Origin of the sequence: Microbacterium sp. NPDC087591 (assembly GCF_044743625.1) — a bacterium.
Classification (GTDB): domain Bacteria; phylum Actinomycetota; class Actinomycetes; order Actinomycetales; family Microbacteriaceae; genus Microbacterium.
In genome coordinates this window covers 506,944-733,617 of sequence record NZ_JBIUWU010000002.1, presented here as the reverse complement: position 1 = coordinate 733,617, position 226,674 = coordinate 506,944, and the positions used below count along the sequence as shown (strand labels likewise).

Annotated in this window: 215 protein-coding genes, 4 tRNA genes and 1 pseudogene (2 of these 220 cut by a window edge); 157 read left to right on the top strand and 63 right to left on the bottom strand. The window is 68.0% G+C overall.

What is annotated here, in order from left to right:
• Window positions 1–1,064, bottom strand: partial view of a pyruvate dehydrogenase (acetyl-transferring) E1 component subunit alpha gene (gene pdhA, locus ACIOVG_RS14140; RefSeq protein ID WP_400874548.1) — the 5' portion only. Its footprint begins 34 nt before the window's first position; 1,064 of the gene's 1,098 nt are visible here — the first part of the coding sequence; the start codon lies at window positions 1,062–1,064; its stop codon lies beyond the left edge, outside the window.
• Window positions 1,065–1,205: 141 nt separating this feature from the next.
• On the opposite strand from pdhA, the gene ACIOVG_RS14135 reads away from it, so the two are divergent.
• Window positions 1,206–1,802: a TetR/AcrR family transcriptional regulator gene (locus ACIOVG_RS14135; RefSeq protein ID WP_247630526.1), complete on the top strand. Its 597-nt coding sequence runs from the start codon at window positions 1,206–1,208 to the stop codon at window positions 1,800–1,802.
• Window positions 1,803–1,808: 6 nt separating this feature from the next.
• On the opposite strand, the gene helR is transcribed toward ACIOVG_RS14135, so the two are convergent.
• Window positions 1,809–3,953, bottom strand: coding sequence for an RNA polymerase recycling motor ATPase HelR (gene helR, locus ACIOVG_RS14130; protein ID WP_400874545.1), 2,145 nt, complete (start codon window positions 3,951–3,953; stop codon window positions 1,809–1,811).
• A 476-nt stretch (window positions 3,954–4,429) separates the two neighbouring features.
• Here helR and ACIOVG_RS14125 point away from each other — a divergent pair, with 476 nt between their 5' ends.
• A complete protein-coding gene (locus tag ACIOVG_RS14125) occupies window positions 4,430–4,813 on the top strand; it encodes a hypothetical protein (protein ID WP_400874542.1) in 384 nt (127 codons plus the stop codon).
• Window positions 4,814–4,820: 7 nt separating this feature from the next.
• Here ACIOVG_RS14125 and ACIOVG_RS14120 read toward each other — a convergent pair whose 3' ends face one another.
• Genes ACIOVG_RS14120 through ACIOVG_RS14110 form a run of 3 tightly spaced genes read right to left on the bottom strand, consistent with a single transcriptional unit; the run spans window position 4,821 to window position 10,632 of the window.
• Complete coding sequence (locus ACIOVG_RS14120; RefSeq protein ID WP_400874539.1) at window positions 4,821–8,285, bottom strand: error-prone DNA polymerase; 3,465 nt, start codon at window positions 8,283–8,285, stop codon at window positions 4,821–4,823.
• Entirely contained in the window at window positions 8,285–9,823 is a 1,539-nt protein-coding gene (locus tag ACIOVG_RS14115; protein WP_400874536.1) for a DNA polymerase Y family protein, read from the bottom strand. Before ACIOVG_RS14115 ends, ACIOVG_RS14120 begins: the two co-directional genes overlap by 1 nt.
• Window positions 9,820–10,632 (bottom strand): hypothetical protein, encoded by an 813-nt coding sequence (locus ACIOVG_RS14110; protein WP_400874534.1) that lies wholly within the window; start codon window positions 10,630–10,632, stop codon window positions 9,820–9,822. Before ACIOVG_RS14110 ends, ACIOVG_RS14115 begins: the two co-directional genes overlap by 4 nt.
• 167 nt (window positions 10,633–10,799) lie before the next feature.
• On the opposite strand from ACIOVG_RS14110, the gene ACIOVG_RS14105 reads away from it, so the two are divergent.
• The 5 genes from ACIOVG_RS14105 (at window position 10,800) to ACIOVG_RS14085 (ending at window position 14,090) form a co-directional block, all read left to right on the top strand.
• Entirely contained in the window at window positions 10,800–11,270 is a 471-nt protein-coding gene (locus tag ACIOVG_RS14105) for a prepilin peptidase (RefSeq protein ID WP_400874531.1), read from the top strand.
• A 55-nt stretch (window positions 11,271–11,325) separates the two neighbouring features.
• Window positions 11,326–11,538: a response regulator gene (locus tag ACIOVG_RS14100; protein ID WP_400874528.1), complete on the top strand. Its 213-nt coding sequence runs from the start codon at window positions 11,326–11,328 to the stop codon at window positions 11,536–11,538.
• Window positions 11,531–12,145, top strand: a complete 615-nt coding sequence (locus tag ACIOVG_RS14095) for a CYTH domain-containing protein (protein ID WP_400874526.1) — start codon at window positions 11,531–11,533, stop codon at window positions 12,143–12,145. The genes ACIOVG_RS14100 and ACIOVG_RS14095 overlap by 8 nt, the downstream gene beginning before the upstream one ends.
• Window positions 12,146–12,217: 72 nt before the next feature.
• On the top strand, window positions 12,218–13,384 hold the full coding sequence (locus ACIOVG_RS14090; RefSeq protein WP_400874523.1) for a type III polyketide synthase: 1,167 nt from the start codon (window positions 12,218–12,220) through the stop codon (window positions 13,382–13,384).
• Window positions 13,374–14,090, top strand: a complete 717-nt coding sequence (locus ACIOVG_RS14085; protein ID WP_400874520.1) for a methyltransferase domain-containing protein — start codon at window positions 13,374–13,376, stop codon at window positions 14,088–14,090. The genes ACIOVG_RS14090 and ACIOVG_RS14085 overlap by 11 nt, the downstream gene beginning before the upstream one ends.
• Window positions 14,091–14,142: 52 nt before the next feature.
• Here ACIOVG_RS14085 and lpdA read toward each other — a convergent pair whose 3' ends face one another.
• The gene (gene lpdA, locus ACIOVG_RS14080; protein ID WP_400874517.1) at window positions 14,143–15,540 is read right to left on the bottom strand and encodes a dihydrolipoyl dehydrogenase; all 1,398 of its coding nucleotides are present in this window, start codon (window positions 15,538–15,540) and stop codon (window positions 14,143–14,145) included.
• Between the two features lie 9 nt (window positions 15,541–15,549).
• Window positions 15,550–16,206, bottom strand: a complete 657-nt coding sequence (locus ACIOVG_RS14075; protein WP_400874514.1) for a copper resistance protein CopC — start codon at window positions 16,204–16,206, stop codon at window positions 15,550–15,552.
• A gap of 100 nt (window positions 16,207–16,306) precedes the next feature.
• On the opposite strand from ACIOVG_RS14075, the gene ACIOVG_RS14070 reads away from it, so the two are divergent.
• The 3 genes from ACIOVG_RS14070 (at window position 16,307) to ACIOVG_RS14060 (ending at window position 18,123) form a co-directional block, all read left to right on the top strand.
• Complete coding sequence (locus ACIOVG_RS14070) at window positions 16,307–16,792, top strand: FHA domain-containing protein (RefSeq protein ID WP_400874512.1); 486 nt, start codon at window positions 16,307–16,309, stop codon at window positions 16,790–16,792.
• Window positions 16,792–17,478, top strand: coding sequence for a MerR family transcriptional regulator (locus ACIOVG_RS14065; RefSeq protein WP_400874509.1), 687 nt, complete (start codon window positions 16,792–16,794; stop codon window positions 17,476–17,478). Before ACIOVG_RS14070 ends, ACIOVG_RS14065 begins: the two co-directional genes overlap by 1 nt.
• 99 nt (window positions 17,479–17,577) lie before the next feature.
• On the top strand, window positions 17,578–18,123 hold the full coding sequence (locus ACIOVG_RS14060; protein ID WP_400874506.1) for a MerR family transcriptional regulator: 546 nt from the start codon (window positions 17,578–17,580) through the stop codon (window positions 18,121–18,123).
• A gap of 71 nt (window positions 18,124–18,194) precedes the next feature.
• Here ACIOVG_RS14060 and ACIOVG_RS14055 read toward each other — a convergent pair whose 3' ends face one another.
• The gene (locus ACIOVG_RS14055) at window positions 18,195–19,007 is read right to left on the bottom strand and encodes a ParA family protein (protein WP_400874504.1); all 813 of its coding nucleotides are present in this window, start codon (window positions 19,005–19,007) and stop codon (window positions 18,195–18,197) included.
• 93 nt (window positions 19,008–19,100) lie between these two features.
• Between ACIOVG_RS14055 and ACIOVG_RS14050 the strand changes: the two genes are divergently transcribed.
• The 3 genes from ACIOVG_RS14050 (at window position 19,101) to def (ACIOVG_RS14040) (ending at window position 25,007) form a co-directional block, all read left to right on the top strand.
• Window positions 19,101–22,508: a pyruvate carboxylase gene (locus ACIOVG_RS14050; RefSeq protein ID WP_400874501.1), complete on the top strand. Its 3,408-nt coding sequence runs from the start codon at window positions 19,101–19,103 to the stop codon at window positions 22,506–22,508.
• 67 nt (window positions 22,509–22,575) lie between these two features.
• Window positions 22,576–24,516, top strand: coding sequence for an AAA family ATPase (locus ACIOVG_RS14045; protein ID WP_400874498.1), 1,941 nt, complete (start codon window positions 22,576–22,578; stop codon window positions 24,514–24,516).
• Entirely contained in the window at window positions 24,516–25,007 is a 492-nt protein-coding gene (def, locus tag ACIOVG_RS14040; protein ID WP_400874495.1) for a peptide deformylase, read from the top strand. Before ACIOVG_RS14045 ends, def (ACIOVG_RS14040) begins: the two co-directional genes overlap by 1 nt.
• An 83-nt stretch (window positions 25,008–25,090) precedes the next feature.
• Here the strand turns inward: def (ACIOVG_RS14040) and ACIOVG_RS14035 are convergent, their stop codons facing one another.
• Window positions 25,091–26,959, bottom strand: a complete 1,869-nt coding sequence (locus tag ACIOVG_RS14035; RefSeq protein WP_400874492.1) for an AMP-dependent synthetase/ligase — start codon at window positions 26,957–26,959, stop codon at window positions 25,091–25,093.
• A 114-nt stretch (window positions 26,960–27,073) separates the two neighbouring features.
• On the opposite strand from ACIOVG_RS14035, the gene ACIOVG_RS14030 reads away from it, so the two are divergent.
• Entirely contained in the window at window positions 27,074–27,772 is a 699-nt protein-coding gene (locus tag ACIOVG_RS14030) for a 1-acyl-sn-glycerol-3-phosphate acyltransferase (protein ID WP_141871629.1), read from the top strand.
• 37 nt (window positions 27,773–27,809) lie between these two features.
• On the top strand, window positions 27,810–29,150 hold the full coding sequence (locus tag ACIOVG_RS14025) for a class II 3-deoxy-7-phosphoheptulonate synthase (RefSeq protein WP_400874489.1): 1,341 nt from the start codon (window positions 27,810–27,812) through the stop codon (window positions 29,148–29,150).
• 105 nt (window positions 29,151–29,255) lie between these two features.
• On the opposite strand, the gene pknB is transcribed toward ACIOVG_RS14025, so the two are convergent.
• A complete protein-coding gene (pknB, locus tag ACIOVG_RS14020; RefSeq protein ID WP_400874486.1) occupies window positions 29,256–31,205 on the bottom strand; it encodes a Stk1 family PASTA domain-containing Ser/Thr kinase in 1,950 nt (649 codons plus the stop codon).
• 78 nt (window positions 31,206–31,283) lie between these two features.
• Window positions 31,284–32,387 carry a LysM peptidoglycan-binding domain-containing protein gene (locus ACIOVG_RS14015; RefSeq protein WP_400874484.1) on the bottom strand — a complete coding sequence of 368 codons (1,104 nt, stop codon included), beginning with the start codon at window positions 32,385–32,387 and terminating at the stop codon, window positions 31,284–31,286.
• A 182-nt stretch (window positions 32,388–32,569) separates the two neighbouring features.
• Between ACIOVG_RS14015 and ACIOVG_RS14010 the strand changes: the two genes are divergently transcribed.
• The gene (locus tag ACIOVG_RS14010) at window positions 32,570–32,929 is read left to right on the top strand and encodes an Rv2175c family DNA-binding protein (protein WP_400874481.1); all 360 of its coding nucleotides are present in this window, start codon (window positions 32,570–32,572) and stop codon (window positions 32,927–32,929) included.
• Between the two features lie 17 nt (window positions 32,930–32,946).
• On the opposite strand, the gene ACIOVG_RS14005 is transcribed toward ACIOVG_RS14010, so the two are convergent.
• Window positions 32,947–33,972: a polyprenyl synthetase family protein gene (locus tag ACIOVG_RS14005; RefSeq protein ID WP_400874804.1), complete on the bottom strand. Its 1,026-nt coding sequence runs from the start codon at window positions 33,970–33,972 to the stop codon at window positions 32,947–32,949.
• Between the two features lie 159 nt (window positions 33,973–34,131).
• Here ACIOVG_RS14005 and ACIOVG_RS14000 point away from each other — a divergent pair, with 159 nt between their 5' ends.
• The 27 genes from ACIOVG_RS14000 (at window position 34,132) to ACIOVG_RS13870 (ending at window position 62,553) form a co-directional block, all read left to right on the top strand.
• A complete protein-coding gene (locus tag ACIOVG_RS14000) occupies window positions 34,132–34,506 on the top strand; it encodes a DUF3040 domain-containing protein (protein ID WP_400874479.1) in 375 nt (124 codons plus the stop codon).
• A gap of 290 nt (window positions 34,507–34,796) precedes the next feature.
• Window positions 34,797–35,228 (top strand): division/cell wall cluster transcriptional repressor MraZ, encoded by a 432-nt coding sequence (gene mraZ / locus ACIOVG_RS13995; RefSeq protein ID WP_207480762.1) that lies wholly within the window; start codon window positions 34,797–34,799, stop codon window positions 35,226–35,228.
• A gap of 102 nt (window positions 35,229–35,330) precedes the next feature.
• The gene (gene rsmH, locus ACIOVG_RS13990) at window positions 35,331–36,269 is read left to right on the top strand and encodes a 16S rRNA (cytosine(1402)-N(4))-methyltransferase RsmH (RefSeq protein ID WP_400874476.1); all 939 of its coding nucleotides are present in this window, start codon (window positions 35,331–35,333) and stop codon (window positions 36,267–36,269) included.
• Entirely contained in the window at window positions 36,266–36,826 is a 561-nt protein-coding gene (locus ACIOVG_RS13985) for a hypothetical protein (protein ID WP_400874473.1), read from the top strand. The genes rsmH and ACIOVG_RS13985 overlap by 4 nt, the downstream gene beginning before the upstream one ends.
• Before the next feature lie 43 nt (window positions 36,827–36,869).
• Window positions 36,870–38,636, top strand: coding sequence for a peptidoglycan D,D-transpeptidase FtsI family protein (locus ACIOVG_RS13980; RefSeq protein ID WP_400874470.1), 1,767 nt, complete (start codon window positions 36,870–36,872; stop codon window positions 38,634–38,636).
• A gap of 27 nt (window positions 38,637–38,663) precedes the next feature.
• Window positions 38,664–40,076 carry a UDP-N-acetylmuramoyl-tripeptide--D-alanyl-D-alanine ligase gene (murF, locus tag ACIOVG_RS13975; RefSeq protein WP_400874467.1) on the top strand — a complete coding sequence of 471 codons (1,413 nt, stop codon included), beginning with the start codon at window positions 38,664–38,666 and terminating at the stop codon, window positions 40,074–40,076.
• Complete coding sequence (gene mraY, locus ACIOVG_RS13970; RefSeq protein ID WP_400874464.1) at window positions 40,073–41,179, top strand: phospho-N-acetylmuramoyl-pentapeptide-transferase; 1,107 nt, start codon at window positions 40,073–40,075, stop codon at window positions 41,177–41,179. Before murF ends, mraY begins: the two co-directional genes overlap by 4 nt.
• A complete protein-coding gene (murD, locus tag ACIOVG_RS13965; protein ID WP_400874461.1) occupies window positions 41,169–42,704 on the top strand; it encodes a UDP-N-acetylmuramoyl-L-alanine--D-glutamate ligase in 1,536 nt (511 codons plus the stop codon). Before mraY ends, murD begins: the two co-directional genes overlap by 11 nt.
• On the top strand, window positions 42,673–43,914 hold the full coding sequence (gene ftsW, locus ACIOVG_RS13960) for a putative lipid II flippase FtsW (RefSeq protein WP_400874458.1): 1,242 nt from the start codon (window positions 42,673–42,675) through the stop codon (window positions 43,912–43,914). Before murD ends, ftsW begins: the two co-directional genes overlap by 32 nt.
• Window positions 43,911–44,990 (top strand): UDP-N-acetylglucosamine--N-acetylmuramyl-(pentapeptide) pyrophosphoryl-undecaprenol N-acetylglucosamine transferase, encoded by a 1,080-nt coding sequence (locus ACIOVG_RS13955; protein WP_400874455.1) that lies wholly within the window; start codon window positions 43,911–43,913, stop codon window positions 44,988–44,990. Before ftsW ends, ACIOVG_RS13955 begins: the two co-directional genes overlap by 4 nt.
• Window positions 44,991–45,002: 12 nt before the next feature.
• On the top strand, window positions 45,003–46,403 hold the full coding sequence (gene murC / locus ACIOVG_RS13950; RefSeq protein WP_400874452.1) for a UDP-N-acetylmuramate--L-alanine ligase: 1,401 nt from the start codon (window positions 45,003–45,005) through the stop codon (window positions 46,401–46,403).
• Between the two features lie 3 nt (window positions 46,404–46,406).
• Window positions 46,407–47,342 (top strand): FtsQ-type POTRA domain-containing protein, encoded by a 936-nt coding sequence (locus tag ACIOVG_RS13945; protein ID WP_400874449.1) that lies wholly within the window; start codon window positions 46,407–46,409, stop codon window positions 47,340–47,342.
• Window positions 47,343–47,581: 239 nt separating this feature from the next.
• Window positions 47,582–48,724, top strand: coding sequence for a cell division protein FtsZ (gene ftsZ, locus ACIOVG_RS13940; RefSeq protein ID WP_400874446.1), 1,143 nt, complete (start codon window positions 47,582–47,584; stop codon window positions 48,722–48,724).
• Window positions 48,721–49,425: a YggS family pyridoxal phosphate-dependent enzyme gene (locus ACIOVG_RS13935; RefSeq protein WP_400874443.1), complete on the top strand. Its 705-nt coding sequence runs from the start codon at window positions 48,721–48,723 to the stop codon at window positions 49,423–49,425. Before ftsZ ends, ACIOVG_RS13935 begins: the two co-directional genes overlap by 4 nt.
• A gap of 42 nt (window positions 49,426–49,467) precedes the next feature.
• Window positions 49,468–49,947 (top strand): cell division protein SepF, encoded by a 480-nt coding sequence (locus tag ACIOVG_RS13930; RefSeq protein WP_400874440.1) that lies wholly within the window; start codon window positions 49,468–49,470, stop codon window positions 49,945–49,947.
• Window positions 49,948–49,950: 3 nt separating this feature from the next.
• Window positions 49,951–50,247 carry a YggT family protein gene (locus ACIOVG_RS13925; protein WP_400874437.1) on the top strand — a complete coding sequence of 99 codons (297 nt, stop codon included), beginning with the start codon at window positions 49,951–49,953 and terminating at the stop codon, window positions 50,245–50,247.
• Window positions 50,248–50,397: 150 nt separating this feature from the next.
• A complete protein-coding gene (locus ACIOVG_RS13920; RefSeq protein ID WP_363554321.1) occupies window positions 50,398–51,006 on the top strand; it encodes a DivIVA domain-containing protein in 609 nt (202 codons plus the stop codon).
• A gap of 52 nt (window positions 51,007–51,058) precedes the next feature.
• Window positions 51,059–51,673 carry a signal peptidase II gene (lspA, locus tag ACIOVG_RS13915; RefSeq protein ID WP_400874801.1) on the top strand — a complete coding sequence of 205 codons (615 nt, stop codon included), beginning with the start codon at window positions 51,059–51,061 and terminating at the stop codon, window positions 51,671–51,673.
• Between the two features lie 2 nt (window positions 51,674–51,675).
• Window positions 51,676–52,596, top strand: a complete 921-nt coding sequence (locus tag ACIOVG_RS13910; protein ID WP_400874434.1) for an RluA family pseudouridine synthase — start codon at window positions 51,676–51,678, stop codon at window positions 52,594–52,596.
• 45 nt (window positions 52,597–52,641) lie between these two features.
• A complete protein-coding gene (locus ACIOVG_RS13905; RefSeq protein WP_400874431.1) occupies window positions 52,642–53,220 on the top strand; it encodes a GNAT family N-acetyltransferase in 579 nt (192 codons plus the stop codon).
• 50 nt (window positions 53,221–53,270) lie between these two features.
• On the top strand, window positions 53,271–53,876 hold the full coding sequence (locus ACIOVG_RS13900) for an RNA polymerase sigma factor (protein ID WP_400874428.1): 606 nt from the start codon (window positions 53,271–53,273) through the stop codon (window positions 53,874–53,876).
• The gene (locus ACIOVG_RS13895) at window positions 53,851–54,864 is read left to right on the top strand and encodes a hypothetical protein (protein WP_400874425.1); all 1,014 of its coding nucleotides are present in this window, start codon (window positions 53,851–53,853) and stop codon (window positions 54,862–54,864) included. The genes ACIOVG_RS13900 and ACIOVG_RS13895 overlap by 26 nt, the downstream gene beginning before the upstream one ends.
• Before the next feature lie 75 nt (window positions 54,865–54,939).
• Window positions 54,940–58,458, top strand: coding sequence for a DNA polymerase III subunit alpha (gene dnaE / locus ACIOVG_RS13890; RefSeq protein ID WP_400874422.1), 3,519 nt, complete (start codon window positions 54,940–54,942; stop codon window positions 58,456–58,458).
• Window positions 58,459–58,530: 72 nt separating this feature from the next.
• Complete coding sequence (locus ACIOVG_RS13885) at window positions 58,531–59,733, top strand: hypothetical protein (protein ID WP_400874419.1); 1,203 nt, start codon at window positions 58,531–58,533, stop codon at window positions 59,731–59,733.
• Between the two features lie 2 nt (window positions 59,734–59,735).
• Window positions 59,736–61,040 (top strand): histidinol dehydrogenase, encoded by a 1,305-nt coding sequence (gene hisD / locus ACIOVG_RS13880; RefSeq protein ID WP_400874417.1) that lies wholly within the window; start codon window positions 59,736–59,738, stop codon window positions 61,038–61,040.
• A gap of 9 nt (window positions 61,041–61,049) precedes the next feature.
• Complete coding sequence (gene nrdR, locus ACIOVG_RS13875) at window positions 61,050–61,520, top strand: transcriptional regulator NrdR (protein ID WP_400874414.1); 471 nt, start codon at window positions 61,050–61,052, stop codon at window positions 61,518–61,520.
• A 10-nt stretch (window positions 61,521–61,530) separates the two neighbouring features.
• A complete protein-coding gene (locus ACIOVG_RS13870; protein ID WP_400874411.1) occupies window positions 61,531–62,553 on the top strand; it encodes a quinone-dependent dihydroorotate dehydrogenase in 1,023 nt (340 codons plus the stop codon).
• A gap of 66 nt (window positions 62,554–62,619) precedes the next feature.
• On the opposite strand, the gene ACIOVG_RS13865 is transcribed toward ACIOVG_RS13870, so the two are convergent.
• Window positions 62,620–63,192 carry a DUF3043 domain-containing protein gene (locus ACIOVG_RS13865; protein ID WP_400874408.1) on the bottom strand — a complete coding sequence of 191 codons (573 nt, stop codon included), beginning with the start codon at window positions 63,190–63,192 and terminating at the stop codon, window positions 62,620–62,622.
• Between the two features lie 46 nt (window positions 63,193–63,238).
• Here ACIOVG_RS13865 and ACIOVG_RS13860 point away from each other — a divergent pair, with 46 nt between their 5' ends.
• The 5 genes from ACIOVG_RS13860 (at window position 63,239) to ACIOVG_RS13840 (ending at window position 68,331) form a co-directional block, all read left to right on the top strand.
• Entirely contained in the window at window positions 63,239–64,648 is a 1,410-nt protein-coding gene (locus ACIOVG_RS13860) for a dipeptidase (RefSeq protein WP_400874405.1), read from the top strand.
• Between the two features lie 100 nt (window positions 64,649–64,748).
• On the top strand, window positions 64,749–65,117 hold the full coding sequence (gene erpA, locus ACIOVG_RS13855) for an iron-sulfur cluster insertion protein ErpA (protein WP_400874399.1): 369 nt from the start codon (window positions 64,749–64,751) through the stop codon (window positions 65,115–65,117).
• A 142-nt stretch (window positions 65,118–65,259) separates the two neighbouring features.
• Window positions 65,260–66,156, top strand: coding sequence for a cytochrome c oxidase subunit II (gene coxB / locus ACIOVG_RS13850; protein ID WP_400874396.1), 897 nt, complete (start codon window positions 65,260–65,262; stop codon window positions 66,154–66,156).
• A gap of 3 nt (window positions 66,157–66,159) precedes the next feature.
• Window positions 66,160–67,893: a cytochrome c oxidase subunit I gene (gene ctaD / locus ACIOVG_RS13845; protein ID WP_188895205.1), complete on the top strand. Its 1,734-nt coding sequence runs from the start codon at window positions 66,160–66,162 to the stop codon at window positions 67,891–67,893.
• A 3-nt stretch (window positions 67,894–67,896) separates the two neighbouring features.
• Complete coding sequence (locus ACIOVG_RS13840) at window positions 67,897–68,331, top strand: cytochrome c oxidase subunit 4 (RefSeq protein ID WP_400874392.1); 435 nt, start codon at window positions 67,897–67,899, stop codon at window positions 68,329–68,331.
• Window positions 68,332–68,394: 63 nt separating this feature from the next.
• Here the strand turns inward: ACIOVG_RS13840 and ACIOVG_RS13835 are convergent, their stop codons facing one another.
• The 7 genes from ACIOVG_RS13835 to ACIOVG_RS13805 all read right to left on the bottom strand — a co-directional run bounded on the left by ACIOVG_RS13835 (window position 68,395) and on the right by ACIOVG_RS13805 (window position 74,194).
• The gene (locus ACIOVG_RS13835) at window positions 68,395–68,814 is read right to left on the bottom strand and encodes a rhodanese-like domain-containing protein (RefSeq protein ID WP_400874389.1); all 420 of its coding nucleotides are present in this window, start codon (window positions 68,812–68,814) and stop codon (window positions 68,395–68,397) included.
• 81 nt (window positions 68,815–68,895) lie between these two features.
• Window positions 68,896–69,399, bottom strand: a complete 504-nt coding sequence (locus tag ACIOVG_RS13830; protein ID WP_400874386.1) for a GNAT family N-acetyltransferase — start codon at window positions 69,397–69,399, stop codon at window positions 68,896–68,898.
• Window positions 69,396–69,809, bottom strand: a complete 414-nt coding sequence (locus ACIOVG_RS13825; protein ID WP_400874383.1) for a RidA family protein — start codon at window positions 69,807–69,809, stop codon at window positions 69,396–69,398. The genes ACIOVG_RS13830 and ACIOVG_RS13825 overlap by 4 nt, the downstream gene beginning before the upstream one ends.
• Before the next feature lie 79 nt (window positions 69,810–69,888).
• Complete coding sequence (locus ACIOVG_RS13820) at window positions 69,889–71,703, bottom strand: cytochrome bc complex cytochrome b subunit (protein ID WP_400874380.1); 1,815 nt, start codon at window positions 71,701–71,703, stop codon at window positions 69,889–69,891.
• Window positions 71,700–72,776 carry a Rieske 2Fe-2S domain-containing protein gene (locus ACIOVG_RS13815; protein ID WP_400874377.1) on the bottom strand — a complete coding sequence of 359 codons (1,077 nt, stop codon included), beginning with the start codon at window positions 72,774–72,776 and terminating at the stop codon, window positions 71,700–71,702. The genes ACIOVG_RS13820 and ACIOVG_RS13815 overlap by 4 nt, the downstream gene beginning before the upstream one ends.
• Window positions 72,777–72,812: 36 nt before the next feature.
• A complete protein-coding gene (locus tag ACIOVG_RS13810; RefSeq protein ID WP_400874374.1) occupies window positions 72,813–73,616 on the bottom strand; it encodes a c-type cytochrome in 804 nt (267 codons plus the stop codon).
• A 20-nt stretch (window positions 73,617–73,636) separates the two neighbouring features.
• A complete protein-coding gene (locus tag ACIOVG_RS13805) occupies window positions 73,637–74,194 on the bottom strand; it encodes a heme-copper oxidase subunit III (RefSeq protein ID WP_400874798.1) in 558 nt (185 codons plus the stop codon).
• Window positions 74,195–74,481: 287 nt separating this feature from the next.
• Between ACIOVG_RS13805 and trpD the strand changes: the two genes are divergently transcribed.
• Window positions 74,482–75,546, top strand: a complete 1,065-nt coding sequence (gene trpD / locus ACIOVG_RS13800) for an anthranilate phosphoribosyltransferase (RefSeq protein WP_400874371.1) — start codon at window positions 74,482–74,484, stop codon at window positions 75,544–75,546.
• A gap of 10 nt (window positions 75,547–75,556) precedes the next feature.
• On the top strand, window positions 75,557–76,543 hold the full coding sequence (locus ACIOVG_RS13795) for a PHP domain-containing protein (RefSeq protein WP_400874369.1): 987 nt from the start codon (window positions 75,557–75,559) through the stop codon (window positions 76,541–76,543).
• A 26-nt stretch (window positions 76,544–76,569) separates the two neighbouring features.
• Here ACIOVG_RS13795 and ACIOVG_RS13790 read toward each other — a convergent pair whose 3' ends face one another.
• A complete protein-coding gene (locus tag ACIOVG_RS13790) occupies window positions 76,570–77,502 on the bottom strand; it encodes a 5'-3' exonuclease H3TH domain-containing protein (RefSeq protein ID WP_400874366.1) in 933 nt (310 codons plus the stop codon).
• Between the two features lie 86 nt (window positions 77,503–77,588).
• Here ACIOVG_RS13790 and ACIOVG_RS13785 point away from each other — a divergent pair, with 86 nt between their 5' ends.
• A complete protein-coding gene (locus tag ACIOVG_RS13785) occupies window positions 77,589–78,314 on the top strand; it encodes a hypothetical protein (RefSeq protein ID WP_400874363.1) in 726 nt (241 codons plus the stop codon).
• A 16-nt stretch (window positions 78,315–78,330) separates the two neighbouring features.
• Here ACIOVG_RS13785 and ACIOVG_RS13780 read toward each other — a convergent pair whose 3' ends face one another.
• Complete coding sequence (locus ACIOVG_RS13780; RefSeq protein WP_400874360.1) at window positions 78,331–78,807, bottom strand: hypothetical protein; 477 nt, start codon at window positions 78,805–78,807, stop codon at window positions 78,331–78,333.
• A gap of 320 nt (window positions 78,808–79,127) precedes the next feature.
• Window positions 79,128–79,673, bottom strand: coding sequence for a hypothetical protein (locus ACIOVG_RS13775; RefSeq protein ID WP_400874357.1), 546 nt, complete (start codon window positions 79,671–79,673; stop codon window positions 79,128–79,130).
• Between the two features lie 237 nt (window positions 79,674–79,910).
• Between ACIOVG_RS13775 and rpsA the strand changes: the two genes are divergently transcribed.
• From rpsA to ACIOVG_RS13755, 4 genes are all read left to right on the top strand, one after another.
• The gene (gene rpsA, locus ACIOVG_RS13770) at window positions 79,911–81,368 is read left to right on the top strand and encodes a 30S ribosomal protein S1 (protein WP_141871675.1); all 1,458 of its coding nucleotides are present in this window, start codon (window positions 79,911–79,913) and stop codon (window positions 81,366–81,368) included.
• Window positions 81,369–81,489: 121 nt separating this feature from the next.
• Window positions 81,490–82,089, top strand: coding sequence for a dephospho-CoA kinase (gene coaE / locus ACIOVG_RS13765; protein WP_400874353.1), 600 nt, complete (start codon window positions 81,490–81,492; stop codon window positions 82,087–82,089).
• Window positions 82,086–83,303, top strand: coding sequence for an MFS transporter (locus ACIOVG_RS13760; protein WP_400874350.1), 1,218 nt, complete (start codon window positions 82,086–82,088; stop codon window positions 83,301–83,303). The genes coaE and ACIOVG_RS13760 overlap by 4 nt, the downstream gene beginning before the upstream one ends.
• Window positions 83,304–83,345: 42 nt before the next feature.
• Window positions 83,346–84,137, top strand: coding sequence for a GNAT family N-acetyltransferase (locus tag ACIOVG_RS13755; protein ID WP_400874347.1), 792 nt, complete (start codon window positions 83,346–83,348; stop codon window positions 84,135–84,137).
• On the opposite strand, the gene ACIOVG_RS13750 is transcribed toward ACIOVG_RS13755, so the two are convergent.
• Window positions 84,110–84,724 (bottom strand): DUF4126 domain-containing protein, encoded by a 615-nt coding sequence (locus ACIOVG_RS13750; protein WP_400874344.1) that lies wholly within the window; start codon window positions 84,722–84,724, stop codon window positions 84,110–84,112. The genes ACIOVG_RS13755 and ACIOVG_RS13750 overlap by 28 nt on opposite strands.
• Before the next feature lie 156 nt (window positions 84,725–84,880).
• Here ACIOVG_RS13750 and uvrB point away from each other — a divergent pair, with 156 nt between their 5' ends.
• Window positions 84,881–86,953 carry an excinuclease ABC subunit UvrB gene (gene uvrB, locus ACIOVG_RS13745; protein WP_400874341.1) on the top strand — a complete coding sequence of 691 codons (2,073 nt, stop codon included), beginning with the start codon at window positions 84,881–84,883 and terminating at the stop codon, window positions 86,951–86,953.
• Between the two features lie 20 nt (window positions 86,954–86,973).
• On the top strand, window positions 86,974–87,306 hold the full coding sequence (locus tag ACIOVG_RS13740) for a TfoX/Sxy family protein (protein ID WP_400874338.1): 333 nt from the start codon (window positions 86,974–86,976) through the stop codon (window positions 87,304–87,306).
• A 42-nt stretch (window positions 87,307–87,348) separates the two neighbouring features.
• On the opposite strand, the gene ACIOVG_RS13735 is transcribed toward ACIOVG_RS13740, so the two are convergent.
• Entirely contained in the window at window positions 87,349–87,591 is a 243-nt protein-coding gene (locus ACIOVG_RS13735; RefSeq protein ID WP_400874336.1) for a hypothetical protein, read from the bottom strand.
• Between the two features lie 45 nt (window positions 87,592–87,636).
• Here ACIOVG_RS13735 and ACIOVG_RS13730 point away from each other — a divergent pair, with 45 nt between their 5' ends.
• The 12 genes from ACIOVG_RS13730 (at window position 87,637) to ACIOVG_RS13675 (ending at window position 100,271) form a co-directional block, all read left to right on the top strand.
• A complete protein-coding gene (locus tag ACIOVG_RS13730) occupies window positions 87,637–88,080 on the top strand; it encodes a MarR family winged helix-turn-helix transcriptional regulator (RefSeq protein ID WP_400874333.1) in 444 nt (147 codons plus the stop codon).
• Window positions 88,081–88,132: 52 nt separating this feature from the next.
• Entirely contained in the window at window positions 88,133–91,021 is a 2,889-nt protein-coding gene (gene uvrA / locus ACIOVG_RS13725; RefSeq protein WP_400874330.1) for an excinuclease ABC subunit UvrA, read from the top strand.
• Window positions 91,021–92,922, top strand: a complete 1,902-nt coding sequence (gene uvrC, locus ACIOVG_RS13720; protein WP_400874327.1) for an excinuclease ABC subunit UvrC — start codon at window positions 91,021–91,023, stop codon at window positions 92,920–92,922. The genes uvrA and uvrC overlap by 1 nt, the downstream gene beginning before the upstream one ends.
• A gap of 34 nt (window positions 92,923–92,956) precedes the next feature.
• A complete protein-coding gene (rapZ, locus tag ACIOVG_RS13715) occupies window positions 92,957–93,829 on the top strand; it encodes an RNase adapter RapZ (protein ID WP_141871685.1) in 873 nt (290 codons plus the stop codon).
• A gap of 68 nt (window positions 93,830–93,897) precedes the next feature.
• Window positions 93,898–94,875: a DNA-binding protein WhiA gene (gene whiA / locus ACIOVG_RS13710; RefSeq protein ID WP_400874324.1), complete on the top strand. Its 978-nt coding sequence runs from the start codon at window positions 93,898–93,900 to the stop codon at window positions 94,873–94,875.
• A gap of 12 nt (window positions 94,876–94,887) precedes the next feature.
• On the top strand, window positions 94,888–95,664 hold the full coding sequence (locus tag ACIOVG_RS13705) for a hypothetical protein (RefSeq protein ID WP_400874321.1): 777 nt from the start codon (window positions 94,888–94,890) through the stop codon (window positions 95,662–95,664).
• A gap of 164 nt (window positions 95,665–95,828) precedes the next feature.
• On the top strand, window positions 95,829–96,455 hold the full coding sequence (locus ACIOVG_RS13700) for a superoxide dismutase (protein ID WP_141871688.1): 627 nt from the start codon (window positions 95,829–95,831) through the stop codon (window positions 96,453–96,455).
• Window positions 96,456–96,570: 115 nt separating this feature from the next.
• Window positions 96,571–97,581, top strand: a complete 1,011-nt coding sequence (gene gap / locus ACIOVG_RS13695) for a type I glyceraldehyde-3-phosphate dehydrogenase (protein ID WP_400874318.1) — start codon at window positions 96,571–96,573, stop codon at window positions 97,579–97,581.
• 10 nt (window positions 97,582–97,591) lie between these two features.
• Entirely contained in the window at window positions 97,592–98,806 is a 1,215-nt protein-coding gene (locus tag ACIOVG_RS13690) for a phosphoglycerate kinase (protein ID WP_400874315.1), read from the top strand.
• Window positions 98,797–99,588, top strand: a complete 792-nt coding sequence (gene tpiA / locus ACIOVG_RS13685) for a triose-phosphate isomerase (RefSeq protein ID WP_400874312.1) — start codon at window positions 98,797–98,799, stop codon at window positions 99,586–99,588. The genes ACIOVG_RS13690 and tpiA overlap by 10 nt, the downstream gene beginning before the upstream one ends.
• 81 nt (window positions 99,589–99,669) lie before the next feature.
• Entirely contained in the window at window positions 99,670–99,918 is a 249-nt protein-coding gene (secG, locus tag ACIOVG_RS13680) for a preprotein translocase subunit SecG (RefSeq protein WP_141871692.1), read from the top strand.
• Entirely contained in the window at window positions 99,918–100,271 is a 354-nt protein-coding gene (locus ACIOVG_RS13675; RefSeq protein WP_017830291.1) for an RNA polymerase-binding protein RbpA, read from the top strand. The genes secG and ACIOVG_RS13675 overlap by 1 nt, the downstream gene beginning before the upstream one ends.
• Window positions 100,272–100,331: 60 nt before the next feature.
• Here the strand turns inward: ACIOVG_RS13675 and ACIOVG_RS13670 are convergent, their stop codons facing one another.
• Both ACIOVG_RS13670 and ACIOVG_RS13665 read right to left on the bottom strand, forming a co-directional pair.
• Window positions 100,332–101,543 (bottom strand): hypothetical protein, encoded by a 1,212-nt coding sequence (locus ACIOVG_RS13670; RefSeq protein WP_400874309.1) that lies wholly within the window; start codon window positions 101,541–101,543, stop codon window positions 100,332–100,334.
• A gap of 230 nt (window positions 101,544–101,773) precedes the next feature.
• A tRNA-Gly gene (locus ACIOVG_RS13665) sits at window positions 101,774–101,847 on the bottom strand.
• Between the two features lie 109 nt (window positions 101,848–101,956).
• Between ACIOVG_RS13665 and ACIOVG_RS13660 the strand changes: the two genes are divergently transcribed.
• The 10 genes from ACIOVG_RS13660 (at window position 101,957) to clpX (ending at window position 111,295) form a co-directional block, all read left to right on the top strand.
• Window positions 101,957–102,030 (top strand) — tRNA-Pro (locus ACIOVG_RS13660).
• Between the two features lie 62 nt (window positions 102,031–102,092).
• Window positions 102,093–103,583 carry a trigger factor gene (gene tig / locus ACIOVG_RS13655; RefSeq protein ID WP_400874306.1) on the top strand — a complete coding sequence of 497 codons (1,491 nt, stop codon included), beginning with the start codon at window positions 102,093–102,095 and terminating at the stop codon, window positions 103,581–103,583.
• Window positions 103,584–103,656: 73 nt separating this feature from the next.
• Window positions 103,657–104,139 carry a tetratricopeptide repeat protein gene (locus ACIOVG_RS13650; RefSeq protein WP_400874303.1) on the top strand — a complete coding sequence of 161 codons (483 nt, stop codon included), beginning with the start codon at window positions 103,657–103,659 and terminating at the stop codon, window positions 104,137–104,139.
• A gap of 81 nt (window positions 104,140–104,220) precedes the next feature.
• Complete coding sequence (locus ACIOVG_RS13645) at window positions 104,221–104,817, top strand: ATP-dependent Clp protease proteolytic subunit (protein ID WP_247630440.1); 597 nt, start codon at window positions 104,221–104,223, stop codon at window positions 104,815–104,817.
• A 20-nt stretch (window positions 104,818–104,837) separates the two neighbouring features.
• Window positions 104,838–105,479 carry an ATP-dependent Clp protease proteolytic subunit gene (locus ACIOVG_RS13640; protein WP_400874300.1) on the top strand — a complete coding sequence of 214 codons (642 nt, stop codon included), beginning with the start codon at window positions 104,838–104,840 and terminating at the stop codon, window positions 105,477–105,479.
• Window positions 105,480–105,633: 154 nt separating this feature from the next.
• Complete coding sequence (locus ACIOVG_RS13635) at window positions 105,634–106,569, top strand: sugar-binding transcriptional regulator (protein WP_400874297.1); 936 nt, start codon at window positions 105,634–105,636, stop codon at window positions 106,567–106,569.
• Window positions 106,566–107,567 carry a deoxyribose-phosphate aldolase gene (gene deoC, locus ACIOVG_RS13630; protein ID WP_400874295.1) on the top strand — a complete coding sequence of 334 codons (1,002 nt, stop codon included), beginning with the start codon at window positions 106,566–106,568 and terminating at the stop codon, window positions 107,565–107,567. The genes ACIOVG_RS13635 and deoC overlap by 4 nt, the downstream gene beginning before the upstream one ends.
• Before the next feature lie 9 nt (window positions 107,568–107,576).
• On the top strand, window positions 107,577–109,019 hold the full coding sequence (locus ACIOVG_RS13625; protein ID WP_400874293.1) for an aldehyde dehydrogenase family protein: 1,443 nt from the start codon (window positions 107,577–107,579) through the stop codon (window positions 109,017–109,019).
• Window positions 109,016–109,867 carry an aldehyde dehydrogenase family protein gene (locus ACIOVG_RS13620; RefSeq protein WP_400874290.1) on the top strand — a complete coding sequence of 284 codons (852 nt, stop codon included), beginning with the start codon at window positions 109,016–109,018 and terminating at the stop codon, window positions 109,865–109,867. The genes ACIOVG_RS13625 and ACIOVG_RS13620 overlap by 4 nt, the downstream gene beginning before the upstream one ends.
• A gap of 159 nt (window positions 109,868–110,026) precedes the next feature.
• The gene (gene clpX, locus ACIOVG_RS13615; protein ID WP_141871703.1) at window positions 110,027–111,295 is read left to right on the top strand and encodes an ATP-dependent Clp protease ATP-binding subunit ClpX; all 1,269 of its coding nucleotides are present in this window, start codon (window positions 110,027–110,029) and stop codon (window positions 111,293–111,295) included.
• 107 nt (window positions 111,296–111,402) lie between these two features.
• Here clpX and ACIOVG_RS13610 read toward each other — a convergent pair whose 3' ends face one another.
• The 3 genes from ACIOVG_RS13610 to valS are packed head-to-tail and all read right to left on the bottom strand — an operon-like array spanning window position 111,403 to window position 116,300.
• Complete coding sequence (locus ACIOVG_RS13610) at window positions 111,403–113,454, bottom strand: M3 family metallopeptidase (protein WP_400874287.1); 2,052 nt, start codon at window positions 113,452–113,454, stop codon at window positions 111,403–111,405.
• Window positions 113,455–113,490: 36 nt separating this feature from the next.
• Window positions 113,491–113,706: a hypothetical protein gene (locus ACIOVG_RS13605; RefSeq protein ID WP_247630432.1), complete on the bottom strand. Its 216-nt coding sequence runs from the start codon at window positions 113,704–113,706 to the stop codon at window positions 113,491–113,493.
• Window positions 113,706–116,300, bottom strand: coding sequence for a valine--tRNA ligase (valS, locus tag ACIOVG_RS13600; RefSeq protein ID WP_400874284.1), 2,595 nt, complete (start codon window positions 116,298–116,300; stop codon window positions 113,706–113,708). Before valS ends, ACIOVG_RS13605 begins: the two co-directional genes overlap by 1 nt.
• Window positions 116,301–116,471: 171 nt before the next feature.
• Here valS and ACIOVG_RS13595 point away from each other — a divergent pair, with 171 nt between their 5' ends.
• From ACIOVG_RS13595 to ACIOVG_RS13580, 4 genes are read left to right on the top strand one after another with little or no spacing between them, the layout of a single operon-like run.
• Window positions 116,472–118,091, top strand: a complete 1,620-nt coding sequence (locus ACIOVG_RS13595) for an ABC transporter substrate-binding protein (RefSeq protein ID WP_400874281.1) — start codon at window positions 116,472–116,474, stop codon at window positions 118,089–118,091.
• A gap of 34 nt (window positions 118,092–118,125) precedes the next feature.
• Entirely contained in the window at window positions 118,126–119,076 is a 951-nt protein-coding gene (locus ACIOVG_RS13590; RefSeq protein WP_400874278.1) for an ABC transporter permease, read from the top strand.
• A complete protein-coding gene (locus tag ACIOVG_RS13585) occupies window positions 119,073–119,885 on the top strand; it encodes an ABC transporter permease (protein WP_400874276.1) in 813 nt (270 codons plus the stop codon). Before ACIOVG_RS13590 ends, ACIOVG_RS13585 begins: the two co-directional genes overlap by 4 nt.
• A complete protein-coding gene (locus ACIOVG_RS13580; protein WP_400874274.1) occupies window positions 119,882–121,396 on the top strand; it encodes an ATP-binding cassette domain-containing protein in 1,515 nt (504 codons plus the stop codon). Before ACIOVG_RS13585 ends, ACIOVG_RS13580 begins: the two co-directional genes overlap by 4 nt.
• A 33-nt stretch (window positions 121,397–121,429) precedes the next feature.
• On the opposite strand, the gene ACIOVG_RS13575 is transcribed toward ACIOVG_RS13580, so the two are convergent.
• On the bottom strand, window positions 121,430–122,080 hold the full coding sequence (locus ACIOVG_RS13575; RefSeq protein WP_400874271.1) for a pentapeptide repeat-containing protein: 651 nt from the start codon (window positions 122,078–122,080) through the stop codon (window positions 121,430–121,432).
• Window positions 122,081–122,290: 210 nt separating this feature from the next.
• Here ACIOVG_RS13575 and ACIOVG_RS13570 point away from each other — a divergent pair, with 210 nt between their 5' ends.
• The 5 genes from ACIOVG_RS13570 to ndk all read left to right on the top strand — a co-directional run bounded on the left by ACIOVG_RS13570 (window position 122,291) and on the right by ndk (window position 128,979).
• The gene (locus tag ACIOVG_RS13570) at window positions 122,291–123,139 is read left to right on the top strand and encodes an endonuclease domain-containing protein (RefSeq protein WP_400874268.1); all 849 of its coding nucleotides are present in this window, start codon (window positions 122,291–122,293) and stop codon (window positions 123,137–123,139) included.
• A 291-nt stretch (window positions 123,140–123,430) separates the two neighbouring features.
• The gene (ileS, locus tag ACIOVG_RS13565; RefSeq protein WP_400874265.1) at window positions 123,431–126,802 is read left to right on the top strand and encodes an isoleucine--tRNA ligase; all 3,372 of its coding nucleotides are present in this window, start codon (window positions 123,431–123,433) and stop codon (window positions 126,800–126,802) included.
• The gene (locus tag ACIOVG_RS13560; protein WP_400874263.1) at window positions 126,799–128,151 is read left to right on the top strand and encodes a bifunctional folylpolyglutamate synthase/dihydrofolate synthase; all 1,353 of its coding nucleotides are present in this window, start codon (window positions 126,799–126,801) and stop codon (window positions 128,149–128,151) included. Before ileS ends, ACIOVG_RS13560 begins: the two co-directional genes overlap by 4 nt.
• Window positions 128,148–128,561, top strand: coding sequence for a DUF4233 domain-containing protein (locus ACIOVG_RS13555; protein ID WP_400874261.1), 414 nt, complete (start codon window positions 128,148–128,150; stop codon window positions 128,559–128,561). Before ACIOVG_RS13560 ends, ACIOVG_RS13555 begins: the two co-directional genes overlap by 4 nt.
• A 1-nt stretch (window position 128,562) precedes the next feature.
• On the top strand, window positions 128,563–128,979 hold the full coding sequence (gene ndk / locus ACIOVG_RS13550; protein ID WP_017830321.1) for a nucleoside-diphosphate kinase: 417 nt from the start codon (window positions 128,563–128,565) through the stop codon (window positions 128,977–128,979).
• A gap of 66 nt (window positions 128,980–129,045) precedes the next feature.
• On the opposite strand, the gene ACIOVG_RS13545 is transcribed toward ndk, so the two are convergent.
• Window positions 129,046–129,657 (bottom strand): vitamin K epoxide reductase family protein, encoded by a 612-nt coding sequence (locus ACIOVG_RS13545; protein ID WP_247630421.1) that lies wholly within the window; start codon window positions 129,655–129,657, stop codon window positions 129,046–129,048.
• A 280-nt stretch (window positions 129,658–129,937) separates the two neighbouring features.
• Here ACIOVG_RS13545 and ACIOVG_RS13540 point away from each other — a divergent pair, with 280 nt between their 5' ends.
• Window positions 129,938–132,472 carry an Rne/Rng family ribonuclease gene (locus ACIOVG_RS13540; protein ID WP_400874257.1) on the top strand — a complete coding sequence of 845 codons (2,535 nt, stop codon included), beginning with the start codon at window positions 129,938–129,940 and terminating at the stop codon, window positions 132,470–132,472.
• Here the strand turns inward: ACIOVG_RS13540 and ACIOVG_RS13535 are convergent.
• Window positions 132,437–132,703: a DUF4031 domain-containing protein gene (locus tag ACIOVG_RS13535; RefSeq protein ID WP_400874254.1), complete on the bottom strand. Its 267-nt coding sequence runs from the start codon at window positions 132,701–132,703 to the stop codon at window positions 132,437–132,439. The two genes, ACIOVG_RS13540 and ACIOVG_RS13535, sit on opposite strands and share 36 nt — an antisense overlap.
• A 211-nt stretch (window positions 132,704–132,914) precedes the next feature.
• On the opposite strand from ACIOVG_RS13535, the gene rplU reads away from it, so the two are divergent.
• The 10 genes from rplU to ACIOVG_RS13485 all read left to right on the top strand — a co-directional run bounded on the left by rplU (window position 132,915) and on the right by ACIOVG_RS13485 (window position 140,103).
• Window positions 132,915–133,223 (top strand): 50S ribosomal protein L21, encoded by a 309-nt coding sequence (rplU, locus tag ACIOVG_RS13530; protein ID WP_170198084.1) that lies wholly within the window; start codon window positions 132,915–132,917, stop codon window positions 133,221–133,223.
• A 19-nt stretch (window positions 133,224–133,242) separates the two neighbouring features.
• Entirely contained in the window at window positions 133,243–133,497 is a 255-nt protein-coding gene (gene rpmA, locus ACIOVG_RS13525; RefSeq protein ID WP_400874250.1) for a 50S ribosomal protein L27, read from the top strand.
• Window positions 133,498–133,574: 77 nt separating this feature from the next.
• Window positions 133,575–135,071 carry a GTPase ObgE gene (obgE, locus tag ACIOVG_RS13520; RefSeq protein ID WP_400874247.1) on the top strand — a complete coding sequence of 499 codons (1,497 nt, stop codon included), beginning with the start codon at window positions 133,575–133,577 and terminating at the stop codon, window positions 135,069–135,071.
• Window positions 135,068–135,850, top strand: coding sequence for a glutamate 5-kinase (proB, locus tag ACIOVG_RS13515; RefSeq protein ID WP_400874244.1), 783 nt, complete (start codon window positions 135,068–135,070; stop codon window positions 135,848–135,850). Before obgE ends, proB begins: the two co-directional genes overlap by 4 nt.
• Before the next feature lie 61 nt (window positions 135,851–135,911).
• Entirely contained in the window at window positions 135,912–137,165 is a 1,254-nt protein-coding gene (locus tag ACIOVG_RS13510) for a glutamate-5-semialdehyde dehydrogenase (RefSeq protein ID WP_400874242.1), read from the top strand.
• Window positions 137,166–137,216: 51 nt separating this feature from the next.
• Entirely contained in the window at window positions 137,217–137,441 is a 225-nt protein-coding gene (locus ACIOVG_RS13505; protein ID WP_400874239.1) for a hypothetical protein, read from the top strand.
• A 6-nt stretch (window positions 137,442–137,447) separates the two neighbouring features.
• Window positions 137,448–138,050 carry a nicotinate-nucleotide adenylyltransferase gene (gene nadD, locus ACIOVG_RS13500; protein ID WP_400874237.1) on the top strand — a complete coding sequence of 201 codons (603 nt, stop codon included), beginning with the start codon at window positions 137,448–137,450 and terminating at the stop codon, window positions 138,048–138,050.
• Window positions 138,047–139,234 (top strand): hypothetical protein, encoded by a 1,188-nt coding sequence (locus ACIOVG_RS13495; protein WP_400874234.1) that lies wholly within the window; start codon window positions 138,047–138,049, stop codon window positions 139,232–139,234. The genes nadD and ACIOVG_RS13495 overlap by 4 nt, the downstream gene beginning before the upstream one ends.
• Window positions 139,234–139,611: a ribosome silencing factor gene (gene rsfS, locus ACIOVG_RS13490; protein ID WP_400874231.1), complete on the top strand. Its 378-nt coding sequence runs from the start codon at window positions 139,234–139,236 to the stop codon at window positions 139,609–139,611. Before ACIOVG_RS13495 ends, rsfS begins: the two co-directional genes overlap by 1 nt.
• 267 nt (window positions 139,612–139,878) lie before the next feature.
• Complete coding sequence (locus tag ACIOVG_RS13485; protein WP_247630395.1) at window positions 139,879–140,103, top strand: hypothetical protein; 225 nt, start codon at window positions 139,879–139,881, stop codon at window positions 140,101–140,103.
• Between the two features lie 99 nt (window positions 140,104–140,202).
• Here the strand turns inward: ACIOVG_RS13485 and ACIOVG_RS13480 are convergent, their stop codons facing one another.
• Both ACIOVG_RS13480 and ACIOVG_RS13475 read right to left on the bottom strand, forming a co-directional pair.
• Window positions 140,203–140,895 (bottom strand): hypothetical protein, encoded by a 693-nt coding sequence (locus ACIOVG_RS13480; RefSeq protein ID WP_400874228.1) that lies wholly within the window; start codon window positions 140,893–140,895, stop codon window positions 140,203–140,205.
• Window positions 140,896–141,211: 316 nt separating this feature from the next.
• A complete protein-coding gene (locus tag ACIOVG_RS13475) occupies window positions 141,212–141,688 on the bottom strand; it encodes a hypothetical protein (protein ID WP_400874226.1) in 477 nt (158 codons plus the stop codon).
• Window positions 141,689–141,959: 271 nt separating this feature from the next.
• On the opposite strand from ACIOVG_RS13475, the gene ACIOVG_RS13470 reads away from it, so the two are divergent.
• Entirely contained in the window at window positions 141,960–142,112 is a 153-nt protein-coding gene (locus ACIOVG_RS13470; protein WP_400874224.1) for a hypothetical protein, read from the top strand.
• Window positions 142,109–143,149 (top strand): hypothetical protein, encoded by a 1,041-nt coding sequence (locus tag ACIOVG_RS13465; RefSeq protein ID WP_400874221.1) that lies wholly within the window; start codon window positions 142,109–142,111, stop codon window positions 143,147–143,149. Before ACIOVG_RS13470 ends, ACIOVG_RS13465 begins: the two co-directional genes overlap by 4 nt.
• Window positions 143,150–143,287: 138 nt before the next feature.
• On the opposite strand, the gene ACIOVG_RS13460 is transcribed toward ACIOVG_RS13465, so the two are convergent.
• A complete protein-coding gene (locus ACIOVG_RS13460) occupies window positions 143,288–143,731 on the bottom strand; it encodes a DUF2087 domain-containing protein (RefSeq protein ID WP_400874218.1) in 444 nt (147 codons plus the stop codon).
• 228 nt (window positions 143,732–143,959) lie between these two features.
• On the opposite strand from ACIOVG_RS13460, the gene ACIOVG_RS13455 reads away from it, so the two are divergent.
• The 3 genes and pseudogenes from ACIOVG_RS13455 to ACIOVG_RS13445 all read left to right on the top strand — a co-directional run.
• Window positions 143,960–144,166: a hypothetical protein gene (locus ACIOVG_RS13455; RefSeq protein WP_400874216.1), complete on the top strand. Its 207-nt coding sequence runs from the start codon at window positions 143,960–143,962 to the stop codon at window positions 144,164–144,166.
• Window positions 144,167–144,302: 136 nt separating this feature from the next.
• On the top strand, window positions 144,303–144,512 hold the full coding sequence (locus tag ACIOVG_RS13450) for a hypothetical protein (RefSeq protein ID WP_400874213.1): 210 nt from the start codon (window positions 144,303–144,305) through the stop codon (window positions 144,510–144,512).
• Between the two features lie 134 nt (window positions 144,513–144,646).
• Window positions 144,647–144,814, top strand: a pseudogene (locus ACIOVG_RS13445) (methionine adenosyltransferase domain-containing protein); the annotation flags it as partial.
• 54 nt (window positions 144,815–144,868) lie between these two features.
• Here ACIOVG_RS13445 and ACIOVG_RS13440 read toward each other — a convergent pair.
• Window positions 144,869–144,941: transfer RNA gene (locus ACIOVG_RS13440), tRNA-Ala, on the bottom strand.
• Between the two features lie 110 nt (window positions 144,942–145,051).
• On the opposite strand from ACIOVG_RS13440, the gene ACIOVG_RS13435 reads away from it, so the two are divergent.
• From ACIOVG_RS13435 to ACIOVG_RS13410, 6 genes are all read left to right on the top strand, one after another.
• On the top strand, window positions 145,052–145,492 hold the full coding sequence (locus ACIOVG_RS13435; protein ID WP_400874210.1) for a GNAT family N-acetyltransferase: 441 nt from the start codon (window positions 145,052–145,054) through the stop codon (window positions 145,490–145,492).
• A 61-nt stretch (window positions 145,493–145,553) separates the two neighbouring features.
• Complete coding sequence (locus ACIOVG_RS13430; RefSeq protein ID WP_400874207.1) at window positions 145,554–146,624, top strand: NAD(P)-binding domain-containing protein; 1,071 nt, start codon at window positions 145,554–145,556, stop codon at window positions 146,622–146,624.
• 66 nt (window positions 146,625–146,690) lie between these two features.
• On the top strand, window positions 146,691–147,482 hold the full coding sequence (locus ACIOVG_RS13425; RefSeq protein ID WP_400874204.1) for a hypothetical protein: 792 nt from the start codon (window positions 146,691–146,693) through the stop codon (window positions 147,480–147,482).
• On the top strand, window positions 147,479–148,006 hold the full coding sequence (locus tag ACIOVG_RS13420) for a hypothetical protein (protein ID WP_400874201.1): 528 nt from the start codon (window positions 147,479–147,481) through the stop codon (window positions 148,004–148,006). Before ACIOVG_RS13425 ends, ACIOVG_RS13420 begins: the two co-directional genes overlap by 4 nt.
• A 29-nt stretch (window positions 148,007–148,035) precedes the next feature.
• Complete coding sequence (locus ACIOVG_RS13415) at window positions 148,036–148,692, top strand: SDR family oxidoreductase (RefSeq protein WP_400874199.1); 657 nt, start codon at window positions 148,036–148,038, stop codon at window positions 148,690–148,692.
• Between the two features lie 32 nt (window positions 148,693–148,724).
• Window positions 148,725–149,930 (top strand): glycoside hydrolase family 3 N-terminal domain-containing protein, encoded by a 1,206-nt coding sequence (locus tag ACIOVG_RS13410; protein WP_400874196.1) that lies wholly within the window; start codon window positions 148,725–148,727, stop codon window positions 149,928–149,930.
• Between the two features lie 4 nt (window positions 149,931–149,934).
• Here ACIOVG_RS13410 and ACIOVG_RS13405 read toward each other — a convergent pair whose 3' ends face one another.
• From ACIOVG_RS13405 to ACIOVG_RS13395, 3 genes are read right to left on the bottom strand one after another with little or no spacing between them, the layout of a single operon-like run.
• Window positions 149,935–150,795 carry a 3-methyladenine DNA glycosylase gene (locus tag ACIOVG_RS13405; protein WP_400874193.1) on the bottom strand — a complete coding sequence of 287 codons (861 nt, stop codon included), beginning with the start codon at window positions 150,793–150,795 and terminating at the stop codon, window positions 149,935–149,937.
• A 1-nt stretch (window position 150,796) separates the two neighbouring features.
• A complete protein-coding gene (locus ACIOVG_RS13400; protein WP_400874190.1) occupies window positions 150,797–151,822 on the bottom strand; it encodes an App1 family protein in 1,026 nt (341 codons plus the stop codon).
• 4 nt (window positions 151,823–151,826) lie between these two features.
• Complete coding sequence (locus tag ACIOVG_RS13395; protein WP_400874188.1) at window positions 151,827–152,498, bottom strand: DedA family protein; 672 nt, start codon at window positions 152,496–152,498, stop codon at window positions 151,827–151,829.
• Between the two features lie 41 nt (window positions 152,499–152,539).
• On the opposite strand from ACIOVG_RS13395, the gene ACIOVG_RS13390 reads away from it, so the two are divergent.
• Together ACIOVG_RS13390 and leuS are read left to right on the top strand one after the other, a co-directional pair.
• Complete coding sequence (locus tag ACIOVG_RS13390) at window positions 152,540–153,853, top strand: anthranilate synthase component I family protein (protein WP_400874185.1); 1,314 nt, start codon at window positions 152,540–152,542, stop codon at window positions 153,851–153,853.
• Between the two features lie 34 nt (window positions 153,854–153,887).
• A complete protein-coding gene (leuS, locus tag ACIOVG_RS13385; protein ID WP_400874182.1) occupies window positions 153,888–156,464 on the top strand; it encodes a leucine--tRNA ligase in 2,577 nt (858 codons plus the stop codon).
• Between the two features lie 56 nt (window positions 156,465–156,520).
• Here the strand turns inward: leuS and ACIOVG_RS13380 are convergent, their stop codons facing one another.
• The gene (locus tag ACIOVG_RS13380) at window positions 156,521–157,501 is read right to left on the bottom strand and encodes a hypothetical protein (protein WP_400874179.1); all 981 of its coding nucleotides are present in this window, start codon (window positions 157,499–157,501) and stop codon (window positions 156,521–156,523) included.
• A 201-nt stretch (window positions 157,502–157,702) separates the two neighbouring features.
• On the opposite strand from ACIOVG_RS13380, the gene ACIOVG_RS13375 reads away from it, so the two are divergent.
• The 5 genes from ACIOVG_RS13375 to holA all read left to right on the top strand — a co-directional run bounded on the left by ACIOVG_RS13375 (window position 157,703) and on the right by holA (window position 163,868).
• Window positions 157,703–158,317 (top strand): helix-hairpin-helix domain-containing protein, encoded by a 615-nt coding sequence (locus tag ACIOVG_RS13375; RefSeq protein ID WP_400874176.1) that lies wholly within the window; start codon window positions 157,703–157,705, stop codon window positions 158,315–158,317.
• Window positions 158,318–158,373: 56 nt separating this feature from the next.
• The gene (locus ACIOVG_RS13370) at window positions 158,374–159,009 is read left to right on the top strand and encodes a DUF1684 domain-containing protein (protein ID WP_400874173.1); all 636 of its coding nucleotides are present in this window, start codon (window positions 158,374–158,376) and stop codon (window positions 159,007–159,009) included.
• A gap of 35 nt (window positions 159,010–159,044) precedes the next feature.
• Entirely contained in the window at window positions 159,045–160,316 is a 1,272-nt protein-coding gene (locus ACIOVG_RS13365; RefSeq protein WP_400874171.1) for a hypothetical protein, read from the top strand.
• A gap of 180 nt (window positions 160,317–160,496) precedes the next feature.
• Entirely contained in the window at window positions 160,497–162,818 is a 2,322-nt protein-coding gene (locus ACIOVG_RS13360) for a ComEC/Rec2 family competence protein (RefSeq protein WP_400874169.1), read from the top strand.
• Between the two features lie 9 nt (window positions 162,819–162,827).
• Window positions 162,828–163,868, top strand: a complete 1,041-nt coding sequence (gene holA, locus ACIOVG_RS13355) for a DNA polymerase III subunit delta (protein WP_400874166.1) — start codon at window positions 162,828–162,830, stop codon at window positions 163,866–163,868.
• Between the two features lie 103 nt (window positions 163,869–163,971).
• On the opposite strand, the gene rpsT is transcribed toward holA, so the two are convergent.
• The gene (gene rpsT / locus ACIOVG_RS13350; RefSeq protein WP_400874164.1) at window positions 163,972–164,232 is read right to left on the bottom strand and encodes a 30S ribosomal protein S20; all 261 of its coding nucleotides are present in this window, start codon (window positions 164,230–164,232) and stop codon (window positions 163,972–163,974) included.
• Window positions 164,233–164,488: 256 nt separating this feature from the next.
• Here rpsT and ACIOVG_RS13345 point away from each other — a divergent pair, with 256 nt between their 5' ends.
• Complete coding sequence (locus tag ACIOVG_RS13345) at window positions 164,489–165,877, top strand: GH1 family beta-glucosidase (RefSeq protein ID WP_400874162.1); 1,389 nt, start codon at window positions 164,489–164,491, stop codon at window positions 165,875–165,877.
• Complete coding sequence (locus ACIOVG_RS13340) at window positions 165,874–167,094, top strand: MFS transporter (RefSeq protein ID WP_400874161.1); 1,221 nt, start codon at window positions 165,874–165,876, stop codon at window positions 167,092–167,094. The genes ACIOVG_RS13345 and ACIOVG_RS13340 overlap by 4 nt, the downstream gene beginning before the upstream one ends.
• On the opposite strand, the gene ACIOVG_RS13335 is transcribed toward ACIOVG_RS13340, so the two are convergent.
• The 5 genes from ACIOVG_RS13335 to ACIOVG_RS13315 form a co-directional block, all read right to left on the bottom strand.
• Window positions 167,089–167,817, bottom strand: a complete 729-nt coding sequence (locus ACIOVG_RS13335; protein ID WP_400874158.1) for an alpha/beta fold hydrolase — start codon at window positions 167,815–167,817, stop codon at window positions 167,089–167,091. The two genes, ACIOVG_RS13340 and ACIOVG_RS13335, sit on opposite strands and share 6 nt — an antisense overlap.
• A gap of 62 nt (window positions 167,818–167,879) precedes the next feature.
• Window positions 167,880–168,458, bottom strand: a complete 579-nt coding sequence (locus ACIOVG_RS13330; RefSeq protein ID WP_400874155.1) for a PH domain-containing protein — start codon at window positions 168,456–168,458, stop codon at window positions 167,880–167,882.
• The gene (locus tag ACIOVG_RS13325) at window positions 168,455–170,557 is read right to left on the bottom strand and encodes a dipeptide ABC transporter ATP-binding protein (RefSeq protein WP_400874152.1); all 2,103 of its coding nucleotides are present in this window, start codon (window positions 170,555–170,557) and stop codon (window positions 168,455–168,457) included. The genes ACIOVG_RS13330 and ACIOVG_RS13325 overlap by 4 nt, the downstream gene beginning before the upstream one ends.
• Window positions 170,508–171,425 carry an ABC transporter permease gene (locus ACIOVG_RS13320; RefSeq protein WP_400874149.1) on the bottom strand — a complete coding sequence of 306 codons (918 nt, stop codon included), beginning with the start codon at window positions 171,423–171,425 and terminating at the stop codon, window positions 170,508–170,510. The genes ACIOVG_RS13325 and ACIOVG_RS13320 overlap by 50 nt, the downstream gene beginning before the upstream one ends.
• A gap of 1 nt (window position 171,426) precedes the next feature.
• Complete coding sequence (locus ACIOVG_RS13315; protein ID WP_400874146.1) at window positions 171,427–172,407, bottom strand: ABC transporter permease; 981 nt, start codon at window positions 172,405–172,407, stop codon at window positions 171,427–171,429.
• A gap of 339 nt (window positions 172,408–172,746) precedes the next feature.
• Between ACIOVG_RS13315 and ACIOVG_RS13310 the strand changes: the two genes are divergently transcribed.
• From ACIOVG_RS13310 to hemW, 5 genes are all read left to right on the top strand, one after another.
• Window positions 172,747–174,471: an ABC transporter family substrate-binding protein gene (locus tag ACIOVG_RS13310; protein ID WP_400874143.1), complete on the top strand. Its 1,725-nt coding sequence runs from the start codon at window positions 172,747–172,749 to the stop codon at window positions 174,469–174,471.
• Window positions 174,472–174,584: 113 nt separating this feature from the next.
• Complete coding sequence (gene lepA, locus ACIOVG_RS13305) at window positions 174,585–176,453, top strand: translation elongation factor 4 (protein ID WP_400874140.1); 1,869 nt, start codon at window positions 174,585–174,587, stop codon at window positions 176,451–176,453.
• 2 nt (window positions 176,454–176,455) lie between these two features.
• Window positions 176,456–176,938, top strand: a complete 483-nt coding sequence (locus ACIOVG_RS13300) for a DUF1990 family protein (protein WP_400874138.1) — start codon at window positions 176,456–176,458, stop codon at window positions 176,936–176,938.
• Between the two features lie 98 nt (window positions 176,939–177,036).
• Window positions 177,037–177,690 (top strand): DUF1990 family protein, encoded by a 654-nt coding sequence (locus tag ACIOVG_RS13295; RefSeq protein WP_400874136.1) that lies wholly within the window; start codon window positions 177,037–177,039, stop codon window positions 177,688–177,690.
• Window positions 177,690–178,907, top strand: coding sequence for a radical SAM family heme chaperone HemW (hemW, locus tag ACIOVG_RS13290; RefSeq protein WP_400874134.1), 1,218 nt, complete (start codon window positions 177,690–177,692; stop codon window positions 178,905–178,907). Before ACIOVG_RS13295 ends, hemW begins: the two co-directional genes overlap by 1 nt.
• Before the next feature lie 3 nt (window positions 178,908–178,910).
• On the opposite strand, the gene ACIOVG_RS13285 is transcribed toward hemW, so the two are convergent.
• The gene (locus tag ACIOVG_RS13285; protein ID WP_400874131.1) at window positions 178,911–180,329 is read right to left on the bottom strand and encodes a carboxylesterase/lipase family protein; all 1,419 of its coding nucleotides are present in this window, start codon (window positions 180,327–180,329) and stop codon (window positions 178,911–178,913) included.
• 186 nt (window positions 180,330–180,515) lie between these two features.
• Here ACIOVG_RS13285 and hrcA point away from each other — a divergent pair, with 186 nt between their 5' ends.
• From hrcA to ACIOVG_RS13215, 14 genes are all read left to right on the top strand, one after another.
• Complete coding sequence (gene hrcA, locus ACIOVG_RS13280) at window positions 180,516–181,547, top strand: heat-inducible transcriptional repressor HrcA (RefSeq protein WP_400874128.1); 1,032 nt, start codon at window positions 180,516–180,518, stop codon at window positions 181,545–181,547.
• A 41-nt stretch (window positions 181,548–181,588) separates the two neighbouring features.
• A complete protein-coding gene (gene dnaJ / locus ACIOVG_RS13275) occupies window positions 181,589–182,707 on the top strand; it encodes a molecular chaperone DnaJ (RefSeq protein WP_400874125.1) in 1,119 nt (372 codons plus the stop codon).
• A 3-nt stretch (window positions 182,708–182,710) separates the two neighbouring features.
• The gene (locus ACIOVG_RS13270) at window positions 182,711–183,439 is read left to right on the top strand and encodes a 16S rRNA (uracil(1498)-N(3))-methyltransferase (RefSeq protein ID WP_400874122.1); all 729 of its coding nucleotides are present in this window, start codon (window positions 182,711–182,713) and stop codon (window positions 183,437–183,439) included.
• Between the two features lie 45 nt (window positions 183,440–183,484).
• A complete protein-coding gene (locus ACIOVG_RS13265; protein ID WP_400874119.1) occupies window positions 183,485–183,835 on the top strand; it encodes an HIT domain-containing protein in 351 nt (116 codons plus the stop codon).
• A gap of 79 nt (window positions 183,836–183,914) precedes the next feature.
• The gene (locus ACIOVG_RS13260) at window positions 183,915–184,940 is read left to right on the top strand and encodes a PhoH family protein (RefSeq protein WP_400874795.1); all 1,026 of its coding nucleotides are present in this window, start codon (window positions 183,915–183,917) and stop codon (window positions 184,938–184,940) included.
• Entirely contained in the window at window positions 184,937–185,395 is a 459-nt protein-coding gene (gene ybeY / locus ACIOVG_RS13255; RefSeq protein WP_400874116.1) for an rRNA maturation RNase YbeY, read from the top strand. Before ACIOVG_RS13260 ends, ybeY begins: the two co-directional genes overlap by 4 nt.
• The gene (locus ACIOVG_RS13250) at window positions 185,392–186,687 is read left to right on the top strand and encodes a hemolysin family protein (RefSeq protein WP_400874113.1); all 1,296 of its coding nucleotides are present in this window, start codon (window positions 185,392–185,394) and stop codon (window positions 186,685–186,687) included. The genes ybeY and ACIOVG_RS13250 overlap by 4 nt, the downstream gene beginning before the upstream one ends.
• Window positions 186,680–187,576 (top strand): GTPase Era, encoded by an 897-nt coding sequence (gene era, locus ACIOVG_RS13245; protein WP_400874110.1) that lies wholly within the window; start codon window positions 186,680–186,682, stop codon window positions 187,574–187,576. The genes ACIOVG_RS13250 and era overlap by 8 nt, the downstream gene beginning before the upstream one ends.
• Before the next feature lie 54 nt (window positions 187,577–187,630).
• A complete protein-coding gene (locus ACIOVG_RS13240) occupies window positions 187,631–188,182 on the top strand; it encodes an RNA polymerase sigma factor (protein ID WP_400874107.1) in 552 nt (183 codons plus the stop codon).
• On the top strand, window positions 188,166–189,155 hold the full coding sequence (locus ACIOVG_RS13235) for a hypothetical protein (protein ID WP_400874105.1): 990 nt from the start codon (window positions 188,166–188,168) through the stop codon (window positions 189,153–189,155). The genes ACIOVG_RS13240 and ACIOVG_RS13235 overlap by 17 nt, the downstream gene beginning before the upstream one ends.
• Window positions 189,152–189,628 carry a hypothetical protein gene (locus tag ACIOVG_RS13230; RefSeq protein WP_400874102.1) on the top strand — a complete coding sequence of 159 codons (477 nt, stop codon included), beginning with the start codon at window positions 189,152–189,154 and terminating at the stop codon, window positions 189,626–189,628. Before ACIOVG_RS13235 ends, ACIOVG_RS13230 begins: the two co-directional genes overlap by 4 nt.
• 97 nt (window positions 189,629–189,725) lie before the next feature.
• On the top strand, window positions 189,726–190,700 hold the full coding sequence (locus ACIOVG_RS13225) for a hypothetical protein (RefSeq protein ID WP_400874099.1): 975 nt from the start codon (window positions 189,726–189,728) through the stop codon (window positions 190,698–190,700).
• On the top strand, window positions 190,697–191,272 hold the full coding sequence (locus tag ACIOVG_RS13220) for an RNA polymerase sigma factor (protein ID WP_400874097.1): 576 nt from the start codon (window positions 190,697–190,699) through the stop codon (window positions 191,270–191,272). Before ACIOVG_RS13225 ends, ACIOVG_RS13220 begins: the two co-directional genes overlap by 4 nt.
• A gap of 349 nt (window positions 191,273–191,621) precedes the next feature.
• Window positions 191,622–192,557, top strand: coding sequence for a zinc-binding alcohol dehydrogenase family protein (locus ACIOVG_RS13215; protein WP_400874094.1), 936 nt, complete (start codon window positions 191,622–191,624; stop codon window positions 192,555–192,557).
• Window position 192,558: 1 nt separating this feature from the next.
• Here ACIOVG_RS13215 and ACIOVG_RS13210 read toward each other — a convergent pair whose 3' ends face one another.
• Window positions 192,559–193,206, bottom strand: a complete 648-nt coding sequence (locus ACIOVG_RS13210) for a hypothetical protein (protein ID WP_400874091.1) — start codon at window positions 193,204–193,206, stop codon at window positions 192,559–192,561.
• Between the two features lie 193 nt (window positions 193,207–193,399).
• Between ACIOVG_RS13210 and leuA the strand changes: the two genes are divergently transcribed.
• Window positions 193,400–195,154 (top strand): 2-isopropylmalate synthase, encoded by a 1,755-nt coding sequence (leuA, locus tag ACIOVG_RS13205; protein WP_400874088.1) that lies wholly within the window; start codon window positions 193,400–193,402, stop codon window positions 195,152–195,154.
• Window positions 195,155–195,282: 128 nt separating this feature from the next.
• Here the strand turns inward: leuA and ACIOVG_RS13200 are convergent, their stop codons facing one another.
• The gene (locus tag ACIOVG_RS13200) at window positions 195,283–195,981 is read right to left on the bottom strand and encodes a trimeric intracellular cation channel family protein (RefSeq protein WP_400874085.1); all 699 of its coding nucleotides are present in this window, start codon (window positions 195,979–195,981) and stop codon (window positions 195,283–195,285) included.
• Window positions 195,982–196,015: 34 nt separating this feature from the next.
• Here ACIOVG_RS13200 and recO point away from each other — a divergent pair, with 34 nt between their 5' ends.
• Window positions 196,016–196,759 carry a DNA repair protein RecO gene (gene recO, locus ACIOVG_RS13195; protein WP_400874082.1) on the top strand — a complete coding sequence of 248 codons (744 nt, stop codon included), beginning with the start codon at window positions 196,016–196,018 and terminating at the stop codon, window positions 196,757–196,759.
• The gene (locus ACIOVG_RS13190) at window positions 196,756–197,556 is read left to right on the top strand and encodes an isoprenyl transferase (protein WP_400874080.1); all 801 of its coding nucleotides are present in this window, start codon (window positions 196,756–196,758) and stop codon (window positions 197,554–197,556) included. The genes recO and ACIOVG_RS13190 overlap by 4 nt, the downstream gene beginning before the upstream one ends.
• On the opposite strand, the gene ACIOVG_RS13185 is transcribed toward ACIOVG_RS13190, so the two are convergent.
• Complete coding sequence (locus ACIOVG_RS13185; RefSeq protein ID WP_400874077.1) at window positions 197,499–198,176, bottom strand: AAA family ATPase; 678 nt, start codon at window positions 198,174–198,176, stop codon at window positions 197,499–197,501. The two genes, ACIOVG_RS13190 and ACIOVG_RS13185, sit on opposite strands and share 58 nt — an antisense overlap.
• 150 nt (window positions 198,177–198,326) lie before the next feature.
• On the opposite strand from ACIOVG_RS13185, the gene ACIOVG_RS13180 reads away from it, so the two are divergent.
• Complete coding sequence (locus tag ACIOVG_RS13180; RefSeq protein WP_400874074.1) at window positions 198,327–199,013, top strand: DsbA family protein; 687 nt, start codon at window positions 198,327–198,329, stop codon at window positions 199,011–199,013.
• Between the two features lie 66 nt (window positions 199,014–199,079).
• Here ACIOVG_RS13180 and ACIOVG_RS13175 read toward each other — a convergent pair whose 3' ends face one another.
• Window positions 199,080–199,574 carry a glutathione peroxidase gene (locus tag ACIOVG_RS13175; protein ID WP_400874071.1) on the bottom strand — a complete coding sequence of 165 codons (495 nt, stop codon included), beginning with the start codon at window positions 199,572–199,574 and terminating at the stop codon, window positions 199,080–199,082.
• A 60-nt stretch (window positions 199,575–199,634) separates the two neighbouring features.
• Between ACIOVG_RS13175 and dusB the strand changes: the two genes are divergently transcribed.
• From dusB to ACIOVG_RS13150, 5 genes are all read left to right on the top strand, one after another.
• Window positions 199,635–200,789: a tRNA dihydrouridine synthase DusB gene (dusB, locus tag ACIOVG_RS13170; RefSeq protein ID WP_400874068.1), complete on the top strand. Its 1,155-nt coding sequence runs from the start codon at window positions 199,635–199,637 to the stop codon at window positions 200,787–200,789.
• Window positions 200,779–202,182 (top strand): deoxyguanosinetriphosphate triphosphohydrolase, encoded by a 1,404-nt coding sequence (locus ACIOVG_RS13165; RefSeq protein ID WP_400874065.1) that lies wholly within the window; start codon window positions 200,779–200,781, stop codon window positions 202,180–202,182. The genes dusB and ACIOVG_RS13165 overlap by 11 nt, the downstream gene beginning before the upstream one ends.
• The gene (dnaG, locus tag ACIOVG_RS13160; protein ID WP_400874062.1) at window positions 202,182–204,044 is read left to right on the top strand and encodes a DNA primase; all 1,863 of its coding nucleotides are present in this window, start codon (window positions 202,182–202,184) and stop codon (window positions 204,042–204,044) included. The genes ACIOVG_RS13165 and dnaG overlap by 1 nt, the downstream gene beginning before the upstream one ends.
• Window positions 204,045–204,080: 36 nt before the next feature.
• Window positions 204,081–204,854, top strand: coding sequence for an ATP-binding cassette domain-containing protein (locus ACIOVG_RS13155; protein ID WP_400874059.1), 774 nt, complete (start codon window positions 204,081–204,083; stop codon window positions 204,852–204,854).
• A 97-nt stretch (window positions 204,855–204,951) separates the two neighbouring features.
• Window positions 204,952–205,027 (top strand) — tRNA-Asn (locus ACIOVG_RS13150).
• Between the two features lie 484 nt (window positions 205,028–205,511).
• On the opposite strand, the gene ACIOVG_RS13145 is transcribed toward ACIOVG_RS13150, so the two are convergent.
• Together ACIOVG_RS13145 and def (ACIOVG_RS13140) are read right to left on the bottom strand one after the other, a co-directional pair.
• Window positions 205,512–206,021, bottom strand: a complete 510-nt coding sequence (locus ACIOVG_RS13145; RefSeq protein ID WP_400874056.1) for a hypothetical protein — start codon at window positions 206,019–206,021, stop codon at window positions 205,512–205,514.
• Window positions 206,022–206,035: 14 nt separating this feature from the next.
• On the bottom strand, window positions 206,036–206,602 hold the full coding sequence (def, locus tag ACIOVG_RS13140; RefSeq protein WP_400874053.1) for a peptide deformylase: 567 nt from the start codon (window positions 206,600–206,602) through the stop codon (window positions 206,036–206,038).
• 61 nt (window positions 206,603–206,663) lie between these two features.
• Here def (ACIOVG_RS13140) and ACIOVG_RS13135 point away from each other — a divergent pair, with 61 nt between their 5' ends.
• Window positions 206,664–207,707, top strand: coding sequence for a DMT family transporter (locus ACIOVG_RS13135; RefSeq protein ID WP_400874050.1), 1,044 nt, complete (start codon window positions 206,664–206,666; stop codon window positions 207,705–207,707).
• Between the two features lie 36 nt (window positions 207,708–207,743).
• Here ACIOVG_RS13135 and pgl read toward each other — a convergent pair whose 3' ends face one another.
• The 6 genes from pgl to tkt are packed head-to-tail and all read right to left on the bottom strand — an operon-like array spanning window position 207,744 to window position 215,864.
• On the bottom strand, window positions 207,744–208,529 hold the full coding sequence (gene pgl / locus ACIOVG_RS13130) for a 6-phosphogluconolactonase (protein ID WP_400874792.1): 786 nt from the start codon (window positions 208,527–208,529) through the stop codon (window positions 207,744–207,746).
• Complete coding sequence (locus ACIOVG_RS13125; RefSeq protein WP_400874047.1) at window positions 208,529–209,464, bottom strand: glucose-6-phosphate dehydrogenase assembly protein OpcA; 936 nt, start codon at window positions 209,462–209,464, stop codon at window positions 208,529–208,531. Before ACIOVG_RS13125 ends, pgl begins: the two co-directional genes overlap by 1 nt.
• Window positions 209,461–211,011, bottom strand: a complete 1,551-nt coding sequence (zwf, locus tag ACIOVG_RS13120; RefSeq protein ID WP_141871797.1) for a glucose-6-phosphate dehydrogenase — start codon at window positions 211,009–211,011, stop codon at window positions 209,461–209,463. The genes ACIOVG_RS13125 and zwf overlap by 4 nt, the downstream gene beginning before the upstream one ends.
• A 22-nt stretch (window positions 211,012–211,033) precedes the next feature.
• Window positions 211,034–212,641 carry a glucose-6-phosphate isomerase gene (locus ACIOVG_RS13115; protein WP_400874044.1) on the bottom strand — a complete coding sequence of 536 codons (1,608 nt, stop codon included), beginning with the start codon at window positions 212,639–212,641 and terminating at the stop codon, window positions 211,034–211,036.
• Window positions 212,638–213,750 carry a transaldolase gene (gene tal / locus ACIOVG_RS13110; protein WP_400874042.1) on the bottom strand — a complete coding sequence of 371 codons (1,113 nt, stop codon included), beginning with the start codon at window positions 213,748–213,750 and terminating at the stop codon, window positions 212,638–212,640. The genes ACIOVG_RS13115 and tal overlap by 4 nt, the downstream gene beginning before the upstream one ends.
• Entirely contained in the window at window positions 213,747–215,864 is a 2,118-nt protein-coding gene (tkt, locus tag ACIOVG_RS13105) for a transketolase (protein WP_400874039.1), read from the bottom strand. Before tkt ends, tal begins: the two co-directional genes overlap by 4 nt.
• A 250-nt stretch (window positions 215,865–216,114) precedes the next feature.
• On the opposite strand from tkt, the gene ACIOVG_RS13100 reads away from it, so the two are divergent.
• Window positions 216,115–217,020, top strand: a complete 906-nt coding sequence (locus tag ACIOVG_RS13100) for a heme o synthase (protein WP_400874789.1) — start codon at window positions 216,115–216,117, stop codon at window positions 217,018–217,020.
• A gap of 68 nt (window positions 217,021–217,088) precedes the next feature.
• Here the strand turns inward: ACIOVG_RS13100 and ACIOVG_RS13095 are convergent, their stop codons facing one another.
• Window positions 217,089–217,508 carry a hypothetical protein gene (locus ACIOVG_RS13095; RefSeq protein ID WP_400874036.1) on the bottom strand — a complete coding sequence of 140 codons (420 nt, stop codon included), beginning with the start codon at window positions 217,506–217,508 and terminating at the stop codon, window positions 217,089–217,091.
• Between the two features lie 83 nt (window positions 217,509–217,591).
• Window positions 217,592–218,707, bottom strand: a complete 1,116-nt coding sequence (locus ACIOVG_RS13090) for a heme A synthase (RefSeq protein ID WP_400874034.1) — start codon at window positions 218,705–218,707, stop codon at window positions 217,592–217,594.
• Between the two features lie 232 nt (window positions 218,708–218,939).
• Here ACIOVG_RS13090 and sufB point away from each other — a divergent pair, with 232 nt between their 5' ends.
• From sufB to ACIOVG_RS13055, 7 genes are read left to right on the top strand one after another with little or no spacing between them, the layout of a single operon-like run.
• Window positions 218,940–220,358, top strand: a complete 1,419-nt coding sequence (sufB, locus tag ACIOVG_RS13085; protein WP_363554009.1) for a Fe-S cluster assembly protein SufB — start codon at window positions 218,940–218,942, stop codon at window positions 220,356–220,358.
• A 35-nt stretch (window positions 220,359–220,393) separates the two neighbouring features.
• The gene (sufD, locus tag ACIOVG_RS13080) at window positions 220,394–221,599 is read left to right on the top strand and encodes a Fe-S cluster assembly protein SufD (protein WP_400874031.1); all 1,206 of its coding nucleotides are present in this window, start codon (window positions 220,394–220,396) and stop codon (window positions 221,597–221,599) included.
• Window positions 221,596–221,922 (top strand): Rieske 2Fe-2S domain-containing protein, encoded by a 327-nt coding sequence (locus ACIOVG_RS13075; protein ID WP_247630308.1) that lies wholly within the window; start codon window positions 221,596–221,598, stop codon window positions 221,920–221,922. The genes sufD and ACIOVG_RS13075 overlap by 4 nt, the downstream gene beginning before the upstream one ends.
• Complete coding sequence (gene sufC / locus ACIOVG_RS13070) at window positions 221,923–222,693, top strand: Fe-S cluster assembly ATPase SufC (protein ID WP_247630307.1); 771 nt, start codon at window positions 221,923–221,925, stop codon at window positions 222,691–222,693.
• Between the two features lie 9 nt (window positions 222,694–222,702).
• Window positions 222,703–223,032, top strand: coding sequence for a metal-sulfur cluster assembly factor (locus ACIOVG_RS13065; RefSeq protein WP_141871806.1), 330 nt, complete (start codon window positions 222,703–222,705; stop codon window positions 223,030–223,032).
• Window positions 223,033–223,034: 2 nt separating this feature from the next.
• Window positions 223,035–224,189: a MalY/PatB family protein gene (locus tag ACIOVG_RS13060; RefSeq protein ID WP_400874025.1), complete on the top strand. Its 1,155-nt coding sequence runs from the start codon at window positions 223,035–223,037 to the stop codon at window positions 224,187–224,189.
• A complete protein-coding gene (locus ACIOVG_RS13055; RefSeq protein ID WP_400874022.1) occupies window positions 224,186–225,556 on the top strand; it encodes an MFS transporter in 1,371 nt (456 codons plus the stop codon). Before ACIOVG_RS13060 ends, ACIOVG_RS13055 begins: the two co-directional genes overlap by 4 nt.
• Here the strand turns inward: ACIOVG_RS13055 and ACIOVG_RS13050 are convergent.
• Window positions 225,519–226,115, bottom strand: coding sequence for a TetR family transcriptional regulator (locus ACIOVG_RS13050; protein ID WP_400874019.1), 597 nt, complete (start codon window positions 226,113–226,115; stop codon window positions 225,519–225,521). The two genes, ACIOVG_RS13055 and ACIOVG_RS13050, sit on opposite strands and share 38 nt — an antisense overlap.
• 63 nt (window positions 226,116–226,178) lie before the next feature.
• Between ACIOVG_RS13050 and ACIOVG_RS13045 the strand changes: the two genes are divergently transcribed.
• Window positions 226,179–226,674, top strand: partial view of a biotin transporter BioY gene (locus tag ACIOVG_RS13045; RefSeq protein WP_400874016.1) — the 5' portion only. Its footprint extends 92 nt past the window's final position; only the first 496 of its 588 coding nucleotides appear in the window; the start codon lies at window positions 226,179–226,181; its stop codon lies beyond the right edge, outside the window.

Below are 226,674 nucleotides of genomic sequence, written 5' to 3'. Positions count from 1 at the left end.
CGGGGTGCGGCAGGGAACAAGGCTTCTCCGGGAAGGCGGCGGGAGTCGTTCGCCACGGTCGTGGCGTACGTGAAGTCGAACAGCGTCGACACATCGGGATGCGGACTCGCCTCGGCGAACGCCGCGGCCGCGGTGGCGCGAGCGGTCTCCTCCGCGTCGATCTCGGCGATCCTGCCCTCCGTCAGCACGCCGCGCTCGAGGAGGCGTGCGGCGAAGGCGGCGACCGGGTCGCCGGCGCGCACACGCGCGGTGTCGTCTGGGCTGCGGTAGCGGGCGGGGTCCACGACCGAGTGGCCCTTCAGGCGACCGGTCATCGTCTCCAGGAGATACGGGGTGCCGGCACGAGCGCGGGAGAGCGCGGTTCGCATCGCCGCGTGCACCGCTGCCGGGTCGTTGCCGTCGACGCGCGCCGATGGCATCCGGTACGACGCCGCCCGCCGGTACAGCTCCGGTTCGGCGGAGGACTGCTCGACGGTGGTGCCCATGCCCAGTCCGTTGTTGTTCACCACGTAGACGATCGGCAGACCCCAGAGCGCCGCGATGTTGAGGGATTCGTGAAAGGCGCCGATGTTCGTCGTGCCGTCGCCCATCACGCAGACGACGGCCTCGGTACCGCCGCGGTAGTCGATCGCCAGCGCGGTGCCGGTCGCCAGCGGTACCTGACCGCCGACGATGCCGTAGCCGCCCATGAACCGGCTGGCGACGTCGAACATGTGCATCGACCCACCCCAGCCCTTGGAGACCCCATCGGCGCGGCCGTACAGCTCGGCCATGATGCGCTCGGGCGCGATGCCGCGAGCGAGTGCATAGCCATGCTCCCGATAGTTCGTGTAGACGTAGTCGTTCTCGTCCAGTGCCCCGATGACTCCGACCACCGTCGCCTCCTCGCCGAGATTCAGGTGGCAGTAGCCGCCCACCTTCGCCTCGGCGTATGCGCGGGCGGCACGTTCCTCGAATCTGCGGATCATCACCATCCGCTGGTAGAACTCCCGCGACAGTCCGTCAGAGAGCGACTCTGACGGGGCGCGCGTGGAGGTGCGGGGAGCTCGGGCTTTCGCGGACATGCGGGTTCCTCTCGTCCGGTGGATCTGCGCGCCGCAGGGTGGGCGGGCGCTGCCGCACCGGTGTCGCGGCGCAGCATTAATGATACGACTCACGTCTCATTATAGGATGGGGGAAACGGAAGAGATCCACGAGGGGGCAACATGGCGGCGGAGCGCGCGCAGACACCGCGGAAGCGGGGGAGGCCGACCGAGGCGGAGCGGACGCAGCGGAGAGACGACATCCTCGATGTCGCGGTGCAGCTGTTCGCTGCGCGCGGGTTCCATCAGGTCACGCTCGACGACATCGCCGGCGAGGCGCATGTGACCAAGCGCACGATTTACGCGTACTTCGGTGATCGCACCGAGATCTTCCTGGCGAGTGTCGAGCGGCTGCGCGACCGCACGGTGCACCGCGGCGGCGCCGATGGCAGCCTGGAGGAGCTGGCCGTCATGATGGTGCGAGCCCTGCACTCCGATGAGGCGATCGCCCTGCACCGACTGATGATCATCGAGGCCGAGGCTTTCCCCGAGCTCGCCCGACGCTTCTACGACGAAGGCCCGCGCGCGTACATCTCCGCCCTCCGAGAGCGGATACCGGAGGGCCACGATGCCATGGCCTCGGCGCTGTTCGCACTGCTTCTCGGAGAGCCGCATCGTCAGCGACTGCTCGGGCTCGCCCCGGCGCCCTCCGACGCCACAGCGAGGCGCCACGCGCGTGCCGCTCTCGCCCAGCTGGGGCTCGCCGCGCGCACGGCCTGAGCCGTCTCAGCGGAGGATGACGAGCTCCTGCGTGGCGCGGGTCATCGCCACGTAGCGGTCGACGGCACCGGTGACGCCGTCGCCGAACTGGTCAGGCTCCACGAGGACCACGAGATCGAACTCGAGTCCCTTCGCCCCCTCGGGCGTCAGTGCGCGTACACGCGCCGTGGGGGTGAACGAGGGAGCGCCGATCACACAGGCGATGCCCTGCGCGTGCGTGGCGAGCCAGTCGTCGAGGATTCCCTCGAGCGCTGCCGTCGTCGCCTCTCGCACCGGGATTCCGCTGTCCCGCACCGATCTGGGCACGTTCGCATCGGGGATCGCCGCCTGGATGACGGGCGCCGCCGCCGTCATCACCTCGGCCGGCGTACGGTAGTTGACTCCCAGATGCGCGACCCGCACCTCGCGGATGCCGACCCGCTCCAGGCGCTCCGCCCAGCTCTCCATGAAGCCGTGCCGTGCCTGCGCGCGATCGCCCACGATGGTCAGGCTCCGCGAGGGGCAGCGCGCCAGCAGCATCCGCCATTCCGCGTCGCTCAGCTCCTGGGCCTCGTCGATCACGATGTGTGCGAACGGGCCCGCGAGCTCGTCGGGAGGGGAGACCGGAGGGGCATCCACGCCGATGAGCACATTCCGAGCGTCCTGTCCCTTCAGGATCGACATGACCTTCATCTCGCTGTCGTCGTCCTCGATGAGGTGGTCGACGACGTGCGACATCTGATCCTGGGCCGAGGCGATCACCGCCTGGCGACGATGTTCTGCCCGTGTCGCTTCCGGGTCGCCGATCCGTCGGCGTGCGGCGTCGAGGAAGGGGAGGTCGGCCACGGTCCAGGCCTCGTGCGTCTCGCGCTGCAGGATGGCGATCTCCTCGGCGGTGAGAGACGGGGCGCAGCGTGCGAGGAAGTCGGGGTCGCTCCAGAAGCGGCGGACGATCGATGCCGGCGAGAGCAATGGCCAGGCGCGCACGAACGTCCCCGTGAGCTCCTCATCCTGCCGCAGCCACCGCCTGACCGCGTGCGGAGGGGCGTCGTCGTCGTCGATCTGATCGGAGAGCGTCTCCAGCAGCTCCTCCCACACCTCATCGCGCGCATCATTGTGAGCGGAGGAGGTGTCGGCGGCGGAGAAGGCCTCGGCCCATTCCTCGCGGCCGAGCCACAGATCCGCCCAGGGGGACTCCAGCCGCAGGGCGCGCTGGGGAGGTCGTTCGTGCACGGCGGCCGCGGCATCGATCATCGCGACGGGATCGAGCGTCGCCTTGAGGTGTGCGACACGGGGGACCTTCTCGGCGACGGCGTCTCGCCCCTCCGGCACGAGGTCGCGCAGGGTGCTCAGTCGGACGCTGTCCTCGCCGAGGCTCGGCAGCACGTCCTCGACGTAGGAGAGGTAGTGCGCGTTCGGGCCGACGAGCAGCATGCCGCCACCGCCGTGCGTCAGGCGCGGCTCGGCGTAGAGCAGGTGCGCCGCGCGATGCAGGGCGACGACCGTCTTGCCGGTGCCCGGACCGCCGTCGACGACCAGAACTCCCGGCGAGGGTGTGCGGATGATCGCATCCTGGTCGGCCTGGATCGTCGACAGCACGTCGCGCATCCGCGCCGAGCGGTCCGAGCCCAGACTGGCGATGAAGGCGGACTGGTCGTCGAGGGCATCCGGATCGCTGAACCCCTCTGCGGTGAGCGCCTCATCCCAGTAGTCGGTGATGCGTCCGTCGCTCCAGCGGTACCGGCGACGCGAGGAGATCCCGCGGGGGTTCTCCATCGTCGCGGCGAAGTACGGCTCGGCTGCGGGTGTCCGCCAGTCGGTGAGAAGCCGGGTTCCGTCGTCGGCGGCGAGGCCGGAACGACCGATGTAGAGCGGCGCGCTGCCGTCGCTCGGCGTCATCCGTCCCAGGCAGAGGTCCAGGCCGAACCGGTCGAGCAGTCGCAGGCGACCGCTCAGCCTGCGGATCTCCAGGTCGCGGTCGACGGCTGTCCCACCGGGGCCGGCGTGTGTCTGTCTGGCGGCGCTGAGGCGGGACTCGGTCTCTTCGCGCTGACTCTGCAGAGCATGGGCGATGCGCAGGAAGTGCGCGCGGTCGGCATCGATGAGGGCGGACGCGCTCTTGTGGCGCGACGAGGGCGGGAGGTGGAACGGGTCGAGGGGAGTCGTGGGCATGGGAGTCTCCTTCGCGCTCACGCGGTGGCGGCATGAGCGAGGATCGATCCTGCCCCATGCAGGGGGCCTTGTGGCAAGCCCCCCTGTCGGAGATATCCTGAAAGTGGAGGAACTTCGTGTTCCTCTTTTTTCGTCTTCGCCCTCTTCCGCTCCGCGGGAGGGGGAGGCGCTGCGCGACGACGGGCCGCGCGGATCAGCGATCGACGAGCGTGAGACGGCGGGGATTTGCCCTCTCGAGACTCCGCCCCAGACGAGAGCTCGAGAGGGCGCACCGCCCAACCCGGACGGTAGGGGAGGCGGCGAAGATCTCGCTGCTCTCGTCGGCTGATTCCCCAGGTCTCAGCCTGTAGCCCCCGCTACGCATAGCAGAGTATCGCGATTTCGTCTTGTCCGCCATTTGGGGGACAAACTTTTTCGAGATTTTCTCCACCGCGCAAGGTGTTTGCCTCGACGGCCTGCGTTCCTAAGGTGGAGACATGGACAGAACGCTCGTGTGGACAGCTCAGGTCGCGATCCCCTCCGGCCACCGGGTCGAGGTGACCGAGCAGGCCGATCCGCTCACCCAGGAGCCGGTGCTCCTGGCTCTGCTCGACCTCGACACGGGCATCCGCTACCGGCGCGCGGAGGAGCCGCGGGGTGAGCTCGCCCGCTGGCTCGGCCGCGTGCTGGAGTGCACTGTGATCGTCGGAGACCGCGGAGCGCGCACGATCCTCACCGTCGATCCCATCGGCCCCGGCGCCGTGGGCGCGAAGGTGGCGCTGCGGGGAGCGGATGCGGCAGCCGACGCGGCCAAGGCCGAGGCCGACCGGTGGGGTGGGATCGACCGGCCGCCGGCAGAGGAGCCGGAGCGGTTCTGGTGACCTCCGCTCATCGGAAGTCCCGGGAGCGATGAGTCAGACCCGTGCGCAGGTCCTCGAAGGCATCGGCCAGCACGTTCACCACGCCCTCGGGTGAGCGCTCCAGGATGCCCCGGATGATCAGCGCGGGGGAATCGCGCGCGACCCGGCGATAGCGATTCCACACGCCCGTCGAGCAGACGACGTTGACCAGACCGCTCTCATCCTCGAGGTTCACGAAGGTGACGCCGGCCGCCGTCGCCGGACGTTGACGATGGGTGACGAGTCCGGCGACCTCGATGCGGCGACCCACCTCATGCTTCTGCAGGTCCAGTGCCGTGAGCACCCCCCGCTCCGTCAGCGCCGAGCGGAAGTGCGCCATCGGATGATCGTCTGTGGAGACGCCGGTGGCCCAGAGGTCGGCTGAGAGCTGCTCGTAGCTGGTCTGATCGGAGAACAGCGGCGGCTGCACCGACACCGTCGTACCGGGCAGGAAACGAGCGCGATCCTCCGCCGCAGCACCCGCGAGCCAGATCGCCTCCCGTCGCTCCAGTCCCAGGCACGCGAACGCGCCGGCGGTGGCGAGGGCTTCCAGTTGCGCGGCGGTGGCATCCGTGCGCCGCACCAGGTCATGCAGATCCCGATAGGGACCATGCGCCTCGCGTTCGGCGACGATCCGCTCGGCCAGAGGGGCACCGATTCCGCGGACCCCGCCGAGCCCCAGCCGCACGGCGTACCCGCCGTCCCTGCGGTGAGCCACGGCCTCGTCGGGGGCGACCCTGTTGAAGCGCAGCGTGGGCGGCTGGGGATCTGCGAGGCAGGAGTCGAGACCGGTGGGAGTGCGTGGTGTGGCCGCGGTGAGCGGTTCCATGGTCTCTGTCGCCCCCGAGGTCTGCAGATCGGGGCGCCGCACCTCCACGCCGTGGCGCCGTGCATCGGCGGTGAGCGTCGCCGCCGAGTAGAAGCCCATCGGCTGGGAGCGCAGGAGCCCGGCCAGGAACACCCCGGGGTAGTGCAGCTTCACCCAGGAGCTGGCGTAGACCAGCAGCGCGAACGACAGCGAGTGCGACTCGGCGAAGCCGAAGTTCGCGAACGCCTGGATCTGTGCGTAGATGCGGTCGGCATCGTCGCCGATCAGACCGCGCCTGGTCATGCCGGCGTAGAGCTTCGCTTTGACCTTCTCGATCTTCTCGAGGCCGCGCTTGGAGCCCATCGCCCGTCGCAGCAGGTCGGCTTCGTCAGCCGTGCAGTCGCCCACGGCTGTCGCCATCTGGATCAGCTGCTCCTGGAAGATCGGGATGCCCAGGGTCCTCTTCAGGATGTCCTCCAGATCGGGGTGCGGGTAGGGAATCGTGAAGTCCACCGGTCTCTCGCCGCGTGCTGCCCGTTCCCGGTTCTCCTCGTCGATGCGGTCCTTCGCCATCTTGCGACGCACGAAGGGATGCACGGCTCCGCCCTGGATGGGGCCGGGCCGGATCAGGGCGATCTGGATCGTGAGGTCGTAGAAGCTCCGCGGCTGCAGACGGGGGAGCAGGCCGATCTGGGCGCGGGACTCCACCTGGAACACCCCGATCGAGTCCGCACGGCAGAGCATGTCGTAGACGGCCGGCTCCTCCTTCGGGATGGTCTCCAGGGTCCACCGCTCACCCGTGGCCTCGTGGATCAGGTCGAAGCAGTGCTGCAGAGCGGCGAGCATCCCCAGCCCCAGCAGGTCGAACTTCACCAGTCCCATCCACGCCGCGTCGTCCTTGTCCCACTGGATGACCGTGCGATCCTCCATCCGGGCATGCTCCACCGGCACGACCTCGCCGACGGGGCGGGCGGTGAGCACCATCCCCCCGGAGTGGATGCCGAGATGGCGGGGCGCTTTCAGCAGCTCGCCCGCGTACTCGATCACGTTCGCGGGGATGTCATGCTCGTCCGCGACCTCCAGCCCCGTGCTCCAGCCGTCGACCTGCCGCGACCACGCGTCCTGCTGCCCGGGGGAGAAGCCGAGAGCCCTGGCCATGTCGCGCACGGCGTTCTTCGGGCGGTACTGGATGACGTTCGCGACCTGTGCTGCGCGCTCGCGCCCGTATCGGCCGTACACCCACTGGATGATCTCCTCGCGCCGGCGGGAATCGAAGTCCACGTCGATGTCCGGCTCCTCCTGCCGGGTGGTCGCGAGGAAGCGCTCGAAGGGGAGCTTGTAGAGGATCGGATCCACGGCGGTGATGCCCAGCAGATAGCAGACGGCGCTCGCCGCGGCCGACCCGCGCCCCTGGCAGAGGATGCCGCGGCGCCGCGCCTCCGCCACGATGTCGTGCACGATGAGGAAGTAGCCGGGGAAGTCCTTCTCCTCGATGACGTCGAGCTCGCGGCCGATGCGGCGCCGCCCGTCGTCATCCAGCCGCGGGTACTTCGTGGGCACGGCCTCCCAGACCAGGGAGCGCAGCCAGCTCATCGGCGTGTGCCCCTCCGGTACCTCCTGCTGGGGGAGAGCCGGTCGGGCCCTGCGCAAGGGGAAGGCCGATGCGGCAGCCAGCTCGAGGCCGTAGGAGATCGCTCCGGGGTACCGCCGGAAGCGGGCCGTCATCTCCGCGCCGCTGCGCAGATGGGCGCCGCCGTGCGCGGGGAGCCAGCCGTCGAGATCGTCCATGCTGCGCACCGCCCGCACCGCGGCGACGGCCTCGGCCAGCGGGGCGCGGGCCGGCGTCGCATAGTGCACGTTGTTGGTGGCCACCACGGGCAGGTGCATCCGGCCGGCGAGTTCGGCGAGGGCGTCGTTGCGGCGGCTGTCCTGCGGGTCGCCGTGGTCGAAGAGCTCGACGGCGACGTGGTCCGCGCCGAACAGGTCGACCAGCAGGCGGAGGGGAGTCTCGGCATCGCCGTTCTCCAGCCCCCTCCGCACGCTGCCCTTGCGGCATCCGGTGAGGATCGTCCACTCCCCGCCCGCGCTCGCCGCGAGTTCGTCGAGGTCGTAGACGGGGCGTCCCTTCTCGCCGCCGCGCAACTGGGCGGTCGTGATGGCTCCGGACAGCCGGTGATACCCCTCCATCCCGCGGGCGAGGACCAGCAGATGCTCTCCCAGCGGATCAGGGGTGCCTCGCTGCGGAGCGGGCAGCTCGAGAGACAGCTCGGCGCCGTACACGGTCTGCAATGGCGCCTCCATCAGGTCGGCGACCTCGGCGAAGCGGGCAGCCCCGTAGAAGCCGTCGTGATCCGTGAGCGCCAGAGCCGTGAGGCCGAGCCGTTCAGCCTCGGCCAGAAGCTCCTCCGGCGACGAGGCACCGTCGAGGAAGGAGTAGGAGGAGTGCGCGTGCAGCTCGGCGTAGGGCACGGCATCCGCCGGGCGGGGGATGGGCGTGGGTGGGGTCCGCTGTCGTCTTCGACTCACCGGTCCGGGGTCGGCACGCCCTCCTCGGGGCTCGGCGACGGTCGGGTGCGCAGGGGGCTCCTCTCCGCTGAGCGTGCGCTCCAGCTCGTTCCAGGACAGCGGTGGATTGTGCCAGCCCATCAGCGGTACCTCCCCTCAGCCCACCAGCGCTCGCCGGTGCAGAACACCAGCCAGGCGCGGTCGTGGTCATCGACGATCTGCAGCCGATGCCCTTTCTTGCCTCCACCGGCCGTCCACCGGTGCTCATGGATCGGCCAGGGGCCCGCCCACCCCTGCACGGCGCTTCCGTTGATGCGCGCCGGGGCGGCGGAGAGCGCCCCGCGTTCATCGACGCTGATCGTGCCCCCGTCCGCGGCGTCCACTCCGATGGGGCGGGGCGGACGGAACACCTCGGCGGGGAGTGGATCGGGCAGGCTCCCCGGCCAGGGTCGAGCGGGATCGCGGGGGGCGACCGGGCGCTCTCCCCACGGGGTGAGCACCTGCCGGTCGGCGAGCCAGCGTCCACCCGAGAGCGCGGCGGTGACCACGCCCTCGTGGCCGAGCATCGTCTGCACCCGCGAGACGGCATGGTGCAGGCGCTCATCGGTGCCGGAACCGAACAGGCCAGGCTGATGATGGGACGCATCGTCCACCGCGACGGGCACGATGCGCACGGCGGAGATGCCGCCGAACGCCCGCGCCTCGTCGACCGGATCCTTCGCGTTCTGCGCGGCCAGGGCCTCGAGCTGCCAGCGGATGCGGTCGACCAGGTCGGAGGCGTCGAAGCAGGTGGGATGCAGCCAGGTGCGGGAGAACACCAGTCCGTTGTCGTCGGTCAGATCGATCCGGACCTCGGTGCACACGAGCGACGCCTCGCCCAGGGCCACCAGCACGCCGTCTGCGGTCTGCCGTACGGCGAAGGCCACTTGATCGGCTCCGGCCAGAGGGGGCTCGAACTCCACGCTGCGCACCAGTTCGGGGTCGGGTGGGCGCGGGATCAGGGGCTGGGAATCCGCGCCGGCCGCGAGGGCGTGCAGACGGGCTCCGCGCTCGCCGAAGCGGTCGCGCACCTCGAGAGCGGGGAGCGCCGTGAACTCGCCGAGCGTGCGCACGCCCAGTCTGATCAGGAGGTCGGGGATCTGCTCGTCTCGCAGCACCTGCACGGGGTAGGGGGCCAGGAAGTCCTTCGACAGCCCCGCGGGGACGACCGTGCGAGGGCGGGGCCCTCTGGCGGCGATCTCGGCGGTGAAGGGGCCGTCCGCGACGCCGATGCGCACTTCCGGCAGGCCGGCCTCTGTGAGGACCGCGGCGAGGGCATCCGCCGCTTCGGCCTCGCCGCCGTGATAACGGGAGATCCCCCTGGCGCGCAGCACGGCCAGTCCTGGCCGGAGCTGGGCGACCCCTGGCGCGTGCTTCTCGATGAGCTGCAGCACGGGGAGGAAGGCGCGCTCGTCCCGCGCGGCATCGTGGGGGAGCACCTGCAGGGAGGACAGATGTCCCTGGGCGACGCGTCGACGCTGCCCCGACCGCACGCCGTGCTCCCGCGCCGAGGCCGTGCAGGCCACGACGGTGTTCGCCTGCACCAGCGCGGTGGGCGGGTGCGGTGGCGGCCCGCCGAGAGCGGCGCGCAGCGGCCAGTCGGGGAACCACAGCACGAGGACGCGGAGCGGGGCGTTCATCCGGCCTCCGCCCAGAAGGAGAGCTCGAGGTCGGGAACGGTGCTCCGGGGGGAGTCTTCGGAGGGCAGAGAGGGCAGCGCGGTGAGCTCGGGGCCTCGCCGCTCGGAACTCGACACATCGACGCTCAACGGCTCCACCAGACCGCGGTTGCCGGGGAGGCGCACCTGCACGCGAGAGGGCATCGGGGCGCGCCTGGTGCGGGCGGTCACCGTGACGGTGCAGTCGGAGAGCAGCCCCCAGCCGGCACCGAGGCCATGCCAGTGCGGGTCGTCGATACGGATCGAGCCCTCGCTCTGCGGCCATTCGCCGGCGGAGGACGCGGCGACCAGCAGCGTGCATCCGCGGTCGCGCAGACGTGCGCTCAGACGCGAGACGTCGGCGTCGCGCGCGCGGCTCGCCGGATGGACGACGATCAGGGGGACGACCTCGGCGAGGGCCGAGGTCACGGCGAGCCAGCGGTCGGCGGGGTCGGGGACGAGGATCAGTCGGGAGAGGTCGATGCCGAAGGCGGCTGCGGCCTCCACGCCCAGGGTCGGCATGCCGACGACCGCGCTCCAGTGCCCCTTGCGGGAGGCCGCGCTGAGCAGGGCGAGTACCAGACTCGGCGAGGGCGAGACGGTGTATGCGGTGCCGGTCAGCAGCCCCTCCTCCGGCAGCAGCGAGGCGAATGCGGGGTCGAGGGGGAGCAGTGCATCGTCACTGCGGCGGCGCTGCATGCGGCTGATCTCGCGGCGCAGCCGCAGCACCTCTCCGGCGCGGGAGTCGCCCGTCGGAGAGAGCGCGGTCACCGCATCGAGCCCGATCCCCATGATTCCATCCTCGAAGATATATTCGAATAAAGCAAGTCGCTGTGATCACGATAATTCGTACATCGGACATCGCGGGAAGGGCGTGTGGAGCGCCTGCGTTGAGGGGCATGACGCGGTTATCCACACCCGTCGCGGCGCCTCCGACGATGATCTCCTAGCCTGCCGACATGGATCTGCGCACCGTGCTCGTCGCCCTCGCCCACCTGGCGCTGGCGGGCATCGGCGCCTGGCTGGTCGTGATCGACGCCCGCACGCATCGGCTGCCGAATCGCATCGTGCTGCCGACCCTGGCGGGGCTGCTCCTGCTCGTGCTGCTCGATGCGATCGGCACCGGAGGGACGCGCGCCCTGCTCCGTGCTCTCCTGGGAGCGCTGATCCTCGGCGGCTTCTACGCGGCGCTGCGTCTGCTCAGCCCTGCCGGGATGGGAGGCGGCGACGTCAAGCTCGCCACGGTCATCGGCCTGCTCCTCGGCTGGCATGGCTGGCAGGCGCTCGCCGTGGGCGCCGCCGCGGCCTTCGTGCTGGGTGCGCTCTACGCACTGGTGCTGATCGCGGTGCGCCGTGCGGACGGCGCGACCCGCATCGCCTTCGGACCCTGGATGATCGCCGGCGCCGTGGTGGGCATCGTGTGCGCCTGAACGGAACGCCGTCCGTGCTCCCCCTGCCTGGGGAGGGCGGGACTAGGGTGATGTCATGGCACTCGCACGACTTCACGGCGGCCCGCTGGACGGGCAGATCATTCCTCTGGGCGACGCGGACGACAAGCTGATCGTCCCCTACAGCGAGACGCAGGTGGTGTACAACCGCCGCGGCGAGCCGTCCAACACCGGCTCTGCAGACGGGCCCACCGAGATCGACTACTGGTACGACGAGGCGCTCGAGGACATAAGTCCTTCGGATGACTGAGCCCTCCCGCACGGTCGAGGTCGAGCGCAAGTACGACGTCGACGTCACCACGCCCCTGCCGCTCTGGGAGGGGATCCCGGGGGTCGACGCCGTGACGGCCGGTGAGGCGCGCGCACTCGACGCGCGCTACTTCGACACCGATGACGGGGCGCTCTCCCGCGCCGGCGTCGCGCTGCGCCGCCGCACCGGCGGTCCCGACGAGGGCTGGCATGTGAAAGGTCCCCGTGAGGGCGACGGACGCCTCGAACTCGGGTGGCCGCTCGGCGATGGCGAGGAGCTTCCGGAGGCGGTCGCGACCACGATCGCCCGCTGGACCACTGCGCCGTTGAGTCCGCTCGCGCGCATCGAGAACGACCGCACCGCCTATCTCCTCACCGGCAAGGACGGCGTCGTGGCGGAGTTCGTCGACGACCGCGTCTGCGCCACGGATCTGCGCCGGGGAGCGCAGCGAGAATGGCGCGAATGGGAGATGGAGCTGGGACCGGCCGCGCCCGCGGATGCGGCGGGACGGGAAGCCTTCTTCGCCGCCGTCGAGCGCGCGGTCCGTGCCGCCGGCGGACGCGACTCCGCGTCCGGATCCAAGCTCGCGCGCGCCCTGGGGTTCTGAGCCGCATCGCAAACACGCCGACCCGGCGCAAGCCCCTTCCCACGACGGTCTCCGGGGTGCTTGAGTGACATCATGAGTCGCCCTGCCGTGCTGAGATCACTCCAGACGATCGTTCCGGATACCGTGCTCCGGCAGGATCAGATCCGCGACATCTTCGGCTCGCAGCCCGATCTCGGACGGCTGGCGCAGCGGATCGTGTCCACATCGTTCACCGTCTCGGGCATCGACACCCGCCACACCGTGATCGACGAGTTCGCGCCCACCGCGGCGCCGGAGCATCCGGTCTTCTTCGATCGCACCGCAGGCGCGCTGCTGTCTCCGAGCACGGGCACACGCAACGAGGTCTACGTCCGTGAGGCGTTCCCGCTCTTCGTCGCTGCGGCCCGCCGCGCGATCGAGGCGGATCCCGACATCGAGGCGAACGACATCACGCACGTCGTCACGGTCTCCTGCACCGGTTTCTTCGCGCCGGGCCCCGACTACGCGATCATCCGCTCCCTCGGGCTGAGAGACAGCGTGCAGCGCTACCACCTCGGCTTCATGGGATGCTACGCCGCGATGCCGGCCCTGCGGGCGGCAAGCCAGTTCTGCGCGGCGGATCAGAACGCGGTCGTCCTGATCGTCAGCGTCGAGCTGTGCACCCTGCACCTGCGCTCCTCCGAGGACCCCGACACGATCGTCGCCTCCTCTCTGTTCGCGGACGGCGCGGCCGCCGGCATCGTCACCGCTCGCCCCCTCTCCACCGCGGTCCCTGGCCTGCGGCTCGACGGATTCCACACCGCGATCGCTCCGCAGGGCGAGAGCGACATGGCCTGGATGATCGGAGACTCCGGGTTCGAGATGGTCCTGTCGACCGCGGTGCCGCAGATCATCGGCGAGACGATCCTCGATGCCCTCCGCCCGCTATATGCGAGAGAGGGCGACCTGGGCACGGCTTTCGACGGCGGGACGATCGGCGAGAAGGTCGCGCACTGGGCGATCCACCCCGGTGGGCGCAGCATCCTGGATCGCGTGCAGGAACGCCTCCACCTGAGCGATGCGCACCTGCATCCGGCCCGAGAGGTACTCCGCGAGAACGGCAACATGTCGAGCGCGACCGTGCTGTTCGTGCTGAAACGTATCCTGGAGCACGAAGGGGCGCAGCCGGGCGAGCGGGTCGCCGCCATGGCGTTCGGGCCGGGGTTGACCGCGGAGAGCGCGCTGTTCACGGTCGACGAACCGGGGCCCCGTGCGGCCTGACCTGTCGGCCAGGGCCGTCGATGCCCGCGAGCTGATGGATGCGCCGGATGCGGATGAGCGGATGCTCGGTCGCACCTACGACCGATTCCGCATCGTCAACGCTCTGGTCTCGCGTCCCGGCGGTGTCTACCGGCGCGACGTCCGCCCGCGCGCGCGTCACGGCCGCGTGCGCATCCTCGATGTGGGAGCCGGTGGGGGAGACCTGTGCCGCGACCTCGCCCGACGGCTTCACCGCGATGGGCTGTCGGCCGACATCACCGCGTTGGACGCCGATGAGCGTGCGATCAGGTGGGCGTCGGACCACGACGGCGGCGCCGGCATCCGCTACCGCTGCGCGTTCTCGCACGAACTGGTCGCCGAGGGAGCGCAGTTCGACGTCGTGCTCTCCAACCACGTGCTGCATCATCTGTCCGATGCCGAGCTGCCGCGGATGCTGCGGGACACGCGGGCACTGGTCGGCGACTCCGGGGTGGTCGTGCATCACGACATCGCCCGCGCCGGCGCCGCCTACGCGCTCTATCGGGCCGGCACCGCACCGTTCGCCGGTACCGTGCTGGCCGGGACCTTCATCCGCGAGGACGGGTTGATCAGCATCCGCCGCTCGTACACGGCGCAGGAGCTGGCCGCGGTGGTGCCGCAGGGGTGGACCGTGCGCACGAGGATGCCCTTCCGGCTGGAACTGCGCTGGAATCCGACGACCCCGTGACGACGAAGGCCCGATCCGCAGAAGCGGACCGGGCCTTCGCGATGCGAGAGGATCAGAAGTTGATCATGTGGCCGGCGAGGCCGTGGAAGCCCTCCTGCAGCGCCTCCGACAGCGTCGGGTGCGTGTGCACGTTGCGCGCCAGCTCGAGAGCCGTGAGGTCCCACTTCTGCGCCAGGGTCAGCTCCGGCAGGAGCTCCGAGACGTCGGGGCCGATCATGTGCGCACCGATGAGCTCGAGGTGCTCGGCGTCCGCGATCAGCTTGACGAAGCCGACCGGCTCGCCGAGGCCGTGGGCCTTGCCGTTGGCCATGAACGGGAAGGTCGCGACCTTGATCTCGCGCCCCTCGTCCTTCGCCTGCTGCTCGGTGAGGCCGAACGAGGCGACCTGGGGCGAGCAGAACGTCGCGCGCGGCATCATGCGGTAGTCGCCGAGCGTCTGCGTCTCCGCACCGCCGATGGTCTCGGCCGCGACGACGCCCTGAGCCTCTGCCACGTGGGCCAGCTGCAGCTTTGCGGTCACGTCGCCGATGGCGTAGATGCCCTCGACGTTGGTGCGCATGTGGTCGTCGATGTCGATCGCGCCGCGCTCGGTGAGCTTCACACCGGTGTTCTCCAGTCCGAAGCCCTCGATGTTCGGGGCGAAGCCGACCGACATGAGCACCTTGCCGGCGTCGATCGAGCTCTGCTGCCCGTCCTTGCCGGTGTAGGTGACCGTGACGGAGGAGCCGTTGTCGACGATCGTCTCGACCTTGGTGGAGGTCAGGATGTCGACGCCGTAGTTCTTGTACTGCTTCGTGATCTCCTTCGACACGTCGGCGTCCTCGTTGGGGAGGGCACGGTCGAGGAACTCGATGATCGTGACCTTCACACCGTAGTTCGTCAGCACGTAGGCGAACTCCATGCCGATGGCGCCGGCACCGACGATGACGATCGACTCGGGAAGCTCGCGCGTCATGATCTGCTCTTCATAGGTCACGACGTTCTCGCTCAGCGTGACGCCGGGGAGCAGGCGCACCTTGGAGCCGGTGGCGATGATCACGTTGTCGAACGTGACCTCTTCCGTCGACCCGTCGGCCTTGGCGACCAAGATCGCCTTGGGACCGGTGAAGGTGCCGCGACCGTTGTATTCGGTCACCTTGTTCTTCTTCATCAGGAAGTGGATGCCCTTGACGCGACCCTCGGCGACCTCGCGGCTGCGATCGAACGCCTTGCCGAAGTCGATCGTGAACTCACCGGAGATGCCGAAGAAGTCGGCCTTGTGGTTCAGGGTGTGCGCGAGCTCCGCGTTCTTCAGGAGGGCCTTGGAGGGGATGCAGCCCACGTTGAGGCAGACACCGCCCCAGTACTTCTCCTCGATGATGGCGGTGGACAGGCCGAGCTGCGCGCTGCGAACCGCAGCGACGTATCCACCAGGACCTGCACCGAGGATGACGACGTCGTAATGAGGCATGCGTCAAGCCTATCGCCCCGTGGAGGGGTCGGAATCGGTCCCGGAGGCGTTCCTCCTGGCGCGCACGCTGTACCAGACCATCAGGGCCGCGATGACGACGATGCCGCCGATCGACAGGGCCCAGATCCAGGCGGAGGCGCCGGACGATGCGCCGGCATCCGGCGCCGGCGTCGCGGTCGCATCCGGTGTCGCGGTGGAGTCCGGTGAGGGGGCAGCCGTCGCCGGTGCCGTCGTGGGGGTGGCGGCGGGGGTGGGGGTCGAGACGGAGCCGGTGCTGACGGTGAAGAAGAACTCCTCCGACGTGGGGTGGCCGTCGCTCGAGACGACCTTCCAGATGACGTGGTACTCGCCGGCGGCGGCCTCGGCCTTCAGCGGCTGCGTCACGATCGCCCCGTCCACGGTCGGCTCGCCATCGGTGACCGAGTTGCCGTCCGCGTCCGTCACGACGACCTCGGTCGCGCCGTCTCCGGTGATCAGCTTGGCGCTGAAGGTGAGCGTCAGCTCGCTCGGGAGGGTCTCGACGGTGCTGTCGGCCTCCGGCGATGACGACACCAGGGCGTCGTGGGCGGAGGCGGCGAGCGGTGAGAAGAGCACCAGGAATGCGGCGAGGAGGGTCGCGGCCAGCGCGATGGGGACGGCGGGGAAGGGACGGGCTGTGGTCTGCACACCCACAGCCTATGAATCTCCGGTATGGGATGCCTGAGTGTGAAGGCGGCCTCCCAGGACCGTCTCGGAATCCGTTAGTCTGGATGCTGAGGAGGGCACAGTGACAGACAGCGACAGCCGACCGGCAGGTGACTCGGCCATTCACCGTTCCGGCGAACAACGACACGACGTGACGCAGACGTTCGGACACGATTCGGACCTGTCCTTCGTGCCGTTCGGCGTGGAACTCACCGATGTGGAACAGAGCGCGATCGCGGCGCTGCCCACGGGATCCGCGCTTCTCCTGGTGCGCTCCGGTGCCTTGGCCGGTGCGCGTTATCTCCTGGACACCGACGTGACCACGGTCGGACGCCACCCCGAGGCCGACATCTTCTTCGACGACGTGACCGTGTCCCGTCGTCACGCCGAGGTCACCCGTACCGGGACGACCTTCGAGATCATCGATCAGCGCTCCCTCAACGGCACCTATGTGAACGGCGAGCGTGTCGACCGCAGCCCGCTGGTGGACGGATCCGAGGTCCGGGTCGGCAAGTTCCGCCTCAACTTCTTCGCCTCACCCGTCGATCGCCCCACGGCGAACATCTGATGGCGGCCTCTCCCGCCCGCGAACGCTCTGCGTCCGCGGGCCTGTTGAGTATCGGCCAGGTACTGGCCAGGCTCACACCGGAGTTCCCCGAGCTGACCTCCAGCAAGCTGCGCTTCCTCGAGGTCCAGGGGATCGTCACTCCGTCCCGCACCGAGTCCGGATATCGCAAGTTCTCCACGGCGGACATCGAGCGGCTCCGCCTTGGTCTCACGCTCCAGCGTGATCATTACCTCCCGCTCAGCGTCATCCGCGAACAGCTCGATGAGGCCGAGGCGCGGGGCGAGGGCGCATCGCTCACGCCGCCTCCGTCCATCACGCCGACGCCGCGTCGTTACCGTCGTGACGAACTGCTCGCCGCTGCAGGGGCAGGGCCCCAGCTGCTCAACGACGCGATCAGCACGGGCGTCATCACGGCGCAGGAGAGCTACTCCGAGTCGGTCGTCACGCTGCTGCGCGGCCTCGTGGCTCTCGACCGCCACGGCATCGAACCCCGGCACCTCCGTTCGCTGCGCCAGGGCGCCGAGCGCGAGGTCGCACTCATCGAGTCGGCGATGTCGGCTCTGCTCCGCCGGACGGACGCCGCGTCGCGCGCCAAGGCGAGCGAACTGGCCCCGGAACTGGCCGCGAAGATCGACGAGGTGCGCTCGCTCTTCGTCAAGGATGCGCTCTCGCGCGTCCTTTCGTAACGAACTGATTGCGACACACCTTCGGTGTCGCACGGATGTCATTGCCGCTGCCTGGGCACTGCTCTACCGTGGAGATAACCGTTCCAGGGAGGAATTCAGATGAATGCGGATGAGCTCGCAGGAGACCCGCGCTTCGTGCCCGAACTCCTCTTCACGGACGGTCTTCCGGCCATGGATGACGAGGTCGGCTACCGCGGCGCCGTCGCCGCACGCGCAGCCGGCATCACCTACCGTCAGCTCGACTACTGGGCCCGCACCGAGCTCGTGGAGCCCACCGTCCGCGGCGCCAGCGGCTCCGGTTCGCAGCGCCTCTACGGCTTCCGCGACATCCTGGTGCTCAAGCTCGTCAAGAGCCTGCTCGACACCGGCATCTCGCTCCAGCAGATCCGCACCGCGGTGGAGGAACTCCGCCGCGCCGGCATCCGCGACCTCGCCGGGACGACTCTGATGAGCGACGGCGCCTCCGTCTACCTCTGCACCTCGAACGACGAGGTCATCGACCTGGTCAGCCGTGGTCAGGGAGTGTTCGGCATCGCGGTGGGCAAGGTCCTGCGCGAGGTCGAGTCCACGCTCGTGCAGTTCGATGCGACCGCGCCCGACCCGGTCGACGAACTCAGCGCTCGTCGCTCCCAGCGCTCCGCCTGACGAACTCCTGCATCACGCAGAACGGCCATCCTCGATGAGGATGGCCGTTTCGCTGTGTGCGCGTGTATTCGTCAGTTCTGGGTGCCGTTGTCCGCGACGGCGATGCGTCCGGTGCGGATGATGCGGTCGAGGAGCTGATCGAAGTCCGCGGCGAGCTCCTGGGCGGAATCGCCGGGCCAGATGTGGAGCGGCTTCGCTGCGCCCTGCGCCTGCTGCAGCGAGGTGCGCTCCGGCAGCTGGGGCGAGAGGACGAGCGGGCCGAACATGTCGCGGAGCTCCTTGATGCGGAACTGGTGCTCGATGGACTGCGGGCGCACGCGGTTCACCACGATGCCGAGCGGCTGAAGGCGGGGCGAGAGACCGCGACGGATCTCCTCGATCGCGCGCAGAGCGCGGTCTGCGGCCGCCACGGAGAAGAGGCCCGGCTCCGTGACCACCATGACGCGATCGCTGGCCGCCCATGCCGTGCGTGTCAGGGCGTTCAGCGACGGCGCGCAGTCGATCAGCACGAGGTCGTAGTCGGCCTCGACGGCGGCGAGTGCCTCCTCGAGCTTCCATACGTCGCGCACGCTGGGGTGCGGTCCGTCGAAGTTGATCGCCGAGGGGCTGCCGATGAGCACGTCGATGGTGCCGGGATGCACCTTCGCCCACCCGCTGGAGGTGATCGCCTGTCGGACGACCTTCTCCTTCGGGTTCGCCAGGACATCGGCGACGTTGAGCCGACCTGCCACCTGGATATCCATCCCGGTGGATACATCGGACTGGGGGTCGAGGTCGACGACGAGAGTACGGACGCCCCGGGCGAAGGCCGCTGAGGCCAGGCCGAGGGTCACGGTCGTCTTGCCGACGCCTCCCTTGAGAGAGCTGACGCTGAGTACGTGCACGGACTCCACGTTACCTTCCCCTAGGCTGGGGGAACACTCAGCCCCGCCCCATGTGCGTCGAAAACGCCGCACATCGAGCTTTCAGAGGTGTGCATGTTCAAGAAGATCCTTGTGGCAAACCGCGGCGAGATCGCGATTCGTGCCTTCCGTGCGGCAGTCGAGGTCGGGGCGAGAACCGTCGCCGTCTTCCCGCATGAGGACCGTGGCTCCGTCCATCGGTTGAAGGCTGATGAAGCCTACGAGATCGGCGAGCGGGGTCACCCTGTTCGCGCCTACCTGAGCGTCGACGAGATCATCCGCGTCGCGCGCGAGTCCGGTGCCGACGCGATCTACCCCGGATACGGGTTCCTGTCCGAGAACCCGGAGCTGGCGGAGAAGGCGGCGGCGAACGGCATCGTCTTCATCGGCCCCCCTGCTGCCGTGCTCGAGATGGCAGGGAACAAGGTCGAGGCCAAGCGGCACGCGATCGAGGCCGGCGTACCGGTGCTGCGCTCCACCGAGGCGTCGGACGACGTCGAGCTGCTCGTGTCGCAGGCGGCGGAGATCGGATTCCCGCTCTTCGCGAAGGCCGTCGCCGGTGGTGGCGGTCGCGGCATGCGGCGGGTGGCGACGGCCGACGAGCTCGCTCCGGCGCTCGCGGAGGCGATGCGCGAGGCCGCCAGCGCGTTCGGCGACGCGCGTATGTTCCTCGAGCAGGCGGTCGTGCGGCCTCGTCACATCGAGGTGCAGATCCTCGCCGACAAGACCGGCGAGACCGTCCACCTCTTCGAGCGCGACTGCTCGGTGCAGCGCCGTCATCAGAAGGTCGTCGAGATCGCTCCGGCCCCGAACCTGGATGACAGCATCCGCACCGCCCTGCACGGCTACGCGGTCGCGTTCGCGCGGTCGATCGGCTACGAGAACGCCGGCACTGTCGAGTTCCTGCTGGAGACGGCGGGGGAGCGCGCCGGCGAGGTGGTGTTCATCGAGATGAACCCGCGCATCCAGGTCGAGCACACGGTGACCGAGGAAGTGACCGACGTCGACCTCGTCCAGAGCCAGATGCGGATCGCCGCCGGGCAGTCGCTCGCGCAGCTGGGGCTGCAGCAGGAGAACGTGCACCTGCGCGGCGCGGCGCTCCAGTGCCGCATCACCACGGAGGACCCCACCCAGGGCTTCCGTCCGGACACGGGGAAGATCACGACCTACCGTTCGCCCGGTGGCGCCGGCATCCGCCTCGATGGCGGAACCGTCCACCAGGGGGCGCAGATCAGCCCGCACTTCGATTCGATGCTGGCCAAGCTCACCTGTCGCGGGCGCGACTTCCCGGCAGCGGTCGCCCGTGCGCGTCGTGCGCTGGCCGAGTTCCGTATCCGCGGCGTCTCCACCAACATCCCGTTCCTCCAGGCGCTGCTCGAGGACGAGGCCTTCATCGCGGGCGACGTCAGCACCTCGTTCATCGACGAGCGCCCTGAGCTCCTGCGCGGCCGGGTCTCGAAGGACCGCGGCACCAAGATGCTGAACTGGCTCGTGGACGTCACCGTCAACAAGCCGCACGGCGCGCACCCCGGTGTCGTGGACCCGCGGACCAAGCTCCCGACCGTCGACCTGACCGCGCAGCCCGTCGCCGGCTCTCGTCAGCGACTCCTCGAGCTCGGCCCCGAGGGCTTCGCGCGGAGCCTGCGAGAGCAGACCGCGCTTGCGATCACCGACACGACCTTCCGCGACGCCCACCAATCCCTGCTGGCCACGCGCGTGCGCACGAAGGACCTCGTCGCCGCGGCGCCCTACATCGCGCAGCTGACCCCTGGTCTGCTCTCGGTCGAGGCCTGGGGCGGTGCGACGTACGACGTCGCGCTGCGGTTCCTCGGCGAAGACCCCTGGGAGCGCCTCGACAAGCTGCGGGCGGCCCTGCCGAACGTCGCGATCCAGATGCTGCTGCGCGGCCGGAACACCGTCGGCTACACCCCATACCCGACCGCGGTGACCGACGCCTTCGTGGCCGAGGCCGCAGCGAGCGGTGTCGACATCTTCCGCATCTTCGACGCGCTCAACGACGTCGAGCAGATGCGACCGGCGATCGAGGCGGTGCGCCGTACCGGCACCGCCGTCGCCGAGGTGGCCCTGTGCTACACGGGTGACCTGCTCAACCCGGCCGAGGACCTCTACACGCTCGACTACTACCTCGAGCTCGCCCAGCAGATCGTCGATGCCGGAGCGCACATCATCGCGATCAAGGACATGGCGGGTCTGCTGCGTCCTGCTGCCGCGGCCACGCTCGTCGCCGCACTGCGCGAGCGTTTCGATCTGCCGGTGCACCTGCACACGCACGATACGCCGGGCGGTCAGCTCGCCACACTGCTCGCAGCCAGCGCGGTGGGAGTGGACGCCGTGGATGCGGCATCCGCCCCGCTGTCGGGAACGACCAGCCAGCCGTCGCTCTCGGCACTCGTCGCGGCGCTCGCGCACACGGACCGCGACAGCGGTATCGACCTCGGCGGAGTATCCGACCTCGAACCGTACTGGGAGGCTGTGCGTCGTCAGTACGCGCCGTTCGAGTCGGGGCTGCCGGGACCCACGGGTCGTGTCTACCATCACGAGATCCCGGGTGGTCAGCTGTCGAACCTGCGCCAGCAGGCGAAGGCGCTCGGCCTCGCCGACGACTTCGAGCTCATCGAGGACATGTACGCCGCGGCGGACCGGATCCTCGGACGGGTGCCGAAGGTGACGCCGTCGTCGAAGGTGGTCGGCGATCTCGCCCTGCACCTCGCCGCCGTCAAGGCGGACCCCGCCGACTTCGAGGCGAATCCCGAGAAGTACGACGTGCCCGACTCGGTCGTGGGGTTCATGGCCGGAGAGCTGGGCGACCTGCCCGGCGGATGGCCGGAGCCCTTCCGCACGAAGGTGCTCGCCGGTCGCTCGGTGAGGCAAGGTGTGACGGCGCTCACGACGGATGACGAAGCGGCTCTCGCCGGTGACAGCATCACGCGGCGTGCGCGGTTGAACACGCTGCTGTTCCCGGCACCGACCCAGGAGTTCACGCAGATGCGCGAGCTGTTCGGCGACCTCTCGGTGCTCGACACGAGCGACTACCTCTACGGTCTGGTGCAGGGACAGGAGCACCTGATCGAGATCGATCGGGGCGTGCAGCTCTACGTCGGGCTCGAGGCCATCGGCGACGCGGACGATCGGGGTATGCGCACCGTGATGACGACGCTGAACGGTCAGCTGCGCCCGGTGTTCGTCCGCGACCGCTCCATCGCGGTGGATGCGCACGAGGTCGAGAAGGCGGACACCTCCGTGCCCGGTCAGGTGGCCGCCCCGTTCTCGGGGGTCGTGTCGCTCAAGGCCGAGATCGGCGCCGTCGTCAGAGCCGGTGAGCCGGTCGCCTCGATCGAGGCGATGAAGATGGAAGCGGCCATCACATCGCCCGTCGACGGAGTCGTCGAGCGGCATGCGATCAGTGAGACGCAGCAGGTGGATGCGGGAGATCTTTTGGTCGTGATCCGTCCCGCGCACTAATCTTGTGCGGGCGAGGGCCGCGCACCAGGTGCGCACCCGAGGCCCCGCACAGGCTTGGAGTGACACCGTGACCCCGAAGAACACCTCAGACCCTCTCGATGAGAACTCGCTGGGGGTGCTCGATGACGCCGCGTCCGTGGACACGGCCGTCATCGGCATCCTCGGCGGGACCGCCCAGGTGAACGTCGTCCTCCCGCAGGATGACGACGACGATCTCGATGACGACGGGGTGCTGGACGGCGAGGTCGTCGCGGATCTGATCGTCGACGAGGTGACGGTCGAGGGCATGAGGATGCCGGATGCGGTCGCGCAGACCACTCCGATCTCGCCTATCGAGGCCGAGGTCGTCGCTCCGCTCTCCGCATCGGCCGCGTCCGCGGCGAAGCCGGAACCGCACCCGCTCGTGTCGGAGACACCCGCCGTCGGCCTCCTCAAGTCGGCGGCCAAGGCGACGTCGAAGAAGGGGAAGAAGAAGACGGCCGTGACGCAGAAGCCGCAAGCCGCGGTCTCCGTTCCCGGCGTCACGGCGCCGGAGAAGGCCGTGCGCGAGGTGGCGACATCCGAGCCGGTGGTTCCGGACGCTCAGGCGCATGAGGTCGAGGTGCCGGAGGTGAAGGTGCCCGAGGTGAAGGTGCCTGAGGTGAAGGCGCCCGAGGTGAAGGCGCCCGAGGCGGAGGCATCGGCAGCCCCCGCCGCCACCACGGAAGCACCGGTGCCTGCGACGGAGGATCTCGTCGTCGACGCCGTGCTCGAGGAGCCGCCCGTGTCTGCGCCGAAGCTCGCCGCCTCCGCCGAGACCATCACGGATGCGGTCGTCGTCGATGAGGAGACAGCGGCGGTCGAGGAGGCCGCGATCGCCGCGCGATTCCTGGCCAGAGCAGATGCCGATGCGTCGGCCGCGAAGGCGATGTCCGCATCGGCCGCTTCCGTGCCGATCGATAAGGAGACCACCGCCGTGTCCACCCCTGAAGAGAAGGCTGTCGCCACCCAGCCCACGCGTGCCGCAGCGCGTGCGGAAGTGACGCTGACGTCGAAGCGTCTGGGCGAGCTGAGCGAGTCGGGGAGGGAGACCGCAGACCTGCTCACGGCCGACCGGCTGCTCGATCCGCATCGCGTCGCCAAGCCGGAGCCGGAGGGGGCATGGAGCCATTTCCTCTACACGGCGTCCGGTCGCCGTATCAACATCGGTGACGGCAGGCGCGCCAGAGAGCGCAAGGCCCTGACCGCGCGGATCGCCGCGCCGCTGGTGGGCGGTGCGAGGTTCGTGCCCGTGCTCTCGCGCAAGGGCGGCGTCGGCAAGACGACGATCACCGCGTTGCTCGGCATGGCGCTCGCGGATGCCAGGGAGGACCGCGTGATCGCGGTCGACGCCAACCCCGACCGAGGCACGCTGGCCGACCGCGTCGTGCGCCCGCACCACTCCAAGTCCGTGCGGGATCTCGTCCGCATCCACGACGAGGTGAAGGGCTACCACGACATCTCGGCGATCGTGGCGCGCGATGCGACCCGGCTCGACGTGCTGGCCTCGGACGCGGACCCCCGCATCGCCGAGGCGTTCAGCGATGACGACTATCGCGACGTCGCCGGCGTGGCGGCGCACTACTACTCCCTGGTGCTCACCGACACCGGTACCGGGATCGTGCACTCGGTGATGGCGGCCACCCTCGACCTGGCCGATCAGATCGTGATCGTGTCCGGGCTCAGTGTCGACGAGGCCAGACTCGCCTCCGAGACCCTCACCTGGCTCGAGACGAACGGGTACGCGGAGCAGGCGCGCGATGCCATCGTCGTGCTCAACCAGTCGACACCCGGCGCGCCGCTGGTGCGCCTGAACGAGCTGGAGTCGCACTTCGCCACCCGCGCCAAGCGCGTGGTCCGGATGCCGTACGACACCCAGATCGCGGGAGGCGGGACGATCGTCTTCGCGAATCTGCAGCCGGAGACGAGGGCGGCGGCACGCGAGCTGGCGGCGCTGCTGGTCGAGGGACTTCGGGGCAAGGCAGCCTGATGACAGTACGTGAGATCCGTATCTTCGGCGACCCCGTGCTGCGCACCGTCTGCGCGCCGATCGAGCAGATCGACGACGGCGTGCGTGCGCTGGTCGCCGACCTCATCGACACCGTCGAGCTCCCGGGACGAGCCGGCGTGGCTGCGCCCCAGATCGGTGTGGCGCTGCGTGCCTTCAGCTACAACATCGACGGCGATATCGGCTATGTGCTCAACCCGGTGCTGACCGAGGTCCGAGGCGATCCGGTGCCGACCGGTGAGGGCTGCCTCTCGGTGCCAGGACTCTGGCATGACGCCCAGCGCTACCCGTGGGCGCGGGTCGAGGGCATCGATCTCGACGGACAGCCTGTCGTGCTCGAGGGGGAGGGGCTGCTGGCTCAGGCGCTTCAGCACGAGACCGATCACCTCGACGGCAAGCTCTACCTCTCACGGCTCGACGCCGACACCCGACGCACCGCGATGCGCGAGGTGCGTGAGAGCGCCTGGTTCTGACCGGCGACCCGCTCCCGGACGCGAAACGGCCCCCTGCACATGTGGCAGGGGGCCGTTCGTCGGTCACGGAGTCGCCGGAAGCGTCAGCCGCCGATCGCGACGTTGGTCGTGGCGACCGGCTCGTCGTAGAGCGCGGAGATCTCGTCGGCGAAGTCGTTCATGATCACGTTGCGCTTGATCGACAGCTTCGGCGTGAGATGTCCTGACGCCTCGGTCCACTCGGAGTCGAGGATCGTGAACTTGCGGATCGACTCGGCGCGGGAGACGCGTGCGTTGGCGGCATCCACCGCGCTCTGCACCTCGGCACGGACGGCCGCGTTCTTCGAGGCGTCCACGAGCGACAGGTCGGACGGGAGGCCGTTGTTCGCGAGCCAGGTCGGAAGCATCTCCGGGTCGAGGGTGACCAGCGCCGAGATGAACGGCTTCTGATCTCCGACCACGACCACCTGCCCGATGATCGGGTTCGCGCGGATGGGGTCCTCGAGCGCGGCCGGGGCGACGTTCTTGCCGCCGGCGGTCACGATGATCTCCTTCTTGCGACCGGTGATCGTGAGGAACCCCTCGGAGTCGAAGCTGCCGATGTCGCCGGTGCGGAACCAGCCGCCCTCGCTGAAGGCCTCGGACGTCGCCGCCTCGTTGTTCCAATACTCCTTGAAGACGTTGATGCCGCGGACTTCGATCTCGCCGTCATCCGCCAGGCGCACTCCGACGCCGGGGAGAGCGGGGCCGACCGTGCCGATCTTCGACTTGTCCGCGAGGTTCACCGTCGCGGGAGCGGTCGTCTCGGTCAGGCCATAACCCTCGAGGATGACCACGCCGAGGCTGTGGAAGAAGTGCCCGAGGCGCGAGCCGAGCGGGGCGGATCCGGAGACCGCGTACACGACGTTGCCGCCCATGGCCTCGCGCAGCTTGCTGTAGACGAGCTTGTTGAACAGTGCGAACTTGAGCTTCATCCCGAAGGGGATCTTCGTGCCGGCTTCGACGAGCTTGGAGTGCTCGATCGCGACGTCGGCCGCGGCACGGAAGATCTTGCCCTTTCCGCCCGCCTCCGCCTTCTGCTCGGCCGAGTTGTAGACCTTCTCGAACACGCGCGGGACCGCGAGGAGGAAGGTCGGCTTGAACGATCCGAGCGCGGGGAGCAACTGGCGGGTGTCGGGCTGGTGCCCCGTGCGGACGCCGGCATGGATGTCGAGGATCGAGATGAATCGCGCGAATACATGCGCGGTCGTGATGAACAGCAGCGTGGATGCGCCGGGCGTCTGCACGACCTCGTTCAACGCCTTCGCCGAATTGCGGGAGAGTTCGACGAAGTTGCTGTGCGTCAGCACGCAGCCCTTCGGGCGGCCGGTCGAACCCGACGTGTAGATGAGCGTCGCGATGTCGGAGCCGACGGCCAGGCTGCGGCGTCGCTCGATCTCCGCATCGTCGACCGACGCTCCCTGCGCGGTGAGCGTGTCGATGGCGCCCAGGTGCAGCTGCCAGATCTCGCGGATCAGCGGCAGCTCGCTGCGTACCTCGTCGACACGGGCGAAGTGCTCGGGCGACTCGACGATGAGGGAGATCGCCCCGGAGTCCTCCATGATCCACTGGATCTGCGAGGGCGAGCTGGTCTCGTAGATGGGCACCATGACCGCGCCGGCGTAGAACAGGGCGAAGTCGATCAGCGTCCACTCGTAGGTGGTTCGCGCCAGGAATCCGACCTTCTCACCGGGCTGGATGCCGGCGGCGACGAATCCCTTCGCCAGGGCGATGACGGCCGTCTGGAAGTCGGCGGCGGAGATGTCACGCCAGCCGTCTCCATCGGGCACGGAGAACAGAGCCCGGTCCGGGGTGGCCTTCACGCGCTCGACCAGGAGATCGGCGATGTTCGCTTGGGGGTCGGCGGGGACGATCGCGGGGACTTCGAACTGGACCACGGCAGCTCCTTCGGTACCTGTCGGGACGGGTTGCATTCGAGTGTAGAGCATGAGACGCGGTCGCAGAGAGGCTGAAACTGAGTCGCGATATGGAGCTTCCGGCGTGAGACGCTCCGGAGGAACCCGACCGCGGCGCTAGACTTCACCTCGATGTTCTACTGGCTGATGAAGTACGTGGTGATCGGCCCCTTGGTCAAAGGGATCTTCCGTCCCTGGATCGTGGGCCGCAACAACGTGCCCGCGAACGGGGCGGCCATCCTGGCCAGCAATCACCTCTCGTTCGCCGACTCGATCTTCCTCCCGCTGGTGATCGACCGCCGGATGTCGTTCCTCGCCAAGAGCGACTACTTCACCGGTCGAGGCCCCAAGGGGTGGGCGACGAAGTTCTTCATGAAGGCGACGGGCCAGCTGCCGATCGACAGGTCAGGTGGCAAGGCCTCGGAGGCATCGCTGAACACCGGACTGCAGGTACTCGGGGGCGGCGATCTGCTCGGCATCTATCCCGAGGGCACGCGCAGCCCCGACGGCAAGCTCTACCGCGGGCGCACCGGCATCGCCCGCATGGCGCTGGAGGCCAAGGTCCCCGTCATCCCTGTCGTCATGGTCGACACCGACACCGCGATGCCGATCGGTCAGCGGCTGCCCCGCGTCGTGCGGGTGGGGATCGTGATCGGGGAGCCCCTCGACTTCTCCCGCTACGCCGGCATGGAGAACGACCGCTACATCCTCCGCTCCGTCACGGATGAGATCATGGTCGCGCTCCAGCGGCTCGGCGAGCAGCACTACGAAGACGTCTACGCGTCGACCGTGAAGGACCGTCTTCCGTCGCGCGTCACACAGCGCTCCTGAGGCGTCCGCCCACCGGCGCGCCCACTAGGCTGGGAGGATGCTCCCGCACGACATCGACGCCCTGGACGCGTGGCGCTCGCTCCCCATCAAACAGCAGCCCCAGTGGCACGACGCCGCCCGCGTGGCTGAGGTCTCCAAGCAGATCGCCGGGCTGCCGCCTCTGGTGTTCGCCGGTGAGGTCGACAACCTTCGCGATCGGCTCGCCCGCGCGGCATCCGGCCGTGCGTTCCTGCTGCAGGGCGGCGACTGCGCCGAGACCTTCGCCGGTGCGACAGCGGAACAGATCCGCAACCGCATCAAGACCGTTCTGCAGATGGCCGTCGTGCTCACCTATGGCGCATCGATGCCGATCGTGAAGATGGGCCGCATGGCCGGGCAGTTCGCCAAGCCGCGCTCCAGCGACACCGAGACGCGTGGTGACGTGACGCTGCCCGCCTACCGTGGTGACATCGTCAACGGCTACGACTTCACCGAGGCGTCGCGGCAGGCCGACCCCGGCCGGCTGCTGCAGGGCTACCACACCGCGGCGTCCACCCTGAACCTCATCCGTGCGTTCACGCAGGGTGGCTTCGCCGATCTCCGCGAGGTGCACTCGTGGAACAAGGGCTTCGCGCAGAACCCGGCGAACCAGCGCTACGAGCGCATGGCCGCCGAGATCGACCGCGCGATCAAGTTCATGGAGGCCGCGGGCGCGGACTTCGACGAGTTGAAGCGCGTGGAGTTCTTCACCGGCCACGAGGGCCTGCTTATGGACTACGAGCGGCCCATGACGCGCATCGACTCCCGCACGGACACGCCGTACAACACGTCGGCGCACTTCCTCTGGATCGGTGAGCGCACGCGCGAGCTCGACGGCGCGCACGTCGACTACTTCTCGAAGATCCGCAACCCCATCGGCGTCAAGCTCGGGCCGACGACCTCTCCCGACACGGCGCTCGCGCTGATCGACAAGCTCGACCCGAACCGTGAGCCGGGTCGCCTGACCTTCATCACGCGCATGGGGGCCGGCAAGATCCGTGATGCCCTCCCGCCGCTGCTCGAGGCCGTCCGCGATTCGGGCGCGCAGCCGCTCTGGGTCACCGACCCGATGCACGGCAACGGCATCACCACGCCGACCGGATACAAGACCCGTCGTTTCGACGACGTCGTCGATGAGGTCCGCGGGTTCTTCGAGGCGCACCGCGCGGTGGGCACGTTCCCCGGTGGAATCCACGTCGAGCTGACCGGCGACGACGTCACGGAGTGCCTGGGCGGTTCGGAGCAGATCGACGAGGCGGCACTCGGCACCCGCTACGAGAGCCTGTGCGACCCGCGCCTGAACCACATGCAGTCGCTCGAGCTCGCCTTCCTCGTGGCGGAGGAGCTCGAGAAGCGCTGACCATCGCACACAGAACGACGAAAGCCGTCCTTCCCGTATCGGGGAGGGCGGCTTCTTCGTGTGTTCAGCTGGAGACGCGAGAGCGGCCCGTCGCGGCGCGAACTGTCAGCCGGTGAGCTGGATGGACAGCTTGACGGTCGCGCCGTAGGGGAGCGACTTGTCGGAGCCGGGGTCCTGGCCGGTGACCTGAGCCATCTCCGCGAAGCCGGGCAGGTCTCCCCAGGCGGCGTAGGACGCGGAGAAGCCCCTGTCCTCGAGGAGCTGTCGTGCCTCCACCAGGGAGCGGCCGGTGACATCGGGTACCGGGAAGAGCTCCGGCCCCTTCGACACGATGAGCTGTACGGTGTCGCCGGGTCGCCAGTTGCCCTCTTCTGCGCGATCCGAGACGCCGATCACACGGTCCTTCTCGACGCTGCTGCTGAACTCGTAGCGGGATTCGCCGGCGACCTGGAGCTCTTTTCCGGTCAGGGTGGACGTCGCCTCGTCCACGCTCATACCGGACACGTCGGGGAACGCCCCGGCGGAGACGTAGAGCTCCACCGTGTCGTCCTCCAGGATGTCGCAGCCGTCGCCGCAGCCGAAGACCTCGCCGCCGGCGCGCGGGGTCACGTAGGCGTTGATGACGACACCCGCACCGGCATCGGAGAACAGGATGACGGTCTCATCCTTCACATTGACGTGGAGGCCGCGGAGGTACTCCCTGGCGTCGCTCTCGGTCTTCCCGTTCAGCGCGTCGGCGGTGTGCGACGCCGGTCCGAGCGAGATGTAGACGGTCACCTCCGTGCCCTTGTCGAGGCGCTCGCCTGCGTCGGGGTCGGAGCGGATCGACAGCCCGGCGTCCACGTCGATCGAGTTCTCCTCGGCTTTCACCGGCGTGAACCCGTCTTCCACGAGTTGGGCCGACGCGGCCTCGTAGCTGAGTCCCTTGACGTCAGGCACGGCGATCAGTGAGCCGGGACCGGAACCGAACCACCATCCGACCCCGCCGGCCAGCACGGCGAGCAGCAGCACGAGCGTGAGCAGGAAGGCTCCGCGGGCACGCCGCTTCGAGGCGCGCCGGCGCAGGATCGTCGCGTTGTCGATCGCCTGAGGCGCTGGTGCCGTCGGATCGGCGATGGCCATGGTTCCCGGCATGACCTTGGTGAGGTCGCCGGAGTCCGCCGGGGAGCGCATCGGCTGCGTGCTGGGGGCGGCGGCGACGGGCGCGACGCCGAGAGAGCGCTCGATCTCGCGGAGACGCTCCAGCATCTGCTGCGCGTCGTCCGGGCGCTCGTCGGGCGACTTCTCCGTCGCCCAGAGCACGAGCTCGTCGAGCTGCTCCGGCACGGCGGGGTTGCGCACGCTGGGGCGCGGAACCGACTCGGTCGCATGCTGGAACGCGATCTGCATGGGCTGCTCGCCCTTGTACGGCTGCTCACCGACCAGCATCTCGTAGAGCATGATGCCGAGCGCGTAGATGTCGCTGCGGGCATCGGCTGTTCCTCGCGTCACCAGTTCCGGTGCGAGATAGGCGATCGTGCCGAGGAGCTGCTGCCCGGTCGCGGTGTTGGCCGTGGTCGCCCGCGCCAGTCCGAAGTCGCCGATCTTGATACGGCCGTCTTCCGCGAGCAGCACGTTCTCCGGCTTGACGTCGCGGTGGACGATGCCGGCACGGTGGGCGGCGGACAGCCCTGCCAACACGGCGTCCATGATCGTGATGGTCTGGGGGATCGTGAGGCGCTTCTGTTCGCGGAGGAGTTCGCGCAGGGTGATGCCCGGCAGGTACTCCATCACCAGGTAGGCGAGCTCACCGTCCTGCCCCTGGTCGAAGACGTTGACCACGTGCGGATCCGCCAGTCGGGCGGCGGAGCGCGCCTCCTGGATGAAGCGGCTCTGGAACGCGGAGTCGTCGCTGAGGTGCGCGTGCATCACCTTGAGGGCGATGCGTCGTTCGAGCCGGAGGTCGGTCGCGACGTACACCGTCGCCATGCCGCCGCGGGCGATTCTGGCGCGCACCCGGTAGCGGCCGTCGACAAGCCGCCCGATGAGGGGGTCGGCCTGCTGATTGGACGTCACGTCAGAATTCTATGGAGAACTGCCTGAAAGCCCGGGGAACGGCTCACCCCTGAGGCCTTCGGGTTTTCAGAACAGTGCTCATCCATGTGCGGCGAGCCACTGGTACGCCTGCGTCTCCCATTGGCCGTATCTGCTCGGATATGCCGAGATCTGCACGGCCTGAGCGGCATCGGTGAAGGACATCTTCTCCCAGCCGGGGATGTCGAGCAGGCCGCGCGTCACGGTGCCGTTGGGGTCATGCTGTCCGCCGTAGAAGACCCGCGTACTGCGGTCGGCGTCCTGCACCTGGGCGGGAGTGCCCCAGCCCGTGCTCGGACGCTGCTGGAAGATGCCGAGCGAATCCCGGTCGCCCCAGTCGAGATTGCGCAGGCCCGACTCCACCATCCCGGTGGCCAGCGCGATCGCGATCCCGCGGTCGGAGACGCCGAGCTCCCGACCGATGCGGATGATGAGGGCGGCTGTGGCGACCTGCTCGGCGTCCAGCGAGGAGGTCAGTTGCGCCGCGGGTGCCGTCGCCGGAGCGGCTGCAGCGGCGGCCTGCTGCACGATGAGCTTCTGACCCGGGTAGATGATCGATGACGGCTGGAGTCCGTTCAGGGCGAACAGGGCGCCGGTGGTCGTCCCGTACTTCTGCGCGATCGCGAAGACGGTGTCGCCGGCCACGACCGTGTGAGTCCGGGAGGATGCCGGCGCTGCCGCAGGAGCAGGTGCAGGTGCTGCGGCAGGTGCGGCGCCGGACACTGCCAGCTTCTGACCCGGGTAGATGACCGATGCGCGGGTGAGCCCGTTCGCCGCGAGCACGGCGTCGACCGTGGTGCCGTACTTCTGCGCGATGGCGAAGACGGTGTCGCCGGCGACCACGGTGTGCGCGGTGCCGGAGGGAGCGGTCGCAGGGGCCGGGGCGGGAGCGGCGGCTGCCGTGGGCGCGGTGAGCCTGAGCGTCTGTCCCGGATAGATCACGGAGCGCCAGGAGAGGCCGTTCCAGTTCAGCACGTCGACCGTGCGCAGGCCATGGTGTGCGGCGATCGACGAGATCGTGTCGCCGGCACGCACGACGTAGCTCGCCGGCGCTGACTGCGCCGGCACGAGACGGGACGAGCCGTGCAGCCGTTCGAGCGGCGCTGACTCCGGGGTCGCGGCCGCGGGGGAGACGGCGAGGGTTCCCGCCAGTGCCCCCAGCACGGCTGCGGGTACTCCCAATTGAATGTGACGCGTGCGACGCGTGGCGGTATGCAGTCTCAAGGTTGCCCCCTTTTCGAGCTCCTGACACGCTGACACGGAAGTAAAGAGAAGTCAACAGAAGTGGCTGAAGTGAAGAATGTGACTGGAGTGCCGATATGCGGTGCGCGTTCTGAGGTGAGATAGTGGGCAACGTGTCTGAGAACGTTGCTGTGACCCCTGCCACCGAGTGGCTGACGATGCCCGACCTCGTCGAAGCGCTCGATGTACCGCTCGGACGTGTGCGCCGACTCATCGACGAGCACTACCTGGTCGGATCCCGCCGCACCGGCGTCTTCGCCGTTCCTGCGGTGTTCATCGTCGACGGACACCCCCTCAGCTCGCTGCGCGGCACGATCATCGTGCTGCAGGATGCCGGTTTCAGCGATGACGAACTCATCGACTGGCTGCTCGAGGAGGACGAGAGTCTCGGACGTTCCCCGATCGCCGCGCTGCTGGCCGGTCACAAGAGCGAAGTCCGTCGCGTCGCCCGCACCCTCGTCTGAGATCCAGGCCGATCGGCTCAGGCCGAGCGGACGGTCGCAGCGCGTGCCAGGTCCCGAAGGTCGCCGACGGCGGCGTTGTCGAGTCGTGCACCGATGAGGGCCTGATCGGCTTCGCGCGCGTAGTCGGCGATCATCGTCTCGATGCGTCCGAGGGCGCCGGATCCCTCGATCGTCGCCTGCAGGAACGACACCTGCTGCGCGGTCAGCTCGGGATCCCCGAGCAGTTCGTCGAAGACAGTCCTGGCCGGTGAGTCCAGCGCTTCGCGGGTCAGTGCCACCAGAACGGTCCGCTTGCCCTCCCGAAGGTCGTCTCCTGCGGGCTTACCGGTGACGGCGGCGTCACCGAAGACGCCGAGGACGTCATCGCGGAGCTGGAAGGCCATCCCGACGGGGCGTCCGAAGCGGCGCAGAGCCTCTACCTGGTCGGCGTCGGCGCCGCCGAAGGCCGCGCCGAGAACCAGCGGCTGCTCGATGCTGTAGCGGGCCGACTTCAGTGATGCGACCCGCAGAGCGCGCTCGGCGTGAGTGCTGTCGTCGTTCACGATCCATGCGGACTCCTCGGCGATGTCGAGGAACTGCCCGGTCGTCACATCGCGTCGCATGCGTGCGTACTCGGCTCTGACTGCTCGGGCGAAGGGGTGCTGCTGGAGCGCTTCCTCCAGCAGGTCATCGCTCCAGGCGACGAGGAGATCGCCGAGCAGGATCGCGGAAGCGCGGCCGAAGGCGGCCGCATCGCCGGTCCAGCGCGCGTCGCGGTGGGAGCTCTCGAGAGAGCGGTGCGCGGCGGGGCGGCCGCGTCGGGTGTCGGAGTTGTCGATCAGATCGTCATGGACGAGCGCGGCTGACTGGAAGATCTCCAGGGCGGAGCAGACATCCCACAGGCTGTCGGTCTCTGTGGCCTTCCGATCGTCGAAGCGTGCGATCGCCCTCCAGCCGGCGTGGCAGAACCGTGCGCGCAGGCGCTTTCCCCCGATCAGCGTGTCCGCCGCGGCGTCGAGGAAGCCCACGGCGTCAGGGCCGTACTCCGCGGACTCGGTGCGCATGCGGGTGACGAATCGCTCCAGGCGGAGGGCGACGGCGTCCTGGATCGGGGTGGTGGATGGCACACTCTCAGCATACGTAAAGCAAGCAGGAGTCGAACTGCTAGCCCCGGATGCCCGGGCGCGCGTAGAATGGATGAACGAATACCCGAGGGGGACGAAATGCCACTCTCCGAACAGGAGCAGCGTCTGCTCGATGAGATGGAACGCCATCTCCTCCACAACGACGCGGACGTCGTGAGCGCGCCGTCAGGCGACCGCACACTGAGCTATCGCAACCTCGTCTACGGCGCACTGCTGTTGCTGGCGGGGGTCGGCGCACTGATCGCCGGTGTGATCCTCGGTGACGTCTGGGGCATCGTGGTCGGCGTCATCGGATTCGCCGCCATGCTGGCCGGGGTGATGTTCGCTGTGACGCCGGTCAGACGAACCACTCCCGTAACCCCCCGAGAGTCCGCTTCCGCGAAGCGGCAGGATTCCGCGTCCTTCATGGATCGCATGAACGATCGATGGGATCGGCGACAGGACGGTCACTGACCACCCCCCTCCACTTTCTTCTCGAGAAGGCCCGGATGCTCTGAGCATCCGGGCCTTCTTGCGTGTGGGGCCGGGTGACGCCCATCTCCGGGGCGCGCGGGGCGTGCCCGCCGCGGGCGTCGTCCCTCCACCTGTCCTCCACCTTCCTCCACCCCGACATTCCGCGGATTATCAGGGGTGCTTCGTCCGCATCGAGGAGTCAGGCGAGGATTGACCGTAGGTTTGTGGAGGAAAGTGGAGTAAAGTGGGGCGCACCTCGAGTTGGCCGGACGCAGAGGGGGTGATGGCCGATGTTGCTGGGTACGCACTCACCGAAGCTGGACGACAAAGGAAGGGTCATCCTTCCCGCGAAGTTCCGTGAGGACCTCGGCGGCGGCATCGTCGTCACCCGAGGCCAGGAACGCTGCCTCTACGTCTTCAGCACGGCCGAGTTCGAGGCGATGCACGAGCGGATCCGTCAGGCTCCGCTCGCCAACAAGCAGGCGCGTGACTTCATGCGACTGTTCCTCTCCGGTGCGAGTGCGGAGATGCCAGACAGCCAGAACCGCATCACCATCCCCGCACATCTGCGTCAGTACGCAGGACTGCAGAAAGAGCTCATCGTCACCGGAGTCGGCGCCCACGCCGAGATCTGGGATGCCGAGAGCTGGAACACCTACCTCGCCGCCGGCGAGGAGACCTACTCCGAACTCGAGCAGGAGGTGATTCCGGGACTCTTCTGACCACGGCTGTGATGCCCCGCCGCTCCCGCCCCGACACACTTCCCCGGTGCCGGGTCGCGAAGCGGAGGGGGATCAGAGCCGAAGGTCACCCCGAGAAAGATCATGAACCTCCGAGACATTCACACCCCCGTACTGCTCGACCGCTGTGTCGAGCTGCTCGCTCCTGCCCTGCAGGCGGACGGAGCGGTGCTGGTCGATGCCACTCTCGGCATGGGCGGGCACTCCGAGGCGTTCCTGGAGCGCTTCGCCAACATCCGCCTGATCGGGCTCGACCGCGACACCGATGCGCTGCGTATCGCGGGGGAGCGGCTCGCCCGGTTCGCTGACCGCGTCACGCTGGTGCACACCGTGTACGACGAGATCGGCCTGCATGCGCAGGGCGCATCCGCGATCCTCTTCGACCTGGGCGTCTCTTCGCTGCAGCTCGACGAGGCCGAGCGCGGCTTCGCGTATTCGAAGGATGCCCCGCTCGACATGCGGATGGACCAGACCAAGGGCATCACCGCCGCCGAGGTCATCGCGACCTACAACGAGGGCAATCTCCGTCGCATCTTCGAACGCTACGGCGAGGAGAAGCTGGCCGGTCGGTACGCCCGCTTCATCATCGAGGCCCGGCAGAAGAAGCCGATCCTGCGCTCGGGCGAGCTCGTCGAGATCCTGATCGCCGCGACTCCGGCGGCCGCGCAGCGCGCAGGGCATCCGGCGAAGCGGGTCTTCCAGGCGCTGCGCATCGAGGTCAACGCCGAGCTCAACGTCCTCGCCGACGCGATCCCGTCCGCCATGGAGTCGCTGAACGTCGGCGGCCGCATCGCCGTGATGTCGTACCAGTCGCTCGAAGACCGCCTGGTCAAGCAGGCGTTCGCCGCGGCCGCCGCGTCGACGGCCCCTGCGGGGCTCCCGGTCGAACTGCCCGAACACGCTCCCCGGTTCCGCATCCTCACCAAGGGGGCTGAGCTCGCGGACGACGCGGAACGCGCACGCAACCCGCGGGCGATCCCGGTGCGTCTGCGGGCCGCTGAGAAAGTACGTGACCGCGCATGAGCCTGAACGCCACCGTCCGCAAGCCGGCACTCCCGGTCGCCCCCGCACGCGTTCCCGAGCGCCGGCTGCATCCCGTCACTCAGGCGGCGCCTCGTCGCAAGCCCAAGCTGGCATACGCGCTCATGGCGCTCGGCGGCGCGCTCGCGATCGGAGCAGCGCAGATCGGGCTCTCGCTGGCGATCACACAGGACTCGTTCGTGCTCGCCGATCTGGCATCGCAGCAGCGCGAACTCAATCTGCGCACGCATGCGCTTCAGGAGGAGCTGACCGGGCTCAGCTCGCCGCAGGCCCTCGCCAGTGAAGCGGCGGATCTCGGCATGGTGGTCGCAGGTTCCCCTTCGTACCTGCGTCTGAGCGACGGCGCGGTGTTCGGCGTCGGCTCCGGCGCGGACTGGACATCGACCGTCGACCCGAACGGCAGCGGCGCCGTGGGCAACTCGCTCATCACCGCGCCTCCGGCCGACACCCCCGTGCCGGAGAACGGCACGGTCGATCCGGGCACGCAGGACCTGCCGCCGGCGATCACCGACGGCCTCCCCAGCCCCACGACGCACTGACCGCACCGCACGCCGACCGCCCACCATTCGACGGAGAGATCCCATGACGACACGAGCCACCCGCGGACCGCGGCGACGGACCGTCGTCGCCCTTGCTGTGATCCTCGCCGTGCTCGCGGCATTCGTGGTGCGTCTGGTCGACATCCAGGTGGTGAGCGCGGACGAGCACGTCAACGACTCCCTCCAGCACATCGGCAAGGGCGACCGCATCCCCGGACAGCGCGGGGCGATCGTCGACTCGAACGGAACAGTTCTCGCCTCGAGCGTGATGGTCTACGACGCGGAGCTCAGCCCCCTCGTGATCACCGAGCTGGAGAAGAAGGATCCGAAGGTCCCCTGGGACGAGGCCGCAGACAAGATCGCGTCCGTCACGGGCCAGACCGGCGATGAGGTGCGTGCTCTCGTGGCGAACGCTCTCGCGGAGAACCCCGAGAGCCAGTACGTCCAGCTCAAGAAGTCGCTCACGACCGATCAGTACATCGAGCTCCGCGATCTGAAGCTCGCCTACCTGCACATGAAGGCGCGAGAGACCCGGGTCTACCCCAACGGCGCCGTCGCGGGGAACATCGTCGGGTTCCTCGACGGCAGTGGCAAGGCGCAGGCCGGTATCGAGCAGATGGAGCAGTCCTGCCTCGCACCCGTCGACGGTGAGGAGAGCTATCGCATCGGGAAGGACGGCGTCGTCATCCCCGGGAGCGAGCGCACCGTGAACGCGGTGGACGGCGGGACGGTGCAGCTGACCATCAACAGCGACCTGAACTGGTACCTGCAGCAGATGATCACCGAGGAAGCCCAGAAGCAGGGTGCCAAGGGCGGAACGGTGACGGTCGTCGAAGTCAAGACGGGCAAGATCCGTGCCGCCGCGGAGTGGCCGGCGCTCGACCCCAACGATCTCGGCTCGATGACGGCCGACGACTGGGGCAGCGAGATCTTCCACCATGACTTCGAGCCCGGATCGACGTTCAAGGCCATCACCGCGGCAGCCGCCATGGAGGGTGCAGGGCTCACGCCGCTCAGCACGGTCTCCGCGTCGTCGCGGGAGACGTTCCCCAACGGCGCGGTGATCAACGACGCCTTCTCGCACGCGGCCTACAACTACACGCTCGCGGGAGCCCTGATCGACTCCTCGAACGTGGCGCTGTCGAAGTTCGGCACCACGGTCAGCCCCGAGGTGCGCTACGACTACCTGCAGCGCTTCGGCGTCGGGACGGACACGATCGGCTTCCCGACCGAGGTCTCCGGCACCCTGCACCCTGTGAGCGAGTGGGACAACCAGTCGCTGTACACCACGACGTTCGGACAGTTCTTCACCGTCACCGCCGCGCAGGTCGCCGGGGCCTACCAGGCGATCGCGAACGGCGGCGAGAAGATCGATCTGTCGCTGATCGAATCCTGCACGCAGCAGGATGGCACCGTGGTGTCCGCCGAGAAGCCGAAGCACGAGCAGATCGTCACGGAGCAGACCGCCGCCGAGCTCACCCGCATGCTCGAGAACGTCGCGGTGCAGGGTGGCAACGCCGAGCGCATCCAGGTTCCCGGCTATCGCGTGACCAGCAAGACCGGTACCGCGCAGGTTCCCGACGGGAAGGGCGGATACAAGGCAGGCGTGTATTTCACCAGCATGGTGGGCTTCGCTCCCGTGGACGATCCGCAGTACGTCGTCGTGGTCACTCTGGACGAGCCGACTAAGGTTGTATCGTCCGCGGCCACCGCATCCGCCTTCCAGAAGGCGATGACGCAGGTGATGAAGACCTATCGCGTGATGCCTTCCTCCGTACCGATGGATGAGTTGCTGCCCAAGTTCGAATAGCCGGCGAAAGCCGCGCCTGGAGATGTCATGATCGCCCTGTCGCTTGCTGAGATCGCCGCAACGGTCGGCGGTGAACTGCGCCTCGCCGGAACCGATTCCGCCGAGACCGTCGTCGACGGCATCGTCGACACCGACTCCCGCGTGATGACGCCCGGTTCGATCTTCGTGGCCAAGCCGGGCGCAGAGACCGACGGCCACCGATTCGTCGGCGCCGCCGTCGCGGCGGGAGCGGCGTTGGCCATCGTCGAGCATCCGGTCGACGAGGACGTGACCCAGATCGTGGTCGCCGATGTGATCACGGCTCTCGCCGACCTGGCGCGCGAGGTCGTCGCACGCGTGCGTGCCGACGGCGACCTGCGCATCGTCGGCATCACCGGGTCCAACGGCAAGACCACCACCAAGAACTTCCTCGCGCGCATCCTCGCGGACGAGGGCGAGACCGTCGCTCCGATCAACTCGTACAACAACGAGGTCGGCGCTCCGGTCACCATGCTCCGCGTCACCCGGAACACACGCTTCCTGGTGAGCGAGTTCGGTGCTGCGGCTCCAGGCAGCATCGCCCGACTGGCCGGGCTCGTCGAGCCCGACATCGCGGTCGTGCTGATGGTCGGGATGGCGCATGCCGGTGGGTTCGGCGGCATCGAGGAGACGGCCAAGGCCAAGTCGGAGCTCGTCTCCGCGGCGAAGGCGAACGGCACCGCCGTGCTCGGCGTCGACGATGCGCGCGTCGCCGCGATGCGCGAACTCGCCGAGTCGCGCGGCATGACGGTCGTCGGCTTCGGTCAGGGAACGGCCGCCGATGTGCGCGCTCAGGGCATCGAGGTCACCGCCGGGGGCACCCGCTGCGTCATCGAGGCAGACGGGCAGCAGATCCCGCTGCACCTGCGCGTGCTCGGCGCTCACCACATCACGAATGCGCTGGCGGCCATCGCCGCGGCTCGCGTGCTGGGCGTCGCCACCGCCGATGCGGTCGCGCGTCTGGAGACGGTCGAGATCGCCGAACGCTGGCGCATGCAGCCGATGGGCAGCGACCGGGTGCGCATCATCAACGACGCCTACAACGCCAGCCCCGATTCGATGGCCGCGGCCCTGCGGACCCTCGCGCAGATCACCGGCCCTGGCGAGCGCACCGTCGCGGTCCTCGGTGCCATGAGCGAACTCGGCGAGAGCGCAGGGGAGGAGCATGATCGCATCGGCCTGCTCGCCGTGCGCCTGAACATCCAGCGCATCGTGGTGGTCGGCCCCGAAGCCCGCAGGCTCTATCTCTCCGCCGTCGGCGAAGGCTCCTGGGACAGCGAGGCAGTGCATCTGCCCGACCAGGACGCGGCATTCGAGTACCTCCGCACGGAACTCCGTGACGGGGATCGTGTGCTCGTCAAGTCATCCAATTCCGTGGGCCTTCGGCATCTCGGCGATCGTCTGGGAGAATTGTTCTCGTGAGGTCACTCATCATGGCGGCGGCGATCTCGCTCGCCTTCACCCTGTTCCTGACTCCCGTCTTCCTCCGGCTCTTCCGGAAGTGGGGCTGGGGGCAGGTCATCCGCACCCCCGAGGCTGTCGAGAATCCGAGTCACGAAGCGAAGCGCGGAACCCCCACGATGGGCGGTGTGATCTTCATCGCAGGCTCGATCGTCGGGTACTTCACCGGTGTCTACGTGAGCGGCGAGCAGCCGGCGCTGTCGGCGCTCCTGGTCATCTGGCTCATGGTCGGTTTCGGCGCTGTCGGCTTCATCGACGACTACATGAAGGTGCGCAGCCAGCGCAGCCTCGGACTCTCGGGGTGGCGCAAGGTGATCGGCCAGCTGCTCGTGATCATCCCCTTCGGGATCATCGCACTCAACTTCCCGAACAAGTTCGGTCAGACGCCGGCGAGCGAGTCGATCTCGTTGTTCCGTGACATCACCTGGCTGAACCTCTTCGCCTTCGGCATCGTGCTCGGCTGGGCGCTGTACCTGGCATGGATCGCCGTGATCGGTGTCGCCACGTCGAACAGCGTGAATCTCACCGACGGTCTCGACGGGCTCGCAGCGGGAGCCGGAGTCATCGTCGTCGGCGCCTACAGCGTGATCGCCTTCTGGCAGTTCAAGCAGCCCTGCGCCGGAGGAGATCCCGGGTCGCTGGGCGGCTGCTATGAAGTGCGCGACCCCTTCAATCTCGCGATCATCGCGGCGTCGTTCGCCGCGGGGCTGATCGGGTTCCTCTGGTGGAACGCGCCCAAGGCGAAGGTGTTCATGGGCGACGTGGGCTCGATGGCCATCGGTGGCGTCATCACCGCGATGGCGATCCTGACCCGCACCGAGCTCCTGCTCCTTGTCCTCGCCGGCGTGTTCGTGCTCTCCTCCGGATCGGTGATCCTGCAGCGCGCCTACTTCAAGCTGACCCGTGGCAAGCGGCTGTTCCTGATGAGTCCTTTCCACCACCACCTCGAGATGCGGGGCTGGGCCGAGGTGACGATCGTAGTGCGCCTGTGGATCATCGCCGGCCTGCTGGCCGTCTCGGCCATCGGACTGTTCTACGTGGAGTGGCTGACACGTGTCGGCTGAGCGTCTGCGGAGCCTGACCAGCTGGCATGCCGACTGGAAGGGCCTGCGCGTCGCGGTGCTCGGCCTGTCGATGACCGGATTCTCGGTCGCCGACACGCTGACGGAGCTCGGCGCGGATGTGCTCGTGCTGAGCGAGTCGGCCGAGGAGGAGTACGCCCGGCTGCTTCCCGTCATCGGTGCCGGGCTCGAGCTGGGATCGCTGGCCGAGGTGCCCGCCGCGCTGCGCGATTTCGCGCCGGAGCTCGTCATCGCCTCTCCCGGCTTCTCGCCGACGCACCCCGTGATCCGATGGACGCAGGAGTCCGAGATCGCGCTCTGGGGTGACATCGAACTCGCCTGGCGGCTGCGCGACAAGGTCGCGCGAGCAGACGGCTCACCGGCCGACTGGGTGCTGATCACCGGCACCAACGGTAAGACCACCACGACGCAGCTCACCGCGACGCTGCTCGCCGAAGGCGGACTGCGGGCGGCTCCGTGCGGCAACATCGGCGTGCCGGTGCTCGACGCCGTGCGCGACCCCGCCGGCTTCGACGTGCTGGTCGTCGAGCTCTCCAGCCATCAGCTCTGGTATCTCGGGCAGTCGGACGCAGAGGGCGAGCTGTTCCCTCATGCCGCGGTCTGTCTGAACCTCGCGGACGATCATCTGGTCTGGCACGGCAGTGCGCAGGCGTACCGCGATGCGAAGGCTCTGGTCTACCGCAACACCCGTGTCGCCTGCATCTACAACAAGGCCGACGAGGCCACCCGACGGATGGTGGAGGATGCGGAGGTCGTCGACGGCGCCCGCGCCATCGGCTTCGATCTCGGAATCCCCGGCCCCAGCGATCTCGGCATCGTGGAGGGCCTGCTGGTCGACCGTGCGTTCCTCGACGACCGCTCTCGCAGCGCTCTCGAGCTGACCACGCTCGCCGACCTCGAACGGGTGGGTCTCGCCGCCCCGCACGTCGTGCAGAACATCCTCGCCGCCAGCGCCCTGGCCCGATCGCTCGGGGTGGAGCCCGAGGCGATCCACGCGGCCCTTCAGGGGTTCCGCCTCGACGCCCACCGCATCGAGGTCGTCGCGCGGCATCGAGGCATCGCCTGGATCGACGACTCGAAGGCGACCAATCCGCATGCGGCGGCGTCCTCGTTGCGCGCCTACCCGGGCGCGGTGTGGGTCGTCGGTGGCGACCTCAAGGGCGTCGACCTCTCGGACCTCGTCGCCGATGCCGGCCGCACCGCGCGCGCCGCGGTCGTCATCGGCGTCGAGCGCACCGCGGTCGTGACGGCGTTCCGGCGACACGCGCCCGGGGTGCCGGTCTTCGAGGTCGATGCCGGTGACACTGGACAGGTCATGAATCGTGTCGTGGAGATCGCGGCCGGGATCGTCGACGGTGAGGGAACAGTCCTGCTGGCTCCTGCTGCGGCATCCTTCGATCAGTTCTCCAGCTACGCGGATCGCGGCCATCGCTTCGCCGAAGCGGTGCGAGAGTGGATCGACCGGGGGAGCGACGATGACGCAGGTGGCCCGCCCTCCGGGATCTGAGCCCGGCGGACTCGCAGCTCGCGTGTCGCTGGGACGCCGGTTCGTCCCGGTCTCCAGCGAGTTCCTCATGATCGCGTCGACCGCGTTGCTGCTGACGCTGTTCGGACTCGTGATGGTGCTGTCGGCGACCAGCGCCACGTCGATCGGCAACGGCGAGAGCCCGTGGAGTGCGGCCCTTCGTCAAGGGATCTTCGCCGTCCTCGGCGTCCCGCTGATGTTCCTCGTGAGCAGGTTGCCCATCGCGTTCCTCAAGCGGATGGCGTGGCCGGCTCTGTTCGGTGCGGTCGCGCTCCAGCTGCTGGTGTTCACCCCGCTCGGTGTCGAGGACGGCGGCAACCGGAACTGGATCAAGATCGCGGGCTTCACGCTGCAGCCCTCGGAGTTCCTCAAGCTCGCCCTCGCGCTCTGGATCGCGTACGTGCTGTTGCGCAAACACGCGATGCTCGGCACGTGGCACCAGGTCTTCATCCCCGTGGTGCCCGTCGGCGCTCTCGCCATCGGAACGGTGCTGGCCGGGCACGACCTGGGTACCGCGATGGTGCTGGTCCTCGTGCTGCTGGGGTGCCTGTTCTTCGCCGGAGTGAAGCTGCGCCTCTTCATCATCCCCGTCATCCTCGGGGTCGTCTCCGTGCTCGCGCTGGCGCTGACAAGCGGAGACCGGATGCGCCGCATCCTGGCCCCCTGCAACGACATGAGCCGCTACTTCGACGACTGCTACCAATCGATCCACGGCATCTGGGGCATGGCGAGCGGCGGGATCTTCGGTCTCGGCCTCGGCAACTCCCAGGAGAAGTACGGCTGGCTGCCCGCTGCCGGCAACGACTTCATCTTCGCGATCGTGGGAGAGGAGCTCGGGCTCATCGGCTGCATCGTCGTGCTCGCGCTGTTCACGTTCTTCACGATCGGCGCGTTCCACGTCATCCGCAAGACCGACGACCCGTTCATCCGCGTCGCCGCCGGCGGTATCACGGTGTGGATCGTCGGCCAGGCCGTGCTCAACATCGGCGTCGTGATCGGGATCTTCCCTGTCATGGGTGTGCCGCTGCCGTTCATGTCGCAGGGAGGCACGGCGCTGTTGGCCGTGCTCCTCGCCTGCGGCGTGCTGTTGGCCTTCGCGCGCACGATCCCGGCGGTGGAACCGGGCGCCGCCTCGCAGCGCCCGGCGGCTCCCCGGGGTTCCTCGGCAGGGCGGGGTAGGGTCTCCAAGTGACCTCGTACTTGCTCGCCGGCGGAGGAACCGCCGGCCATGTCAACCCCCTGCTCGCCGTCGCCGACGGACTCCGTGAACGCGACACCCTGGCCGAGGTCCTCGTGCTCGGCACGGCCGAGGGGCTGGAGGCGCGCCTCGTCCCGGCACGCGGCTACGAGCTGCTCGTGGTCGACAAGGTGCCGTTCCCGCGCCGTCCCAATTCTCAGGCCGTCGCGTTCCCCGGACGCTTCCGCACGGCGATCGCGCAGGTGCGCGCGCACATCCGTGCTCACGACATCGATGTGGTCGTCGGCTTCGGGGGATACGCCTCCGCACCCGCCTATGTCGCCGCACGTCGAGAGCGCATCCCGTTCGTCGTGCACGAGGCCAACGCCAAGCCCGGACTCGCCAACGTCCTGGGCGCCCGGTGGGCCGCAGCCGTCGGCGTCGCCTTCGCAGGGACCCCGCTGCGCGGCGGCGAGGTCGTCGGGATGCCTCTGCGCCGCGAGGTCATCGGGCTCGATCGTGCCGCGCTCCGCGACGAGGCGGCCGCTGCCTTCGGGCTCGACGCCGCCCGGCCCGTCCTTCTCGTGTTCGGAGGATCGCTCGGTGCTCAGCGGCTGAACGAAGCCCTCGCCGGCTCCTGGCAGGACATCCTCGATGCGGGCTGGCAGCTGCTGCACGTCACGGGCGAGCGCAGCGACATGCCCGACCCCGGCGCTGCCGGCTACACGATGCGCCGCTACGTCGACCGCATGGACCTCGCGTTCGCGCTGGCCGATCTGATCGTGTCGCGCTCCGGATCCGCGACGGTCAGCGAAGTGAGCGCGCTCGGCATCCCCGCGCTCTACGTGCCGTACTCCGTGGGCAACGGCGAGCAGCGGCTCAACGCGGCCTCGGCTGTCGCGGCAGGGGCCGCGGAACTCCTCGACGACGCCACCTTCGACGGCGACGCGGTGCGGCGTATCGTCATCCCCCTGCTGCACGATCCCGCGCGCATCGCCGCGATGGCGACCGCAGCGCAGAAGGTCGGCACCCGCACCGGCACCGAGAACGTGATCGCGCTCATCGATCGCGCCGTCGGCACCCCGAACTAGACTGAGCTGGACATGATCAGACCCGACCTCTCCCTCCCGATTCCCGAGACGATCACCTCTGCGCACTTCATCGGCATCGGTGGATCCGGCATGAGCGGACTCGCCAAGATGTTCCTCGACGCCGGCATCCGCGTCTCCGGCTCCGACCGCGCAGACAGCGACAACCTCCGCGCGCTGGCCGCTGCCGGGGCGACCGTGCATGTGGGTCACGACGCGGCTCATCTCGGCGATGCCGACACCGTCGTGCACACCGGGGCGATCTGGCCGGAGAACCCGGAGTTCCTGCTCGCGAAGGAACGCGGCCTCCACGTCATCCACCGTTCGCAGGCGCTGTACTGGCTGATCGGCTCACGTCGTCTGGTCTCGGTGGCCGGGGCGCACGGCAAGACCACGTCGACCGGCATGATCGTGACCGCGCTGCGCGACCTCGGCGTCGACCCCCACTTCGTCAATGGAGGGGTCATCGAGCAGCTCGGCGTCTCCAGCGCGACCGGCGCAGGCGATCTCTTCGTCATCGAGGCCGATGAGTCCGATGGCACGTTCCTGCTCTACGACACCGCCGTGGCGCTCATCACGAACGTCGACCCCGACCACCTCGACCACTTCGGCTCCGACGAGGCGTTCCACGACGCTTTCGTGCGGTTCGCGGATGCCGCCAGCGAGGCCGTCGTGATCTCGAGCGACGACGCCGGAGCGCTGCGCGTCGGTGCCGGACTCTCGCACCCGAACGTTCTCACCTTCGGTCAGGCCGCCGACGCGGACCTGCGCGTGACCGAGATCGTCGCGGATGGACCGGTATCAGCGACGATCACGCACGGCGACGAGAGTGCGCGCATGCAGCTCGCGGTGCCGGGCGTGCACAACGCCATCAACGCCGCGGGGGCGGTCGCGGTACTGCGTGCTCTGGGCATCGGCTTGACCGATGCTGTGCGCGCGGTGGAGGGATTCGCCGGCACGGTACGTCGTCTAGAGCAGCACGGCGTCGAGCGCGGGGTGACCGTCTACGACGACTACTCCCATCACCCCACCGAGGTCCGCGCCGCGCTCGAGGCGATGCGCAGCATCTCGGGTTCCGGGCGCATCATCGCCATCCAGCAGCCGCACACGTACTCGCGCACACAGCACATGTACCAGGAGTTCGCCGACGTGCTCGAGGAGTACGCCGATCACACCGTCATGCTCGATGTCTACGGCGCGCGCGAGGATCCGGTTCCCGGAGTCACCGGCGAACTGGTGAGCGGCGCGTTCCGCGACCCCGATCATGTGCACTTCGTCGCCGACTGGCAGGAGGCTGCGGACTACACCGCGACCGTCGCCCGAGACGGCGATTTCGTGATCACGCTCGGTTGCGGCAACGTCTACCTGATCATCCCGCAGGTGCTGGAGTCGCTGCGCCGCACCGTCGAGGCGTAGTCCGTGCGTCGGCCCCCACCGCTTCCGACCTCCCCGGAGAGCCAGGGGGAGCAGGAGCGAGCCTCGGCGTCGATCCTGCGCCCGTCCCGGCGTGAGTCGCCCGTCTCGATGTCGACGGACGCGACGGCGATGCCGGAGGACAGCGCGGATGTCCACGCAGGAAGTGCGGATGCCGAGACGCCGGCGACGTCCACGCGAGACGTCTGGCGGGCTGCACGTGCCAGACGAAAGGCGTTGCGCGCGGAGATCCGCCGGTTCACCCAACGCTCCCGCCGCCGCCGGATCATCTGGTGGAGCGCGATCGGTGCAGTCGTCCTGCTCGTGGGAGGGAGCGTCGCCGCCGCATACAGCCCTCTGTTCGCCGTCGAGAAGATCACGGTCGCCGGTGCATCCACTCTCGACGCGGCTGCGGTGGAAGCGGCACTGAGCGGTCAGATCGGCACACCGTTGGCGCTCGTGGACACGAGTGAGGTCAAGGCGGCTCTGCTGGCGTTCCCGCTGATCGAGACCTACGCGCTCGAGGCCAGACCGCCGCATGACCTGACGGTACGCATCGTCGAGCGCACACCGATCGGCGTCATCCGCTCCGATGCCGGCTACACGCTCGTCGACGCTGCCGGTGTCGCGCTGTCGACGACCTCCGATCAACCGGCGGGGCAGCCGCTGATCGACGTGGCCGCAGGTACCGATTCCTCGGCTTTCCAGAGCGCAGGGCTCGTCGTGCGCTCCCTGCCCGCCGACCTGCGCGCACAGTTGACCGGTGTGAGCGCCGGCACCGCCGACGATGTGACCCTCACGCTCAACAGCGGGTTGACGGTCGTGTGGGGGAGCGCCGAGAAGTCCGCGCTCAAGGCGCTCGTGCTCGAGAAGGCGCTGGCGGCGAAGCCGGACGCCGCCACTGTCGATGTCTCGTCCGCCGAGACCGCTGTCGTCGGCTGACGGCGGCTGGACCACGGAGCGGAATCGCCCTCTTCTGCGTGCGGGACCGACGCCGACGACGCAATCCGACAGGAATGAAGCGACACGCCCAGAATGCTGCGCCCGCAACGGCATGCGGCGCTTACCGTCAATCAAGAGAACGCAATACCGGGAAATACTTTACACCTCTAGTTGAGGTTTAAGGTTCACCCCGATCTTCTCGACTACGAACGCAAGGCTCGACTAATCGGAGGCCGGCCATGAGCCAGAACCAGAACTACCTCGCCGTGATCAAGGTCGTCGGCGTCGGCGGTGGCGGCGTCAACGCCGTCAACCGCATGATCGATCTCGGCCTCCGCGGAGTCGAGTTCATCGCCGTCAACACCGATGCGCAGGCGTTGCTCATGAGCGACGCCGACGTCAAGCTCGACGTGGGCCGTGAGCTCACGCGCGGCCTCGGCGCCGGCGCCGATCCGGAGGTGGGGCGTCGCGCGGCGGAGGACCACGCCGAGGAGATCGAGCAGGCGCTCACCGGCGCCGACATGGTCTTCGTGACCGCCGGCGAAGGCGGTGGCACCGGAACGGGTGGCGCACCGGTCGTCGCTCGCATCGCCAAGTCGATCGGCGCCCTGACCATCGGTGTCGTCACGAAGCCGTTCTCCTTCGAGGGCCGCCGCCGCCAGAGCCAGGCCGAGGCCGGCGTCGCCAAGCTCAAGGAAGAGGTCGACACCCTCATCGTGGTGCCGAACGACCGTCTCCTCGAGATCAGCGACCGCGGCATCTCGATGATCGAGGCCTTCGCGACCGCCGACCAGGTGCTCCTCGCCGGTGTGCAGGGCATCACCGATCTGATCACGACCCCGGGTCTGATCAACCTCGACTTCGCCGACGTCAAGTCGGTCATGCAGGGTGCAGGCTCCGCGCTCATGGGCATCGGCTCCGCGCGCGGCGCCGATCGCGCGATCAAGGCCGCCGAACTGGCCGTCGAGTCTCCGCTGCTCGAAGCGAGCATCGAAGGCGCGCACGGCGTGCTGCTCTCCATCCAGGGCGGTTCGAACCTCGGCATCTTCGAGATCCACGATGCGGCTGACCTCGTCAAGGAGGCTGCGCACCCGGAGGCGAACATCATCTTCGGTACGGTCATCGACGACAGCCTCGGCGACGAGGTGCGCGTGACCGTCATCGCGGCCGGCTTCGACGGCGGCGAGCCCTCGCTGCGGCTGGACCCGATGGTCGTGAGCCGTCCTGCGGCGACGCTTCCCGAGGTCGCCCTCTCCGAAGACACGTCGGCGCCCGCCGCCGGCTCCACGGAGTCCGAGCCCACCCCGCAGCGCGTGACGGCGACCAGTATCGAGCCGGCCTTCGCGGACGACGACATCGACATCCCCGAATTCCTGAAGTGACGCTCGACCAGGCTCAGCAGTCCGCTGGCCTGGCAGCGCGGCTGTCGGCGATCGACACACGGATCGCCGACGCCGCGCGGCTCGCCGGCCGTGATCCTGCCGAGATCACTCGGATCGTCGTCACGAAGTTCCACCCGGCGTCCCTGGTGCGCGATCTGCACGAGCTGGGCGTTCGCGAGGTGGGGGAGAACCGGCAGCAGGAGCTCACCGCCAAGCAGGGCGAGCTCGTGCAACTCGACCTGCGATGGCACTTCATCGGGCAGGCGCAGACCAACAAGGCCGCATCGATCCGCCGCAGCGCCGATGTCGTGCACTCGCTCGACCGTGGACGCCTGGCCGACTCGCTCGATCGGGCAGCCGACAGCGACGACGTGCTCGACGTGCTGGTGCAGATCAACCTCACCGACGACGAGGGGCGTGGGGGCGTCGCTCCTGCGTGCGCGCCGGCTCTCGCCGAGCACGTCCTCTCGCTGTCCTCCTTGCGTCTCCGCGGCGTGATGGCGGTCGCGCCTCTCGACGAGGAGCCGGCATCCGCGTTCGCCCGTCTGCACGACGTGGCGGAGAGGGTCCGCGAGCTCGCTCCGGATGCCACGTGGATCTCCGCGGGGATGACGGGCGACTTCGTCGAAGCCATCGCCGCAGGTGCGACACACCTGCGGATCGGCTCCGCAATCACGGGACCCCGGCCCGACCGGGGTTAACCTCTAACCAGACCAGCCCGAACGTTCGAACCGGAGGACACGATGGGTAACCCGCTGAAGAAGACCATGGTGTATCTCGGCCTCGCCGATGAGGAAGAAGCCTATGAAGAAGAGCAGCAGGCGCCCGCCCGCTCTCACCGTGAACGCGACCGTGACCGTGAACGCGAAGAGCCCGCTCCGGCTCCGGTCACCCCGCTGCGTCGACCTGTCGCCGTGCGACAGCCTGCGGCAGGCGCTGTGAACGAGATCCTCACCGTGCACCCGAAGCAGTACCGCGACGCTCAGCTCATCGCGGAGAGCTTCCGTGAAGGCGTGCCGGTCATCATCAACCTCTCGCAGATGAGCGACGCGGATGCGCGTCGACTGATCGACTTCGCCAGTGGTCTCTCGCTCGGCCTGTACGGTCGTATCGAGCGCGTCACCTCGAAGGTGTTCCTGCTCTCGCCGGAGAACATCGCGGTGTCGGGTCACGGCGGTATCGCCCATGCAGACGCCGAGTCTGCGGGCTTCGACCAGTCGTAGCCCGTGCAACTGCTCTCCGTCGTCGCGAGCATCGTCCATCTGGTTCTGCTGCTCTACATCTTCGTGCTCTTCGGGCGCCTGATCCTCGACTACATTCCGCTGTTCAATCGGGAATGGCGTCCCAAGGGGTTCGGCCTCGTCGCCGCGGAAGCCGTCTACACGGTCACCGACCCGCCGATCCGGTTCTTCCGGCGGATCATCCCTCCGCTGCGCATCGGCTCGCTCTCGCTCGATTTCGGATTCGCGCTGACGATGCTCATCGTGCTCATCCTGATGAACATCGTGAGGCTGTTCATCTGACAGCGAGTTCGCCTCCTCCGGGTGTCGTGTCGTCGCGCCACAAAGGTGCGGGGACTATGCTGGCACCCAGGTGCGCCCCCCGGGTTCGCGCCACATCACGACCGCGCCATACAAAACTGGCAACCGAACTCATCGAAAGAGGAGCCACTCATGGCACTTACCCCGGATGACGTCGTCACCAAGCAGTTCCAGCACGTCCGTTTCAAGGACGGGTTCGACCCCGATGAGGTGGACGACTTCCTCGACGAGATCGTCATCGAGTGGCGCAAGGCCCTCGAGGAGAACGTCGAGCTGAAGGCCAAGCTGGCCGCGTACGAATCCGGTGAGGCTCCTGCTGCCGCTCCGGCCGCTGAGGCGCCCGTCGCCGAGGTCCCCGCACCCGCGCCGGCCGCTGCCGTCGAGACCCCGGCAGAGCCGGCACCCACGGTGTCCGCCACTGCCACCGCCGGCATCATCGAGCTGGCTCAGCGCCTGCACGACGAGCACGTCGCCGAGGGTGAGGCGAAGCGCAACCAGCTCATCGCCGACGCCGAGAACGAGGTGAACCGCATCCGCAGCGAGGCAGAGGCCAAGCAGCGCGAAGAGGCCGCCCGTCTGGAGCGCGAGCGCAACACGCTCGAGGCCCGCATCACCGAGCTCCGCAACTTCGAGCGCGACTACCGTTCGCAGCTGCGCGGCTACATCGAAGGCCAGCTCCGCGACCTCGACGAGAAGTCGGCATCCACGGACTCCACTCCGGTCTCCGCGATCGGACTGTAGGTCGTAGGTCTTGTCACGACGTCGTCCCCTTCGTCGGTCGGCGGCCGGTGCGATCGTTGCGGTTCTCGCAGCGATCGTCCTGGCCGCCGATCAGTTTGTGAAGTACCTCACGATCACGAACCTGCCGCTGCAGGAGCCCGTGCCTGTGCTCGGAGAATTCCTCCAGCTGTACTACGTGCGCAACCCCGGAGCGGCGTTCTCGCTCGGTTCCGAGGTCACGTGGATCTTCACCATCGCGTTGTCGGTGGTGGCGGCGGTGATCATCTGGAAGGCGTTCGGGCTGCGCTCGCGCCTGTGGGCCGTCGTCCTCGGCTGCCTGTTGGGCGGTGTGCTCGGAAACCTCGGTGATCGACTGTTCCGCGATCCGGGTTTCCCCGTCGGCCATGTGGTCGACATGATCTCCATGCCGTGGATGATGCCGGCGATCTTCAACGTCGCCGACGTGTTCATCGTCACGGGCATGATCTCGGTGGCGCTCCTGGTCGTCTTCGGCCTGCGTTTCGACGGCTCCCGCGAGCGCGATCATGTCGTCGTCGAGACCGAGGAGGAAGCGGAGGCGGTGGCGATCGCCGAGAGCGCGCGCGCGGATGACGCGGACGCCTCCGTGGTGGACGACGCAGCCGACGCCGGCGTCGAAGGCAGCACGCCGGCCGCAGAAGGACGCTGATCGTGGAATCACGGTCTCTCCCCGTACCCGACGGATTGGAAGGCACCCGCGTCGATGCCGCCCTGGCCAAGATGCTGGGGTTCTCGCGCACCTTCGCTGCGGACGTCGCCGCAGCCGGCGGGGTGCGACTGGACGGCGTGACGCTCGACAAGTCCGATCGTCTGCGCGGCGGCGCCTGGCTCGAGGTCGAGTGGAGTCCGAAGGAAGGGCCCAGGATCGTCCCGATCGCGGTGCCGGAACTCGGCATCGTCTTCGACGACGATGACATCGTCGTCGTCGACAAGCCGACCGGAGTCGCAGCCCACCCCTCACTCGGATGGGAAGGTCCCACTGTCGTCGGCGCACTCGCCGCCGCGGGCTTCCGCATCGCCACTTCCGGCGCGCCGGAACGACAGGGTGTCGTGCATCGACTGGACGTCGGCACCAGCGGCCTGATGGTCGTCGCCAAGTCCGAGCAGGCGTACTCGGCGCTGAAGCGGGCGTTCAAGGAGCGCACTGTCGAGAAGATCTACCACGCGGTCGTGCAGGGGCATCCGGATCCGCTGTCCGGCACGATCGATGCGCCCATCGGACGCCACCCGAACCACTCGTGGAAGTTCGCGGTGACTCCCGACGGCAAGCCATCGGTGACGCATTACGAGACGCTGGAGGCGTTCCCCGGTGCCTCGCTGCTCGAGATCCATCTCGAGACCGGTCGCACGCACCAGATCCGCGTGCACATGGCCGCGCACCGGCATCCCTGTGTGGGGGACCCGCTCTACGGTGCCGACCCGACGCTGTCGGCACGCCTGGGTCTGACCCGTCAGTGGCTGCACGCGCACAAGCTCGGCTTCGCGCATCCGACGACGGGCGATTGGGTGCGGTTCGAGTCGCCGTATCCTGCGGACTTCCGGCACGCGCTCGACATCCTGCGCGGCGAGTAGTCCGAGCAGCGGCGCGGTGTCGGCGGTGTAGGAGACACTGGACGCATGGACATCGAGGTTCGCCCCGCAACCGACTTCGATGACGTCGCGACACTCGTGGGGCCGAAGAAGCCGACGTCGAACGTGTGCTTCTGCCTGAGCTATCGCATCGGCAGCAAGGAGAACCTCGCATTGAGGGGTCCGGCGCGCGCCGATCGCGTGCGGGGGCTGTGCCATGAGGATCCACCGCCGGGGGTGATCGCCTATCTGGACGATGAACCCGTGGGGTGGGCGGCGGTGTACCCGAGAAACGGCACGAGTTTCGCGCGCAACAGGTTGATCCCGTACATCGATGATCTCGACGTGTGGTCGCTGTGGTGCATCCGTGTGCGTCCTGGGCACCGCAAGCAGGGGATCTCGCACGCCCTGATCGAGGGAGCTGTCGCGTACGCGAGGCAGCGCGGAGCCCCTGCGATCGAAGCGTATCCGGTCGACAACAAGGGCGAGCGGGTGAATCTGACGATGGCGTACGTGGGAACGCGTGCGCTGTTCGAGAGCGCGGGCTTCACGAAAGCGGCCGACACGGAGTCCGTGCTGGACGGCTTTCCCCGGGTGCTGATGCGGCTCGATCTGCAGGGATCGTGACGTCTGGAAGATTTCGTGAACCGTCTCCGCTCATCGGGGCAATACCCAGTGTGAGCACAGACAGCGAGATCATTCAGCGGTCGCTCGATGAGCCCGGAGTCTTCTCCGAGATCTTCGAGCGGCACGTCCGACCCGTCGGCGGCTACATCCGGCGACGAGTCGGAGCCGACGCCGTCGACGACGTGCTCAGCGAGACGTTCCTGGTGGCTTTCCGGCGCCGTGCCGCCTTCGACGGGCGAGCCGACTCCGCCCGCCCGTGGCTGCTGGGTATCGCGACGAAGGTGGTCAAGAGCCATCGGGCCGACGAGGCACGCCAGTGGCGCGCGTTCCAGGCGTCATCCTCGGCGGATGCCGTGGTTCAGGAACCGCAGCATGCGATGGCGGACGCGCGTCTCGATGCCGATGCCGCCCTACGACGACTGGCGCCGCGGATCGCGGCTCTGGCCGCCCGTGACCGCGACACCCTGCTGCTGCACGCCTGGGGAGACCTCACCTACGAGCAGATCGCCGAAGCGCTGAGCGTTCCCGTGGGGACGGTCCGATCGCGGCTGAACCGCGTCCGGCGCAAGCTCGCACCACCCGGATCGCACTCGGCGGCCCGATTGACCTGGATGGCGAAGGAGGAGAACGATGCAGCTTTTGGAACGAGTGCGTGAGATCGGGGCCGATGAGGCCCAGGTCGCCGAAGAGTCGATTCAGAACGCTCGACGCGCGCTGAATCGTGAGATCGCCGGGGGCCTCGCTCCTCGCGCCCGGCGTCGGCGGCTGCGTGCATGGACGGGGATCGGCATCGGTGGCCTGGTGGCGGGGGCAGCCGTCACGGCGATCGTGGTCGGATCCGTGGTGGCGCCTCCGAGCACACCGATCGCGTCCGCAGCCGTCGTGCTGGCGGAGGCGGCGGAGGTCACTCTCACGACGGAGGCGCTGACGCCGGCGCCGGGACAGTACATCCGCATCTCCGAGACGTGGACGCAGCCGATGCGGGGGTTCGTGCCCGAGGAGGGGACCGAGATCGACGTCACCTACACGCTGTCCCGCACGCGCACGCTCTACGTCCCGGCTGATCGAAGTGAGGACTGGATCGAGGACAGCACCGATGCCGAGAAGATCACCGATGTGTCCGAGCCGCAGTGGAAGGGACGGATCGAGGAGCAGGAGCTGTCCGGGGGCCGGATGCTGCCTGACATCGTCGCTCACCCCGGCGGACGCATCATGGGGGGCGACGGGTGGGAGACGCACTACTACCACCTGAGCCCGATGTCACGGCTCTACGGCCAGATGCCGAGGGACCCCCAGGCGTTGCTGGATTGGCTGGCGGCGTACGAGCCGGATTCCGGATACCCCCCGCCGCGGTTGACCGAGCCCATCGACTTCAACCTGGCGCCCGCCGATCTGCGGGCGGCGATGTTCCAGACGATGGCCCTCCTTCCCGGCGCCAGGGTGGTCTCGCAGGACGGCGATTTCACGACGGTCGCGATCCCGGACGGCGGCGAGAGCAACTGGATGGAGACGGTGACGATCGACATGCGGCGAGGTCTGATGGTGGGGCGCAGCTCACTCGACTCGCCCGAGTCGCGCGGCTCCCTCGACGTCTCCATCGTGGATTCCGCGCCCGCAGGCGTGCATCTCCAGCCGGAGAACTGACGGCGGGCTTCTCCGGCTGTCCGCGGGCCCCGACATCGAGCTCCGATGTCGGGGCCTCGCCGTAGAATCGAACCCATGGCATCCGACTCCTTCGTCCACCTGCACGTCCACAGCGAGTACTCGATGCTGGATGGCGCGGCGAAGATCGGATCGATGACGCAGGCGGCCGCGGAGTACGGCATGCCTGCCATCGCGGTCACCGATCACGGCAACACCTTCGCCGCCTTCGAGTTCTACAAGGCGGCCAATGCGGCGGGTGTGAAGCCCATCATCGGCCTGGAGGCGTACGTGACTCCCGGCACCCACCGCAGCGACAAGACACGAGTGCAGTGGGGCTCTCCCGACCAGAAGAGCGACGACGTCTCCGGTTCCGGTGCCTACACCCACATGACGATGTGGAGCGAGAGCACAGAGGGGATGCACAACCTCTTCCGGCTCAGCTCGCGGTCGAGCATGGAGGGCTACTACTTCAAGCCGCGCATGGACCGCGAGCTGCTCCAGACGTACTCGAAGGGCCTGATCGCAACGACCGGCTGCCCCTCCGGCGAGATCCAGACGCGCCTCCGCCTCGGTCAGTACGACGCGGCACGCGCCGCCGCCGCCGAGTTCCAGGATCTCTTCGGCAAGGAGAACTACTTCGCCGAGATCATGGACCACGGTCTGTCGATCGAACGGCGCGTGATGACGGATCTGCTGCGTCTCGCGAAAGACCTGAACATCCCGCTGGTCGGCACCAACGACTCGCACTACACGCACCAGCACGAGGCCGACGCGCACGCCGCGCTGCTCTGCGTGCAGTCGGGTTCGACCATGGACGACCCGAACCGCTTCAAGTTCGACGGCGACGGGTACTACATCAAGACCGCCGCCGAGATGCGCCAGCTCTTCCGCGACCACCCCGAGGCCTGCGACAACACGCTGCTGATCGCGGAGCGCTGTGAAGTCGAGTTCAACACGGCAGCGAACTACATGCCCCGATTCCCCGTCCCTGACGGCGAGACCGAGGACAGCTGGCTCATCAAGGAGGTCGAGGACGGCCTTCACTACCGTTACCCCGCCGGCATCCCCGACAAGGTGCGCAAGCAGGCCGAGTACGAGACCGGCATCATCCTGCAGATGGGCTTCCCGGGTTACTTCCTCGTGGTCGCCGACTTCATCAACTGGGCGAAGGACAACGGCATCCGAGTCGGTCCCGGCCGTGGTTCCGGTGCCGGCTCCATGGTCGCCTACGCCATGAGGATCACCGACCTCGACCCGCTCGAGCACGGCCTGATCTTCGAGCGGTTCCTCAACCCGGATCGCGTCTCGATGCCTGACTTCGACGTCGACTTCGATGACCGTCGTCGTGGCGAGGTCATCGACTACGTCACGGAGAAGTACGGTTCCGAACGCGTCGCGCAGATCGTCACGTACGGCACCATCAAGTCCAAGCAGGCGTTGAAGGACGCCGGACGCGTGCTCGGGTTCCCGTTCAGCATGGGGGAGCGCCTCACCAAGGCGATGCCGCCGCCCGTGATGGGCAAGGACATGCCCCTGGACGGCATGTTCGACTCCGCGCACCCTCGGTACAAGGAGGCGAGCGAGTTCCGCGCGCTCATCGACACCGACCCAGAGGCGAAGACGGTGTTCGACCGCGCCATCGGCCTCGAGGGTCTGAAGCGCCAGTGGGGTGTGCACGCCGCCGGTGTCATCATGTCCTCCGAGCCGCTGCTCGACATCATCCCGATCATGCGCCGCGAGCAGGACGGCCAGATCGTCACGCAGTTCGACTACCCGTCCTGCGAGTCGCTCGGCCTGATCAAGATGGACTTCCTCGGGTTGCGCAACCTGACGATCATCTCCGACGCGCTCGACAACATCCGCACGAACCGTGGCGAAGAGCTCGACCTCGAGCACCTCGCGTTGGACGACCAGGGCGCGTACGACCTGCTGGCCCGCGGAGAGTCCCTCGGCGTGTTCCAGCTCGACGGCGGGCCCATGCGCTCGCTCATGCGCCTGATGCGACCCGACAACTTCGGAGACATCTCGGCGCTCATCGCCCTGTACCGTCCTGGCCCCATGGGGGCGAACTCGCACACGAACTACGCGCTCCGAAAGAACGGTGCGCAGCCGATCACGCCGATCCACCCGGAGTTCGAGGAGTCGCTCGCCGACATCCTCGAGGAGTCCTACGGTCTGATCATCTACCAGGAGCAGGTCATGGCGATCGCCCAGCGCGTCGCCGGCTTCTCGCTCGGTCAAGCAGACATCCTCCGTCGCGCGATGGGCAAGAAGAAGAAGTCGGAGCTGGACAAGCAGTTCGAGGGCTTCCAGGCGGGGATGCACGCGAACGGCTACTCGGACGGAGCGGTGAACGCGCTCTGGGAGATCCTGCTGCCGTTCTCCGACTACGCCTTCAACAAAGCGCACTCCGCGGCATACGGCGTCGTGTCGTACTGGACCGCCTACCTCAAGGCGCACTACCCGGCCGAGTACATGGCCGCGCTCCTCACCAGCGTCGGCGACTCCAAGGACAAGATGGCGCTGTATCTGAACGAGTGCCGTCGCATGGGCATCAAGGTGCTTCCCCCCGACGTCTCCGAGTCGATCAACTTCTTCGCGGCCGTCGGCGACGACATCCGTTTCGGCCTCGGCGCCGTCCGAAACGTCGGCAGCAACGTGGTCGAGGGCATCGTGAACGCGCGGAAGGACGAGCGGTTCACGTCGTTCCACCACTTCCTCGACAAGGTGCCGCTGCACGTCTCGAACAAGCGCACGGTCGAGTCCCTCATCAAGGCCGGTGCCTTCGACTCGATGGGCGACACACGTCGCGCCCTCATGGAGATCCACGAGGACGCGGTCGAGGCGGCCGTCGACCGCAAGCGCAACGAAGCCCAGGGCGCCATCGGCTTCGACTTCGACAGTCTCTACGACGGCATGGAGGAGGCGGCTCCCGCGAAGGTTCCCGCACGCCCCGAGTGGATCAAGAAGGACAAGCTCGCGTTCGAGCGCGAGATGCTCGGGCTCTACGTATCGGACCACCCGCTCGCCGGTCTGGAAGTGCCGCTCGCGAAGCACGCATCGATCTCGATCCACGACCTCAACAACTCGGAGGACCTGCAGGACGGCGATCAGGTCACCGTGGCCGGGCTCGTCACCAGCGTCCAGCATCGCGTCGCGAAGGCCAGTGGGAATCCGTACGGCATGATCACCGTCGAGGACTTCAACGGCGAGGTCACCGTGATGTTCATGGGCAAGACCTACACCGAGTTCCAGCACACCCTGCAGCAGGACTCGATCCTCGCGGTCCGCGGTCGCGTGTCGAGGCGTGATGACGGACTCAATCTGCACGCGCAGTCGGCGTTCTCCCCGGACGTCGGATCGTTCGATGCCGCTGGTCCGCTGTCGCTCGTGCTCGCCGAGCAGCGGGCGACCGAGCGTGTGATGGGTGAGCTCGCAGAGATACTCCGACGCCATAACGGCGAGACGGAGGTGGTGCTCCGCGTGCACCGGGGAGGTGTCGCGAAGGTCTTCGATGTGCCGATGCCGGTGAAGGTCACGGCCGACCTGTTCGGTGACCTCAAGTCTCTGCTCGGACCGACCTGCCTGGGGTGAGCGGGTAGGATCGTGAGCCGTCGGGAAGCATGATGCCCCTCCCTGTCATGCACCGTGACGAAAGGAATACTGATGAGCACGGAACTCCCTGAGATCCCGGACGCGGAGAGCGAGCCGTTCATCGACGACGACGGCGTGCTCTACGACGACGACGTCACACCCGAGTTCGGCGTCCTCGGTTTCACGCTGCGTGAGCTTCTCATCGTCGGCGTCTGGGTGATCGCCTTCGTCATCTCCTTCTTCCCCTTCGCTCAGGGCGTCTCGATCTGGGGGACCGGCATCCAGTGGATCCTGCCCATCGGCGTGCCGACGGTCGCGGTGTTCCTCCTGGTCCTGCGTCGTTTCTCGCCGGAGGGAATCCGCCGTGTCGGCTCTCTGGGCATCGATCAGTTCGCCTCGGTGGCGTTCTCGGTCGGCGCGGTCTTCTGGGTCGGTCTGCTCTGGAGTGCCGTGTCGTCCGTGATCGAGGTGGGCGTGTTCAGCCTGTGGTGGGGTGGTGTCGTCCAGCTGGTCGCTGCGCTTGCTCTGGTGGTGCTCACCGTGTTCGCCCCGATCATCCCCGGTCTCAAAGAGGACTTCCACGGGCGTCTGGTGACGCTCGCGCATCGCAACGCGAACCCGGTGCGTCCCGTGATCCCGCGTCCGCGGCCGGAGCCCGCTGCCGTCGTCGATGAGGCGCAGCAGCAGGACGCTGTTCGCGACGTCGCCGTGTCCGACGACGAGGCCGAGCCGGCGACCCACGCCATCGACGTGGTCGAGCTCGATGTCGAGCTCTCCGGAGACCAGGCGACCGACGAGGTCGCGCGACTCGACCTCGCCGCACAGGTTCCGATCGCCTCGCACGCCTCCGGCGGCGATACCGGCACCGAAGACACGACTGCCGACGAGGAGTATGTGCCGACGTACTCCCGGCGCTCGCGCAACCAGGAGATCGTCTCCGACACCGGCAGCATCGAGTCTCTCCTCGAGACCGCGCAGACCGTGGAGACCGCTGGCTCTGCCGACACCGATGTGATCGGCGACGAGCAGTTCACCGAGGCACCCGATGTCGAGGCCACGAACCCTCGTGAGGCCTCGCCGGAGGTGGCACAGCCGTTCTGGATCCTGGCGCCGTCTGAGCGCGACGTGCACGATGAGCGTGGCGAGCCGCTGTTCCGCATCGGTCCGAGCGCCTGGGCTCTCGTGATCGAGGACCGCGGTGGCGCGTTCGTGGTCCGTCATGATGACGGCCGCATCGGCTATCTCCACGACATCTCAGACATCACGAAGGGTTGACAGTGCGCACCATCGATCTGCGGGGGCGCGAGCTCTCGCCGGCAGGCATGCTCGCGGCGGTACCTCGCGCCACCCAGGCAAGGGCGGAAGCTCTCGAGACCGCCGCTCGCATCGTCGACGACGTGCGCGAGCGCGGTGAGGACGCGCTGCGGGAGCAGGCGGAGAAGTTCGACCGAGTCTCCGGTCACGCCGTGCGTGTGCCCGCCGAACACATCGACGAGGCGCTGGCTTCCGTCGAGCCCGCCGTGAGAGCGGCGCTCGAAGAGGCGATCGCCCGCGTGCGGCAGGGCTCTGCGGCCCAGGTGCCGCAGGCGCAGACCACCGTGATCGGTCCGGGCGCAGAGATCCTGCAGCGCTGGCAGCCGGTGTCGCGCGCCGGCGTGTACATCCCCGGCGGCAAGGCCCCGCTCGCGTCCAGCGTCGTCATGAACGTCGTCCCTGCGCAGGTGGCAGGCGTGCAGCAGATCGCGCTGGCCTCCCCGCCGCAGGCTGACCACGACGGGAGGATCCACCCGACGATCCTCGCCGCCGCCGGGCTGCTCGGAGTCACCGAGGTGTACGCGATCGGGGGCGCGGGGGCCATCGGTGCTCTCGCGTGGGGCGTGCCCGGCATCGGATTGGATCCGGTGGACGTGGTCTCCGGGCCGGGTAACAACTACGTCGCCTCCGCCAAGCGCGCTGTCGCCGGCGTCGTCGGGACGGATTCCGAAGCAGGAGCGACCGAGATCCTGATCGTGGCCGATGCCGATGCCGACCCGCGTCTGATCGCGGCCGACCTGATCAGCCAGGCCGAGCACGACGAGCAGGCGTCCGCAGTGCTCGTCACCTATGCCCCGGAGCTGGTCGCCGCCGTCGACGCCGAGCTGGAGCGCCAGGCAGCGGCCACGCGCCACAGTGTGCGGGTCGGGGTGGCCCTGGACGGACCGCAGTCCGCGATCGTGCTGGTCGACGACCTGTCCATGGCGACGGCATTCAGCAACGCCTATGCTCCCGAGCACCTGGAACTGCACGTGGCCGATGCCGCCGACGTGGCATCGCGCTTCACGAGTGCCGGTGCGGTCTTCGTCGGAGATCAGACGCCGGTCAGCCTGGGCGACTACATGGCCGGAAGCAACCATGTCCTGCCGACGGGCGGACAGGCGCGCTACGCTCCCGGTCTTGGCGCCTACACGTTCCTGCGCCCGCAGCAGGTCATCTCATACGACCGGGACGCTCTCGCCGCCGTGCGTGACGGCGTGGTCGCTCTGGCGAACGCCGAGGTGCTCCCGGCGCACGGCGAGGCGATCGAGGCTCGTTTCACGGCGTAGGTTAGACAGATGCATTGCCCTTTCTGTCGCCATTCCGACTCTCGCGTGATCGATTCGCGTACCAGCGATGACGGCCTGTCGATTCGTCGACGTCGGCAGTGCCCCGAATGCGGGGGACGTTTCACGACGACGGAGACGGCGAGCCTCAATGTCATCAAGCGCTCGGGCGTGATGGAGCCGTTCAGCCGCGAGAAGGTGATCTCGGGCGTCCGCAAGGCCTGCCAGGGGCGCCCGGTGACCGAGGCGGACCTGGCGATCCTCGCCCAGCGCGTCGAGGAGGCCGTGCGGCAGACGGGAGTGTCCCAGCTGGACACGAACGAGATCGGTCTCGCGATCCTCGGCCCGCTGCGCGACCTGGACGAGGTGGCCTTCCTCCGGTTCGCGAGCGTGTACCAGGCGTTCGACTCGCTCGAGGACTTCGAGAGTGCGATCACCGACCTTCGCGCCGATCACGCGGAGCGGCAGTCCGTCGACCGGTAATCTGGCAGGGATGTATCCGCTGCTCTTTCGCGCTGTCCTGTCGCGCTTCGACCCCGAGTTCGCCCATCACGCCGGCATGGCGGTGATCCGTGTGCTCGGTACGCCCCCCTTCTCGTGGGCGACGCGTGCTCTGACGCGCCCGGATCCGACGCTGCGCGTCGAGGCGCTCGGGCTCACGTTCCCTTCGCCGTTCGGCGTCGCCGCCGGGTTCGACAAGAACGCCGTCGGCGTGCGCGGACTCGCCGCACTGGGCTTCGGCCACGTCGAGGTCGGCACGGTGACGGCGATCCCGCAAGAGGGCAACCCGAAGCCGCGCCTGTTCCGTCTGATCGCGGACCGCGCGGTGATCAACCGCATGGGCTTCAACAACGCGGGTGCCGACGCCGCCGCCCGTCGGCTGGCGTCACTGCGACGCGGTGCGCCCGACACCGTCATCGGCGTCAACATCGGCAAGAGCCGGGTGGTCGACGTCGAGAACGCCACGGCGGACTATGTGGCCTCTGCCACCCGCCTCGCTCCGCTCGCCGACTACCTCGCCGTCAATGTCTCGTCGCCGAACACCCCCGGTCTGCGCGGGCTGCAGGCGGTCGAGACCCTCGCGCCGCTGCTGCGGGCCGTGCGTGAGGCCGCCGGTGCGACTCCGCTGCTGGTGAAGATCGCCCCCGACCTGCCGGATGAGGAGATCACGGCGATCGCCGAGCTGGCAGTCGCCGAAGGTCTGGACGGCATCATCGCGCACAACACGACCATCAGTCGTGAGGGATTGCTCACCGATGCCGCGACGGTCGAGGCCGCCGGCGCGGGCGGGCTGTCGGGCGCTCCGCTCAAGGAACGCTCTCTGCAGGTCCTGCGCCTCGTGCGCGCGGCGGTGCCGACGGAGTTCTGCGTGATCGCCGTCGGGGGAGTCGAGACACCCGCCGATGTGCAGGAGCGTCTGGACGCCGGCGCGAACCTGGTGCAGGGGTACACCGCCTTCCTGTACCGCGGACCGTTCTGGGGACGCGAGATCAACCGCGGACTCGTCGCGCGCTGACACGACATACGACGAAGGCCTCCTGCTCTGTCGAGCGAGGAGGCCTTCGTCGTGACGAGCAGGGCGTCAGGACGGGTACTGGCCGCGCTTGACCTGTGGCTTCGGCAGACGCATGAAACGCATCTGGAGGGCGCGCATCGCGGCGTACCAGCCGAGACCGCGCTCCATGCGCTCCTTGCCGAACTTCTCGGCGACCTTGCGCTTGACGCGCAGCCCGAGCAGGATCATGCCGCCCACGGCGATGAGCAGATACGCCATCATCGCGATGTAGGCGTAGTAGGCGATCGCGAGCTGCGCGGGGACGAGCGAGGCGAGGATGACGAGCACCATCACGGCCATCACGAACTCCGCGGGGTGCCAGCCGGCATCGACGTAGTCGCGGACCCAGCGGCGCTGCGGACCCTTGTCTCGTGCGGGGAGGTACTTCTCCTCACCGGCGGCCATGCCGGCCTGGGCGCGGTTGCGGCGCTCGTTCAGCTCGGCCCTCGCTGCGGCCTTCGCCTCCTTGGTGTTCGCGACCAGGGGGCGGCGGCGCGCCGCTTCCTGCTCCGCACGGGTCGGGGTCGCGCGGCCCTTTCCGACGGCGGTCGTCTCGGGGGCGTCGTCGTTCGTCGATGGGGGGACAGGGGTAGTGGCCACGAGATTCCTCGGTTCGCTGATGATGGATCACCTTAAGATTACTCGCATGACCTCTCCTGCTCTCCCCAGTGCGTCCGACTCGGCCGTCCTCGACGCGGTCGCGACCGGAATCCCCGCCGCGCTCTCCGACCTCGGCCACCTCGTGCGCATCCCCGGCATGGCCTGGCCGGCGTTCGACCAGACCCAGCTTCAGCGCAGCGCTGATGCCGTCGCGGCCCTCGCCAGGGACACCGGCGTGTTCGACGACGTGCGCGTGCTGCGCGCAGCGATCCCGGGTACCGAGGAGCTGGGCCAGCCGGCCGTGCTCGCCAGCCGAGCCGCCCGCAACGGCCGGCCCACGATCCTGCTGTACGCGCACCACGATGTGCAGCCTCCGGGTGATGACGCGCTCTGGGAGACGCCCCCGTTCGAGCCCACTGTTCGCGACGGACGCCTGTACGGGCGAGGCGCCGCGGACGACAAGGCAGGCGTCATGGCGCACATCGCCTCGATCAGGGCGGTGTCCGAGGTGCTCGGCGAAGACCTCGATCTGGGCATCGCGCTGTTCATCGAAGGGGAGGAGGAGTACGGCTCGGCGTCGTTCGCGCAGTTCCTCTCAGACAACAAGGAGGCGCTGCGTGCCGATGCCATCGTGGTGGCCGACTCCGGCAACTGGGATTCCGTCACGCCCGGACTGACCGTGTCGCTGCGCGGCAATGCGCGCTTCGTCCTTCGTGTGCGCACACTGGATCACGCATCCCACTCCGGGATGTTCGGGGGGGCGGTGCCCGACGCGATGATGGCGACGGTGAAGCTGCTCTCGACGCTCTGGAACGACGATGGCTCCGTCGCGGTCGAAGGACTCGCGGAGCGGGACTCGCCGACGCCCGAGTACTCGGAGGAGACGCTCCGCGACGAGGCGGGGCTGCTGCCGACCACGCAGCCGATCGGCAACGGGACGATCCTCAGCCGCATCTGGAACAAGCCGGCCATCACGATCATCGGCATCGACACGACGAGTGTGGCCGCGGCATCCAACACACTCCTGCCCGAGACGACGGTGGTGCTCAGCGCTCGAGTCGCGCCGGGCCAGAGCGGGGCGGATGCCTATGCGGCTCTCGAGCGTCACCTCCGTGCGCACGCTCCGTACGGGGCCGAGCTGACGTTCTCGGATGTGGATCTGGGCGACGGCTTCCTGGTCGACACCAGCGGATGGGCCGTGGGCCTCACACGCGACGCAATGCGCGACGGGTACGGCGTCGCACCGGTCGACCTCGGCGTCGGGGGCTCCATCCCGTTCATCGCCGACCTGGTGCGAGAGTTCCCCGAGGCTCAGATCCTGGTCACCGGCGTCGAGGATCCGCACTCGCGGGCGCACAGCCCGAACGAGTCGCTGCACCTCGACACGTTCCGCCACGCGGTCGCCACCGAGGCCCTGATGCTCGCGCGCATGAACGCACTCGAGCGCCCGCTCTGACCACGGTGGCACGGCTCTCCCTCGTTCTCGCCGCCTTCGCCGCATGCGACGGTAGAATTGCGGGAAAGCCGTGCCACCGCGGCCCGTCACAAGGAGCGACATGAGCGACACCACACTGACTTCGGACACCACCGCCACCAAGGCCCACGGCATCAGCCTGACTGACGCCGCCGCCCTCAAGGTCAAGAACCTGCTCGAGCAGGAGGGTCGTGACGACCTGCGTCTGCGCGTCGCCGTGCAGCCCGGCGGATGCTCCGGCCTGATCTATCAGCTCTACTTCGATGAGCGTTACCTCGAGGGTGACGAGACCGTCGACTTCGACGGCGTCGAGGTCATCGTCGACAACATGAGCGTGCCGTATCTCGATGGTGCGTCCATCGATTTCAAGGACACGATCTCGGAGCAGGGCTTCACGATCGACAACCCGAACGCTGCGGGCAGCTGCGCCTGCGGAGACAGCTTCCATTGACCTGCGGTCTTCGGGTGCCGTGCGCGGCCTCATCGCTCGAAACGGCGCCCGGAACCCTCCGCAACCTGCGTGGTTGGCATGAATCAGGTGTGAGGTTGCCCTAGACTTGGATGTGCCCTGTCCGCAATCTGAAAGGTGCATCGTGCCCTCGAAACGCCGCCTTCGTTGGGCCGCACTCCCTGTGGGAGTCGTGGCAGCCGTGGTCCTGGCGGGATGTACCACCACTGAGCTGAACGGCTATCTGCCGGGCTTCGTGGAGGGTGAGCCTGCGACCACCAACCAGACCGAGCGTGTGTCGTCTCTCTGGGTCAACTCCTGGATCGTTCTTCTCGCCGTCGGCGTCATCACCTGGGGCCTGATGGCCTGGGCTGCGATCGCCTACCGTCGTCGCAAGGGCCAGACAGGTCTGCCCGTGCAGATGCGGTACAACATGCCGATCGAGATCTTCTACACGATCGTGCCGCTGATCCTCGTGCTGGGAATGTTCTTCTTCACCGCGCGCGATCAGTCCGAGATCGAAGCCAAGTGGGACGACCCCGACGTCGAGATCACCGCGATCGCCAAGCAGTGGGCGTGGGACTTCCAGTACGACGCCGACACGGACGAAGACACCGTTTGGACGATGGGCATCCAGGCCCAGCCGGACAAGGACGGCAACATCGACCAGGCGCAGCTTCCGACGCTGGTGCTCCCGGTCGACGAGAAGGTCACGATCAACCTGCAGTCGCGTGACGTCATCCACTCCTTCTGGATCATCGACTTCCTCTACAAGAAGGACATGTACATCGGGAAGGACAATTCCTGGTCCTTCATCCCGACGCGTGTCGGCGAGTACGCCGGCAAGTGCGCCGAACTCTGTGGCGAGTACCACTCGATGATGCTCTTCAACGTCAAGGTCGTCGAACAGGACGAGTACGACGCCTATCTCCAGCAGCTCAAGGAGAAGGGCAACACCGGTGACATCACGGACGAGTACGACCGTCTGTCGAACCTCCCCGGCAACACGCCCACGAACGACTCCGAGGAAGGAGAGGAGTAAGCCATGTCGACAACTGAAGCCCCCCGCACCGACGAGGCCCCTCGCTCCCGACCCACTGCTCTTCCCGCACGCCAGGCCGCTCTGATGAGCTCCTCGCGTGTCGAGCAGAAGGGCAACATCGTCGTCAAGTGGATCACCTCCACGGACCACAAGACCATCGGGTACATGTACCTGATCGCCTCCGTGCTGTTCTTCCTCCTCGGTGGTGTGATGGCTCTCGTCATCCGTGCCGAGCTGTTCGCGCCGGGAATGCAGATCATCCCGACGAAGGAGCAGTACAACCAGCTGTTCACGATGCACGGCACGATCATGCTGCTGATGTTCGCGACGCCGCTGTTCGCCGGTTTCGCCAACGCGATCCTGCCGTTGCAGCTGGGGGCTCCCGACGTCGCCTTCCCGCGTCTGAACGCCTTCGCCTTCTGGCTCTTCCTCTTCGGCTCGACGATCGCCGTCGCCGGCTTCCTCACCCCGCAGGGTGCTGCCTCGTTCGGATGGTTCGCGTACCAGCCGCTGGCCAGCGCGTCGTTCTCGCCGGGTGTCGGTGGAAACCTCTGGATGGTCGGTCTCGGAATCTCCGGTTTCGGAACGATCCTCGGTGCCGTGAACTTCATCACGACCGTGATCACGATGCGTGCCCCCGGAATGACGATGTGGCGCATGCCGATCTTCTCCTGGAACACGCTCATCACGAGCCTGCTGATCCTGATGGCGTTCCCCGTGCTCGCCGCCGCGATCTTCGCCGCTGCCGCCGACCGCATCCTCGGTGCACACGTCTACGACCCCGCCAACGGCGGTGTGCTCCTTTGGCAGCACTTGTTCTGGTTCTTCGGTCACCCTGAGGTGTACATCATCGCGCTGCCGTTCTTCGGCATCGTCTCCGAGATCTTCCCGGTCTTCAGCCGCAAGCCGATCTTCGGATACAAGACCCTCGTCTACGCGACGATCGCGATCGCCGCCCTGTCCGTCGCCGTGTGGGCTCACCACATGTACGTGACCGGATCGGTGCTGCTTCCGTTCTTCGCTCTGATGACCATGCTGATCGCGGTGCCGACCGGTGTGAAGATCTTCAACTGGATCGGCACGCTCTGGCGAGGCTCCGTCACCTTCGAGACCCCCATGGTGTTCGCCCTCGGATTCCTCGTCTCCTTCGTCTTCGGTGGTCTGACCGGTGTCATCCTCGCGGCGCCGCCGCTGGACTTCGCGCTCTCCGACTCGTACTTCGTCGTCGCGCACTTCCACTACGTCGTGTTCGGCACCGTGGTGTTCGCGATGTTCGCCGGCTTCTACTTCTGGTGGCCGAAGTGGACGGGTCGCATGCTCAACGAGCGTCTCGGCTACGTGCACTTCTGGATGCTGTTCATCGGCTTCCACATGACCTTCCTGATCCAGCACTGGCTGGGCGTCGACGGCATGGTGCGTCGCTACGCGGACTATTCGGCGGCTGACGGATGGACCTGGCAGAATCAGGTGTCGACCATCGGCGCGATGATCCTCGGTGCCTCGATGCTGCCGTTCTTCCTGAACGTCTGGATCACGGCCCGCAAGGCGCCGAAGGTCACTGTCAACGACCCGTGGGGCTACGGCGCATCGCTCGAGTGGGCGACGTCCTGCCCGCCGCCGCGTCACAACTTCACCTCGATCCCGCGCATCCGCAGCGAGCGGCCCGCGTTCGATCTGAATCACCCGGAAGCTGCGGAGTTCGCCACGACGGCTCCGGGCGAGCGAGAGGTCCACTGAGTCATGCGCGATAACGTCATCCTCTGGTGGGTGCTGACAGCATTCTTCGCCCTCATCGGCGTCGTCTACACCGGCTGGCACATCCTGGCCACACCGTCCGAGAACTTCGCGATGCGGATCGAGTGGGTCGGCACGGTCGCCCTGTTCTTCGCCGCCTTCATGGGTGCGATGGTCGCGTTCTACCTCGACCGCACGCACGCCGCTCAGAAGGGCGAGCTGCCGGAAGACATCCTGACCGCGGACATCGACGACGGCGACCCCGAGCTCGGCGAGTTCAGCCCGTGGTCCTGGTGGCCGATCGTCCTCGCCGCGTCCGCAGCGGTCTTCGTCGTGGGTCTGGCTGTCGGACACTTCCTGCTCCCGATCGGTCTCGCGATCTTCGTCGTCGCGATCGTCGGCTGGGTGTACGAGTACTACCGCGGCAACTTCGCCCGCTGAGAGCCACCGCGTGAAGAAGGCCCCCGGATCCGTCCGGGGGCCTTCTTCGTCCTGGTGAGGTGATCAGGCGCGTGTGCGGATGCGCGCGATCCCGGTCAGCGGGTCGACGGGACGGTGGTGTATGCCGTCAGCGTCTTCGACGGCATACCCTTCGCGCACCCAGTACTCGAAGCCGCCGATCATCTCGCGCACGCGATAGCCGAGCTTCGCGAACTCCAAGGCGCCCTTCGCGCCGGCGTTGCAGCCGGGGCTCCAGCAGTAGACCACGATCTCCGCGTCTGTGCTGATCTCGAGCGGGGCGCGGGTGGCGATCTCGCTGTAATGCATGTGCGTCGCGCCGGCGACGCGTCCCTGGGCCCAGGCCTCGTCGGAGCGCACATCGATGACGACGATGCTCTCCCCGGCCTTCAGAGCGGCATGGACGTCACTGGCGTCGGTCTCGTAGGCCAGCTTGGCGGCGTAGTAGTCGGAGCGCTCGATCATGCTCTCAGCCTAGGAGCGGCGGCAGGTGGACCGCCGCCGCCATCCGGACGTCGATGAGCGGAATTCGGCCAGCGCCGTCGGTCAGAGCTCGACGGTCATCTGTACGCGGCGGCCGTACCTGTCCAGCCCGAGCGACGCTTCGACGTCGACGAGGTCACGGAGGAACGGTGTCTCCGGGATGCTCTCGAGGAAGCCGCAGGACGCGTAGAAGGGCGCATTCCAGGGAACCTCTGCGTACGTGCGAAGCGTGACGCGCGTATAGCCGCGTTCGCGAGCCTCGTCGAGTGCAGCGGCGACGAGGCCGCGACCATGACCTCGGCGACCTGCTTCGGGGAGCACGGACAGCTGCTCGAGGTGCGCGTGACCGTCGACGTCGAGGACATGGACGAACCCCACGGGGGAGTGGTCGGCCTCATCCTCTCCGACAAGCACGAAACCGGGGGATGACAGACGTGAGGCGCCGTCGGCGGCAGGCGGCCACTGCCAGGCGCCCAGCACATCGATGAGCAGCGCATCCGCTGCCGTCTCGATCGCCTGGATCACCTCGGCGTCGGCGCCTTCGGCCGGACGTATCGAGCCGGTCACGATGCGTCTCCGGACACCGCCGCAATGGCCTCGATCTCGACGAGCTGGTCGTCATACCCGAGCACGGTCACACCCAGGAGCGTGCTCGGCACGTCGTGGGAGCCGAAGGCGGCGTGAATGACGTCCCAGGACGTCACGAGGTCCTGCTGCCGTGAGGAGGCCACCAGAACGCGTGTGCTGATGATGTCATCCAGGGACGCTCCCGCGGCAGCCAGAGCGACTCTCAGCGTCTCCACGCAGCGGGCTGCCTGTGCGGCGTAGTCGCCGGGAGCGGTCGTCGTCCCGTCATCCTCGAGAGGACAGGCACCGGCGAGGAAGATGAGACGTGAGCCGGCCGGAGCGGTGGCGGCGTACGCGTAGGGGGCATCGGCGAGGGCATCGGAACGGATGAGTCTGACGGCGGATGTCATACCTTCGATCCTTCCATGGACACATGAAAGGGCCCTGTCCGGATGGACAGGGCCCTTTCAGCGGGGGAGCGGTCGAGGTCTACTCGCCGTCCTCCGACTTCTTCTTGCGAGGCTTCTTCACCGGCTCGGTCGCGATGACCGTGCTCGGAGTGTTCGGCGTCTCGTCGACGTGCGTCTCATCGACCGTGAGCGGAGCGTCCGGGAAACCGGCGCGCTCGTGAGCGCCCTGGATCTCGGCGGCCTCGGTCTCGTCGTTGTGAGCCGTGACGTGGTGCTGGTGCGCGTCGGCCTCGTCGATCTGCGCCTGCGTCAGCGGAGCAAGACGGTCCTCGAAGAACCAGCGCGAGATCGAGGAACGGAGGTTCTCGGTCCACGGGATCCGGCCCTTGGCGTTCGGCCGCACGACGAGCGGCTCGTAGCCGTCGACGTCGATGAGCTTCCACCGGTCGTACTGGTCGACCGGCTGGTGCACCTCGATGAACTCGCCACCGGGGAGGCGGACGATACGACCGGACTCGTAACCGTGCAGCACGATCTCACGGTCCTTCTTCTGCAGCGCGATGCAGATGCGCTTCGTCACGAAGTAGCCGAGGATCGGGCCGAGGATCAGGAGCGCCTGCAGCGTGTGGATCACGCCTTCCATCGTGAGCATGAAGTGCGTCGCGATGAGGTCGGAGGATGCCGCAGCCCACAGCACCGCGTAGAAGACGACGCCGGCGACGCCGATGGCGGTGCGGGTGGCCGCGTTGCGCGGACGCTGAGCGATGTGGTGCTCGCGCTTGTCGCCCGTGATCCACGCCTCGATGAAGGGATAGATCGCGACGGCGACGATGAACAGACCCAGCACCGCGACGGGCACCAGGATGCCGAACGACCAGGTGCGGTCGAGGAAGACGACGTCCCAGTTCGACGGCGCCAGACGCAGCGCGCCGTCCGCGAATCCGATGTACCAGTCGGGCTGGGTTCCGGCGGACACGGGGGAGGGGTCGTAGGGACCGTAGTTCCAGATCGGGTTGATCTGGAAGAACGTCGCGATCAGCACGATCGTGCCGAAGACGATGAACAGGTAGCCACCCATCTTCGACATGTAGACCGGCATCATCGGGTAGCCGACCACATTGTCGTTCGTGCGGCCGGGGCCGGCGAACTGCGTGTGCTTGTTGACGATCATCAGCATGAGGTGCACCACGATGAGTGCGATGACGAGCATCGGCAACAGCAGGATGTGCAGCGTGTACAGACGACCGACGATGTCGGTGCCGGGGAACTCGCCGCCGAAGAGGAGGAACGAGATCCACGTTCCGACGATCGGGAAGCCCTTGATCATGCCGTCGATGATGCGCAGACCGTTACCCGAGAGCAGGTCGTCGGGGAGCGAGTAGCCGGTGAAGCCCTCCGCCATGGCGAGGATGAAGAGCACGAAGCCGATGACCCAGTTGAGCTCGCGGGGCTTGCGGAACGCACCCGTGAAGAACACGCGGAGCATGTGCACGCCGATGCCGGCCACGAAGACCAGGGCGGCCCAGTGGTGGATCTGGCGAACCAGGAGGCCACCGCGAAGGTCGAACGAGATGTGGAGCGACGATTCGAGGGCCGCAGACATCTCGATTCCACGCATGGGAGCGTAGGCACCGGTGTAGTGGGTCTCGACCATGGACGCCTGGAAGAAGAACGTCAGGAAGGTCCCGGAGAGGAACACGACCACGAAGCTCCAGAGCGCGATCTCGCCGAGCATGAACGACCAGTGGTCAGGGAAGATCTTGCGACCGAGCTCCTTGACGAAGCCTGACAGGCTGGTGCGCTCATCGATGTAGTTCGACGCGGCACCCACGAAGCGACCGCCGAGCGGTGCCTTGGTTTCCTTGTCGTCTTTGGACAGCGTTGCGGTGCTCAATGGCGCTCCCAGAAGCTCGGGCCGACGGGTTCCTTGAAGTCGCTGCGTGCGACGAGGTAGCCCTCGTCGTCGACCGTGATGGGCAGCTGCGGCAGCGGGCGTGCAGCCGGTCCGAAGATCACCTTGGCGTGATCGGTCACGTCGAACTGCGACTGGTGGCACGGGCACAGCAGGTGGTGGGTCTGCTGCTCGTACAGGGCGACGGGGCAGCCGACGTGGGTGCAGACCTTGGAGTACGCGACGATGCCGTCGTACGACCAGTCCTTGCGGTCCTCGGCCTCGATGAGCTGCTCAGGGCGCAGGCGCATCATCAGCACGATCGCCTTGGCCTTCTCCTCGAGGTAGCCATCGTGGTGGCTGAGCTCAGCGAGATCGGCGGGGATCACGTGGAAGGCGGATCCGAGGGTGACGTCCGATGCGCGGATCGGCGTGCCGTCAGGGTCTCGGACCAGGCGCATGCCCTCGTCCCACATCGTGTGCTTGAGCAGCGTGACGGGGTCACCGGCGGTGGGGTCTTCGGGCGTCGAGTGCGGCGCGAGGCCACGGAACAGGGTGACGCCGGGGATGATCGACGCCACGACCGCGGCGAACAGCGAGTTGCGGATCATCGTACGGCGTCCGAAGCCGGACTCCTCGTTGGCGTCAGCGAACGCCTTGATGGCCGCCTCGCGCGTCGAGTCCTTGCCCCGGGTGGGGTGGCGGTACTCGATGTGCTCCTTGTCGGACATCAGGGCCTTCGACCAGTGGATCGCGCCGATGCCGATGCTCAGCAGGGCGAGGGCGATGCCCAGGCCGATGAAGAGGTTGTTCTGACGGATGTCGATGAGCGCGCCGCTCTCGATCGGGAACAGCATGTAGGCGGCGACCGCCCAGATGCTGCCCGCGAGCGAGAGGTAGAACAGGGTGTAGACAGTGCGGTCCGCGGTCTTCTCAGCGCGCGGGTCCTTGTCGGTCATCCGCTCGCGGTGCGGCGGAAGCCCCGGGTTCTGCACGGGATCGCTGACTGCGACACCCAGCCCTGGAGAGGGCTGGTAGGCCCTGTCAAGAGCCTGCGAGTCGTCGTCGTGTGCCATGGTGCTCCTCGTACGTTCCTCTTCGATGAATAAGCGTCAGTTGGACTTCGCCGTGATCCACACGGTGATGGCGACGAGCGCGCCGATGCCGAAGATCCACACGAACAGGCCCTCGGAGACGGGGCCCAGCGAACCGAGCGAGAATCCGCCGATCTGCACGGACTGCTGCTGGAAGAGGAGCGCGGAGATGATGTCGCGCTTGTCCTCGTCCGACAGGTTCATGTCTCCGAAGACCGGCATGTTCTGGGGGCCGGTAACCATGGCGGCATACATGTGCAGCGCGCTGGTCTCGGTCAGAGCCGGGGCGTACTTGCCCTCGGTGAGAGCACCACCCGCGGCGGCCACGTTGTGGCACATCGCGCAGTTGACGCGGAACAGCTCCGCACCGTTCGCCACATCGCCGCCACCGTCGAGGATGTGGTCATCGGGGAAGGTCGGGCCGGGAGCGGACTCCTGCACGAAGGAGGAGATCGCGAGGATCTGCTCCTCGGTGAACTGCGGCGTCTTCTGCGGAGCCTGCGGCCCCTGCATCTGCAGCGGCATGCGACCGGTCGAGAGCTGGAACTCGGTGGCGAGCTCGCCGACTCCGTAGAGGCTCGGGCCGTTGGCCGTGCCCTGCAGGTCGAGACCGTGACAGGTCGCGCAGTTCGCCTGGAACAGCTTCTCGCCGTCCTCGACGGTCAGCTGCGAGGTCGCTGCGGTCTGGGTGTCCGTCGCAGCGAATGCGGCGGTGGTACCGGCGTACACGGCGCCGGTGATCATGAGGCCTGCTCCGATGAGAGCTGCCGCAGCCAGGGGACTGCGACGGCCATTCGAACGGCGCTTCTTCTCTCGTGCCATCTCGGGGATCAGCTCCGCTCTTATTTCAGGAAGTAGATAACGACGAACAGCACGATCCAGACGACGTCGACGAAGTGCCAGTAGTAGGACACCACGATCGAGGAGGTCGCCTCCTTGTGCCGGAAATTCTTGACGGCGTATGCGCGTCCGATGACGAGCAGGAACGCGATCAGTCCGCCGGTGACGTGCAGTGCGTGGAAGCCGGTGGTGAGGTAGAACGCAGACGCGTACGAGTCGGCCTGGATCGGCATCCCCTCGGCGACGAGCTGTGCGTACTCCCAGACCTGACCGGAGACGAAGATCGCGCCGAGTGCGAAGGTGAGGAAGAACCACTCGACCATGCCCCAGCCGAAGAGGCGACGGCGACCGGCGCCGTTCTTCTGGCCCTTGCCGATCTTGTACGGCTGCAGGTCCTCGGCTGCGAACACGCCCATCTGGCACGTGAACGAGGAGAGCACCAGGATGGCGGTGTTCACGAACGCGAACGGAACGTTCAGCAGTTCGGTCCGATCCGCCCAGAGCTCGGGGGAGGTGCTGCGAAGGGTGAAGTAGATCGCGAAGAGTCCCGCGAAGAACATCACCTCACTGCCGAGCCACACAATGGTGCCGACAGCTACCGGGTTGGGCCGCTTGATGGTTCTCGCCGCCGGGGCATACGTCGCTGAGGTCGTCACCCTTCCATTATGGCCGATCCTCAGACGTGATTCTTGCACCGGACGCCCTCGTTTTGCCGGTATTCGACTTAGGTAACCCTAAGAAAACACTGCGAATAGTCGGTGAATCCGCGGGAAACAGGGGAAGCGGTCGCGACGGTCACACGTTCGGAACGATCTGCACGTTTTCCCGCGCCGATAGGATCGCACACATGGCTGATTCTCTGACCTGGTCCGATGTGCTCACCTCTCTGCTGGAGCGTCGTGATCTGAGCGTCTGGGAGTCGACGTGGGCGATGCGTCAGATCATGAACGGCGAGGTCACGGCGGCGCAGCTCGGCGGCTTCCTCATCGCCCTCCGCGCGAAAGGCGAGACGATCGACGAGATCGTCGGGTTCCGCGACGCCATCCTCGAGGCCGCCGTTCCACTGCCTGTCTCCCCGAACGTCCTCGACATCGTCGGCACCGGTGGCGATCGGGTGGGTACGGTGAACGTCTCGACCACCGCGGCCATCATCATCGGCGCCACGGGTATTCCCGTCGTCAAGCACGGCAACCGCGCAGCAAGCTCGGCATCGGGCTCGTCGGACGTGCTGGGGGCTCTGGGCCTCGAGCTGTCCTTGAACCCCGCGTCGGTCGCGTCGATCCTCGACCGCACGGGCATCACCTTCGCGTGGGCGGGGGCGTTCCACCCCGGCTTCAAGCACGCGGGCCCCGTGCGCTCGGAACTGGGCGTGCCGACGGTGTTCAACATGCTCGGCCCGCTCTGCAACCCTGCGCGCGCTGAGGCGAATGCGGTCGGTGTCGCGCAGATCGAGCGTGTGCCCCTGATCACGGGCGTGTTCCGCACTCGTGGTGCCACCGCTCTCGTGTTCCGCGGCGACGACGGCCTCGACGAACTCACCACCACCGGCCACAGCCGGATCTGGGAGGTCACTCGCGGTGACATCCACGAGCACGATCTCGATCCTCGCGATCTCGGCATCCCCCTCGCCGAACTCGCCGATCTGCTGGGAGGCTCACCTGAGCACAATGCCGAGGTGCTCCGCCGCACGCTCCAGGGCGAGGCCGGTGCGGTCCGTGACATCGTGCTGCTCAATGCGGCCGCAGGGATCGTGGCCTACGAGCTGTCCCAGGATGCGACCCAGGTGCAGGTGCCGATCCTCGAGCGCCTGCGGGAGGGATACCGTCGTGCGACGGCTGCCGTGGATGATGGCCGTGCCGCAGCCAAGCTCGATCAGTGGATCAGCGTGAGCCGCGAGCTCGCGACGGTCTAGGAGCCTCGACGTGGATCCGGTCGCCGCGCTGCTCGAGATCGCCTCGTTGCTCGAGCGCGAGCGGGCGTCCCGGTACCGGGCCAAGGCGTTCCGCCAGGCTGCTGCGACGTTCCAGGAACTCCCGGACGAGGTGCGCACGGACCCGACCCGTCTGCGGGCGAGCCGGGGCATCGGCGAATCGACCTTCGCCGTGATCCGTCAGGCGCAGGAGGGAGAGGTGCCGGACTACCTGGTGGAACTGCGTGGTGATGTCGAGCCCGAACGGGTGTCGGCGTTGCGCAGCAGGCTCCGCGGAGACCTCCACGCCCACACGGATTGGTCGGATGGCACGACTTCGATCGCCGTGATGGCTGCGGCGGCGCGGGCGCAGGGGCACGAGTACCAGGCGATCACCGATCACTCGCCCAGGTTACGGGTCGCCCGCGGCCTGTCCGCCGAGCGCCTGCGGGAGCAGATTCCGCTCGTCCGGGCGGAGTCGGGCGACGGATTCACCCTGCTCGCGGGGATCGAGGTGGACATCCTGGAGGACGGGGCGCTCGATCAGGACCCCGAGCTGCTCGCAGAGCTCGACGTGGTCGTGGCGTCCGTGCATTCGAAGCTGCGCATGGACGCGCGTCCGATGACCGCACGGATGATCGCGGCCGTCTCGCATCCGCGCGTCAACGTGCTCGGCCACTGCACCGGCCGGCTCGTCGAGGGGGAGCGGGGGACGCGCCCACCGTCGGCCTTCGACGCGGCCGCGGTGTTCGCCGCCTGCGCGGAGAACGGTGTGGCCGTGGAGATCAACTCGCGACCCGAGCGCCAGGATCCGCCGGACGAGCTCATCGCAATCGCCCTTGCCGCAGGGTGCCTGTTCTCGATCGACTCCGACGCCCATGCCCCTGGTCAGCTCTCTCTGCTCGACCACGGGGCTGAGCGCGCCGAGCGCGCAGGTGTTCCGGCCGCACGGATCGTCACGACGTGGGGTGTGGAGCGACTGCTCGCCTGGACAGGGTGATCTGAGGTCGAGCTCGGAGGGGCCGTTCAGACCGCCGCTGCGGCAGTGACGGCGGCGATCGCACGATCCATCGAGCCGCCCAGGTTCCACTTCGCCGCCAGAGCCAGTGCAGCTGCGGATTCCGCCTCATCGAGAGCGTGCAAGCGGGTGCCCGGTGCCGAGATGGGCAGGGACGTCGCCACCGCGACCACGGTCGGTGCGACATCGAGGTACGCGGATGCGGCGAGCACCTTGGCGCGCACGCCGGCGCTCATGCCTTCTCCGGCCTCGGCAGCAGCACGGATCCCGGCGAGATCGACATGGTTCTGCAACAGCGTGGCCGCCGTCTTCTCGCCAACCCCTGCGACTCCGGGGAGGCCGTCCGACGCATCTCCGCGCATCGTCGCGAAATCGGCGTACTGCGAGGGGAGCACTCCATACTTCGCCACGACCGTCGCATCGGTCACGATCTCGAGGTTGCTCATGCCGCGTGCGGTGTAGATCACCCGCACGTCGCGGGCGTCGTCGACGAGCTGGAAGAGGTCGCGGTCGCCCGTGACGATGTCGACGGGCATGTCGGCGTCGGTCGCCAGGGTGCCGATCACGTCGTCGGCCTCGTGCTCGGCGATGCCGATGATGGGGATGTCGAGCGCGTCGAGCGTCTGGCGGATGAGGGGGATCTGTGTCTCGAGCGGATCGGGGACCTCTTCGACATCGGGGCCGGCAGCGACGACCTCGACGACCCGGTGCGCCTTGTAGCTGGGAATGAGATCGACGCGCCACTGTGGGCGCCAGTCGTCGTCCCAGCATGCGATGACATGCGTGGGTTCGTAGAGGGTGACGAGCTTCGCGATGATGTCGAGCAGCCCGCGCGCAGCGTTGATGGGTGAGCCATCGGGGGCTGTCACCTTGTCGGGCACGCCGTAGAAGGCGCGGAAGTAGAGGCTGGCGGTATCGAGCAACATGAGACGGTCGGTCACGAACGACAGTCTGGCACGGGCGGGCGACAGGGGAAGGGAGATGCGCTGCGCCTGAGACGGTTCGCCTCGCTTCGACACTCGGAGGTATGACAGCGTCTCTTCGTGCACTCTCCATTCTCGCCCTGGGTGGGCTGTTGCTCTCCTCCCTGTTGACCGGGTGCGCGACGAAGGCGGGGAGCTCGTCGGCGCCCGAATCGACGGCGGGACCGATCTCCTCTGACATGTCCTACGCGCCGCAGGCAGGATGGCTCAACTCCTCGGCGTTCATCCTGAAGACCTGGGGGGATGCCTGCGCGCCGCACCTGGGCGATCTCGTCGCCGGAGACCAGGCGCTCGAGATCGTGCTCGTCGACAGCGAGGACGAGATGTGCGCGACCGTGCAGACCGCTCACGGTACGTACATCTCGCTGCCCCCGCAGGTCGATTCCTCGTATCCGGTGGAGCTCACCGTGATCGCGGCGAGCGGTGCTAAGAGCTCGCTCACGCTGCCGGGCCTGGAGAACGGCGGCATCCTGCCTCCGGGCGGCGGACACGAGCAGGTTCCCGGCGTCACATGGATCGGGGACCAGGAACTCGCGGTGCTCACGTGGGGCTCGTCGACCTGCATGCCGGGATCCGGAGAGGTGGAGGCGGTCAGCGAGACCGAGGCCGTCGTCCGCCTGCATGAGCACACCGACACCATCTGCACGATGGATCTGGTTCGGCAGATCACCTTCGTCGCGGCGAAGGGCATCGCAGAGGATGCTGTGCTGACGCTCGCGGATCACGTGGATGCGGACGGTGAGCCCGTGGTGCTGCGGTTCGTCAGCTAGTCACTGGCAGACGGTCTCAACAGCCGGGTGCGGTCGGCTTCTGCTCGCAGGTGAACGCGACGAGCGCGGTGTGCGCTTCGAAGATGCGGATCTGCTGGTCAGGGCCGTCGGTCGTGAGCTCGCCGGGCACGGGAAGCCAGCCGATGCCCATGCCGAGATCGACTTCGGCGGAATAGCGCACGTCGACGTCGGCCAGATACGTTCCCCGCTCCTCATACACATGGCTGGTGGGCGTGGGTGTGAACTGCGCCTGGCCGAGGCTGCTCCAGGTCTGCCCACCGGTCGCCAGGCTTGCACGATCGCCGTCGCCGTAGTCGAAGTCGTAGCCCACAGGGGTGAAGCGCACCGTGATCGCGAGTCCGAAGAGCGTCCCGGTGCGGGTGTGTGCGGACCCCGCAGCCACGAAGTTCGTTGGCATGCCGGCGATGCCGAGGTTGCCTGGTTCCCCCACCGCAGCGACCGGCGCAGGGGCGAAGGCGGCGAGATCGGTCATCGTGATCGCCGGGAGTGCGGTCGATGCGGGACCGTCGTCGGTGGTCGGGAAGCACTCGAGGCCCGCACTCCACAGGGCAAGACACTCGTCGAATGTGGGCTCCTGCGGCGGGTGCCACGTGCCGGTGCTCGATTCCGGCTCGTCGCCAGGCGCCGAGGGCGTGCCCGTGCCGGAGGTGTCGCGTTCGCCCGTGACAGTGAGGGTCGTGCCCGTGTTGCTGGCGCATAGGCCCGCGCGCTGCTGTATTGGTGAGCACGTTCTGATGCCTACGGATGGCGCGCCAAATAACGCAGCCAGGCTGATCAGAGCTGCGGTCGTGGCTAGCGAGCTGCGCACGTGTCACTCTCGGCAACATCGGAGCTGGCAATACGTAGAGAACCATCTATCAGGATGAACTCGAGATCTAGGGCGTACCGATCGGGTCGATCCGGAGCGACCAGCGAGACTCCATCTCGGTCAGTGAGCACGGTGTGACTAACGTCATTACAGGCCTTGGCAATGACGCTTTGGTCGCCGCGCAGGATCAAGCCTTCAAAGGACTCGACCATTATTGCGCCGCCGCTGAGGTAGCCCTCGGCATGCATGTCTGAAAGGCTCTTGCGCTCGTCGGCTTGATACTTCCCCGTTGTGAAGGCCTCAATCGCCTTGAACGTCTCTGGACGCTGGAGGTCGATCGAGTTCGAAGCGTCGATATACGCCCGGTACGTCTCCTCGGCGGTGGCGAAGGCCTCTTCCTCCGAGGCGAACGCAGGCGTGGGTGTCGGTTCGGGTTCCGGTGCGGGGGAGCATCCGAGGAGTCCGATCACAGACAGCGCGACGCAGCAGGCGGCGAGGGAGAGGTGAGGGGCGGGGTGGAGGCGAGGCACCCGGTCACGGTAGTGGAATGCGCGAGGGGGCCGCGGGAGTTATGCACAGTGACGTCGACGGCGACATCGATCCCAACGGCATCCGAAGTTCTGATAATCTGAAGTGTCACTCGTGGCGTGCACTTGCATGCGCTCGTGACGTGCAATCCAATCCATCCGCTGTGAAGCATGATGTCGGCCGTGCGCGGCCGTTGCCTCGCAGCCCTGAGTTCCCATTCAACAAGGACAACCCACTACATGACTACCGCAACGACCGCCCCGGCCACCAAGCAGGTCGCCATCAACGACATCGGATCTGCTGAGGACTTCCTGGCCGCGGTCGAGAAGACCCTGAAGTTCTTCAACGACGGCGACATCATCGAAGGCACGATCGTCAAGATCGACCGCGATGAGGTCCTCCTCGATGTCGGATACAAGACCGAGGGTGTCATCCCCTCGCGCGAACTCTCGATCAAGCACGACGTCGACCCCAACGAGGTCGTCGCTGTCGGCGACCTGGTCGAGGCCCTCGTTCTCCAGAAGGAGGACAAGGAAGGCCGCCTGATCCTCTCCAAGAAGCGCGCACAGTACGAGCGTGCCTGGGGAGACGTCGAGAAGATCAAGGAGAACGACGGCGTCGTCACCGGTACCGTCATCGAGGTCGTCAAGGGTGGCCTCATCGTCGACATCGGACTCCGTGGCTTCCTCCCGGCTTCGCTCATCGAGCTGCGTCGCGTCCGCGACCTCACGCCGTACCTGGGCCAGGAGATCGAGGCGAAGATCCTCGAGCTCGACAAGAACCGCAACAACGTCGTCCTCAGCCGTCGCGCGCTGCTCGAGCAGACGCAGTCGGAGTCGCGCACCACGTTCCTGAACAACCTTCACAAGGGTCAGGTCCGCAAGGGTGTCGTGTCGTCGATCGTCAACTTCGGTGCGTTCGTCGACCTGGGCGGCGTTGACGGCCTCGTGCACGTCTCCGAGCTGTCCTGGAAGCACATCGAGCACGCCTCCGAGGTCGTCGAGGTCGGCCAGGAGGTCACCGTCGAGATCCTCGAGGTCGACCTCGACCGCGAGCGCGTCTCCCTGTCGCTGAAGGCGACGCAGGAGGACCCGTGGCAGGTCTTCGCCCGTACCCACGCGATCGGTCAGGTCACGCCGGGTAAGGTCACCAAGCTCGTTCCGTTCGGTGCGTTCGTGCGCGTCGCAGACGGCATCGAGGGCCTCGTCCACATCTCCGAGCTCTCCAGCAAGCACGTCGAGCTGGCCGAGCAGGTCGTCTCCGTCGGCGAAGAGGTCTTCGTCAAGGTCATCGACATCGACCTGGAGCGTCGTCGCATCTCGCTGTCGCTCAAGCAGGCCAACGAGTCGGTCGACCCCAACGGCACCGAGTTCGACCCGGCCCTGTACGGCATGGTCGCGGAGTACGACGAGAACGGCGAGTACAAGTACCCGGAGGGCTTCGACGCCGAGACCGGTGCGTGGAAGGAAGGCTTCGACGCCCAGCGCGAGGCTTGGGAGCAGGAGTACGCTGCAGCCCAGGCTCGCTGGGAGGCGCACAAGGCTCAGGTCACCAAGGCGGCCGAGGCCGAGGCGGCAGCCGGCGAGGACTTCGGCGGCGGTCAGACCTTCTCCAGCGAGACCGCTGGTGCAGGCACGCTGGCGGACGACGAGGCACTTGCGGCTCTCCGCGAGAAGCTCTCGGGCGGCAACGCTTAAGCATCACGCTCTGGAACGGGCCGTCACCTTCGGGTGGCGGCCCGTTTCGCGTCTCCACGACGACACGGCATCGCGGTGACATCGCAAAGCGACGAACCCGCCGCGTGCCAGGATGGACAGCATGCCTCTCATCGCACTCACCGGCGGCATCGCCTCGGGGAAGTCGACCATCGCGCGCCGCCTCGCAGAGCACGGCGCCGTCATCGTCGACGCAGATCAGATCGTCCGCGACGTGCAGGCTCCAGGCACTCCTGTGCTGCACCAGATCGCCGAGACCTTCGGCACCGACGTGATCACGGCAGAAGGTGCGCTCGATCGCGCTGCCCTCGGCGCCAAGGTCTTCGGCGCCCCTGCGCTTCTGCAGCAGCTGAACGCCATCGTCCACCCCGCCGTTCGCGCCGAATCGCAGCATCGGTTCGAGTCCGCGCTCGCTGCGGATCCGTCCGCGGTCATCGTCTACGACGTGCCCCTTCTGGTCGAGGCGCGCGTCGATGATCCCTGGGACACCATCGTCGTGGCGCACGCGCCCGCCGAGGTACGACGACGTCGGCTCGTCGAGCTGCGCGGCATGGACGAGTCTGCGGCGCAGGCACGCATCGAGGCCCAGGTCTCCGACGAGAAGCGCCTGGCGATCGCCGATGTCGTGATCGACACGGCCGGCGCACTCGCCGACACGATCACGCAGACGGACGCGCTCTGGGAGCGGATCCGCTCGCGGTGAACGGGGAACCGTTCGCCGGTCATGCCCCGGGCTCTCCGCTCTACCGGCGTCTGATCGCCGGACTCTTCTTCGCGGGAATCGCCACATTCGCGCAGCTCTACTCGACGCAGGCCGTGCTGCCGCAGATCGCCGCCGACCTCGCCATCTCTCCGGCCACCGCCGCGCTCACGGTATCGGCGACGACGCTCGGACTCGCCGCGGCCGTGATCCCGTGGTCCATCGTGGCCGACCGCATCGGCAGGATCCCGGCGATGGCGATCGGCGTCATCGCGGCCACTGCCCTCGGCCTGTGCGCTCCGCTGAGCGGGGAGATCGGGCTGTTCCTCATCCTGCGCGTCGCGGAGGGAATTGCGCTCGGAGCCGTCCCCGCTGTCGCCCTCGCGTACCTGAGCGAGGAGGTCCGCCCGCGTTACGCGGCCGCCGCGGCGGGCAGCTACATCGCCGGCACGACGGTCGGCGGATTGCTGGGTCGCATCGTGGCGGGAGTGGTCGGCGAGTTCGCCGGCTGGCGGATCGGGATCTGGGTTGTCGCGACGGTCTGCGCTCTCGCTGCCGTGCTGTTCCTCGTGCTGACTCCCCGCGCGCAGGGGTTCGTGCCGCGACGGTTCGATGAGCAAGGACCGAGCATCGTCGCCCGTCTGACGGCGTCTCTGCGCTCTCCGCAGCTTCTCGCGCTGTACGCCCAGGGCTTCCTGCTCATGGGAGCATTCGTCGCGGTCTACAACTATCTGGGCTTCCATCTCTCGGAACCGCCCTTCCTCCTGCCCGTGTGGCTGGTCACGTTGCTGTTCCTGGCCTACCTCGCCGGGACCGTCTCGTCTCCCTGGGCCGGCTCGCTCGCCTCGCGCTTAGGGCGCTATCCCGTGCTGCTGGTGGCCATCCTGGCGACGGCCTGCGGTGCGTTGCTGATGCTCGTCCCGAGCATGCCGCTCGTGCTGGGCGGCCTGCTCCTGTTCACCGCGGGGTTCTTCGCCGCCCACGCGGTGGCCTCGGGGTGGACTCCGGTCGCGGCCACCGCGCAGACCCGTGCACAGGCGTCGTCGCTGTACTACTTCGGCTACTACGCGGGGTCGAGTCTGTTCGGTTGGGCGCTCGGACTCGCGTTCGGAGCGGCGAGCTGGACGTGGTTCGTGCTGCTGATCGTCGTGATGTGCGCAGTGTCCGCCGCGATCGCGATGCTCGGTCTCCGCGCCTCCCGGACCGGTCGTCCCTGACCCGTGCACCGTCACCCCCGGAGGTCTGTCACAGTGGCAGGTATGAGTGACGACCTCCTGGCGGCCTACGATTCGCAACTCCGCACCGGCGCGGAGACAGCGCACGCGTTGACGACCCACGCCCACGGACCACTGCGTCTGGCCGTGTTCCCGGGTGGGCAGGGCTTCGTCAGCTATGCGGACCTCGGGGGAGCGGACGCCGCGCAGATCGAGCTGCTCATCGACGCGGCGCTCGATCACTTCCGCGGCGAGGAAGGCATCACCTCCGTCGAGTGGAAGACCCGAGGGCACGATCAGGCGCCAGGGCTGTACGACGCTCTCGATCAGCGCGGCTTCGTCGCGGAGGACACCGAGTCCATCATGATCGGCGAGACCGCTCTGCTCGCGCTGGAGCTGGCTGCTCCCCACGGCATCCTGATCCGCCGGGCGCGCACCAGGGCGGATGTGTGGGCGATGGAGGAGATGCAGGGGCGCGTCTTCGACGACCCGAACTGGGAGGTGCGCGCGGAGACGACCTTCCGTCGGATCCAGGAGGACGACGAGGTGGAGCTCTGGATCGCCGAGTCGGATGGCCGCGTGGTGAGCGCCGGCCGCTTGGAGCCGGTCGCCGGCACGCAGTTCGCGGGGCTCTGGGGCGGTGCGACCGTGGAGGCGTGGCGTGGCCGAGGGATCTACCGGGCGCTGACGGCGGAGCGCGCCCGATCGGCCCTGGCGCGGGGGAAGAAGTACCTGAACTCGGATTCCACGGAGTTCTCGCGGCCGATCCTCGAGCGCGCCGGCCTCGTCAGGGTATCGACCACCACTCCTTACGTGTGGACGCCGCCGCCTGCCTGACCATTCACTTCGCGCTTTCGTGCACGGCGCCGGAGCAACACGATCGCGGTGACGACCAGTCCGACGAGGAGCACGGCCGCCAGGACGGGGATGATGATCGCCGCGGCCGCGAGCAGGAACGATGCGCCGTCCTCCGCGGTGCTCAGCACGGGAGCGGCGAGCCCGCCGGTGGTGGCGTTCGCCGCGACGCGGGCCGTGGCCTTCACGACATGCACGACCAGTGCGATCGCGATCCCGGTGATGATCGGAATCCATGACCCGCTCGAGAAGAAGGATGCGGGATCGTCGACAGCGACCGTCTGCGCACTCGCTCCCGCGCCGAAGGCGACGCCGCCGGCCGCAGGGCGGATGATGCTCTGGAGGAGATCGTTCACCGAGTCGAGCGCCGGGATCTTGTCGGCGACGATCTCGAATACGAGCAGAGCGCCGACGATCCACAGCGCCAGATCGCTGGACAGCCACGACCAGCCCGTGGGCAGTTCCACGGCAGGGAGGAAGCGATCGGCCAGGCCGAGCAGGAACAGCGGCATCCAGGCGTTCAGACCGGCGGCAGCGGCGAGGCTGGAGCCCACGATGAACTCGATCACGCTCCCACTTTAGGTGGAGGCGTCGGGGGAGGCCCTTCGACCACGTGATGAGGGGAGCGCGCTGTGGACCGGTGCGGGTGTCTGGCGCGTCTGCGCGCGGGCTTCGCTGGCAGCGTGACCGGCCCGGATGTCGGAGGGGCGGCCTACGCTGGAAGTATGCAACCCACGCGTAGCGTCCGCCCTTTCGAGGTCATCAGCGAGTATGCCCCCGCCGGCGACCAGCCGCAGGCGATCGCCGAGCTCGCATCGCGCATCAACGCGGGCGAGACGGACGTCGTGCTGCTCGGAGCCACCGGTACCGGCAAGTCGGCCACAACGGCCTGGCTGATCGAGCAGGTGCAGCGGCCGACCCTGGTGCTCGCCCACAACAAGACCCTCGCTGCACAGCTCGCGAACGAGTTCCGCGAGCTGATGCCCAACAACGCCGTCGAGTACTTCGTCTCGTACTACGACTACTACCAGCCCGAGGCGTACGTCCCGCAGACGGACACCTTCATCGAGAAGGACTCGTCGATCAACGCCGAGGTCGAGCGGCTGCGGCATTCCACGACGAACTCCCTGCTCAGCCGGCGCGACGTGGTCGTGGTGTCCACCGTCTCGTGCATCTACGGCCTCGGTGCGCCGGAAGAGTACCTGCGCGCGATGGTGGCGCTGCAGGTGGGCGAGCGCTACGACCGTGATGCGCTGATCCGGCAGTTCATCGCGATGCAGTACAACCGCAACGACGTCGACTTCTCGCGAGGGAACTTCCGCGTACGCGGCGACACGATCGAGATCATCCCGGTCTACGAAGAGCACGCGATCCGCATCGAGCTGTTCGGCGACGAGATCGAGGCGCTCTACTCACTGCACCCGCTGACGGGCGAGGTCATCGAGAAGCTCGCGTCGGTGCCGATCTTCCCCGCATCGCACTACGTCGCCGGCACAGACGTCATCCAGCGTTCGATCGGCACGATCGAGAAGGAGCTCGAGGAGCGGCTCGCGGAGTTCGAGCGTCAGGGCAAGCTCCTCGAAGCGCAGCGTCTGCGCATGCGCACGAGCTTCGATCTCGAGATGCTCCAGCAGCTCGGGTTCTGCTCCGGTATCGAGAACTACTCGCGCCACATGGATGGGCGCGAACCGGGGGAGCCTCCGCACACGCTGCTCGATTTCTTCCCCGACGACTTCCTGCTCGTCATCGACGAGTCGCACGTCGCCGTGCCGCAGATCGGCGCCATGTACGAGGGCGACGCCTCGCGCAAGCGCACTCTGGTCGACCACGGATTCCGTCTGCCGAGCGCGATGGACAACCGCCCGCTGCGCTGGGACGAGTTCAAGAACCGGATCGGGCAGACGGTGTACCTGTCCGCGACGCCGGGCAAGTACGAGATGGGCATCGCTGATGGTGTGGTGGAGCAGATCATCCGCCCGACCGGTCTGGTGGACCCGCACATCATCGTCAAGCCCTCCAAGGGACAGATCGACGACCTGCTCGAAGAGATCCGGTTGCGGGTGGAGCGCGATGAGCGCGTGCTCGTCACGACACTCACGAAGAAGATGTCCGAGGAGCTCACCGACTTCCTCGGAGAGCACGGCGTGCGCGTGCGCTATCTGCACTCCGATGTCGACACGCTCCGACGCGTCGAACTGCTGAGCGAGCTGCGTGCGGGCGTGTACGACGTGCTCGTCGGCATCAACCTCCTCCGGGAAGGCCTCGACCTCCCGGAGGTGTCTTTGGTGGCGATCCTCGATGCGGACAAGGAAGGCTTCCTGCGCTCGGGAACCTCGCTGATCCAGACGATCGGTCGCGCGGCACGAAACGTGTCGGGCGAGGTGCACATGTACGCCGACAAGATCACCGATTCGATGGCGAAGGCGATCGAGGAGACCGATCGTCGACGCGAGAAGCAGGTCGCCTACAACACGGAGCACGGCATCGATCCGCAGCCGCTGCGCAAGCGGATCGCCGACATCACCGAAGTACTGGCGCGCGAAGGCGCGGACACCGCGGAGCTGATGTCGGGGCGCGGTCGGGCGAGCGGCAAGGGCAAGTCCCCGACGCCGAACCTGCGCCGGACCGGCATCGCCGCCGAGGGCGCGCAGCAACTCGAGGCGACGATCCAGGATCTGTCCGATCAGATGCTCGCGGCGGCGGCGGAGCTCAAGTTCGAGCTCGCAGGGCGTCTGCGTGACGAGGTTCAGGACCTCAAGAAGGAGCTGCGGGCGATGGAGCGTGCCGGCCACGCCTGAGCGTGCGACCGGAGGGTGAGATGGACGCGGCAGGCGAGGAGCTGGCTGACCGGGTTCGCGCGCTGCTGAACGGCGCAGGTGGCGTCGAGGAGCGGCGAATGTTCGGCACGCGCGCGTTCCTCCTCGACGGTCACATCCTGGTCGGTGCCAGGCCGGGAGGAACGCTGCTGGTCCGGGTCGACGAGGAGACCGGAGCAGCTCTGTCCACCCGCGCCGGAGTCGCGCGTGCCGTGATGGGATCGCGGACCATGGGAACCGGGTGGCTCGATGTCGCGCCGCGCGTGCTGGCGGACGATGGCGAACTCATGTTCTGGCTGGATGTCGCCCGGGAGAACGCCGAGCAGTCTGGCTGACCGATCATCGCCTGCGCGCGTGGTGTTCCAGGCCCTGCGGCGTCAGGGGCAATGCACCAACGTCTTGACGCCGGACCTGTCGATCTCGTGCTCGCTCATCGGTGCTCCGCACAGCGGGCAGGAGCGCTCGGCGCGCTCCGCGGCGCTGGGGGGCGGCGTCTTCTCATAGGGGCCCACCGATGCCGGACCGGCGAATCGGATGAGGTTGGTATTCACCCAGGCGTAGAGCCCTCCCGCCTCACGGATGCGTGTGCGGAGTGGGGGGCGGTCCTGGTCGTGTGCCATGTTGCTTAGTGTACTAATGATTAGTGCGGATGTATAGTTGCCCTCGTGACCGCGACCGATGACCTGCTCCGGCTGGAGAACCAGCTCTGCTTCGCGCTGGTGACGGCCGCGCGCAACGTGGTGGCGATCTATCGCCCGATCCTCGAGCCGCTCGGACTCACGCATCCGCAGTACCTCGTGATGCTCGCGCTCTGGGAGCGGGATCCCCGCACGTTGAACGACCTCGCCGCAGAGCTCGCCATGGAGCCGGCCACCGCGTCTCCACTCGTGAAGCGTCTGGAGGCCGAGGGGCTGATCGTCCGCCAGCGAAGCACCGAAGATGAGCGGCGGCTCGACATCACCCTGACCGACGAAGGCCGCGCGCTGCGAGAACGCGCCCTCGACGTGCCCCACCAGGTGATGTCGGCGGTGGGGATGAACGTGGGCGAGATCTCGGCACTACGCGACGGATTGGGCCCGTTCGTCGGGCGTCGCGACGATTCCGGATGACGCTCGCAGCGTACGCGGAGCCAATGTCCGTGGCCCCTCGTAGACTTGTCCGGTGCCTATCGTCCCTGTAGTTTCCCCAGGAAAACTGAGTGTCCGCGGTGCCCGCGTCCACAACCTCAAGAACGTCGACATCGACATTCCCCGCGACTCCCTCGTCGTGTTCACCGGGCTGTCCGGCTCGGGAAAGTCCAGCCTCGCGTTCGACACGATCTTCGCAGAAGGCCAGCGTCGCTACGTCGAATCGCTGAGCGCGTACGCGCGTCAGTTCCTCGGGCAGGTCGACCGTCCTGATGTCGACTTCATCGAAGGATTGAGCCCGGCGGTCTCGATCGACCAGAAGTCGACGAACCGCAACCCGCGCTCGACCGTCGGCACGATCACCGAGATCTATGACTACATGCGCTTGCTCTGGGCGCGCATCGGCATCCCGCACTGCCCGGAGTGCGGAGAGCGCATCCAGCGTCAGACCGTGCAGCAGATCGCCGATCAGCTCATGGAGCTGCCGGAGCGCACCCGTTATCAGATCGTCGCCCCCATCGTCTCGCAGAAGAAGGGTGAGTTCGTCGACCTGTTCCGCGAGCTCGGCGCGAAGGGATACTCGCGCGCGATCGTCGATGGAGAACTGGTGCAGCTCGCCGAGCCGCCCACGCTGAAGAAGAGCTACAAGCACGACATCGCGGTCGTCGTCGACCGGCTCGTGGCAGCCGACGACATCCTCGGCCGTGTGACGGACTCGGTCGAGACCGCGATCGGTCTCGCCGGCGGCGTCGTTCAGGTCAACTTCGTCGACGAGGAAGGCGACGCCGCGTGGCAGTCGTTCTCCGAGAAGCTCGCATGCCCGAACGGGCATGCGCTGACCCTCACCGAGATCGAGCCGCGCACGTTCTCGTTCAACGCTCCGTTCGGTGCCTGCCCTGCGTGCTCCGGCCTCGGAACCCGCATGTCGGTCGACGTCGATCTGATGCTCGGCGATGAAGACCTCTCGATCCGAGAGGGCGTCATCATTCCGTGGACGACCCAGGGCAAGGGGCTGTTCCAGTACTACGAACGACTTCTCGAAGGGCTGTCGCGCGATCTGGACTTCTCGCTGGACACCCCCTGGCGCGAGCTCCACTCGGATGTGCAGGATGCGGTGCTCCGCGGCGAGAACTACAAGGTCACGGTCAAGTGGAAGAACCGCTACGGCCGTGAGATGCGCTACGCCTCCGGTTTCGAGGGCGTGGTGCCCTACATCGAGCGGCAGTACCTCCAGGCCGAGTCCGACAACCAGCGCAACCGCTGGGGAGAGTACCTCCGCGAGGTTCCCTGCCCCGTGTGCGACGGCAATCGTCTGAAGCCCGAGGTGCTGGCAGTGCAGGTGCACGGTCACTCCATTGCCGAGGTCTCGCACCTCAGCCTCGCCGACGCTCGCGCCTTCATGGAGACCCTGGTCCTCACGGATCGCGAGGCCCAGATCGCCGCCCAGGTGCTGCGCGAGATCCGCCTGCGCCTCGACTTCCTCCTGCAGGTCGGTCTGTCCTACCTGAACCTCAGCCGCTCCGCCGGTTCACTGTCGGGTGGAGAGGCCCAGCGCATCCGCCTGGCGACCCAGATCGGCTCTGGCCTCACGGGCGTGCTGTATGTGTTGGACGAGCCGTCGATCGGCCTGCACCAGCGCGACAACCGCCGCCTGATCGAGACGCTGCTGACACTGCGCGACCTCGGTAACACGCTGATCGTGGTGGAGCACGATGAGGAGACGATCGAAGCAGCCGACTGGGTGGTCGACATCGGCCCCGGGGCGGGTGTGAACGGGGGAGAGGTCGTCCACTCCGGTCCATACGCGGCCCTGCTCGACGACAGCGCGTCGATGACGGGCGAGTATCTCTCCGGTCGTCGCGAGATCCCGATGCCCGCGAAGCGCCGCAAGATCGACAAGAAGCGTCTGCTCAGCGTGGTCGGCGCCCGGGCCAACAACCTGCAGAACGTCACGGCGGACTTCCCGTTGGGCGTGCTGACCGCGGTCACCGGGGTCAGCGGCTCCGGCAAGTCGTCGCTCGTGAACGACATCCTGTACCAGGTGCTCGCCTCCCGACTCAACGGTGCACGGACGGTGCCGGGCAAGCACACCAGGGTCACCGGGCTCGACAACCTCGACAAGGTCGTGCACGTCGACCAGGCGCCGATCGGCCGCACCCCGCGCTCGAACCCGGCGACGTACACCGGTGTTTTCGATCGGATCCGCTCGCTGTTCAGTGAGACGCCCGAGGCGAAGGTGCGCGGCTACCAGCCCGGCAGGTTCAGCTTCAACGTCAAGGGAGGACGTTGCGAAGCCTGCTCCGGCGACGGCACGATCAAGATCGAGATGAACTTCCTTCCCGACGTGTACGTCGACTGCGAGGTCTGCCACGGAAAGCGCTACAACCGTGACACGCTCGCCGTGCACTACAAGGGCAAGAACATCGCCGAGGTGCTCGAGATGCCGATCGAGGAAGCAGCGGAATTCTTCGAGCCGATCCAGGCGATCCACCGCTACATGAAGACGCTCGTCGACGTGGGTCTCGGTTACGTCCGCCTCGGACAGTCCGCGACGACGCTGTCCGGCGGCGAGGCGCAGCGCGTCAAGCTCGCCACCGAGCTCCAGCGCCGCAGCAACGGGCGCAGCATCTACGTCCTCGACGAGCCGACGACGGGTCTGCACTTCGAAGACGTGCGCAAGCTTCTCGAAGTGCTCAACGGACTGGTCGACAAGGGCAACACCGTGATCGTCATCGAGCACAACCTCGATGTGATCAAGTCCGCGGACTGGGTCATCGACCTGGGACCCGAGGGCGGATCCGGTGGTGGCCAGATCATCGCGACCGGAACCCCTGAGCAGATCGCCCGCGCCGAGGGCAGCCACACCGGGCAGTTCCTCGCAGAGATCCTCGGGGAAGGGCGCGCCGCGCGGAAGGCCAGCTGATGGCCGATGTGCTGCCGTACAAGCCGCGGGCGGGGGAGATCCCGACCGACCCGGGCGTCTATCGGTTCCGCGACGCCGAGGGCCGTGTGCTGTATGTGGGCAAGGCCAAGAATCTCCGTCAGCGACTGTCCAACTACTTCGCGCCCTTGCGCACGTTGCACGAGCGCACGCGGAGGATGGTCACGACGGCGTCGTCGGTTGAGTGGACCGTCGTGCCGACCGACGTCGACTCCCTCCAGCTGGAGTACATGTGGATCAAGGAGTTCGATCCGCCGTTCAACGTGCGCTACAAGGACGACAAGTCCTACCCGTTCATGGCGGTCACGCTGGCGGATGAAGCGCCGCGAGTGATCGTCACGAGGAATCGCAAGATCCCCGGCGCGCGCTATTTCGGGCCGTACCCCAAGGTCTGGGCCGTGCACGAGACGATCGACCTGATGGTCAAAGCGTTCCCCATCCGCACCTGCAGCGACGCGAGCTACAAGCGCGCGATGCAGACCGGTCGCCCCTGCTTCCCCGGACAGATCGGGAAGTGCGGCGGTCCCTGCTCGATGACGGTGACGATCGAAGAGCACCGCGCCATGGTCGACGACTTCGTGGCGTTCATGGCCGGCGGCGACGAGCGATTCACGCGCGAGTTGACCAAGCGGATGCTGTCCGCCTCGGCGGCGATGGACTACGAGGCCGCCGCGAAGTACCGCGACAAGCTCGCAGCGATCGAAGCCGTGCTCGGCAAGAGCGCTCTGGTGCTGCCCTCTGACGAGGACGCCGACCTGTTCGGCATCGCGGAGGACGAGCTCTCCGCCGCCGTGCAGCACTTCGTGATCCGCAAGGGGCGCGTGCGCGGTGTGCGGGCGATGACGATCGAGAAGGAGATCGACATCTCCCGCGGTGAGCTGGTCGATCAGGTGCTGCAGCGCGCCTACGGCGAGGCGCAGGACGTGCCGCGCCGGATCCTGGTGCCCACCCTCCCGGATGACGCCGTCGAACTCGAGGAATGGCTCCGCACCAGACGCGGGCGCAAGGTGGAGCTCGCGGTCGCGCAACGTGGTCAGCGCGCCGACCTGATGCGCACAGCCACGCTCAACGCGCAACAGGCGCTGATCCGGCACAAGACCCGTCGCACCAGCGACTACATCGCGCGCACGCAGGCCCTCACCGACCTGCAGGATGCCCTGGGCATGACAGAGGCTCCGCTGCGCATCGAGTGCTTCGACATCTCCCATCTCAGCGGCACGAACGTCGTGGCCTCGATGGTGGTGTTCGAGGACGGCCTGCCGCGCAAGGACCAGTACCGCTCGTTCGGCATCGCCGAGACGACCGACGACACGGACTCCATGTATCAGGTGCTGCGTCGTCGACTGGCATACCTGGACCGGCCGGAGCCGATCGTCACCATCGATCCGACCTCCGACGAGGTCGTCGGGGAGGACGGCGAAGCTCTCGGCAAGCGCAAGCCCCGGTTCGCGTATCCGCCGCAGCTGCTGCTCGTCGACGGCGGCAAGCCCCAGGTCGAGGCAGCAGCCCGCGCGCTGCGCGACGCCAACCACACGGAGATCGCGGTGTGCGGCATCGCCAAGCGGCTCGAGGAGGTGTGGCTCCCGGGCGAGGACTTCCCGGTGATCCTGCCGCGCACGAGTGAGGCGCTCTATCTGCTGCAGCGTCTGCGTGACGAGGCCCACCGTTTCGCGATCGTGCACCAGCGCAAGAAGCGCAAGAACGACATCACCTCCGTGCTCGCCGAAGTGCCGGGGCTGGGAGCTGCACGCATCAAGCTGCTGCTCAAGCACTTCGGCTCCGTCACCGCGCTGCGGGCCGCGCCGCCGGGGGCGATCGAGGAGGTCCAGGGGATCGGCCCCGTGCTCGCGCAGAGTATCCACACCCATCTCTCCACTCGCTAGTCTGGGAGGCGAGGGGGAGAAGGAGTAGTGAACCATGGCTGACGGGGACAAGGGCGAGTTCCTCATTGTCACGGGTATGTCCGGCGCCGGCCGGACGACTGTGGCCAACGCGCTGGAAGACCTCGGCTGGTACGTGGTCGACAACCTCCCTCCGCAGATCCTCCGTCCCCTGCTCGACCTCACGGACATGGGCGGCAAGGCGTTGCCCAAGGTCGCTGCGGTGGTCGATGTGCGCGGCGGCAACCTCTTCGACGACTTCCCCGGCGTGGCCAGGGCGCTCCGCTCCCGCGGCTCGGTGCGAGTGCTGTTCCTCGACGCCGCCGATGACGTGCTCGTGCGCCGCTTCGAAGCGGTGCGCCGACCGCAGCCGCTTCAGGGCGACGGCACGCTGCTCGACGGCATCCGGATCGAGCGCAACCGCCTCGCGCCGATCCGTGAGGCAGCGGATCTCGTGATCGACACGTCCTCGCTGAACATCCACCAGTTGGCCACGCAGGTCTCCGATCTCTTCTCCGAGGAGGGGGAGGCCAGACACCGTGTGACGCTGCTCAGCTTCGGGTTCAAGTACGGACTGCCCACCGACGTGGACCTCGTGGCCGACATGCGATTCCTGCCCAACCCGTTCTGGAACGAGGAGCTCCGCGGACTCACCGGACAGGACGAGCCCGTGCGGGACTATGTACTCACCCGTGAAGGGGCGAAGGAGTTCCTGGACGCCTACGCCGCCGCACTCGTGCCGGTACTGGAGGGGTATCAGCGCGAGAACAAGAGCCACTCGACGGTCGCGATCGGCTGCACGGGTGGAAAGCATCGCTCCGTGGCGATGTCTGAAGAGCTCGCCCGGAGGATCGCCGCGATCCCCGGTGTCGCCGTCAATGTGCGTCACAGGGACCTCGGCCGGGAGTGAGAAGCGCGCCCAGCCGGGTAAGCTGGACGTTTGCGTCGCGATCCGGCGCGTGAACGTAGAGGAGCCTCGTGGCACTAACCACCGACGTCAAGGCTGAGCTGGTCAGCATCCGTAACGCACCCCCGACGGTGCGCGTCGCGGAGGTGACCGCTATCCTCCGGTTCGCCGGTGGACTGCACTCCATCGCCGGCCGGGTGGCCGTCGAAGCGGAGGTGGACGCGGAGACGCTGGCACGCCGCGTCGCCCGCGATCTCGCGGAGATCTACGGCGTCCGCCCTGAGATCGCGCAGGTGCAGTCGAGCACCGCGAACGAGGGTGCGCGTTGGGCTGTGCGCGTGATCGCTGCAGGCGAGACCCTCGCCCGTCAGACCGGTCTGCTGGACCAGCGCCGTCGCCCGGTCCGTGGGCTGCCGAACCGCCTGACCACAGGCTCACGTGCCGAGATCGCCGGACTCTGGCGGGGGGCGTTCCTCGCTGCCGGAACGCTCAGCGAGCCCGGTCGCTCGGCGATGCTCGAGGTCGCCTGCCCGTCGTCCGAGGCGGCGATGGCCCTGGTCGGCGCCGCACACCGTCTCGGCGTCGCCGCGAAGGCGCGCGAAGTGCGCGGGATGCCGCGCGTGGTCGTCCGCGAAGGCGAGGCCATCCGCACCGTGCTCAGCGAGATGGGTGCCCAGAAGACCGCGATCGCGTGGGAAGAGCTGCGTCAGCGTCGCGAAGTGCGTGCCGGCGTCAACCGCCTCGTGAACTTCGACGACGCGAACCTGCGACGCTCGGCGCAGGCCGCTGTCGCCGCGTGCGCCCGCGTGGAGCGCGCGCTCGAGATCCTCGCCGACGAGGTTCCCGATCACCTCAAGGTGGCGGGGGAGCTGCGCCTGGCGCATCGCGACGCCAGCCTCGACGAACTCGGTCACCACGCCGATCCGCCGCTGACAAAGGATGCCGTCGCCGGCCGCATCCGTCGTCTGCTCGCCATGGCGGACAAGCGTGCTCAGCAGGAGGGCATCCCCGGGACCGAGGCCGCCGTGCCCGCTGGCCTCGACGTCTGACGAGCTCGTCTCATGGGCCATTTCGACTGGAGCGGTGCCGACCTCGGATCGACGACGGTGGAGAAGCCGTTCGCCGATCTCCTCCGCGAGGCGACGGGTGTTCTGGGGGACGTTCCGACGATCACGGAAGGTCCCGTCGTCCGTTGGTACGACGGCGCACGGCAGATCACCCTCGCACCGCAGGGCGATGACGTCGCGCACGTCGTCGTCCAAGCGGCCGATGCGGCGGCGGACGAGGAGTATCGGAACTTCGAATCCCTGCCTGATTCGGCCCTCCCTTACCGGTGGCGCGCCGACGACCTCGCTCTGCTCCCGAACGGGACGTCGCTGCCGGGAGAACGCGCCGTCGAGGACTTCGCCGCGCTCGCTCCCGTGCTGACGGACACACTCGTCTCGCTGTGCAGCGCGACGGTGACCCTCGGCGCGGCGACGGGCAGGAGTGAGATCCAGCTGCACGTGTGGCACGCCGACCCCGCGCACGATTCTCTCGCCGAGGCCGAGCGCTGGACGGCACGGAGGAGCACCTCGCTGACGCTGCTGCGCAAGGCAGGCGCCGGAGAGATCCGCGTGATGCCGGTGGGGGAGAAAGCTCTCGCGAAACGGCTCTCCTTCGCGCCGACGGCGGAGGGCGCGACCGAGGCGGCCGCGTATCTCCTGACGCAGATCTCGGAGGCCGGAGCGCGCACCCCCGCTGACCTGCGGCTGGCGTCGACCTTCGCCGTCGAGCGCCGCACGCTGACGCTCAGTCCGTTCGCGCTTGGCATCATCCAGACCGATCTCTGGGCCTGAGCGGTCGTCCCCGATCCGTCGGAGCAAAGCGTCATACGACGGAAGGTTCCAGGACACACGCGCGTTGTCGTCAGTAGGATGAGTTACGTCCGCTCTACGCCGCACATCGGTGGCGCGGAGGATCGGCAAGCGCCGCGGCGCGGCGCGGATTGGATGAAAGCGACATGGCGACCTACACGCTCCCTGACCTTCCCTACGACTTCGCAGCTCTCGAGCCGCACATCAGCGGCAAGATCATGGAACTCCACCATGACAAGCACCACGCGGCGTACGTCGCCGGTGCCAACACGGCACTCGACCAGCTCGCCGAGGCTCGTGACAGCGGCAATCTCGCCAACGTGAACAAGCTCGAGAAGGACCTCGCGTTCAACCTCGGCGGACACGTCAACCACTCGATCTTCTGGACCAACCTGTCGCCGAACGGTGGGGGCCAGCCCGAGGGTGAGCTCCAGGCCGCCATCGACGAGTACTTCGGCTCCTTCGAGAAGTTCCAGGCGCACTTCACCGCCGCGGCCACCGGCATCCAGGGCTCCGGCTGGGCGGTTCTGAGCTGGGACTCGATCGGCTCGCGCCTGATCATCCAGCAGCTCTTCGACCAGCAGTCGAACACGGCGCAGGGGACCATCCCGCTGTTCCAGCTGGACATGTGGGAGCACGCCTTTTACCTGGACTACCTGAACGTCAAGGCCGACTACGTCAAGGCGGCGTGGAACATCGCCAACTGGGAGAACGTCGCCCAGCGCTTCGAGGTCGCCCGCAAGCAGACGAACGGCCTGCTGGTACTGTCGTAACCGGGTCGCGTCCCGGCGAGTCTGGCTCGTCGGGACGCCATCTCAGCCAAAAACCCCCCGCGCTTCACTCATGCAGGAATGCTGCGTGAAGCGCACGAGAAACAGGGAGACCTGAGTGTCTGTCAAGATCGGTATCAACGGCTTCGGCCGTATCGGACGCAACTACTTCCGCGCGGCTCTCGCGCAGGGAGCAGACCTTGAGATCGTCGCGGTCAACGACCTCACCGACAACAAGACCCTTGCCCACTTGCTGAAGTACGACTCGGTCGGAGGCGTCCTCGACGCTGAGATCAGCTTCGACGACGACAGCATCACGGTCAACGGCAAGCAGATCAAGGCGTTCGCCGAGCGCGACCCCGCCAACCTCCCGTGGGGCGAGCTGGGTGTCGACATCGTCATCGAGTCGACCGGCTTCTTCACCAAGGCCGAGCTCGCCCGCAAGCACATCGATGCCGGCGCGAAGAAGGTCCTCATCTCGGCACCGGGCACCGGCGTCGACGGCACGTTCGTCATGGGCGTGAACGAGGACACCTACAACGCGGAGACGGATCACATCATCTCCAACGCGTCGTGCACCACCAACTGCCTCGCGCCGCTCGCGCAGGTCTTCAACGACGCGTTCGGCATCGACCGCGGTTTCATGATGACCGCGCACGCCTACACCGCCGACCAGAACCTGCAGGACGGCCCGCACAGCGACCTCCGTCGTGCGCGTGCCGCGGCGATCAACATCACCCCGGCCTCGACCGGTGCCGCCAAGGCCATCGGCGAGGTGCTCCCGGAGCTCCAGGGCAAGCTGAGCGGCTCGTCGTACCGCGTTCCGGTCCCCACCGGATCGATCGTCGACCTGACGCTGATCACCGACCGCGAGAACCTCACGGTCGACGAGGTCAACGAGGCGTACAAGAAGGCTGCTGCCGAGGGTCGCCTCGCCGGTTTCCTCCAGTACAACGAGGACCAGATCGTCTCCAGCGACATCGTGCACAACCCGCACTCCTCGATCTTCGACGCGACGCTGACCAACGTCAGCGGCAACCTCGTCAAGGTCTCCAGCTGGTACGACAACGAGTGGGGCTACTCCAACCGTCTCGTCGACCTGACCGAGTACGTGGCCGAGCGCCTCTAAGCTCAGAAACATGACTCTGCGCACCCTGGACACGCTGGGGTCGCTCGAAGGCAAGCGCGTCATCGTCCGTTGTGATCTCAACGTCCCCCTGCGGGATGGGATCATCACGGACGATGGCCGCGTCCGCGCCTCGCTGCCGACCCTCAACGCACTGATCAACGCGGGTGCCCGCGTCGTCGTGTGCTCCCACCTCGGACGCCCGGACGGCGCTCCCGATCCCCAATACAGCCTCGAGCCGGTCGCGCAGCGACTGTCGGAGCTGCTCGGCAAGCCTGTCGCGTTCGCGCGCGACACCGTCGGCGAGTCGGCACAGGAGGCGGTGACATCGCTCGAAGACGGCGGAGTCGTCGTGATCGAGAACCTGCGCTTCAACGCCGGTGAGACGGCGAAGGACGACGCCACGCGCGGGGCTTTCGCCGCGGAGCTGGCTGCGCTCGGCGACGTGCTTGTATCGGACGGCTTCGGTGTCGTCCACCGCAAGCAGGCGAGCGTCTACGAGCTCGCCGAGCTCCTTCCTTCTGCGGCCGGTCTTCTGATCGCCGCCGAGCTCGATGTGCTCGACCGCCTCACCGAGAACCCGGAGCGGCCGTATGCGGTCGTGCTGGGCGGATCGAAGGTCAGCGACAAGCTCGGCGTCATCTCGCACCTGCTGCCGCGCGTCGACACGATCCTCGTCGGCGGCGGAATGCTGTTCACCTTCCTCAAGGCTCAGGGGCACGCGGTGGCGTCGAGTCTCCTCGAGGAGGACCAGCTCGAAACGGTCCGCGGGTACCTCGCGGAAGCCGCCGAGCGCGGAGTGGAGATCGTGCTCCCGACCGATGTGGTCGTCGCCGCCTCCTTCGGCGCGGACGCCGCACACGAGGTCGCCTCGGCCGACGCGATCGAGTCCACGCCGTTCGGTGCCTCTGGTATCGGCCTCGACATCGGGCCGGAGACCGCGGCACGCTTCGCCGAGGTCATCCGTGCATCCAAGACGGTGTTCTGGAACGGTCCGATGGGCGTGTTCGAGTTCCCGGCTTTCGCGGCCGGCACCAAGACCGTCGCGCAGGCGCTCACCGAGGTCGACGGCCTCAGCGTGGTCGGCGGTGGCGATTCCGCTGCTGCCGTGCGTCAGCTCGGCTTCACCGACGACCAGTTCGGTCACATCTCGACCGGCGGCGGCGCAAGCCTCGAGTTCCTCGAGGGCAAGAAACTACCCGGCCTGGAGGTGCTCGGATGGGCATAACGCCCCGTACCCCGCTGATCGCGGGCAACTGGAAGATGAACCTTGACCACCTGCAGGCGGTCGCGTTCGTGCAGAAGCTGCACTGGACGCTCAAGGACGCCAAGCACGAGGACGGTTCGGTCGAGGTGGCGGTCTTCCCGCCGTTCACCGACATCCGCAGCGTGCAGACGCTGATCGACGCGGACAAGATCCCGTTCTCGCTCGGCGCGCAGGACGTCTCGGCTCACGACTCCGGTGCGTACACCGGCGAGGTGTCCGGCGCGTTCTTGGCGAAGCTCGACGCGAAGTACGTCATCATCGGCCACTCGGAGCGACGTGAGTACCACGCCGAGGGCGATGACGTGGTGGCTGCCAAGGTGCAGGCATCGCTGAAGCACGGACTCGTGCCCGTGATCTGCGTCGGCGAGACGGCGGAGGACCTCGAGAAGTTCGGCGCCAGCGCCGTTCCCGTGGGCCAGCTGGAGGCCGCACTGCAGGGTGTCGCGCCGACGGCGGACATCGTCGTCGCGTACGAGCCCGTCTGGGCCATCGGCTCGGGACAGGCGGCAACGCCACAGCAGGCGCAGGACGTGTGTGCCACGCTCCGAGGAGTGATCGCGAAGGTCCTCGGCGAGGACGCTGCCGCACGGACGCGCATCCTCTACGGCGGTTCTGTGAAGTCCGCCAACATCGCGAGCTACATGCGTGAGCCCGATGTGGACGGCGCCCTGGTCGGCGGAGCGAGCCTCGTCGTGGACGAGTTCGCCGCGATCATCCGCTTCGAGAAGCACGTCGGCGTGTGAGTGCGGCGGGGCTTCGGCCCCGCTGCACCGTATACTTGACCGTTACGGGGGCGCTCCTGCCCCAGCGAAAGGCTCTTTCTCGTGGCAATTCTCGAGTTCGTCCTGCAGGTCGTGCTGGGTATCACCAGCGTCCTGCTGACCCTCCTCATCCTTCTGCACAAGGGTCGCGGTGGTGGCCTCTCCGACATGTTCGGTGGGGGCATGACCTCTGCGGTGGGATCCTCCGGTCTCGCGGAGCGGAACCTGAACCGCTTCACTGTCGTTCTGGCCCTGGCCTGGTTCGTGGCGATCGTCGCGCTCGGCCTCATCACGAAGTTCGAGGTGATCTGATGGCTACCGGTGGTAACGCCATTCGCGGTACGCGTGTCGGTTCCGGCCCCATGGGGGAGCAGGACCACGGCTACCATGCCGACCGCATCGCGGTCTCCTACTGGGACGGTCTCGGCAACGAGACGGTGCGCTACTTCGCCGCTGGTCTCCCCGAAGAGGAGATTCCCGAGACGATCGATCACCCGCAGTCCGGGCTTCCCGCGGGTCGCGACAAGGAGAACCCTCCTGCGCTCGCGAAGGCCGAGCCGTACAAGACGCACCTCGCCTATGTGAAGGAGCGCCGCACCGACGAAGAGGCCGTGCAGCTTCTCGATGACGCCCTCACGCAGCTCCGCGAGCGTCGAGGACAGTGATCGCCCGCTGATGAACGTCGAAGCCGCCGCGAGTGATCGCGGCGGCTTCGTCGTTTCCGGTCAGCGGCAGCCGGCGGCCGCGTCGATGTAGCTCTGCGGCGGGTACCCGTACGCCCAGACGCCGTTCGCGTCATCCGTATAGCCCATGCTGATCGCCCAGGCCGTCGCCCACTTCTCGATGCTGTCCTGCGTGGAGGCGTCGTACATGTCGGCGCACTTGACGCTGATCGCATGACCGACTTCGTGCACGACCAGCGCCTTGCTCCGTTCCGCCGGCCACTGCTCGGCGACGGAGTTCGACAGCTGGATCGTGGCGCGCCCAGGTTCGTCCCACCACCAGGTCGTGTACCCTCCCATGCTGCCGTTGTATCCGACACCGTTGACGATCGGCGCCCAATCGAATTCGAGCAGGACGCCAGGAGCGATTGAGCGGGCGAACGCCTCGACCTCCAGACGCGTGGCCAGCAAAGGTCCGGACTTCTCCGCGAGCTCAGCGTCTTCGGAGGCGACGAGCTGAGCGGCCGCGGACTGCAGAGACGTGAAGGCGGTCACCGCATCAGCGTCGATCGTCGTGACGGCGGATGCTGTCGCCGCAGCTTCGCGCAGAGCGATGACGTCGTCGTTGCGCGCCGAGATATGGGCCGCTTCGTGATCTGCAGCCGCGGATGCCGTCGTCGTCAGCAGAGCGACCCCCGACTCCGTCAGCGCATCGACCGCCGTGCCGATCGCCTCGCGCTCGCTCTGCATCCGGTCGTCGAGGCGTGCGACGCCCCGGCGGTTCTCGTCGAGCGCGCCGGCACCGGCGTACAGGTCCCAGAACCAGGTCGGCTTCTCTCCGACGGCGGGGACGACCTCCGCGAGGAGAGAATCGGCAGAAGCAGCCGCATCCTCCGCGTCGGCGACCGACGCGGTCACGCCGTCCTTGGCGGCGGGGTCGACCAGCGCCCCCGTGTCGCTCTCCAGGATCAGTGCCGCGGAGCCCTGGATGTCGCGCAGATCGGCGGTCGCCTCGTCGAGCGTGAGTCGTGCGTCTGCTGCCGTCTGCGCGGCCTCCCGGTACTGCACCTTCGCCGCGTCATAGCTCGCGTTGGCTGTGAGCTGGAGCGTGGTGACCGTCGCGATGACGGCGATACCGCCCGCGAGCCCCCAGAGGAGCCCCGGGCGGCGTCTCCGGATGCGGGTGGGGGGTGGCGACGCGGAGAACTGCGGGGGCAATGCATGTCCGCCGGGCAGCGCGGCATCCTGAGGCTCGGTCGCACTCGCGTCGATCACGGCTTCCCTTCCGCCTGAGCGAAGGCATGGACATTGCGATGAGTTTAGTCAGCCATTCCCGGATGACCCGCCCCCGAGGTGGGTGCTGCCGCCTCGATGTCGCTGCGACAGCGATCGCCCTTGTTCTGTCGATACTGCGGATGCTGGTCGCCGGCATCCGCACACGCGGTTCCGGGGCGCTGACGCAGAAATCCCGGCCTGACCGTTGCTGGTCTGACCGGGATTTTCTCTGGAGGGGCTGACGAGAATCGAACTCGCATCATCTGTTTGGAAGACAGAGGCTTTACCACTAAGCTACAGCCCCGCTGTCGGACGATCTCGACGATCACGAACCGACATCTCGATCATAGCGGACTGTCGAGGGTGTTCCTGTCCGTTAGACTCGGTGGGGCTGAATCTGCGTGCGGATTCCCCGGGGCGTAGCTCAGTTTGGTAGAGCGCCCGCTTTGGGAGCGGGAGGTCGCAGGTTCAACTCCTGTCGCCCCGACACGGCTCGACAAGCCTTCAAGCCGCGTGTCAGCGCGGAAACCACAAGGAGAACACACCAGCATGGCGAACAGCACCGTCGAGAAGCTGACCCCGACCCGGGTCAAGCTCAGCATCACGGTCACCCCGGACGACCTCAAGCCGAGCATTGCTCACGCATACGAGCACATCGCTCAGGACGTCCAGATCCCCGGATTCCGCAAGGGCAAGGTCCCCGCGCCGATCATCGATCAGCGCATCGGCCGCGGCGCGGTCATCGAGCACGCCGTCAACGAGGGCCTCGACAAGTTCTTCCGGGAGGCGACGGTCGAGCACAAGCTCCGCGTCGTCGGACGCCCGGCTGCCGACATCACGCAGTGGCCCAACGAGAAGGACTTCTCGGGCGACCTGCTGGTCGACATCGAGGTGGACGTGCGCCCCGAGATCGAGCTGCCCGCGTACGACGGCATCACCGTGACCGTCGATGCCGTCGAGGCCGATGAGGCAGCGCTCGACGCCGAGCTCGACAACATGCGCGCGCGCTTCGGCACGCTCATCCCGGTCGACCGTCCCGCCGCGAAGGGCGACTTCGTCGAGCTCGACCTCGTCGCCACGATCGACGGCGCCGAGATCGACCGCGCCGAAGGCGTCTCCTACGAGATCGGCTCCGGCGAGCTGCTCGAGGGCATCGATGACGCGATCGAGTCGCTCACCGCAGGTGAGGACACCACCTTCCGCTCCGCGCTCGTCGGTGGCGACCACGCCGGCTCCGAGGCTGAGGTCTCCGTGAGCGTCAAGGCTGTCAAGGAGCGCGAGCTTCCTGCTGCCGACGACGACTTCGCGCAGATCGCGAGCGAGTTCGACACGATCGCCGAGCTTCGCGAGAGCCTCGCCGAGCGCGTGGCGCAGCAGGGCGTCTTCACGCAGGGCTCCGCCGCTCGCGACAAGCTCGTCGAGGTGCTGCTCGAGCAGATCGACATCCCGGTTCCGCCGAAGCTCATCGAGGACGAGGTGCACAACCACCTCGAGGGCGAAGGCCGTCTCGAGGACGACGTGCACCGTGCCGAGGTCACCGAGGCGAGCGAGAAGCAGTTCCGCACGCAGGTGCTGCTCGACACGATCGCCGAGCAGGCCGACGTGCAGGTCTCGCAGGAGGAGCTGAGCCAGTACCTGGTCCAGTCCGCCGCGCAGTACGGCATGGCTCCGCAGGAGTTCGTCGAGGCGCTGCAGTCCTCCAACCAGCTTCCCGCGCTCGTCGGAGAGGTCGCGCGCAACAAGGCGCTGGCGATCGCCCTCGGCAAGGTGAACGTCGTCGACAGCAACGGCAAGACCGTCGACCTGTCCGACTTCATCGTCGTCGACGATGCGGCCGCTAAGGCTGAGGCAGAGGCCGAGGCAGAGGAGAAGCCGGCCAAGAAGGCTCCGGCCAAGAAGCCGGCTGCGAAGAAGGCTCCGGCCAAGAAGGCCGACGAGGCTGCGGACTCCGAGAAGGAGCCGGCCGAGAAGAAGCCTGCGGCCAAGAAGCCGGCTGCGAAGAAGGCTCCTGCGAAGAAGGCCGCCGACACGGCGGAGTGATCGCGGATCGAATCACCGGGAAGGGGCGGATGCTGCGGCATTCGCCCCTTCTCTCGTCAGACGGAGGATCACGATGGATACCTGGGATGCACGCGTCGACGCCGTATGGGGTGACGTCGCCCTGACGGACGCGGAGCGCATCGAGCGCATCGACGACCTGGCGCGCGAGCGGCCGGACGCCGACGCGCGTGCCCTGTTCGAGCGGGCAGGCGCACGCGACTCTGCGGGACTCGAAGCAGAGGCCGAGGTGCTCTACCGTGAGGCGCTGGCCGCCGGACTGGACGACGAGCATCGTCCCCAGGCCGTGATCCAGCTGGCGAGCACCTTGCGGAACCTCGGCCGCATCGATGAGGCCGTCGAGATGCTGCGGCGCGAGCGGGACCGCGGAGGCGCGTTCCAGGATGCTGCCTCCGCGTTCTACGCGCTGGCGCTGGTGTCGCAGGGAGATGCGCGTGCCGGCGCCGCCGTGGCGCTCGAAGCGCTGGCGCCGCACCTGCCGCGATATACGCGCTCCGTCTCCGCGTACGCCCGAGAGCTGACCGGTCCGCCACGCTGATATGCCGACGGCGAACACGGCCTGAGGCCCGCGTTGTCGCCGGTAGATTCGAATCACTGAAACACGGAATCAGGAGCTGACATGGCTGCAGAACCCCTCGTCGCAACGAGCGTCTTCGACAGACTGCTGAAAGATCGCATCATCTGGCTGGGCTCAGAGGTGCGAGACCAGAATGCCAACGAGATCTGCGCGAAGATCCTTCTTCTCGCCGCAGAGGACTCTGAGAAGGACATCTACCTCTACATCAACTCGCCCGGTGGATCCATCACCGCCGGAATGGCGATCTACGACACGATGCAGTTCGTTCCGAACGACATCGTCACGGTCGGCATCGGCATGGCCGCCTCGATGGGGCAGCTGCTGCTGACCAGCGGCACCAAGGGCAAGCGCTACATCACGCCCAACGCGCGTGTGCTGCTGCACCAGCCCCACGGTGGCTTCGGCGGCACGTCGAGCGACATCCAGACCCAGGCGCAGCTCATCCTGTCGATGAAGAAGCGTCTGGCCGAGATCACGGCAGGACAGACCGGAAAGTCTGTCGAGCAGATCAACGAAGACGGCGACCGCGACCGCTGGTTCACAGCGGAAGAGGCGCTCGAGTACGGCTTCGTGGACCATATCCGCGAGCACGCCAGCGACGTCGCCGGTGGCGGCGGCACTGCGGACGCCGCAGAGTAACCCGGATTCGAAAGGACATCATGTACACCCCCACTTTCCAATCCGCAGGGAACCTTCCTTCCAGCCGGTACGTGCTCCCGCAGTTCGAGGAGCGCACGGCCTACGGCTTCAAGCGCCAGGACCCGTACAACAAGCTGTTCGAAGATCGTGTCATCTTCTTGGGCGTCCAGGTCGACGATGCATCGGCGGACGACGTGATGGCGCAGCTCCTCGTGCTGGAGAGCCAGGACGCCGAGCGTGACATCACGATGTACATCAACTCGCCCGGTGGCTCGTTCACCGCGATGACGGCGATCTACGACACGATGCAGTACGTCGCGCCGCAGATCCAGACCGTCGTGCTCGGCCAGGCGGCGTCTGCCGCGTCGGTGCTGCTCGCGGCCGGTGCCCCCGGGAAGCGTCTCGCGCTGCCGAACGCCCGCGTGCTGATCCACCAGCCCGCGATGGGCGAGGCTGGCCAGGGGCAGGCGTCCGACATCGAGATCCAGGCGGCGGAGATCCTCCGCATGCGTACCTGGCTCGAGGAGACGATGGCGAAGCACACCGGAAAGCCGGCCGAGCAGGTCAACCGCGACATCGACCGCGACAACATCCTCTCGGCCGCGCAGGCGCTCGAGTACGGCATCGTCGATCAGGTGCTCACCTCGCGCAAGCGCGCGTAACGATCACCGAGAAGGGGCGGCAGTCATCGCGACTGCCGCCCCTTCTCGTGTCCGGGCGGCAGATGCGCAGAGCGCCGCGGGCCATCTGCTCATATGAGCAGGGGCGTGCACCTACGAGGGAACAGTCGTACGCTGTACTCGGAAGGAGGTTGCCGTGGAAGACGAACTGCTCATGGTCCGCATCGCCGAGTTGTACTACGACGAGGACAAGACTCAGGACGAGATCGGTGCCCTCCTCAAGGTCTCGCGATGGAAGGTCGGGCGTCTGCTCACCCAGGCGAGGGAACGCGGCATCGTCCGCATCGAGATCGTGCACCCGCGGGCGCGGCGCCTGGGCCTGGAGCGACTCCTCGTCGAGCGTCACGGGCTCGCCGAAGCCGTGGTCGTGCCGGCACCCGATGGTGATGACGGCACCCTCGAGCGGGTGGCTCAGGCCGCGGCGGACTACCTCACGGCTCTGCGTCCGGTGCCTCGGACACTCGGCGTGAGTTGGGGGCGGACTCTGCGAGCGGTCGCCGAGGCGCTGCCGGACGGGTGGGCGAGCGGGGTGACCGTCGTGCAGCTCAACGGCGGCGTCAGCCTCAACCGTCGATCCGGGGGAGCGGCCGGCCTCGCCGTCACGATCGCCCAGCGCGCATCGGGTCACGTCTCGCTGCTGCCGAGCCCCGCGATCCTGGAGCGCGTCGAGACCAAGCAGGCCATCGAGTCGGACCGCACCGTCGCCGCCATCTTGGAGGAGGCCGCGGATGCGCAGGCCTTCCTGTTCACGGCCGGCCCCTGCGACGCGACGTCCGCCCATGTCGAGAACGGCTACCTCAGCGCGGAGGACGTCGAAGAGCTCGCACGCCGAGGAGCGGTCGGAGACGTGCTCGGACGCTACGTCGACGCCGAGGGCAACATCGTCGATTCCCAGCTCGATGCCCGCACGGTGGGCGTCGCACTGGACCGACTTCGCGGCGCGGAGCGGGCGATCTTCGTGACCGCCGGCCGCGCCAAGCACGACATCGCGCGCACCGTGGTCACCAGTGGCCTGTGCAGCGTCCTGGTGACCGATGAGACCACAGCACGAGCATTGTTGGAGGAACAGTGACGACCACAGAACTCAGCCGCAGGACGGCGGTGGATGTCCTCGGCGGTGAGCCGGATGACGCCACCCTCCGTCGCTTCCTGCATGGCCTTCCCGGCGTCGACGCCGTCGGCTTGGAGCAGCGCGCGGCAGGACTCGGAACGCGCTCGATCAAGACCACCTCGAAGGCCTGGGCCCTCGACAAGATCATCACGCTGATCGACCTGACGACGCTGGAGGGCGCCGACACACCCGGCAAGGTGCGTTCGCTCGTCGCCAAGGCGAAGACCCCGGATGCCGCTGACCCGTCGACCCCTCGAGTCGCCGCCGTCTGCGTCTACGGCGACATGGTGCCGGATGCCGTGGCCGCCCTCGGCGCCCTGCACGGCGATCCTGACGACGGACTGATCTCGGTCGCCGCGGTCGCGACCGCGTTCCCGAGCGGACGTTCCTCGCTTGCCATCAAGCTCGCCGATACCGCCGAAGCCGTCGCGGCCGGCGCCGACGAGATCGACATGGTGATCGATCGCGGGGCGTTCTTGTCCGGGCGATACGGCCTCGTGTACGACCAGATCGCCCAGGTGAAGGAGGCCTGCCGCCGCGCGGACGGCTCCTACGCCTCGCTCAAGGTCATCCTCGAGACCGGTGAACTCAACACGTACGACAACATCAAGCGGGCGTCCTGGCTCGGCATCCTCGCCGGCGGCGACTTCATCAAGACGTCGACCGGAAAGGTGCAGCCTGCCGCCACGCTTCCGACCACCCTGCTGATGCTCGAGACGGTGCGCGACTGGCACCAGGGCACGGGCGAGAAGATCGGCGTGAAGCCGGCCGGCGGCATCCGCACGTCCAAGGACGCCGTGAAGTACCTCGTCACCGTTGCTGAGACGGTCGGCGAGGAGTGGCTTCAGCCGCACCTGTTCCGCTTCGGCGCTTCGAGCCTTCTGAACGACGTGCTGCTGCAGCGCCAGAAGCTCACCACCGGCCACTACTCCGGCCCCGACTACGTCACGATCGACTAGGAGCCTCATATGTCTTTCCTGGAATACGCTCCGGCCCCCGAGTCCACGGCGGTCCTGAATCTCAAGGACAGCTACGGGCTGTTCATCGACGGTGAGTTCATCGACGGCACCGGCTCCAGCTTCACCACGATCTCGCCGTCGAGCGAGAAGCGCATCGCAGAGATCGCCTCGGCGAGCGATGAGGACATCGACCGCGCTGTCGCCGCCGCCCGCCGTGCGTACGACAAGACCTGGTCGAAGATGAGCGGGCGCGACCGCGGGAAGTACCTCTTCCGCATCGCCCGCCTGGTGCAGGAACGCGCCCGCGAGCTCGCCGTGGCCGAGAGCCTCGACAACGGCAAGCCCATCAAGGAGAGCCGCGACGTGGACGTGCCCTTGGTGGCCTCCTGGTTCTTCTACTACGCGGGGTGGGCGGACAAGCTCGATCACGCCGGACTCGGCGCGAACCCCCGCTCACTCGGTGTCGCCGGGCAGATCATCCCGTGGAACTTCCCGCTGCTCATGTTGGCGTGGAAGGTCGCACCGGCCCTCGCGGCAGGCAACACGGTCGTGCTCAAGCCCGCCGAGACCACGCCGCTGACGGCGCTGATCTTCGCCGAGATCCTGCAGCAGGCCGACCTGCCCGCCGGTGTCGTGAACATCGTGACGGGTGCCGGTGCGACGGGTGCCTCGCTGGTCCGCCATCCGGATGTCGACAAGGTCGCCTTCACGGGTTCCACGGGCGTCGGGCGCGATATCGCCCGTGCCGTCGCGGGAACCCCGAAGAAGCTGACGCTCGAGCTGGGTGGCAAGGCGGCGAACATCGTGTTCGACGACGCGCCGATCGACCAGGCCGTCGAGGGCATCGTCAACGGCATCTTCTTCAACCAGGGCCACGTGTGCTGCGCCGGCAGCCGCCTGCTGGTGCAGGAGTCGATCCACGACGAGGTCATCGATCGCCTGAAGAACCGTCTGTCGACGTTGCGCCTGGGCGACCCGCTCGACAAGAACACCGACATCGGCGCCATCAACTCCGCCGCCCAGCTGGCGCGCATCCGCGAGCTCAGCGACATCGGTGAAGCCGAAGGCGCCGAGCGCTGGACCGCCGACTGCGTGATCCCGGAGAAGGGCTTCTGGTTCGCCCCGACGATCTTCACCGGCGTCGAGGCCTCGCACCGCATCGCGCGCGACGAGGTGTTCGGCCCCGTGCTGTCGGTGCTCACCTTCCGCACGCCCGCTGAGGCGATCGCCAAGGCGAACAACACGCCCTACGGTCTCTCCGCCGGCATCTGGTCGGACAAGGGATCGCGCATCCTCGCGGTCGCCGACCGTCTGCGCGCCGGTGTCATCTGGGCGAACACGTTCAACCGTTTCGATCCGTCGAGCCCGTTCGGCGGTTACAAGGAGTCCGGATACGGCCGCGAGGGCGGACGTCAGGGTCTCACCGCGTACCTGAAGGGAGCCTCCTCGTGAGCAAGCGACTGAGCGTGCCGAAGACGTACAAGCTGGCGATCGGCGGGGCCTTCCCGCGGAGCGAGTCCGGCCGCACCTACGAGGTGCTCTCGGCGAAGGGCGCGTTCCTCGCGAACGCCGCCCAGGGATCCCGCAAGGACGCCCGCGACGCCGTCGTGGCCGCCCGAGCCGCGGTCAAGGGCTGGTCGGGGGCCACCGCCTACAACCGCGGACAGGTGCTCTACCGTGTCGCGGAGGTGCTGGAAGGGCGCCGTGCGCAGTTCATCGACGAGATCGTCGCGCAGGAGGGCGTGTCGGCTGCGGCCGCCGGTTCTCAGGTGGATGACGCGATCGACCTGTGGGTCTGGTACGCCGGGTGGTGCGACAAGTACGCGCAGGTCGCCGGCAACGCGAACCCGGTGTCCGGTCCGTACTTCAACATCTCGGTCCCGGAGCCGACCGGGGTGGTCGCGATCGTCGCGCCGCAGGACTCGGCGCTGCTGGGCTTCGTCTCGGTCGTCGCTCCTGCCCTCGTCGCCGGCAACACCGTCGTCGTGATCGCCAGCGAGCAGCACCCGCTCTCTGCGATCAGTCTCGCCGAGGTGCTGGCGACGAGCGATGTGCCCGGGGGAGTCGTCAACGTCCTCACCGGATCGCCCGCCGAGATCGCGCCGTGGCTCGCTTCGCACCAGGACGTGAATGCCCTCGATCTCGCCGGCGCGGGGAACCTCGACTGGGTCGACCTGCAGATCGCCGCCGCCGACACGCTCACGCGTGTGCTTCCGCCGGGAGAGGTCGTCGCGTCGCCCGAGCGTATCGGCGCCTTCACCGAGATCAAGACGGTGTGGCACACGAAGAGCATGGTCTGATCGGTTCGCACGGACAGGGCCCGCAGCGCGCAGGATGCGCTGCGGGCCCTTCTGTATCGTCTCGGACTCGGTTGAGGAGACTACGCGCCAATGCGTCCCGGTGTCGGATGCAGAGGTTAGGCTCGGAGGACGATCTCTGGATCCCCTAGGAGGACGCGCATGGCCCGTATCGGTGAAAGCGCTGACCTGTTCAAGTGCTCATTCTGTGGAAAGAGCCAGAAGCAGGTGCAGCAGCTCATCGCTGGCCCCGGTGTGTACATCTGCGACGAATGCGTCGAGCTGTGCAACGAGATCATCGAGGAGCGCATGGCGGAATCGTCCGCGGATGGCGTCGCCGAGTTCGATCTGCCCAAGCCGCGCGAGATCTTCTCGTTCCTCGAGGAGTACGTCGTCGGTCAGGAGCCCGCCAAGCGCGCGCTGGCCGTTGCCGTCTACAACCACTACAAGCGCATCCGCGCACGCGGCACGCTCCAGACCGCCGAGCAGAAGGCCGACGAGGTCGAGATCGCCAAGAGCAACATCCTGCTCATCGGCCCGACCGGCTGCGGCAAGACCTATCTCGCGCAGACGCTGGCGAAGCAGCTCAACGTCCCGTTCGCGGTCGCCGACGCGACTGCGCTGACCGAGGCAGGCTACGTCGGTGAAGACGTCGAGAACATCCTCCTCAAGCTCATCCAGGCCGCCGACTACGACGTCAAGCGCGCCGAGCAGGGCATCATCTACATCGACGAGGTCGACAAGATCGCCCGCAAGGCCGAGAACCCGTCGATCACGCGCGACGTCTCGGGCGAAGGTGTGCAGCAGGCGCTGCTGAAGATCATCGAGGGCACGGTCGCCTCGGTGCCGCCGCAGGGCGGACGCAAGCACCCGCACCAGGAGTTCCTGCAGATCGACACCTCCAACGTGCTGTTCATCGTCGCCGGTGCGTTCGCCGGGCTCGAGGACATCGTGTCGGCGCGCGTCGGCAAGCACGGCATCGGCTTCGGCGCCCCGTTGCACGACAAGGGCAAGGACCTCGATCTGTTCAGCGAGGTGCTGCCGGAGGACCTGCACAAGTTCGGCCTGATCCCCGAGTTCATCGGGCGTCTGCCCGTGGTCACCTCGGTGTCGCCGCTCGACCAGGCCGCGCTGATCGACATCCTCACCGGTCCGCGCAACGCGCTGGTGAAGCAGTATCAGCGCATGTTCGAGATCGACGGTGTCCAGCTGGAGTTCGACGAAGACGCACTGCGCTCGATCGCCGACCTGGCCGTGGAGCGAAAGACCGGTGCGCGCGGGCTCCGCGCGATCCTGGAGGACGTGCTCGGCCCGATCATGTTCGAGATCCCCTCGGCAGACGACGTCGCGAAGGTGATCATCACCCGTGCCGCGGTCGACGAAGGCGCACCTCCCACGATCGTCCTGGAGCGCAAGCGCAAGAGCGCTTGACAGCCGGCAATCACCTCGCGCACGCATGCGGGCACGATCGCTCGCATGAGCTCAGCTCGAGGAGCTCGCATGAGCTCAGCTCGAGGAGACTGGCCGTCTGACGCTTCTCAGGCTTCGAGCCCGCGGCGCTTGAGCAGTGGCGCGATGTCGGCGACGCGTCCGCGGAAGTCGTGGTACGCCGCGAGGGGGTCCTTCGATCCGCCGACGCCGAGCAGCAGACTGCGGAACCGATCGCCGTTCTCGCGGGTCAGTCCGCCGTTCTCGCGGAACCAGTCGACGGTGTCGGCGTCGAGCACCTCGCTCCAGATGTAGGAGTAGTACCGGGCGCTGTACCCACCCGAGAAGACATGGGCGAAGTAGGTCGAGGAGTACCGGGTCGGCACCACCGGATCGTCCAGACCGATATCGGCGAGTGCTGCGGCTTCGAAACCGGCGACGTCGTCGATCTCGGCATCGACTCCGACCCGGTGCCAGGCCTGATCGAGCCACGCTGCCGCCAGATACTCGCTCGTCGCGTGTCCCTGGTCGAAGGTCTCTGTCGCGCGGAGGCGCTCCACGATCGCGGGGTCCAACGGCTCGCCGGTCTCGTGATGGCGGGCATAGTTGTCGAGCACCTCGGGCCAGAGGATCCACATCTCGTTGACCTGGCTCGGGAACTCGACGAAGTCGCGGAAGACGTTCGTCCCCGCGAAGTGCGGATAGTTGACGGTGGCGAAGAGACCGTGGAGTGCGTGGCCGAACTCGTGGAAGAGGGTGGTTACCTCGTCGAGCGTGAGCAGCGTGGGCTCACCGTCTCCGGGGAGGGGGACGTTGAGGTTGTTCACCACGACGGGGGACGTGCCGCGCAGGCGCGACTGGCTCACGATCGGGTTCATCCATGCGCCGCCGCGCTTGGAGTCGCGGGTGTACAGATCGAGGATGTAGAGACCCAGGGGGGAGCCGTCGGCGTTGCTGACCTCGAAGACCCGCGCGCCGGGGTGATATGAGACGAGATCCGGGCGTTCGGCGAAGGTCACGCCGTACAGGCGTGTCGCGGCGAAGAAGACACCGTCCTGCAGCACTCGCTCAGCCTCGAACCAGGGACGCAGGGCGCTGGTGTCGATGTCGTACAGCGCCTCGCGGACCTTCTCGGTGTAGAACGCCCAGTCATGTGCCTCGACAGGGAACGGCTCCGGCTCGGTGCGGTCCACGATCAGCTGCAGGGCGTCCCGCTCCGCGCGAGCGTTCACGGCAGACGGTGCAGCCAGGGCACGCAGCATGTCCTCGACGGCCCCGGGGTTGCCGGCCGTCTCGTCAGCGGTGACGTAGGCCGCGTGCGACTCGTATCCGAGGAGCGCCGCCCGCTCGGCGCGGAGGCGCACGATCTCGCGCAGCACGGGGCGGTTGTCGTTCGCGTTGTCACGGGACCCGCGAGCCTGCGACGCGGCCATGATGGCGCGGCGGGAGTTGCGGTTGCGCAGCTGTGCCAGGTACGGATGCCCGGTGAACAGGGTGAGCGAGACGAGGTACTGCCCATCCAGCCCGCGTTCGGCAGCCGAGCGAGCCGCGGCGGAGAGCTCGCCGGCACTCAATCCGTCGAGCTGCTCGGCAGCGTCGAAGACGACGGCCAGGTCGTTCGTATCGTTCAGGAGGTTGCGCTCGAAGGTGTTGCTCAGCGTCGAGAGCTGCTGATTGAGCAGAGTCAGATGCGCCTTCGCCTCGTCGTCGAGAGCCGCGCCCGCATGCGTCATCTCGCGGTGATGGCGCTCGACGAGATAGCGCTGCTCCGGGTCGAGGTCGAGGGAGTCGAGCTGGTCGAACACCTGCTGCACGCGCCAGTAGAGCGGACCGTTCAGCGACACGGCATCGGTGTGCGCAGCCATCAACGGGGCGAGCTGCTCGTCCACGGCCTGAATCTCGGGGGTCGCATCGGCCGAGCTGACCGTGTAGAAGGCGTGGGCCACGCGCTCGAGCGTCTCGCCCGCGCGCTCGAGTGCTTCGATCGTGTTGTCGAAGGTCGGCATCGAGCGCACCATCGTGATGCGGGAGATCTCCTGCAGGTGCTCCTCGAACGCGGCGCGGAAGGCGGGGATGTAGTGCTCGGGACGGATCGCACGATAGTCGGGGATGCCGTACGGCAAGGTCGACGGCTGGAGCAGCGGGTTCGCGGTATCGGTCATCCTCCGAGCCTAACCATCGTGGGACGCGCCCGTCGCTCAGTCCTCGAACGGACGGGCGATGATCTCGCCGGAGGCCGACTGGAGGACCTCCCAGCCGGCGTCGAGCTCGGCGATCGCGCGACCTTCCAGCCACGTGAGCGTCCAGTGCCCGACGAGTCCGCGACTCTCGACCTCGGCGATGGCGGGTCGCAGCGACGCCGGTACCGAGGCCGGAGCCTCGGTGCCGGTCGCCCAGCGCGTGCCCAACTGCATCAGGAGGCCTCGACCGGGGCGAGCTCGATCGCCGTGACGGCGAACGCCTCCGCCTCGCTGAACTCGAGCTCCGCGATGCGGCCGACCGCGCGCAGGTCGTCGGCGGCGGCGCGCAGAGCGTCGAGCTTGCCGGCAGGAGCGGCGATGGCCGCACGAGAGACCGGGGTCTTCTGCGAGGCCTTCGCCTCGGTCTTGGCGCGGCGGATGCCGATCAGCGCCTCGCTGGCGGCGGCGAGGACGGCGGGGTCGCCGTCGATGCCGAGAGCCTCAGGCCAGGAAGCGGTGTGGATCGAGCCCTCCTCGAACCACGACCAGGCCTCCTCGGTCGCGAAAGACAGCACCGGGGCGAGCAATCGGAGCAGTGTCGACAGCGCGAGGCGCAGCGCGAGGGCGGCCGAGGCCTGTCCCACGTCGTTCTGGTTGTACGCGCGCTCCTTGACGAGCTCGAGGTAGTCGTCGCAGAACGTCCAGAAGAACGCCTCGGTGATCTCCAGCGCGCGGGCCTGGTCGTACTTCTCGAACGCGGCGGTCGCATCGGCGATCACACCATCGAGCGACGCGAGCATCGATGCGTCGAGCGCGTGCGTGACCTGTGCCCCGTCGGGCACCGGGAAGGACAGCACGAACTTCGCGGCGTTGAGGACCTTGATCGCCAGGCGGCGACCGATCTTCACCTGTGTGGGGTTCTGCGGGTCGAAGGCCGCGTCGGTGCCCAGGCGGCTCGAGGCCGACCAGTAGCGCACCGCGTCGGAACCGTGCGCGTCCAGGATGTCGGCCGGGGTGACGACGTTGCCCTTCGACTTCGACATCTTCTTGCGGTCGGGGTCGACGATGAAGCCGGAGATCGCGGCGTTGCGCCACGGCGCCCGGCTGTCCTCGAGCGTCGAGCGCAGCATGGTGGAGAACAGCCAGGTGCGGATGATGTCCTGGCCCTGCGGGCGCAGGTCGAACGGGGCGGTGAGCTGCCACAGCTCCTCGTCGCGCTGCCATCCGCCGGCGAGCTGCGGAGTCAGCGACGAGGTCGCCCACGTGTCGAGGATGTCGGCCTCGGCATCGAAGCCCCCGGCCACGCCGCGCTGGTCCTCGGTGTAGCCGGCCGGCACATCGATCGTCGGGTCGATCGGCAGCGAGGCGGTGTCGGGCGTGAGCACCCGGTCGTAGTCGCGCTCGCCGTTCTCGTCGAGGCCGTACCAGAGCGGGATCGGCACGCCGAAGAACCGCTGGCGCGACACGAGCCAGTCACCGGTGAGGCCACCGACCCAGTTCTCGTAGCGCACGCGCATGAAGTCGGGATGCCACGTGAGCTCCTGCCCGCGGCCGATGAGCTCATCGCGCAGGGCCACGTCCCTGGCGCCGTTGCGGATGTACCACTGACGCGTCGACACGATCTCGAGCGGGCGGTCGCCCTTCTCGAAGAACTTCACGGCGTGGTTGAAGGGCTTGCCGACCGCGGTGATGTCTCCGGTCTCCTGCAGCTTCTCCACGAGGGTCTTGCGGGCGCTGAACACCGTCTTGCCGGCGAGGTTCTGCGCGTACCAGTCGATCGCCTCCGCGTTCGACACGGAATCCGGCGCGGTCGGCAGGAAGCGGCCGTCGAGACCGATCGTGGTCATGTTCGGCAGGTGCTGGTCGGCCACCGTGCGCAGCTCGCGCCACCAGACGATGTCGGTCACGTCGCCGAAGGTGCAGACCATCGCCGCGCCCGTGCCCTTGTCGGGCTGTGCGAGGTGGTGTCCGTGGATCTCGATCTCCGCGCCGAAGAACGGCGTGCGCACCTTCGTGCCGATCAGGTGCTTGTGCGGACCCTCGGGGTGCGTCACGATCGCGATGCATGCGGGAAGCAGCTCGGGGCGGGTGGTGTCGATCGCGATCGAGCCGGAGCCGTCGGCAAAGGGGAACTCGATGGTGTGGTACGCGGCCTGCTGGTCGCGGTCTTCGAGCTCGGCCTGCGCGATGGCGGAGCGGAAGTCGATGTCCCAGAGCGTGGGCGCCAGGTCCTGGTAGGCCTCGCCGCGCTCGATGTTGCGCAGGAACGCGAGCTGGCTCTGACGGATCGTCTCATCGGAGATCGTGCGGTAGGTCTGGGTCCAGTCCACGCTCAGCCCGAGCTGGCGGAACAGGGCCTCGAACTGCTTCTCGTCCTCGATGGTGAGGCGCTCGCACAGCTCGATGAAGTTGCGGCGGCTGATCGGCACCTGGTCGGCGGCACGGCTGGACTTGTTGTCTCCGCCTTCGAACGGCGGCGTGAAGTCCTCGGTGTAGGGGAGTGTGGGGTCGCAGCGCACACCGTAGTAGTTCTGCACGCGGCGCTCGGTAGGGAGGCCGTTGTCGTCCCACCCCATCGGGTAGAACACGGTCTTGCCGCGCATGCGCTCGAAGCGCGCCTTGACGTCGGTGTGCGTGTACGAGAACACGTGACCGATGTGGAGGCTGCCGGAGGCGGTCGGCGGCGGGGTGTCGATCGAGTACACGCCCTCACGGCCGGACTGTGCGGCACGGAGGCGGTCGAACAGATAGGTCCCCTGCTCTGCCCAAGTGGTGTCCCACTTCGCTTCGAGACCTTCGAGTGCGGGCTTGTCTGGAATCACGGACATGAGGGTCTCCTTGAGCGATGTATGCGGCACTGTGTGAGCGTGCCTGAGTGTGGGGTGTGCGCCTCATTCTACCGAGGTGCCGGCGCGGACGGATGCCGTCACTCTTCGACCCAGTCCAAGAATCCGCCCTAGACTGAGAGCATCCCGATCCGTTCTTTCTGAGGAATCGCCATGCCCGCAAGATCCGTGCGTCGTCTCCTGCCCTTCGCCGCGCTCGCCGCGACCACCGCGCTCGTGCTGAGCGCCTGCGCCACTCCCGCGGCGCAGAACGGCGGGGACTCCGACGCCGAGCTCGTCTGGTCGATCGAAGGGGCGAACCTCTCGGCCGGGCACATGGATCCGCAGGTCAGCCAGCTGGACGTGTCCGGCATGGTGCAGCGGGCGGTGCTCGACTCCCTGGTCTTCCAGGAGGACGACGGCACGTTCTCGCCCTGGCTCGCGACCGAGTGGGAGATCTCGGACGACAGTACCGAGTACACCTTCACGCTCCGGGACGGCGTGACCTTCCACGACGGGGAGCCCTTCGACGCCGCTGCGGTCAAGGCGAACTTCGACCGCATCGTCGACCCCGAGACCGCGTCGGCGCAGGCGGCCAGCATGCTCGGTGCCGACTTCTACGAGGGCACGGAAGTCATCGACGACCACACCGTGAAGGTGAGCTTCTCGCAGCCCTACGCGCCGTTCCTGCAGGCGGCCAGCACGCCGCAGCTCGGCTTCTACTCGCCTGCGGTCCTGGCAGATTCGGCGGACAAGCTCAAGGCCGGCGGCCCCGGCATCACGGTCGGCACCGGACCGTTCGAGCTCACCGAGTACACGCCCGATCAGGAGCTCGTGTACACGCGCAACGACGACTACGCCTGGGGTCCGCACGGCGAGAAGGCTCCGGCGTTCGAGACGCTCCGGGTCGAGATCCAGCCCGAGGCGTCGGTGCGCGCGGGAGTCATCGACAGCGGGGAGTCCGACCTCGCCAGCAATATCCCGCCGAACCTCGCGAAGGATCTCGGCGACGGGGTCACGGTCGACTCCATCGAGTACCCGGGCCTCCCGTACTCGCTGTACCTGAACGAGAAGTACGGCGTCTTCGCAGACGAGAAGGTGCGTCAGGCGTTCGCCCGGGGCATCGACATCGATGCGGCGGTCGAGGAGATCTTCTTCGGACAGTTCCCGCGCGCGTGGAGTGTGCTCGGATCGACCACGCCGGGCTATGACGCGGCGCTGGAGGGCACGTGGGCGTTCGACCCCGAGGCCGCGAACGCGCTCCTCGACGAAGCGGGCTGGACCGAGCGCGACGATGAGGGTTACCGCACCAAGGACGGGGCGCGCCTCTCGGTGCGCTGGATCGCCTGGACCCCGGTGCCCGACGACCGCGCGGCGCTGGCCAACGCCATCCAGTCCGACCTCAAGGACATCGGTTTCGAGGTGGTGCGTGAGGTGCTCGAGCCGGGCGCCTACAACGAGCAGTACGGGCCCAAGACGTTCGACCTGACGGACTGGGGCTTCTCCGGAGTCGACCCCGACCTGCTGCGCAGCCACCTGCACACCGACGGCTTCCAGAACGCCTCTCAGGTGTCCGACCCCGAGATCGACACGCTGCTCGACACGGCCGTCGCCACCAGCGACCAGGACGAGCGCAACGCGCTGTACACCCAGCTGCAGGAGTGGAACGCCGAGTACACGGCGATCGTGCCGCTGTACAGCCCGTCCGCGATCACGGCCGTGGGCGAGCGCATCGACGGTCTCGATTACGACCTGTACGGCCGGCCCCTGTTCTACGATGTGACGGTCGGCTGAGCGCGGGGCGATCCTGCGGCGTGGAGGGGGAGCGGTGAGAGCTGTGCTCCTGCGGATCGCCGGGCTGCTCGCCTCCGTTGTCGTCGTGCTGTGGGGAGCCGCCACGGTCGCGTTCCTCGCGTTCCGCGTGATCCCCGGTGATCCGGTGTCGGTCATGCTCGGTCCGCAGGCTCAGGTCAGCGAGGCCGTGAAAGACGGGATCCGTGCCGACCTCGGCCTGGACCGCCCGCCGTTCGAGCAGTACCTGACGTATCTCGGACAGCTCGTGCGCGGCGACCTCGGTGAGTCGTATCAGCTGCGGCTGCCGGTGACCGAGGTCATCGGTCGCCAGCTCGGCGCGACGCTGCAGCTGTCGGCGCTCGCGCTCGGGATCGCTGTGGTGCTCGCCCTCTCCGTCGCGCTGCTCGCACGTGGCGAGGTCGCCCGCGCCGTCGCCACCGGGGTCGAGCTGGTCGTGCTGTCGTCGCCGGTCTTCTGGATCGGTCTGGTGCTCCTGAGCGTGTTCGCCTTCGGTCTCGGCTGGTTCCCGGTCTCCGGCAGTCGCAATCCGGCGACCATCGTGCTGCCGGCCGTCACGCTGGCGCTTCCCGTGGCGGCGCTGCTCGGCCAGGTGCTGCGCGACGGGCTGATCCAGGCGGAGCGGATGCCGTTCGCCGAGACCGTGCGTGCCCGCGGCGCCAGTCGCGGGTGGTTCACCCTTCGCCACGGGCTGCGCCATGGCGCGTCCAGCGCGGTGACGCTCACGGCCTACCTCACCGGCTCGGTCCTCGGCGGCGCCGTGCTGGTCGAGACGGTGTTCGCCCGGCCCGGACTGGGGCGGGTCACCCTCGCCGCCATCAGCGACCGCGACCTGCCCGTCATCTCCGGCATCATCCTGCTCAGCGCGCTGGTGTTCGTGACCGTGAACCTGTTCGTCGAGCTGCTGCATCCGCTCATCGACCCGCGCCTGCGCCGCACGGCCGCTGCCTCGGGAGCGCGACGATGAGGCGGGCGCAGCGTGTGCTGCTGTGGTGTGCGGTTGCCGTGCTGTTGCTGATCGCGTTCGCGGCGGCGTTCCCCGGCGTGCTCGCGACGCACGACCCGCTGCAGACCGACGTGCGGGGCGCGCTGCTGCCTCCGGGCGACGGACACCTGTTCGGCACGGATCAGAGTGGCAGGGACGTGTACTCCCGCGTGGTGTACGGCGCCGGACGGTCTGTCGGGGTCGGGCTGCTCGCGACCGCGATCGCTGTCGTCGTCGGGCTCTCGGTCGGAGCGCTGGCGGGTATCGCGCCACGCGGTGTGGATGTCACGCTGATGCGAGTCAACGACGTGCTGATGGCATTCCCCGAGTTCCTCGTCGCCCTTGTCGTGATCGCCATCCTCGGCCCCGGCCCCGTCAACGTGGCCCTCGCGGTGACGCTGGCGGCCGTGCCCGTGTACATCCGTCTCGCGCGCGTGCAGACCCGCACGCTCGGCGTGGCGGAGCACGTGGAGGCCGCGAGGATCCTGGGTGTGCCGGCGGTGCCCGCCTTCGTGCGGCATGTGCTGCCCGGTGTGCTCGGTTCGTTGAGCGTGCTCGCGACCATCGGCATCGGCTCGGCCATCCTCGCCGCCTCCGGGCTCAGCTTCCTCGGACTCGGACCTGCCGAGCCGACGCCGGAGTGGGGGCTGATGCTCGCCGGTGGCCGGAACGTGCTGGGGCAGGCGTGGTGGATCTCGGTGTTCCCCGGCATCGCCATCACGATCACGGTCATCGCGGCGACGATCGTCGGGCGGATGCTCCGTGCCCGCGCAGAGGGGAGGGCGCGATGAACGACCTGTCACCGCCCGTGCTCGATGTGCAGGATCTGCGGATCCGTTTCGCCGCTGCTCCTGTCGTGGACGGGGTCTCGTTCACGGTGTCCGCCGGTGAGTGTGTCGCGATCGTCGGGGAGTCCGGGGCGGGCAAGTCGTTGACCGCGCGCGCTCTGCTCGGACTCACCCCTTCGAGCGCGAGCGTGGAGGCCGACCGTCTGGATGTCGGAGGAGTCGATGTGCGCGGGTGGAAGGACCCCGCCTGGCGACGGATCCGGGGCGCGGAGATCGCCCTGGTGTCGCAGGACGCCCTCGTGGCCCTCGACCCCCTGCAGCGGATCGGAACCGAGATCGCGGAACCGCTGCGGCTGCATCCGGCCGCCCTGGACGGTGCGGCGATCGGCGAGCGTGTGCAGGCGCTGCTGCGGCGCGTGTGGATGCCGGAACCGGAGCGCCAGGCGCGACAGTATCCGCATGAGCTGTCCGGTGGGCTCCGCCAGCGCGCGCTCATCGCCTCGGCGCTCGCGGCGATGCCTGCCGTGCTGGTCGCTGACGAGCCCACGACCGCGCTCGACGCGACCGTGCAGGCCCGCATCCTCGACCTGCTGCGCGAGATCGCGGACGCCGGGACCGCCGTCGTGTTCGTGAGTCACGACTTCGCAGCCGTGCGACGCCTCGCTGACCGGGTGCTGGTGATGCGACGGGGCGAAGTCGTGGAGTCCGGTGCCGTGGCGGACGTGCTGGAGTCCCCGCAGCATCCGTATACACGGGAGCTCATCGCGGCCACGATCCACGAGCCGCGAATGTCGGACGCGGTCGACGCAGCGCCCGTGCTGACCGCGTTAGCGGTGTCGAAGGCGTTCGCCGGTGCCCCGGCCGTGGTCGATGCCTCGTTCATCGTTCCGGGTGGTCGCACACTAGGCATCGTGGGGGAGTCCGGTTCCGGCAAGACGACTCTGGGGCGCATGGTCGTGGGGGTCGAGCATCCGGATCAGGGTGAGGTGCGCTGGGAGCCCGGCCACCGCGTGCAGCTCGTGCATCAGAATCCCCTCGGCGCCTTCGACCCGCGCTGGTCGGTCGGTCGCTCCCTGCGGGAGGCGCTCGCCGCAGGAGGTGTGCCGCGGGGGGAGCGACCGCGTCGCGTCGAGGAGCTCTTGGCCGAGGTCGACCTCGACCCGGGCCTCGCGGCTCGGCGTCCGGCCGCGCTGTCGGGGGGTCAGCGGCAGCGTGCGGCGATCGCACGGGCGCTGGCCGCGGATCCGGACGTGCTGGTGCTGGACGAACCGGTGTCCGCGCTGGACCCGTCGGTGCGCGAGCGGGTGCTGCAGCTGCTGCTGCGTCTGCAGCGGGAACGCCGGCTCACGATGATCTTCGTCTCGCACGACCTCGACGTGGTGCGCGCCGTCGCCGATGAGGTGCTCGTGATGCAGGACGGGCGAATCGTCGAGCAGGGCAGCATCGCGGACGTGTTCGAGGCGCCGCAGCATCCGTTCACCCGAGAGCTGCTCGCCGCGAGTGGGGTGCGCTGAGGCGGCATTCTGCGGGCGTGCGTGCGTGCGCCGTCAGCCCTTGATCTGGATGCCGAGGCCGGCCGCGATCACGGGAGCCAGCTGCTGCACCTGGAACTCCGTGAGCGTGGTGCCGCGGAGGCTGTTCGCGTCGAGGAACGAGAGTGCGTCGAGGCCGCGCAGGTCGACGTCGGTGGCGCGCATGCCTCGCGGATCGACCTCGTCGCAGGTGGTGCGGGCGAAGCGCACGCGGGTGAGCTCGGCCTGGGGGATGTCGAGCGTGCGGATGCGGCAGTCCGAGATCTCGACGTCTGTCGCGCGCGCTGCTCCGAGGTTGAGGTAGTCGATGCGGACACCCGTCAGCTCGAGCTCCGAGATGCGCGCCGTGCTCAGATCGAGGGTGCCGATGCGTCCGCCCACGATGCGCAGTCGACGCACACCGGCGCCGCGCAGACGCAGCGAGGCGATGCGTGCGTCGGTGAGTTCGACGTCGAGGATCGTTCCGCCGGTCAGGTCGACGGCATCGGCATCCGCCGTCATCCGGCACTGTTCGAGCGACGCATAGGCGAGGTCGACCGTGCCGCTCACATCGAGCGTCGCCGCGATGAGGTCGGCGTTGCGGGCCGGGGCGGCCGGGGTGAACTCCTCGGGCAGGTCGGGCGGTGAGACCCGCGGCGCGGCAGGGGATTCGGTGGTGCGGGCCATGCTCCGAGAGTACGGGGTGGTGTCGACACCGGAGGCTGCTGCGTGGGTTCGGAGATCTGCAGCATCTCGGATCGCCACGCCCGAAGTCCTCCGAGATACGGCAGAAGTCCGAGAGTCACTTGTCCTGCACAGAGAGAGGCTGGAGCTGCGGGTGCACCGCGTGCGGCATACGGGTACGGGAGGTGGATCGGGACGCGGCATGGTCGATGGATGTCGACACGAACGCCCCGACTCATCCAGGAGGTCATGACGCTGGGCGGTGTCGCCCGGACCTCCGCGCTTCGTGCGCGAGGAATCAGCCGATACGACATCGCGCATGCAGTGGCCGGTTCGGCGGTGTTCGCGGTGCGACAGGGGTGGATCGCTCTTCCGCAGGCAGATCCGATGCTGATCGAGGCGGCAAGACGCGGGGTGGTGCTCACCTGCATCACGCAGGCCCGCCGGCTGGGCCTCTGGGTGCACGAAGATGACGGCTTCTGTCATGTCGGAGCGGCGCCCCGAGCCGCCGTGCGCAAGGACCATGGAGTGCGCGTTCACTGGGCGCGTCCGTTGATCCCGCGCGATCCGGATTCGCTCGTCGACTCCATCGAGAACGTACTCGCCATCGTCGCGGATTGTGAGCGGAGGGAGCGCGCCCTCGCCACGTGGGAGTCTGCGCTCAACAAAGGACTGGTGGAGCGTGCCGCGCTCGAGAGGCTGCCGCTGAAGGCAGTCGCTCGGGATCTGCTCGCGGATGCCTGGCCCTTCGCTGACGCAGGACTCGAGACATACGTGCGCCTCCGATTGCGCTGGTTGCGGATTCCTCTGTACTTCCAGACGTGGATAGCGGGGCATCGGGTGGATGCCCTGATCGGCGACCGCCTGGTGCTGCAGATCGACGGCTCGACTCACGTCGGCGCCCAGCGGTCCGAAGACATCCGCCACGATGCCGAGCTGAAGATGCTCGGCTACCACGTCATCCGCGTGGGGTATCGGCAGGTGATGGAGCAGTGGCACGTCGTGCAGGACATGATCATGCACGCTGTCGCGCAAGGACTCCACCGCGTGCCGCGCGCGTGACTTCGGAGTTCTGCAGCATCTCGGATCACCGGCCGCGAATTGTTCCTGAATGCGGCAGAACTCCGAAGCCCGACGCACGCGTACACTGGAGGGACGAGCATCGATCCGGCATCACCGGGGAGCTCTCGGAAGAACAGTCCGGAGACGGGCCCAGTAGAACCGAGCGGGGCAGGCCCGTCACAGCCGCAGTGAGAGTGGTCGCGTCGCACGGCGTGGCACGCGAGGTGGTACCGCGGTCCGTGAGGGTCGTCCTCGCAGGAGCATCCGCCACGACGACCACTGCGAGACACGATGACCTACCCCCGCCCCTCGACCAGCTCAGGGACCTCCTCCTTCGGCCCCGCCGCTGCCTCCGTCGCGCCCAGCCCGCGCTTCCCCCAGATCGAGGAGGAGGTGCTCGCGTTCTGGGAGAAGGATGACACCTTCCGCGCCTCCATCGCGCAGCGCGACGGTTCGCCCGAGTGGGTGTTCTACGACGGCCCTCCGTTCGCGAACGGCCTGCCGCACTACGGCCACCTGCTCACCGGCTACGCCAAGGACGTGTTCCCGCGCTTCCAGACCATGACCGGCCACAAGGTCGACCGGGTCTTCGGGTGGGACACCCACGGGCTCCCCGCCGAGCTCGAGGCTATGAAGCAGCTCGGGATCACCGAGAAGAGCGAGATCGAGGCCATGGGCATCGACGTCTTCAACGCGAAGGCCAAGGACTCGGTCCTCACCTACACGCACGAGTGGCAGGACTACGTCACCCGCCAGGCACGCTGGGTCGACTTCGAGCGCGGCTACAAGACACTCGACCTCGGGTACATGGAGAGCGTGCTCTGGGCGTTCAAGACCCTGTACGACAAGGGCCTCGCCTACGAGGGGTACCGGGTGCTCCCGTACTGCTGGCGCGACGAGACCCCGCTGTCCGCGCACGAGCTGCGCATGGATGACGACGTCTACCAGATGCGCCAGGACCCGTCCGTCACGGTCACCTTCCCGCTCACGGGCGCGAAGGCTGAGGCCCTCGGCCTCACCGGAGTACGAGCGCTCGCCTGGACGACCACGCCCTGGACCCTGCCCACCAACCTCGCGCTCGCCGTGGGGCCGGAGATCGAGTACGTGGTGCTGCCGGCCGGTCCGAACGGTGCGGCGGATGTGCACCAGGCCGCCGGGACGACGGATGCCGCGGTCGAGGCCTCCGCGCACCGCTACCTGCTCGCACGCGAACTGCTCGGCGGATACGCCAAGGACCTCGGCTACGAGAGCGTCGACGACGCGCTCGCCGCGGTCGATGAGACGGTCCGCGGCGCGGAGCTGCAGGACGTGACCTACGACCGCCTGTTCGACTACTACGCCGATGAGGAGACCTACGGCACCGAGAACGCCTGGCGCATCCTGGTCGACGACTACGTCACGGTCAGCGACGGCACCGGCATCGTGCACCAGGCCCCCGCCTACGGTGAGGACGACCAGCGTGTGGCCGGTGCCGCCGGAATCCCCACGATCCTCTCGCTGGACGACGGCGGACGGTTCCTCCCGAACGTCACAGACGTCGCCGGCGAGCTCTGGATGGACGCCAACACCCCGCTCGTGCGTCTCATCCGCGAGAACGGACGCCTGGTCCGCCTGCAGAGCTACGAGCACTCGTACCCGCACTGCTGGCGCTGCCGGAACCCCCTGATCTACAAGGCCGTGTCGAGCTGGTTCATCCGTGTGACGGACATCAAGGACGACATGCTCGCGAACAACGAGCAGATCACCTGGGTGCCGGAGAACGTCAAGCACGGACAGTTCGGCAAGTGGCTCGAGGGTGCGCGCGACTGGTCGATCAGCCGCAACCGCTACTGGGGCTCGCCGATCCCGATCTGGAAGAGCGACGACCCGGAGTACCCGCGCGTCGACGCGTACGGTTCGCTGGAGGAGCTGGAGCGCGACTTCGGGACGCTGCCGCGCAACCCTGAGGGCGAGATCGACCTGCACCGTCCGTATATCGACGACCTCACCCGTCCGAACCCCGACGACCCCACCGGCAAGAGCACGATGCGCCGCATCGAAGACGTCTTCGACGTGTGGTTCGACTCGGGATCGATGCCCTACGCGCAGGTGCACTACCCGTTCGAGAACCAGGAGTGGTTCGACACGCACGCCCCTGCCGACTTCATCGTCGAGTACATCGGGCAGACGCGCGGCTGGTTCTACGTCATGCACGTGCTGTCGACCGCGCTGTTCGATCGCCCCGCCTTCACGGGTGTGAGCTGCCACGGCATCGTGCTCGGCAGCGACGGCTACAAGATGTCGAAGTCGCTGCGGAACTATCCCGACGTGTCGGAGGTGCTCGATCGAGACGGCTCCGACGCGATGCGCTGGTTCCTGATGTCGAGCTCGGTGCTGCGTGGTGGCAACCTGGCGGTGACCGAGGAGGGCATCCGGTCCGGTGTGCGGGAGTTCCTGCTGCCGCTGTGGAACTCGTGGTACTTCTTCGCGACGTATGCGAATGCGTCCGGCGCCGACGGCTACGAGGCCGAGTGGCGCACCGACTCCACCGACGTGCTCGACCGCTACATCCTCGCCCGACTCGGTGATCTGGTGCGCGAGGTGCGCGCCGACCTCGAAGGTCTCGACTCGACCACCGCGGCCGCTCGTCTGCGCGACTTCGCCGAGGTGCTGACGAACTGGTACATCCGCCGCTCGCGCGATCGGTTCTGGACCGGCGTGACCGAGGACCCGAAGAGCCGGGAGGCCTTCGACACCCTCTACACGGTGCTCGAGACGCTGACCCGTGTCGCCGCGCCGCTCGTGCCGCTGATCAGCGAGCGCGTCTGGCAGGGGCTCACCGGTGGCCGCAGCGTGCACCTGACGGATTGGCCGGATGACGCGCAGTTCCCCGCAGCCGACGAGATCCGCGACGCGATGGATGCCGTGCGCGAGCTGTCGAGCGTCGGCAACGCGCTGCGCAAGAAGGAGAAGCTGCGCGTGCGGCTTCCCCTCGCCCGGTTCACCGTCGTCTCTCCGCTCGCGGCTTCGCTCGGACAGTTCGAGGACATCCTCCGCGAGGAGCTCAACGTGAAGTCCGTCGAGCTCGTGACACTCGCCGACGACACAGCGGTGTCCTACGGCATCGACCACCGTCTGAGCGTCAACGCCCGCGCGGCCGGTCCGCGTCTGGGCAAGAACGTGCAGACCGTCATCAAGGCGGCCAAGGCCGGGGACTGGTCCGAGACCGACGGAGTGGTCACGGCAGGAGGCATCGCGCTGGAGCCGTCGGAGTATGAGCTGGTGCTCGAGACGACCGGTCGGCCGGAGGGCGAGGCTCTCGCCATCGTGCCGACGGGCGGTTTCGTGCTGCTCGACACGCAGACCACGCCGGAGCTGGAGGCCGAGGGCCTTGCGCGCGACGTCATCCGCGCCGTGCAGGAGACCCGCAAGAACGCGGACTTCGACGTGAGCGACCGCATCCGTCTGGACCTGCGCTTCGCGAGCGATGAGGATGCGGATGCCGTCTCGGCCGCGTTCGAGATCGCCGAGGTCGCGGGGGAGACGCTCGCCCTGGAGCATTCTCTGCTGCGCGGCGACGCGGAGCTGCCTTTCGCCGAGTTCACGGCGGTGATCCCGAAGGGGACCTACGCCAACCGCGAGGACTTCACGATCGCCGTCAGCCGGATCGGAGCAGGCGCATGAGCGACAAGGACAGGGCGGATGCCGTCTACGAGATTCTCCTGAGCCGCGCGGGGGAGCGCTGGGTGCAGCCGCGCAAGGAGCGCACCGCGCGCATCCTGGCGTACCTGGACGACCCGCAGCGCACCTACCGCGTGGTGCACATCACCGGTACGAACGGCAAGACGTCCACCGCGCGGATGATCGAGAGCCTGCTGAGGGCGCATGAGCTGCGCGCCGGACTGTTCACGAGCCCGCACCTGGAGCGCTTCACCGAGCGCATCCTGATCGACGGCGAGCCGATCGCCGATGCGGCGTTCGCCGACGCGTGGGACGAGATCGAACCGTTCGTCGAGATCGTCGACGCCGAGCTGGAGGCCGACGGCGAAGAACCGCTGACGTTCTTCGAGCTGTTGACCGTGCTCGCCTTCGTCGCGGTCGCGGATGCGCCCGTGGACGTGCTGGTGCTCGAAGTCGGCATGGGTGGGGAGTGGGACTCCACGAACACCGCCGATGGCGACGTCGCGGTGTTCGCGCCGATCGACATCGACCACGCGGATCGCCTGGGCGACACGATCGCCGAGATCGCGCAGGTCAAGGCCGGGATCATCAAGGAGGGGGCGGCGGTCGTCTCCGCTCAGCAGCCCGCAGAGGCCGCAGAGGTGCTGCGCCGCGTCGCCGCCGAGCGCCACGCGACCATCGCGTTCGAGGGCGAGGAGTTCGGCCTCACGGATCAGAAGCTCGCCGTCGGCGGCCAGCTCCTCTCGATCCGCGGACTCGCGGGGGAGTACTCCGAGGAGTACCTGCCGCTGTACGGCGCGCACCAGGGCCACAACGCGGCACTCGCGGTGGCCGCGGTCGAGTCCCTCATCGGCGGCGCCACGCAGCGCATCGCGGGGGACATCATCTCGGACGGGCTGCAGGGGACCACGTCGCCTGGTCGCCTGCAGCTGCTCGGCATCGCCCCCACGGTGGTCGTGGATGCCGCCCACAACCCGCACGGCGCGCACGCGCTCGCGCAGGCACTGGACGACAGCTTCGACTTCGACGAGTGGGGCTTGGTGCTGGGCATCCTGAGCGACAAGGATGCGGCGGGGATCGTCGCGCAGCTCGCGCCGGGCGTCGCGCACGTGTTCGCCACGGCTCCCGACTCCGACCGGGCGAGCGAAGCGGATGCCATCGCCGACCTCGTCGAGCAGACCGGCCGGCGCGCCACCGTGCACCACACGCTGGCCGAGGCAGCGGATGCCGCCCGCGAGTGGGCCGCTTCATCCGACCGCCGCGCGGTCGTGATCGCCGGATCCGTCGTGCTCGCCGGTGAGGCCATCGCGCTGTCGGAGGAAGAGGACTGGAAATCGGGGTGGCGCGCATGAGCGCGAATGCGAGGCCCGCCCGGGCTCCCCGTCCGCCGCGCACGCTCGTGCAGAAGCTGGCGCCGATCGTGCTCGGCTTCGAGGCGATCGTCGTGTTCCTCGCCGGTCTCACGGTGTTCGGGCTGAAGGCGCTGCCTGCAGGTGTCGAGCAGTGGTGGGGGATCGTGGGCGGTGCCGTGCTGGCACTCGCCTGCATCGCCGTCGCCGGCATGGCGGCGAAGCCCTGGGCGATCACGGCCGGATGGGTGATCCAGGTGATCGTCGCCCTCTCCGCCATCCTCGTTCCCGCGATCCTGCTCGTCGTCGTGATTTTCGGCGGCATGTGGGCGTATGCGACCATCGGAGGGGCCCGATTGGACGCACGACGTCCCGCCGAGCCCTCGACAGAGAGTCAGACAGAGAGTGAATGACATGGCCACCGAAGAAACCCTCGTCCTCGTCAAGCCCGACGGCGTCGCGCGCGGCCTGACCGGCGCGATCCTCGCCCGCATCGAAGCGAAGGGCTACGCGCTCGTCGACATCCGCCTCGTGGAGCCGGATCGCGACCTGCTCGCCGAGCACTACGCAGAACACGAGGGAAAGCCGTTCTACGAGCCGCTCCTCGAGTTCATGCTCTCCGGCCCGTCGGTCGCCATCCGTCTCGCGGGCAACCGCGTGATCGAGGGCTTCCGCTCGCTCGCGGGAACGACCGACCCGACCACCGCCGCACCCGGCACGATCCGTGGCGACTTCGGTCGCGATTGGGGCCTCAAGGTGCAGCAGAACCTGGTGCACGGTTCCGACAGCCCCGAGTCCGCGGCGCGCGAGCTCGGCATCTGGTTCGACTGAGCCCGCTCACACGAAGGCCCGCCCACTTGAGAAGTGGGCGGGCCTTCGTCGATCTCACGGCAGGCGTCAGAACAGGATCTTGACCATCTCACCCAGGAAGTCGAGACCCTGGAGTTGCGCGAGCAGGATGATGATCGCGTAGGAAACGATCGTCAGGAGCGGCACCCAGGCCATCAGCTTGTCTGCACGAGCCTGGGCCTTCTCGTTGCTGGTGAACGTTCCGTTGCGCGTGAGGTGCAGCATCGTGGCGAAGAATGTCGGGATCGTGACGGCCCAGGTGACCATGCACCACGGGCACAGGACGAACAAGTCGTACAGGCTCTGGCCGATCAACCAGCAGACGAGTCCGAACGCAAAGGTGATCCCCACACCGAAAGCTGCCCAGAACCAGCGAGGGAAGCGCGCCCCAGCCAGGATCGCGACGCCGACGACGAGGGGTGCCATCCAGCCGGTGAGTCCCATGATCGGGTTCGGGAACCCGAACACGGACCCCTGCCACGACTGGAGGTTGGTGCTGCACTGGATGAATGGGCTCAGGTCACAGGAGAGGGCCTCTTGCGGGTTCTCCAGAAGAGCGAACTTCTCGACTGTGAGCTGGAAGGCGGCGAACCAGCCCACCACGCTCGCGATGATCAGCCAGACGGCATAGATGACGGGGCGGGTGCGCTGCTCGCTCATATGTGGATTATCTCAGCGACGGCTATGTATGCGGCGTGAACGCACCGGGGAAAACACCGCGTCGGAGACGAGATGCCACGATCACGGCCACATGATGCGATAATGGCCTGTGATGCGATGAGCGGCGCCGCCGTCACACGTATTGACGCAGACTTCGGGGCCCCATGCCCCAGCGATCAGAGCCATGAGCCGGTCGCAGACCGAATGAGTTCGCGACACCTGCGGGTGACGCATGAGATTTCGTGGAGCACCTAGTGCCCGCGCAGGGAGCAAGCCAGAGATGGCCGACGAGAACAATGACAACAACACCCCTACCCTCGACTTCCCGGCTGACGCCGCGGATCAGCTGACGGAGCCCACCGCTCCCGACGCCGAGGGCGTGTCCGAAGAGGCAGTGGAGAACTCCGCCGACTCCGACGCGAACGTCGAAGAGGTGAGCGCCTCCGTCGAGGAGGACGCCGCCCCGGCGGCGGAAGAGGCTCCCGCAGACGAGGCGCCGGCAGAGAACGCTCCTGCTGAGGAAGCTCCTGCTGAGGAAGCTCCTGCTGAGGAAGCTCCTGCTGAGGAAGCTCCTGCTGGCGAGACTCCCGCAGAGGACGCTCCCGCCGAGGAAGCTCCGGCTGAGGAGGCTCCCGCCCAGGACGCTCCCGCTGCCGAGGCCCCCGCTCCGGCCGAGGCGCCCGCCGCTCCCGCCCCGGTCACCGCGGTCTCGCTGGGCCTGCTGCCCGAGGTCTTCGTCTCGCAGGTGTCCACGCAGCTCCACTTCTACGCACCGGCGATCGTCCCGCTTCCCGCCCGCCCTGAGCGCGAGCGCGTCTTCGACCGCATCGCCGAGCGCGAGCAGCCGCAGGAGGAGTCGACCTCGGCTCGCCGCGGTCGTCGCCGCCGCGGAGGTTCCGACGCAGATGACCAGCGCGACGAGCCGCGCCAGCGTCAGCGCGTCGTCGAGTACATCACCGAGCCGAAGGCCATCAAGGGCTCCACGCGTCTCGAGGCGAAGAAGCAGCGCCGCCGCGACGGTCGCGATGCCGGCCGTCGCCGCCCGGTCGTGACCGAGGCCGAGTTCCTCGCCCGTCGTGAGTCCGTCGACCGCATGATGGTCGTCCGCTCCAAGAACGGTCGTACCCAGATCGGCGTCCTGGAGGACGGCGTTCTCGTCGAGCACTACGTGGCCCGCAACCAGGACGCGTCGTTGATCGGAAACGTCTACCTCGGCCGCGTGCAGAACGTGCTCCCGAGCATGGAGGCCGCGTTCGTCGACATCGGTCGCGGCCGCAACGCGGTGCTCTACTCCGGCGAGGTCGACTGGGACGGCGTCGAGACCGGCAACCAGCCCCGCCGCATCGAGCTCGCTCTGAAGCCGGGCGACCGTGTGCTGGTCCAGGTCACCAAGGACCCGGTCGGGCACAAGGGCGCGCGCCTGACGAGCCAGATCTCGCTGCCCGGCCGCTACCTCGTGTACGTGCCCGGCGGGTCGATGAACGGCATCAGCCGCAAGCTCCCCGACAACGAGCGCGCCCGCCTCAAGCGCATCCTGAAGGAGGTCCTGCCGGAGTCCTCCGGCGTGATCGTCCGCACGGCTGCCGAGGGCGCCACGGAAGACCAGCTCACCCGCGACGTGCAGCGTCTCACCAGCCAGTGGGAGCACATCCAGAAGCAGGTCGAGAACCAGCAGGCTCCCGCACTGCTGCACGCCGAGCCGGATCTGCTCGTCAAGATCGTCCGTGACGTCTTCAACGAGGACTTCACGAAGATGCTCATCCAGGGCGAAGAGGCTCAGCGCACCATCCGCGCCTACCTCGAGAGCGTCGCGCCCGACCTGCTCGAGCGTGTCGACTCCTATGAGGACGAGACCGACCCCTTCGACGCGTTCCGCATCACCGAGCAGATCGAGAAGGCCCTCGACCGCAAGGTCTGGCTGCCCTCCGGCGGCTCGCTCGTGATCGACCGCACCGAGGCCATGACCGTGGTCGACGTCAACACCGGGAAGTTCGTCGGCTCCGGCGGCAACCTGGAGGAGACGGTCACCAAGAACAACCTCGAGGCCGCGGAGGAGATCGTCCGCCAGCTGCGTCTGCGCGACATCGGCGGCATCATCGTCGTCGACTTCATCGACATGGTGCTCGAGTCGAACCGTGACCTCGTGCTGCGCCGTCTGATCGAGTGCCTGAGCCGTGACCGCACGAAGCACCAGGTCGCAGAGGTCACCTCGCTCGGCCTCGTGCAGATGACGCGCAAGAAGCTCGGCCTCGGCCTGCTGGAGACCTTCAGCGAGGCCTGCGAGGTCTGCGCCGGTCGCGGCGTGATCGTGCACCACGACCCCGTCGTGAAGCACCGCTCCAGCGGCAATGGGAACAGCAACGGCGGACAGAGCAACGGCAACAACCAGAGCGGACGTCGCCAGCGCGGCGGTAACGGTGGCGGTCAGAGCCAGAGCGCCCCGCCGGCCGCCACGGTGACCCACAGCATCCCCGAGGGAGCGAAGTCCGCGCTCGCGCAGATCGCCGCCTCGACACTCGCTCCGAACGCCGAGCCCGCTGAGCCGGCGATCGAGCTCCCTGAGGCGACGACCGAGGCTCCGGCCAAGGCGGAGCGTCCCAAGAAGGCTCGCAAGAAGCGCGGAGCGGACCGCAACGGTCCGAAGTCACCCGCTGAGCAGCTGCTCGACTCGGTGCTGGACGCTCTCCCTGAGCCCAAGGCACCCGGTCAGGGGCGTGGACGCCGTCGGGTCAGCACGGCTGCCCTCACCGGCACTCCGGTGTCGGTGAACGGTGAGAGCTCAGCGCCGGTCGCGGGCGGGGACTCTGAGTCCTGAGCCGATCAGTCGTCTCACCAGCTCCTTGCCGCCGACGTGCTGAGCGCCGGCTGCGAGGAGCCGGGGGATGATCTCCTCCGGAACGTCGTAGTGATCGAGGTCGAACGCGCGTGCGGGCAGATCGTGCGCTCGCGCGAAAGCGTGCAGTTCGTCCAGGTTGTCGTCGCTGACCAGGTGTGCCCAGAGTCGACCGTGGGCGGGCCAGAGCGGGTCGTCGACGAGTATCGTCATATTGTCAGCCTATGGCCGGACACACCCCGCGGCTCGCTTTGCGGCAGGGTCCGCCATCCGGTAAAGTAGTCCCTTGGTGCGTATGCCGCCCCGTCCTCGTCGGTCGGAGTGGAGAGCCTTGCGTTCGCACCCGCCGCCCGCGGTGCATGCAAGCAACAGTCTTCCCGTGAGATTCTCGGAGCGATTTGCTCCCCAACGAAACAGGTATGAAGTGGTTTACGCAGTAGTGCGCGCCGGTGGGCGGCAGGAGAAGGTCGAGGTCGGCACGATCGTTCAGCTCGATCGTGTGAAGGCTGCCCAGGGCGAGAACATCGAGCTCGCAGCTGTGCTGCTCGTCGATGGCACCTCCGTGACCACCGACGCTGACAAGCTCGCGAAGGTCAAGGTCACGGCTGAGGTCATCGGCAACCTCCGCGGCCCGAAGATCATCATCCAGAAGTACAAGAACAAGACCGGCTACAAGAAGCGTCAGGGCCACCGCCAGGAGCTCACGCGCGTCAAGATCACCGGCATCAAGTAAAGACCGAGGAGACCAGGACATGGCACATAAAAAGGGCGCAAGCTCCACCCGTAACGGTCGTGACTCCAACGCACAGCGCCTCGGCGTGAAGCGCTTCGGCGGTCAGCAGGTCAACGCCGGCGAGATCATCGTCCGCCAGCGTGGCACGCACTTCCACCCCGGCGTGAACGTCGGCCGTGGCGGAGACGACACGCTGTTCGCCCTGGCCGCCGGTGCGGTCCAGTTCGGCGCCAAGGGTGGCCGCAAGGTCATCAACATCGTCGTCGCCGAGTAATCGCAACACGACACACAATCATCCGGTTCGGGGCGGGCTTCGGCTCGCCCCGTCCGTGTATCTGAGGGGAACTCGACATGGTCAGCTTCGTCGACACCGTGACGCTGCATCTGCGCGCCGGCAAGGGCGGGAACGGCTGTGTCTCGGTCCACCGCGAGAAGTTTAAGCCGCTCGGCGGTCCTGACGGCGGGAACGGCGGAGACGGCGGAGACGTCGTGCTCGTCGCCGACACCCAGACCGGCACGCTGCTGTCGTACCATCACTCGCCGCACCGCTCCGCAGGGAACGGCGGCCCGGGCATGGGCGACCACCGTGCGGGTTTCATGGGGGAGGATCTCGAACTTCCCGTGCCGGTCGGCACCGTCGTGAAGTCGCCCGACGGCACGGTCCTGATCGACATGATCGTCCCGGGGGAGCGCTTCGTCGTCGCCGCCGGAGGTCAGGGCGGTCTCGGCAACGCCGCCCTCGCGTCGCCGAAGCGCAAGGCCCCTGGTTTCGCGCTGCTCGGCACGCCGGGCTACGAGGGCGACGTCGTCCTCGAGCTCAAGACCGTGGCCGACGTCGCGCTGGTGGGCTACCCGTCCGCGGGCAAGTCGAGCCTGATCGGCGCCATCTCGGCCGCACGGCCGAAGATCGCCGACTACCCGTTCACCACGCTGCACCCGAACCTCGGTGTCGTGCAGGCCGGCGAATCGCGCTACACGGTCGCCGATGTGCCCGGTCTCGTCGAGGGCGCCAGCGAAGGTCGAGGCCTCGGCCTCGAGTTCCTGCGTCACGTCGAGCGGTGTTCCGCGCTGCTGCACGTGTTGGACTGCGCGACGCTCGAACCGGGTCGCGACCCGATCTCCGACCTCGATGTGATCCTCGGGGAGCTGGCCGCGTACGAGGTGCCGGAGGGGCAGACGCCGCTTCTGGAGCGTCCTCAGCTCATCGCGCTGAACAAGATCGACGTGCCGGAGGCTCGCGACCTCGCCGAGCTCGTGCGCCCCGATCTCGAAGCCCGCGGTTTCCGCGTGTTCGAGATCTCCACGATCTCCCACGAGGGACTGCGTCCGCTGACCTTCGCGCTCGGCGAGATCGTCGAGAAGCACCGCGCCGAGACCGTCGTCGAGGTGCCGGAGCGTATCGTCATCCGTCCTCGCCGCTCCAAGAAGGAGTTCACCATCCGCGTGGAGGGTGGCACGTACGGCAACGTGTACCGGATCCTCGGCGAGAAGCCGGTGCGCTGGGTTCAGCAGACCGACTTCCAGAACGAGGAGGCCGTGGGATACCTGGCCGATCGTCTGGAGCGTCTCGGCGTCGAGGACGAGCTGTTCCGCGTCGGGGCCGTTCAGGGCTCGACCGTCGTGATCGGCGAGGCCGACAGCATCGTGTTCGACTGGGAGCCGACGATGACCTCGGCCGCTGAGCTCATGACGGCGCCGCGAGGGACCGACCCTCGACTCGCACCGAACTCGCGCCGCACCACGTCCGAGCGTCGTGAGACCTACTACGAGCGCATGGATGCCAAGGCCGAAGCCCGAGCAGAGGTGGAAGCTCAGCGTCTCGCCGCCTACCGAGGAGACGACGAGTGACCGCACGGTCGCGGGCCGACCTCGCCACCGCCTCACGCATCGTGGTGAAGGTGGGATCGTCCTCGATCAGCGGCGAGTCGTCCTGGCGCATCCCCGTGCTCGTCGAAGCACTGGCGGCCGCGCACGCGCGCGGCGCCGAGGTGGTGCTGGTGTCATCCGGCGCGATCGCCACCGGCATCCCCTTCCTGCAGCTCGATGCGCGGCCCACGGACCTCGCCACGCAGCAGGCGGCCGCTGCCGTCGGCCAGACGATGCTCGTGTACCGGTATCAGGAGTCGCTGCGGCCCTTCGAGATCGTTGCAGGGCAGGTGCTCCTGACGACGGGCGACCTCGAGAACCCCACGTCGCGCAGCAACGCGCGCCGCGCCATGGAGCGGCTGATGGGGCTGCGGGTGCTGCCGATCGTGAACGAGAACGACACGGTAGCGACGCAGGAGATCCGGTTCGGCGACAACGACCGTCTGGGGGCCCTCGTCGCGCAGCTGATCCAGGCGGACGCACTGATCCTGCTCAGCGACATCGAGTCCCTTTACACCAAGCCCCCGACCGATCCGGGAGCCGAGCCGATCGACATCATCGCCGCGGACGCGGATCTGAGCGGACTGGAGTTCGGCGCCACCGTCGTCAACAGCGTCGGCACCGGGGGAGCGGCGACCAAGGTCTCTGCCGCCCGTCTCGCCGCCGCATCGGGCATCGGGGTGCTCGTCACCAGCGCCGACCTGGTCGACAAGGCCCTTGCCGGGGACGAGATCGGCACCTGGTTCGAGCCCGCCGTCTGACCGCGTCACCGCGGGTGTCATGCTCCGATCCTAGTGTGCGCCCACGCTCTAGACTGGGCGGATGACCGACCAGACCCCTCAGGTGCGTCTCGAGCGCGCAAAGGATGCGTCCCGCGCGATCGCCGCCCTCACCAGCGACGACAAGGCGCGCGCCCTCGAGTCCATCGCCCTCGCACTGGAGTCGAACGCGGCACCGATCATCGAAGCCAACGGGCTCGACATCGCCCGGGGCCGCGCGGACGGCATCGGTGAGTCGCTGATCGACCGCCTTCGTCTGGACGCGAAGCGCGTCGCGGCGCTCGCCTCCGCGGTGCGGCAGGTCGCCGCACTTCCCGACCCGGTCGGCCGCGTGGTCGGCGGGCACCGGATGCCGAACGGCGTGGCTCTCGAACAGGTGCGCGTGCCGTTCGGCGTGGTCGGAGCGATCTACGAGGCGCGACCCAACGTCACGGTCGACATCGCCGCCCTCGCTCTGCGCTCCGGCAACGCTGTCGTGCTGCGGGGAGGGAGTGCCGCGCACGAGTCGAACACGGTCCTCGTACGCATCATGCGCGAAGCGCTGGAGTCGGCAGGCGTCACCGCCGAGGCGATCCAGACGGTCGATGATTTCGGTCGAGAAGGCGCGAAGGCGCTCATGCACGGCCGGGGATTCATCGACGTCCTGATGCCCCGCGGCAGCGCGGGGCTGATCGAGACCGTCGTGACCGAGTCCACGGTGCCTGTCATCGAGACCGGCGCGGGCAACGTGCATATCCTTCTCGACGAGAGCGCGCCCGACGACTGGGCGCGCGACATCGTCGTGAACGCCAAGGTGCAGCGTCCGAGCGTATGCAACGCCGTCGAGACCGTTCTCGTGCACCGCCAGGCGGCGCCGCGGCTGATCCCCCTGGTCGCGAGCGCGCTGCAGAGCGAAGGCGTCGCCGTGCACGGTGACGACATCGTCGCCGGACTCGTGTCGAACGTCATCCCCGCCACGGAGGAGGACTGGGCGACCGAATACCTCAGCCTGGACGTCGCGATCAAGGTCGTCGATTCACTCGACGAAGCGCTCGACCACATCCGCCGCTACAGCACCGGTCACACCGAATCGATCATCTCGACGGACGCGCGCAACATCGAGCGCTTCCTCGCCGAGGTCGATTCAGCCGTCGTGATGGCGAACGCCTCGACCCGGTTCACCGACGGAGCGGAGTTCGGCTTCGGAGCCGAAGTCGGCATCTCGACGCAGAAGCTGCACGCACGCGGTCCCATGGGCCTGGCTGAGCTGACCAGCACCAAGTGGCTGGCGCGTGGATCAGGGCAGACGCGCGGCTGAGGGCTAGACTGGGGGACGCTGTACCGTACCCGGTCATGAAACGGAGCCCCGATGAACCTCGTCGCACAGATCGCGATGGCCGCTGCCGAAACCGAGCACCATGGCAACGTCGCCCTCGAGACCGTCATCTTCGGAGTCATCGCGGCGATCGTGTTCGCATTCCTCGGCCTGGTGACGCTGTCCTACAAGAACGTCGCCAACCGTCACTCCGCGAAGGCCGAAGCCTGGGCGGCGAAGCACGGCAAGGACAGCCACGGGGCGGGACACGGCCACTAGGCCCCCATGAATGCAGCGACCTCGCGTGCTCCACGCATCGGCGTGATGGGTGGCACGTTCGACCCCATCCACCATGGGCACCTGGTCGCCGCCAGCGAGGTGGCGCATTCCTTCGATCTGGACGAAGTCGTCTTCGTCCCGACAGGGCACCCGTGGCAGAAGTCGGGGGTCACGCCCAGCGAGCACCGTTACCTGATGACGGTCATCGCGACGGCCTCGAACCCGCGGTTCACGGTCAGCCGCGTCGATATCGACCGTGAGGGCCCGACCTACACGATCGACACGCTGAAGGATCTGAAGCGCGATCGTGAGGATGCGGAGCTCTTCTTCATCACCGGCGCCGACGCCGTGGCGCAAATTCTCAGTTGGAGGGACCATGATGAGTTGTGGGAGTTGGCCCATTTCGTCGCGGTCTCTCGCCCAGGACATGTCCTGAGTACTGACGGCCTCCCGAGCGACAACGTCAGCCAACTGGAAGTGCCGGCCCTGTCGATCTCATCGACGGCCTGCCGTGAACGCGTTCGCGACGATCAGCCGGTCTGGTACCTCGTCCCCGACGGTGTCGTCCAGTACATCGCGAAGCATCATCTGTATCGGAGCAAGGCATGAGTACATCGGATCAGCAGGAGCAGGGTCCGCTGACGCGTAAGCAGCTGAGGGAGATCCGACTGACGGGTTCCACGCCGGTCATCACCCCCGAGGATGCCGCTGCGGCGGCCACGGCCGATGTGGTCGTGCCCCCGGTTCCGCCACTTCCCCAACCCGTCGAGCCGGTCGCTCCCGCTCCCGCGCCTGCCGCCGAGAGCACCGCAGACGCCGGCCATGCCCCGCTCACCCGTCGTCAGGCTCGCGCTCAGGAGCGCGTCCGCACGGCTTCCGTTCCGGTGATCGGTGCCGGCGATGACACCGAGAACGCATCGGCAGCCGAGTCCGCGACGGAGGAATCCACGCCCGAGGAGCCCGCAGCCGAGGAGCCCGCAGCCGAACAGGCTCCGGTCGCGCAGGAGACTGCTGTCGTCGACGAGGCGGCCATCGTGTCGGCCGTCCCCGACTTCGTTCGCCCCGTGCCTTCGGATGCCGGTGACGACGACGAAGGCGTCGATGACATCGCAACGGTCGAGCCCGTGAGCGCGGTGAGCGCCGCTGACTCGATCGGCGAGGTCCCACTCGAGGTCGTCGACGAATCCGCAGACGACGTCGCGGCTCTCGGACTCGAGAGCGACGCGGACCCGGACGACGTGCTCGCCGATGTCACGGATGCACACGACGACGTGCTCCAGGATGAACGTCCCACCGTGAACCCCGCCTTCGGAGAGGAACTCCTTGGCGAGCCGGTGGAAGCCCCCCAGCCCTTCACCCCTTCGTTCGACGAGCTTCTCTCGGTCGGCGATTCCACCGGCTCTCAGCACATCGCGCCGAGCGCCCTGATCTTCACGCCGTCGCCCGGTGAAGGATCCCTCTCCGGACCCGTCGCCTCCACCGGCGAGATCCTGGTCACGGGTTCCTACGAACTGCCTCAGGGCATCGGTTCGCAGGGGCACGCGCATGGCACCACCGACGGCAAGGAGGTGGACGCCGTGCTCATCGACGGCGAACTGCCTCCCGCGTCATCACCCACGCCGATCGCGGCGAGCTCCGCGGTCAGCACCATCAAGCCCGCCGGCGAGGTGATTCGTCCCCCCGCGCCTGAAAAGGGCAACAAGCTCATGCTCATTTTGGCGATCACGGCCGGCGGCCTCGCGCTCGCCCTGGGCGTCGTCCTCATTTTCGCCTTCACTACGAATGTGTTCTGATGCAATCACCTGAAACTGCCGAAGAAATGCTGCGCATCGCCGCAGACGCCGCTGCCTCCAAGGGCGGTGAGGACCTCGTCGCCCTGAACGTCTCGGAACCGCTTCCGCTGGTCGACATCTTCCTTCTCGTCACCGGTAACAGCGAGCGGAACGTCGCCGCGATCGCCGACGAGGTCGAGGACAAGCTCCTGGAGTCCGGCCACAAGCGTGTGCGCCGTGAAGGGCGCGCGGAATCGCGCTGGATCCTGCTGGACTTCGGCGATCTGATCGTGCACGTGTTCCACCAGGAGGAGCGGGTCTACTACGACCTCGAGCGCCTCTGGAAGGACTGCCCGGTCGTTCCGATCGAGCTCGCTGAGCCCGTCGCGGGAGAGTGACCTCCTGAAAACGCCGCCCCCGGACTGCGCGAGCAGCACCGGGGGCGGCCTCGTGTTTCAGGGCGGATCGCGGGAGTGCACCGGTCTCCGTGAAGGCTGTGCTCGCCCCGACCGTGGTCACGGGGACGATCCTGTCAAGGGGCTATCCTCTCGCGCACGCTGCCCGCACACTCGTCTGTGGGGGACGAGGTCTGGGAGGGCTGAGAAGAGATGTCTGACGTACCGGATCCGAGATGCGCGCTGCGCCGAGTTTCACGATCGGAGTGGGTGATCAGCGACCTGCGCTACCCGCCGGATGACTCTCGGCACGCTGTCGCGCGCGTCTACGAATTGGACGACACCGAGGTGGAGGTGGTCTGGCTGCGCGATCTGCCGTTGGCCACCCGGTACGGCTCCGCCTTGGCGGTGCTCGACGATGTTCAGCGGATGCTGAGCGTCAGCAGGGCGACCCGGCCAGTGGCCATCCCGCATCTGCCGCCGCCGCCCGCTTAGGCGCAGGAACTCGCGGCGTTCGTCTTCGGCTCGGCCTGGTGACCGGGGAGCCGTCCATGCTTTCAAGCGCCATCGCACGGTTCCCGGTGGTGAGAAGGATCAGACGGTACAGGCCGTCGTCGGGATCGAGATCCAGATGTCGTCGTTCGCACCCGCGGGGTTGGCCGAGATCGCCGCCCCGGGCACGACGAACTGGTACTGGAACACCGTGGGACCGCTCGTGAGGGCCGTGAAGTCCACGGAGTAGGTCTGCGCCGTCACGGTGGCGACGTTGTTCGCGATCGGCAGCTGCGCGCCGCCCGGAAACTCCGGAACGCTCGCTCGCGTGTTCCCCGTCCAGAGAGTCTGGCCGCCGACGAGGACCGACACGCGCTGCGGCCGGGAGCGGGACATCTGGTTGTTGCCGTAACCGGCGCGCACGGTGAAGACGAAGGTGTACGTCGCTCCCGCAACGGCTTCGAATGTGGTGGCCGTGCGCGACGTGGCGTACGTCGCGCCCCACCCCTGTACGTGATTGTCCGCTTCCGATTGGAACAGATGGACTCCGGGGGTCAGCGTCGTGTTCCAGCGGTTGCTTCCGTTGCCGAGGGCTCCCGACACCAGTGATGCAACGGTCCACAGCGACGAATCCGAGATGTCCGGGCAGATGAATGCCGGGGTCGATGCGCCCTCTCGGGGCGCGGCGATGGCTGCCGCGATGACCGGAATCGACCAGGCGGCGGAGCGCACCACGGTGCGTCGCGTCGGGCCGGAGAGCGGTGTGGTCTGATCGTTGGTGTCCGGGCGGGGCATCGGGTCTGTCTCCTGCGTGGAGCGAGCATGGACAGTCTCCTGCTCTGGCGTCCGCAATTCTTCCCGCTCGATCCCGCAGATGCGACGGTGCGGCCATTGCGCCTTCGTTGCGCCCTCCCGCGGCCCGGATTCGCGGGGCTGTCGATCCCGCTGCGCCGGCATCGCTGCGCGGGTCCGCTGCCGCGCGGAGACGGTGCGCGCTGTTGAACGCTGGATGGTCCACGAGATAGAGCGTGCCCATCGCGCGCGAGTGCGGAACAGGTTCGCGCGCCGTGCAGCGCGGACACCGTCACCACGATGATGGGTCGGGGATGGACTACTCCGGGGCCGACCACGCGCCGTAGCGGGCGTCCATGCCGGTGAGGCTGACGCCGGCCTGACCGGCATTCGTCGCGCCCAGCGGTTCGAGCTCATCCGCCGCCGACCTCACGTCGACGGCGGTCTCCTCGTCAGCGGCGCCTGCGGTGATCACAATCGTGTTCGGCTCCCACGGCAACGTGCCCCAGATCGACTGCACGACCGCATCGAGCTCATCCGGGGTGAACGGGACAGCCGTGTCCATCTCCAGGCCGACCGAGAGCCGGTGACCGAGCCCGTTCATGGACTGGTCCAGCTTGTCCACCTCCACCACTCGCGGCACGGCAGCTGCGATGGCCGTGGCGACGTCCCCGTAGTCGACCGGCTCACCCGTGTCGCTCCCCACGGAACATCCGGACAGCGCTCCGCCCAGCAACATGCCCACGACACCGAGGGTGAGAACCCGTCGATGACCGGCGGATCGGTTCATGTTCATTCGCTCCACGGTGGTCGGAGGTCGGCTCGGGCCGCCGGGAGGCGGTATCGATGCTCTCCATCCGCGTGGTGACCGAGATATCCAGGATCGAGCCTAACGCCCGCGCCCGCGGGGTCCGTGGGTGGGCAGATGCCGCCACGCGCCGCCGGCGACACCGGGGAGAGCCGTGGTGAGGCGATCAGAGCTGCCCCGAGTCTCCGCGGGACGTTCGGCGACACGCGTAGGCGGTGGGCCTCGTGAGACCCGCGGAGTGGGATGACAGAATTCTCCGATGAGCGATCTCCCATCGACATTCCTCCCCGCTCCTCCGCGTGTGCGCCGTCCGGTCCCGCGATCGATGCGTGATGCCGACGGCACACGGGCACAGAACGGGATGGTGCGCGCGGGTGGCATCGTCGAGGTGGGGGACGCGTGGAAGGCATGAGCTCCGTCGAGTTCGACACCTCCGCCCTGAGCGGGCAGATCGAGAAGACGGCGCACGTTCGCCCGCCGGAGGGCCCGATCCAGGGGAGCGCCGCCGAAGAGCTGTCGGTGCCGCGGCTCGTGATCAGGGTCGTCATCCAGGTTCTCGGGTTCGGCGTGCTGGCAGCGCTCCTGGTCATGCTCGTCCAGCTGATCTGCGGCGGGGAGGGGATGAACGTCCTCACCTGGATCATCGCCGCGTTCATGGTGACACCACTCGCGATCGCACAGATCAGAGCGTTCCAGGCGCGCCGATCCGAGCTCGACGACCTCGCACGCCGACTTCCGCGGTTTGCAGCGGACAATCACTTGAGTCACGTCGCCGCCGTGCCGGCGGCGCAGCATCCCGTCACCCGTTTCCGCGTCGGCGGGCCACTTGCGATCAGAGATCTGCTGCGCTCGACCGAGGGATCCGGGATGGAGGTGGGCACCTATCACTTCGAGCGGAGCATGGGGCGTTCGATGGTGGAGCACAGCTCGAGCTACGTCGCGCTGGATCTTCCGTCCACGGTGCCGACGATGACCATCGTCACGAAGCTCGGCGACGTGTGGAGCCAGCCGTCGGTCCGCCACGACGCGCAACATCCGCTCGACATCGATGTCGACTTCGACGCGTCCTTCAGCGTGTGGTGCCAGCCTCAGGCTGATGCGGCCGTCCGAAGGCACCTGACACCGCAGGTGCGTGACGCGCTGCGCGAGGTGGCAGGAGCGTGTGACGTCGAGGTGGACTCGGGGCGGATCTACGTGATCGCCCGGAAGACCCTGCCGTTCACGGACCCGGTCACCTGGCGCTGGGTCGGCGATGTCGGTCATCTTGTCGCCCTGCTGTCGCAACCGGATGTCCCGATCTCCGTGGAGACGACAACGGGATGGAAGAGCCGCGATGTCGAGCGCGCGGCCCTCTTCGCAGCACCCAGGTCGGGACGAGGCCTCATCATCGCGCTTCTGGTGGTCGTTCTGGGGCTGGCTGCTGCCGCTGCGACCGCCGTGTGGAGCTGACGCGGGAGTGTGCGCGACATCGGGTAGCGGAGCCGCTCCTGCACATGCGTCGTTCGTGCGTGATCCGTCCGTGATCTCTTTGATCGCAACAGTTCCGCGCTGGCACGTCATGAGATCTCGGTCGGGATTCGTCGTCTCCTACGGGTCTTCGATTGCCAACACTGGCCCAGTTCCTGTCAGCGCGTACTCTGTGCCGTCTGACCGACGTTCGAGGAGCTGATAGTCGACGAGGTATCGACGCAGCACGGCGACATCCTCCGAATACGGGAGAAGTCTGCGGTTCACTTCGAGCTCGGTGAGGACATCGCCTGCGGCGAAGGCGCTGCGTGCCACCCACTCGAGCAGCTGTCCGCGTTCCGTGAGATTGGCCGGGTACTGCCTGATTCGCTTTCCGTCCAGAAACCGCTCGATGCCCACACGCCGGGGAATCGGCGTCGACTCGAGGATCGATCGAAAGACGTCAGGGGTGAACGTCTGAGTGCCGGGCAGGACCATTCCGCTGTTCTCGATCGCCTCCGTCACGCGTCGGCGCTTCGAAGGAGACAGTTCTGCGGTCGCGGCCGCAAGCGTGCGACCCAACATCAGCTCTGCCGCGACACGTCGCGTCTCCGGGTTCGCGAAGACCGCGATCAGAGGCCGCCATCGGTGTGATGATTCCATCTTGAAGAACCTACCTGCGTCGGGGACCGGGTGATGTCTGAGGTGTGCAGTTCGCCGGCCATCAGAGGGTGACGATGGCGAGTCACCCTCGCAGCTCAGCATGCCGGTATTTCCGCTGCTCGGGTACCCCGCGCGGGTAGCATCGCCACTATGGAAGGCAACGGTCGATGGTCCCTGTTCGGCGCGGCTGTGTTCTTCGTGGTCGGAGTCAACATGCTGGTGCGAGGCGTCGGACCGGACTGGTACTCGTTCGTGAGCGTCGTGCTCGTCTTCATCGCGGCCGCCGTCTGGCTCGGCCGTTACGTCGTCGATCGGCGCAAGGCGAAGGTGACGCCCCCGACCGTCGACGAGGCGTAGCCGATCCGTTCTACGAGCAGCTGCGGCGCCATGTCGACTTCGCACCGTTCATGTCACCGTGGAATCTCGACGTATGGCGGCCTGACGTGAGATTCGGCAACGTCTTGGCAGCAGCATACAACTCCTAGGAGCAACCGTGAAAGCGAGTACGCGGCGGGTGATGGTCAGCATTGGCGTCGTGGGAGCGGCCGTCATCGTCCTGGCCGTCGTCATGACAATCGCTGAGGGCTACGTCTCCGATGCTGATTACAGAACCGGGAACCTCGCCCCAGCTGCTCTCACTGGCCTTCTCGGCGCAAGTCTCATGCTCCTCGGATTCGGCAGCACTCTGTTCCGCAGTCACTGACCGCACTTCGGTACGGCGGGCCCGCTGCGTACCCGGGGCTCTAGTTGGTCGAACCCGCCGCTCGGGAGCGGCCGGTCTTCGTCGTCGCGACATAGCGCAGCGGCACCCGCGACCAGGGCTCAATAGTCAGGTGCGGAATGAAAAGTGGTGATGCCGGGCTCGCTGGACGGAAAGTCATCGTGGACACCCATGGCGGTGCCGCACGGCACGGCGGGGGTGCGTTTGGCGGGAAGGACCCCTCGGAAGTCGACCGTTCTGCGACGCACGCGATGCGATTGGTTGCAAAGAACGTCGTGGCGGCCTTTGAACCAGCTGTAGAAAACAAGAAAACCCGCGATCTCTCGCGGGTTTCGTTGTGGACCTGAGGGGACTCGAACCCCTGACCCCCTGCATGCCATGCAGGTGCGCTACCAGCTGCGCCACAGGCCCTCACGCTGCCCTTTCGTACCGCGGGGCAACTCGAAAAGAGTACTACACGAATCGGCGCGAACACCAATCGACGCCGACCTCCCGGGCGTGCCGCGCTCTAGGCTGAGCGCATGACGAGCATCCTGCCCCTCCGCCTTGAGGACCTCGACGACTGGTCCGAGCTGTGGGGCGGCTATCTGCGGTTCTACGAGTCCGACGTGCCGGCAGACGTGACGCGCGAGACCTTCCGCCGGATCACCGCCGACGACGGCGTGCACGGTGCGATCGCGCGCGACGACGAGGGGAACGCGATCGGGCTGGTCCACTGGCTGACGCATCCTTCGACGTGGAGCATCTCCGGGTACTGCTATCTGGAGGATCTGTTCGTCGACCCGAGCACGCGGGGCGCGGGGACCGGTCGGGCATTGATCGCGCACGTGCGCGCCTGGGCGGAGCAGCAGGGGTGCGAGAAGGTCTACTGGCTCACGCAGGACGGCAACGTGACCGCGCGCCGTCTGTACGACCGGGTCGCATCGCACACCGGATTCACCCACTACGAGATCGAGCTCTGACCTCCGCTCGCCGACCGTGTACGGCTGGAACAACCGCGCTTCCTCTCGCGTTCACTCAGAGGTGAGCATCCTCGACAGCATCGTGATCGGCGCAGGCCAAGCGGGCCTCTCCTCGTCGTTCCACCTGGCTCGTCTGGGGATCTCGCACCTGGTGCTGGATGCGGATGCCGAGCCAGGAGGTGCGTGGAGGCACCGCTGGGACGCCTTGACGATGCGCGATGTGCACGGCGTGGCCGAACTACCGGGGGACACCCCGCCACCGCGTGACGGCGAGCGTGCGAACGTCGCCGTGCCGGCATACTTCGCCGCCTACGAACGCGCCCACGCCCTGCCGGTCATCCGGCCGGTGGCCGTCGATCGCGTCGACGACGACGACGGGACGCTCGTCGTGCGCGCAGGGGAGCGGGAGTGGCGGGCGCGCACTCTCGTGAACGCGACCGGCACCTGGACGCACCCGTTCCTGCCGCACTACCCGGGCATGGAGACCTTCCTGGGCGAGCAACTGCACACCGTCGACTACCCAGGGCCTGAGCACTTCATCGGCAAGCGGGTGCTGGTGGTGGGTGGCGGCGCATCGGCCGTCCAGTTCCTCGGCGCTCTCGCCCCGCTCACCGACACGATATGGGTGACCCGCCGCGAGCCGATCTGGCGCACCGATGACTTCACGCCCGAGGCGGGAGCCGCGGCGGTCGCCCTGGTGGAGCAGCGCGTGGCGCAGGGGCTTCCTCCGCAGAGCGTGGTGAGCGTGACCGGACTCATGCTTCGGCCGCAGGAGCGCGCCGCCGAGAAGCTCGGCGCGTATGCCGACCGGCGACCTATGTTCGCGCGTATCGAACCGGACGGCGTGCGCTGGGTGGACGGTTCGTTCGAGCGGGTCGACGTGATCCTCTGGGCGACCGGGTTCCGGCCGGCGATCAGCCACCTGGCGCCGCTGCACCTGCGCAGCTCTGCGGGTGGCATCCAGCTCGATCGCCGTGGGCGCGGCACCACCGCGGTGCAGGATCCGCGCATACAGCTGGTCGGCTATGGGCCGTCCGCCAGCACGATCGGCGCGAATCGCGCGGGGCGATCTGCCGCGAAAGGCGTGCAGCGCGCTCTGGCCGCGGTGCCCGCAGAGGCGGCGCGCTCCTGACACCTACCCATAGCCGGTGTTCGAGTGGGAGGAGCGCACGTCGGGTGCCGTCTGTACGCTGAAGGAATGCTCCGCATCGTCTTCACGGTCATCTGGCTGGTGCTCTCGGTCTGGCTGCTCATCTGGGTCGGCGAGGGGCTGTTCGGGGTGAACCAGCGCGAGTCGATCCTGCCGTTCTCGGGCGAAGACACTCTCGGCGCGCCGATCATGATCGGCGTCGCATGGGGCTTGCTGTTGACTTTCGGCGGCACCATGTCAGGTCTGGGGCGCCGGAAGAAGGTGCGCGGCGACGTCCAGATCGGCATCGGTCGCATTGTCGAGGTCGCCCGCACCGGTCTCACGGTCAACGACGTTCCGCAGTACGACCTGTTCATCCGGGTGACTCCGCGCGCCGAGCAGGACTTCATCGCGCAGCTGAGGATGCTCGTCGAGCCGAGCGATCTCGGTGCGCTTCAGGTGGGCCAGCCGCTGGCCGTGAAGTACAGTCTCGCGGACCAGGACATCGTCGAGCTCGCCGATCCGAACGACCCGGCGGTGTCCGATGCGCTGATCGCGTGGCGGATCGAGCGCGGCCTCATCGATCCGCGGCAGGTCAGAGCGCGCACCACGGGCACGCAGGTGCCGGCATCCGTCCTGGAGGTGCGTCCGACCGGCCAGCGCCGCGAGGGGCAGAGCGAGCTCGCCCTTCGGGTGCTGATGGCTCCGGAAGGCGCGGCGACCTGGGAGGCTGAGACGACGGTCTTCGTGTACCCCGAGGCGATATCGCGGCTTCAGGTCGGCGCCCCCATCTGGGCGTTCTACCGGCGCGAGGATCCGCAGACGATCGCGATCACGATCGAGAAGGAGGCAGCGCGATGAATCCGATGGACTCGGTGTTCTGGCTGCTCAACTTCCCGGCCGCGCACGGCTACGCCATGGTGTTCATCGCCGGGTTCTCGATTCTGGGCCTGTTCGTGATGTCGGCCCGTGGAGCGACGTCCGGTGGCCGACTACGGGAGATCCGTGAGCGGGAGGGTCTGCTGCGGGCGCAGGATCGGCCGCGCGGGCAGATCGTGGGGCGCGTGCAGAGAATCGTCTTCCGGGTCCTCGCCCTCGTGATGCTCGGGTCGCTCGTGATCGGGATCCTGAGCCTGACCGGGGTCCCCGTCACTCGCGCCTACATCTACGACAACGGCCGCCCGACGACGGCCACCACCGACGGCGACTGGGTCACCTTCACGACGGCGGACGGCGTGGAGTACACCGTGGAGAGCAACTTCTTCACGCCCGCGGTGTACCCCGACCGCGACGCGTACATCCCGACGGGGGAACCGCTGGTCGTGCGCTATCTGCCCGGCCACCCGCAGGCCTTCGTCATCGACAGCTCGCAGACGCCCCGCTGAGATCCAGCAGGGCAGACAGAGGAGGAACCATGTCCCGCATCATCGTGTTCGGTGGCCACGGCCGTATCGCCCTGCTTCTCGCGCCGCTCCTGGTGGCGCGCGGAGACGAGGTGACGGCGGTCATCCGCAATCCGGCGCACACCTCGGAGGTGGAGGCGGGCGGCGCGAAGGCGCTCGTGGCCGACGTCGAGCAGATGGATGTCGATGCGATCACCGACGTGATCCGCGGTCACGATGCCGTGGTCTGGTCCGCTGGAGCCGGAGGGGGCTCGCCGGAGCGCACCTACGCCGTCGACCGCGACGCGGCCATCCGCTCCATGGACGCGGCCGGGAGAGCCGGTGTGCGTCGCTACGTGATGGTGTCCTGGCTCGGCTCCACGGCCGACCACGGCGTGCCGCCGGAGGATTCCTTCTTCGCCTACGCCGATGCCAAGTGGGCGGCGGATGAGCATCTGCGCAGCCGGTCGCTCGACGGCACGATCCTCGCCCCGGGCACGCTGACCTTCGACGAGCCGACGGGTCGGATTCAGATCGACCCGGATGGGCGCGGGGCCGTCGCGCGCGCGGATGTGGCCGCGGTGATCGCCGCCGCGCTGGTCGAGCCCTGCACGATCGGTCGCACCATCCGCTTCGGCAACGGAGATGCAGAAGCCTCCGAGCCCATCGCCGACGCGATCGGCTGCTGAGCGGGGCACCGGCGACCGGGCGGGCACGGAACGTGCGCAGACGGCGTGGTGTGGTGGCGGCGGGCCTGATGCTCGTCGCCGTGGCCGCCGTGTCTGCCACCGCCGTCCCTGCTCCCGCTGCGGCGGCGCGCGAGGGTGCAGCGTCTCACCTCGCGACCGCCGCAGCTGCCGCGCCGGTGGCGGGGCCATCGGCGCGGGCGGCAGAACTCGTGGCGCAGATGTCGACCGCCGAGCAGGCGGCGAGCATCGTGATGGGGCATGTCGCCGGCACGGACCCCGCAGATCTGCACGCCTACATGGAAAGCGGTCTCGGGGGATTCATCCTGATGGGCGCCAACATCCCCGCCTCCGAAGCCGAGCTGCAGACGCTCACGGCCGCGCTCGCGGTCGACCCCGCGCTGCCACCGCTGGTCGCGGTCGACCAGGAGGGTGGCATCGTCTCTCGGCTCGCGGGGGACGACTACCCGGCATCGACGACGCTCAAGGACCTGCCCGTCGGCGACACCGCCGCGGCGTTCGCCGCACGGGGGTCGTTGGTCGCCCGCGCGGGGATCACGGTGAACTTCGGCACGGTGGCCGATGTCACGTCCGACCCGGGCTCGTTCATCTACGGGCGCGCGCTGGGGACGGATCCAGCGGGTGCCGCGGAACGCGTCACCGTCGCGACGACCGCGCAGGAGCGGTTCCTCGGGTCCACCCTCAAACACTTCCCGGGCCATGGTGCCGCCCCCGGAGACTCGCACCACGCGATCCCGTCCACCGGGATGAGCCTCGAGGAGTGGCGGGCCTCCGACGCCGTGCCGTTCGCTGCGGGGATCGATGCCGGGGCATCGCTGCTGATGTTCGGCCACCTCGCGTACACCGCCGTCGATGCAGCACCCGCGTCGATGTCGGCGACCTGGCACGAGATCGCTCGTGACCAGCTGGGGTTCGAGGGCGTCGCCGTGACCGACGACCTCGGCATGCTGACGTCGTCGGGCGTGCCCGCTTATGCCGACCCGATCGCCAACGCGGTCACCGCCGTCGCGGCGGGGAACGACCTCGTGCTCATGATCGCCGGGTCATCGCGAGAGACAGCCGGTCAGATGGCCGCGGCGATCGCTGCGGCGGTCGATGCCGGAGTCCTTCCCTCGGAGCGGCTGGAAGATGCGGCCACCCGCGTCATGGTGTTGAGGCTGCAGATGTCGTCGGCGACGTCCGCATGGACGGTGTGTCCCGACTGCGCACCCGCGGACTGAGTCGTCACGCTGCGCTGGCGGGGGTGCCCAGCCAGGACTCCAGCAGTGCGGCCCGCAGGACAGCGCCACGGTCGGCGAACACCCGCTGCCGGCGCACGTATTCGGCTTTGCCCTCAGCGGTCTCGATCGGCACCGGGGTGATTCCCCACGGCGAGAGATCGTAGGGCGCGGCCTCCATATCGAGCAGGCGGATGTCGCGCGCGAGTTCGAACGCGTCCAGCAGCAGCTCACCGGGCACGAGAGGTCCGAGCTTCGTCGCCCACTTGTACAGGTCCATCCCGGCATGCAGGCATCCGGGCTGCTCGAACAGCGGCTGGTCCTCGCGGTTCAGCGCGGTGCGGTTGCGCGGCACGGCTTCCGGGGTGAAGAACCGGAACGCGTCGAAGTGGGTGCAGCGCAGGTCATGGTTCTCGACCACGGCATCCGTTCCGGCCTTCCCGAGCCGCAGGGGAACCGGGTGGCGCAGTTCGTCGGCCTGATAGACCATCGCCCACTCGTGCAGCCCGAAGCAGCCGAACTGTCCCGGTCGGGAGGCCGTGCGTCGGAGCATGCGCTCCACGAGCCCTGCGAGGTCGGCCTTCTCGGTGGCGAAGGAGGCCGCGTCTGGCACGACGCCGCCGACAGTGGCACCGGGGGAGTACCAGCGCCACCCCGCGCGCTCCGGGGCATCTTCCAACTCGACTCCGGCACCGGGATGCCAGCGCCGCAGCTGAGCGGGCTTGTAGCTGTAGTACGTGAACAGGAAGTCCCAGACAGGGTGCTTCTCACCGCACTGCGATCGCGCCCGATGGTCTGCCGTCAGTGCATCCGCTCGCTCCTGATGGGCGATCTCCCGGACGAGCCATTCGGCGCGTGAGAGTGCCATGTCAGTGCAGGATACCGGCCTCGCCGAGCAGATCGCGCAGCCCGGCGCCGTCTTCCGCACTCACCCACGGTGCGGTGTCTTCGGAGTGGGGCTCTCGTCCGGCACGGCCACCGGCAAGCACGGCTTCGGCGGGGAGCAGGCGACGTATGGCGACCCCGGCGACGGATTCGGGATGCTCGTCCATGAACTGCGTGTAGATCGACTCGTCGTGCTGTCCGTCGTCGCCGATCAGCAGCCACTTCACGTTGGGGAACTCGGCGGCGAGGCGGCGCAGGTTCGTGAGCTTGTGCTCGCGGCCGCTGCGGAACCAGCGGTCGTGCGTGGGACCCCAGTCGGTGAGGAGCATGGAGCCGGCGGGGAACAGATGCCGTCCGAGGAAGCGCCAGAGCGTGGGGGCGACGTTCCAGGCTCCCGTGGAGAGGTAGACCATGGGGGCACCCGGGTGCTGGCGGAGCAGCTGATCCAGCAGCACGGCCATGCCGGGCACCGGAATGCGCGCGTGCTCGTCGAGCACGAAGGAGTTCCAGAACGCGATGAACGGACGGGGAAGGGCCGTGACCATCACGGTGTCATCGACATCCGACACCACGCCGAAGTTCGTGGACTCGGCGACGATGAACGCCCGCGCCTCGACGGGTTCCTGCCCTTCGACCGAGATCGTGAAGGTCTGCCATCCGGGCTCCAGGTCCGCGGAGATCCGGGTGTCGACCACGCCGCCGCGGTCGGCGACCACGTGATGAGTGGTGTCGCCGATGTGCACGTCGACGGCCGCGAAGCTCACCGGGATGCCGACGAAGCTGCGCCACCCCCGCACACTCGCCAGTTCGCCGTCCTTGGTGCGACGCTGTGAGGGGACGATCAGGACGCGTCCCACCACACGGACCCAGCCAGGGCCGCCGTATCCCGGGAACGGGACGATCGTCGCGGTGCGGCCTCGACGGCGCGCTCGACCCTCACGCCAGACGTGGAGGCGGTGTTCAAGACGGGCGAACCAGTGGATTCGGGGCGCCGGGGGTGCGGAAGCCATTGCTTCAGTCTTTCACGTCGCTCTCGTGTTCCGCGTCGGGTGCGTCCAGATGACGCGACTCGAGGCGGGTCAGGAGCTTCTTCCCGAGGAAGATCAGCAGCAGGAACAGGGCGATGACGCCGACGAAGATGTACCCGGCGAAGTGCACGCGATCCACCAGCTCACGAAATCCGCCCGCGGCGAGAGACGTCACCGAGACATAGGCCGTCGCCCACAGCAGACAGGCGGGTGCCGTCCAGGCGAGGAACCGCCGGTAGGAGTAGCCGCTCATCCCGACCGTGAGAGGAACGAGGGAGTGCAGCACGGGGAGGAAGCGGGAGAGGAAGATCGCGACCCCGCCCCGGCGCTCCAGATAGCGCTCGGCTCTGACCCAGTTGTGCTCGCCGATGCGGCGTCCGAGCCAGGACACGCGGATGCGCGGACCGAGCCAACGTCCGAGCACGAAGCCGATGCTCTCACCGATCAAGGCGCCGACCACCACGGCGAGCACCATGAACACACCCTCGACAGGAGTCGCGACGCCCATCGAGGCGATGATGACGATCGTGTCACCCGGGACGATGAGACCGATGAGCACGCTCGTCTCGAGGAGCACCGCGACACCGGCGATCAGGGTGCGGGTGACCGGATCGATGGACTGCACGACGTCGAACATCCACAGCAGCAGGTCATCCACCCCATGAGGATACGGGAGCGCAGCGGTCCTAGTCTGTAAGCGTGCCTGAACGCCTGAGCGCCCGTCTGCTCCCCGCCTGGGTCGACCCTGTCGCGGTGTTCCGGTCTCTGGAAGCCGCGCACGCCGACGTGTTCTGGCTCGATGCGGGAGCGGATGCCCGTACCGGGTGGAGCTTCATCGGCCGGGGCATCGCGGCCGCGCTGCCTTCCGACGTGCGACTGGACGTCGCGCCGCCCGACACCACGACGCCTCCGTTCACGGGGGGCTGGGTCGGATGGCTCGACTACGAGACCGGAGCCCGGGCCGCGGGGGCGCCGGCCTTCGCGAGCACGGATCAGGGGGGATCGTGGGTCCTGGCCACGCACGTGGTGGCCTTCGACCATGCTGCGGGGCAGACGTGGGTACTGGCGCACGACGATGCGCTCGCTGCCTGGACGGCGGTGGTCGCGGCGACGTCGGCCTCCGTCACCGACGTCGCGACGCCGCGCGGCGGCGCACCGCTCATCGCCGAGGCGCGGCACGACCCCGACGAGTACGTCGGACTCATCCAGCGATGCCGCGAGCTCATCCGCGCGGGCATCGCCTATCAGCTGTGTCTCACGACCCGCTTCCGGGTGCCCGGCGACCACGACCCGCTGGAGGTGTACCTGCGCCTCCGCTCGGCGACCCCCGCACACCACGGCGGGTTCGTGCGCATCGGGCGACGAACCCTGCTCAGCGCGAGCCCCGAGCAGTTCCTGTATGCGGAGGGCGGCACAGTCCGGACCCGGCCGATCAAGGGGACCCGCCCTCGTTCCGTCGATCCCGTGGAGGACGCCGCGCTCGCGGCAGAGCTCGCGGTGAACACCAAGGAGCGCGCGGAGAACGTCATGATCGTCGACCTCATGCGCAATGACCTCTCGCGCATCTGCGAGCCGGGGTCCATCCGCGTCGAAGGACTGTGGGTGGTCGAGAGCTACCCGGCGGTGCATCAGCTGGTCAGCACGGTGACCGGCACCGTCGCGGCCGGGACGACGGTCGGTTCGCTGCTGGAGGCGGCTTTCCCCGCTGGGAGCATGACGGGAGCGCCCAAGCTCTCGGCGATGACGCGACTGCATGACCTCGAGGGCGGGCCGCGCGGCATCTACGCCGGATGCTTCGGGTACGTGGGGATCGACGGCACCCTCGATCTGGCCATGGTGATCCGCAGCATCGTGATCGAGGCCGACGACGCGGTCGTCGGCGCGGGCGGAGGAATCACCTGGGGCTCCGATCCTTCGGCAGAGGTCGCCGAGGTGGCGACCAAGGCGCGAGCGCCGCTTGCCGCGCTCGGCGCCGTCCTGCCGGTGCTCTGGGGTTCCGATATCCTGAACTGATCCCGTTTTTTCCATCAGATTGGTCGTGTGTTCGTTGTCTGAGAACCTGTCCACAGCTCCTGCCGAGGACGAGTCGTCGTCGGCGCATGCCATCCAGGCCAAATGGCAGAAGTACTGGGCAGAGAACGAGACCTTCCTCACGGGTGGCGACGACGACACCCGCCCGCGGCGTTACGTGCTCGCGATGTTCCCCTACCCTTCCGGCGATCTGCACATGGGGCATGCGGAGAACTACCTCTATTCCGACATCGTGGCGCGCTTCTGGCGTCACCGTGGGCACAACGTGCTCAACCCGATCGGATGGGACTCCTTCGGCCTGCCCGCGGAGAACGCGGCGATCCGTCGCGGTGCGGACCCGCGTGAATGGACGTACTCGAACATCGCGCAGCAGAAGGAGGGGTTCCAGTCCTACGGCGTCTCCTTCGACTGGACCCGTGTGCTCCACACGTCCGACCCCGAGTACTACCGCTGGAACCAGTGGCTGTTCCTGAAGCTCTACGAGCGCGGTCTGGCGTACCGCAAGAAGAGCCCGGTGAACTGGTGCCCCAACGACCAGACGGTGCTGGCGAACGAGCAGGTCGTCGACGGCCGCTGCGAGCGGTGCGGCGCGGAGGTCGTGAAGAAGAAGCTCACGCAGTGGTACTTCCGCATCACGGACTACGCGGACCGTCTGCTCGATGACCTCAACCAGCTCGAGGGCTTCTGGCCGCACAAGGTGCTGCAGATGCAGCGCAACTGGATCGGCCGCTCGATCGGCGCGGATGTCGACTTCGAGATCGAAGGACGCGCCGAGCCGGTGACCGTGTTCTCCACGCGCCCCGACACGCTCCACGGGGCGACGTTCTTCGTCGTGGCACCGGACTCCGACCTCGCGTCGGAGCTCGCAGCGGATGCGCCGGCCGACGTGCGCCAGCGCTTCCAGGACTATCTCGCGCAGGTGCAGAAGACCACCGACATCGACCGCCAGGCCACCGACCGCCCCAAGACCGGGGTCTTCCTGGAGCGCTACGCGATCAACCCCGTGAACGGCGAGAAGCTGCCGGTGTGGGCCGCCGACTACGTGCTGGCCGACTACGGCCACGGCGCGGTCATGGCTGTTCCCGCACACGACCAGCGCGACCTGGACTTCGCCCGTGCGTTCGACCTGCCGGTCAAGGTCGTGGTCGACACGACCGCGCCGATCACCGGCGCGATGCCCGTGATCGAGGTCGACGACGAGGGCGTGCCGATCGACACCGGAGCCATGCTCGACGAGCAGAACCCGGCATCCACCGGCGTCGCCCTGACCGGCGAGGGCCGGATGATCAACTCGGGCGCGCTCAACGGCCTCTCCAAGCGCAACGCGATCGCCCGGGCCATCGAGCAGCTGGAATCCCGGGGAACCGGACGTGCGGCGAAGAACTACCGCCTGCGCGACTGGCTGATCTCGCGACAGCGCTTCTGGGGGACACCGATCCCGATGCTGCACGCCGATGACGGCCGCATCATCCCGGTTCCCGAGGATCAGCTGCCGGTGAAGCTGCCCAGCGTCGACGGACTCGACCTGTCGCCCAAGGGCACCTCGCCGCTCGGCGGCGCGGAGAGTTGGGTGCGCACGACCGACCCCGAGACCGGCGACCCGGTGCTGCGCGACCCCGACACCATGGACACCTTCGTCGACAGCTCGTGGTACTTCCTGCGCTTCCTGTCGCCGAACAGCGACAGCGTCGCGTTCGACCCCGCTCAGGCGGACCGGTGGGCCCCCGTCGACTCGTACATCGGTGGTGTCGAGCACGCGATCCTGCACCTGCTCTACGCACGCTTCATCACCAAGGTGCTGTTCGACATGGGCCTGATCGACTTCACGGAGCCGTTCTCGAACCTGATCAACCAGGGCATGGTCATCCTCAACGGCACCAAGATGTCGAAGAGCAAGGGCAACCTGGTGCTGTTCCAGGACGAACTCGACGCACACGGCGCCGACGCGCTGCGCGTGGGCCTGGCCTTCGCGGGTCCGGTCGAGGACGACAAGGACTGGGCCGACGTCTCGACGACCGGTGCACAGAAGTTCCTGGCACGCGCCCTGCGCATCGCCGGGGAGGTCTCCAGCCCGGTCGACGTGGTGTTCGACGGCGGCAACGCCGCGCTGCGTCGTGCCTCGCACAAGCTGCTGGCTGAAGCTCCGGCACTCGTGGAGCAGACGAAGTTCAACGTGCTCGTCGCGCGCCTCATGGAGCTCGTCAACATCACCCGCAAGACCATCGACGGGGGAGCGGGCGCGGCGGACCCCGCCGTGCGCGAGGCGGCCGAGACCGTCGCGGTGATGCTCGACCTGATCGCCCCTCACACCGCGGAGGAGATGTGGGAGCTTCTCGGTCATGAGCCGTCCGTCGGTCTCGTGACCTGGCGTTCTGCAGACCCGGCTCTGCTCGTCGAAGACACGATCACTGCCGTCGTGCAGGTGGGCGGCAAGGTGCGGGCGCAGCTCGAGGTGCCCGCGCGCATCGGCGAGGCCGAACTCGAGGCTCTGGCGATGGCGGATGAGCGCGTGATCCGGTCGATCGGCGACCGCGAGATCGTCAAGGTCATCGTGCGCGCGCCGAAGATCGTCAGTATCGCCGTCAAGGGCTGAGTCGACCCTGCTCGCGCGCCGGCCCCGCCAGATCGATGGCGGGGCCGGCGTTCGATTCACGGGGTCAGGAGCGACAGGACATCCTGTGGTGCGGTGCGTGCTCGCATGCCGGGGTCGATCAGGCGTGCGCATCCGTCGAGCTCGACCGTGGCAACGACCACTCCGCCCGTGTACTCGATGTGGGCCACGACCACAGCGGTCGCCGTCGCCGTGCACGAGGGGGCAGCGGATGCTATGCGTGCGAGGGCGGTCAGCTCCCGCGCGGCATCGGCGTCGAGTTCCCGTGCGCCGACGAACCTCGTGGTGCCGGCGTCTGAGGAGCCCTTCGCCGACGACATCGCGGCGTAGTCGCAGAGGCGCGCACCGGTGACGGACTCGGTGTCCGGCCACGCGGCCATCGCCATCGGGATGAGCGCGTCGTCCGAGAGCGCGGCATCCTCCGGCGCAGGTCCGCTGCTCTCCTGCTGGTCGATGTCATCGAGACCGGCGATGATCAGGAACTGCGCCTGTGCCGCGCAGCCGGCAGCGGTCGCGGAGTTCGATTCGACGAGGGAGATCGGCACGAAGGTCTCCTCCGTCACAGGCAAGAGCGCGAGAGCCTCGTCCAGCCCGACGGGCTTGGGGGCGCCGCAGCCGTCCGTCGGGATCGCGGCGCGGATCACGGTTCCGTCGTCGCCCTCGATCCAGATCTCGGGCACCAGGTAGGCGATCGCCGGGCAGGGGCCGATCGAGTGCGGATCGCTCGGATGAGCGAGGGCCGCGAGCAAGGGGCCGAGATCGCCTTCCCGCCGTTCCAACAGCACGCCCGACCAGGTTCCCTCCGCGTCCTCCTGCGAGGCGTAGGGATTGCAGTGCAGCACGGCGACCGGGGAGAAGCCGGGCGGGACCAGCCCGGCTTCGGCGTAGCCGTCTTCATAGGTCTCGGGGCACGCGACATCCGCGACGGGCGATGCCTCGATGCGGGGGTCGGGACCGATTCCGGGGAGGAGCCCGCAGCCGCTGATCAGCATCGCGATGCCGACCAGCGAGATCGCCATGATCCTTCGCATCGTGCTCCCTCCTCCTTCGACGGTAGCCGGGGATGCGAGACACCGGGCAACAGGGCCATAACGATCGACGGTCGCCGTGTGCTGCGGCGCGCGGAGACTTCGCCTGCACTCCCGTCGGACGTCGGCGGTTATGCACCGGCGCGGGCGTGAAGGCGGGGCGCGCGCTCCGAGCTCTCGTAGCGTGGCGTGATGCCCCCTTCCGATCCGCCTCCTGTCGAGGTATCCCGCGTGCGGCCGCACCGCCTGCGCGTCAGTGTGGGCGCGGCGGTGGTACTGGGTCTCGTCGTGCTGTCCGCTGCGGTCGGTGTGGGCATCATGCGCGGGCAGGCCGCGCCGAGCGAGACGGTTCCGCTCACCGGAGCGGCGGCTTCTCCCTCGCCGAGCGGTGACCTCTACGTGCACGTTCTCGGCGCTGTCGAGCACCCGGGGTTGTATGTGCTCGATCTCGACGCGCGTCTGGTGGACGCAGTGGCGGCGGCCGGCGGGACCACGGATGACGCCGACCTGGCGGCGGTCAACCTGGCACGCGTGCTGACCGACGGAGAGCAGATCGTCGTGCCCGCGGTGGGAGCTGTCGCCGAACCCGGTGCGCCCGCCACAGGAACCGCCGACGACCGGATCGACCTCAACTCCGCCGACCAGGCCGCGCTCGAGACGCTGCCGCGCATCGGCCCGGCGCTCGCGGAGCGGATCATCGCGTGGCGGGAGGACAACGGCAGATTCCAGTCGGTCGACGACCTCCTGGCCGTGCCGGGCATCGGGGAGAAGCTGCTGGAGGCGATCCGCGACGTAGCTCGGGTCTGAGCAGAGGGCGGGAACGTCGAGGTCCATTCGGCACTCAGGCCCGTAGCCTGGAGAGCATGACGCTCACGAATGCCCGTACCGCCGCCGAGGTCGTCGACTGGCGCCGCCGTGTCTTCGCCCTGTACGCCGCCGTGCGGCAGTCGGACTCCCCGGAAGAGGCGCACGAACTGTGGCGGATCGAGAGGGACGAGCTCATGCTCCACCATCCCGCGACAGCCCTGTCGGCGGGAGATCGGACGCTCTTCGAGGGACTGCCTATTGCCTCGTACGATCCGCAGTGGCGCTTCGAGCTGCCCATCCTGCCCGCCGAGCCCGGTGGCTTCGATTTCGAGACCGGGACCGACGGCATCGTTCCGTTCGAACGGGTCGGCAAGGTCGAGGTCCCCGACGTCGGTGCGCTCGACGTCTGGCGGCTGAAGTCGTACGGCGGCGGACTGTTCATCCCGGTGCGCGATGCACTCGCCGGTCGGCCCGGCGGGACGTACGGCGGTGGACGCTATCTGATCGACACGATCAAGGGTGCCGACCTCGGATCGGATGCCGCGGCGGGCACGATCGTGCTCGACTTCAATTTCGCGTACAACCCCTCCTGCGCCTACGACCCGGCGTGGGCGTGCCCGCTCGCGCAGCCGGGAAACATGCTGTCGGCAGCGGTCCCGGTGGGGGAGATGTACGGAGGTACGACGGGCTGATCGTCCGAGCACGCCGGTCTCGATACGCTGAGACCATGGGGGACACGATCCGGCCGACGCGACGATTCGGTGCGATCGGTGCTGTCGTGGTGCTCGCGGCGATGCTGCTCACCGCCTGCAGCGGATCCGCTCTGCACGCGGATTTTCGCGCGGCGTTCGCAGGAGACGACGCCGTCGGCGGGTTCGAGCTCTCGACCGCCGACAACATGCCGTTCACGGACGGGCTGAGCGCCGAGGTGCGGGCGCGGGACGGTGCCTCCGCCGACGAGCTGCGCGCCCTGGCGGATCGACTGAGCGGATTCGCCCGTGGACATGCCGGCGATGATGTGCGGATCACGCTCGTGGCCGACGATGTGACCGTCCCGGTCTTCGCAGACGCCTCGATCAGCGCCGACACGATGGCGGGTGCGCTCGAGCTGCGGGACGACGATCGGATCGAATCCGTCACGGTCACCGGCGGCACCGGTCCGGATCAGGTCACCGGGGTGAGTCTGCACCTCACCGAGAGCGGTGCCGACGCGGCGGCCGTGGCGTTCGACCTCGCCCGCTCCGTCCCGGTGCTGCTCGAGGACGTGCCCGGCGGGTCGAGCCTTCATCTGACGATCCGCGCGGACGAGGCGGTGAAGATCGACGGTATCGCCGGTGCCTGGATCGACGACGTCGAACGCGCGTGGACCGTCGTGTCGACGGCGGTACCCGCCACCGGGTTGAGCGCAGAGCCGGGACGCGTGGAGGTGATGCTCGCTGCTGAGACGGATCTCGCCACCGCGCAGTCGCTCGCCGCGACGCTCACCGGCGAGTTGGCGGTCGTGTTCGCGAGCCCGCTCGTCGCGCTCGGCGCGGATGCATCGGGCGAGTCGGTTCGCGTCCTGCTTCAGGCGTTGGAGCCTGCGCACGTCACGGAGGTGCGCAGCGTGTGGACGGATGACCGACGCGCCGTGTTCTTCGTGGATTCCGTTCAGCGGGCTCCTGCTCTCGCCGCGGCCGTATCGTCACGCCCGGAGGCCCGCGCTTTCGAGACGCTGTCGGTGACCGTGGGCAGTCCTGACGCGCCGGTGCTCAGCGTGACGGCGGTTCCGGCGCGACTCGGCGGCGCGGTCGAGGCGGCGAGGAAGGTGTTCGCCGACGGTGATGTCGGGTCTCTGATCAGCTCACCCCGGAGCACGACGCTCGTGCTCGTGGGCGATGCCACCGACGCCGAGCTCGAAAGCCGCCTCTCCGGGCTGTCCGCTCTGGCGGAGGATGGAGCGCGCGTGTGCGCGAATCGCGCCGACGGTACCGGCGTCTGCGCCAGCGCAGCACCGTGAGCAGGACGGCCGGGCGGGATCTCCGCTCGCGGTCGGCGCCGCACAGGCGGCGACGGAAGAGCTGACTCCGTCTGCACAGAAACGGCGTGAGCGGGGTTGCCCCGTATCGCGGCAGGCTCCGCCCGGTCGGTCGCTCCTCGCGTCGTAGCGTGGCCGGATGCGAGTGAGACCGGCGAGGGCATGACTCGGTCGGATCTGCGTCTGCTGCCGGTCGCGGGGGGAGTGTGGGGGGCCGCGCTGCTCGGTGTGTTCTGGCCGCCGATGACGTGGTGGATCGCGGGCGTGTGCGGGCTCGGGGCCGTGATCGTCCTCCTCGCTGCGCGGCGGATGGAAGGACCGACCCGTGCGGGCCTCGCGATCGTGTTGCTCTCGGCGATGACGGCCGTGTCGATCTCGGTCGGTGCGGCGCTCCCGGCACGCGAGCAGGCCGTCGAGTCCGGCGGGCGGGTGGTGGAGATGTTCGCCGGTGTGACCTCGTCGGCATCGATCGGTCAGGACGGTCGGCTGTGGTTCGAGGCCCAGACCGAGACGATCGGCGTGCGGGGCCAGCCGCGGCCGATGTCGGTTCCGGTGCGGATCGGGGTGGAACCAGGCAACGGATTCGATCTCGGCGCCGTCGTGCGCGTGGTCGGCGAGGCGGAGAAGACGGATGCAGGTGAGCGCTCGGTCCTCGTCGTGTACACGAGCGAGGCGGAGATCGTCCGGCCGGCGGGCGGCGTCTTCGGGGTCGCGGCTGGTCTGCGGCAGTCGTTCATCGAGCGGGCTGCACAGCTGCCGGAACCAGGTGCCGGGCTGCTCCCAGGGCTCGCCGTGGGCGACACCCGCGCGGTGTCCACCGAGCTGAACGACGACATGCGCACGACCGGGCTCAGCCACCTCACGGCCGTCAGCGGTGCGAACTGCGCGATCGTCGTGGGCGCCGTCTTCTGGCTGTCGGCGCTGTGCGGATGCCGACGGGGTCTGCGCGTGCTGCTCGCGGCTGCGGCGCTGAGCGGCTTCGTGATCCTGGTCACCCCGGAGCCGAGCGTCATCCGCGCCGCCGTGATGGCGGGCATCGCGATGCTCACCGTGCTGATCGGTCGGCCCCGAGCCGGAGCGGGCCTGCTCGCGCTCGGCGTCACCGGCATCCTCCTCGTCGATCCGTGGCTGGCGGCGACGCCGGGATTCGCGTTGTCCGCCGCGGCATCCGCGGCCCTCATCCTTTTCGCGCCGCCGCTCGCACGGGGGCTTGCGCGCATTCTTCCCGCTCCGCTCGCCCTGGCGATCGCGGTGCCGCTTTCCGCGCAGCTCGTCTGCGGTCCGATCATCGCGCTGTTCGCGGAGCAGCAGTCGCTGATCGGTGTGGTGGCGAACCTGCTGGCCGCTCCCGCCGCGCCCGTGGCGACCGTCGTCGGCATGCTCGCCTGTCTGGCCGCGCCCGTGCCGCCGCTCGCCGATCTGCTCGCAGCCGCCGCATGGCTGCCCACGGCATGGATCGCGACCACGGCGACGACGGCTGCGCAGGTGCCGCTGGCGCAGGTCCTGCTCCCCGCCGGTATCCCCAGTGCGATCTTCGTCGCGGCCGTGAGCGCCGCCATCGGCGTCGTGCTGCTGCGGAGACCGTCCGCACTGTCCGGGCACGCGCAGTCGTGGTGGCGATGGAGCCGCAGATGCTCCGCGATCGTGCTGATCGTCGTCCCCGGCGCGGGTGCGGGTCAGGCCGCTCTCGATGGGCCTCTGGCCACCCTTCGCACCCCAGAGGGGTGGGCGATCGCCGCGTGCGACGTGGGTCAGGGCGACGCACTCGTCGTGCGGTCCGCCGGCGACATCGCGCTGATCGACACCGGGCCGGACCCCGACGTGCTCCGTTCGTGTCTGCGGTCATTGGGTGTCGAGCGGGTCGATCTCCTCGTGCTCACGCACTTCGATCTGGATCACGCGGGTGGGCTCGAGGCGGTCGAAGGACACGTCGGCGAGGTGCTTCACGGACCGACATCGGAGCAGGCGGACCAGCGGTCGCTGGACCGGCTCGCAGCCGGGGGAGCCGTCCTTCACGATGCGTCGGCCGGTCTTCACGGTGTGCTCGGTGCCGCGTCGTGGCGGGTGCTCTGGCCGCACCGAGACTCCGTTGCGTTCCCCGCGGGGAACGATGCCAGCGTCGTGGTGGAGTTCAGCGGCGGTGAGGTGCCCCGGTCGCTGTTCCTGGGAGACCTGTCTGCGGCGCCCCAGCGGATGCTGATGCGCACGGCGCAGCTCGCCGGTGGGTACGCGGTGGTCAAGGTCGCGCACCACGGGAGCGCGGATCAGGAGCCCGGTCTCTACGAGGCCGTGCATGCGACGCTCGCGATCTTCAGCGCGGGCGTCGACAATGACTACGGGCATCCGCGCGAGGAGACCCTCGCCCTGCTGGAGGCGACCGGCGCTCACCTCCTGCGCACCGACCAGCAGGGGCGCATCCTGATCGGGACGACGTCCGGCGAGCTGCAGGTGTGGACCGAGTCGCGCGTCGGCGGCCCCGGGTAGGCTGGGGGCATGGCTGCTCCGCGTACCTCATCCCGTGGCGGGGCTAAGCCCACGAAGATCCCCCAGGTCTCCTGGCGCGAGCCCCGGCCGGCGCCTCTGGTGCTGGTCTCCGGGCCCGAGGAGATCTGTGCGGAACGCGCGATCGCCGGAGTGCGCGACTACCTGCGCGCCGAAGACCCTGCGCTCGAGGTGACCGATGTCCGCGCCGACGACTACGCGCCCGGCACGCTGCTCGCGCTGACCTCGCCGTCGCTGTTCGGCGAACCGCGGCTGGTGCGCGTCTCGGGAGTCGAGCGCTGCTCCGATGCCTTCATCCAGGAGGCCGTCTCGTACCTCGAGCACCCGCAGGAGGGGGCGACCGTGGTTCTGCGCCACACCGGCGCGAGCGTTCGAGGAAAGAAGCTGCTCGACGCACTCCGTGCCGGCACGGGCGGCGGGATCGAGATCGCGTGCCCGGCCATCAAGCGCGACGGCGACAGGGTCGACTTCGCGGCGGGGGAGTTCCGCACGGCGAAGAAGCGCATCGCGCCGCCGGCACTACGAGCCCTCGTGTCGGCGTTCGCCGACGACCTCACCGAACTGGCCGCTGCGTGCCAGCAGCTCATCGGCGATGTCGAGGGCGACATCACGGAAGACATCGTCACCAAGTACTACGGCGGTCGCGTGGAGGTGTCGGCGTTCGTCGTCGCCGACACCGCGATCTCCGGCCGCTACGGCGAGGCGCTGATCGCGCTGCGGCACGCGCTGGCGTCCGGCGCCGATCCGGTGCCCATGGTCGCCGCCTTCGCGATGAAGCTGCGCACCATGGCCCGGGTCGCAGGAAACCGTGAGCCGAGCAGGCAGCTCGCCCAGCGTCTGGGCATGAAGGACTGGCAGGTCGATCGTGCGCGCCGTGACCTCGCGGGCTGGAACGAGCGATCCCTGGGGATGGCGATCCAGGCGACCGCTCGGGCCGATGGTGAGGTGAAGGGCGCTGCGCGCGATCCGATCTTCGCGCTCGAGCGCATGGTCACCGTCATCGCGACGCGGCAGCCGTTCGGCGAGGAGTAGTCGTACGCCATCGCCTGCCGGTCATCCGCCAGGCCGCGAAGAAGGCAGGACACGAAGAAGGCCCGCCCCGAAAACGGGACGGGCCTTTCTCACAGGTTCCGGCTCAGAGAGCGGCGACCTGCTTGGCGAGAGCCGACTTGCGGTTCGACGCCTGGTTCTTGTGCAGGACACCCTTGCTGACGGCCTTGTCGAGCTTGACGGACGCCTTCTTGAAGGACTTCTCGGCAGCGGCCTTGTCGCCGGCGGTGACGGCGGTGCGGGTCGTGCGGATGAGCGTCTTGAGCTCGCTCTTCACGGCCTTGTTGCGCTCGTTCGCCTTGGCGTTGGTCTTGTTGCGCTTGATCTGCGACTTGATGTTTGCCACGTGTGGACACTTTCTGTACAGGAGTGATTCGGAGTGTCGGCATCAGAAGAGGGCTGCTGCACGACGGTCGTGAGGGAAGAACCCACACGCAAGCCAAGAACCAACTCTACCAGCACTGGGTGGGATCACGCGAAACGAGGTCCGGGCGCGGCGTCGGGTCGAGGCGACGGGCCGAGCAATCTCGAAACTCAGTCGCGGGAGGAGTGGCACCGGGTGCAGAATCATCACTATCCCGACATCGACGTCAAGGAGCGCAATGAGCCCCGATCCCGTCCGCCTCGTCCTGCCTGCCGGCTTCCGCTGGTCCGCCGCGACCTCCGCCGTGCAGATCGAGGGCTCACCCCGAGCGGATGGCGGTGGACGGTCGATCTGGGATGACTTCATCGCCACGCCCGGAGCGGTGAAGGACGGCTCGACCGCAGACCCCGCGTGCGACAGCTATCGACGCCCTGATGCCGATGTGGCGCTCGCCTCCGGCCTGAGACTCGACCGCTATCGGTTCTCGATCCCGTGGGCGCGCGTGCAGCCCGACGGACGAGGGCCCGGCAACGCCGCCGCGCTCGACCACTACTCCCGCTTCGTCGACGCGCTCCTGGCAGCAGGCGTCACACCGTTCCCGACCCTGTACCACTGGGAGATGCCGAGCGTGGTCGAGGACGACGGAGGGTGGCTGAACCGTGACAGCGCCGAGCGGTTCGCCGAGTACGCATCGATCGTGGCTGAGCGACTGGGCGATCGCGTGACGCACTGGTACACGCTCAACGAGCCGGCCATGACCACGCTGCAGGGATACGCCACGGGGGCGCTCGCTCCGGGGCGGCAGCTGCTGTTCGATGCCCTGCCGACCGTGCACCATCAGCTTCTCGCGCATGCCCGCGCCGCGTCCGTCCTGCGTGCGCGCGGGGCCGCCCAGGTCGGACTCCTGAACAATCACACCTGGGTGCAGCCGCTGAATGACACCCCGGAGGACCGGGCAGCCGCCCTGACGTATGACACGATCCACAACAGCGTCTTCCGTGAGCCCCTGCTCGCCGGGTCGTATCCGGACCTCGCGGTGTTCGGCCTCCCCGACATGCCCGTGCACGACGGCGATCTCGAATCGATCGGATCGTCGATCGACTTCTACGGCATCAACTTCTACAACCCGACGACGGTCACGGCCGCTGACCCGGCGAGCCCGATCCCGTTCGACATCGTTCCCACGCCGGGGGCGGCGGTCACGGGGTTCGGTCCGGAATGGCCGATCGTGCCCGAGGCGCTCCGCGATCTGCTGATCGACCTGCACGCGCGCCACCCACGGATGCCGGCCGTGATCATCGGGGAGAACGGGGCCTCGTTCCCGGAGTCCGACCGTGCCGGACGGGTGGACGACCGGGAGCGGATCGACTACCTCTCCCGTCACATCGCAGCGGTGGCCGAGGCGATCGCGAGTGGCGTGCCCGTGGAGGAGTACACGGTGTGGTCGCTCCTGGACAACTGGGAGTGGGCCGACGGCTACACGCAGCGCTTCGGTCTGGTGCACGTGGACTTCACGACCGGGGAGCGCACTCCCAAAGCCTCGTACGACTGGTACCGCGACCTCATCGCGAGCACACGCCGCAAGAACGCACAGCCCCGCACCACGCCGACGGAGGAGAGGCGATGACGACGACGACGAAGGTCGGCGGCCGCTGGATGACGGTGTTCACGCTCGCGTGGCTGGCGATCTGGACCGTGCAGCTCACTCCCGTGCAGCTGCTGCTGCCGCTGCAGCTGGACACTCCGGAGGACGATTGGATCAGGGGAGTGGTGTCCTCGGGACTGGTGCTCGGCATCGGCGGGCTGGCGGGCATCGTGGCCGGGCCGGCGGCCGGTGCGCTGTCTGATCGGGCGGGCGTGGGACGACCGCGCCGCCGGCCGTGGGCGCTTGCCGGCGTCTGGGTCACGGCCGTGTGCCTCGTCCTCATCGGATATGCCGAAGGCCCGTGGGCGGTGGGGGGAGCATGGGTCGGGGTCTCGAACGGCGTCGCCGTGTCTTCCGCGGCGTTCACCGCTCTCATCGCCGATCAGCTCCCTTCGACGCAGCGAGGGGCGGCATCCGCGGCCGTCGGATCCAGCCAGGCGGTCGGCATCGTGCTCGGCGTCGGACTCGTGGTGCTCCTGGGACTCGGCATCCAGGCGGGCTATCTGCTGCTCGCGGGAATCATCGCGGTGGTGGGAACGGCGGCGGCGCTGCTGCTGCCGGATCCGCCTGCGACCGCGCAGATGCGGCCACCCCGCGTGGGCCGGCGCCGACTGGCATCCTTGCGCGACCGCGACTTCGCGTGGATGCTCTCCGGCCGCCTGGTCACCAACATCGGCAACGCGCTGGGGACCGCGCTGTTCCTGTTCTTCCTCCTGCACGGACTCGGGCAACCGAACGCGGCGGCGCAGGACAACCTCCTGCTGCTGATCGTGGTCTACACGGTGTTCGTGGTGCTGGCCTCGGTGCTCACCGGGATCATCTCCGATCGCACCGGCAACCGGCGGCGCCTGACCGTCGCGGCCACAGTGGTGCAGGCCGCCTCGGGCGTGGCGATCGCCCTGCTGCCCACGTTCGAGATGACGATGGTCGCGGCCGCGCTGATGGGACTCGGCTACGGCGCCTTCTCGACCGTCGGACTCGCCTTCGCTGCCGATCTCCTTCCGGACGAGCAGGATCACGCGCGGGATCTCGGCATCGTGAACGTCACGGCGGCGCTCGGCCAGCTCATCGGTCCGGTGCTGGGCGCGGGGCTCGTCGCGCTCGTCGGCGGGTTCTGGCTGGTCTTCGTCGCCGCGGCGGTGCTCTCGATCGTCGGGGGAGTGCTCACCGCTTTCGCGCGGCAGCCCGTCCGGTCATGACCCCGACTGCGTCTCCACCGTCGCGATCGCGAGCTGCAGCACGGCGTTGAACACCCGAGGGCGCATGGCCGTCACCAGGTGCGTCGTGCGCGGCACGATGATCAGCTCGGCATGCGGTGCGAGCCGCCGGAAGAGGTTCTCGTTGACGCGAAGCTGGTCGTACTGTCCGTTCACGAACCAGAGCGGGATGCGGATGCGTTCGAGCGCGGACGCGATGTCGAGGTCGGCGAGACTCTGCAGCGCGCGATCCTGCGTGTCGAGCGCGTAGCCGCCGGCAGCGAAGTCGGCGCGTGTCTCGAGCGGGATCGTCGCGTCGAGGATGCGCTCGGTGAGCCAGAGCCCGCGGTCCGGGAGCCGGTCCACTGCTCTCGCGACGATCCGGTAGGCCGACAGGCTGGTTCCGCGGGGGAGTGCGGTGCAGGACGCGGCGATCAGCGCGGTGACGGGCGGTTCCGCACCGCCACCGACGTAGGCCAGACAGAGCAGCCCGCCCATGGAGTGTCCCACCAGGAGCACGGGACCGCGCTCGGCGGCAGCACGCACCGCGGCATCGATCGTGTGGAGTGCCTCATGCAGGGTGAAGTCCTCGTCCATCCGCGTGCCGTGCCCTGGCAGATCCACCGCGGTGCAGGCGTAGCCGTTCTCCTCCAGATACGCGACCTGGGACCGCCACATGGTGGCGGACGTGCGGATGCCGTGCACGAGGACGATCTGGACGTTCACGTGATCAGCCTAGAACGTCCGGTCGCGCTCGGCGCGGGCGCCCGTCCGGGCCGTCGTGCCGGTCAGCCCAGCAGGTTCGCGGAGAGGATGCCGAGCGCCACCGCGATGCAGAAGGCGAGGACGGGAGTCCACGCGAATGTCGTGGCGGATTCCGTGCGGGGGTGCTCAGGCGGCCCGAGCTCCTCGCGCGCCTGCTCGATCGCCTCGACCACGCCCACGAAACGGCGCCCGGCCGGCAGCGGTGATCCGTCGGTTTCCTGATCCCGGCGCGGATGCACCGTGGGGGAGCCCCACGCCCGGACCGTCGCGCCGTGCATCCGAGTGACGATCAGTTGATAGCGCACCTGGAGGCCGGTGATCTCACCCCACGGCAGCGTATGCGTGCGCAGCACGTTCACGATCGTCAGACCCTCCGGCGAGACGACAAGGCAGGGACGGATCAGGAGTGCCCAGCACAGGATCAGGAGGGCAGCCATCCAGGGCGCGGCGAGGAGGATCGTGGACCATTCTGCGCGGATCCCCGCATCAGCGAGCATGAAGACGAACAGTGCGGCCAATGCGCCGCTGATCCACCACCCGGACGCACCGCGCATCACGACCTGGGCGTCTGCACGTCCTGCCCCTCGGCCTCGCTGACTCACGCCGGCTGCAGGATGTCCCGCTCCGCCCAGTGGCACGACACATCGCGTCCTTCCACCGTGCGCAGCTCGGGGGCCCTGGTCTCGCATTCGTTCTGCTGCTCGGGCGGGAGAATCGCATACAGGGGGCACCGCTTGCGGAACGCGCATCCGGTGATCGACTCGGTCGGCGACGGGAGATCGCCTGAGAGCAGGATGCGTTCGCGTGCGCGTTCGATCTGCGGGTTCGGGATCGGCACAGCGGACAGCAACGCGCGCGTGTACGGATGACGCGGGTTGCTGAAGATCGCGTCGGAGTCGCCGTACTCGATGATGCGTCCGAGATACATCACCGCCACGTCGTCGGCGATGTGGCGCACCACCGCGAGGTCGTGCGCGACGAACAGGTAGGAGAGGCCGAGTTGCTGCTTGAGGTCTTCCAGCAGGTTGATGACACCGGCCTGCACCGAGACGTCGAGCGCGGACACAGGCTCGTCGAGCACGAGGATCTTCGGCTCGACCACGAGCGCACGGGCGATGCCGATGCGCTGACGCTGGCCACCGGAGAACTCGTGAGGATACCGTCGGGCGTAGCTCGGCTCGAGACCGACGAGCTCGAGCATCCGTCGCACTCGCCGCGAGATCTCCTTCGCCGGGACATCGTGCACCGTGAGCGGCTCGCCGATGAGCTCCTCGACCGTCATGCGCGGGTCGAGCGATGCGGCGGGGTCCTGGAACACGATCTGGATGTCGGTCCGCAGAGCGCGGCGCTCGGACGGCGACAACGTGGCGGTGTCGACGCCGTTGACGGCGATCCGCCCGGCCTGAGGCTTGGCGAGTTCCATGACCTCCATGACGGTGGTCGACTTGCCGCAGCCGGACTCGCCGACCAGACCCAGAGTCTTGCCGCCCTTCAACTCGAAGCTGACGCCGTCGACCGCGCGGACGGTGCCGATGCGACGGCGGAACACGGTGCCCTTGGTGAGGGGGAAATGACGCTTCACGCCTTCCACCTCCAGCACCGTGCCGCGAGTCTCGACCTCACGCACGATCTCTTCGACCGGAGCAGGCGGGGAGAAGACCTCGTCGCGCGGGAGTCGGCCGTCGACGATCTCGGTCGAACGGATGCACGCGGCCGCCTGCATCGGGGCGACGGGCACGAGGTCGGGTTCGATGTCGCGGCACGCCGAGATCACCGCGGGGCAGCGATCGGCGAACGGACACCCCGTCGGGATCTCGGTGAGCAGCGGGGGGCGACCCTCGAGCGGCACGAGTCGCGCAGAGCGGCTGTCGACCATGTTCGGCATCGAGCGCAGCAGCCCGATCGTGTACGGCATCGTCGGACGCTCGAACAGCTCGTCGACCGGCGCGGTCTCCACGATGCGGCCCGCGTACATCACGGCGACACGGTCGGCGTTGCCGGCGACGACGCCGAGGTCGTGCGTGATGAGCACCACGGCTGCGCCCGTGATGTCCTTCGCCGTCTGGAGCACATCCAGGATCTGCGCCTGGATCGTGACGTCGAGCGCGGTCGTCGGTTCGTCGGCGATGATCAGCTTGGGGTTGTTCGCGATCGCGATCGCGATCATCGCGCGCTGGCGCATTCCGCCCGAGAACTCGTGGGGGAAGGACTTCACGCGACGGCGGGGCTCAGGAATCCCGACGACGTCGAGCAACTCGATCGCCCGGGCCTCCAGCGCCTGCGTGCTGAGACCGGGCTGGTGCAGCTTCAGACCCTCGATGATCTGCTGACCGATCGTGTACACCGGGGTCAGCGCGGACAGCGGGTCCTGGAACACCATCGCGATGTCCGAGCCGCGCATCTTGGAGAGCTGCCGGTCGGTGGAGCCGAGGAGCTCCTTGCCGTCGTAGGTGATGGAACCGGTGACGTTCGCGGTGCTGGGCAGCAGGCCCATGACGGCCATCGACGACACCGACTTGCCGGAGCCGGACTCGCCCACGATCGCGAGGAACTCGCCGCGGTTCACCTCGTAGCTGACACCGCGCACGGCGTGGACGGTGCGTGCCTTCGTCTCGAAGGTGACGTTGAGGTCGCGGACGCGGAGCAGGGGTTCAGGCACGGTTGTTCTCCGATGTCGGGTCGACGGCGTCACGCAATGCATCTCCGAGCAGACTCGATGCGAGCACGGTGGCGACGAGGAGGATCGCCGGGGGGATGAAGAGCCAGGGGCGGGTGGTCGCTGCGGCGCTACCCGCGGCGAGCAGGGTGCCCAGCGACACGTCCGGCGGCTGGATGCCGAATCCGAAATAGCTGAGGGTCGTCTCGGCCAGGATCGCGGCGCCCACACCCAGGGTCGCATCGATGATGAGCAGCGAGGCGACGTTGGGGAGGATGTGGCGGCGGATGATCGTGAAACCGCCGACCCCCATGAAACGCGCGGCCTTGACGTAGTCGCGCTCGCGCAGCGACATGGTTTGTCCGCGGATGACGCGGGCGAGCACCATCCAGCCGAAGAGTGGCAGGAAGACGACGAGGGCCACCCAGGCGAGGTCCTTGAACAGCGGGCTCAGCAGCACCAGGATGTAGAAGCTCGGGAGGACGAGCAGCAGATCGATGATCCAGACGATCACGCGGTCCCAGACGCCGCCGACGTAGCCGGCGATCGCTCCGACCAGACCGGCGATGATCGCCGTGAGCGGTCCGACGATCAGACCGATCAGCAGGGACTTCTGCAGCCCTGCCATCGATTGGGCGAAGACGTCCTGGCCGATCGTGTCGGTGCCGAACCAATGATCGAGGCTCGGGCCCTTGTTGAAGGCGAGGTAGTCCTGGTCGGTCGACGACCAGGGATACAGCAACGGGCCGACGTAGGCCAGCAGGAAGATCAGCACCAGTGCGATGGCGCCGATCCACGCGCGCTTCGCGGAGAAGGTGCGCAGGAGGATCAGCCGCCAGCGCGGGATGGAGGGAGCGTTGTCGGTCTCGGGTTCGAGCACCGGCGCATCCAGCTGTGTGGGATCGAGGGTCATCTCACATCCTCACTCGGGGGTCGAGGGCCGCGTAGAGGACGTCGGCCAGTGTGCCCGCGATGAGCACCAGGATCGCGGCGAACAGGATCGATCCCGTCGCCGCGTTGATGTCGTTGTTGAAGACGGAGTCGATCAGGTACTCACCCATTCCGTGCCAGCTGAAGATCTTCTCCGTCACTGCGGCGCCGGCCAGGATCGTGCCGAAGGAGTAGGCGAAGAACGTCGACATCGGGATCAGCGCCACGCGCACGCCGTGGCGCATGATCGCCGACCCGCGGGTGCGTCCCTTCGCGCGTGCGGTGCGGATGAAGTCGGAGGAGAGCACGTCGAGCATCGCGCTGCGCTGGTAGCGGGAATACGAAGCTGCCGCGGTGACGGTCAACGCGATCGTCGGCAACAGCAAGTGCGTCAATCGGTCGCGTATCACCGGCCAGAATCCGGTGACGCCCACGCTGTATTCGCCCGTGAAGTTGATGAGCTGCTGTCCGGCGGCGTTGTTGAGCCAGGTCGCGCCGATCATGAGCACGACCGCGATCACGAAGATGGGGGTCGCCAGCACCGTGAACGAGGCGTAGGTGATGATCTGATCGCTCGCACGGTATTGCCGGATCGCGCCCCAGACGCCCAGCAGGATGCCGAAGATCGCTCCGAGGATGGAGCCGATGATCAGCAGCCGCAGGCTGGTTCCCGCGCGGTCGAAGATGTCGGCGGTCACCTGCGTTCCGCGGGCGGAGATTCCGAGAGATCCGGTGGTGACGAACTGCACGAGCCAGTCCATCGTGCGCTGGAGCAGCGAGACGTCGGGGTTCGCGCCGATCTTGTCGAGCGCGGCGTCGATGGACGACTGCGGGACCGGGGGATTCTTGCCCATGAATCGCGCCGCCGGCTGAAGCGTGGTCGAGACGAGGGCGTATCCGGCCAGCGTGGCGATGACGGTGAGGATGAGATAGTTCACCAATCGCTTGGCGATGAATCCGATCATGGAGCTCCTTCGGCGCGGGATCGCCGCGCACCTGAGGTCTGTTGCGGCTTGGCTACTTTAGGCGTGGCCTCGTCGTCTGTCCAAAACACCGGCATATCTTCACTGATTGCGATGAATGGACCCGCAGTTCTTGCGTCTCATGTTGTCATGTGTGTGGGAATCGGACGTGCGTGACACCGTTTCAACGACAACTAGGTAACGATCCGGACAACACGCACCTGGCGCGCGGGCTTCCGGGGTGATCATCGATCATGTTGCTCCGCGACTGGGCGCTTCGAGCGCTGAGGTCCGCGGACGAGTCCTGTGCACTCTGCACATAACGACAGAAGGGGGAGATCGATGAAGTCGAGCTCCAAGAAGTGGGCGGCTCTCGCCGGGCTGGCCAGCGTCGCGCTGGCCATCTCTGCATGCGCGCCCGGAAACACGGGCGGAGACAAGGGCGACGGCGGTTCCTCGCCGTCGGCGCTGCCCGCGACGGGGTGGGTGGCCGCAGACCGCGACGCGATCGCAGACGGCGGCACGCTGAACCTGCCGCTCGATGAGACGCCGGCCAACTGGAACCTGTACAACCTCGATTCCGGCACGGTTGATGACAACACCATCTCGAGCCTGTTCCTCCCCGGATTCGTCGTCGTGAAGGAAGACGGCAGCTGGGAGGCCGACAAGAACTTCGCGACGTCGGTCGAGCTGAAGAGCGAGGACCCGCAGGTCGTCGAGGTCAAGATCAACCCCGACGCCGTGTGGTCGGACGGCACCCCGATCGGCTACCAGGACATCCAGGGGATGTTCAACGCCCTCAACGGCAAGGTGGAGGCCTACGCGCCGACGTCGACCAACGTGTGGTCCGACATCGAGTCGGTCGAGGCCGGCGAGAACGACCAGGACGTGCTCATCACGTTCGCGAACAAGAACGCGGACTGGCCGTCGATCCTCGGCGGCATCTACCCGCGCTGGCTCACCGCGAGCCCGGAGAGCTTCAACACGGCATGGGCCAACGGACCGTTCGCTCCTGATGGCTCGACCTTCGTCTCGGGCAACGCCTTCGTCGTGAGCAAGTTCGACGCGACCGGCAAGACCATCACGTTCGAGCCGAACCCGCAGTGGTGGGGCGACAAGCCGAAGCTCGACACGATCAACTTCAAGGCCACGGACCGCTCGACGGTCGGCAACGCGTTCGCCAACAAGGAGTTCGACGCGATCCCGATCAACTCGAGCGTCGACACGCTGGAGTCCGCCAAGGCACGCTCCGACTCCGAGATCCTGAGCTCGAAGGGCGTGACGTACAGCCACGTCACGCTCAACGGAACCGCCGGCGTCTTCCAGGACGTCGAGGTGCGTCAGGCGTTCGCGAAGTCGCTCGACCGCAAGATCATGGCGCAGGCCGTCATCGAGCCGCTCGGCGTCGAGCCCGAGGTTCTGAACAACCTCATCTTCCTCAACGGCCAGAACGGCTACGAGGACGACAGCGCCGACATCGCCTTCGATGTCGACGCGGCGAAGAAGCAGCTCGAGGACGCCGGATGGGTCGAGGGCGACAAGGGAATCCGCGAGAAGGACGGCACCAAGCTGACCGTTCGCCTCGTCATCCCGTCGGAGACCCCGAACTCGGCTCTGCTCTCGCAGCAGATCCAGCCGATGGCCGCGAAGGCGGGCTTCGAGGTCAAGATCGACACGGTTCCCTCTGCGGACTTCTTCACGAAGTACATCACCACGGAGACCCGTGACTTCGAGGCCACGATCTTCGCCTGGCAGGGTACGCCCTACCCGATCTCGTCGACGGAGTCGATCTTCAACCCCGCCGACTCGGGACAGAACTTCCCGGGCGTCGCTGACGAGCGACTCGATGGACTCTGGGCCAAGGCCAACGCCGAGCTGGACCCCGACGCTCGTCTCGACATCGCCAAGGAGATCGACAAGATCATCATGAGCGAGGCCGTCACGATCCCGCTGGCGGCGCGTCCGAACCAGTACGCGGTCGCCAAGGGTCTCGTGAACTACGGTCCCTCGCAGTTCGAGTCGGTCACCGGCACGAACCACTGGGAGAACGTGGGCTGGGCCAAGTAAGCCCCGCGCACCCCGGAATGGGCGGTCCCGAAAGGGGCCGCCCATTCTGCGTGCCTGCGGCTCGTGCCCGCGGAATCTGGAATCCTCGCCCCTCACCGTAGAATCGACGGGACATGTCACCACGCGCCCTCACTCCACTTCAGCCTGCCGCGACGCCTTCGGCGCAGATCCGCAACTTCTGCATCATCGCGCACATCGATCACGGCAAGTCGACCCTCGCCGACCGCATGCTCCAGATCACCGGCGCCGTCGCTGACCGTGACATGCGCGCCCAGTACCTCGACCGGATGGACATCGAGCGCGAGCGCGGCATCACGATCAAGAGCCAGGCCGTACGCATGCCGTGGGCCCTTCGACAGGCTCAGGGACCGAACGATGTGTTCGCGCTCAACATGATCGACACCCCGGGCCACGTCGACTTCACCTACGAGGTGTCCCGTTCCCTCGCAGCGTGCGAGGGCGCGATCCTGCTCGTCGACGCGGCTCAGGGCATCGAGGCGCAGACGCTCGCGAACCTCTATCTGGCTCTTGAGAACGATCTGCACATCATCCCGGTGCTGAACAAGATCGACCTCCCGGCTGCCGACCCCGAGAAGTACGCCAAGGAACTGGCCTCGCTGATCGGCGGCAAGCCAGAGGACGTGCTCCGCGTCTCCGGCAAGACGGGCGTGGGCGTCGAGGAGTTGCTCGACCGCCTCGTGGAGGAGATCCCGGCCCCGAAGGGCGACGCGGAGGCTCCGGCGCGCGCCATGATCTTCGATTCCGTCTACGACGCCTATCGCGGGGTCGTCACCTACGTGCGCATGATCGACGGCAGCCTCTCGCCCCGCGAGCGGATCCAGATGATGTCGACGGGCGCGACCCATGAACTCCTCGAGATCGGTGTGTCCAGCCCGGAGCCGATTCCCTCGAAGGGACTCGGCGTCGGTGAGGTGGGCTACCTCATCACCGGCGTGAAGGACGTGCGTCTGTCGAAGGTGGGCGACACGGTAACGACGGCGCGCAAACCGGCGACCGATGCGCTCCCCGGCTACACCGATCCCAAGCCCATGGTGTTCTCCGGTCTGTACCCGATCGACGGCAGCGACTATGCGGAGCTGCGCGAGGCGCTCGACAAGCTCAAGCTGTCGGATGCGTCGCTCGTGTATGAGCCCGAGACGTCCGTGGCGCTCGGGTTCGGGTTCCGCTGCGGATTCCTGGGTCTGCTCCACCTCGAGATCATCACCGAGCGCCTCGCGCGCGAGTTCGGTCTCGACCTGATCACGACCGCTCCCAGCGTGATCTACGAGGTGCTCACCTCGGACACCGGCGAGACCGTCACCGTCACGAACCCCAGCGAATACCCGGACGGCCGCATCGGCTCGGTCTCGGAGCCGATGGTGAAGGCCGCCATCCTGCTCCCCAAGGACTACGTCGGCACGGTCATGGAACTGTGCCAGTCGCGTCGTGGCACGCTGCTGGGCATGGAGTACTTCTCCGAGGAGCGCGTGGAACTGCGCTACAACATCCCTCTCGGTGAGATCGTCTTCGACTTCTTCGATCAGCTGAAGTCGAAGACCCAGGGTTACGCCTCGCTCGACTACGAGCCCTCCGGCCAGCAGGAGGCGGACCTGGTGAAGGTCGACATCCTGCTCCAGGGCGAGAAGGTCGATGCATTCAGCTCGATCGTGCACCGGGACAAGGCCTACAGCTACGGCACGATGATGGCGGAGCGGCTGCGCAAGCTGATTCCCCGCCAGCAGTTCGAGGTGCCCATCCAGGCGGCGATCGGTGCGCGCATCATCGCCCGCGAGACGATCCGCGCGATCCGCAAGGACGTGCTGGCCAAGTGCTACGGCGGTGACATCACCCGCAAGCGCAAGCTCCTCGAGAAGCAGAAGGAGGGCAAGAAGCGCATGAAGATGGTGGGTCGCGTCGAGGTGCCCCAGGAGGCGTTCATCGCGGCGCTCTCCGGTGACGTCGACGGCAAGGACAAGAAGTAGGGATGCCGTTCCCGGCATATGAGCGCGGGGTGACCCGTCATCCGCTCGATGCCGCGCCGGCTGGCCTGCGTCTCACGGAGCGCTCCGTGTTCGTCCCCGCGCATGCCCGCGCCGCCGTCTCTGCGGTGGTGAGCTCGTGGGAGTTCAAACGGCGAGCTGGTTTCGAGGTTCCCGCCCTGACTCCCGTCGTCGACGTCGAGGGGATCCTCGCCAAGCGGATGCTCGGCATCCGGTTCGCCGAACCCGTGCGCGTGGTGTGGGCGGACGGTCATGGTTTCGGCTACGAGACGCGCCCGGGGCATCCGCTCTACGGTGAGGAGTCCTTCGTCCTCGACGAGGACGGGGTCTTCACCGCACGGTCGCTCTCGTGCCCGTCGAGCCTGTTCTGGCGCCTCGTCTCGCCGGCGCTCCGCGTGCTGCAGCTCTCGGTGTCGCGGGCGTACATCCGCATCGTCGAGTCCGAGATCGCCGCGGCCTCGCGCTGAGTCCTGGTGGTCTGTTCAGGGGCTCAGGGTGGTGGCGATATGTCGCGCGGCGGCGCGTGGGGGTGTTCGCTCAGGTAACCCCCAGTAGGCTGGAACTCATGCGGCGCGGGACTTTCCGAGACGACACGGTGGATTATGCGGCCGTGGGTGCGACCCACGCGCCCGATCTGATGCAGTACCCGCCGGAGCGCAGCATCCCGGCGGAGGATTCCTGGCGGATCGGCAGCGGGGTCGAGCGCTTCCAGAGCGCCGGCGAGGCACTGCTCTCCTGGACCGCGCAGCGCGCGGCCGGTCTCGGTGTCGAAGATGTGCGCCCTGCACCCGGTCCCGCCTACGCCGGAGTGAGCTTCGACGCGGAGGGCAATCCGATCGCGCCGAGCAAGCGCGATGTCGAGCCGCGCTACGACGCCGAGGGCATGCCGTTCGTCGGCCCCGGCATGACCCTGCACCTGCGGGGGCGCGTCGGAGGAATGCGCGCGGACGCCGAGCTCCGGGTCATCTCGGTGACCGAGGAGACCCGCCGGATCGGCTTCGTGCTGGGTACCGTCGGCGGTTCGGTCGTCAGCGGCGAGGAGTCCTTCGACCTCGTCTGGCGTGAGGACAACGACGAGGTCTGGTTCACGGTGCGCGCATTCGACTCGCCGAACTCGTTGCTGTACCGCACGGTTCCCGCCCTCGTGAAGCGCCGCCGTCGGGAACTCTTCGCCCGTTACCTCCGGGCGATCTCCCCGCTCTACGCGACCCCGCTCTGATGGCGGGACCTCTTCCTCTGGGGGATCCGGCACCGGCAGACGGTCATCTGCCCGACGATCTGCCGATCGACACGAGCGTGCCGTTCTCGGCGTATCTGCACATCCCGTTCTGCCGTGTGCGCTGCGGGTACTGCGATTTCAACACGTACACCTCGAGCGAGCTCCGCGGAGCCAAACAGGAGGACTACGCGAGCACCCTCACCGCCGAGATCGCCCTCGCGCAGCGGGTGCTCGGCGACGCCGGTGCCTTGCGCCCGATGGACACGGTCTTCTTCGGCGGAGGGACGCCCACGCTCCTCCCCGCCGGAGACCTGGCGCGGATGCTCGACACCGCCGTCTCGGCCTTCGGTCTGGCCGAGGGGGCGGAGGTGACGGTCGAGGCGAACCCCGACACGGTCACGCCTCAGGTCGCACGCACGCTGGCCGACGCCGGAGTCACGCGTCTCTCCATCGGCATGCAGTCGGCGGTCCCGCACGTGCTCGCCGCCCTCGACCGCACGCATCGCCCGGAGAACGTGCGCACCGCCGTCACCGCGGCGAAGGATGCCGGTCTCGCCGTGAGCGTCGATCTGATCTACGGTGCGCCGGGTGAGTCGCTCGCCGATTGGGAGGCGTCGCTCGATGCCGCTCTCGCGCTCGAGTCCGATCACATCTCGGCGTATGCGCTGATCATCGAGGACGGCACGAAGCTCGCTCGTCAGATCCGGCGCGGTGAGGTCCCCACGCCGGACGACGATGTGCAGGCCGACATGTACGAGCTCGCGGACGCGCGACTCGGTGGGGCCGGATTCGACTGGTACGAGGTCAGCAACTGGGCGCGGAGACCCGAGCAGCGATCACGCCACAACCTCGCATACTGGCGCGGGAGCGACTGGTGGGGATTCGGTCCCGGCGCGCACAGTCACGTCGCCGGCCTGCGCTGGTGGAACGTGAAGCATCCCGCCGCCTACGCGCAGCGCCTCGCCGCCGCCGAGTCCCCGGCGGCCGGTACCGAGCGTCCGGACGCCGAGGCCCGGATGCTGGAGCGCGTGCTGCTGCTCAGCCGCCTCGCCGAGGGCATCGCGATCGCAGAGCTCCCGGAGGGCAACCGCACGCGCGTGGCGGGACTCATCGCCGACGGGATGGTCGACGCCGCGTCGGCGCTGCGCGGGCGTCTGACTCTCACTCTGCGCGGACGGCTGCTCGCGGACGCGGTGGTGCGGGAGCTGACCGACTGACGCTCAGCGCGGCAGCTGGTCGAGCCCGGTCGTGCGGCGCTGCGGGATCGTCGTGCTCGCGGTGTCGAACAGCCGCGTGGTTCGATCCGATCCATATGACGGCCAGCCGGGGTCGCCGGTCGTGATGAACGCGACCCAGGCGGCGTTCATCTCCACGGCGAGACGTCGCGGCGCATCCGGCCCCGCGAGCCGGTGCGCCTCTTCGTCGTCGAGCCTGTCGAACACGAAGCCGAGCTCGAGGGCATGCGCGGCCCGCAGATCGCGCACCGGGCTCGACCAGGCGAATTCGTACACGAAGGTCGACGACGGCTTCGCCTGTGCGACACGGGTGAGCCCGCGGCGCAGCATCATGTCGGTCGCCAGCTGTCCGAAGATCTCGCCCGTGGACGCACCTGGCCATTCGTCGCGGTACGCCTTCACCGCGCGACGGGGGATGCGCAGGGCCAGAGACGCGAGGAAGAGCTTCGTCTCGCTGATGCCGGCGAGCGCCTCCGGAGGGAACCACAGCCGGTACTCGTCGGTGTTGGTGCCGATCAGCAGCGGAGCGTCGATTTCGCCGAGCATCTCGTGCGGCGACTGCGGGAGGCTCTCGGGGTCGATCGCGACCTGGAATCCTGGCGCGCCGCCGAGGGGAGAGGAGCCGGCCGACTGCTGCCGGCGGGCCTCGAGGAGCTGCTCCGGTGGGACGGCGGCGAACGAGGCGCGATCGGCGCGGACCCCGAGTCGCTTCGCCATCTGGGTGGTGACGCGACCGGCATTGGCGGGGGTCTGCGCCTCGAGCGGACCCGACTCGATGATGGCCCCCGCGATCAGTGCGCGTGACTCGTCGCGAGCGAGGAGGGCGGCCACGAGCGCGCCACCGGCCGATTCCCCCATCGCGGTGATGCGGGCCGGGTCCCCGCCGAATGCCGCGATCTCGGCATGCACCCATTCGAGTGCAGCGGCGACGTCGCGGAGGCCGAGGTTGCGCGGGGCGTCATCGAGCACCGAGAACCCCTCGGCGCCGAGGCGGTAGTTGATCGAGACGAAGACGACGCCCGCCCGCGCGAACACGGCGCCGTCGTAGAGCGAGAGTGCCGCCGTGCCGCGCTCCAGAGCACCGCCGTGGATCCAGAGCACGACCGGCGCGCCGGCCGCATCCACCGGCGCCCAGACGTTGGCCGTGAGGATGTCCTCGCCGGGGATGTGCACCGAGCCGAGCAGCTCGCCGATCGCTCCGGGGTAGGGGAGCTGCGGCGCGGTGGGACCGAACTCGGTGGCCGCGCGCACGCCCTCCCAGGGAGTCACCGGCTGCGGCGCGCGGAAGCGGTTCTCGCCGAAGGGCGGCGCCGCGTAGGGGATGCCGAGGAAGCGGTGGATGCCGTCTGTCGTGGTTCCCTGGACGGTGCCGGCGCGGAGGGTGATCTGGGGATCGGACGTCATGCTCGTCATCGTAGGTCACCCGTGATGCGATGGATGAGAGGGGGCGCTCGGTCCGCGCCTCGCGGGTCGCGAACCGCCTCGAGAGAGCGGCACACGCACGACTCGACGGGTGAGACGGGCGGAAAGCTCTGCGCACCGGTAGAATTGGCACTCTGAGTATCCGAGTGCCAGCGGAAGGAGAAGTCGATGGTCACCGAGCGAGGACTCCAGGTTCTCCGCGCGATAGTGCAGGACTACGTCGAGACCCACGAACCCGTCGGCAGCCGCTCGATCGTCGACCGGCACTCTTTCGGCGTGTCTGCGGCAACGATCCGCAATGACATGGCCCTGCTCGAGGACGAGGAGCTGATCACCGCTCCGCACACGTCGTCCGGCCGGGTGCCGACCGACAAGGGCTACCGCGTCTTCGTCAATCACCTCGCCCAGTTGCGGCCGATGTCTGCGGCGCAGCGCTCGGCGATCGAGTCCTTCCTGGCAGAGCCGGCGGACCTCGACGACCTCATGGTGCGCACCGTGCGCGTGCTGACCCAGCTCACCGGCCAGGTGGCTCTCGCTCAGTACCCGTCGTTCGCTCGCGCGCACCTCACGCACCTCGAACTCGTGGCGCTGGCTCCCAACAGACTCCTGATCGTGCTCGTGACCGATGCCGGCGGTGTATCGCAGCGCATGGCCCCACTCCCGGTCGAGCTCGACGAGGCGGAGCTGGCCCTGCTGCGCGCGCGGCTCTCCGCGTTGATCACCGGTCGTGCCGTCAGTGATGCGGCTGATCGCCTGCAGAGTCTTCTCGCCACGGTCGACACGCCCAACGACGCGGCATTGCGCACGCTCGCGGCGATCGTGATCGACGAGCTGGGTGAGTTCCGTCAGGAGAAGCTCGTCATGGCGGGGGCGGCCACGCTCGCCCGCCGCGAACAGGACTTCCGCGGCAGCATCCATCCGCTCCTCGAGGCCATCGAGGAGCAGGTGACCCTGCTGCGGCTGATGAGCGAGATGGTGACCGACGAGCACGGCCTCGCGGCCAGCATCGGTACGGAGAATGCGCCGTTCGGCCTCGGCGAGGCATCGATCGTCGCGAGCAACTACGCCGCCCCCAGTGGGATGGCTCGTGTCGGTGTCATGGGACCGACACGCATGGATTATCCGAGCAACCTCGCGGCAGCACGGGCGGTCGCCCGTTACCTGACGCGGATGCTCGATGAAGACGAGGCGAGCCGCTGACACGCGGCTCCCACACGACAGACACGCGCAGAAAGGCGATTGTGGCGGACCACTATGAGGTTCTCGGGGTGTCCCGGGACGCTTCCATCGATGAGATCAAGAAGGCGTACCGGCGCCTCGCACGGCAGCTGCACCCGGATGTGAATCCGGGCGAGGATGCCGCAGAGCAGTTCAAGCTCGTCACCCACGCGTACGACGTGCTCAGCGACGACGAGTCGCGCCGTCGCTACGACATGGGCGGCGGAGACGGCGCGGCCGGGAACTTCGGAGGGTTCGGCGGCTTCGGCGACATCTTCGAGACGTTCTTCGGCGCTGCGCAGGGCGGTGGCCGCGGCGGGCGGCCGCGCTCGCGTCGGGAACGCGGCCAGGACGCCCTGGTGCGCGTGACCCTCGACCTCGGCGATGTCGTGTTCGGCGCGCATCGTGACATCGAGGTCGACACGGCGGTGCTCTGCGAGACCTGTCAGGGGTCCTGCTGCCAGGAAGGCACTTCGCCCGTCACCTGCGACATCTGCGGCGGCTCCGGTCACGTGCAGCGCCAGGTGCGCAGTCTGCTCGGCAATGTCGTCACCTCGCAGCCCTGCGGCACGTGCGAGGGCTACGGAACCACGATCCCGTACCCGTGCGGAACCTGCGGAGGCCAGGGCCGCGTGCGCTCGCGCCGCACCGTGTCTCTCGACATCCCGGCCGGCGTCGAGACCGGTCTGCGTCTGCAGCTCCCCGGCTCCGGAGAGGTGGGCAAGGCCGGGGGCCCCAACGGCGACCTGTACGTCGAGGTCACGGTGAACCCGCACGCCGCGTTCAGCCGTGACGGCGACGATCTGCTCGCGACGCTCGAGGTGTCGATGACCGATGCGATCCTCGGAACCGAGACCGCGATCCAGGGGCTCGACGGCGAGGTGGACCTCGAGATCCGTCCCGGCGTGCAGTCCGGAGACGTGCTCACGATCAAAGGGCGCGGGATCACACCGCTCCGCGGCACGCAGCGCGGCGACCTCCGCGTGGGCGTGCAGGTCGTGACACCCACCAAGCTCGACTCGGCGCAGCGCGCACTCATCGAGGACTTCGCCAAGAAGGCGAAGGCCCCGGGTCCGCAGCTCGCGCAGTTCCAGCAGGGACTGTTCTCCAAGCTCCGCGACCGATTCCGCGGACAGCACTGACCCATGGCCCTGCACTTCCTGCTCGAGTCCGCATCGGATGCCGTCACCGGCGACCTCGTGTCGCTGACCGGAGCTGAGGCGAAGCATGCCGCGGTCGTGCGTCGGCTGCGGGTCGGCGAGGCGATCACGATCGGCGACGGCAGGGGTGTCTGGCTCTCCGGCGTCGCCGAGCAGGTCTCGCCGGCGCAGGTGGATGTGCGGATCTCGGAGCGCGCGGAGCATTCGGCGCCGACCCCGCGCATCGTGCTGGTCCAGGCTCTCGCCAAGGGCGACCGCGATGAACTCGCGGTGCAGGCGGCGTGCGAACTCGGCGTCGACGAGATCGTGCCCTGGCAGGCGAGTCGCAGCGTCTCCCGCTGGGAGGGTGCAAAGGCGGCCAAGGGGCGGGAGCGCTGGGCATCGATCGTGCGAGAGGCCGCGAAGCAGGCGCATCGTGCGTGGGTGCCCGAGGTCGGCGCGCCCGTCACCACCGCGGAGCTCGCTGCACGGGCCGCGACGCAGCGCGTGCTGCTGTTGGATCCGACCGCGACCGGGCGGCTCTCCGAAATCGTCTCCGACGGGCGCGATCTGGTGCTCGTCGTCGGGCCGGAGGGCGGCATCGCCCCCGACGAACTGGCGCGACTGACCGAGGCAGGAGCTGAGCGCGTGCTGCTCGGCGACACGGTGCTGCGCACCTCAACCGCCGGACCGGCGGCGATCGCCGTGCTCTCGGTGGCGCTCGGCCGCTGGTGAGCGCCCCCACGCGCCCGGTGCGCAGTGGTCAGTAGACTTGAATCCATGACGGAACCCTCGATCTTCACGCGCATCCTGACCGGGGAGATCCCCGCCGAGATCATCGGCGAGACCGATCGGCTCTTCGCGTTGCGCGACATCGCGCCCCAGGCGCCGGTGCATCTGCTCGTGATCCCGAAGACCGCGGACTACCGTGACGTCACGGAGCTGGCCGCCGGAGACGCCGGACTGCTCGCCGAGCTCATCGCGTTCGCGAAGGAACTGGCAGCGCAGCACACTCCCGACGGCGACTTCCGCCTGGTCTTCAACACCGGAGCGAACGCCGGACAGACCGTTTTCCATGTCCACGCCCACGTGCTGGGTGGCGGCCTGACCGAGAAGAGCGTCGGTGCCTGAGAACCACGAACCGGCCGAGCGCAGCCTGGGTGGGCGTGAGCCCGAGGCTGTCGAGAAGATCTACGCCGACGGCGTCGCGATGGTGCAGCTGCTCGGGCCGCAGGACCGCCTGCTGCGGATGCTCGAGAAGGAGCATCGCGATGTGCAGGTGCTCGTGCGCGGCAACGAGATCACGCTCAGCGGCGGCGCAACGGAGGTCGCGAACGCGAAGAAGCTCGTGGACGAGCTGCTGGCGATGACGAAAGCGGGGCACGATCTGGCCCCCAGCGATGTGACGAACTCGGCGCGGCTGCTGCGCCGTGACGGCGGACCGCGACCGAGCGAGGTCCTCGGCGAGGCGATCCTGTCGACCAGGGGCCGGGTGATCCGTCCGAAGACCCTGGGGCAGAAGGAGTACGTCGACGCGATCGAGGAGAACACGATCGTGTTCGGCATCGGTCCGGCCGGTACCGGCAAGACGTACCTCGCGATGGCCAAGGCCGTGCAGGCGCTGCAGCGCAAGGAGGTCACCCGCATCATCCTGACTCGGCCAGCCGTCGAGGCAGGGGAGCGGCTGGGCTTCCTCCCCGGCACGCTGACCGACAAGATCGACCCGTACCTGCGCCCGCTCTACGACGCGCTGAACGAGATGATGGATCCGGAGATCGTGCCGCGGCTGATGGCCTCGGGCACGATCGAGGTCGCCCCGCTCGCCTACATGCGCGGTCGCACGCTGAACGATTCGTTCGTGGTGCTCGACGAAGCGCAGAACACCACCCCGGAGCAGATGAAGATGTTCCTGACCCGGTTGGGCTTCGGCACGCGCATGGTCGTCACCGGCGATGTCACGCAGGTCGATCTGCCGCAGGGCTCCTCGGGACTGCGCCTCGTGACGCGTGTGCTCGACGGGATCGACGACATCCATTTCGCCCGGCTCACGAGCGACGACGTCGTGCGCCACTCGCTCGTCGGACGCATCGTCGACGCCTACAGCGAGTACGACGAGAAGCGCACCGCGCAGCGGTTCGAGCGCGAGCAGGCGGCCGAGTTCGCCAGCCGAGCCGAGCGCCGCGGCGCCCAGCGACCAGGACCGCGCGATCGCGCGCCGAAACGAGGACTCTCATGATCGAGATCAACAACGAGTCGGCCATCGATGTCGACGAGACCGTGCTGCAGCGCCTGACCGACTACAACCTCGCGCAGTTGCACGTCAGCCCCGATGCCGAGGTCGCGATCGTTCTCGTCGATGAAGGGGCGATGGAAGCGCTCCACGTGCAGTGGATGGACGAGCCGGGGCCCACCGACGTGCTCAGCTTCCCGATGGACGAGCTGCGCCCAGGCACCGAGGACCGCCCGACCGCCCCCGGTCTGCTCGGCGACATCGTGCTGTGCCCCCAGGTCGCGGAGACGCAGGCTCAGGCGGCGAAGCACACGCTGATGGACGAGCTGATCCTGCTGACCACTCACGGCCTGCTGCACCTGCTCGGATTCGATCACGCCGAGCCCGATGAGGAGCGCGAGATGTTCGGGCTCCAGAAGCAGCTCATCGAAGGCTTCGCCGTGTCTGAACGCAGACGATGACAGCGGCTTTCCTCCTCGCCGGCGCCGTTCTGCTCGTCGCCTTCGGCGGTCTCATGGCCGCCATCGATGCGGCGTTCGGCGTCTCGTCGCGCTCGGACCTCGAGGAGATGGGCAGCGAGGGGCGCAATGCGCGTCAGCTGGCGCGCATCGCCGCGGATCCGGATGCCCATGTCAACGCCGTCGCCTTCATCCGCGTGCTCGCGGAGACGGCGGCCGCCGTGCTCGTCACCGTCGCGTTCATGTTCCTGTTCGACAACATCTGGTGGGCGATGCTCGCCGCCGCCGTACTGATGACCGGCATCAGCTTCGTGCTCGTCGGCGCCAGCCCCCGCACCTTCGGGCGCGACCACGCGGACGGGCTGCTGCGCGCGAACGCCCCCGTGGTCAGGGGGCTGCGGATCTTCCTCGGACCCATCGCGCAGGGCCTGGTCGCTCTCGGGAACCGGGTCACGCCCGGAGCCGGTCGCAGTTCGTTCAGCTCGGAGGAGCAACTGCTCAGCATGGTCGATGAGGCGGCATCCAATGACCTCATCGAGGAGGACGACCGCGACCTGATCCACTCGGTGTTCGACTTCACCGACCAGTTCGTGCGCGCGGTGATGGTTCCTCGCACGGAGATGGTGACGGTGGATGCCACCGCGTCGACCAGCGAGGCGATGGCGCTGTTCCTGAATCGTGGAGTCTCGCGCATGCCGGTCGTCGACGATGACGCCGACGATGTGGTCGGCGTGCTGTACCTCAAGGATCTGGTGCAGTTCGCGTTCCGGGACGAGAACGCGTGGCGGACGGCATCCATCCGCCCGATCTCCCGCCCTGCGACCTTCGTCCCTGAGTCGATGCGCGCAGAGACTCTGCTGCAGCAGATGAAGCGTGACGCGGTGCACGTGTGCCTCGTGATCGACGAGCACGGAGGGATCTCGGGTCTGGTGACCCTCGAGGATCTGATCGAGGAACTCGTCGGAGAGATCTCGGACGAGTACGATCAGGTATCCGCCGAGTTCGTGGAGCTCGGTGACGGACGATACCGCGTGAGTGCCCGGCTCTCGCTGGAGGATGTCGGCGACCTCTTCGGACTCGAACTCGAGGATGAAGACGTCGACTCGATCGGCGGACTGCTCGGCAAGGCTCTCGGGCAGGTTCCGCAGCCCGGTGCGACCGCGACGGTCCACGGTCTCGTGCTCACCGGGGGAGCATCGCGCGGGCGCGGACGAGGAATTGCGACGGTGTTCGTCGAACGAGCAGCCGTCGAGGTGGAATCGACAGAGGATGAAGGAGAGCGACGCGATGACTGAGCAGACGCGAAGTGGGTTCGTGACCTTCGTCGGGCGCCCGAATGTGGGCAAGTCCACGTTGACCAATGCGCTGGTGGGGGAGAAGATCGCGATCACCAGCGAGAAGCCGCAGACCACGCGGCGTGCGATCCGCGGGATCGTGAACCGCCCGCAGGGGCAGCTCGTGATCGTCGACACCCCGGGCATCCACAAGCCGCGGACGCTGCTCGGTGAGCGTCTCAACGACCTCGTCGACCAGGTGCTCGGCGACGTCGATGTGATCGGCTTCTGCGTGCCCGCGACCGAGAAGGTCGGACCGGGAGACCGTCGTATCGCAGCGTCGCTGGACGGGTATCCGCGTGCGAAGAAGGTCGCGATCGTCACCAAGACCGACGCGGCCGGCCGCGACGACATCACCGAGCGATTGCTCGAGGTCGATGCGCTCCGTGAGGACTGGGCGGCGGTCGTGCCGCTGTCCGCGCTCACCCGCGATCAGCTCGAAGTGCTCGCGGACGAACTGCTGAGCCTGATGCCGAAGGGCCCGCCCCTGTACGAAGAGGGCATCACGACGGACGAATCGCAGGAGGACCGGATCGCCGAGATGATCCGCGAGGCCGCACTCGAGGGTGTGCGCGATGAGCTGCCGCACTCCATCGCCGTGATCATCGACGAGGTCGCGCGGCGCGAGGACAGCGACCTCACCGATGTGCACGCGCAGATCGTCGTCGAGCGCGACAGCCAGAAGGCGATCATCATCGGGCACAAGGGAAAGCGGCTGCGCGACGTCGGCGCCCGTGCGCGCGGAGGGATCGAGGAACTCCTCGGAACTCGCGTGTTCCTCGGCCTGCACGTGAAGGTCGCGAAGGAGTGGCAGCGCGACCCGAAGCAGTTGGGCAGGCTCGGATTCTGACATGAGCCCACGAGACGGATCGACGGCGGCGGGAAGGCCGCCCACCTCGAGCAGATGACCGGTCGCAGCGAAGACCCGAACTCGCTGCAAGACGAGGTCTTCACACGAGTCTTCGACGCCCACTGGGCGGCGCTGCGGCATCACATCGAAGGTGCCGTCGCCGACGATGACGAAGTCACCGAGATCGTCTCGGCAGTCTTCCTCGAAGCCTGGACGAGGTTGGATGTCGCCCGGCCGATGGGTCGCGTCTGGCTGTTCCGGGTGGCCGATCGCGAGCTGCGTGCCCGGTCGGGCCGCACGGCGAGCAGGCGGGCTGTGTTGGACGCCGTGCATCACGGCATGGCCGGCACCACCGAGGAGCCGGGCGCAGCGGATCGACCTGCCGAAGAACTGCCGGATCGCGACAGCGTATTGCGCGCTTTGGGTGTCCTCACTGCGCGTCAACGGCGTATCATCATGCTGGCATACTGGGACGGGCTCACCGAGGGGGAGATCTCCGAGCTGATGCGGTATCCGCGACGAGGTGTGCGGACCATGCTGCGCCGCGCAGAGAAGCGGATGCGGGATGCTCTGGGCCTGGAGGGGGCGAGTGAGCGTGAGGGGTGATGAGGCTGTGCTCGAACGAGCGCTGACGGAAGCCGATCCGGCGCGCACTCCGCGCGACGCGGCGCCCGATGCCCGTGCGCTCGCGACTCGAGACCGCATTCTGCGCAAGTCCCGTAGCGCGCATCGCCCTCATTCTCGGGCAGTCGCCTGGGCGTCTGGCGCCGTCGCCGCGGGCGCCACTGCCATCTTCGCCGTCGCGATGCTCCTGCCGCAGGAGACCGCCACCGCCGGAACCCCCACCCCGCTGACCTTCGAGGGGTCCAGCACGGTCGCGGAGATCGTGGATGCGGCCGAGGAGGATCTCGCAGCCGTCACGGGTCCGGACACGCCGCTGCGCACGGTGCATGCCGCGTCGTGGGGATTCTCCGTCGATGTCGTCGACGAGAACGCCGAGGTCGTTCCCACGCTCTCCGAGCTCACTTGGAATCCGGACGGTTCCGGACGGATGACGGTTGTCCGCGGTGTGCCGTACGACCCGACGGACGCGGTGGCGCACAACCACGCAGAGGTCAGCAGCAGCGGGGACGTCGTCTCCGATCTGGTCATGTCGCCGGGTGACTTCGAGCCACTGTGGCCCGACATCCCCGGCGATTCGCGCGAGGACGTTCTCGCCCTGCTCACGGCTTTCGGCATGCCGGCTCAGCCCACCGCCTTCGACATCGAGTCGGCGTTCACCTCGACGTTCGACATGTGGACGCTCACCAATGCGCAGCACCGAGAGCTCCTCTCGCTTCTCGCGGAGACCGGAGACGGCGTCGCGCTCGGCGACACCACCGACCGACTCGGACGTCCGGTCGCCGGGATCCAGTTCCTCACGCCGGACAAGGGCGCCAAGGACGTCGTGCTCGTGTCGCTCGAGACCGGACGGATCGTGGGAGTGGAGCGGACCGCGATCGAAGCAGACGATGTCTACCCGGTGGGAGCGATCATCTCGTACCGGATGTGGGACGTGGAAGGCGAAGTGATTCCGTGAAGCGCGCGCGTGTGATGCTCACTCTGCTGGTCGTGGCGGTGTTCGCGCTCGGCTCCGTGCCGACGGCGGCCACGGCCGCGGAGGCGGTCATCGACCCCGATCCCCAGATCGCCGAGATGCTGGACGCCGTACCCGGTGGCATCCTGATCGACAGCCATCACGCGGTGTGGCCCGAACTCGACATGGAGATGACGGTTCCCCGCACCTCGGAGGTGACGGCGCGGTCGGTCGGCGGGTGCGCGACGGGGAAGATCTGCGCCTTCAACGCCTTCTTCGCCGACGGCAGTGCGCTCAGCTTCGGAACGTGCGGGGTCCACAGCATCCCCGCGAACTTCACGGTGAAGTCCGTCGCGAACGCGCGTTCTTCCGGGACGGCGCAGGCGCGCAACGGATCGACCGTGCTCAAGACGATCACCGCAGGGACGTTTCAGAACACCTCCGGTACCGTGACGAACATCCGCTGCACTCTCTGAGTGGCCGAACCGGGACTGATTGCGGTCAGAGCCCGTCGGTGCGGGGCGCCGAGCGGGTGCGCGATCCGACGTCAGTGAACTAATCGTGGAGAACCTCGTGCCGGACAACTCTTCGCTGGAGGGCATGCTCCGCGCAGCGAGCCCTGCGCGAACCGCGGCTGATGCCAAGCCCGATGCCGCGGCGCTGGTCGCTCGCGACCGCATTCTGACGTCAAGTCAGCCGGCGCACAGACGGCGCCGGACCATCGCCATCGGATGGGCATCCGGACTGGCGCTGGCCACAGCATCCGTCGTCGTTGCGGCGGTCGTGATGTCTCCACAGACGACCGCGCGCGCAGGAGCGCCCTTCTCGTCGGTGGCTCTGACGCCGACCGTCGCCGCGATCGTGGATCAGGCACAGGCGCAGCTTTCGACGTCCTCCGGTCCCGCCGAGCCGCAGCGCTTCGTGCGGACCGCGTCGTGGAACTTCTCTGTCGACGCGAGCACCGGCGAGCTGAGGGTCTTCACACAGCTGTCGACCATCTCCTGGGAACCTGACGGATCCGGTCATGTGATCCTCGTGAACAGTCCGGAACAGGACCCGGCCGATGCCGAGTGGTACTCCCACTCGGAGATTCCCCTTTCCGGGGACGTCGAGGAGTTCCCGATGCTGCCCGGTGAGTTCGTCACTCCGGTGACGGATCCGCCGGCGGAGTCTCTGGCCGGGATGGAGGACGCCCTCCGCGCTCTGGAAATGCCCGAAGGTGCGTCGGCGTTCGAGGCGGTGACGACGATCACGACCCTCCTCGGTCAGTGGACCCTCACGAATGACCAGCATGCGGCGCTCCTGCGCATCATCGAAGACGCAGGCGGTGCGGAGGCCGTACCCGCGACGCACGACCGCCTCGGGCGAGCGGTCGACGGCCTGCGCGTGATGTCTCCCGATGGTGCGGTCAGCGATGTGGTGTACGTGGCGGTCGACACGGGGCGCATCGTCGGTGTCGAGCGGACGGTCGTGAAGGCGGACTCTCTGCTTCCCGCCGGCGCGATCCTCGGATATCAGCTCTGGGACGTCGATGGGTCGGTCGGATGAGCGGCCGGTCACAGGCGCGCGACAGCACGCGGGAAGCCGTCTTCAAGGAGATCTACGACACGCTCTGGGCGCCGTTGCAACGCCATGTGGAGTGCATGGTGGACGACGACTCCGAGGTGGCGGAGATCGTGTCGGATGTGTTCCTCCTCGCCTGGCGCAAACTCGATACCGCCAAGCCCCTCGGACTCATCTGGCTGATCAGGGCCGCCGACAACAAGATCAAGGATCGCGAACGCAGCCATCGGGCGCGCGCCCGCGCCATGGACACCGTGCATGCCGTGTTCGCGGCACCGGGCGATGACGACATGCTCGAGACCCTCGCGGTGCGGCATGCGATCGAGAAGGTGCTGACCCAGCGCGAGCGGCGGGTCGTGAAGCTCGCCTATTGGGACCAGCTTGCGGCCGGCGAGATAGCCGAGCTGCTGCGCTGCTCCCAGGCTTCGGTGTGGACGACGCTCAGCAGAGCCCGCAAGAAGCTCGAAGCGGAGCTTGGGCTCGGCGAAGGGGAACCCGCGGTCGAGGCGCGACGCCGTGTGGAGGCAGCGCGCCCCGCGCCCCGGACGACGGGGTGACGCGGTTTCTGATCGACACATTGCGCGAGAAGCGAATACCTGACAAATGAGTTAATCCATGCGTTGGACTTTGCGTTCGTACGGGTGGACCGCCTAGCGTTCTAGTGAGCCATCCGGCCGCCGAGGAAACGATTGCCCTCGTCCCCGGCGACCGGATGGATCGCAACTGGTCACGCCGATTCCTACCGGGGGGTAAGGATCAGCGCGGCACAGGCGAGGACTTCACTCTCGATTCCGGGGGGCACGCGAGAGGAAGTCGCGGACGGTGGCGTTCCGTTGACAGCGGAACGCCACCGCCCTCTCTTTCCGCGCGATGATGGACGCACTGATCTTCACAGGAGGTGCGGCCATGCCACAGCACTGGATTGCCACGACGGCAGGATCACCTGAGGGATGGTCCTTCGAGGAGTACGAGGTTCCTGCACCGGCGGAAGGCGAAGTCACGATCCGCATCCACGCGGCCGGCGTGAATCCCGCTGATGCCAAGCACGTCGCTGCGCCGCGGGCCGATCTCGAGTTCCCCGTGCCGATCGGATACGAGGTCTCTGGCGACATCGCTGCCATCGGGCCGAACACGCGCATCGGCTCGGGCGCCGTAGGTATCGGAGATGAGGTCGTCGCTTTCCGCATCTATGGCGGATACGCGACAGAGATCACGGTTCCCGCCGCGAAGGTGTTCGCGAAGCCCTCGACGCTCACGCATCCCGAAGCGGCGAACCTCCTGCTCGCCGGCACGACCGCGGCAGAGATGCTGTCGGTCGTCGGCGCTGCGCCGGGGGAGACGATCCTGCTCCACGGTGCCTCAGGCGCGGTGGGTCTCAGCCTGCTGCAGCAGGCCCGCCTCCGGGGCGTCCGCGTGATCGGCACGTCCAGCCCGGAGCGCTTCGATGAGGTGCGTCGTTTCGGCGGAATCCCCGTGCGCTACGGCGCCGGCCTGAGCGAGCGGGTGCGAGGGGCCGCCGACGCCCCGATCGTGGCGGCCCTCGACGCCGTCGGTACCGACGAGGCGATCGACACCTCTCTCGAGCTCGTCGGCGACGCCCGACGTATCGTCACGATCGCCGCCTTCGGACGAGCAGCCGCCGCGGGCATCGTCGCGATCGCCGGCTCGATGCCCGCCAGTGCGACGTTCCGCGATGAGGTGCGCGGCGAACTGACGGCGCTCGCGCAGAACGGCGACCTGGTCGTTCCCCTGGCGCGGACATACCCGCTGGAACAGGCGCCGGCCGCGCACCGCTTCCTCGCCACGGGCCATCCTGGCGGCAAGCTCGCGTTGATCCCGTAGGTCAGTCGATCTCGCGCAGCGCCGACGTGACGATCACGACGTCGTCGCCGTACTCGGCATCCGCCGCATCCTGGATCGTGCCGTCATCCCACACCACCTGCAACCACACGTAGCCGCGCTCTGTCCCGATGCTCAGCGCGTCCTGACCCAGACGAGCGGCGATGTCGTCCTGAATCCTGGTCAACTCCGCCTCGTCGGTCTTGCCGTCGACACCACCCGTCGGATCCTCCGGTCGGATCGGGTCGTAGAGGGCCAGCATGATGGGCGGATCGGTGTTGAGGTACCGTTCGCCGTCGTATGTGCCGTAGACGGCATACGTTCCCCACGTGACGTCGCCACTGGTCTCGCTGCCATCGACGCCGTCCCACGTCCAGTCGTCCAGTGGGATGCCGCTGCACTGCGGCGGATACGACTCCGCGACGGCGCCGAGGCAGAGCTGCACGTCGCCGGCGACATCCAACACCGTCCCTGTCGCGATCACGCGGCCGTTCGGGAGCCCGGGCCGGGCCGACTCCAGGAGCTGGTCGGACGTGACCGTCGTGCTCGTCGGCGCAGGGGAGCCCCCCGGCCCCGTTGCGCACGCGCTCAGCACGAGAAGGCCGGCGAGGGATGCCGAGGCGAGGACCAGGCGACGCTGCGATGTGCTCATGACAGAGAGTGTCGGTCAGTCATCGATCGTCTCAACATCGTCGAACGGGCCTCGGCTTCCCTGCTACCATGACCTCATGCCTTTCGGCGGACTGCTTCTTCTTAGCTGCCGCGACGAGTCCTAAAGCTAGGGCCTTCCTCGTCGCGGCGCTTGTGTTGGCCCGTTTACCCTGACGAAGAGAAGAAGCCCCATCATGCAGAACACTCAGCGCCCGTCCTCGATGCCGATCCACAAGTACCGGCCGTTCCACGAGCAGATCAACGTCCACCTGCCTGACCGCACGTGGCCCGATGCCCGCATCACCGAGGCGCCCCGGTGGTGCGCGGTCGACCTCCGCGACGGCAACCAGGCACTGATCGATCCGATGTCGCCCGAGCGGAAGCGCGTCATGTTCGAGCTGCTCGTCAGCATGGGCTACAAGGAGATCGAGGTCGGCTTCCCGTCGGCCAGCCAGACCGACTTCGACTTCGTCCGTCAGCTCATCGAAGAGAACCTGATCCCGGACGACGTCACCATCCAGGTGCTTACCCAGGCCCGCGAGCACCTCATCGCCCGCACCTACGAGTCGATCGCCGGCGCCAAGCAGGCCATCGTGCACCTCTACAACTCCACGAGCGTGCTCCAGCGCGAGGTCGTGTTCCGTACCGACAAGCAGGGCATCATCGACATCGCGCTCGAGGGCGCTCGTCTGTGCCGCCAGTTCGAGAAGACGATCCCCGACACGAAGGTCTACTACGAGTACTCGCCCGAGAGCTACACGGGCACCGAGCTCGAGTTCGCCGTCGACATCTGCAACCAGGTGATCGAGGTCTTCGAGCCCACCCCCGACCGCAAGGTCATCATCAACCTGCCGGCGACCGTCGAGATGGCGTCGCCGAACGTCTACGCCGATTCGATCGAGTGGATGAGCCGCCACCTCGCGCACCGCGAGAACGTGATCCTGTCGCTGCACCCGCACAACGACCGCGGCACCGCGATCGCCGCCGCCGAGCTCGGCTACATGGCCGGCGCTGACCGCATCGAGGGCTGCCTGTTCGGCAACGGTGAGCGCACCGGCAACGTCGACATCGTCGCCCTGGGCATCAACTTGTTCACGCAGGGCATCGATCCGCAGATCGACTTCAGCGACATCGACCAGGTCAAGCGCACGGTCGAGTACTGCAACCAGCTGCCGGTGCCCGAGCGCAGCCCGTGGGCGGGAGACCTCGTCTTCACCGCGTTCAGCGGCTCGCACCAGGACGCGATCAAGAAGGGCTTCGAAGCCATGGCCGTCCGTGCCGAGGCTGAAGGCGTCACCGTCGACGACATCGAGTGGGCCGTGCCGTACTTGCCGGTCGATCCGAAGGACCTCGGCCGTTCGTACGAGGCCGTCATCCGTGTCAACTCGCAGTCCGGCAAGGGCGGCGTCGCCTACCTGCTCAAGGCCGACCACGCGATCGACCTGCCCCGCAAGCTGCAGATCGAGTTCTCGGGCGTCGTGCAGGCCAAGACGGATGCCGAGGGCGGCGAGGTCACGAGCGAGCAGATCTGGTCGATCTTCAACGACGAGTACCTGCCCGCCGCGGACACTGCGGCCAAGTGGGGTCGGTTCGAGCTGCTCGCGACACAGACCCGCAGCGACATGTCGGGCGAGGTCGTGCTAGACGTCGTGCTGCGCGACGACGACCAGCAGGTCTCCGTCACAGGCAACGGCAACGGTCCGGTCGCGGCCTTCGTCGAGGTGCTGCGCGCACAGGGCTTCGACATCACCGTCTACGACTACGTCGAGCACGCTCTCAGCGCCGGCGGCGACGCGCAGGCTGCGGCCTACGTCGAGCTGCAGGTCGGCGACCAGCGTCTGTGGGGTGTCGGCATCGACGGCGACATCTCGACCGCATCGCTCAAGGCGATCGTGTCGGGCGTGAACCGTTCGATCCGTACGCGTCAGCAGGAGCTCGCGGCCGTCTGAGCGGGCCGCCCCCGCTCCCGGAGCAGTGAGACGAAGGGCGAGGGTGTGCCCTTCGTCTCGCTGCGCTCGCTCAGGGCGCCGACCGCCGTCCCGTGAGCGAGGAGCGGGAGCGAGGAGACGAACGGCGCCTAGAGGTCGATGCCGGGTTTGACGATCGCGATCGCTCCGGTCTCGGCCGCCACCTTGCGGCGGTAGAGGCGGCGCTGCTCCGGCAGCGACACGTCGAAGCTGACCGCGAGGACGCGGATGACGGCGGTGACGACGATCCCGATCACGGCGGCCAGGGTGATCGGCATCGCCAGAGCATTCGCGACAGCGATGAATGCGCAGCCGGCACCCGCAGCCACGGCGTAGAGCGAGCCGACATGCATGATCGACGTCGGCAGGCCCATGAGCATGTCGCGCAGCACTCCGCCGCCGACCGCCGCGCAGACGCCGATGAAGACGGCGGGGACGGGCGGGATGCCGAACGCGATGGCCTTGCTGGTGCCGAAGGCGCCGAACATCCCGATCACCACGGCGTCGAGCACGACGATGACGGTGTTCAGCCGGTTGAAGAGCCCGGCCAGCAGCATCCCGAGCAGCGCGGCGCCCGTCGCCGTCAACAGATACCAATTGCTCTGCAGGGTCGCCGGCGTCTGACCGAGCAGGATGTCGCGGATCAGACCGCCGCCCATGCCGATCATGATGCCGATGATCGCGACGCCCAGCCAGTCCAGCCGTCGTTGACCCTGGAATCCTGACGCGAACATCGCGCCCTGCACTCCACCGAGTCCGACGCCGAGCAGATCCGCCCAGAGCGGAATGGTGAAGAGCGGTTCGGTCACGCCTCTATTCTCGCGCACGGAGGATAATCGAACGGTGCCCACTTACCGAGACGAAGCGGTGATCCTGCGCACTCACAAACTCGGTGAGGCGGATCGCATCGTCATCATGCTGTCTCGGCGTCACGGCAAGCTGCGCGCGGTGGCGAAGGGTGTGCGCCGCACCTCGTCGAAGTTCGGTTCCCGGCTGGAGCCGTTCATGGTCGCCGATGTGCAGCTGTACCAGGGACGCTCACTCGACATCGTGCAGCAGGCGGAGTCCCTCGGCTCCTACGGCTCCGAGATCGCGGCGCACTACGATCGCTACACGGCGGCGAACGCCATGGTCGAAACCGCCGATCGGCTCAGCGACTCGGAGGCGACCTCCGACCAGTACCTGCTGCTCGTCGGCGGGCTGCGGGCGCTCTCGCGCGGCGAACACGTGCCGCGCAGCATCCTCGACTCCTACCTCCTGCGGGTCATGGCACTGTCGGGCTGGGCCCCGTCGCTCGAGGACTGCGCGCGCTGCGCCGCGCCAGGGCCACACACGACCTTCGTCGCGCAGCTGGGTGGACTCATCTGCAGCGACTGCGCGCCGGCCGGCAGCCCACGAGTGGCGGAGAAGACGCTTTCCCTGCTGCGCTCGCTCATGCGGGGGGAGTGGGACGTCATCGATGCGGCACCGCACGCGGACACCGCCGCGGCATCGGGCCTGGTGGCCGCGTACGCTCAATGGCATCTGGAGCGCGGCATCCGCTCGCTCGCGCACGTGTCGGACATCCCTCGAGAAGGAGCACGGTGAGTCCCAAGCCGTTCACGCACAAGGACGCCGTGGCGTACCGCCCCCTGGACTGGACGGGTGTGTATCCGCCGACGTTCCCCGCGGTGCCCGAGCACGTGGCGATCGTGATGGACGGCAACGGCCGATGGGCCAACCGGCGCGGCCTCAACCGCATCGAGGGGCACAAGGCGGGCGAGGAGGTGCTGCTCGACGTGGTCGCCGGTGCGATCCAGGCCGGAGTGAAGCACCTCTCCGTGTACGCCTTCTCCACCGAGAACTGGGCGCGCTCTCCCGAAGAGGTGCGGTTCCTCATGGGTTACAACCGCGACGTGCTGCACCGCCGACGTGATCAGCTCAACGAGTGGGGTGTGCGAGTGCGCTGGGCCGGTCGCAAGCCGCGGCTCTGGGGCAGCGTGATCAAGGAGCTGCAGTACGCCGAGCAGCTCACCCGCGGCAACGACACCCTGACGCTCACGATGTGCGTCAACTACGGCGGGCGGATCGAGATCGTCGACGCCATGCGGTCCATCGCTGCGGACGTCGCGGCCGGACGCGTGAAGCCGAACGCGATCAGCGAGAAGATGATCCGTCGGCACCTGTACGTGCCCGACATGCCGGATGTCGACCTGTTCCTGCGCAGCTCGGGGGAGCAGCGCACCTCGAACTTCCTGCTCTGGGAGTCGGCCTACGCCGAGATGGTGTTCCTCGACACGCTCTGGCCGGACTTCTCGCGGGAAGAGCTGTGGCGCGCGATCGGGGTCTACCTCTCGCGCGACCGACGCTTCGGAGGGGCGATCGACGCCCCTTCCGGTTCCTGAGCGCCTCTCGTCTCGGCGCTGCGCTCCTCGCTCACGGGCCGCGCAGCGAGACGACGGGCCGTCTGAGCACGCAGCCAGCGCTCCGTCTCCCGCGGATGGCGCAGGCGCACGACGGTGAGGTGCGGGAAGCGCTCGCGCTTCACCGGCATCTGCTGCGCCCAGGAATGCCGCGTCTTGGTCTGCCAGGCGAGGATGTTGTCGTCGGGATCACGCGCCGAGAGCAGCTGTCGGAGCGGCTTCTCGACGTTCCCGTTGTACAGCTCGGTTCGGCGGATGCTGCGGCTGAGCGTGCGTCGAAGAAGGCGACCGCGCACCACGGGCCAGGGGTAGTCGAGCCAGATCGCGAGCTGCGCGCGCGGCGTCATGATCTCGTCCGTGCCCTTGCTGGTGTACTGCCACTCGGTGATCCAGCGGTCTTCGGCGGCGAAGGCGCGGACATCGTCGAGGAACTCCGGTCGTGGCGTCCAGTTCGGTCCGTGGAAGAGCCCGTCGATCTCGACGTGACGGAGCCCCCACATCTCGCCGAGGCGGCGGGCGAGCGTGGTCTTCCCCGAACCGGTGACGCCGGCCACGAGCACGCGCTCCGGCCGAAAGGGGAGCGGATCACGTGCGGAGAGCATCCGAGAATCCTATCCATGAACTGTCTCCTGGGCGCCCTTCTTCTCGCTGCGCTCGCTCAGGGGGCGGGGGTTCGGCTCGTTGCGCCGCTCAGGGGCGGGGGCGAAGCGGACGCCGGAATAGCTCATAGGCGCATGGGGTTGGATGAAGATGTGAGCGAACCCATCTCCATCGACATCTGGTCCGACATCGCCTGCCCGTGGTGCTACATCGGCAAGCGCAACCTCGAGAAGGGCCTCGAAGCCGTCGCCGGCGACGACGACGCCCCGGAAGTGACGGTGACCTTCCACTCCTTCGAACTATCTCCCGATACCCCCGTCGACTTCGACGGCGACGAGATCGACTTCCTCGCCGGACACAAAGGCATGCCGCGCGACCAGGTCGAGCAGATGCTCTCCAACGTCACCGGTGTGGCCAAGAACGCAGGCCTCGAGTACCGCTTCGACCTGCTGCAGCACACGAACACGGTCAAGGCGCACGAGCTCCTGCACTTCGCGAAGGCGGAGGGGTTGCAGCATGAGATGGAGGAGCGGCTGATGTCCGCGTACTTCACCGAGGGCAAGCACGTCGGCCGCATCGACGACCTCGTCGAGCTCGCCGCCGAGGTCGGCCTCGACGCCGCCGCCGCCCGCGAGGCTCTGGAGTCCGCCCGTCACCTTCCGGACGTGCGCCAGGATCAGGACCAGGCCCGTGCCTACGGCATCCAGGGCGTGCCGTTCTTCGTGATCGACGGCCAGTACGGCATCAGCGGCGCTCAGCCGCCCGCTGCGTTCGAGAACGTGCTGCGTGACCTGTGGGCCAAGCGCGACGAGGCCGCGGAGGAATCCGCCGCCGTCTGAGCCGGTACAGAAGAAGCCCGTCCCGACTGTGCGCAGTCCGGACGGGCTTCTCGTGTCGAGCGCTGTTCAGCGAGTGAGCGCAGCTTCGATCGCGCCGACGATCTCGGGGTCGTTCGGCTTCTGCTTGGGGCGGAAGCGGAGCACGTCGCCATCGGGGAGCACCAGGAACTTCTCGAAGTTCCACTCCACGCGACCGGCCTTGCCGCCGGCGTCCGGAGCCTCCTTCAACGCCTTGTAGAGGTCGGAGGCGTTCTTGCCGTTGACCTTGACCTTGTCATTGATGGGGAAGCTCACCCCGTAGGTGGTGGAGCAGAACTCGAGGATCTGCTCGACCGAACCGGGCTCCTGGCCGAAGAACTGGTTGCACGGGAACCCGACGACCGAGAACCCGCGGTCGCCGTACAGGCGCTGGAGCTCCTCGAGCTGCTCGTACTGCGGGGTGAGCCCGCACTTCGAGGCGACGTTCACCACCAGGACGACGTCGGCGCCGAGATCATCCAGGGTCTTCTCGTTGCCCTGGGCGTCGGTGAACGGGATCGAACGGAGCGCAGAATCGGTCATACTTCACAGCTTAGGTCGATGGGGCACCAGGGGCTCCGCGTCTGGGAGAATGGAGGGGACATGACTCTCGCCACCGCTTCCCCGCGCACGCTTCGCATCGGTCCCATCGACCTCGACGTGCCGGTCGTCCTCGCACCCATGGCGGGGATCACGAACACCGCCTTCCGTCGTCTGTGCCGCGAGTACGGCGCCGGACTCTACGTCAGCGAGATGATCACCTCGCGCGCGCTCGTCGAGCGCAACGAGACGACCATGCGGCTGATCCGCCACCACGAGTCCGAGACGCCGCGCTCGATCCAGCTCTACGGCGTCGACCCGAAGACGATCGCCGACGCGGTGCGCATCATCGTGGCAGAGGATCACGCCGATCACATCGACCTCAACTTCGGATGCCCGGTGCCGAAGGTCACCCGCAAGGGTGGGGGAGCAGCGCTGCCGTGGAAGAGCTCGTTGTTCGCTGACATCGTCACGCAGGCCGTGAAGGCCGCAGGCGACATCCCTCTCACGGTCAAGATGCGCAAGGGCATCGATCGTGACCACCTCACCTTCCTCGACGCAGGGCGCGCTGCCGAGGACGCCGGAGTGGCGGCCATTGCGCTGCATGCGCGCACGGCAGGCGAGTACTACTCCGGGCACGCCGACTGGAACGCGATCGGTGAGCTCAAGCAGGCTGTCACCAGCATCCCGGTGCTCGGCAACGGCGACATCTGGTCGGCGGACGACGCCGTGCGCATGATGGAGCAGACCGACTGCGACGGCGTCGTCGTCGGGCGCGGATGCCTCGGTCGTCCCTGGCTCTTCGGTGAGCTGGCCACGGCGTTCGGAGGCGAGGGCAAGACCGTCGATGCGACACTCGGATTCGTGGCCGACGCCTTCAAGCGGCATGCGGAGCTTCTGGTCGAGTTCTTCGAGGACGAGGATCGCGGGTGCCGTGACATCCGCAAGCACGTGTCGTGGTACTTCAAGGGCTATCCGGTCGGCGGCGACATCCGCACCGGTCTCGCCACGTCGTCCAGCCTCGCCGAGATCGACGAGCTGCTCGCCCGTCTCGACCACTCCGCTCCCTACCCCGGCGCGGACGCCGAGGGGCAGCGCGGTCGCGCAGGGCACGCCAAGCGCACGGCTCTGCCGGACAAGTGGTTGGAGTCGCGCGAGATCGCGGCCTCGACCTCGGAGATGATGCGAGGAGCGGAGATCGAGAACAGTGGTGGTTGATGCTTCGACCGGCCGAGGCGCTTCGCGTGCCGACGGCTACGACCCGCGCGACGCCGAGCGTTTCGTCGCGGAGACGCACCGCTCGGAGCGCAACGATTTCGCCCGTGATCGTGCGCGCGTGCTCCACTCGGCCGCGCTGCGCCGACTCGCCGCGAAGACGCAGGTTCTCAGTCCCGCCAGCACCGCCGACTTCGCGCGCAACCGGCTCACGCACTCGCTCGAGGTCGCCCAGGTCGGCCGCGAGCTCGCCACCGCGCTCGGCGTCTCGGAGGACGTCGTCGACACCGCCTGCCTGAGCCACGATCTCGGGCACCCGCCGTTCGGCCACAACGGCGAGCGTGCGCTGAACGAATGGGCCGAGCACATCGGCGGGTTCGAGGGCAATGCGCAGTCGCTGCGCATCCTCACCCGGCTGGAGGCGAAGGTCCTCGACGCGGACGATCGATCTGTCGGGCTCAACCTCACACGCGCCAGCCTCGACGCCACGTGCAAGTATCCGTGGACTGTCGACAGCCCCGTCCCCGACCCGGGTGGGCGCCTGAAGTTCGGCGTCTACCCCGAGGATGAGGCCGTCTTCCGCTGGATGCGTGAGGGCGCCCCTGGGCGTCTGCGCTGCATCGAGGCGGAGATCATGGACCTCTCCGACGACATCGGCTACTCGGTCCACGACTTCGAAGACGCGATCGTGAACGGCTACGTCGACGTCTCGCAGCTGTCGGATCCGCGCGAGCACGAGGCGCTCCTCGGCCGCATCCAGCAGTGGGTCGGCTACGACTTCACCCGAGATGAGCTGGCCGATGCGCTCTACCGCCTCGGCTCGCAGGCGATGTGGTTGACATCCTTCGACCGCTCCCGCCGCGACCTCGCGCGTCTGAAGAACCTCACGAGCGATCTGATCGGTCGCTTCGCTCGGGCATCGGTCGCGGCGACGCGCGAGGCATACGCCGGTCCGGTGCTCGTCCGCTACAACGCGCACGTGGTCGTGCCGCGTGTGGTCGAGGTCGAGATCGCGGTGCTCAAGGGCATCATGGGGCAGGCGATCGTGACGATCGAGGCCCGCAAGGGCGTCTACAAGGAGCAGCGTCGGGTGCTCAAGCGACTCGCCGATGTGCTGTGGTCGACCGATGCGCTGTGGTCGGCCGGAGCCGATGTGCTCGAACCCGCCTTTGCCGCCGACTTCATCGACGCGACGAGCGACGCCGAGCGCGCCCGCGTGATCGTCGATCAGATCGCCAGCCTCACGGATCAGAGCGCGATCGACTGGCACAACCGCCTCGTGGGAGAGATCGATCCGGCCGAGGTCGGCATCTGGACGCCACGGCACGCCCGGCATCCGCGTCCGGGTGTGCACGGGAGCGCCGAGAGGCAGGCCGTCGTCGAAGGGGTCGGCTGATGCCCCGCATCCGTCAGGCCGACGTCGACGAGGTCAAGGCGCGCACCAACATCGCCGACATCGTGGGCGAGCGCGTCGCACTGAAGTCCGCCGGTGTCGGGTCGCTCAAGGGCTTGTGCCCCTTCCATGACGAGAAGAGCCCGAGCTTCCATGTGCGCCAGCAGGTCGGGTACTACCACTGCTTCGGCTGCGGCGAGTCCGGCGACGTGTACTCGTTCCTGCGGGAGATCGACCACGTCAGCTTCACCGAAGCGGTGGAGCGTCTGGCCGGGCGCATCGGCTACACCCTGCACTACGAAGACGGCGGCGCCGCCCCCGAGACCAGCGGCCGCAGTCGGTTGTACGCCGCGAACACGGCGGCCGCGGAGTTCTTCCGTGCGCAGCTGCTCTCGCCGGATGCCGAGGCAGGGCGCCGCTTCCTGGGAGAGCGCGGCTTCGACGCGGGCGCGGCAGCCCACTTCGGCGTCGGCTTCGCGCCCCGCGGATGGGACGGGATGCTCAAGGCCCTCACCGCGCAGGGGTTCACGCGCGAGGAGCTCAGCACCGCCGGGCTCGTCTCCACCGGTCAGCGGGGCGTCTACGACCGCTTCCGTGGCCGGCTCGTATGGCCGATCCGCGACGTGTCAGGCCAGACCATCGGCTTCGGCGCGCGCAAGCTCTTCGACGACGACCAGGGGCCGAAGTACCTGAACACCCCGGAGACCCCGATCTACAAGAAAGCCCAGGTGCTCTACGGGCTGGACCTCGCGAAGCGCGATATCGCCCGCGGGGACCCCCGTCGGGTCGTGGTGGTCGAGGGATACACCGACGTGATGGCGTGCCACCTGGCCGGCCTCACGACCGCGGTCGCGACCTGTGGCACGGCGTTCGGAACCGAGCACATCAAGGTGTTGCGGCGCGTGATGGGCGACGACAACGCCTCCGGTGAGGTCGTGTTCACCTTCGACGGCGACGAAGCCGGGCAGAAGGCGGCGCTGCGAGCGTTCACCGAGGACGACCGCTTCAACGCGCAGACCTTCGTCGCCGTCGCCCCCGACGGCCTCGACCCCTGCGACCTGCGTCTGCAGCGCGGAGACGCGGCGGTGCGCGGACTCATGGACGCGAAGGTGCCGATGTTCGAGTTCGCGATGGACCGCAAGCTCGCCGGCTTCGACCTCTCGACCGTGGAGGGACGGGTCGGCGCACTCCGCGGAGCTGCGCCGATCGTGGCCGAGATCCGCGACCGACTGCTGCGTCCGGGGTACGAGCGCGTGCTCGCACGGCGTCTCGGCATGGACCCCACAGAGGTGCACAACGAGGTCGAGCGTTCCTCGCGGGGCGGGGGATCCCCGGCTCCTGCGCACCGGGAGCAGCCGGTGCCGATCGATCCGGCGACAGGAGCGCCCGGTGTCGCCCCTGTCACACTGGCGAGTCTTCCCCGCTCGCCCGACGTCGCGGTGGAGCGTGACGCCCTGATGGGTGCTCTGCAGTACGGGCATCAGGTCGACCAGGCGCTGCTCAACAGGGCGCTCAGCACGCCGTTCCGCACGCCCGGACTCGATGCCGTGCGGGAAGCCGTGGCCGCCGCACCGGACCGCACCAGGGCCGGCTGGGTGACCGATGCGGTCAACAGCGTGCGCGAGCCCTACCGGTCGCTCGGCGGCGAGCTGCTGATGACCCCGTTCCCCGCCCGGGATGAGGAGCGGGCGGTCGCGACCGTCGCCGATCTCGCCCGGCGCCTCATCCTGCGCCAGCTCGAGCACGAGAAGCAGGAGATGCTCGGCGCCGTGCAGCGCGTGCCGGCCGATTCCGACGGCGGAAGGGCGCTGCGTATGCGGTTGCGTGACATCGACGCGGAGCGTCAGAGGTTCGCCGAGTCGTAACCCGGCTCGTCCCGCGCAGCACGGCAGGATGGAGACATGTCTCGACGGCCGGAATCCCAGAATGCGATCGAGTGCTCCGATCTGGTCATCGACCGCATCGGACACGGATTGCCGACGCGCGCCGTCGACGGGGTGACGTTCTCGCTGGCACCGGGGAACCTGATCTGCGTCGCCGGTCCCACCGGGTCGGGCAAGTCGACGCTGGTGGCGGCGTTGGCCGGGTCCACTGACCCCTCCGTGCGTGTGGTCGGCGGCAGCGCGCGCGTGTGCGGCGTGGATGTGCGACGCCCTGGGCGCAAGCACCGCATCCTCACGTATCGCACCGGTTTCGTACCGCAGGGGGCCGGAGGTGATCTGCCACCGCGCCTCACCGTGAACGAGGTCATCGCCGAGCCGATCCTCATGCGTGAGAAGCGCGTGAACTCGAAGGCGCTGTCGATCCGCGTGGCCACTCTGCTCGACGAGCTGCACCTTCCGCTCGGCACGGCGGCGAAGTTCCCCTATGAGCTCAGCGCCGGTATGCGGCAGCGGGTGGCGATCGCTCGCTCCTTCATCCTCGAACCTCAGGTGCTGATCGCCGACGAGCCGCTCGCGAATCTCGATCTCGAGGTGCGTCCTGTCGTGTTCGACGCCATCACGAGAAGGCGCAAAGAACAGGGGATGGCGGCGCTGCTCGTCACCAACGACGCCGACTTCATCCGGGAGCTCAACGCCGAGACACTCATGCTGCGCAGCGGTCATGTCGTCGCGCGCGGCGTCGGCAAGGACCTGCTGTGGGTGCCGAATGCCGAGGCGGATTCACAGCACTGAACGCGACACGCCCGAGGGACGCAGAAGCGTCCCTGGTGTCACGAGTAGCCCACGGAGTTTGCTAAGCTTGTCGAGTTGCCCGCGCAGCGGAGCACATTCCTCGGTAGCTCAATTGGCAGAGCAGCCGGCTGTTAACCGGCAGGTTCTTGGTTCGAGTCCAAGCCGGGGAGCCAATAAGGGCCCGGAACTCCTACGAGTTCCGGGCCCTTCCTTTCGCACAGAGTATGAGTGCTCCAGGTGATTGTCCCTGTGACGCGAGCTCTCGGCCGCGACCAAGAGCTCGCGCCATCCGGGTATCTCTACTTGGGGAACCCAGGTCCTACCTGCTTGCTGAGGACACGGTAGTCGCGCCAATAGATCGATGCGCTGAGCGGCGCTCGAACGTAATAGCATCCACTGATCCACACTGTGCCTTTCGGAGCAGTGGCGTTCTGACATGAGCTGTTGCTCGTGAACACGACGTGTCCGGTCGTCGCGGCACTCGCCGGGACGACGGAACTCAGAGCCAGTGCTATTCCGAGTGCCCCCGCAACCAAGAACTTCTTACGCATTTCATCTCCGGTCTTCGATGACGCTGAACCATTGTCCTGATGGACATGGCAAGCAGGAGCGTAGCTCGGAGAAGACCGCGGGTTCGCTCGACTCACCCGGCGTGTCTCAGCGGGACGAGCCGGCGAGGCTTCCCTTGACCTTGCCGTCCATATCGAAGACGACGCAGAAGATCTTGCGTGCGCCGGGAACATCCCATTCTTCCTGGGTCGGGATGAGAGGGAAAACGTCCAGTGATGACTCGGCCTTGTCCACTCCGATGAACTTTGTGAACTCGTCGCCGACGCATTCGCTGGAGGCAGCGTCGAGGGTCTCAGCCGAATAGTCCATCTCGGGGAGCGAGATCGAGTGGAAGATCTCTTCATCGTGCGGCTCCGCACAGGGAACGACCCGTGCGTCTCCTGGAAGGCCGCTTGGCCCCTGGACTCTGCAGTCGCCCAGTTTCGCGACGGCTGTGACCGCTGTCGCGGATCCAGTAGCGGGCGCCATCGACGATGAGTCGGAATCCTCCCCAGGGGGCATGGCAGCGCAACTTGCGAGTGCCACAGTGAGAAGCGTGGCCAATCCCGTCGAATACAGCACCGTTGTCCGCCATTGAGGCGCCTTGATCATGTTCATCGCCATCGCCGGTGTCAGCCCTCGAGGTTGTCGATGCCGGGCATCCAGCTGGAACCCGGTCGTCCCCATCCGCGCTTGCGAGAGATCTTCTGCACGGTCTTCCAATCGCCGTCCGAGAGTCGGTCGACGTAGAGGATGCCGTCGAGGTGGTCGAACTCATGTTGCATGATGCGCGCCCGCCAGCCGTCGACCTCGATCGAGACGGGGGTGCCGTCGAGGTCGGTGGCGGTGACGCGAACGCGCTCTGAACGGCGCAGAGGGAATCGCTCCCCGGGGAAGGACAGGCAGCCCTCGGACTCGAGATCGGGATCCGGGTCGCCGGGCTCGAGCGGCGTCATCCAGAGTTCCGGATTGATGAGCACGCCGCGCCACGGCTGATCGTCGTCGTCGACGTATGAATAGGTGTAGATGCGAAGCGGCACGCCGACCTGCGGGGCCGCGAGACCGACGCCGGGAGCGGTGTCCATGGTCTCGAACATGTCGGCGACGAGGGTGCGGACGTCGTCCGTGATCTCGTCGACGCGGGAAGCGGGGGAGTGCAGAACAGGGTCGCCCATGATGCGAATCGGAAGTACAGCCACGTCACAACCCTAGTGCGCGGGGTGGGCCGGGTAGGGTCTTAGTGTGAGCGCAGGGGTATGGATGAACGCGGTAGAAGACGTCGGCGACCAGCTCGTCGGCGCCTTCCAGAACCCCGGACTGCTGCTCGGTATCCCGCTAGCGCTGGCCGGCGCGGTCTTCATGTCGTTGGGCGCGCAGTATCAGCACCGCGGCGTGGAGAAGGTCGAGCGGCTCAGCGGGTCCACGGGCACCTCGGGACTCAGCGTCGCTCAGCTCAAGGGACTGCTCACGCGTCCGTCATGGATCCTCGGCACGTTGATGCTCGGGCTGGCGATCGTCTGTCAGCTCGCTGCGCTGGTGAAGGCCCCGCTGATCGTCGTGCAGCCGCTCGGAGCGATCGCACTCGTGATCACGACGCTGCTCAACGCGCGCATCTCCGGCCATTCACCCACCCGGCAATCGATCACGGCGATCGTCTGCTGCGTGGGCGGCATCTTCCTCTTCGTCTTCTTCGCGGCGATCTTCGCCACCGAACAGGACATCACGGACCGTGAGCTGTTCGTCATCCTGGCGATCCTGCTCGTGGTGATCATCATCCTCGGTGCCTTCTGGTTGATACTCCGGCATCGCATGCGCGCTCTCTTCTACGTCATCGGCGCCGGCATCCTCTACGGTTTCGTCGCGACCCTCGCCAAGGTCGTCATCAAGCGCATCGAGGCGGGGAACTTCGAGTGGATCACGGCGATCTGCGTGCTCGCACTGATAGCCGCGTCGGCCGTGGGAGCGTACTTCGTGCAGACGGCCTACAGCTCGGGTCCGCCGGACCTCGTGATCGCCGGACTCACCGTCGTCGACCCGCTCATCGCGGTGCTCATCGGAATGGTGATCCTCGGCGAGGCCTCCGCCGCACCGCCGTGGGTGCTGGTGATCTTCGGCGTCGCCGGGGCGATCGCGGTCTGGGGCGTCATCGGTCTGGCCCGGTACCACCCGCAGGTGCTCAGCGACAGCCAGGAGCTCGGCATCGCCCGCGGCAGCGGACCTGCTGCCGGGGCCGCCGCCACGCCGTCGAACGATCAGACTCAGCCTGGTGGCGACCCGCTCCCGGGTTCGACGAACACCCCGTAGCTCGGCGCACAGGCCCGGCCCTGCGGTGAGCAGGTGTCAGTAGGCCGGGTCGATCAGATCGGGGGAGACCTCGGCGGCGGCCGCTTCGTCGACGAAGAACACGGTGCGCTTGCGCCCCTTCGCGCCCGCTGCAGGCACACTCGTGTAGCTCGCGCCGGCGAGTGCCAGGCCCAGGGCGGACGCCTTGTCGGCTCCGGTCATGACGAGCCAGACGCGCTTCGACGAGTTGAGGACCGGGCGGGTGAGCGTGACCCGCTCGGGCGGAGGCTTGGGCGAGTTGCGCACCGGCAGCGCGGCGGCGTCCGTCACCGTGACCTCATCGCGATCCGGGAAGAGCGAGGCGATGTGGCCATCCGGGCCCACACCGAGGAAGCACACCGCGAACGAGGGCCACGGGTGCTCGTCAGTTCCGAAGCGCGCCAGCTCAGCCGCATATGCCGCCGCCGACTCGTCGAGGGTGACTACCGTGTCAGGGCCGGCGACCTCGTGCACGTTCTCCGGCGGGACCGGGATGTGATCGAGGAGCGCTTGACGCGACTGCAGCGAGTTGCGGTCGGGATCGTCGCGGGGGACGAACCGCTCATCGCCCCACCAGAAATGCACGAGCGACCAGTCGATGGACGCGGCGCGCGGATGCTCCGCCGTCGCTCGCAGCACCGCCCCGCCCATCGATCCGCCGGTCAGGGCGATGTGCGCGATACGTCCGTTGCGGGTGCGCGCACGCACCCGCGTCAGGAATCGTTCGGCCACGCTCGTGGCGAGGGCGGCGGGCGTGGGTTCGACCACGACCCGCTTCTCTGCGGACGGTGTCTGCGACGACATCATGCTCCTGTCTCGGGCGGACCCAGCTTCTCCCAGCCCTCGGTGATCACTCGACCGTACAGGACGTCGGGGTCCAGTCTGCGCAGCTCCTCCGCGAGGCACTCCCGCAGGGTGCGACGTGGAAGATGCAGATCGTGGTTCGGCTGACCCGGCTGAGTCAGAACAGCGACGCCGGGCGTCGGCCGCTCCAGCAGGATGTCGCCCGACGCGCGGGTCAGACGCACCGACTTGATGCCCTCTTCCCAGTGCGACGGGTCCTCGTACGACCAGCGCACCGGCACCTCGAGTGCCATTTGCAGCCACGCGGCCAGCAGCGCGGTCGAGGGCGATGCGGCGGCACCGCGGACCTCGACGCCGGTGATCTCCTCGTAGGGTGGCTGATCGAGCACGGCGGCGAGCTGCTCGCGCCAGTGCGTCAGGCGCGTCCAGGCGAGATCCGTGTCGCCGGGGGCGTGGGTCTCGCCGAGGAGGGCGAGGCGGTCGCGCACATCGCTCGCGGTCGCGGCATCCGTGATGCGTCGCTGCGCGATCTTGCCGAGCGGGGACTGCGCGGGGTTCACGGGGGCTTCTTCCGGCCACCAGGCGACGACAGGAGCATCGGGCAGGAGCAGGCCGGTGATCAGGCTCTCCTCGTTGCTCGCGGCATCGCCGAACGCGCGGAGGACCACGACCTCGCTGGCTCCGGCGTCGCCACCGACGCGGATCTGCGCGTCGAGTCGGGAATCGCCGTCACCGGTCGTGATGACGATCACGCGCATCGGGTGCTCGCGAGAGGCGTCGTTTGCGGCATCGATGGCCGCCTCGGCAACACCGTTGCGGGCGGAGATGACGAGGGTCAGCACGCGTCCGAGTGCGACGGCGCCGCCCTCCTCGCGCACCTTCACCAGCTGCTTGGCGACCTGGCTGACCGTCGTGTCGGGAAGGTCGATGATCACGGTCGTCTCCAGACTCGTCCGTCGCGGGCCAACAGGGCGTCGGCGGAGGCCGGTCCCCACGAGCCGGGTGCGTACTGCTCCACTGGGCCGCCCTCGGCTGCCCAGTACTCTTCCACCGGGTCGAGGATCTTCCAGGAGAGCTCGACCTCCTCGTGCCGCGGGAACAGCGGCGGATCGCCCAGGAGGACGTCCAGGATGAGACGCTCGTACGCCTCGGGGCTCGCCTCGGTGAACGCGTGGCCGTAGCCGAAGTCCATGGTGACATCGCGCACGTTCGAGCCGCTGCCGGGAACCTTCGAGCCGAAGCGGATCGTGACGCCCTCGTCGGGCTGCACGCGGATCACCAGCGCGTTCTGACCCAGCTCGGACGCGTTGCCGCGACCGAACAGGTGCTGCGGGGCGCGCTTGAAGACCACGGCGATCTCGGTCACGCGGCGGCCGAGCCGCTTGCCGGTGCGCAGATAGAACGGCACGTCTGCCCAGCGGCGCGTGTCGATCTCGAGCTTGATCGCGGCGTACGTCTCGGTGGTCGACTCGGGGTTCATGCCCTCCTCGGCCAGGAAGCCGGTGACCTTCTCGCCGCCCTGCCATCCGCCGTCGTACTGCCCGCGGGCGGTGGCGAGCGAGAGGTCCTCCGGCACGTGGACGGCCGCGAGCACCTTCTCCTTCTCGGCACGCAGGTGCTCGGCGGAGAGGCTGATCGGCTCCTCCATCGCGGTGAGCGCGAGCAGCTGGAGCAGGTGGTTCTGGATCACGTCGCGCGCTGCGCCGATGCCGTCGTAGTACCCCGCACGTCCCCCCACGCCGATGTCCTCGGCCATGGTGATCTGCACGTGGTCGACGTAGTTGCGGTTCCAGATCGGCTCGTACAGCTCGTTGGCGAAGCGCAGCGCCAGGATGTTCTGGACTGTCTCCTTGCCGAGGTAGTGGTCGATGCGGAAGATCGAGTCCGCGGGGAACGCGACCTCGAGTGCCGCGTTCAAAGCACGCGCCGACTCCAGGTCGTGCCCGAACGGCTTCTCGATGACCACGCGTCGCCAGCGCTCGTCGTCGTCGCTGTTCTCGCCGACCAGTCCCGAGTCCTTGAGCTGCTTCGCGACGAGCGGGAAGTCCTTCGGCGGGATCGAGAGGTAGAACGCGTGGTTGCCCATGGTTCCCCGCTCGACGTCGAGCTGATCGATCGTCTCGCGCAGCTTGCGGAACGAGTCCGGGTTGTCGAACTCGCCCGAGACGAAGCGGATGCCCTGCAGCAGCTGCGCCCACGTCTCCTCGCGGAACGGGGTGCGGGCGTGCTGCTTGACCGCGTCGTACACGACCTGCGCGAAGTCCTGGTCCTCCCAGTCCCGTCGGGCGAAACCGACGAGGGCGAATCCAGGAGGGAGCAGGCCGCGATTGGCGAGGTCGTAGACCGCGGGCATGAGCTTCTTGCGCGACAGATCGCCGGTCACGCCGAAGATCACGAGAGCGCTGGGCCCCGCGATCCGGTTGAGACGGCGATCGTCAGGGTCGCGCAGCGGGTTCTGCCCGCGCGAGATGGGAACAGACATCGGTGGGGGATTCTCCTGCTGTCTACTTCTGAGCGGCTTCGAAGAGGGTGAGCACGTCGGCGGACGAGTCGGTGATCGTCAGCGACACGACGGGACGTCCGTGCTCGGCCAGCACCGCGGCATCGCCGGCAGCCTGTGCCTCGATGAGCTGCCCGAAGGTGAACGGGCGCTCGGGGATCTCGAGATCGACGTCGGTGCGCTCCAGGATCTGAAGGAACACGCCCTGAGCCGGTCCGCCCTTGTGGTACTGACCCGTCGAGTGCAGGAAGCGCGGTCCCCACCCGAACGTGGTCGGGCGACCGGAATCGGCTGCGACGAGCTCGCGGAGCCCCTGCAGCTGCGGAACGTCGAGCCGGTTCACGTAGGCCTGGATGGAGACGTAGCCGTCTTCCGCGAGCCGAGCCCACAGCGCGTCGAGCACGCCTTCGACGGTGCCGGAGGCGGCCAGCGCGGCGTCCGAGACACGGACCTCGACGCCGTCCTGCGTGAACGCCGGTGCCGTCGGCTCCGGACGGGCATCCAGCAGACCGCGCGCGGCGACCTTCGCGGACTCGACGTCGGGCTGGTCGAACGGGTTGATGCCCAGCAGGTGGCCGGCGATCGCGGTGGCGTACTCCCACACGACGAGCTGAGCGCCCAGCGTGCCGCTGACGAGGATCTCGCCCTCGTGACGCTCGCGTAGGTGGAACTCGTTCGCGTCGTCGACCAGGCGCACGATCTGCAGGTCGGCGGGATGCGTGTCCAGCTCCGGGGAGACCGGGAGCAGCACGACCGGCAGGATGCCGGTGCCGTTCTTGCCCGTGGACTCGGCGATCAGCTGCTCGATCCAGTCGGGCAGTCCCTTGATGTGGGTGCCGTCGGTGATCAGACCGAGCTTGTCGCGACGCGGGGAGGTCGCGGCGATCGCCGCGGCCAGACGCAGTGCGGGGTTCTCGGCGGAGTCGACCGCGACCTCGAGCAGCGATGCCTCTGCCTCGTTCAGCAGCTCGTCGATGTCGACGCCCGCGAGCCCGGACGGGACCAGACCGAACGCGGTGAGCGCCGAGTAGCGGCCCCCGACGTTCGGGTCCGCGTTGAACACGCGGTAGCCGGCCTCGCGTGCCGAGGAGTCGAGCGGGGAGCCCGGGTCGGTCACGACCACGATGCGCTCCACCGGGTCGATGCCGAGGTCGCGGAACGCGGCCTCGAACGTGCGACGCTGCGAATCCGTCTCGACCGTGGATCCGGACTTCGACGAGACGACGAGCACGGTGTCGGCGAGTCCCTCGTCGAGTGCGGCGAGCACCTGGCCGGGCGCGGTCGAGTCGAGGATCGTCAGCGGCACGCCGGCGGTCTGTGCGATGACCTCGGGTGCGAGCGACGAACCGCCCATACCGGCCAGCACGACGCGGGAGATGCCCTTGGCGTTCAGCTCATCGCGGAGAGCGGTGATCTCGGCGACCAGCGGGCGCGAGATCGACACGGCTTCGACCCAGCCCAGACGGACGGCTGCCTCCGCCTCGGCGTCGGCACCCCAGAGGGTGTTGTCGCCGCTCGTGATCCGTGATGCGACGAGGTCGCGGACGAGCCCGGGAACGGTCTCGTCGATCGCGACGCGCGGGGCGCCCGATGCGTGGATCGAGAACGTCATCGCTGGGCCTCCAGGCCCTCGGAGACCTGAGCGAGCAGGTCATGCCAGGAGTCGATGAACTTCGCGACACCCTCGTCTTCGAGCACCTGGGTGACGTCGGCGAAGTCGACGCCGACCGCGGCGAGGTCTGCGAAGACCTGGTGTGCCTCGGCGTAGCCACCGGTGATCGTGTCGCCGGTGACGACGCCGTGGTCGAACGTGGCCTCGAGCGTCTTCTCGGGCATCGTGTTCACGACGCCCTCGGCGACGAGCTCGGTCACGTACAGCGTGTCGGGCAGGTTCGGGTCCTTGACACCGGTCGAGGCCCACAGCGGACGCTGCAGGTTCGCGCCCAGGGCGATGAGGTCCTGTGCCCGCTTCTCGGCGAACTTCTGCTCGAACAGCTCGTACGCGAGGCGTGCGTTGGCGAGTCCGGCCTTGCTCTTCAGCGCGGCGGCCTCGTCGGTGCCGATGGCGGTCAGTCGCTTGTCGGTCTCGGTGTCGACGCGCGACACGAAGAACGAGGCGACGGAGTGGATGCTCGACAGGTCGAAGTCGGCGCTGTGCGCGCGCTCGAGCCCGGCGATGTAGGCGTCGATGACCTCGGCGTAGCGCTCCAGGCTGAAGATCAGCGTCACGTTGACGCTGATGCCGGTCGCGATGGCCTCGGTGATGGCCGGAAGGCCCGCCTTGGTCGCGGGGATCTTCACGAGCAGGTTGGGGCGGTCGACCTTGGCCCAGAGCTGCTTGGCCTGGGCGACCGTTCCCTCGGTGTCGTGCGCCAGGTCGGGGGAGACCTCGATCGAGACGCGGCCGTCCACGTGGTTCGACGCCTCCCACACCGGGCGGAACACGTCGAGCGCCGCGGCGACGTCCTGCGTGGTGGCGGCGAAGACCGCTTCTTCCGCGGTCGCACCGGTCGCGGCGAGCTCGGTGACCTGAGCGTCGTACGACGTGTCGTTCTTGTCGGTGATCGCGTTGGCGAAGATCGTGGGGTTCGTGGTGACGCCCACGACGTTGCGCGACGCGATCAGGTCGGCGAGGTTGCCCGACGAGATGCGCGTGCGGGAGAGGTCGTCGAGCCAGATGCTGACGCCGGCGGCGGCGAGCTGTGCGGTGGGGGTGCTCATGCGTTCTCCTTGGTGCTGTTGGCTGCGATGGTCTCGCGAGCGGCCGCGATGACGGCCTCGGTGGTGATGCCGAACTTCTCGAACAGGGTCTTGTAGTCGGCGGACGCGCCGAAGTGGTCGATGCCGACCGAACGACCACGGTCGCCGACGATGCCGCGCCACGAGAGCACGGATCCGGCCTCGACCGAGACGCGGGCGGTGACGGATGCCGGGAGCACGCTCTCGCGGTAGGCCTCGTCCTGCTCGTCGAACCACTCCAGCGACGGAGCGGAGACGACGCGGACGCCGATGCCCTCCTCGCTCAGGGCGGCGCGGGCGGCGACTGCCAGCTGCACCTCGGAGCCGGTGGCGATGATGATCACGTCAGGCGTGCCACCTGCCGCCTCGGCGAGCACATACGCGCCCTTGGCGACGTTGGACGCGGCAGCGAAGGTCTCGCCCTCGGCGGCGCCATCTCCGCGCTCGAACACCGGAATGTTCTGACGCGTCAGGGCGATACCGGCCGGACCCTCCTGGCGGCGCAGGATCTCGAGCCAGGCCTCCGAGGTCTCGTTCGCGTCCGCGGGGCGGACGACGGCGAGGTTCGGGATGGCGCGCAGGGTCGCGATCTGCTCGATCGGCTGGTGCGTGGGGCCGTCCTCGCCGAGGGCGACGGAGTCGTGGGTCCAGACGAAGACGCTGGGCACGTTCATGAGCGCGGCGAGACGGACGGCCGGACGCATGTAGTCGCTGAAGATGAGGAAGGTGCCGCCGAACGCACGGGTCTTGCCGTGCAGGACGATGCCGTTCACGATCGCGCCCATGGCGTGCTCGCGGATGCCGAAGTGCAGCACGCGGCCGTACGGGGTGCCCGACCACTCGTGCGTGGACCACTCGGACGGGATGAAGGACGGGGCGCCCTTGATCGTCGTGAGGTTCGACTCCGCGAGGTCTGCCGATCCACCCCACAGCTCGGGGAGCTGTGCGGCGAGCGCGTTGATGACCTGTCCCGAAGCGGCGCGGGTCGAGACGTCCTTGCCTGCCTCGAACACCGGGAGCGCCGACGAGATGTCCTCGGGCAGTTCGCCGGACTCGAGGCGGTCGAGCAGCTCCTTGCGCTCAGGGTTCGCAGCGGCCCAGGCGTCGAACGATGCCTGCCACTCGGCGCGTGCCTCGGCGGCGCGTGCGGCGAGGCCGCGAGTGTGTGCGATCACGTCGTCGGCGACGGCGAAGTGCTGCTCGGGGTCGAAGCCGAGCACCTTCTTCGTCGCGGCGAGCTCATCGGCGCCGAGCGCGGAGCCGTGGATCTTGCCGGAGTTCTGCTTGCCGGGCGACGGCCAGCCGATGATGGTCTTGAGGATGATGAGCGACGGCTTGGAGGTCTCGCCCTTGGCGGCCTCGATGGCGGCGTACAGCTCCGCGACGTCTTCGACGTACTCGCCGGTCTTCTTCCAGTCGACGGTCTGGACCTGCCAGCCGTAGGACTCGTAGCGCTTCGCGACATCCTCGGTGAAGGCCACGTTGGTGTCGTCCTCGATCGAGATCTGGTTCGAGTCGTAGATGGCGATCAGGTTGCCGAGCTGCTGGTGACCCGCGAGCGACGACGCCTCGCTGGTGACGCCCTCCTGCAGGTCGCCATCGCCGGCGATCACGTAGACGAAGTGGTCGAACGGGCTGGTGCCCGCCGCAGCCTCGGGGTCGAACAGGCCGCGCTCGTAGCGGGCGGCGTAGGCGAAGCCCACCGCCGAGGCGAGTCCCTGACCCAGGGGGCCGGTCGTGATCTCGACGCCCTTGGTGTGGCCGTACTCCGGGTGCCCGGGGGTGAGGGAGCCCCACGTGCGCAGCGCCTTCAGATCGTCGAGTTCGAGACCGAAGCCGCCGAGGTAGAGCTCGACGTACTGCGTGAGGGACGAGTGTCCCACCGAGAGGATGAAGCGGTCACGGCCGAGCCAGTCGGTGTCGGTCGGGTCGTGACGGAGCACCCGCTGGTACAGAAGGTACGCGGCCGGCGCGAGGCTCATGGCTGTGCCGGGGTGGCCGTTCCCGACCTTCTCCACAGCGTCCGCCGCCAGGATCCGCGCGGTATCCACCGCGCGCCGATCGATTTCTTCCCACTGCAATTCCGACACGTCCATGCCCTTTCCGACAGTTTCAAGGGCGCCGTTATTCCCTGGCGCATCCGCGTCTGCCCAGGCGCAACCGCCTCGTTGAGAAAGGGGATCACAGCGCCAGGCGCGAGTGATTTCAGCATAGCGGTGCGTCCATTCCGTCTGACGCTGTCTTACGGCGGGGTCGCGTCGGCGCGGCGATCGAGCGGCGAGTCGGGTGCCCTAGACTGGAAGGGTTGTCATGACGCGTGTGGAGGAGGCGATCGAGATCTCGACGATGTCTGATCAGACCGTGGGGACGCCGTCCCTCGGTCGTACGGTGAAGGCCTACGTCGCCCTCACGAAGCCCCGCGTCCTGGAACTCCTGCTGGTCTCGACCGTGCCGGTGATGTTCCTCGCGCAGGGTGGTCTGCCCGACATGTGGCTGGTCCTGGCGACCGTGATCGGTGGATCGTTGAGCGCGGGATCCGCTGCCGCGTTCAACATGTATCTCGACCGCGACATCGATGCGCACATGCACCGCACCGAGAACCGTCCGCTCGTGACGGGTGAGATCACTCCGCGCGGAGCGCTGATCTTCTCGTGGACGCTCGCCGTCGTCTCGACGGTGTGGCTGTGGTTCACGACCAACTGGCTGGCAGCGACTCTCTCCGCCGGCGCCATCTTCTTCTACGTCGTCATCTACACGATGATCCTCAAGCGCCGCACCGAGCAGAACATCGTGTGGGGCGGGATCGCCGGGTGCTTCCCGGTGCTCATCGGATGGGCCGCGGTCACCGAGTCTCTCGACTGGCCGGCGTTCGTCCTGTTCCTGCTGATCTTCCTGTGGACGCCGCCGCACTACTGGCCCCTGTCGATGAAGTACCGCGACGACTACGAGGATGTCGACGTGCCGATGCTCGGCGTCACCCGCAACGCCTCTCAGGTCGGGCTGCAGGTCATCCTGTACGCGTGGGCGACGGTGGCCTGCTCTCTCCTGCTGGTGCCGATCGCGAGCATGGGACTGGTCTACACGGTCTCGGCCCTGGTCTTCGGCGGCTGGTTCATCTACGAGTCCCACCGCCTCTACAACCGCGCGGTCCGGGGCACCGAGCCGCGTCCGATGCGTGTCTTCCACGCATCGATCACCTACCTCACTCTGATTTTTGTGGCGGTCGCGGTCGATCCTCTGCTGCCGTTCTAGCAACGAGCCTGGAGAACGAAGAAGGAGGGGCGCCGTCGCACGGCGCCCCTCCTTCTTCGTTCTGCGTGTCAGCGCGTCGTCGCGGTCTCCGCCTCGGCGGCGGGCGTCGGCTCGACGTCCGCGTCGGCGACCGGCTCCGCGGTCGGTGCGTCGGTCGTGGCCGGGGTCTCGTCGATCGAGGTGTCGTTCTCGGCGGTCCAGTCGATGGGTTCGACGACGACCGGAGCTGCGGTGGGGATGAGGGCGCGGACAGCCGTGAGAGCCACGGCGAGCAGGATGCCCAGCACGCCGGCGCCGAGCAGTGCGGCACCCACGACAACCAGGGACTGGCCGACGTAGACCTCGACGCCGGTCGCGGTGCCGTCGGTCAACGTGCTCGTCATCGTGCCGATCTGGCCGGAGATGATCCACCCGCCCACTGCCGCGGATGCCACGGAGAGGACGAGGAGGAGCCAGAAGCCGATGCTGCGTGTGAGTGACTTGTTCATGTCGACCACCATCGCCGATGCGCTGATGAGTCCGCGATGCGTCACCTATGGATCGACTGTGCGCCCGCAGAGAGCGCGTCCGGTCATTCCTTCGCGGGGAGCGGACGCTTCAGGTGCAGCACGACGACCGTGTACGTCGCCGCCGAGAGCGAGGCGAGCACCATGTGGATGCCCACCAGGAGCGGCGGCAGTCCCTCGCGTGCCTGCCAGATGCCCACTCCGACCTGCACCAGGATCGCGAGCACGAGGACCAGGAGCCACCGGCGCGGAGGCAGCCGCAGCGCCCAGGCCGAGATCGTGAGCGTGACGACGAGCGCTGCCAGGATGTAGCCGGGCCAGGAGTGCACGTGCGCGAGGACCGTGGCGTCGAAACCATGACGCAGCACGTCCGCGTCGCCCGAGTGCGGGCCGGAGCCGGTGGTGAGGACTCCGAAGATGATGGTGACGGCGAGGGCGAGACCCGTGACGTGGGTGAGGATCGCGAACCAGGTGGGCACGGCCCGCTCGCGCGGCCCCGGGGCCTCGTACAGGCGCACGAGGAACGCGGCGGTGACGCAGACCAGGAGCAGCGAGGACGTGTAGTGGAAGCCGACGATCAGCGGGTTCAGCCCGGTCAGCACCGTGATGCCGCCGACGAGGGCCTGCGCCACCACGCCGATCAGGGTGATCCAGGCGAGCAGGACGAGGTCGCGTCGAGCCGGGGTGGTGCGCACCGAGTACACCGCGGCCGCGATGACCGCGAGCAGGAGGACCCCCAGCGCGATCGGCGAGGCCGGGATGCGCAGCGGTGCGGCGATCGCGAACGCCACCGCCGCGGCGACGATCCCGCCGAGGGCGAACCACAGCGCGCGGATGAGCGAACGGCGACCGCTGATCGTGTGCAGCACCAGCAGCACGACGGCGAGGGCGATGATGCCGACCACCCCGGTCATCAGGCGGTTCCCGAACTCGATGAGTCCGTGGATGCCCTGGACCTCGAGGATCGGCACGAGCGACTCCGGCGTGCACAGCGGCCAATCCGAGCATCCGAGGCCCGAACCCGTGAGGCGCACGGCTCCGCCGGTTCCGATGATGATCGTCTCGCTGAGGAAGGACAGCCAGGCGAGAACTCGGAGCGCACGTCCCCACAGCGCGGGCTGGCGTGCTGCGGTGTTCCGCCCCTCGGTGCGTGTGGCGGAGGGGGTGTTCGTCTCGGGCATTAGTCCTCCGGACCGCGGGTGGCATCGCGAGCACGGCCCGGCCACCAGGCGGAACCTGTAGAATCGAATTGTTGTGATGAGCGCTTACCGCGCCGAAGCATCGTCAACAGTTTAGGCGCGATGTCTGCGCCGGTGATGAGGGCCCACCAGCGGCACCCGCTCCCCGCCGATTCGACGGGGATCCGGTGTGTCGGGGCGGATGACACCGTTGAGGCCCAATAAGGAGAGTGTGATGTCGGATGTGCTGATCGACCGCCCAGAGCTGGAAAGCCTGGGGGTGTACGAATTCGGATGGCACGACGCCGATGCGGCCGGTGCCATCGCGAAGCGAGGGATCTCCGAAGAGGTGGTCCGCGGCATCTCTGCCCTCAAGAACGAACCCGAGTGGATGCTGAAGACGCGCCTGAAGGGCTACCAGCTCTTCGGCCGCAAGCCGATGCCCACGTGGGGAGCCGATCTCAGCGAGATCGACTTCGACAACATCAAGTACTTCGTGCGCTCGACCGAGAAGCAGGCGCAGTCGTGGGAAGACCTTCCTGCGGAGATCCGCGAGACCTACGAGCGCCTCGGCATCCCCGAGGCCGAGCGTCAGCGCCTCGTGGCCGGTGTGGCCGCTCAGTACGAGTCCGAGGTCGTCTACCACCAGATCCGCGAGGACCTGGAGGAGCAGGGTGTCATCTTCATGGACACCGACACCGCTCTGCGTGAGCACCCCGAGATCTTCGAGGAGTACTTCGGGACCGTGATCCCGGCCGGCGACAACAAGTTCGCCGCGCTGAACACGGCGGTCTGGTCGGGCGGATCGTTCGTCTACGTCCCCAAGGGCGTGCACGTCGAGATCCCGCTGCAGGCGTACTTCCGCATCAACACCGAGAACATGGGCCAGTTCGAGCGGACCCTGATCATCGCCGACGAGGACAGCTACGTCCACTACATCGAGGGCTGCACCGCTCCGATCTACAAGTCGGACTCGCTGCACTCGGCCGTGGTCGAGATCATCGTGAAGAAGAACGCCCGCGTGCGCTACACGACGATCCAGAACTGGTCGAACAACGTCTACAACCTCGTCACCAAGCGCGCGGTCGCCCACGAGGGCGCCACCATGGAATGGGTCGACGGCAACATCGGCTCCAAGGTGACGATGAAGTACCCGTCGATCTATCTGATGGGGGAGCACGCCAAGGGCGAGACCCTCTCCGTCGCCTTCGCCGGCCCCGGACAGCACCAGGACGCCGGCGCGAAGATGATCCACATGGCGCCGTACACCCAGTCGTCGATCATCTCGAAGTCGATCGCCCGCGGCGGCGGACGTGCGGGGTACCGCGGTGAGGTGCGCGTCGACGCGGCGGCACATCACTCGGCGAACACCGTGCGCTGCGACGCGCTGCTGGTCGACACCAAGTCGCGCTCCGACACCTACCCGGCGATCGACATCCGTGTCGACGACGTGCAGCTCGGCCACGAGGCCACGGTCTCGAAGGTCAGCGAGGAGCAGCTGTTCTACCTGCAGTCCCGTGGCATGCCCGAGGACGAGGCGATGGCGATGATCGTGCGCGGCTTCATCGAGCCGATCGCGCGCGAGCTGCCGATGGAGTATGCGATGGAGCTCAACAAGCTCATCGAAATGGGTATGGAAGGCAGTGTGGGATGACCGTCCCTCTGACGATGAATGGAAGTGTCGGCTAGATGACGGCCCAGACGACGACGCCGACGGCGTCGCACTACACGAGCGCCCACGTCGACCCGGCGGCCCAGGTGGCAGAAGCCGGTTTCGTACCGGTCCAGACCCGTTCGGAGCGACCGCACTCCTTCGAGCCTGCGGACTTCGGAGCGCCCACGGGGCGTGAGGTCAACTGGAAGCACACCCCGGTCGCTCAGTTGACCTCGTTGTTCGAGGTCGCCGCGACGAACGACGGCGTGCGCTACGACATCCGCTCGGGCGAGCAGTACTTCGCCGCTCCGCTCACCGCAGGCACCGCTCCGCGCGGTGAGGTCTTCCTCGCCGAGGACATCACGGCCGCCGTGGCCTGGCAGGGGGCGAAGGAAGCGCTGCACATCCGCATTCCGCGCGAGGAAGAGGTCGCCGAGCCCGTGTTCCTCGCGATCGAGGGACTCGGTGCCGATCGCCGCGCCGACGCGCACATCGTGATCGAGGCGCTCGAGCACAGCGTCGCGACCGTGGTGCTGCAGCACACCGGAAGTGCCCAGTACACGCAGAACCTCGAGATCATCGCGCGTCCGGGTTCGAAGCTCACCGTGATCAGCCTCCAGCAGTGGCAGGATGACGCGGTGCACACGGCTGCCCATCAGGCCAGGGTCGACGCCGATGCGACGCTCAAGCACTTCGTGGTCAGCTTCGGCGGCGGCATCGTGCGGGTGAACCCCAACGTCGAGCTCGCCGGCGCTGGTTCCGAGGGCTACCTCTACGGCCTCTCCTACGCGGATGCCGGGCAGCACCTCGAGAGCCAGGTCTACCTCCACCACAAGGGTCCGCGCACCAAGGGCGACGTTCTCTACAAGGGTGCGCTGCAGGGCCAGGGCGCGCACAGCGTCTGGATCGGCGATGTGCTCATCGGGCAGAACGCGACCGGCACCGACTCGTACGAGGCGAACCGCAACCTGGTGCTGACCGAGGGTGCGCGCGCCGACTCGATCCCGAACCTCGAGATCGAGACCGGTGACATCCTGGGTGCCGGACACGCGAGCGCGACCGGTCGTTTCGACGACGAGCAGCTGTTCTACCTGCAGGCCAGGGGCATCAGCGAAGAGGAGGCACGTCGCCTCGTCGTGCTCGGATTCCTCACCGACATCGTGCAGCGACTCGGCATCCCGGCTCTGGAGACGGAGCTGCTCGACGCGATCGAGACCGAACTCGCGGCGGTGGAGGCATGACCGCCGAGCGCGTCTGCGGTCTCTCCGACCTCGAGCAGGACACGCCCCTGCGTGTCGAGCCGGGCGGAGTGGCGATCACCGTCATCAAGGACGGCGACGGCGTCGTGCACGCCATCGGCGACACCTGCACCCACGGAGAGATCTCCCTCTCCGAGGGGTTCGTCGAGGGTGACACGGTCGAGTGCTGGGCCCATGGCTCCGCCTTCTCGCTGCTCACCGGCGTTCCCCAGAACCTCCCCGCTTATGAGCCCGTCCCGGTCTACGTCGTCGTGATCGACGGCGACGACGTGCTCATCGACCCGACCGTGATTAAGGAAGTCTGAATGTCTGTTCTCGAGATCCGCGACCTGTACGTGACGGTCGAGACCGAGTCGGGGACCACCCCGATCCTCAACGGAATCACCCTCACCATGAACACCGGTGAGACGCACGCCATCATGGGTCCCAACGGCTCCGGCAAGTCGACGCTGGCGTACACGATCGCCGGTCACCCCAAGTACACCGTCACGAGCGGTTCGATCACCTTCGACGGCGCTGACGTGCTCGAGATGACGGTCGACGAGCGTGCGCGCGCAGGCCTGTTCCTCGCGATGCAGTACCCGGTCGAGATCCCCGGCGTCACCGTGACGAACTTCCTCCGCACGGCGAAGACCGCGCTCGACGGCGAGGCTCCGGCCATCCGCGGCTGGACCAAGGACGTCAAGTCGGCCATGGCGAACCTGCGTATGGACCCGAAGTTCGCGCAGCGCAACGTCAACGAGGGCTTCTCCGGTGGCGAGAAGAAGCGTCACGAGATCCTGCAGCTCGAGGTGCTGAAGCCGAAGTTCGCGATCCTCGACGAGACCGACTCCGGTCTCGACGTCGACGCGCTCAAGATCGTCTCCGAGGGTGTCAACCGCGCGAAGGAGTCCACCGGGCTCGGCGTGCTGCTGATCACCCACTACACGCGCATCCTCCGCTACATCCGTCCCGACTTCGTGCACGTGGTCGTCGCCGGCAAGATCGTGGAAGAGGGCGGCCCGGAGCTCGCCGACCGGCTCGAGGACGAAGGATACGACCGTTTCCTCGACCCCGCAGCCCCGCTCGAGGCGTAGGCTGACTGCATGACCGCGACGCTCACGGACCAGAAGTACGACGAGGTCACCGAGGCTCTGAAAGACGTCATGGACCCCGAACTGGGGATCAACGTCGTCGACCTCGGCCTCATCTACGATCTCGCCTGGGATGACGAGAACGATGCTCTCGTCATCCACATGACGCTCACCAGTGCGGGCTGCCCTCTCACGGACGTGCTCGAGGACCAGACCGCGCAGGCGCTGGACAGCGTCGTCGACCGGTTCCGGATCAACTGGGTCTGGATGCCGCCGTGGGGTCCTGAGCGCATCACCGATGACGGACGCGACATGATGCGCGCGCTCGGCTTCGCCATCTGAGGATGCTGCGCGTCACGGCCCTGCCGCTCGACGAGCTTCGCGATCGCACCAGCGAGAAGTGGCGGGAGTACCCCGCCGACGTGCTTCCGCTGTTCGTGGCGGAGACCGACTTCCCGTTGGCTCCCGCGATCAGTGCGGCCCTTCGTCGTGCCGTCGAGACCGGCGACACGGGCTATGTGGCTTCTCGCACTCCGCTCGCCGACGCGTACGCGGCGTTCGCCCGGCGTCGTTTCGGATGGCACGTCGATCCGGCACGCGTCCGCAGCACGGCCGATGTCAGCATGGGGATCGTCGAGATCCTGCGCCGAGTGACGCGACCGGGGGAGCGGGTCGTGGTGACCCCGCCCGTGTATCCGCCGTTCTTCGACCTCGTCGAGGAGGCGGGTGCCGAGATCGAGCGGGTACCCCTGCGAGACAACGGGGCGGGCTGGGAGCTCGACCTCGACGGCATCCGCACGGCCTTCGCTGCCGGCGCGACAGCGATCCTGCTCTGCAATCCGCACAACCCGACCGGGACCGTTCATGACCGGTCGGCCCTCGCGGCTCTTGCCGAGCTCGCCGACGAGTTCGGCGCGAGCGTGGTGTCGGACGAGATCCATGCTCCGCTCGCTCAGCCGGGAACGGGCTTCACCCCGTTCCTCTCGGTGAACGACGCGGCACAACGCGTCGGCTACGCCGTGGTCAGCGCCAGCAAGGCGTTCAACCTGGCTGGTCTCAAGTGCGCTCTGATGGTGACGGCGGACGACGCGACCACCGCGGTGGTGCGTGCGCTTCCCGTCGAGGTGGAGTGGCGTACCGGGCAGTTCGGGCTGTTGGCTGCGGTGGCGGCGTTCTCGGAGGAGAGCGACGCCTGGCTCGACGGGCTGCTGCACACGCTCGATGAGAACCGCGTGCTCCTCGCGCGGCTTCTGGCGCAGCATCTTCCCGGAGCCCGCTACCGCCTCCCGGATGCCGGCTACCTCGCATGGATCGACCTGACCGACCTCGGTTGGGGAGACAACCCCGCACGGCGCATCCTGCGCGAGGCCAAGGTCGCCCTGCACTACGGGCCGGCGTTCGGCGACGAGGGCAAGGGGCACGTGCGCCTGAACTTCGGCACCAGCCCCGAGATCATGACCGAGGCCATCGAGCGCATCGCTGCTCTCGTGGCGCGATGACAGAGGTACGGGCCGAAGCGTCGATCTGGGATCGTCAGCGTCGTTGGGTGACCCTCGGCGCGGTGGCTCTGATCTTCCTCGCCGCCATCGAGTCGCTGGCGGTGACGACCGTGATGCCGATCGTCAGCGAGGCGCTGGACGGGCAGGCGCTGTATGCCGTCGCGTTCGCGGGGACGCTCGCCACCAGCGTCATCGGCATGGTCGCCGCCGGAGCCTGGTCGGATGGCCGGGGACCGCGCGGAGCCCTCTACGTCGCGGTCTCCCTGTTCCTGATCGGTCTGGTCATCTCCGGGGTCGCCGTCACGATGCATCAGTTCCTCGCCGGCCGGCTCGTACAGGGCCTCGGCGCGGGAGGGCAGACCGTCGCGCTCTATGTCGTGGTCGCCCGTCTGTACCCTCCGCATCTGCACGGTCGCGTGTTCGCGGCGTTCGCCGCCGCGTGGGTGGTCCCGTCGATGATCGGCCCCTTCCTCGCGGGGGCAGTCGCCGAGTTCCTCGATTGGCGCTGGGCCTTCCTCGGCGTCGCGGTGCTGACCGCGGCGGCATTCCTCACGATCGCGGCACGCCTGCGCGGGGTCGATCTCGGGCACGGTGTGCCGCAGGATCGGCGCGCGGTGGTGACGCGTCTACTGCTGGCCGTCGTGGTGGCCGTGTTCGCGGTGCTGATCGGCTTCTCCGCGGAGATGGTGCCGCCCGTCGGCTGGCCGGTGGCGATCGGTGCGGTGGTGGTGATCGGCGTCGCACTGCTCCCGCTCGTGCCGAAGGGCATGCTGCGTGCCGGGCACGGACTCCCCAGCGTCGTGCTGATGCGCGGCCTGGTGGCGGGGGCGTTCTTCGCCGCCGAAGCGTACATCCCGTATCTGCTGATGAAGCGGTTCGACTTCACCGCGACATGGGCGGGGATCGCCCTGATGCTCGCGGCGTTCGCCTGGGCGGGTGCCTCCGCGCTGCAGGGGCGCTACGGCGAGAGGCTCGGCAACCGTCGCATCACGGTGATCAGCCTGAGCCTGCTGCTGGGGGCGATCGCGAGCGTGCTGCTCACCTCGCTGTGGGGGATCTCACCGCTGCTCGTGATTCTCGGATGGGCGCTCGGTGGTGGAGGCATGGGGCTGCTCTACCCGCGTCTGACCGTGCTGACCCTGGCCTACTCGGGGCCGGACGATCAGGGCTTCAACTCTTCGGCGCTGTCGATCTCGGACGCCACGGGGTCGGCGGTCGCGATCGCCATCGCGGGTCTCGGCGTCGCCACGCTCGGCGGCGGCGTGAGCGCGTTCAGCGCGGTCTTCGCCTTCTGCGTCGTGCTGGTGTTCCTGGCGTCGGTCCCTGGCCTCAGGCTCGGTCATGCCGCGGAGCAGTCGCACCGCTGACCACACCGGTCAGCGCCGTCACCCCGAGGTCGAAGACACGATCGAGGCCGGCGGTGACGTCGTGCTCCGCCCCGACCTCGTCGTCGGCCATCACGGCGCCATAGCTGTCGGCGTGCATGCGCTGCTGCACGAGCGTCGCGTGGCCGAGAACGAAGTGCATGATCGCGGCAGCCCGTTCGTGAGGGGAATCGGCGCCGTCGGCGACCAGCGCATCGTGCACCGCGGTCTGCGCGGAGGAGGAGCCGAGGCGGAGCGCGTAGGTGCTCAGCACGAGTTCGGCACCGTCGCGATAGGCGAACAGCGCATCACGGATGCCGCGGGCCGTGTCGAGCACCGACGCATCGCCGCGCGGAATGCCGGCGGTGATCCGGTCGGCTAGTTCGGCCAGCAGCGCCTGCTTGCTGGCGAAATGCCAGTAGAGCGCGCTGGGCTGCACGTCGAGGCGTGCCGCGATGCGGCGCATCGAGAGATCGGCGAGCCCGACCTCGTCGAGCAGCGCCAGTGCGGCGCGGGCGACGCCGTCGCGGTCATGCCGCGTCGAGTTGTGTGCAGGGGTCATGATCTCACTATACTGAACGCCGTTCACGTGAACACCGTTCAAGAAGATATCGGGAGGACCACCATGACAGAGACCCGCACCGACATCGGTCGCGATCTGGGACGCATCGCCATCTTCGCGGCGCTCATCGTCGTGTTCGGGATGGTGACCGTCCCGCTCCCCGGCGGCGTGCCGATCACGGCGCAGACGCTCGGCGTGATGCTCGCCGGAGCCGTGCTGGGACCGAAGCGGGGCCCGCTGGCCGTGCTGGTCGTGCTCGCGCTGGCGGCTGTCGGACTGCCGGTGCTGGCGGGCGGGCGCGGCGGGCTGGGGGTGTTCGTCGGGCCGACGGCCGGCTACCTGGTCGGCTGGGTAGCCGGAGCGCTCGTGATCGGGCTGATCGTGCACGCCGGACGCATCACCTGGTGGCGCACGGCGCTGGGCGCGGTGGTCGGCGGCATCCTCGTGGTCTATCTCTTCGGCATCCCCGTGCAGGCGCTCGTGCTCGGCGTGGATCTCGGTCCGACCGCACTGTCCAGCCTGGCTTTCCTCCCGGGTGATCTGCTCAAGGCTGCCGCCG

Coding starts and splice junctions, on each gene's coding strand:
- ACIOVG_RS14135 (WP_247630526.1), top strand. CDS start 1,206: ATGGCGGCGGAGCGCGCGCAGACACCGCGGAAGCGGGGGAGGCCGACC.
- helR (WP_400874545.1), bottom strand. CDS start 3,953: ATGCCCACGACTCCCCTCGACCCGTTCCACCTCCCGCCCTCGTCGCGC.
- ACIOVG_RS14125 (WP_400874542.1), top strand. CDS start 4,430: ATGGACAGAACGCTCGTGTGGACAGCTCAGGTCGCGATCCCCTCCGGC.
- ACIOVG_RS14120 (WP_400874539.1), bottom strand. CDS start 8,285: ATGGGCTGGCACAATCCACCGCTGTCCTGGAACGAGCTGGAGCGCACG.
- ACIOVG_RS14115 (WP_400874536.1), bottom strand. CDS start 9,823: ATGAACGCCCCGCTCCGCGTCCTCGTGCTGTGGTTCCCCGACTGGCCG.
- ACIOVG_RS14110 (WP_400874534.1), bottom strand. CDS start 10,632: ATGGGGATCGGGCTCGATGCGGTGACCGCGCTCTCTCCGACGGGCGAC.
- ACIOVG_RS14105 (WP_400874531.1), top strand. CDS start 10,800: ATGGATCTGCGCACCGTGCTCGTCGCCCTCGCCCACCTGGCGCTGGCG.
- ACIOVG_RS14100 (WP_400874528.1), top strand. CDS start 11,326: ATGGCACTCGCACGACTTCACGGCGGCCCGCTGGACGGGCAGATCATT.
- ACIOVG_RS14095 (WP_400874526.1), top strand. CDS start 11,531: ATGACTGAGCCCTCCCGCACGGTCGAGGTCGAGCGCAAGTACGACGTC.
- ACIOVG_RS14090 (WP_400874523.1), top strand. CDS start 12,218: ATGAGTCGCCCTGCCGTGCTGAGATCACTCCAGACGATCGTTCCGGAT.
- lpdA (WP_400874517.1), bottom strand. CDS start 15,540: ATGCCTCATTACGACGTCGTCATCCTCGGTGCAGGTCCTGGTGGATAC.
- ACIOVG_RS14065 (WP_400874509.1), top strand. CDS start 16,792: ATGGCGGCCTCTCCCGCCCGCGAACGCTCTGCGTCCGCGGGCCTGTTG.
- ACIOVG_RS14060 (WP_400874506.1), top strand. CDS start 17,578: ATGAATGCGGATGAGCTCGCAGGAGACCCGCGCTTCGTGCCCGAACTC.
- ACIOVG_RS14050 (WP_400874501.1), top strand. CDS start 19,101: ATGTTCAAGAAGATCCTTGTGGCAAACCGCGGCGAGATCGCGATTCGT.
- def (WP_400874495.1), top strand. CDS start 24,516: ATGACAGTACGTGAGATCCGTATCTTCGGCGACCCCGTGCTGCGCACC.
- ACIOVG_RS14035 (WP_400874492.1), bottom strand. CDS start 26,959: ATGCAACCCGTCCCGACAGGTACCGAAGGAGCTGCCGTGGTCCAGTTC.
- ACIOVG_RS14030 (WP_141871629.1), top strand. CDS start 27,074: ATGTTCTACTGGCTGATGAAGTACGTGGTGATCGGCCCCTTGGTCAAA.
- ACIOVG_RS14025 (WP_400874489.1), top strand. CDS start 27,810: ATGCTCCCGCACGACATCGACGCCCTGGACGCGTGGCGCTCGCTCCCC.
- ACIOVG_RS14005 (WP_400874804.1), bottom strand. CDS start 33,972: ATGCGCACCGAGTCCGCGGAGTACGGCCCTGACGCCGTGGGCTTCCTC.
- ACIOVG_RS14000 (WP_400874479.1), top strand. CDS start 34,132: ATGCCACTCTCCGAACAGGAGCAGCGTCTGCTCGATGAGATGGAACGC.
- mraZ (WP_207480762.1), top strand. CDS start 34,797: ATGTTGCTGGGTACGCACTCACCGAAGCTGGACGACAAAGGAAGGGTC.
- rsmH (WP_400874476.1), top strand. CDS start 35,331: ATGAACCTCCGAGACATTCACACCCCCGTACTGCTCGACCGCTGTGTC.
- ACIOVG_RS13985 (WP_400874473.1), top strand. CDS start 36,266: ATGAGCCTGAACGCCACCGTCCGCAAGCCGGCACTCCCGGTCGCCCCC.
- ACIOVG_RS13980 (WP_400874470.1), top strand. CDS start 36,870: ATGACGACACGAGCCACCCGCGGACCGCGGCGACGGACCGTCGTCGCC.
- murF (WP_400874467.1), top strand. CDS start 38,664: ATGATCGCCCTGTCGCTTGCTGAGATCGCCGCAACGGTCGGCGGTGAA.
- ftsW (WP_400874458.1), top strand. CDS start 42,673: ATGACGCAGGTGGCCCGCCCTCCGGGATCTGAGCCCGGCGGACTCGCA.
- murC (WP_400874452.1), top strand. CDS start 45,003: ATGATCAGACCCGACCTCTCCCTCCCGATTCCCGAGACGATCACCTCT.
- ftsZ (WP_400874446.1), top strand. CDS start 47,582: ATGAGCCAGAACCAGAACTACCTCGCCGTGATCAAGGTCGTCGGCGTC.
- ACIOVG_RS13930 (WP_400874440.1), top strand. CDS start 49,468: ATGGGTAACCCGCTGAAGAAGACCATGGTGTATCTCGGCCTCGCCGAT.
- ACIOVG_RS13920 (WP_363554321.1), top strand. CDS start 50,398: ATGGCACTTACCCCGGATGACGTCGTCACCAAGCAGTTCCAGCACGTC.
- ACIOVG_RS13905 (WP_400874431.1), top strand. CDS start 52,642: ATGGACATCGAGGTTCGCCCCGCAACCGACTTCGATGACGTCGCGACA.
- ACIOVG_RS13895 (WP_400874425.1), top strand. CDS start 53,851: ATGCAGCTTTTGGAACGAGTGCGTGAGATCGGGGCCGATGAGGCCCAG.
- dnaE (WP_400874422.1), top strand. CDS start 54,940: ATGGCATCCGACTCCTTCGTCCACCTGCACGTCCACAGCGAGTACTCG.
- ACIOVG_RS13885 (WP_400874419.1), top strand. CDS start 58,531: ATGAGCACGGAACTCCCTGAGATCCCGGACGCGGAGAGCGAGCCGTTC.
- nrdR (WP_400874414.1), top strand. CDS start 61,050: ATGCATTGCCCTTTCTGTCGCCATTCCGACTCTCGCGTGATCGATTCG.
- ACIOVG_RS13870 (WP_400874411.1), top strand. CDS start 61,531: ATGTATCCGCTGCTCTTTCGCGCTGTCCTGTCGCGCTTCGACCCCGAG.
- ACIOVG_RS13860 (WP_400874405.1), top strand. CDS start 63,239: ATGACCTCTCCTGCTCTCCCCAGTGCGTCCGACTCGGCCGTCCTCGAC.
- erpA (WP_400874399.1), top strand. CDS start 64,749: ATGAGCGACACCACACTGACTTCGGACACCACCGCCACCAAGGCCCAC.
- ctaD (WP_188895205.1), top strand. CDS start 66,160: ATGTCGACAACTGAAGCCCCCCGCACCGACGAGGCCCCTCGCTCCCGA.
- ACIOVG_RS13840 (WP_400874392.1), top strand. CDS start 67,897: ATGCGCGATAACGTCATCCTCTGGTGGGTGCTGACAGCATTCTTCGCC.
- ACIOVG_RS13835 (WP_400874389.1), bottom strand. CDS start 68,814: ATGATCGAGCGCTCCGACTACTACGCCGCCAAGCTGGCCTACGAGACC.
- ACIOVG_RS13825 (WP_400874383.1), bottom strand. CDS start 69,809: ATGACATCCGCCGTCAGACTCATCCGTTCCGATGCCCTCGCCGATGCC.
- ACIOVG_RS13815 (WP_400874377.1), bottom strand. CDS start 72,776: ATGGCACACGACGACGACTCGCAGGCTCTTGACAGGGCCTACCAGCCC.
- ACIOVG_RS13810 (WP_400874374.1), bottom strand. CDS start 73,616: ATGGCACGAGAGAAGAAGCGCCGTTCGAATGGCCGTCGCAGTCCCCTG.
- ACIOVG_RS13805 (WP_400874798.1), bottom strand. CDS start 74,194: ATGTTCTTCGCGGGACTCTTCGCGATCTACTTCACCCTTCGCAGCACC.
- trpD (WP_400874371.1), top strand. CDS start 74,482: ATGGCTGATTCTCTGACCTGGTCCGATGTGCTCACCTCTCTGCTGGAG.
- ACIOVG_RS13785 (WP_400874363.1), top strand. CDS start 77,589: ATGACAGCGTCTCTTCGTGCACTCTCCATTCTCGCCCTGGGTGGGCTG.
- ACIOVG_RS13780 (WP_400874360.1), bottom strand. CDS start 78,807: ATGACCGATCTCGCCGCCTTCGCCCCTGCGCCGGTCGCTGCGGTGGGG.
- rpsA (WP_141871675.1), top strand. CDS start 79,911: ATGACTACCGCAACGACCGCCCCGGCCACCAAGCAGGTCGCCATCAAC.
- coaE (WP_400874353.1), top strand. CDS start 81,490: ATGCCTCTCATCGCACTCACCGGCGGCATCGCCTCGGGGAAGTCGACC.
- ACIOVG_RS13755 (WP_400874347.1), top strand. CDS start 83,346: ATGAGTGACGACCTCCTGGCGGCCTACGATTCGCAACTCCGCACCGGC.
- uvrB (WP_400874341.1), top strand. CDS start 84,881: ATGCAACCCACGCGTAGCGTCCGCCCTTTCGAGGTCATCAGCGAGTAT.
- ACIOVG_RS13740 (WP_400874338.1), top strand. CDS start 86,974: ATGGACGCGGCAGGCGAGGAGCTGGCTGACCGGGTTCGCGCGCTGCTG.
- ACIOVG_RS13735 (WP_400874336.1), bottom strand. CDS start 87,591: ATGGCACACGACCAGGACCGCCCCCCACTCCGCACACGCATCCGTGAG.
- uvrC (WP_400874327.1), top strand. CDS start 91,021: ATGGCCGATGTGCTGCCGTACAAGCCGCGGGCGGGGGAGATCCCGACC.
- rapZ (WP_141871685.1), top strand. CDS start 92,957: ATGGCTGACGGGGACAAGGGCGAGTTCCTCATTGTCACGGGTATGTCC.
- ACIOVG_RS13705 (WP_400874321.1), top strand. CDS start 94,888: ATGGGCCATTTCGACTGGAGCGGTGCCGACCTCGGATCGACGACGGTG.
- ACIOVG_RS13700 (WP_141871688.1), top strand. CDS start 95,829: ATGGCGACCTACACGCTCCCTGACCTTCCCTACGACTTCGCAGCTCTC.
- ACIOVG_RS13690 (WP_400874315.1), top strand. CDS start 97,592: ATGACTCTGCGCACCCTGGACACGCTGGGGTCGCTCGAAGGCAAGCGC.
- tpiA (WP_400874312.1), top strand. CDS start 98,797: ATGGGCATAACGCCCCGTACCCCGCTGATCGCGGGCAACTGGAAGATG.
- ACIOVG_RS13675 (WP_017830291.1), top strand. CDS start 99,918: ATGGCTACCGGTGGTAACGCCATTCGCGGTACGCGTGTCGGTTCCGGC.
- tig (WP_400874306.1), top strand. CDS start 102,093: ATGGCGAACAGCACCGTCGAGAAGCTGACCCCGACCCGGGTCAAGCTC.
- ACIOVG_RS13650 (WP_400874303.1), top strand. CDS start 103,657: ATGGATACCTGGGATGCACGCGTCGACGCCGTATGGGGTGACGTCGCC.
- ACIOVG_RS13645 (WP_247630440.1), top strand. CDS start 104,221: ATGGCTGCAGAACCCCTCGTCGCAACGAGCGTCTTCGACAGACTGCTG.
- ACIOVG_RS13640 (WP_400874300.1), top strand. CDS start 104,838: ATGTACACCCCCACTTTCCAATCCGCAGGGAACCTTCCTTCCAGCCGG.
- ACIOVG_RS13625 (WP_400874293.1), top strand. CDS start 107,577: ATGTCTTTCCTGGAATACGCTCCGGCCCCCGAGTCCACGGCGGTCCTG.
- clpX (WP_141871703.1), top strand. CDS start 110,027: ATGGCCCGTATCGGTGAAAGCGCTGACCTGTTCAAGTGCTCATTCTGT.
- ACIOVG_RS13610 (WP_400874287.1), bottom strand. CDS start 113,454: ATGACCGATACCGCGAACCCGCTGCTCCAGCCGTCGACCTTGCCGTAC.
- ACIOVG_RS13605 (WP_247630432.1), bottom strand. CDS start 113,706: ATGCAGTTGGGCACGCGCTGGGCGACCGGCACCGAGGCTCCGGCCTCG.
- valS (WP_400874284.1), bottom strand. CDS start 116,300: ATGTCCGTGATTCCAGACAAGCCCGCACTCGAAGGTCTCGAAGCGAAG.
- ACIOVG_RS13595 (WP_400874281.1), top strand. CDS start 116,472: ATGCCCGCAAGATCCGTGCGTCGTCTCCTGCCCTTCGCCGCGCTCGCC.
- ACIOVG_RS13585 (WP_400874276.1), top strand. CDS start 119,073: ATGAGGCGGGCGCAGCGTGTGCTGCTGTGGTGTGCGGTTGCCGTGCTG.
- ACIOVG_RS13580 (WP_400874274.1), top strand. CDS start 119,882: ATGAACGACCTGTCACCGCCCGTGCTCGATGTGCAGGATCTGCGGATC.
- ACIOVG_RS13575 (WP_400874271.1), bottom strand. CDS start 122,080: ATGGCCCGCACCACCGAATCCCCTGCCGCGCCGCGGGTCTCACCGCCC.
- ACIOVG_RS13570 (WP_400874268.1), top strand. CDS start 122,291: ATGTCGACACGAACGCCCCGACTCATCCAGGAGGTCATGACGCTGGGC.
- ileS (WP_400874265.1), top strand. CDS start 123,431: ATGACCTACCCCCGCCCCTCGACCAGCTCAGGGACCTCCTCCTTCGGC.
- ACIOVG_RS13560 (WP_400874263.1), top strand. CDS start 126,799: ATGAGCGACAAGGACAGGGCGGATGCCGTCTACGAGATTCTCCTGAGC.
- ACIOVG_RS13555 (WP_400874261.1), top strand. CDS start 128,148: ATGAGCGCGAATGCGAGGCCCGCCCGGGCTCCCCGTCCGCCGCGCACG.
- ndk (WP_017830321.1), top strand. CDS start 128,563: ATGGCCACCGAAGAAACCCTCGTCCTCGTCAAGCCCGACGGCGTCGCG.
- ACIOVG_RS13545 (WP_247630421.1), bottom strand. CDS start 129,657: ATGAGCGAGCAGCGCACCCGCCCCGTCATCTATGCCGTCTGGCTGATC.
- ACIOVG_RS13540 (WP_400874257.1), top strand. CDS start 129,938: ATGGCCGACGAGAACAATGACAACAACACCCCTACCCTCGACTTCCCG.
- ACIOVG_RS13535 (WP_400874254.1), bottom strand. CDS start 132,703: ATGACGATACTCGTCGACGACCCGCTCTGGCCCGCCCACGGTCGACTC.
- rpmA (WP_400874250.1), top strand. CDS start 133,243: ATGGCACATAAAAAGGGCGCAAGCTCCACCCGTAACGGTCGTGACTCC.
- obgE (WP_400874247.1), top strand. CDS start 133,575: ATGGTCAGCTTCGTCGACACCGTGACGCTGCATCTGCGCGCCGGCAAG.
- ACIOVG_RS13510 (WP_400874242.1), top strand. CDS start 135,912: ATGACCGACCAGACCCCTCAGGTGCGTCTCGAGCGCGCAAAGGATGCG.
- ACIOVG_RS13505 (WP_400874239.1), top strand. CDS start 137,217: ATGAACCTCGTCGCACAGATCGCGATGGCCGCTGCCGAAACCGAGCAC.
- nadD (WP_400874237.1), top strand. CDS start 137,448: ATGAATGCAGCGACCTCGCGTGCTCCACGCATCGGCGTGATGGGTGGC.
- ACIOVG_RS13495 (WP_400874234.1), top strand. CDS start 138,047: ATGAGTACATCGGATCAGCAGGAGCAGGGTCCGCTGACGCGTAAGCAG.
- rsfS (WP_400874231.1), top strand. CDS start 139,234: ATGCAATCACCTGAAACTGCCGAAGAAATGCTGCGCATCGCCGCAGAC.
- ACIOVG_RS13480 (WP_400874228.1), bottom strand. CDS start 140,895: ATGCCCCGCCCGGACACCAACGATCAGACCACACCGCTCTCCGGCCCG.
- ACIOVG_RS13475 (WP_400874226.1), bottom strand. CDS start 141,688: ATGAACATGAACCGATCCGCCGGTCATCGACGGGTTCTCACCCTCGGT.
- ACIOVG_RS13470 (WP_400874224.1), top strand. CDS start 141,960: ATGAGCGATCTCCCATCGACATTCCTCCCCGCTCCTCCGCGTGTGCGC.
- ACIOVG_RS13465 (WP_400874221.1), top strand. CDS start 142,109: ATGAGCTCCGTCGAGTTCGACACCTCCGCCCTGAGCGGGCAGATCGAG.
- ACIOVG_RS13460 (WP_400874218.1), bottom strand. CDS start 143,731: ATGTTGGGTCGCACGCTTGCGGCCGCGACCGCAGAACTGTCTCCTTCG.
- ACIOVG_RS13455 (WP_400874216.1), top strand. CDS start 143,960: ATGGAAGGCAACGGTCGATGGTCCCTGTTCGGCGCGGCTGTGTTCTTC.
- ACIOVG_RS13435 (WP_400874210.1), top strand. CDS start 145,052: ATGACGAGCATCCTGCCCCTCCGCCTTGAGGACCTCGACGACTGGTCC.
- ACIOVG_RS13425 (WP_400874204.1), top strand. CDS start 146,691: ATGCTCCGCATCGTCTTCACGGTCATCTGGCTGGTGCTCTCGGTCTGG.
- ACIOVG_RS13420 (WP_400874201.1), top strand. CDS start 147,479: ATGAATCCGATGGACTCGGTGTTCTGGCTGCTCAACTTCCCGGCCGCG.
- ACIOVG_RS13415 (WP_400874199.1), top strand. CDS start 148,036: ATGTCCCGCATCATCGTGTTCGGTGGCCACGGCCGTATCGCCCTGCTT.
- ACIOVG_RS13405 (WP_400874193.1), bottom strand. CDS start 150,795: ATGGCACTCTCACGCGCCGAATGGCTCGTCCGGGAGATCGCCCATCAG.
- ACIOVG_RS13400 (WP_400874190.1), bottom strand. CDS start 151,822: ATGGCTTCCGCACCCCCGGCGCCCCGAATCCACTGGTTCGCCCGTCTT.
- ACIOVG_RS13380 (WP_400874179.1), bottom strand. CDS start 157,501: ATGGCGATCTCGCTGGTCGGCATCGCGATGCTGATCAGCGGCTGCGGG.
- ACIOVG_RS13375 (WP_400874176.1), top strand. CDS start 157,703: ATGCCCCCTTCCGATCCGCCTCCTGTCGAGGTATCCCGCGTGCGGCCG.
- ACIOVG_RS13370 (WP_400874173.1), top strand. CDS start 158,374: ATGACGCTCACGAATGCCCGTACCGCCGCCGAGGTCGTCGACTGGCGC.
- ACIOVG_RS13365 (WP_400874171.1), top strand. CDS start 159,045: ATGGGGGACACGATCCGGCCGACGCGACGATTCGGTGCGATCGGTGCT.
- ACIOVG_RS13360 (WP_400874169.1), top strand. CDS start 160,497: ATGACTCGGTCGGATCTGCGTCTGCTGCCGGTCGCGGGGGGAGTGTGG.
- holA (WP_400874166.1), top strand. CDS start 162,828: ATGGCTGCTCCGCGTACCTCATCCCGTGGCGGGGCTAAGCCCACGAAG.
- ACIOVG_RS13345 (WP_400874162.1), top strand. CDS start 164,489: ATGAGCCCCGATCCCGTCCGCCTCGTCCTGCCTGCCGGCTTCCGCTGG.
- ACIOVG_RS13340 (WP_400874161.1), top strand. CDS start 165,874: ATGACGACGACGACGAAGGTCGGCGGCCGCTGGATGACGGTGTTCACG.
- ACIOVG_RS13325 (WP_400874152.1), bottom strand. CDS start 170,557: ATGCATTGCGTGACGCCGTCGACCCGACATCGGAGAACAACCGTGCCT.
- ACIOVG_RS13320 (WP_400874149.1), bottom strand. CDS start 171,425: ATGACCCTCGATCCCACACAGCTGGATGCGCCGGTGCTCGAACCCGAG.
- ACIOVG_RS13315 (WP_400874146.1), bottom strand. CDS start 172,407: ATGATCGGATTCATCGCCAAGCGATTGGTGAACTATCTCATCCTCACC.
- ACIOVG_RS13310 (WP_400874143.1), top strand. CDS start 172,747: ATGAAGTCGAGCTCCAAGAAGTGGGCGGCTCTCGCCGGGCTGGCCAGC.
- lepA (WP_400874140.1), top strand. CDS start 174,585: ATGTCACCACGCGCCCTCACTCCACTTCAGCCTGCCGCGACGCCTTCG.
- ACIOVG_RS13300 (WP_400874138.1), top strand. CDS start 176,456: ATGCCGTTCCCGGCATATGAGCGCGGGGTGACCCGTCATCCGCTCGAT.
- ACIOVG_RS13295 (WP_400874136.1), top strand. CDS start 177,037: ATGCGGCGCGGGACTTTCCGAGACGACACGGTGGATTATGCGGCCGTG.
- hemW (WP_400874134.1), top strand. CDS start 177,690: ATGGCGGGACCTCTTCCTCTGGGGGATCCGGCACCGGCAGACGGTCAT.
- ACIOVG_RS13285 (WP_400874131.1), bottom strand. CDS start 180,329: ATGACGTCCGATCCCCAGATCACCCTCCGCGCCGGCACCGTCCAGGGA.
- hrcA (WP_400874128.1), top strand. CDS start 180,516: ATGGTCACCGAGCGAGGACTCCAGGTTCTCCGCGCGATAGTGCAGGAC.
- ACIOVG_RS13270 (WP_400874122.1), top strand. CDS start 182,711: ATGGCCCTGCACTTCCTGCTCGAGTCCGCATCGGATGCCGTCACCGGC.
- ACIOVG_RS13265 (WP_400874119.1), top strand. CDS start 183,485: ATGACGGAACCCTCGATCTTCACGCGCATCCTGACCGGGGAGATCCCC.
- ACIOVG_RS13260 (WP_400874795.1), top strand. CDS start 183,915: ATGGTGCAGCTGCTCGGGCCGCAGGACCGCCTGCTGCGGATGCTCGAG.
- ybeY (WP_400874116.1), top strand. CDS start 184,937: ATGATCGAGATCAACAACGAGTCGGCCATCGATGTCGACGAGACCGTG.
- ACIOVG_RS13250 (WP_400874113.1), top strand. CDS start 185,392: ATGACAGCGGCTTTCCTCCTCGCCGGCGCCGTTCTGCTCGTCGCCTTC.
- era (WP_400874110.1), top strand. CDS start 186,680: ATGACTGAGCAGACGCGAAGTGGGTTCGTGACCTTCGTCGGGCGCCCG.
- ACIOVG_RS13240 (WP_400874107.1), top strand. CDS start 187,631: ATGACCGGTCGCAGCGAAGACCCGAACTCGCTGCAAGACGAGGTCTTC.
- ACIOVG_RS13220 (WP_400874097.1), top strand. CDS start 190,697: ATGAGCGGCCGGTCACAGGCGCGCGACAGCACGCGGGAAGCCGTCTTC.
- ACIOVG_RS13215 (WP_400874094.1), top strand. CDS start 191,622: ATGCCACAGCACTGGATTGCCACGACGGCAGGATCACCTGAGGGATGG.
- ACIOVG_RS13210 (WP_400874091.1), bottom strand. CDS start 193,206: ATGAGCACATCGCAGCGTCGCCTGGTCCTCGCCTCGGCATCCCTCGCC.
- leuA (WP_400874088.1), top strand. CDS start 193,400: ATGCAGAACACTCAGCGCCCGTCCTCGATGCCGATCCACAAGTACCGG.
- ACIOVG_RS13185 (WP_400874077.1), bottom strand. CDS start 198,176: ATGCTCTCCGCACGTGATCCGCTCCCCTTTCGGCCGGAGCGCGTGCTC.
- ACIOVG_RS13175 (WP_400874071.1), bottom strand. CDS start 199,574: ATGACCGATTCTGCGCTCCGTTCGATCCCGTTCACCGACGCCCAGGGC.
- dusB (WP_400874068.1), top strand. CDS start 199,635: ATGACTCTCGCCACCGCTTCCCCGCGCACGCTTCGCATCGGTCCCATC.
- dnaG (WP_400874062.1), top strand. CDS start 202,182: ATGCCCCGCATCCGTCAGGCCGACGTCGACGAGGTCAAGGCGCGCACC.
- ACIOVG_RS13155 (WP_400874059.1), top strand. CDS start 204,081: ATGTCTCGACGGCCGGAATCCCAGAATGCGATCGAGTGCTCCGATCTG.
- ACIOVG_RS13145 (WP_400874056.1), bottom strand. CDS start 206,021: ATGAACATGATCAAGGCGCCTCAATGGCGGACAACGGTGCTGTATTCG.
- ACIOVG_RS13135 (WP_400874050.1), top strand. CDS start 206,664: ATGAACGCGGTAGAAGACGTCGGCGACCAGCTCGTCGGCGCCTTCCAG.
- pgl (WP_400874792.1), bottom strand. CDS start 208,529: ATGTCGTCGCAGACACCGTCCGCAGAGAAGCGGGTCGTGGTCGAACCC.
- zwf (WP_141871797.1), bottom strand. CDS start 211,011: ATGTCTGTTCCCATCTCGCGCGGGCAGAACCCGCTGCGCGACCCTGAC.
- ACIOVG_RS13115 (WP_400874044.1), bottom strand. CDS start 212,641: ATGACGTTCTCGATCCACGCATCGGGCGCCCCGCGCGTCGCGATCGAC.
- tal (WP_400874042.1), bottom strand. CDS start 213,750: ATGAGCACCCCCACCGCACAGCTCGCCGCCGCCGGCGTCAGCATCTGG.
- tkt (WP_400874039.1), bottom strand. CDS start 215,864: ATGGACGTGTCGGAATTGCAGTGGGAAGAAATCGATCGGCGCGCGGTG.
- ACIOVG_RS13100 (WP_400874789.1), top strand. CDS start 216,115: ATGTCTGATCAGACCGTGGGGACGCCGTCCCTCGGTCGTACGGTGAAG.
- ACIOVG_RS13095 (WP_400874036.1), bottom strand. CDS start 217,508: ATGAACAAGTCACTCACACGCAGCATCGGCTTCTGGCTCCTCCTCGTC.
- ACIOVG_RS13090 (WP_400874034.1), bottom strand. CDS start 218,707: ATGCCCGAGACGAACACCCCCTCCGCCACACGCACCGAGGGGCGGAAC.
- sufB (WP_363554009.1), top strand. CDS start 218,940: ATGTCGGATGTGCTGATCGACCGCCCAGAGCTGGAAAGCCTGGGGGTG.
- sufD (WP_400874031.1), top strand. CDS start 220,394: ATGACGGCCCAGACGACGACGCCGACGGCGTCGCACTACACGAGCGCC.
- ACIOVG_RS13075 (WP_247630308.1), top strand. CDS start 221,596: ATGACCGCCGAGCGCGTCTGCGGTCTCTCCGACCTCGAGCAGGACACG.
- sufC (WP_247630307.1), top strand. CDS start 221,923: ATGTCTGTTCTCGAGATCCGCGACCTGTACGTGACGGTCGAGACCGAG.
- ACIOVG_RS13065 (WP_141871806.1), top strand. CDS start 222,703: ATGACCGCGACGCTCACGGACCAGAAGTACGACGAGGTCACCGAGGCT.
- ACIOVG_RS13060 (WP_400874025.1), top strand. CDS start 223,035: ATGCTGCGCGTCACGGCCCTGCCGCTCGACGAGCTTCGCGATCGCACC.
- ACIOVG_RS13055 (WP_400874022.1), top strand. CDS start 224,186: ATGACAGAGGTACGGGCCGAAGCGTCGATCTGGGATCGTCAGCGTCGT.
- ACIOVG_RS13050 (WP_400874019.1), bottom strand. CDS start 226,115: ATGACCCCTGCACACAACTCGACGCGGCATGACCGCGACGGCGTCGCC.